Origin of the sequence: Caenibius sp. WL, assembly GCF_019803445.1 — a bacterium.
Taxonomy (GTDB): domain Bacteria; phylum Pseudomonadota; class Alphaproteobacteria; order Sphingomonadales; family Sphingomonadaceae; genus Caenibius.
Genome location: NZ_CP081844.1, coordinates 715,122 through 945,807 on the forward strand (window position 1 = coordinate 715,122; position 230,686 = coordinate 945,807).

General features: G+C 61.3%; 200 protein-coding genes, 1 tRNA gene, 2 pseudogenes and 1 riboswitch (2 of these 204 only partly in view). Of the genes and pseudogenes, 116 read left to right on the forward strand and 87 right to left on the reverse strand.

The window, feature by feature from the left end:
* Together K5X80_RS03500 and K5X80_RS03505 are read right to left on the reverse strand one after the other, a co-directional pair.
* Positions 1–270, reverse strand: partial view of an LOG family protein gene (locus tag K5X80_RS03500; protein WP_222559469.1) — the start only. The gene continues 324 nt to the left of window position 1, outside the view; the window shows 270 of its 594 coding nt (coding positions 1–270); it begins with the start codon at positions 268–270; its stop codon lies beyond the left edge, outside the window.
* Positions 267–1,760: a phytoene desaturase gene (locus tag K5X80_RS03505; RefSeq protein WP_222559470.1), complete on the reverse strand. Its 1,494-nt coding sequence runs from the start codon at positions 1,758–1,760 to the stop codon at positions 267–269. Before K5X80_RS03505 ends, K5X80_RS03500 begins: the two co-directional genes overlap by 4 nt.
* Positions 1,761–2,027: 267 nt before the next feature.
* On the opposite strand from K5X80_RS03505, the gene K5X80_RS03510 reads away from it, so the two are divergent.
* The 3 genes from K5X80_RS03510 to K5X80_RS03520 all read left to right on the forward strand — a co-directional run bounded on the left by K5X80_RS03510 (position 2,028) and on the right by K5X80_RS03520 (position 4,394).
* Positions 2,028–2,606 carry a DUF2585 family protein gene (locus K5X80_RS03510; protein ID WP_283249217.1) on the forward strand — a complete coding sequence of 193 codons (579 nt, stop codon included), beginning with the start codon at positions 2,028–2,030 and terminating at the stop codon, positions 2,604–2,606.
* Between the two features lie 21 nt (positions 2,607–2,627).
* Complete coding sequence (locus K5X80_RS03515; RefSeq protein ID WP_222559472.1) at positions 2,628–3,446, forward strand: putative universal stress family protein; 819 nt, start codon at positions 2,628–2,630, stop codon at positions 3,444–3,446.
* A gap of 90 nt (positions 3,447–3,536) precedes the next feature.
* Positions 3,537–4,394: a MipA/OmpV family protein gene (locus tag K5X80_RS03520; RefSeq protein ID WP_222559473.1), complete on the forward strand. Its 858-nt coding sequence runs from the start codon at positions 3,537–3,539 to the stop codon at positions 4,392–4,394.
* Positions 4,395–4,442: 48 nt separating this feature from the next.
* On the opposite strand, the gene K5X80_RS03525 is transcribed toward K5X80_RS03520, so the two are convergent.
* Positions 4,443–6,527 (reverse strand): S9 family peptidase, encoded by a 2,085-nt coding sequence (locus K5X80_RS03525; protein ID WP_222559474.1) that lies wholly within the window; start codon positions 6,525–6,527, stop codon positions 4,443–4,445.
* A gap of 124 nt (positions 6,528–6,651) precedes the next feature.
* Here K5X80_RS03525 and K5X80_RS03530 point away from each other — a divergent pair, with 124 nt between their 5' ends.
* From K5X80_RS03530 to K5X80_RS03565, 8 genes are all read left to right on the forward strand, one after another.
* On the forward strand, positions 6,652–7,479 hold the full coding sequence (locus K5X80_RS03530; RefSeq protein WP_261390617.1) for a glycosyltransferase family 25 protein: 828 nt from the start codon (positions 6,652–6,654) through the stop codon (positions 7,477–7,479).
* Positions 7,480–7,524: 45 nt separating this feature from the next.
* Positions 7,525–7,632, forward strand: a riboswitch (TPP riboswitch).
* A 35-nt stretch (positions 7,633–7,667) separates the two neighbouring features.
* Positions 7,668–9,524, forward strand: a complete 1,857-nt coding sequence (thiC, locus tag K5X80_RS03535) for a phosphomethylpyrimidine synthase ThiC (RefSeq protein WP_222559476.1) — start codon at positions 7,668–7,670, stop codon at positions 9,522–9,524.
* A gap of 468 nt (positions 9,525–9,992) precedes the next feature.
* Positions 9,993–10,409 carry a nuclear transport factor 2 family protein gene (locus K5X80_RS03540; protein WP_222559477.1) on the forward strand — a complete coding sequence of 139 codons (417 nt, stop codon included), beginning with the start codon at positions 9,993–9,995 and terminating at the stop codon, positions 10,407–10,409.
* A 76-nt stretch (positions 10,410–10,485) separates the two neighbouring features.
* Positions 10,486–10,905, forward strand: a complete 420-nt coding sequence (locus K5X80_RS03545; protein ID WP_283249218.1) for a DUF1801 domain-containing protein — start codon at positions 10,486–10,488, stop codon at positions 10,903–10,905.
* A gap of 141 nt (positions 10,906–11,046) precedes the next feature.
* Positions 11,047–11,499, forward strand: a complete 453-nt coding sequence (locus tag K5X80_RS03550; protein WP_261390618.1) for a glycine zipper 2TM domain-containing protein — start codon at positions 11,047–11,049, stop codon at positions 11,497–11,499.
* Between the two features lie 129 nt (positions 11,500–11,628).
* Positions 11,629–12,363, forward strand: a complete 735-nt coding sequence (locus K5X80_RS03555) for a 2'-5' RNA ligase family protein (protein ID WP_222559480.1) — start codon at positions 11,629–11,631, stop codon at positions 12,361–12,363.
* Between the two features lie 169 nt (positions 12,364–12,532).
* Complete coding sequence (locus tag K5X80_RS03560) at positions 12,533–13,384, forward strand: hypothetical protein (RefSeq protein ID WP_222559481.1); 852 nt, start codon at positions 12,533–12,535, stop codon at positions 13,382–13,384.
* A 72-nt stretch (positions 13,385–13,456) separates the two neighbouring features.
* A complete protein-coding gene (locus tag K5X80_RS03565) occupies positions 13,457–14,059 on the forward strand; it encodes a hypothetical protein (RefSeq protein WP_222559482.1) in 603 nt (200 codons plus the stop codon).
* 613 nt (positions 14,060–14,672) lie between these two features.
* On the opposite strand, the gene K5X80_RS03570 is transcribed toward K5X80_RS03565, so the two are convergent.
* Positions 14,673–14,981 (reverse strand): alkylphosphonate utilization protein, encoded by a 309-nt coding sequence (locus tag K5X80_RS03570; protein ID WP_222559483.1) that lies wholly within the window; start codon positions 14,979–14,981, stop codon positions 14,673–14,675.
* Between the two features lie 84 nt (positions 14,982–15,065).
* Entirely contained in the window at positions 15,066–15,515 is a 450-nt protein-coding gene (locus K5X80_RS03575) for a GFA family protein (RefSeq protein WP_222559484.1), read from the reverse strand.
* Positions 15,516–15,625: 110 nt separating this feature from the next.
* Between K5X80_RS03575 and K5X80_RS03580 the strand changes: the two genes are divergently transcribed.
* The 5 genes from K5X80_RS03580 (at position 15,626) to K5X80_RS03600 (ending at position 19,930) form a co-directional block, all read left to right on the forward strand.
* A complete protein-coding gene (locus K5X80_RS03580; RefSeq protein ID WP_222559485.1) occupies positions 15,626–16,126 on the forward strand; it encodes a COG3650 family protein in 501 nt (166 codons plus the stop codon).
* Positions 16,127–16,192: 66 nt separating this feature from the next.
* Positions 16,193–17,008, forward strand: coding sequence for a DODA-type extradiol aromatic ring-opening family dioxygenase (locus K5X80_RS03585; protein ID WP_261390619.1), 816 nt, complete (start codon positions 16,193–16,195; stop codon positions 17,006–17,008).
* Positions 17,009–17,198: 190 nt separating this feature from the next.
* On the forward strand, positions 17,199–17,897 hold the full coding sequence (aqpZ, locus tag K5X80_RS03590) for an aquaporin Z (protein ID WP_222559486.1): 699 nt from the start codon (positions 17,199–17,201) through the stop codon (positions 17,895–17,897).
* Positions 17,898–18,012: 115 nt separating this feature from the next.
* Entirely contained in the window at positions 18,013–18,561 is a 549-nt protein-coding gene (locus K5X80_RS03595; protein ID WP_222559487.1) for a YbhB/YbcL family Raf kinase inhibitor-like protein, read from the forward strand.
* Positions 18,562–18,655: 94 nt separating this feature from the next.
* On the forward strand, positions 18,656–19,930 hold the full coding sequence (locus K5X80_RS03600; protein ID WP_222559488.1) for a dipeptidase: 1,275 nt from the start codon (positions 18,656–18,658) through the stop codon (positions 19,928–19,930).
* On the opposite strand, the gene K5X80_RS03605 is transcribed toward K5X80_RS03600, so the two are convergent.
* The 3 genes from K5X80_RS03605 to dapD all read right to left on the reverse strand — a co-directional run bounded on the left by K5X80_RS03605 (position 19,927) and on the right by dapD (position 21,470).
* Entirely contained in the window at positions 19,927–20,379 is a 453-nt protein-coding gene (locus K5X80_RS03605) for a DUF1810 domain-containing protein (RefSeq protein WP_222559489.1), read from the reverse strand. The two genes, K5X80_RS03600 and K5X80_RS03605, sit on opposite strands and share 4 nt — an antisense overlap.
* Positions 20,380–20,383: 4 nt before the next feature.
* Positions 20,384–20,539, reverse strand: a complete 156-nt coding sequence (locus tag K5X80_RS03610; RefSeq protein WP_222559490.1) for a hypothetical protein — start codon at positions 20,537–20,539, stop codon at positions 20,384–20,386.
* 91 nt (positions 20,540–20,630) lie between these two features.
* Positions 20,631–21,470 carry a 2,3,4,5-tetrahydropyridine-2,6-dicarboxylate N-succinyltransferase gene (dapD, locus tag K5X80_RS03615; protein ID WP_222559491.1) on the reverse strand — a complete coding sequence of 280 codons (840 nt, stop codon included), beginning with the start codon at positions 21,468–21,470 and terminating at the stop codon, positions 20,631–20,633.
* A 433-nt stretch (positions 21,471–21,903) separates the two neighbouring features.
* Here dapD and K5X80_RS03620 point away from each other — a divergent pair, with 433 nt between their 5' ends.
* Positions 21,904–24,051 (forward strand): S8 family peptidase, encoded by a 2,148-nt coding sequence (locus K5X80_RS03620; protein WP_261390683.1) that lies wholly within the window; start codon positions 21,904–21,906, stop codon positions 24,049–24,051.
* An 8-nt stretch (positions 24,052–24,059) separates the two neighbouring features.
* On the opposite strand, the gene gmk is transcribed toward K5X80_RS03620, so the two are convergent.
* From gmk to K5X80_RS03635, 3 genes are read right to left on the reverse strand one after another with little or no spacing between them, the layout of a single operon-like run.
* Positions 24,060–24,695: a guanylate kinase gene (gmk, locus tag K5X80_RS03625; protein WP_222559493.1), complete on the reverse strand. Its 636-nt coding sequence runs from the start codon at positions 24,693–24,695 to the stop codon at positions 24,060–24,062.
* Positions 24,696–24,742: 47 nt separating this feature from the next.
* Positions 24,743–25,159: a hypothetical protein gene (locus K5X80_RS03630; protein WP_222559494.1), complete on the reverse strand. Its 417-nt coding sequence runs from the start codon at positions 25,157–25,159 to the stop codon at positions 24,743–24,745.
* Positions 25,160–25,213: 54 nt separating this feature from the next.
* Positions 25,214–25,714: an SspB family protein gene (locus K5X80_RS03635; protein ID WP_222559495.1), complete on the reverse strand. Its 501-nt coding sequence runs from the start codon at positions 25,712–25,714 to the stop codon at positions 25,214–25,216.
* Between the two features lie 145 nt (positions 25,715–25,859).
* Here K5X80_RS03635 and hisB point away from each other — a divergent pair, with 145 nt between their 5' ends.
* From hisB to K5X80_RS03700, 13 genes are all read left to right on the forward strand, one after another.
* Positions 25,860–26,453 (forward strand): imidazoleglycerol-phosphate dehydratase HisB, encoded by a 594-nt coding sequence (gene hisB / locus K5X80_RS03640; protein WP_222559496.1) that lies wholly within the window; start codon positions 25,860–25,862, stop codon positions 26,451–26,453.
* Positions 26,446–27,075: an imidazole glycerol phosphate synthase subunit HisH gene (hisH, locus tag K5X80_RS03645; protein WP_222559497.1), complete on the forward strand. Its 630-nt coding sequence runs from the start codon at positions 26,446–26,448 to the stop codon at positions 27,073–27,075. The genes hisB and hisH overlap by 8 nt, the downstream gene beginning before the upstream one ends.
* A gap of 2 nt (positions 27,076–27,077) precedes the next feature.
* Positions 27,078–27,806, forward strand: coding sequence for a 1-(5-phosphoribosyl)-5-[(5-phosphoribosylamino)methylideneamino]imidazole-4-carboxamide isomerase (gene hisA / locus K5X80_RS03650; RefSeq protein ID WP_283249219.1), 729 nt, complete (start codon positions 27,078–27,080; stop codon positions 27,804–27,806).
* 5 nt (positions 27,807–27,811) lie between these two features.
* The gene (gene hisF, locus K5X80_RS03655; protein ID WP_222559498.1) at positions 27,812–28,585 is read left to right on the forward strand and encodes an imidazole glycerol phosphate synthase subunit HisF; all 774 of its coding nucleotides are present in this window, start codon (positions 27,812–27,814) and stop codon (positions 28,583–28,585) included.
* Positions 28,586–28,645: 60 nt separating this feature from the next.
* The gene (locus K5X80_RS03660) at positions 28,646–28,972 is read left to right on the forward strand and encodes a phosphoribosyl-ATP diphosphatase (RefSeq protein WP_222559499.1); all 327 of its coding nucleotides are present in this window, start codon (positions 28,646–28,648) and stop codon (positions 28,970–28,972) included.
* The gene (locus tag K5X80_RS03665; RefSeq protein ID WP_261390622.1) at positions 28,969–29,349 is read left to right on the forward strand and encodes a histidine triad nucleotide-binding protein; all 381 of its coding nucleotides are present in this window, start codon (positions 28,969–28,971) and stop codon (positions 29,347–29,349) included. The genes K5X80_RS03660 and K5X80_RS03665 overlap by 4 nt, the downstream gene beginning before the upstream one ends.
* A gap of 225 nt (positions 29,350–29,574) precedes the next feature.
* The gene (locus tag K5X80_RS03670; RefSeq protein ID WP_222559500.1) at positions 29,575–30,057 is read left to right on the forward strand and encodes a YbgC/FadM family acyl-CoA thioesterase; all 483 of its coding nucleotides are present in this window, start codon (positions 29,575–29,577) and stop codon (positions 30,055–30,057) included.
* A complete protein-coding gene (gene tolQ / locus K5X80_RS03675; protein WP_222559501.1) occupies positions 30,054–30,764 on the forward strand; it encodes a protein TolQ in 711 nt (236 codons plus the stop codon). The genes K5X80_RS03670 and tolQ overlap by 4 nt, the downstream gene beginning before the upstream one ends.
* A complete protein-coding gene (locus tag K5X80_RS03680) occupies positions 30,764–31,213 on the forward strand; it encodes an ExbD/TolR family protein (RefSeq protein WP_222559502.1) in 450 nt (149 codons plus the stop codon). The genes tolQ and K5X80_RS03680 overlap by 1 nt, the downstream gene beginning before the upstream one ends.
* 9 nt (positions 31,214–31,222) lie before the next feature.
* Entirely contained in the window at positions 31,223–32,161 is a 939-nt protein-coding gene (gene tolA, locus K5X80_RS03685) for a cell envelope integrity protein TolA (protein WP_222559503.1), read from the forward strand.
* On the forward strand, positions 32,158–33,522 hold the full coding sequence (gene tolB / locus K5X80_RS03690) for a Tol-Pal system beta propeller repeat protein TolB (protein WP_222559504.1): 1,365 nt from the start codon (positions 32,158–32,160) through the stop codon (positions 33,520–33,522). Before tolA ends, tolB begins: the two co-directional genes overlap by 4 nt.
* A 64-nt stretch (positions 33,523–33,586) precedes the next feature.
* Positions 33,587–34,087 (forward strand): peptidoglycan-associated lipoprotein Pal, encoded by a 501-nt coding sequence (gene pal, locus K5X80_RS03695; protein ID WP_222559505.1) that lies wholly within the window; start codon positions 33,587–33,589, stop codon positions 34,085–34,087.
* A gap of 94 nt (positions 34,088–34,181) precedes the next feature.
* A complete protein-coding gene (locus tag K5X80_RS03700; RefSeq protein WP_222559506.1) occupies positions 34,182–34,730 on the forward strand; it encodes a J domain-containing protein in 549 nt (182 codons plus the stop codon).
* A gap of 171 nt (positions 34,731–34,901) precedes the next feature.
* On the opposite strand, the gene infC is transcribed toward K5X80_RS03700, so the two are convergent.
* Positions 34,902–35,423, reverse strand: a complete 522-nt coding sequence (gene infC / locus K5X80_RS03705) for a translation initiation factor IF-3 (protein WP_283249220.1) — start codon at positions 35,421–35,423, stop codon at positions 34,902–34,904.
* 116 nt (positions 35,424–35,539) lie between these two features.
* Positions 35,540–36,232, reverse strand: a complete 693-nt coding sequence (pdeM, locus tag K5X80_RS03710; RefSeq protein WP_222559507.1) for a ligase-associated DNA damage response endonuclease PdeM — start codon at positions 36,230–36,232, stop codon at positions 35,540–35,542.
* 45 nt (positions 36,233–36,277) lie between these two features.
* On the opposite strand from pdeM, the gene hemF reads away from it, so the two are divergent.
* Complete coding sequence (gene hemF, locus K5X80_RS03715; RefSeq protein WP_222559508.1) at positions 36,278–37,135, forward strand: oxygen-dependent coproporphyrinogen oxidase; 858 nt, start codon at positions 36,278–36,280, stop codon at positions 37,133–37,135.
* Between the two features lie 91 nt (positions 37,136–37,226).
* Positions 37,227–39,317 carry a RelA/SpoT family protein gene (locus tag K5X80_RS03720; protein ID WP_222560370.1) on the forward strand — a complete coding sequence of 697 codons (2,091 nt, stop codon included), beginning with the start codon at positions 37,227–37,229 and terminating at the stop codon, positions 39,315–39,317.
* A gap of 26 nt (positions 39,318–39,343) precedes the next feature.
* Here the strand turns inward: K5X80_RS03720 and K5X80_RS03725 are convergent, their stop codons facing one another.
* The gene (locus K5X80_RS03725; protein ID WP_222559509.1) at positions 39,344–39,694 is read right to left on the reverse strand and encodes a DUF1905 domain-containing protein; all 351 of its coding nucleotides are present in this window, start codon (positions 39,692–39,694) and stop codon (positions 39,344–39,346) included.
* A gap of 74 nt (positions 39,695–39,768) precedes the next feature.
* Between K5X80_RS03725 and K5X80_RS03730 the strand changes: the two genes are divergently transcribed.
* A tRNA-Ser gene (locus K5X80_RS03730) sits at positions 39,769–39,859 on the forward strand.
* Positions 39,860–39,979: 120 nt separating this feature from the next.
* Positions 39,980–40,696 (forward strand): IS6 family transposase, encoded by a 717-nt coding sequence (locus tag K5X80_RS03735; RefSeq protein WP_222559510.1) that lies wholly within the window; start codon positions 39,980–39,982, stop codon positions 40,694–40,696.
* A 65-nt stretch (positions 40,697–40,761) separates the two neighbouring features.
* Here the strand turns inward: K5X80_RS03735 and K5X80_RS03740 are convergent.
* From K5X80_RS03740 to K5X80_RS03765, 6 genes and pseudogenes are all read right to left on the reverse strand, one after another.
* A pseudogene (locus K5X80_RS03740) lies at positions 40,762–40,941 on the reverse strand (arsenical resistance protein ArsH); the annotation flags it as partial.
* A gap of 20 nt (positions 40,942–40,961) precedes the next feature.
* Positions 40,962–42,035, reverse strand: a complete 1,074-nt coding sequence (arsB, locus tag K5X80_RS03745; RefSeq protein WP_283249221.1) for an ACR3 family arsenite efflux transporter — start codon at positions 42,033–42,035, stop codon at positions 40,962–40,964.
* A gap of 2 nt (positions 42,036–42,037) precedes the next feature.
* The gene (arsC, locus tag K5X80_RS03750) at positions 42,038–42,463 is read right to left on the reverse strand and encodes an arsenate reductase (glutaredoxin) (RefSeq protein ID WP_222559511.1); all 426 of its coding nucleotides are present in this window, start codon (positions 42,461–42,463) and stop codon (positions 42,038–42,040) included.
* A gap of 10 nt (positions 42,464–42,473) precedes the next feature.
* Entirely contained in the window at positions 42,474–42,803 is a 330-nt protein-coding gene (locus tag K5X80_RS03755; RefSeq protein ID WP_222559512.1) for an ArsR/SmtB family transcription factor, read from the reverse strand.
* Positions 42,804–42,994: 191 nt separating this feature from the next.
* Positions 42,995–43,774 (reverse strand): SDR family oxidoreductase, encoded by a 780-nt coding sequence (locus K5X80_RS03760; RefSeq protein ID WP_222559513.1) that lies wholly within the window; start codon positions 43,772–43,774, stop codon positions 42,995–42,997.
* Positions 43,771–44,100 carry a nuclear transport factor 2 family protein gene (locus K5X80_RS03765; protein ID WP_222559514.1) on the reverse strand — a complete coding sequence of 110 codons (330 nt, stop codon included), beginning with the start codon at positions 44,098–44,100 and terminating at the stop codon, positions 43,771–43,773. Before K5X80_RS03765 ends, K5X80_RS03760 begins: the two co-directional genes overlap by 4 nt.
* Positions 44,101–44,228: 128 nt before the next feature.
* Here K5X80_RS03765 and K5X80_RS03770 point away from each other — a divergent pair, with 128 nt between their 5' ends.
* Both K5X80_RS03770 and K5X80_RS03775 read left to right on the forward strand, forming a co-directional pair.
* Entirely contained in the window at positions 44,229–45,137 is a 909-nt protein-coding gene (locus K5X80_RS03770) for a LysR family transcriptional regulator (protein WP_222559515.1), read from the forward strand.
* Positions 45,138–45,255: 118 nt separating this feature from the next.
* Positions 45,256–47,136 carry a potassium transporter Kup gene (locus K5X80_RS03775; RefSeq protein ID WP_222559516.1) on the forward strand — a complete coding sequence of 627 codons (1,881 nt, stop codon included), beginning with the start codon at positions 45,256–45,258 and terminating at the stop codon, positions 47,134–47,136.
* 204 nt (positions 47,137–47,340) lie between these two features.
* On the opposite strand, the gene K5X80_RS03780 is transcribed toward K5X80_RS03775, so the two are convergent.
* The gene (locus tag K5X80_RS03780) at positions 47,341–47,637 is read right to left on the reverse strand and encodes a TFIIB-type zinc ribbon-containing protein (RefSeq protein WP_222558258.1); all 297 of its coding nucleotides are present in this window, start codon (positions 47,635–47,637) and stop codon (positions 47,341–47,343) included.
* 604 nt (positions 47,638–48,241) lie between these two features.
* Here K5X80_RS03780 and K5X80_RS03790 point away from each other — a divergent pair.
* Together K5X80_RS03790 and K5X80_RS03795 are read left to right on the forward strand one after the other, a co-directional pair.
* Positions 48,242–49,093 carry a phytanoyl-CoA dioxygenase family protein gene (locus K5X80_RS03790; RefSeq protein WP_222559517.1) on the forward strand — a complete coding sequence of 284 codons (852 nt, stop codon included), beginning with the start codon at positions 48,242–48,244 and terminating at the stop codon, positions 49,091–49,093.
* The gene (locus tag K5X80_RS03795; protein WP_222559518.1) at positions 49,083–50,339 is read left to right on the forward strand and encodes an MFS transporter; all 1,257 of its coding nucleotides are present in this window, start codon (positions 49,083–49,085) and stop codon (positions 50,337–50,339) included. The genes K5X80_RS03790 and K5X80_RS03795 overlap by 11 nt, the downstream gene beginning before the upstream one ends.
* Positions 50,340–50,394: 55 nt before the next feature.
* On the opposite strand, the gene K5X80_RS03800 is transcribed toward K5X80_RS03795, so the two are convergent.
* From K5X80_RS03800 to K5X80_RS03810, 3 genes are all read right to left on the reverse strand, one after another.
* Positions 50,395–51,996: a GMC family oxidoreductase gene (locus K5X80_RS03800; protein WP_222559519.1), complete on the reverse strand. Its 1,602-nt coding sequence runs from the start codon at positions 51,994–51,996 to the stop codon at positions 50,395–50,397.
* 128 nt (positions 51,997–52,124) lie between these two features.
* On the reverse strand, positions 52,125–52,757 hold the full coding sequence (locus K5X80_RS03805) for a TetR/AcrR family transcriptional regulator (protein ID WP_222559520.1): 633 nt from the start codon (positions 52,755–52,757) through the stop codon (positions 52,125–52,127).
* A gap of 135 nt (positions 52,758–52,892) precedes the next feature.
* A complete protein-coding gene (locus K5X80_RS03810; RefSeq protein ID WP_222559521.1) occupies positions 52,893–53,267 on the reverse strand; it encodes a Rid family hydrolase in 375 nt (124 codons plus the stop codon).
* 419 nt (positions 53,268–53,686) lie between these two features.
* Between K5X80_RS03810 and K5X80_RS03815 the strand changes: the two genes are divergently transcribed.
* The 4 genes from K5X80_RS03815 to K5X80_RS03830 all read left to right on the forward strand — a co-directional run bounded on the left by K5X80_RS03815 (position 53,687) and on the right by K5X80_RS03830 (position 59,320).
* Positions 53,687–56,137 carry a TonB-dependent receptor gene (locus tag K5X80_RS03815; protein ID WP_222559522.1) on the forward strand — a complete coding sequence of 817 codons (2,451 nt, stop codon included), beginning with the start codon at positions 53,687–53,689 and terminating at the stop codon, positions 56,135–56,137.
* A 20-nt stretch (positions 56,138–56,157) separates the two neighbouring features.
* Entirely contained in the window at positions 56,158–57,585 is a 1,428-nt protein-coding gene (locus K5X80_RS03820) for an NAD(P)/FAD-dependent oxidoreductase (RefSeq protein ID WP_222559523.1), read from the forward strand.
* A 99-nt stretch (positions 57,586–57,684) separates the two neighbouring features.
* Positions 57,685–58,401 (forward strand): IS6 family transposase, encoded by a 717-nt coding sequence (locus tag K5X80_RS03825; protein WP_222559524.1) that lies wholly within the window; start codon positions 57,685–57,687, stop codon positions 58,399–58,401.
* Between the two features lie 202 nt (positions 58,402–58,603).
* On the forward strand, positions 58,604–59,320 hold the full coding sequence (locus tag K5X80_RS03830) for an IS6 family transposase (RefSeq protein WP_222559525.1): 717 nt from the start codon (positions 58,604–58,606) through the stop codon (positions 59,318–59,320).
* A 751-nt stretch (positions 59,321–60,071) separates the two neighbouring features.
* Here K5X80_RS03830 and K5X80_RS03835 read toward each other — a convergent pair.
* The 14 genes from K5X80_RS03835 to K5X80_RS03900 all read right to left on the reverse strand — a co-directional run bounded on the left by K5X80_RS03835 (position 60,072) and on the right by K5X80_RS03900 (position 77,158).
* Positions 60,072–60,884 (reverse strand): arylamine N-acetyltransferase family protein, encoded by an 813-nt coding sequence (locus K5X80_RS03835; RefSeq protein WP_222559526.1) that lies wholly within the window; start codon positions 60,882–60,884, stop codon positions 60,072–60,074.
* A 144-nt stretch (positions 60,885–61,028) separates the two neighbouring features.
* Positions 61,029–61,712, reverse strand: a complete 684-nt coding sequence (locus K5X80_RS03840) for a response regulator transcription factor (RefSeq protein ID WP_222559527.1) — start codon at positions 61,710–61,712, stop codon at positions 61,029–61,031.
* Complete coding sequence (locus tag K5X80_RS03845) at positions 61,705–64,350, reverse strand: ATP-binding protein (RefSeq protein ID WP_222559528.1); 2,646 nt, start codon at positions 64,348–64,350, stop codon at positions 61,705–61,707. The genes K5X80_RS03840 and K5X80_RS03845 overlap by 8 nt, the downstream gene beginning before the upstream one ends.
* 12 nt (positions 64,351–64,362) lie before the next feature.
* Positions 64,363–64,917: a potassium-transporting ATPase subunit KdpC gene (gene kdpC, locus K5X80_RS03850; RefSeq protein ID WP_222559529.1), complete on the reverse strand. Its 555-nt coding sequence runs from the start codon at positions 64,915–64,917 to the stop codon at positions 64,363–64,365.
* Positions 64,918–64,945: 28 nt separating this feature from the next.
* A complete protein-coding gene (gene kdpA, locus K5X80_RS03855; protein WP_222559530.1) occupies positions 64,946–66,604 on the reverse strand; it encodes a potassium-transporting ATPase subunit KdpA in 1,659 nt (552 codons plus the stop codon).
* A gap of 17 nt (positions 66,605–66,621) precedes the next feature.
* Positions 66,622–68,631, reverse strand: coding sequence for a potassium-transporting ATPase subunit KdpB (gene kdpB / locus K5X80_RS03860; RefSeq protein WP_222559531.1), 2,010 nt, complete (start codon positions 68,629–68,631; stop codon positions 66,622–66,624).
* Positions 68,631–68,720 (reverse strand): potassium-transporting ATPase subunit F, encoded by a 90-nt coding sequence (locus tag K5X80_RS03865; protein WP_222559532.1) that lies wholly within the window; start codon positions 68,718–68,720, stop codon positions 68,631–68,633. Before K5X80_RS03865 ends, kdpB begins: the two co-directional genes overlap by 1 nt.
* Before the next feature lie 407 nt (positions 68,721–69,127).
* Positions 69,128–70,357 (reverse strand): FAD-dependent oxidoreductase, encoded by a 1,230-nt coding sequence (locus tag K5X80_RS03870; RefSeq protein ID WP_222559533.1) that lies wholly within the window; start codon positions 70,355–70,357, stop codon positions 69,128–69,130.
* A gap of 250 nt (positions 70,358–70,607) precedes the next feature.
* Positions 70,608–71,255 (reverse strand): TetR/AcrR family transcriptional regulator, encoded by a 648-nt coding sequence (locus K5X80_RS03875; RefSeq protein ID WP_222559534.1) that lies wholly within the window; start codon positions 71,253–71,255, stop codon positions 70,608–70,610.
* A gap of 137 nt (positions 71,256–71,392) precedes the next feature.
* Positions 71,393–72,445: a hypothetical protein gene (locus K5X80_RS03880; RefSeq protein WP_222559535.1), complete on the reverse strand. Its 1,053-nt coding sequence runs from the start codon at positions 72,443–72,445 to the stop codon at positions 71,393–71,395.
* 171 nt (positions 72,446–72,616) lie between these two features.
* Positions 72,617–73,030 (reverse strand): VOC family protein, encoded by a 414-nt coding sequence (locus K5X80_RS03885; RefSeq protein WP_222559536.1) that lies wholly within the window; start codon positions 73,028–73,030, stop codon positions 72,617–72,619.
* A gap of 53 nt (positions 73,031–73,083) precedes the next feature.
* Positions 73,084–75,714, reverse strand: coding sequence for a TonB-dependent receptor (locus K5X80_RS03890; RefSeq protein WP_222559537.1), 2,631 nt, complete (start codon positions 75,712–75,714; stop codon positions 73,084–73,086).
* Between the two features lie 494 nt (positions 75,715–76,208).
* Positions 76,209–76,904, reverse strand: a complete 696-nt coding sequence (locus K5X80_RS03895) for a DUF899 domain-containing protein (protein WP_222559538.1) — start codon at positions 76,902–76,904, stop codon at positions 76,209–76,211.
* Between the two features lie 23 nt (positions 76,905–76,927).
* Positions 76,928–77,158: a hypothetical protein gene (locus tag K5X80_RS03900; RefSeq protein WP_222559539.1), complete on the reverse strand. Its 231-nt coding sequence runs from the start codon at positions 77,156–77,158 to the stop codon at positions 76,928–76,930.
* A gap of 116 nt (positions 77,159–77,274) precedes the next feature.
* Here K5X80_RS03900 and K5X80_RS03905 point away from each other — a divergent pair, with 116 nt between their 5' ends.
* From K5X80_RS03905 to K5X80_RS03920, 4 genes are all read left to right on the forward strand, one after another.
* Complete coding sequence (locus tag K5X80_RS03905) at positions 77,275–78,459, forward strand: winged helix-turn-helix domain-containing protein (RefSeq protein WP_283249222.1); 1,185 nt, start codon at positions 77,275–77,277, stop codon at positions 78,457–78,459.
* 55 nt (positions 78,460–78,514) lie between these two features.
* Positions 78,515–79,156 (forward strand): Vgb family protein, encoded by a 642-nt coding sequence (locus K5X80_RS03910; RefSeq protein WP_222559541.1) that lies wholly within the window; start codon positions 78,515–78,517, stop codon positions 79,154–79,156.
* A 203-nt stretch (positions 79,157–79,359) separates the two neighbouring features.
* A complete protein-coding gene (chrA, locus tag K5X80_RS03915) occupies positions 79,360–80,550 on the forward strand; it encodes a chromate efflux transporter (protein ID WP_222559542.1) in 1,191 nt (396 codons plus the stop codon).
* A gap of 160 nt (positions 80,551–80,710) precedes the next feature.
* Positions 80,711–82,237 (forward strand): tetratricopeptide repeat protein, encoded by a 1,527-nt coding sequence (locus K5X80_RS03920; RefSeq protein WP_222559543.1) that lies wholly within the window; start codon positions 80,711–80,713, stop codon positions 82,235–82,237.
* On the opposite strand, the gene K5X80_RS03925 is transcribed toward K5X80_RS03920, so the two are convergent.
* Complete coding sequence (locus tag K5X80_RS03925; RefSeq protein WP_222559544.1) at positions 82,234–82,950, reverse strand: cistern family PEP-CTERM protein; 717 nt, start codon at positions 82,948–82,950, stop codon at positions 82,234–82,236. The two genes, K5X80_RS03920 and K5X80_RS03925, sit on opposite strands and share 4 nt — an antisense overlap.
* Before the next feature lie 1,193 nt (positions 82,951–84,143).
* On the opposite strand from K5X80_RS03925, the gene K5X80_RS03930 reads away from it, so the two are divergent.
* The 6 genes from K5X80_RS03930 (at position 84,144) to K5X80_RS03955 (ending at position 101,063) form a co-directional block, all read left to right on the forward strand.
* Positions 84,144–94,382: a VCBS domain-containing protein gene (locus K5X80_RS03930; protein ID WP_222559545.1), complete on the forward strand. Its 10,239-nt coding sequence runs from the start codon at positions 84,144–84,146 to the stop codon at positions 94,380–94,382.
* A 29-nt stretch (positions 94,383–94,411) separates the two neighbouring features.
* The gene (locus tag K5X80_RS03935; protein WP_222559546.1) at positions 94,412–95,116 is read left to right on the forward strand and encodes an OmpA family protein; all 705 of its coding nucleotides are present in this window, start codon (positions 94,412–94,414) and stop codon (positions 95,114–95,116) included.
* 17 nt (positions 95,117–95,133) lie between these two features.
* Positions 95,134–96,525 carry a TolC family protein gene (locus tag K5X80_RS03940; protein WP_222559547.1) on the forward strand — a complete coding sequence of 464 codons (1,392 nt, stop codon included), beginning with the start codon at positions 95,134–95,136 and terminating at the stop codon, positions 96,523–96,525.
* A gap of 133 nt (positions 96,526–96,658) precedes the next feature.
* Entirely contained in the window at positions 96,659–98,716 is a 2,058-nt protein-coding gene (locus K5X80_RS03945) for a type I secretion system permease/ATPase (RefSeq protein WP_283249223.1), read from the forward strand.
* Positions 98,713–99,756 carry a cell wall hydrolase gene (locus tag K5X80_RS03950; RefSeq protein ID WP_222559549.1) on the forward strand — a complete coding sequence of 348 codons (1,044 nt, stop codon included), beginning with the start codon at positions 98,713–98,715 and terminating at the stop codon, positions 99,754–99,756. Before K5X80_RS03945 ends, K5X80_RS03950 begins: the two co-directional genes overlap by 4 nt.
* Positions 99,753–101,063 carry an HlyD family type I secretion periplasmic adaptor subunit gene (locus K5X80_RS03955; RefSeq protein WP_222559550.1) on the forward strand — a complete coding sequence of 437 codons (1,311 nt, stop codon included), beginning with the start codon at positions 99,753–99,755 and terminating at the stop codon, positions 101,061–101,063. The genes K5X80_RS03950 and K5X80_RS03955 overlap by 4 nt, the downstream gene beginning before the upstream one ends.
* Positions 101,064–101,074: 11 nt before the next feature.
* On the opposite strand, the gene K5X80_RS03960 is transcribed toward K5X80_RS03955, so the two are convergent.
* On the reverse strand, positions 101,075–101,983 hold the full coding sequence (locus K5X80_RS03960) for a transglutaminase-like cysteine peptidase (RefSeq protein WP_222559551.1): 909 nt from the start codon (positions 101,981–101,983) through the stop codon (positions 101,075–101,077).
* A 402-nt stretch (positions 101,984–102,385) separates the two neighbouring features.
* Complete coding sequence (locus K5X80_RS03965) at positions 102,386–102,997, reverse strand: TetR/AcrR family transcriptional regulator (protein WP_222559552.1); 612 nt, start codon at positions 102,995–102,997, stop codon at positions 102,386–102,388.
* Between the two features lie 226 nt (positions 102,998–103,223).
* Between K5X80_RS03965 and K5X80_RS03970 the strand changes: the two genes are divergently transcribed.
* From K5X80_RS03970 to K5X80_RS03995, 6 genes are all read left to right on the forward strand, one after another.
* Positions 103,224–105,416: a TonB-dependent receptor gene (locus K5X80_RS03970; RefSeq protein WP_222559553.1), complete on the forward strand. Its 2,193-nt coding sequence runs from the start codon at positions 103,224–103,226 to the stop codon at positions 105,414–105,416.
* 82 nt (positions 105,417–105,498) lie between these two features.
* Positions 105,499–106,359, forward strand: coding sequence for an SDR family NAD(P)-dependent oxidoreductase (locus K5X80_RS03975; RefSeq protein WP_502778524.1), 861 nt, complete (start codon positions 105,499–105,501; stop codon positions 106,357–106,359).
* A 106-nt stretch (positions 106,360–106,465) separates the two neighbouring features.
* Positions 106,466–106,984: a CinA family protein gene (locus tag K5X80_RS03980; protein ID WP_222559555.1), complete on the forward strand. Its 519-nt coding sequence runs from the start codon at positions 106,466–106,468 to the stop codon at positions 106,982–106,984.
* A 112-nt stretch (positions 106,985–107,096) separates the two neighbouring features.
* Positions 107,097–107,294 carry a hypothetical protein gene (locus K5X80_RS03985; protein ID WP_222559556.1) on the forward strand — a complete coding sequence of 66 codons (198 nt, stop codon included), beginning with the start codon at positions 107,097–107,099 and terminating at the stop codon, positions 107,292–107,294.
* A gap of 95 nt (positions 107,295–107,389) precedes the next feature.
* Positions 107,390–107,707: a hypothetical protein gene (locus K5X80_RS03990; protein ID WP_222559557.1), complete on the forward strand. Its 318-nt coding sequence runs from the start codon at positions 107,390–107,392 to the stop codon at positions 107,705–107,707.
* A 273-nt stretch (positions 107,708–107,980) separates the two neighbouring features.
* Positions 107,981–109,084, forward strand: coding sequence for a YihY/virulence factor BrkB family protein (locus K5X80_RS03995; protein ID WP_222559558.1), 1,104 nt, complete (start codon positions 107,981–107,983; stop codon positions 109,082–109,084).
* Between the two features lie 71 nt (positions 109,085–109,155).
* Here K5X80_RS03995 and K5X80_RS04000 read toward each other — a convergent pair whose 3' ends face one another.
* Positions 109,156–109,386 (reverse strand): DUF6894 family protein, encoded by a 231-nt coding sequence (locus K5X80_RS04000; RefSeq protein WP_222559559.1) that lies wholly within the window; start codon positions 109,384–109,386, stop codon positions 109,156–109,158.
* 24 nt (positions 109,387–109,410) lie between these two features.
* A complete protein-coding gene (locus K5X80_RS04005) occupies positions 109,411–110,241 on the reverse strand; it encodes a Crp/Fnr family transcriptional regulator (protein WP_222559560.1) in 831 nt (276 codons plus the stop codon).
* 142 nt (positions 110,242–110,383) lie between these two features.
* Between K5X80_RS04005 and K5X80_RS04010 the strand changes: the two genes are divergently transcribed.
* Genes K5X80_RS04010 through K5X80_RS04020 form a run of 3 tightly spaced genes read left to right on the forward strand, consistent with a single transcriptional unit; the run spans position 110,384 to position 113,443 of the window.
* Positions 110,384–111,886 carry a sensor histidine kinase gene (locus K5X80_RS04010; protein WP_222559561.1) on the forward strand — a complete coding sequence of 501 codons (1,503 nt, stop codon included), beginning with the start codon at positions 110,384–110,386 and terminating at the stop codon, positions 111,884–111,886.
* Entirely contained in the window at positions 111,879–112,325 is a 447-nt protein-coding gene (locus K5X80_RS04015; protein WP_222559562.1) for a response regulator, read from the forward strand. The genes K5X80_RS04010 and K5X80_RS04015 overlap by 8 nt, the downstream gene beginning before the upstream one ends.
* A 2-nt stretch (positions 112,326–112,327) precedes the next feature.
* Positions 112,328–113,443, forward strand: a complete 1,116-nt coding sequence (locus K5X80_RS04020; protein WP_261390684.1) for a response regulator — start codon at positions 112,328–112,330, stop codon at positions 113,441–113,443.
* Positions 113,444–113,494: 51 nt separating this feature from the next.
* On the opposite strand, the gene K5X80_RS04025 is transcribed toward K5X80_RS04020, so the two are convergent.
* On the reverse strand, positions 113,495–113,692 hold the full coding sequence (locus K5X80_RS04025) for a CsbD family protein (RefSeq protein WP_222559564.1): 198 nt from the start codon (positions 113,690–113,692) through the stop codon (positions 113,495–113,497).
* A gap of 100 nt (positions 113,693–113,792) precedes the next feature.
* On the opposite strand from K5X80_RS04025, the gene K5X80_RS04030 reads away from it, so the two are divergent.
* The 5 genes from K5X80_RS04030 (at position 113,793) to K5X80_RS04050 (ending at position 123,886) form a co-directional block, all read left to right on the forward strand.
* Positions 113,793–114,110 (forward strand): antibiotic biosynthesis monooxygenase family protein, encoded by a 318-nt coding sequence (locus K5X80_RS04030; protein ID WP_222559565.1) that lies wholly within the window; start codon positions 113,793–113,795, stop codon positions 114,108–114,110.
* A gap of 375 nt (positions 114,111–114,485) precedes the next feature.
* The gene (locus K5X80_RS04035) at positions 114,486–116,843 is read left to right on the forward strand and encodes a membrane-bound PQQ-dependent dehydrogenase, glucose/quinate/shikimate family (protein ID WP_222559566.1); all 2,358 of its coding nucleotides are present in this window, start codon (positions 114,486–114,488) and stop codon (positions 116,841–116,843) included.
* Between the two features lie 199 nt (positions 116,844–117,042).
* Entirely contained in the window at positions 117,043–119,541 is a 2,499-nt protein-coding gene (locus K5X80_RS04040) for a TonB-dependent receptor (protein WP_222559567.1), read from the forward strand.
* A gap of 411 nt (positions 119,542–119,952) precedes the next feature.
* Positions 119,953–123,429 (forward strand): indolepyruvate ferredoxin oxidoreductase family protein, encoded by a 3,477-nt coding sequence (locus K5X80_RS04045; protein WP_222559568.1) that lies wholly within the window; start codon positions 119,953–119,955, stop codon positions 123,427–123,429.
* A gap of 127 nt (positions 123,430–123,556) precedes the next feature.
* Positions 123,557–123,886: a hypothetical protein gene (locus K5X80_RS04050; protein ID WP_283249224.1), complete on the forward strand. Its 330-nt coding sequence runs from the start codon at positions 123,557–123,559 to the stop codon at positions 123,884–123,886.
* A 139-nt stretch (positions 123,887–124,025) separates the two neighbouring features.
* Here the strand turns inward: K5X80_RS04050 and K5X80_RS04055 are convergent, their stop codons facing one another.
* Positions 124,026–124,991, reverse strand: coding sequence for a 5'/3'-nucleotidase SurE (locus K5X80_RS04055; protein WP_222559570.1), 966 nt, complete (start codon positions 124,989–124,991; stop codon positions 124,026–124,028).
* An 89-nt stretch (positions 124,992–125,080) separates the two neighbouring features.
* Entirely contained in the window at positions 125,081–127,507 is a 2,427-nt protein-coding gene (locus tag K5X80_RS04060) for a TonB-dependent receptor (RefSeq protein ID WP_222559571.1), read from the reverse strand.
* 386 nt (positions 127,508–127,893) lie between these two features.
* Here K5X80_RS04060 and K5X80_RS04065 point away from each other — a divergent pair, with 386 nt between their 5' ends.
* Positions 127,894–129,516, forward strand: coding sequence for a GMC family oxidoreductase (locus K5X80_RS04065; protein ID WP_222559572.1), 1,623 nt, complete (start codon positions 127,894–127,896; stop codon positions 129,514–129,516).
* A 22-nt stretch (positions 129,517–129,538) separates the two neighbouring features.
* On the opposite strand, the gene K5X80_RS04070 is transcribed toward K5X80_RS04065, so the two are convergent.
* Positions 129,539–131,881, reverse strand: a complete 2,343-nt coding sequence (locus tag K5X80_RS04070) for a TonB-dependent receptor (RefSeq protein ID WP_222559573.1) — start codon at positions 131,879–131,881, stop codon at positions 129,539–129,541.
* Positions 131,882–131,910: 29 nt separating this feature from the next.
* The gene (locus K5X80_RS04075) at positions 131,911–134,229 is read right to left on the reverse strand and encodes an arylsulfatase (RefSeq protein ID WP_222559574.1); all 2,319 of its coding nucleotides are present in this window, start codon (positions 134,227–134,229) and stop codon (positions 131,911–131,913) included.
* 271 nt (positions 134,230–134,500) lie between these two features.
* Between K5X80_RS04075 and K5X80_RS04080 the strand changes: the two genes are divergently transcribed.
* Complete coding sequence (locus K5X80_RS04080; protein ID WP_222559575.1) at positions 134,501–135,355, forward strand: AraC family transcriptional regulator; 855 nt, start codon at positions 134,501–134,503, stop codon at positions 135,353–135,355.
* A gap of 17 nt (positions 135,356–135,372) precedes the next feature.
* On the opposite strand, the gene K5X80_RS04085 is transcribed toward K5X80_RS04080, so the two are convergent.
* The 6 genes from K5X80_RS04085 to K5X80_RS04110 all read right to left on the reverse strand — a co-directional run bounded on the left by K5X80_RS04085 (position 135,373) and on the right by K5X80_RS04110 (position 140,566).
* Complete coding sequence (locus tag K5X80_RS04085; RefSeq protein ID WP_222559576.1) at positions 135,373–135,993, reverse strand: hemerythrin domain-containing protein; 621 nt, start codon at positions 135,991–135,993, stop codon at positions 135,373–135,375.
* Positions 135,994–136,169: 176 nt separating this feature from the next.
* Complete coding sequence (locus K5X80_RS04090) at positions 136,170–137,777, reverse strand: cisplatin damage response ATP-dependent DNA ligase (protein WP_222559577.1); 1,608 nt, start codon at positions 137,775–137,777, stop codon at positions 136,170–136,172.
* A gap of 1 nt (position 137,778) precedes the next feature.
* Positions 137,779–138,783, reverse strand: coding sequence for a ligase-associated DNA damage response exonuclease (locus tag K5X80_RS04095; RefSeq protein WP_222559578.1), 1,005 nt, complete (start codon positions 138,781–138,783; stop codon positions 137,779–137,781).
* A gap of 97 nt (positions 138,784–138,880) precedes the next feature.
* Complete coding sequence (locus K5X80_RS04100) at positions 138,881–139,435, reverse strand: pseudouridine synthase (protein ID WP_222559579.1); 555 nt, start codon at positions 139,433–139,435, stop codon at positions 138,881–138,883.
* A 16-nt stretch (positions 139,436–139,451) separates the two neighbouring features.
* Positions 139,452–139,826: a reverse transcriptase-like protein gene (locus K5X80_RS04105; protein WP_222559580.1), complete on the reverse strand. Its 375-nt coding sequence runs from the start codon at positions 139,824–139,826 to the stop codon at positions 139,452–139,454.
* Positions 139,827–139,888: 62 nt separating this feature from the next.
* A complete protein-coding gene (locus tag K5X80_RS04110; RefSeq protein ID WP_222559581.1) occupies positions 139,889–140,566 on the reverse strand; it encodes a DUF72 domain-containing protein in 678 nt (225 codons plus the stop codon).
* Between the two features lie 75 nt (positions 140,567–140,641).
* Between K5X80_RS04110 and K5X80_RS04115 the strand changes: the two genes are divergently transcribed.
* Positions 140,642–140,881, forward strand: coding sequence for a hypothetical protein (locus tag K5X80_RS04115; RefSeq protein ID WP_222559582.1), 240 nt, complete (start codon positions 140,642–140,644; stop codon positions 140,879–140,881).
* Between the two features lie 228 nt (positions 140,882–141,109).
* Entirely contained in the window at positions 141,110–143,302 is a 2,193-nt protein-coding gene (locus tag K5X80_RS04120; protein WP_222559583.1) for a catalase, read from the forward strand.
* Positions 143,303–143,338: 36 nt separating this feature from the next.
* Here the strand turns inward: K5X80_RS04120 and K5X80_RS04125 are convergent, their stop codons facing one another.
* The 4 genes from K5X80_RS04125 to K5X80_RS04140 form a co-directional block, all read right to left on the reverse strand.
* The gene (locus K5X80_RS04125; RefSeq protein ID WP_283249226.1) at positions 143,339–144,454 is read right to left on the reverse strand and encodes an NAD(P)/FAD-dependent oxidoreductase; all 1,116 of its coding nucleotides are present in this window, start codon (positions 144,452–144,454) and stop codon (positions 143,339–143,341) included.
* Positions 144,455–144,635: 181 nt separating this feature from the next.
* Positions 144,636–145,238, reverse strand: coding sequence for a TetR/AcrR family transcriptional regulator (locus tag K5X80_RS04130; RefSeq protein ID WP_222559584.1), 603 nt, complete (start codon positions 145,236–145,238; stop codon positions 144,636–144,638).
* Complete coding sequence (locus K5X80_RS04135) at positions 145,239–146,378, reverse strand: sterol desaturase family protein (RefSeq protein ID WP_222559585.1); 1,140 nt, start codon at positions 146,376–146,378, stop codon at positions 145,239–145,241. It lies immediately after the preceding gene.
* A gap of 446 nt (positions 146,379–146,824) precedes the next feature.
* On the reverse strand, positions 146,825–147,061 hold the full coding sequence (locus K5X80_RS04140; protein ID WP_261390626.1) for a helix-turn-helix transcriptional regulator: 237 nt from the start codon (positions 147,059–147,061) through the stop codon (positions 146,825–146,827).
* A 103-nt stretch (positions 147,062–147,164) separates the two neighbouring features.
* On the opposite strand from K5X80_RS04140, the gene K5X80_RS04145 reads away from it, so the two are divergent.
* From K5X80_RS04145 to K5X80_RS04165, 5 genes are all read left to right on the forward strand, one after another.
* Complete coding sequence (locus K5X80_RS04145; protein WP_222559586.1) at positions 147,165–147,578, forward strand: hypothetical protein; 414 nt, start codon at positions 147,165–147,167, stop codon at positions 147,576–147,578.
* Positions 147,579–147,657: 79 nt separating this feature from the next.
* A complete protein-coding gene (locus K5X80_RS04150; RefSeq protein ID WP_222559587.1) occupies positions 147,658–147,978 on the forward strand; it encodes a helix-turn-helix domain-containing protein in 321 nt (106 codons plus the stop codon).
* A gap of 542 nt (positions 147,979–148,520) precedes the next feature.
* Positions 148,521–148,730 (forward strand): hypothetical protein, encoded by a 210-nt coding sequence (locus K5X80_RS04155; protein WP_222559588.1) that lies wholly within the window; start codon positions 148,521–148,523, stop codon positions 148,728–148,730.
* Between the two features lie 230 nt (positions 148,731–148,960).
* Entirely contained in the window at positions 148,961–150,274 is a 1,314-nt protein-coding gene (locus tag K5X80_RS04160) for an O-antigen ligase family protein (RefSeq protein WP_222559589.1), read from the forward strand.
* A gap of 4 nt (positions 150,275–150,278) precedes the next feature.
* A complete protein-coding gene (locus K5X80_RS04165) occupies positions 150,279–150,491 on the forward strand; it encodes a hypothetical protein (protein ID WP_222559590.1) in 213 nt (70 codons plus the stop codon).
* A gap of 25 nt (positions 150,492–150,516) precedes the next feature.
* On the opposite strand, the gene K5X80_RS04170 is transcribed toward K5X80_RS04165, so the two are convergent.
* From K5X80_RS04170 to K5X80_RS04185, 4 genes are all read right to left on the reverse strand, one after another.
* Positions 150,517–151,224 carry a metallophosphoesterase gene (locus tag K5X80_RS04170; protein ID WP_222559591.1) on the reverse strand — a complete coding sequence of 236 codons (708 nt, stop codon included), beginning with the start codon at positions 151,222–151,224 and terminating at the stop codon, positions 150,517–150,519.
* A gap of 95 nt (positions 151,225–151,319) precedes the next feature.
* Positions 151,320–152,525: a DegT/DnrJ/EryC1/StrS family aminotransferase gene (locus K5X80_RS04175; protein ID WP_222559592.1), complete on the reverse strand. Its 1,206-nt coding sequence runs from the start codon at positions 152,523–152,525 to the stop codon at positions 151,320–151,322.
* Position 152,526: 1 nt separating this feature from the next.
* A complete protein-coding gene (locus K5X80_RS04180) occupies positions 152,527–153,123 on the reverse strand; it encodes an acetyltransferase (RefSeq protein WP_261390627.1) in 597 nt (198 codons plus the stop codon).
* A gap of 52 nt (positions 153,124–153,175) precedes the next feature.
* A complete protein-coding gene (locus K5X80_RS04185) occupies positions 153,176–153,724 on the reverse strand; it encodes a sugar transferase (RefSeq protein WP_283249227.1) in 549 nt (182 codons plus the stop codon).
* Positions 153,725–154,452: 728 nt separating this feature from the next.
* Between K5X80_RS04185 and K5X80_RS04190 the strand changes: the two genes are divergently transcribed.
* The 13 genes and pseudogenes from K5X80_RS04190 (at position 154,453) to K5X80_RS04250 (ending at position 171,880) form a co-directional block, all read left to right on the forward strand.
* Complete coding sequence (locus K5X80_RS04190) at positions 154,453–156,372, forward strand: polysaccharide biosynthesis protein (protein WP_222559594.1); 1,920 nt, start codon at positions 154,453–154,455, stop codon at positions 156,370–156,372.
* 128 nt (positions 156,373–156,500) lie between these two features.
* Positions 156,501–157,115, forward strand: a complete 615-nt coding sequence (locus K5X80_RS04195; RefSeq protein WP_222559595.1) for a polysaccharide biosynthesis/export family protein — start codon at positions 156,501–156,503, stop codon at positions 157,113–157,115.
* A 37-nt stretch (positions 157,116–157,152) separates the two neighbouring features.
* A complete protein-coding gene (locus tag K5X80_RS04200) occupies positions 157,153–159,345 on the forward strand; it encodes a GumC family protein (protein ID WP_222559596.1) in 2,193 nt (730 codons plus the stop codon).
* Complete coding sequence (locus K5X80_RS04205) at positions 159,342–160,598, forward strand: hypothetical protein (RefSeq protein WP_222559597.1); 1,257 nt, start codon at positions 159,342–159,344, stop codon at positions 160,596–160,598. The genes K5X80_RS04200 and K5X80_RS04205 overlap by 4 nt, the downstream gene beginning before the upstream one ends.
* A gap of 132 nt (positions 160,599–160,730) precedes the next feature.
* On the forward strand, positions 160,731–161,891 hold the full coding sequence (gene wecB / locus K5X80_RS04210; protein ID WP_222559598.1) for a non-hydrolyzing UDP-N-acetylglucosamine 2-epimerase: 1,161 nt from the start codon (positions 160,731–160,733) through the stop codon (positions 161,889–161,891).
* Positions 161,888–163,147 (forward strand): UDP-N-acetyl-D-mannosamine dehydrogenase, encoded by a 1,260-nt coding sequence (wecC, locus tag K5X80_RS04215; RefSeq protein WP_349306071.1) that lies wholly within the window; start codon positions 161,888–161,890, stop codon positions 163,145–163,147. The genes wecB and wecC overlap by 4 nt, the downstream gene beginning before the upstream one ends.
* Positions 163,144–164,412, forward strand: a complete 1,269-nt coding sequence (locus K5X80_RS04220; RefSeq protein ID WP_222559599.1) for a hypothetical protein — start codon at positions 163,144–163,146, stop codon at positions 164,410–164,412. Before wecC ends, K5X80_RS04220 begins: the two co-directional genes overlap by 4 nt.
* Positions 164,378–165,613, forward strand: a complete 1,236-nt coding sequence (locus K5X80_RS04225; RefSeq protein ID WP_222559600.1) for a hypothetical protein — start codon at positions 164,378–164,380, stop codon at positions 165,611–165,613. The genes K5X80_RS04220 and K5X80_RS04225 overlap by 35 nt, the downstream gene beginning before the upstream one ends.
* Before the next feature lie 365 nt (positions 165,614–165,978).
* A pseudogene (locus K5X80_RS17275) lies at positions 165,979–166,137 on the forward strand (hypothetical protein); the annotation flags it as partial.
* Between the two features lie 8 nt (positions 166,138–166,145).
* Positions 166,146–168,278: a bi-domain-containing oxidoreductase gene (locus tag K5X80_RS04235; protein ID WP_222559602.1), complete on the forward strand. Its 2,133-nt coding sequence runs from the start codon at positions 166,146–166,148 to the stop codon at positions 168,276–168,278.
* Positions 168,271–170,097, forward strand: a complete 1,827-nt coding sequence (locus tag K5X80_RS04240) for an alginate lyase family protein (RefSeq protein WP_222559603.1) — start codon at positions 168,271–168,273, stop codon at positions 170,095–170,097. The genes K5X80_RS04235 and K5X80_RS04240 overlap by 8 nt, the downstream gene beginning before the upstream one ends.
* Positions 170,097–171,305 (forward strand): glycosyltransferase family 4 protein, encoded by a 1,209-nt coding sequence (locus K5X80_RS04245; protein WP_222559604.1) that lies wholly within the window; start codon positions 170,097–170,099, stop codon positions 171,303–171,305. Before K5X80_RS04240 ends, K5X80_RS04245 begins: the two co-directional genes overlap by 1 nt.
* Positions 171,306–171,475: 170 nt before the next feature.
* Positions 171,476–171,880 carry a Ros/MucR family transcriptional regulator gene (locus K5X80_RS04250; protein WP_222559605.1) on the forward strand — a complete coding sequence of 135 codons (405 nt, stop codon included), beginning with the start codon at positions 171,476–171,478 and terminating at the stop codon, positions 171,878–171,880.
* A 25-nt stretch (positions 171,881–171,905) separates the two neighbouring features.
* On the opposite strand, the gene K5X80_RS04255 is transcribed toward K5X80_RS04250, so the two are convergent.
* From K5X80_RS04255 to infA, 7 genes are all read right to left on the reverse strand, one after another.
* On the reverse strand, positions 171,906–172,877 hold the full coding sequence (locus tag K5X80_RS04255) for a phosphotriesterase family protein (protein WP_222559606.1): 972 nt from the start codon (positions 172,875–172,877) through the stop codon (positions 171,906–171,908).
* A gap of 88 nt (positions 172,878–172,965) precedes the next feature.
* Positions 172,966–173,643, reverse strand: a complete 678-nt coding sequence (locus tag K5X80_RS04260) for a CDP-alcohol phosphatidyltransferase family protein (protein WP_222559607.1) — start codon at positions 173,641–173,643, stop codon at positions 172,966–172,968.
* 87 nt (positions 173,644–173,730) lie between these two features.
* Complete coding sequence (locus tag K5X80_RS04265; RefSeq protein WP_222559608.1) at positions 173,731–173,901, reverse strand: hypothetical protein; 171 nt, start codon at positions 173,899–173,901, stop codon at positions 173,731–173,733.
* Positions 173,902–173,924: 23 nt separating this feature from the next.
* Positions 173,925–174,119 carry a hypothetical protein gene (locus K5X80_RS04270; protein WP_222559609.1) on the reverse strand — a complete coding sequence of 65 codons (195 nt, stop codon included), beginning with the start codon at positions 174,117–174,119 and terminating at the stop codon, positions 173,925–173,927.
* Between the two features lie 69 nt (positions 174,120–174,188).
* Positions 174,189–174,395, reverse strand: coding sequence for a cold-shock protein (locus K5X80_RS04275; protein WP_222559610.1), 207 nt, complete (start codon positions 174,393–174,395; stop codon positions 174,189–174,191).
* Between the two features lie 222 nt (positions 174,396–174,617).
* A complete protein-coding gene (locus K5X80_RS04280; RefSeq protein WP_222559611.1) occupies positions 174,618–174,770 on the reverse strand; it encodes a hypothetical protein in 153 nt (50 codons plus the stop codon).
* 47 nt (positions 174,771–174,817) lie between these two features.
* Complete coding sequence (gene infA, locus K5X80_RS04285; protein ID WP_222560376.1) at positions 174,818–175,069, reverse strand: translation initiation factor IF-1; 252 nt, start codon at positions 175,067–175,069, stop codon at positions 174,818–174,820.
* A gap of 279 nt (positions 175,070–175,348) precedes the next feature.
* Here infA and K5X80_RS04290 point away from each other — a divergent pair, with 279 nt between their 5' ends.
* The gene (locus tag K5X80_RS04290) at positions 175,349–177,106 is read left to right on the forward strand and encodes an N-acyl-D-amino-acid deacylase family protein (RefSeq protein WP_222559612.1); all 1,758 of its coding nucleotides are present in this window, start codon (positions 175,349–175,351) and stop codon (positions 177,104–177,106) included.
* Positions 177,107–177,244: 138 nt separating this feature from the next.
* On the opposite strand, the gene K5X80_RS04295 is transcribed toward K5X80_RS04290, so the two are convergent.
* Positions 177,245–179,677 (reverse strand): TonB-dependent receptor, encoded by a 2,433-nt coding sequence (locus tag K5X80_RS04295; protein ID WP_222559613.1) that lies wholly within the window; start codon positions 179,675–179,677, stop codon positions 177,245–177,247.
* A gap of 486 nt (positions 179,678–180,163) precedes the next feature.
* Here K5X80_RS04295 and K5X80_RS17045 point away from each other — a divergent pair, with 486 nt between their 5' ends.
* From K5X80_RS17045 to K5X80_RS04350, 11 genes are all read left to right on the forward strand, one after another.
* Positions 180,164–182,008 carry an isopenicillin N synthase family dioxygenase gene (locus K5X80_RS17045; RefSeq protein ID WP_261390630.1) on the forward strand — a complete coding sequence of 615 codons (1,845 nt, stop codon included), beginning with the start codon at positions 180,164–180,166 and terminating at the stop codon, positions 182,006–182,008.
* A gap of 105 nt (positions 182,009–182,113) precedes the next feature.
* Positions 182,114–183,070, forward strand: a complete 957-nt coding sequence (locus K5X80_RS04305; RefSeq protein WP_222559614.1) for a LysR family transcriptional regulator — start codon at positions 182,114–182,116, stop codon at positions 183,068–183,070.
* A gap of 93 nt (positions 183,071–183,163) precedes the next feature.
* Entirely contained in the window at positions 183,164–184,309 is a 1,146-nt protein-coding gene (locus tag K5X80_RS04310) for a putative urea ABC transporter substrate-binding protein (protein WP_222559615.1), read from the forward strand.
* 123 nt (positions 184,310–184,432) lie between these two features.
* Positions 184,433–185,197 carry a TorF family putative porin gene (locus K5X80_RS04315; protein WP_222559616.1) on the forward strand — a complete coding sequence of 255 codons (765 nt, stop codon included), beginning with the start codon at positions 184,433–184,435 and terminating at the stop codon, positions 185,195–185,197.
* 47 nt (positions 185,198–185,244) lie between these two features.
* Complete coding sequence (locus tag K5X80_RS04320; RefSeq protein WP_283249228.1) at positions 185,245–186,060, forward strand: ABC transporter permease; 816 nt, start codon at positions 185,245–185,247, stop codon at positions 186,058–186,060.
* The gene (locus tag K5X80_RS04325; protein WP_222559617.1) at positions 186,057–186,854 is read left to right on the forward strand and encodes an ABC transporter ATP-binding protein; all 798 of its coding nucleotides are present in this window, start codon (positions 186,057–186,059) and stop codon (positions 186,852–186,854) included. Before K5X80_RS04320 ends, K5X80_RS04325 begins: the two co-directional genes overlap by 4 nt.
* A 27-nt stretch (positions 186,855–186,881) precedes the next feature.
* Complete coding sequence (locus K5X80_RS04330) at positions 186,882–187,691, forward strand: urea amidolyase associated protein UAAP1 (protein WP_222559618.1); 810 nt, start codon at positions 186,882–186,884, stop codon at positions 187,689–187,691.
* 12 nt (positions 187,692–187,703) lie between these two features.
* Entirely contained in the window at positions 187,704–188,339 is a 636-nt protein-coding gene (locus tag K5X80_RS04335; protein WP_222559619.1) for an urea amidolyase associated protein UAAP2, read from the forward strand.
* Entirely contained in the window at positions 188,339–191,941 is a 3,603-nt protein-coding gene (gene uca, locus K5X80_RS04340; RefSeq protein WP_222559620.1) for an urea carboxylase, read from the forward strand. The genes K5X80_RS04335 and uca overlap by 1 nt, the downstream gene beginning before the upstream one ends.
* The gene (gene atzF / locus K5X80_RS04345; RefSeq protein WP_222559621.1) at positions 191,938–193,713 is read left to right on the forward strand and encodes an allophanate hydrolase; all 1,776 of its coding nucleotides are present in this window, start codon (positions 191,938–191,940) and stop codon (positions 193,711–193,713) included. Before uca ends, atzF begins: the two co-directional genes overlap by 4 nt.
* A 131-nt stretch (positions 193,714–193,844) precedes the next feature.
* Complete coding sequence (locus K5X80_RS04350; protein WP_222559622.1) at positions 193,845–194,612, forward strand: hypothetical protein; 768 nt, start codon at positions 193,845–193,847, stop codon at positions 194,610–194,612.
* A gap of 20 nt (positions 194,613–194,632) precedes the next feature.
* On the opposite strand, the gene K5X80_RS04355 is transcribed toward K5X80_RS04350, so the two are convergent.
* A complete protein-coding gene (locus K5X80_RS04355; RefSeq protein ID WP_222559623.1) occupies positions 194,633–194,995 on the reverse strand; it encodes a DUF4431 domain-containing protein in 363 nt (120 codons plus the stop codon).
* A 264-nt stretch (positions 194,996–195,259) separates the two neighbouring features.
* On the opposite strand from K5X80_RS04355, the gene K5X80_RS04360 reads away from it, so the two are divergent.
* From K5X80_RS04360 to K5X80_RS04385, 6 genes are all read left to right on the forward strand, one after another.
* Positions 195,260–195,754, forward strand: coding sequence for a peroxiredoxin family protein (locus K5X80_RS04360; RefSeq protein WP_222559624.1), 495 nt, complete (start codon positions 195,260–195,262; stop codon positions 195,752–195,754).
* Between the two features lie 112 nt (positions 195,755–195,866).
* Complete coding sequence (locus tag K5X80_RS04365; protein WP_222559625.1) at positions 195,867–196,262, forward strand: hypothetical protein; 396 nt, start codon at positions 195,867–195,869, stop codon at positions 196,260–196,262.
* A gap of 431 nt (positions 196,263–196,693) precedes the next feature.
* Positions 196,694–197,998 (forward strand): DUF1214 domain-containing protein, encoded by a 1,305-nt coding sequence (locus K5X80_RS04370; RefSeq protein WP_222559626.1) that lies wholly within the window; start codon positions 196,694–196,696, stop codon positions 197,996–197,998.
* A gap of 28 nt (positions 197,999–198,026) precedes the next feature.
* A complete protein-coding gene (locus tag K5X80_RS04375; RefSeq protein ID WP_222559627.1) occupies positions 198,027–200,216 on the forward strand; it encodes a TonB-dependent receptor in 2,190 nt (729 codons plus the stop codon).
* Positions 200,191–201,597 (forward strand): DUF1214 domain-containing protein, encoded by a 1,407-nt coding sequence (locus tag K5X80_RS04380; protein WP_222559628.1) that lies wholly within the window; start codon positions 200,191–200,193, stop codon positions 201,595–201,597. Before K5X80_RS04375 ends, K5X80_RS04380 begins: the two co-directional genes overlap by 26 nt.
* A 4-nt stretch (positions 201,598–201,601) precedes the next feature.
* Complete coding sequence (locus K5X80_RS04385; protein WP_261390632.1) at positions 201,602–202,657, forward strand: alkene reductase; 1,056 nt, start codon at positions 201,602–201,604, stop codon at positions 202,655–202,657.
* 9 nt (positions 202,658–202,666) lie between these two features.
* Here the strand turns inward: K5X80_RS04385 and K5X80_RS04390 are convergent, their stop codons facing one another.
* From K5X80_RS04390 to K5X80_RS04410, 5 genes are all read right to left on the reverse strand, one after another.
* A complete protein-coding gene (locus K5X80_RS04390; RefSeq protein ID WP_222559630.1) occupies positions 202,667–203,104 on the reverse strand; it encodes a c-type cytochrome in 438 nt (145 codons plus the stop codon).
* Between the two features lie 125 nt (positions 203,105–203,229).
* Entirely contained in the window at positions 203,230–204,267 is a 1,038-nt protein-coding gene (locus tag K5X80_RS04395; RefSeq protein WP_222559631.1) for a S66 peptidase family protein, read from the reverse strand.
* A gap of 121 nt (positions 204,268–204,388) precedes the next feature.
* Positions 204,389–205,324 (reverse strand): TIGR03619 family F420-dependent LLM class oxidoreductase, encoded by a 936-nt coding sequence (locus tag K5X80_RS04400; protein WP_222559632.1) that lies wholly within the window; start codon positions 205,322–205,324, stop codon positions 204,389–204,391.
* Between the two features lie 4 nt (positions 205,325–205,328).
* Complete coding sequence (locus tag K5X80_RS04405) at positions 205,329–205,646, reverse strand: 2Fe-2S iron-sulfur cluster-binding family protein (protein WP_222559633.1); 318 nt, start codon at positions 205,644–205,646, stop codon at positions 205,329–205,331.
* Position 205,647: 1 nt separating this feature from the next.
* Positions 205,648–206,811, reverse strand: coding sequence for a cytochrome P450 (locus K5X80_RS04410; RefSeq protein WP_222559634.1), 1,164 nt, complete (start codon positions 206,809–206,811; stop codon positions 205,648–205,650).
* A gap of 136 nt (positions 206,812–206,947) precedes the next feature.
* Between K5X80_RS04410 and K5X80_RS04415 the strand changes: the two genes are divergently transcribed.
* Positions 206,948–208,045 (forward strand): helix-turn-helix transcriptional regulator, encoded by a 1,098-nt coding sequence (locus tag K5X80_RS04415; RefSeq protein ID WP_222559635.1) that lies wholly within the window; start codon positions 206,948–206,950, stop codon positions 208,043–208,045.
* A 21-nt stretch (positions 208,046–208,066) separates the two neighbouring features.
* On the opposite strand, the gene K5X80_RS04420 is transcribed toward K5X80_RS04415, so the two are convergent.
* Positions 208,067–209,059 (reverse strand): AraC family transcriptional regulator ligand-binding domain-containing protein, encoded by a 993-nt coding sequence (locus K5X80_RS04420; protein ID WP_222559636.1) that lies wholly within the window; start codon positions 209,057–209,059, stop codon positions 208,067–208,069.
* A 140-nt stretch (positions 209,060–209,199) separates the two neighbouring features.
* Here K5X80_RS04420 and K5X80_RS04425 point away from each other — a divergent pair, with 140 nt between their 5' ends.
* The 3 genes from K5X80_RS04425 to K5X80_RS04435 all read left to right on the forward strand — a co-directional run bounded on the left by K5X80_RS04425 (position 209,200) and on the right by K5X80_RS04435 (position 211,269).
* The gene (locus K5X80_RS04425) at positions 209,200–209,538 is read left to right on the forward strand and encodes a hypothetical protein (RefSeq protein WP_283249229.1); all 339 of its coding nucleotides are present in this window, start codon (positions 209,200–209,202) and stop codon (positions 209,536–209,538) included.
* Positions 209,531–210,190 carry a Dabb family protein gene (locus K5X80_RS04430; protein ID WP_222559638.1) on the forward strand — a complete coding sequence of 220 codons (660 nt, stop codon included), beginning with the start codon at positions 209,531–209,533 and terminating at the stop codon, positions 210,188–210,190. Before K5X80_RS04425 ends, K5X80_RS04430 begins: the two co-directional genes overlap by 8 nt.
* A gap of 98 nt (positions 210,191–210,288) precedes the next feature.
* Entirely contained in the window at positions 210,289–211,269 is a 981-nt protein-coding gene (locus K5X80_RS04435) for an NADP-dependent oxidoreductase (RefSeq protein WP_283249230.1), read from the forward strand.
* A gap of 16 nt (positions 211,270–211,285) precedes the next feature.
* Here K5X80_RS04435 and K5X80_RS04440 read toward each other — a convergent pair whose 3' ends face one another.
* From K5X80_RS04440 to K5X80_RS04450, 3 genes are all read right to left on the reverse strand, one after another.
* On the reverse strand, positions 211,286–211,783 hold the full coding sequence (locus K5X80_RS04440) for an SRPBCC family protein (RefSeq protein ID WP_222559640.1): 498 nt from the start codon (positions 211,781–211,783) through the stop codon (positions 211,286–211,288).
* Positions 211,780–212,118: an ArsR/SmtB family transcription factor gene (locus K5X80_RS04445; RefSeq protein ID WP_222559641.1), complete on the reverse strand. Its 339-nt coding sequence runs from the start codon at positions 212,116–212,118 to the stop codon at positions 211,780–211,782. The genes K5X80_RS04440 and K5X80_RS04445 overlap by 4 nt, the downstream gene beginning before the upstream one ends.
* A gap of 67 nt (positions 212,119–212,185) precedes the next feature.
* A complete protein-coding gene (locus tag K5X80_RS04450; RefSeq protein ID WP_222559642.1) occupies positions 212,186–212,587 on the reverse strand; it encodes a hypothetical protein in 402 nt (133 codons plus the stop codon).
* A gap of 169 nt (positions 212,588–212,756) precedes the next feature.
* Between K5X80_RS04450 and K5X80_RS04455 the strand changes: the two genes are divergently transcribed.
* Positions 212,757–213,542 carry an aldolase/citrate lyase family protein gene (locus K5X80_RS04455; protein ID WP_222559643.1) on the forward strand — a complete coding sequence of 262 codons (786 nt, stop codon included), beginning with the start codon at positions 212,757–212,759 and terminating at the stop codon, positions 213,540–213,542.
* A gap of 40 nt (positions 213,543–213,582) precedes the next feature.
* Here the strand turns inward: K5X80_RS04455 and K5X80_RS04460 are convergent, their stop codons facing one another.
* From K5X80_RS04460 to K5X80_RS04470, 3 genes are all read right to left on the reverse strand, one after another.
* Positions 213,583–214,452 (reverse strand): LLM class F420-dependent oxidoreductase, encoded by an 870-nt coding sequence (locus tag K5X80_RS04460; protein WP_222559644.1) that lies wholly within the window; start codon positions 214,450–214,452, stop codon positions 213,583–213,585.
* A 135-nt stretch (positions 214,453–214,587) separates the two neighbouring features.
* A complete protein-coding gene (locus K5X80_RS04465; RefSeq protein ID WP_222559645.1) occupies positions 214,588–215,766 on the reverse strand; it encodes a Ca2+-dependent phosphoinositide-specific phospholipase C in 1,179 nt (392 codons plus the stop codon).
* A gap of 93 nt (positions 215,767–215,859) precedes the next feature.
* Positions 215,860–218,346, reverse strand: a complete 2,487-nt coding sequence (locus K5X80_RS04470) for a sulfite reductase flavoprotein subunit alpha (RefSeq protein ID WP_222559646.1) — start codon at positions 218,344–218,346, stop codon at positions 215,860–215,862.
* Positions 218,347–218,444: 98 nt separating this feature from the next.
* Between K5X80_RS04470 and K5X80_RS04475 the strand changes: the two genes are divergently transcribed.
* The gene (locus K5X80_RS04475) at positions 218,445–220,637 is read left to right on the forward strand and encodes a TonB-dependent receptor (RefSeq protein ID WP_283249278.1); all 2,193 of its coding nucleotides are present in this window, start codon (positions 218,445–218,447) and stop codon (positions 220,635–220,637) included.
* Between the two features lie 14 nt (positions 220,638–220,651).
* On the opposite strand, the gene K5X80_RS04480 is transcribed toward K5X80_RS04475, so the two are convergent.
* The 4 genes from K5X80_RS04480 to K5X80_RS04495 are packed head-to-tail and all read right to left on the reverse strand — an operon-like array spanning position 220,652 to position 225,034.
* Positions 220,652–221,512 carry an HpcH/HpaI aldolase/citrate lyase family protein gene (locus K5X80_RS04480; protein WP_222559648.1) on the reverse strand — a complete coding sequence of 287 codons (861 nt, stop codon included), beginning with the start codon at positions 221,510–221,512 and terminating at the stop codon, positions 220,652–220,654.
* Positions 221,513–221,523: 11 nt separating this feature from the next.
* Entirely contained in the window at positions 221,524–222,924 is a 1,401-nt protein-coding gene (locus K5X80_RS04485) for an FAD-binding oxidoreductase (protein ID WP_222559649.1), read from the reverse strand.
* A complete protein-coding gene (locus K5X80_RS04490; protein ID WP_222559650.1) occupies positions 222,921–223,784 on the reverse strand; it encodes an SMP-30/gluconolactonase/LRE family protein in 864 nt (287 codons plus the stop codon). The genes K5X80_RS04485 and K5X80_RS04490 overlap by 4 nt, the downstream gene beginning before the upstream one ends.
* Complete coding sequence (locus K5X80_RS04495) at positions 223,784–225,034, reverse strand: cytochrome P450 (protein ID WP_222559651.1); 1,251 nt, start codon at positions 225,032–225,034, stop codon at positions 223,784–223,786. The genes K5X80_RS04490 and K5X80_RS04495 overlap by 1 nt, the downstream gene beginning before the upstream one ends.
* 280 nt (positions 225,035–225,314) lie before the next feature.
* On the opposite strand from K5X80_RS04495, the gene K5X80_RS04500 reads away from it, so the two are divergent.
* The 4 genes from K5X80_RS04500 to K5X80_RS04515 all read left to right on the forward strand — a co-directional run.
* On the forward strand, positions 225,315–226,211 hold the full coding sequence (locus tag K5X80_RS04500) for a helix-turn-helix transcriptional regulator (RefSeq protein WP_222559652.1): 897 nt from the start codon (positions 225,315–225,317) through the stop codon (positions 226,209–226,211).
* 124 nt (positions 226,212–226,335) lie between these two features.
* Positions 226,336–226,701: a DUF488 domain-containing protein gene (locus K5X80_RS04505; protein WP_222559653.1), complete on the forward strand. Its 366-nt coding sequence runs from the start codon at positions 226,336–226,338 to the stop codon at positions 226,699–226,701.
* Between the two features lie 75 nt (positions 226,702–226,776).
* The gene (gene putA, locus K5X80_RS04510) at positions 226,777–230,421 is read left to right on the forward strand and encodes a trifunctional transcriptional regulator/proline dehydrogenase/L-glutamate gamma-semialdehyde dehydrogenase (protein WP_222559654.1); all 3,645 of its coding nucleotides are present in this window, start codon (positions 226,777–226,779) and stop codon (positions 230,419–230,421) included.
* A gap of 81 nt (positions 230,422–230,502) precedes the next feature.
* A protein-coding gene (locus tag K5X80_RS04515; RefSeq protein WP_222559655.1) for an acyl-CoA dehydrogenase family protein crosses the window boundary here: on the forward strand, positions 230,503–230,686 show its 5' portion. It continues 968 nt past the right edge of the window; only the first 184 of its 1,152 coding nucleotides appear in the window; the start codon lies at positions 230,503–230,505; the stop codon falls past the right edge of the window.

The window sequence follows — 230,686 nt, forward strand, 5'->3', positions numbered from 1 at the left end:
GGTGGCCACGACATGGAGGTGGGTGCAGGCCTCGTTGGCCACTTCGCGGTCGACCATCGCTTCGGGGATGACCCCGATCACTTTGCCGCCCGCTTCCAGCGCCGCTTGCGCCAGCGCGCCCATCAGGCCCAGCTTGCCGCCGCCATAGACCACGGTGATGCCCCGCCGGGCGAGTTCCGCCCCGACCGCGCCCGCGAGCGTGAGATAGCGGGAATCGGACGGCGTGGCCGATCCGCAATAGACGGCGATGGCGCGGAGCGTGTGGTTCATGCGGCGAAATCCTCCAGCATCAGGTCGGCGGTCACTCTGGCGCTGCTGATCACGCCGGGGATACCCGCGCCGGGATGCGTGCCCGCCCCCACCAGATAGAGATTGCCGATCGCCTCGTCGCGGTTGTGGCCGCGCAGCCATGCGCTTTGCGTCAGAATCGGCGCGAGGCTGAACACGCTGCCGAGATGGACGTTGCCATCCCGCGCGAAATCGCGCGGGGCATAGTGGAACCGGGTCACGATCCGGTCATGGATATCGGGGATCAGCCTGCGGCCGACTTCGTCGAGAATGCGCTTTTCGAGCATTGGGCCGATCTCTTCCCAGTCGACGGTCAGCTTGCCCATATGGGCGACCGGCACCACCGCATGGAAAGTGCTTTTTCCCGGCGGGGCGACGGAAGGATCAGTGACTGTGGGATGATGGAGATAGATCAGGAAATCGTTGGGCAGCACACCATGATCGAAAATGTCCGCCAGCAGCCCTTTATAGCGCGGACCGAACAGCATCATATGATGCGGAATGCCCGGCCAGCTTCCCTCCATCCCGAAATGGACCACGAACAGGCTGGGGGAAAAGCGCTTGCGGGCCAGCTTGCGCGCGTAGATCCGGCCTCGCTGGGTTTCGCCGAGCAGATCGCGATAGGAATGGACGATATCGGCGTTGCTGGCCACGGCATCGCAGGCTTGGTGCCAGCCGCTGCGTGTGTGCACCCCGGTCACACGGTTGCCCAGCGTTTCGATCCGCACCGCCGGATCGCCCAGCCGGATCGTGCCGCCCAGCCGTTCGAACTGGCGCACCATGGCGGCGACCAGCCGGTTGACCCCGCCGCGCGGCCACCACAGCCCGCCCTGCTTCTCCAGCTTGTGGATCAGTGAAAGGGCCGCGCTGGCGTTCATCGGATTGCCGCCGACGAACAGCGTGCGGAAGCTCAGCGCCTCGCGCAGTTTGGGCGCGCGCACGAAGCTGCCCGCCCGCGCATAGATCGAGCGCCAGGCCTGATAGCGGACCATGGCCGGGAGCAGCTTGGCCATGCTCGATGCCGTCTGGAAAGCGGTCTGGCCATGCCTCTGGTAGGTTTCGCGATAGACCTGCGCGGCGTAGTCCTGAAATTCGCCGTAGCCCACGATATCGGCCGGGGCGATGCGGGCGATTTCGCGCTGGAGCGATGCTTCGTCGCGGGCGAAATCGAAATTGGTCCCATCCGGCCAGTTGAGCCGGTAGAACGGCGCCACCGGGAGCAGTTCGACATCGTCGGCCATGTGATGCCCGGTCAGGGCCCACAGTTCCTCGAAAGCGAACGGATCGGTGATGATCGTCGGGCCGGCATCGAAAGTGAAACCGTCTTTCTGCCAGAAATGGGCGAGGCCGCCGGGCTTGTCGCGCGCTTCGATCACGGTCGTGGCGATTCCCGCCGCCTGCAACCGGATCGCCAGCGCCAGCCCGCCGAATCCCGCGCCGATGATGCACACCCGCTTGTCCGCGGCACTCATGCCGTATCTCCGGGTAGAGCGGCCGGGATCGGGTGAGGCAGAGCCCTGCGGAAGGGAAAGAGGTCAAAGGAGCGGCCGCGCATCGCCGCGCGACTGTAGCGCCTGCCCGGCGATGCGCAATCTCTGCTTGCCGCATGGGGGCCCGGCGCATGGCCGGTGGCCGTGGAATCCTTGCACCCGCGGGTTGCGCGGGGGGCCAAAACCCGCTCTGAATCAGGCGGAACATGCGAAGGGGAGGACCGTTTGACCATACGATCGCCAGGCCTGTTGCCGCATCGCCGCGCCATCGTGGCCACGGCGGTGGTGTGCCTGCTGGTGCTGGGCATCTTGCTGGCCATGGGCCGCCCGCCGATCTGCGCCTGCGGCACGGTGAAGCTGTGGCACGGCGTGGTGCAATCGGCGGAAAACAGCCAGCATATCGCCGACTGGTACAGCGCCAGCCATGTGATCCATGGGCTGCTGTTCTATTTCTTCGCTTGGGTGCTGTGGGTGCGCTGGCGTCTGTTCGGCGGCGTGCCCGCCCGGTATGCCCTGCCGATTGCGGCGGCGTTCGAAGCGTTCTGGGAAATCCTCGAAAACTCGCCGATGATTATCGAACGGTATCGCGCGGTGACGGTGAGCTTCGGCTATGTCGGCGACAGCATCGTCAATTCGTTGAGTGATATCGGCTGGATGGTGATCGGTTTCCTCCTCGCCAGCCGCCTGCCTGTCTGGGTGAGCGTTGCGCTGGCGCTCGCGCTCGAACTGGCGACTTTGATTCTGATCAGGGACAACCTTACATTGAACGTGCTCATGCTGGTGTGGCCGATGGATTCGGTCCGCCAGTGGCAAGCGCTGGGGGGATGATACCGCGTAAGGAGAGAGCACATGAAATCGATTGTCGTCCATATCGGACTCGATAACGGGCAAGATGCGCGTTACCGGGTCGCCGTCGATATCGCCCGCGCCTTCGATGGCTATCTCACTTGCATCCAGCCCGCCACCCCGGTCGACGCCTATATGCCGATCGATCCGTTCGGCGGGGCCGCGTTCATTGGCGATGCCTTTGAAAAGGCGCGCGAAGCGGAAGACGATCAGCGCCGCGAGGTGGAAGCACGTCTGGCCAAGGAAGGTATCGGCTGGGAATGGCATCGCCATGCCGCCGCGCCTGCCCGCCTGCTGATCAGCCATAGCTGGCTGTCCGATCTGATCGTGGTCAGCGCGCCGCCCGCCAACTGGGCTGCCCGGCTGGGTTCGCCGCCGATTGCCGCCGAAGTGGTCACCCGCGCGCCGGGGGCGACGCTGGTGGTGCCGGAAACGGCGGCGGACTTCGCGGTCGATGGGCCCGCGGTGGTGGCCTGGAACGGCTCGCCCGAATCCTGCCAGGCGATCCGGGCTGCGTTGCCGCTGCTCAAGCGGGCGCAATCGGTCACTCTGGTCTGCGTCGAAGCGGACCGGCACGAGGACCTCCCGCCTCTGCAGGCTGCCACGTTCCTTTCGCGCCATGGCGTCGCCAGCGAGATCGTGCAGATCGGCGCGCGCGGCCGCCCGGTGGCCGAGGCGCTGCGCGATGCTGCGCTCGACCGCAAGGCTGCCTATCTGGCGATGGGCGCCTATGGCCATTCGCGCTGGCAGGAAAGCCTGCTGGGCGGCGTTACGCGTGACATGCTGATCGGTTCGCCGCTGCCGCTGCTGCTGGCGCACTGATCGCGGGTGATCCGCCGCCTGTTTCCCCGCGCCTGCCATGCAAGGCACGTTTTTCACGCTTGTGCGTTGGAAAGGCGTTAGGGAGCAGCCATGCGAAATTTGCTTTTGTGTACAAGTGCCTTCTGCGCGGCGGCGATCGCCGCCCCGGCGATGGCGCAGACCGTTCCTGCCGGGGCCGCCGGTGGCGAACCCAGCGTTTATGACGGCGACTGGCTGAGTGTCGGCGCGGGGGTGGGCTACGGCCCATCCTACGATGGTTCGGACGATTACGTGGTTTTCCCGGTGCCGGTGGTCCAGGGCAATCTGGCCGGTATCGGCATCACGCCGCGCATGGGCGGGATCGCGCTCGATTTCGTGCCCGACCCGGACAAGGGCGTGGGTTTCAATATCGGCCCTTCCATCCGCCTGCGCACCAATCGCGCCAGCCAGATCGAGGATAAGGTTGTCCGTTCGCTCGGCAAGCTCGACCGGGCGCTGGAAGTGGGGCCGAGCCTCGGGATCAGGGTGTCGCAGGTGTTTCACCAGTACGATGCCCTCTCCATCAACGCCGATGTCGCGTGGGACGTGGCGGGAGCGCACAAGGGCATGGTGGTGACGCCTTCGGTCACTTATTTCACGCCGCTCAATCGCGGGGTGGCCATCGGGCTCAACGTCAGCGCCGAATATGGCGACCGCAAGTTCGCCGATTACTATTACTCGGTCAGCCCGGCGCAAAGCGCGGCCAGCGGCCTTTCGGCGTTCTCTGCGGGCAAGGGCTTCACCAAAGTCGGGGTGGCGGCGATCGGCGGAATCGATCTCGATGGCGATCTGCTGAACGGCGGGTTCGCCGTGGTGATCGGCGGCGGTTACGCGCGGATGCTGGGCGATGCGAAGGATTCGCCGTTCACGTCCGAACGCGGCAGCCCCAACCAGTGGTTCGGCGCGGTCGGGCTGGGCTATACCTTCTGATCGGGGCAGGCGGAACGGCCATGGCCGCATCCCGCGCCGCGCATCGGCTTATTTCCCCAGCGCTTCCTGGGGCAGGGCCGGGCGTGGGCCGGGAACGGGCGCGGTGCGATTGCCTGTCTTCAGATAGGTGTCGAACCATTCCATCATCCGCAGGTTGAAATCATACCGCGCGGCGGCCCGGCGGTTGCCGTGGCCTTCGCCGGGATAGAGCACCAGCCGCACCGGCGTTTCCGGCTTGCGCACTTTCAGATTGCGGTACAGTTCCATGCTCTGCGCCGGGTTGACGCGCGGATCGGCCGCGCCATGCAGGATCAGCAGCGGCGTGGTCGCCTTGCCCACGTGGTAGATCGGGCTGCGTTCCAGCAGGTGCTGCCATTCCTCCCACGGATATTTCAGTTCGTGCACCAGCCGCATTTCGGTGGGGATGTCGGTGGTGCCGAATTTGCTGATGAGATCGGAAATGCCCACTAACATCACCCCGGCGGCGAATTCCTCGCTCTGCGCGGTGGAGGCCCAGGCGGTGGCGAACCCGCCGTAGGAGCCGCCAGTCATGCCCACCCGGCGCGGATCGGCCACCCCTTGCGCCACCAGCGCCCGCTTGCCATCGACCAGATCGTCGAATTCCTTGCCCGCGTAATCGTTCTGGTGCTGCTTCGAAAAAGCAGTGCCATAAGCGGTGGAGCCCCGGTAATTGGGCAGGAACACGGCATAGCCCCGGCCCGCCGCGACTTGCCCGGGCCCGCCGTAATTCGTCACCCAGCCGTTCGATTCATGGGATTCGGGTCCGCCGTGGACATCGAAAATCGTCGGGGCGCCGCCGCGCGGCACGCCGCCCACCGGCTCGATCAGTACCCCTTCGATCGCCTGCCCGTCGCGCGCGGTATAGGTCAGCGTGCGCTGGCGGCCGAAATCGATCTGCGCCAGCCACGGATTGTGCCGTGTCCAGCGGGCGAAGCGGCCATCGGTCAGCACGAACAGTTCGCCGGGGTGGGCCGGGCTGTCGGCGTTGACGGCGATGGTCTGGCCCATGGCTTTGACCTGGTTGAGAATCAGATCGCCCGGATCGATTTCCTGCGCCGTGCCATCGGGGGCGTAGATGCGCAGCACGCTGCGCGCGCCCTTGTGGATCACCGCCGCCAGCCGGCCATCGGGCAGCCAGGTGGAATCGATGGCCGCTTCGGCCGCCCCGGCGTTGAGCGGAGTCATCGCGCCGGTGGCGAGATCGATGCGATGGAGCGTGGTCGGGGCGGGATCGTGCTGATCGACCGCCGCCAGCAGCGCCAATGTCCGGCCATCTGGGGCCAGTTCGGGATCGGCGATCTTGCCCGGGGTTTCGATCACCCGCCCGATGCGGCCGCTGGCAAGGTCGAGCACGGCCACGCGCTGGCGGGTGTAGCTGTCGTCCACGCTCGGCGTGGGGGCGGTGGTCAGGATCGCCGTGCGCCCGTCCGCCGCGATCTGGATGGCGGTGGCATGCCCTGTCAGCGGGATCGCGCGGGGGTGCTTGTCCAGATCCTTGCTGCCGCCCCTGCCCGTGATCCGGGCGGCGAACAGGCGGTTGGTGCGCCATTCCTCCTCATAGATTTCGGCGGTGAACCCGGCCTTGGCTTCGGCCTCGCGCCGTTCGTCCTTCGCCGGGCTGGCAAGCAGGTAGAGCGTCGCCCCATCGGGCGCCCAGGCGTAGGCAAGGATATCGCCATCCTCGATCGCGGCGAGCTTGCGATGGCCGCCGCCGTCCACCGGAATGCCCCAGACGGCGTCTTTCTCATCTTTCGCCGCCCAGATGAAGCTGATCGTCCGCCCGTCGGGGCTGAAGCGCACTGTCGACACGTCCATATCGGCGGGCAGGAACGCGCGAAGCTGATCCGGCCCCCAGGCGAGATGGAGCTGCTGGCGCGCCGCGCCGTTCTTTTCACCCCGCGTCACATCGGGCAGGCTCTGGCTGGTGTAGGCGATCCGCGTGCCATCGGGCGACAGCGCGATCTGGCCCACCTGTTCCAGCCGGGCGACATCTTCCGGCGTCATCGGCCGGGCATGGAGCATGGCGGGCGCGGCCAGCACGGCCAGAGTGAGACAGACGGTAAACGGGCGCACGGTATCTCCCTGTTGTCCGGCCCGGTGCGCGGGCCCCATGTTCTAACCCCTTGATACCGCGATGGCGCGGGGCCGCAAGCGGGTCCTGTCACTCCCGGCCGGGCCTTGCTTCCTCGCGGTGGGAGAGATGACAGGCCCCGGCGCTTGGTTTATGGCAGCGCCCATGAGCCAAGCGATCCCGGTGTTCATCCTTTCGCTACCCGATGCCGCCGCGCGGCGAGCGCGGAGCGCGCGCCATCACGCGCGGTTGGGAATCGCCTGCACTATCATTGACGGGGTCGATGGCCGGCGGCTTGACGAAGCCGCGCGGCAGGCGGCGGTTGCGCCCGGGGTTTCGCTCTCGCCCAGCGAGATCGGCTGCCACCTCTCTCACGCCAGAGCATGGGAGGCGATCGTCGCCAGTGGCGCGCCTTGCGGCGTGGTGCTGGAGGACGATGGCCTGATCGCCGCCCGCTTCGCCCCGCTCCTCCGCGAGGGGCTGCCGGTCGACCGGTTCGATTACCTGTTCCTCGATGTCGATGCCCACAACGAGTTGGGCCTCGTCGCCTACGACCGTGCCGACGCCCTGGCGCTCGGCCATGGCTTGTGCGCCTATACCCTGTCGGATGGGGGCGAGGGGGCGCATGCCTATGTCATTACCCGCACCGAGGCGCAGCGCCGACTGGCCGAGGCGGTGCCCCTGCGCGGGCCGGCGGACATCTACCATGTCCTGCCCTATCGCCCGAGAATGCGCGCGCTGGTCTCGCCCAAGGGGGCGTGGGTCGCGCCGACCAGTCTGGTTTCCTCAATCACCGACCGGGCCGAGCCCGAAAGCCGCGTTCCGCTCCGTGCCCTGCGGCGCTGGGCGTTGTTCTACGATGTGGTCGATTGGCTGCGCGGGGATCTGCGCAAGAAGCAGCGCCGGATCGATGCCATGGTTGCCGAGGGCACCCTGCCCCCCGGGCATGACTGGCGGGCCATGCCCACCGGCCGCCGCATGCTGTTCGAATAAGCCGCAGGGCCGCACTGGACGGCGCGCGGGCGCTGGCGTAGAGTCATCCCATCCCCGGGGAGCCAGTGCTGGCTGAGAGGGGCCGGTCATGCGGCCCGACCCGTCGAACCTGAACCCGTTAGCACGGGCGGAGGGAAGGGTTGCCGCATCGGCGTTCCCCGGTCCTCCGTCCATCTGAGGAGCGCCATATGGCCGATATCAATTCCCGTTTCGAAATCGGCGTCACCACCGGGCCGATCCGCGGTTCGCGCAAGATCCACGTGGGCCCGCTGAACGTCGCGATGCGCGAAATCACGCTGGAACCGTCGAGCGGCGAACCGCCGGTGCGCGTCTATGACACGTCCGGCCCCTATACCGATCCCGATGCGCGGATCGATATCGCCGCGGGCCTGCCCGCGCTGCGCCGCGACTGGATCGTGGGCCGGGGCGATGTGGAAGCCTATGACGCGCGCCATGTGAAGCCGGAAGACAACGGCCAGTTGGGCCCGGACCGTTCGGGCGGCGTGCCCGCTTTCCCCAACGTGGTGAAACGCCCGCTGCGCGCGAAGCCGGGGATGAACGTCAGCCAGATGCACTATGCGAAAGCCGGCATCATCACCCCCGAAATGGAATATGTCGCCGCGCGCGAAAACCTTGGCCGCGAAATGCTTAAAGACCATGTGCGCGATGGGCAGGATTGGGGCGCGGCGATCCCCGATTACGTGACCCCGGAATTCGTGCGGGACGAAGTGGCGCGTGGCCGGGCGATCATCCCCAGCAACATCAACCACCCGGAAAGCGAGCCGATGGCGATCGGCCGCAATTTCCTGGTCAAGATCAACGCCAATATCGGGAACAGCGCGGTCGCCAGCGATGTGGCCAGCGAAGTGGACAAGATGGTGTGGTCGATCCGCTGGGGCGCGGATACCGTGATGGACCTCAGCACCGGCCGCAACATCCACGACACGCGCGAATGGATTCTGCGCAACAGCCCCGTGCCCATCGGCACCGTGCCGATCTATCAGGCGCTGGAAAAGGTCGGCGGCATTGCCGAGGAACTGACCTGGGAAATCTTCCGCGACACGCTGATCGAACAGGCCGAACAGGGCGTGGACTACTTCACCATCCACGCTGGCGTGCGCCTGCCCTATATCCCGCTCACGGCGAAGCGGGTGACCGGGATCGTTTCGCGCGGCGGGTCGATCATGGCCAAGTGGTGCTTGGCGCATCACAGGGAATCGTTCCTCTACGACCATTTCGACGAAATCACCGAGATCATGAAGGCCTACGACATCGCCTATTCGCTGGGCGATGGCCTGCGCCCCGGCTCCATCGCCGATGCCAACGACGAAGCGCAGTTCGCCGAACTTTATACCCTGGGCGAACTGACCAAGCGCGCTTGGGCGCAGGACGTGCAGGTGATGATCGAAGGCCCCGGCCACGTGCCGATGCACAAGATCAAGGAGAATATGGACAAGCAGCTCGAAGCCTGCGGCGAAGCGCCGTTCTATACGCTCGGGCCGCTCGTCACCGATATCGCGCCGGGGTATGACCATATCACCAGCGGCATCGGCGCGGCGCAGATCGGCTGGTACGGCACGGCGATGCTTTGCTACGTCACGCCGAAGGAGCATCTGGGCCTGCCCGACCGCGACGATGTGAAAGTCGGCGTCGTCACTTACAAGCTCGCCGCCCACGCGGCGGACCTCGCCAAGGGGCATCCGGCGGCCAAAGTCCGCGACGACGCGCTTTCCCGCGCTCGGTTCGAATTCCGCTGGCGCGATCAGTTCAACCTCTCGCTGGACCCGGACACGGCGGAAAAATACCACGACCAGACGCTCCCCGCGGAAGGCGCGAAATCGGCGCACTTCTGCTCGATGTGCGGGCCTAAGTTCTGCAGCATGAAAATCACGCAGGAAGTGCGCGAATTCGCCCGCCTGCAGAACCAGCCTTCCGATGCCTTCGTCGCGGCGGAGGCCGAAAAGGGCATGGCGGAAATGAGCAAGGTCTATGAAGAAACCGGCCGCGAACTCTATATGGGCGCCGGGGATCGGGAGCATGATTGACGGCATCATCGTCTGTAGGGTGTAGATCTATCCGATGTACGATGGGGCGGATGGAGGGTTAAACCCCCATCCGCCCTTTTTCGTGCTCGTGTCACTTGGAATGGCAAGCTGGGGCGCAATGCAAATGGCAGGCGATTGTATCGCTTGCCGATATTCCATTGCCAATACTCCATCCGCTCAGCCTGAGCCTGTCGAAGGCTGCGCGCAACGGCAGCCTCCCGCTCTGGAAAGCGCCTCGCCACACGTCTGGCGCGCAGCCTTCGACAGGCTCAGGCCGAACGGGTTTCGGTACCGGGGCCATTCACATTGGCAAACGATACAATCGCCAATATTGACGATGGCGGTTCCTGGCACGAATTGGGCGCTCGTTTCGTTTGGGACGTTGCTCTTCCAGTTGGTTTGCGTTGAAACGCGAGATCGCCGAACAGTATGGGCGGCTCCACAGTGGCAGTGTATGAACCAGAACCCATGACCCAATCCCCCACCGACGAACTTGCCATTCGCGCCGCCCGCGCGGCATTCAACCGCGCTTTGGCGGCGGGCGATCTGGCGGGAGTTGCGGCGGTACTGGCGGAGAAGGCGGTGCTGATTGCGGGCACGGACAGTGCGATCCTTTCCGGGCGCAAGGCGCAACTGATGGTGTGGAAGCGCGATTTCACGGACGCGGGGCGGGCGGTCTATGAACGCCTGCCCGACACGATCACGCTTTCCCCCATCGGGCCGATGGCCATGGAGCATGGGCGCTGGCGCGGAGTGGCGCGGGGCAATGCCGCCGATTTCGCGGCGGGAACTTACACCGCCAAATGGCGCCGCCTGCGCGGCGCATGGGTGATCGAAGCCGAAATCTTCATGACCGGGGAATGCGGCGGGGCCTTCTTCCCCTGACCGGGAATGGGCGTATGCTTGTGCCCGCCTGCCCCTGCGGTTAGCCTTTCGCGCCGCATCGTCGATGGAGGTGTGCATGGCGAAGGACAGACCCAGGCTGCTTTCGGGCGACAATCCGCAAATCCCCAAGGGAGAAGGCGATGGGTCGGTGCAGGCCTATATCGCCGCGGTGCCGGGGTGGAAGCAGGCGGTGTGCCGCCGGATCGATGCGATCGTGACGCAACAGGTCCCCGGCGTGCGCAAGGCGGTGAAGTGGAATTCGCCTCTCTACGGCGCGCCGGACGGGCCACCGGGAACGTGGTTCCTCAGCTATCATTGCTTCACCCATTATGTGAAAGTCACCTTCTTCCGGGGTGCGGCGCTCGATCCCGTGCCGCCGGGCGCATCGAAGCACCCGGCAGTGCGCTACTACGATATTCGCGAAGGGGCGTTGGACGAAGCGCAGTTTACCGCCTGGGTGGAGCAGGCCAGCCGCCTGCCGGGCGAGAAAATGTGAGGGCGCAGGCAGGACGCGCGGGTCACGGGAACGGAGTGCCGCACAGGCCGTTGCTTTCTCATGACCGTTCGCTCGCGGCGGGCGCACCGCCGATCATCCGGCCCCACGTGGGGCGCGGATCGGGCGTAAGGAGCGAAAATGATGAAAAGGTTTGCCTTGATCCCGCTTGCCGCCGCGACTCTCGTTCTCGGCGGCTGTGCCACTGACGGCTACGGTTACGGTGATAGCGGCGGCTGGGGCTATTACGACCGCGACTATTACGGGCGTCACGGCAGTTACGACTGGAACCGGCCCGATCCCCGCTATGGCGGCTATTATGCCGACAACTACTATCGCAGCGACCGCCGCTATCGTGAACGCCGCCTGTCGCGGGACGAGCGGATCTATCGTGGGCGCGATGGGCGCTATTACTGCCGCCGGTCGGATGGCACCACCGGGCTGATTATCGGCGGCGTGGCAGGCGGCGTGCTCGGCAATATCATCGCGCCGGGCGATTCCAAAACCATCGGCACCGTGCTAGGCGCGGCGGGTGGGGCGATCCTCGGCCACAGTGCCGACCGTGGCCGCAAGAGCGACGATTTCCGCTGCCGCTAAAATAAAGAGCGAACGTGTCGATACAGGCCCGCCGGCTCACGCCGGTAGGGCCTGTGTCCCTCATGGCGTTGACAAACGATGCTCGAAATAAGAACATAAAGTGAACATATTTCGATTCGGAGAGCCCTCGTGCGTCCGCCGCTCCTTGCCTTGCCACCGCATGCCTTGCTCTATGTGATGATCAAGCCGCCGCTCGCGCCGCGCGATGCCTGCGTTGCCTGCCGCAAGGCGCTGGGCATCAATCCGCATTACGCGGCCAACCGCTTCCATTGCACCATGCTCCCGCTCGGGCGGTGGGACGCGTGGCCGGATGCGCGGCTGGCCACGCTGATCGCCGCGCTGAGCGGGTTCGCGTTCGATCCGTTTTTCGCGGTGTTCGACCGGGTGGCCTATGGCGCGAAAAAGCATGCGACGCTCAGGCCGCGCCGGGGGCTGCGCGCACCGGCACGGTTTCACGCGGCGCTGCGCGATCATCTGGCGGCGGTGGGTATCGCCCCCGCCGCGACAGAGAAGGCGGATGCGGGGAAGAAGGCGCATTTTCAGATGCATCTGACTCTCGCCTATCGAGGGCCGCATCCGGGCGGCGGCACGGGCACGGTGGCGATCGATCCCATCGGCTGGTGGGTGGACGAATTCCAGCTCGTCTGCAGTATTCACGGCAGCAGCCAGCATGAAGTGCTGGGCCGCTGGCCGCTGATCGCGCAGCAGGAATGGCTGCCGCTGGGCGATCCGCTGTTCCGCCCGCATTGCCCCGGGCCCGAGGGCGCGGGGACGGTGCGCGCGGCAGAGCGGGCGATGTCCCGTGCGGCACCAACGGTACAGACGGGGCTGGCATGGGATATCCCGGCGGAGCGGGCCGCATGACGCCCGCCCTGGCAATTGCGCCATCGAACAGGCGCGCGCGGGCCGGTGCGGATTTGTCCGGCCTTATCACGCAGAATTACAGAATTTTCCCATTGTCCGGCCCCGCGTGCTGGGGCACATCGGCGCCACCGGCCGGACTTTGGCGGCCAGACTTTTGGGGAGTTTCCACGTGCGTCTTTTCCGTCTTTCACTGGGGCTCCTGCCCGCCGCGATGCTGCTTGCCGCCGGAACGGCGCATGCCGGGACGTGCGAGGATTCCTTCACCAAAAAAGGCAATATCCTTTCGGGCATGACATTCACCGCCGTCGTCACCGTGGCCGATCTGCCGCCGCCGGTGGCGATTCGCCAGATGCGCGGGATCGTGGCCGCCAAGGGCTACGACATCATGGCCGACGAGGCCGATTACGGCACGATGCTGATCGAACAGCCGATGACGGGCAAAGCCCGCGCGTTCCCGATCACGATCAACGCCACGCAGACCAGCGGCATCGGCACGGTGGTGATGGAAGCCAAGCTGCGCGCGGGGCAAACCACCAAGGCCGATCTGGCGATGGCGGAAATGTGCGCCATGCTCAACCAGGTGAAGGGCGGCAAGGCGGGCGTGGCCGCAGCCAGGGCGGGGGCCACGGCCACCACGGTCGCCGCCGCCCCGGTCAAGATGGACGCGCAGAGCTTTTCGCAGCAGGTTTCCAAGGATACCGAACGCAATCCCGCGGCCGTGCTTACCCGTTACAAGGGCAAGCAATTCACCATCACCGGTTCGGTCGATCAGGTGGTCAAGGATGGCGAACGCTTCCGCGTGGATTTCAAAGTGCTGGCGCCGTGGGAAGAAGCGATCCGCCTGCCTAACGCCGCTCCGTTCAAGACGGATGTGGTGTGCTACATGGCGCCGGGACAAGCCGGGTTCTCGCTTCAGCTCAAGCCGGGCAAAGGCATCTGGCTGACCGGCACGGTGGTCGATTTCAACCAGCACCGCCATGTCATCTGGCTGGAAGATTGCCGTAACGCCAAGACGGGCTAGGTTCGCGCCAGAGTATCCGGGGGCGCCGGCCTGCCCTGCGCCTTTCCGCCTTTTCGAATAGGGAGAGTTCCGATGCCGTTTTCTGCCGATCGTTCTGCCCCTGCGCGTTGGGCGCTGGCGGCGCTGGCCCCGCTGGCACTGGCCGCATGCCAGAACGAGGGGCGCGTCCATTCCGCGCCCAAGGAAGCCTACAAGCCGGGCGGATGGGCCATCGCGCCCGAACTGACCAGGCTGGAATGGGGCAAGGCGGAAAACCGCAAGGCGTGCGCGCCGCTCGTCTTCACCGACAGCGCGGGGGCCACGATCAACGCGCGCCCGGCGGAATTTTCCGGCGGTTGGGCGATCGCGTTCGACCTGCCCGGCCTGCGCAGCGCCTATGGCGTGGCGGGCACCGGCCTCTTGCGGGACGACGACTTGGACAGCGCGCAGGAGAAGGAGCGCAAGCTCAGAGCGCAATGGCCCTATTTCCGCGAACTTCCGGGCCTGCCGCAAGCGTCCTACGCCGGGTACGGCCTTCAGGGGGCCAAGCCCTATCCGACCGACAATCCCGAAGGAACCGGGCTGGATTCGCTCGCCTACGTCCGCGTCGGGGGGCAGAAATGCCTCTACAACGTATGGAGCAAACTCGGCCGCGATCATCTGGAAGCGCTGCTGGATTCCCTGCGGATGCTGTGAGGGCGGGGCTGGCTGGCATGGCGAGGGGGTGAGCGGCTGGAGTGGCCCAGCAGCGCCATTGCCCACGCCCGTTCGGCCTGAGCCTGTCGAAGGCCGCGCGCTGACATTTGCCCGATCAACTTCGCCAATTTGATATCGCGCCATGCGCTGATGCAATGGCGGTATAGTCGCATCGTTCAGAAGGTTAAGTCTGGAAGGCTATTGTGTGCGGCCAAGGTGGCGCGCGGCCTTCGACAGGCTCAGGCCGAACGGGGGGGTAGTGACTTATGCCCGCCTTCCACCCTGTGCGGTCGAATATGGAGTGAGCTGGCGGCCTTCCGCAAACCCCTTTCCTACACCTGCGAAATCTGCCCTAACCTGCCGGATGACGCAGCATGGAAAACCCTCTGCCCGCGCCCGGGAATCCGGGCCGCTCTCGCCGATGCAAAGCGGCAATATGATACCGGCTCGAAAAGTCACACCCGATAATCTGCTCACCCCTGCTTTTGCGGGGATAAGGCGGGTGCGGCGCGCGCACTTTCGGGCCGTTCTGCGTCAACCTGCCCGGCCCTTCCGCGCCTTGCGCGGACCTCTGCGACGTGTAGCCTGCCGCGATGACGGGCAGGCGCGGTCCTCAGCGTTTCTTCACGAATTCCGCGCGCAGGACGAGGCCCTTGATGCCCGGATACTTGCAGTCAATTTCCTGCGGATCGCCGGTCAGCCGGATCGACTTGATCAGCGTGCCCTGCTTCAGCGTCTGCCCCGCGCCCTTGACGTCGAGATCCTTGATCAGCGTCACCTGATCGCCGTCCTGCAGCAGATTGCCCACCGCGTCGCGCACTTCCACGGTCTGCGCCGCGGCCTGCTTCGCCGCGAGTTCGGATGCGGGCATCCATTCGCCGCTTTCTTCGTCGAATACGTAGTCTTCGTCGCTGCCGGACATCGGAAATCTCCTCGTTCGCCCGGGGGCGGGCCGTCCGGGCGCTATGTCAGGCGCGGCCCCATGCCGCAAGGGCGACGGCGGTTATCAGGGGGCCGGTCCGCCCTTGTCCTCCGCGATCTGGGCCATCACTTGCGCGGCTGTCTTGCGCACGGTGGATTCGGCGAAGCTGTAGTAGGCAGGCTGTTCGTCGACGAAAATCTCGCTGGTCAGCGCCATGTCGCCGGGATCGGCAAAGAAGCCCACCGGGCAGGCATAGGTCCCTTCCGGCTTGTAGTAATAGAACAGGTGCGTGCCGCATCGCCCGCAAAAGCCACGCTCCGCCCAGGCGGAGGAGGGATAGCGCACCACGTGCTCCGCCCCGTCGATATCCAGTGCCGTGCCCGCCGGAAACGACAGGAACGGCCCACCGCCCCACTGGCGGCACATCACGCAATGGCACGCGTCGAGATGGCGGGCGGTGGGGGTGGCGCGCATATGGACGGCGCCGCACAGGCAGCGGCCTTCGATCGGGGGAATGATGGAATGGCTGGTCATGCAGGCCTCGTGCGGCGGGGACGCCGCACTATTGCGCCGGTGCGGGATGATGGCAAGTGGGGGCAGGCGCGGGCTTGCGCCGCAGGCGGCGCGGCGGCATCATTGCGGCCATGATCGATATTCTTGCACTCCGCGCCGCATCCCTGCCCGCCCGCCGCGCTGCCGGGCTCGCTCTTGCGCTTGCCGCCGCGGCCGCGCTTGCCGCCTGCCAGCAGGGTTCGGGCCCGGCCAATGTGCCGGGCAACGCGCAGGACAACCACCCTTATGACGGGATTGGCGATGGCGAAGTGCTGCATTTCACCGGCACCGAACCGTTCTGGGGCGGGCAGGCCAAGGGATCGGTGCTGATTTACACCACCCCGGAAAACCCCGATGGGGAAACGATCACCGTCGCCCGGTTCGCCGGGCGCAACGGCATTTCGCTGACCGGCAAGCTCGACGGGCAGGCTTTTGGCATGGCGGTGACGCCGGGCGAATGCAGCGATGGCATGTCGGACCGGACCTATCCTTTCACGGTCACGCTGCGGATCGGGCCGCAGGGCGAAGGCGAATTGCGCAGCGGATGCGCCTGGACGGACAAGCACCGCTTCACCGGGCCGGAAAATCCCTGACCGGCGCGGCCATAGGAGAAGGGAAAAAGGATATCGCCCCTGTTCGGCCCGCGTGGCCATCCCCATATGGCGGGCATGACTGAAACCGCCGCACCCGCAACCCAGCCCAGCCTCTATATCCCGCATGGCGGTGGCCCCTGCTTCTTCATGCCCGATCCCACAGGCATGTGGCGCAAGATGGAAACCTATCTCCGGTCGCTTCCCGCCAGTCTGCCGGAAACGCCGCGTGCGATCCTGCTGGTTTCCGCCCATTGGGAAACGCGCGGCTTTGCCTTCACCGGCGGGGAACGGCCGGGGCTGATTTACGATTATTACGGCTTTCCGCCGCACACATACGAACTGACCTATCCGGCGCCGGGCGCGCCCGCGCTGGCGGAACGGGCCGCCGGGCTGCTGCGCGGGGCGGGGCTTCCCGCCACGGTCGATCCCGATCACGGGTTCGATCACGGGATGTTCATTCCGCTGAAAGTGGCGTTTCCCGATGCCGATGTTCCGGTGGTGGAAATGTCGCTCGACGCCAGTCTCGATCCGGCGCTGCATCTCGCCGCCGGGCGGGCGCTGGCCACCTTGCGCGAGGAAGGCGTGCTGGTGATCGGATCGGGCATGAGCTTCCACAACATGGCCGTGATGCGCAATCCCGCGCTGGCCGCCTATTCGACCGATTTCGACCGCTGGCTGGGCACCGCCGTTGCCGCGCCCGCCGGGGAGCGGGCGGCGCTGCTGGCGCAGTGGCTGCAAGCGCCCAACGCGCGCCATAGCCACCCGCGCGAGGAACATCTGCTGCCGCTGATGGTGGCGGCGGGCGCTTCCGGCGCGGCGGGCACGCTGGATTACAGCGAATCCATGATGGGCAGCGCGATTTCCGCCTATCGCTTCGCCTGACGGGGCCGGGCCCGCCGCCATGATCGGCAACGGTCTGGACCGGCATTCCGTCTATCCGCAGGGTTGTTCGGCCGGGACAGATACTAAAAGCGGGCAATAAAGAGTCTGTTCGGCACCATATTTAAATCATGACTTTGTGAATTCGTAAAAATGAATTAACTTTCCCACCTCACATTGGGGAGAGGGGAAGATGGTTCGCAAACTTGCAGCGGAATTTTTCGGCACTTTCTGGCTCGTGTTTGGCGGTTGCGGTTCGGCGGTATTGGCCGCGGCCTTTCCAGAACTTGGCATCGGCTTCGCCGGGGTGGCGCTGGCTTTCGGCCTTACGGTCCTGACCATGGCCTATGCCGTCGGGGGCATTTCCGGCGGGCATTTCAACCCGGCGGTGTCGCTCGGGCTGGCCGTGGCGGGGCGGTTCGGGTGGAAGGATCTGGTGCCCTACTGGGCGGCGCAGGTCATCGGAGCGATTGCGGCGGGCGCTGTCCTGCTTGCCATCGCATCGGGCAAGGCCGGGTTCGAGGCAGGCGGCTTCGCCTCCAACGGCTTTGGCGAACTGTCGCCCGGCGGCTATTCCATGCAGTCCGCGCTGTTGATCGAAATCGTGCTGACGGCGGGCTTCCTGCTGGTCATCATCGGATCGACCTCGCGGCTGGTTCCGGCCGGGTTCGCGCCGATTGCCATCGGTTTCGCGCTGACGCTGATCCACCTGATTTCCATTCCGGTCACCAACACGTCGGTCAACCCCGCGCGCTCCACCGGGGTGGCGCTGTTCGCCGATACGGCGGCGGTGAGCCAGCTCTGGCTGTTCTGGGTCGCTCCGCTGATCGGGGCCGCGCTGGGCGGCGTGATCTGGCGGTTGCTGCTGGCCGCGCCCGACAGCGAAGGCTGACGCTTATCACCAGTTCTCGCAGGGGGGCGTGGCCAAATCCGGCCGTGCCCCCTTGTCGTTCCGGTGGGCCCACGCCTAAGGAGGCCGACCCAGACCCACCCGGAAAGGATCGATGATGAGCGCAGGACATGCAAAGCTGGCGGTGGCCCGGCTCGGCCGCCCCGAATTGCTGGGCAAAGCGGGCTTCGCGCTCCGCTCCGCCGCGTTCGAGGATGGGGAGGAACTGGACCCCAGCTTCACCGCGGATGAAGAAGACGCGGTTGCCCCGCCGCTGGAATGGACTGCGCCGCCCCCCGGCACGGCCGAACTGGTGCTGGTGGTGGAAGATCCCGATGCCGGGGCGGAACCGGCCTGCCACTGGCTCGTCTGGGGTCTTGCCCCGCAGAAGGGGCAATTGCTCGAAGGCGAAGCGCCGCCGCGTGTGGGCAAGAACGCGCATCGCAACAGCGAATGGCTGCTGCCCGAACCGCCGCATGAAGACGATCCCCATGCCTATGTCTTCCAGTTGTTCGCGGTCGATCTGCCGCTGACGCTGATGCCTGGCGCCACGCGGGAGGAACTCTTCGCCGCGATCGAAGGGCATGTGGTAGGTGTGGCCATGCTGACCGCGACTTACGCCCGCCCCGACGAGGACGAAAGCTGGGACGACGAAGACGCGGATTGATCCGCGCTGTTCCATGTCCGGCCCGCGATAAGCGCTTGCCCGGATCGCCGCCCACCGGTTAGCTTCGCCCGATGGGATGACGGGGGAGGAGCGCATGCGCCGGATGGCGGCTTTCGGGCTGATGGGCGTGGCGGGCGCGTTGCTGCTGGGCACAAGTCCGCTCGCCGCGAAAACGCCGGAGCAGGTGGCGCAAAGCGCGCTCAGGGCCGCCCCGGTCTTCGACGGGCACAACGATGCGCCGATCCAGTTGCGCGCCCGCTATCGCAATGTGATCGATGGGTTCGATTTCACCGACACGCGCGACACCGCCGATCCCGGCGCGCCGCAGGGCCGGGCGATGCACACCGATCTTGCCCGGCTGCGCCAGGGGCATGTCGGGGCGCAGTTCTGGTCCGTGTTCGTCAGCGCCGATCTGCCGGAACCGCAGGCGGTTCAGGCGACGCTCGAACAGATCGACGTGACCAAACGGCTGATCGCCCGCTATCCGCGTGATCTGCAACTGGCGCTCGGCGCGCGCGACGTCGAACAGGCGATGCGGCAGGGCCGGATCGCTTCACTCATGGGAATGGAAGGCGGGCACTCGATCGGCTCCAGCCTCGGTGTCCTGCGGCAGATGTATGCGCTGGGCGTGCGCTACATGACGCTGACTCATGCGAAAAACACGCCGTGGGCGGACAGCGCCACCGACGCGCCGCAACATGGCGGGCTCACCGATTTCGGCCGCACGGTGGTCCGCGAAATGAACCGGCTGGGAATGCTGGTCGATCTCGCCCATGTCAGCGAACAGACGATGCTCGATACGCTGGAGGTGGCGCGGGCACCGGTGATTTTCAGCCATTCGGGCGCGCGGGCGGTGAACGGCCATGCCCGCAACGTGCCTGACGGTGTGCTGGAAAAGCTGCGCGCCAACGGCGGCATCGTGATGGTGGTGGCGCTGCCCGCCTATGTCAGCGAAGCGGCGCGGCAATGGCAGGCGGCGCGCGCGGGGGAGGAAGCGCGGCTGAAATCGCTGTGGCAGGGGCAGCCCGATGCGGTGGCGGCCGGGTTGGTCGCATGGGACCAGGCCCATCCGCAGCCGGCAACCACGATTTCGGACATGGCCGATCATATCGATCATATCTGCACGGTCGCGGGCATCGATCACATCGGGATCGGCGGCGATTACGACGGAATGCTGAGTGGCCCGGCGGGGATGGAGGATGTGGCAGGCTATCCCGCGCTGTTCACCGAACTGGCCCGGCGTGGCTATGCCCGGGCCGATCTGGAAAAGATCGCCAGCGGCAATATCCTGCGCGTCATGCGCGCGGCGGAACGCTATGCCGCCGCCCATCGCGGCGATCCGCCGTACGAAACCCTGGTGCCGGACTAGGGCGATCCTTCGGCCAGCAGGGCCAGCGTGCGCCAGTCCCGCTCGCCGCCGGCGAACAGGTCGAGCGCGCGGGTGAAGCAGGCTTGGCCGCCCGCCGCTTCGAACAATGTCATCGAACTGCGGAACTTGAGCGCATCGACAGGGCCGAAAAGAGCATCGAGATCGCACCGTCCCGCCCATGCGAGAACCGCTTCGGTGCAGGCGGCAAGACGCGGCCCGAGCAGCGGATCGGCTAGATAGGCACGTGCTTCCGCCGCGTCCCGTATAGCGTAGAACCGGGCGGTTGGGCTCAGCCCGAGCCCTGCAATCTGTGGGAAGACGAACCACATCCAGTGGCTCTGTTTCTGGCCCGAACGCAACTCTTCCAGCGCAATGCGCCAGATGTCGCCGCGATCCTGTGCGGCGTGAAAGCGGGCGAGGCCGGTCTTGTCCGGACTATCGCCCCGCATACGGTCAGCCGAAGCTCAACGCTCCGGTAATCCACGTCATCGACAGCAGCACGATGGCCAGGATCAGGCTGATGCCCAGCACCCAGCGCACGATATGCGGGGTGGCCCCGCCGCGTGCCTCGTCGGTCTCCACGTGAACTTCATCGCCATGGCGTTCCATGGCCATTCTCCATCGTTGCGAAGGGCGACCATCCGCCCTCGCCACAACAACGGCTGGCCCCGCCGGATGTTCCGGCGGGGCGAATATGGCCTCAGTCGCGCAGCAATTCGTTGATGCCGGTCTTGGAACGGGTCTGCGCGTCAACAGTCTTGACGATCACCGCGCAATAGAGCGACGGGCCGGGGGTGCCGTCGGGCAGCGGCTTGCCGGGGAGCGAGCCGGGCACGACCACCGCATAGGGCGGCACTTTGCCGATGTGGACTTCGCCGGTTGCCCGGTCGATGATCTTGGTCGATGCGCCGAGGAACACGCCCATGGCCAGCACCGCGCCTTCACCCACGACCACGCCTTCGGCCACTTCCGAACGGGCGCCGATGAAGCAGTTGTCTTCGATGATCACCGGCCCGGCCTGCAGCGGTTCCAGCACACCGCCGATCCCGGCGCCGCCTGAAATGTGCACGTTCTTGCCGATCTGCGCGCAGCTGCCTACCGTCGCCCAGGTGTCGACCATCGTCCCTTCGCCGACATAGGCGCCGATGTTGACGAAGCTCGGCATCAGCACCACGCCCTTGGCGATATGGCTGCCCTGACGGGCCACCGCGCCCGGCACGACGCGGAAACCGGCGCCGCGGAACTGCGCGTCATCCCAGCCATCGAACTTGCTCGGCACCTTGTCGAACGCGGGCGCGCCGCCCGAACCGTTGGCGATCACCGCATTGTCGTTGAGGCGGAACGACAGCAGCACGGCCTTCTTCAGCCACTGGTTGACTTTCCAGCCACCCTGGCCGTCCGGTTCGGCCACGCGGGCCTGACCGCTTTCGAGCAGGGCCAGCGCGGCTTCCACATGCTGGCGCACGTCGGCGCTGGCGGGGGTGACGGTATCGCGCGCCTCCCAGGCGGCTTCGATGGCGGCGGCGAGTTCGGCAGACATGCGTGATGGTCCTCCACGGGGATGAAATTTGCGCTCGCGCCTAACGCGTTGGGGCGGGCGGGGCAAGCTTCGGAAGACGCGGTGCGTATTGGGCCGGGTGGCGGCGAAATGACTGTTCGCGCCGCCTGAACTATCAAAGTTCCTTTACGGCGGAGCCAGTATGTGTATCTCGCATAAGTAATGAGGGGGTAAAACTATGGCGGGCACCACACGGTTTCGGATGCGTATCTTGCACGGCGCTGCCCTGTCGGCGTTCGTTCTTCTGGCTGCCTGCGGCGGTGGCGGCGGCGATGGCGTGAAAAGCACGCCGACGCCCGCGCCCACTCCGGCGCCCACGCCGACTCCTGAACCGACACCAACGCCTTCGCCGACGCCCAGCCCGACGCCTACTCCGACACCCACACCCACACCGACAGGTTCTCCTCCCCCGCCAATGACGGTGCCCGGGGCATTCGACACAACCGAATTCCGCTCCAGCAATGGGGCGGTGTTCCACAATGCCGCTGCAGCCTGGAAAGACGGCAAGACCGGCGCCGGGCAAACCATTGCTATCGTCGATAGCGGGATCGATACCGCCACCCCTGAATTGGCGGGCCGTATTACCGCTTCGCGCGATTTTGCGTTGTCTGAGGGCGCATCCCGGGCACCTGGTGATCTCGTCGGAGGAACACATGGTACGCAGGTGGCCATGATAGCAGCGGGTGCGCGCAACGGCACTGGAACGCTAGGGATTGCCTATGATGCGAATATCCTCGGGCTCAGGGTTGATAGTAAGGGCTCTTGCGGAGGGACATGTGAGTTCGCCCCGGGTCCGGTTGCCGAGGCTGTACGTTTTGCTGCCGATAATGGTGCGAAAGTTATCAATATCTCGATGACTTACGGATCGGCAATGTCAGGTATGAACGCTGCGGTTGCCTATGCGGTCGGCAAGGGTGCAGTTGTTGTTATCGCGGCGGGCAATGATGGCCAGGAAAGTCCGTCCGCTTTTGTGACCGATATCCAGAGCGCCGGTGGCGCGAACGTGATTGTGGCCGGATCGGTCGATGCGAACGGCAATATATCCGCTTTCAGCACGCGCGCCGGGACGACCAGGAACATTTATCTTGCAGCGTTGGGTCAAGCGCTCGTCGATCCACTGAATTCGGGGGCGAAGATTAGCGGGACAAGCTTTTCCGCGCCGCAGATCAGTGGGGCGATTGCTTTGCTGGCGCAGGAGTTCCCGTCGATGACGGGGGCAGAACTGGTCGATATCCTGCTGCGCACCGCGCATGATGCGGGGGCGGCCGGCACTGATGCGATCTATGGGCGTGGCATTCTCGATATTGCGCGGGCGATGGCGCCGGTGGGGACCGCTACCATTGCCGGAACAGGCAATGTCGTGCCACTCAACAGTCTGTCCGGGGTTGGTTCGGAAGCGATGGGTGATGCGCTGGCTGGCCCTGCTTCACTCGAAACCGTCATACTTGACGAATACCGGCGCGCGTTCAGCATGGATATTGGGAGGGGCATGCGCAGTGCCACTCTGGTGCCGCGGCTGCATAATGCGCTGTCCGGAGAAACGCGGATGATGGCGGGGGCGAGCGAAAAGGCGAGCTTGGCCTTTACTGTCAGGGCAAATGGCGCGGGCGGGGTGCAGGTCTGGTCGGAAGCTTTGCGCTTGTCCCAGGACGATGCCAGGCAGGCGCAAGTACTGGCCGCGCGTGTGGCTTTGCGATTGTCGCCCGGAACGCAGGTCGCGTTCGGCTTTGCCGACAGCGCAAATGGGCTGGCGGCGCAGATGCGCGGTGCACAGAGCCCAGCCTTCTTCGTGGCGCAGGATGCCACGACGGAAGAAGGTTTCCATGCCGATGATCGGGTCTCGCTTGCCCTGCGTCGCCAGCTTGGCCCGTGGGGGCTGACTGTTGGGGCGGAGAGCGGGCGGATCGTTTCGGGTGCGCCATTGGTTCTCGACCAGACGCGTGGCGGCGGTCGTACGCGTGATGGGATGAGCCGGTTCGGAGTAGTCTTAGATCGCCACTGGGGCGCGGTGGACATGGCGTTCGGCGCGAGCTGGCTGAACGAGAACCGCACCGTGCTTGGCGCACGCTTCAGCGAGGCCTTCGGCGGCAAGGGGGCGGACAGCGTGACGCTGGACGGGCGCGTGGGATGGCAGTTCGCCCCGTCTTGGCGGCTGGCCGGAGCATGGCGCGAAAGCTGGACCATGGCGCGTTCGGCCGGGTTGATCGCCGACGGTTCGCAATTGCGCAGCCGGGCGTGGTCGATCGATCTCAGCCGGAATCGGGTGTTCGGCCAGTCCGACAGCATCGCCTTGCGGATCGCGCAGCCGATGCGGGTGGAGAAGGGGCAGCTCCGCCTCGATATGCCGGTCAGCTACGACTATGCCACGCAAACGGCGGGCTTCGGCACGCGAGCGCTCAATCTCGCGCCCAACGGGCGGGAAATCATGGGCGAACTGGCATGGAGCGGGCGGTTGTTTGCCGGCCGGGCGAGCGCCAGCGTGTTCTATCGCCGTGATCCCGGCCACTATGCGCAGTTGCCTGATGACAAGGGCGTGGCTCTGCGCTGGACCACCGGATTCTGAAGCGGGCGCTAGCGCGTCAGTTCGCGGACGAAAGCGATCAGGCCGGTCTGGCGTGTGCGGCGCAGGCGTTCGGCGTGGAGGATCGTGCGAACCTTTTCGAAGCAGGCTTCGATATCGTCGTTGACCACGACGTAGTCATAACCATCCCAGTGGCTGATTTCCGACTGGGCGCGGGCCATGCGCCCGGCGATCACTTCGGCGCTGTCGGTGCCGCGCGATGACAGGCGGTGTTCCAGTTCGGCGATGCTGGGCGGGAGCAGGAACACGCGCACCACATCCGGCCCGGCGCGCTGATAGAGTTGCTGGGTGCCCTGCCAGTCGATATCGAACAGGTAATCCTTGCCGTTGCGCAGCCCGGCGTCGATCTCCGCCTTGGGCGTGCCGTAGCAATTGCCGAACACCTCGGCATATTCAAGGAACGCGTCCCCGGCCACCATGCGGTCGAATTCGGGGCGGCGGGCGAAGATGTAGTCCTTGCCATCAATTTCGCCGGGGCGCTGCGGCCGGGTGGTGACCGAAACCGACATGTGCAGGTTGTCCTCTGCGGCGAGGAGTTTGCGCGAAATCGTCGTCTTCCCGGCGCCTGAGGGTGAGGAGAGAACGAACATCAATCCGCGGCGGTTGAGGGGTTCTGCATGGGCCATGCCCGCACTTGGCGCGGGGCGGCGCGGGAATCAAGCAGGGATCGCGCTCACTCGCTGTCCGGGTCTGCTTTCTTCCCATTGCGGGCGGTGGCAATTCGGGCCTGCCGGTTGGCGCGGGCACGATCCAGCATGATCTTGCCCATCATGCCGCCGCCGACCAGCAGCGCGCCGGGCAACGATCGGGCGGCGATGCGGCTCATGCCCAGAGACAGCATGCGTTTTCCGAGCCCGCGCTTGGCGATGATCGCCTTGGCGGTGGTGGCATCGTAGCGGTTGCGCAGCAGCGCGTGTTCGATCGCCAGACGGGCAAAGACGTTGGCCCCGCGCAGGGCGATATCGGTCAGCAGCAGATTGGTGGCAGGGTCGGTGCTTGGCCCGGCCAGGCCCTTGCGCGCCGCCTGCTTGGCGGTGGGTGCGGGTTGCCGCCGCTTCTTGCGGGGACGCCCGGATGCGTCGCTCGCCATCGCTCTATCCCCTGTTGCGCCCCCCATGGCCGCCCGCGCGGGGGGGGGGGCAGGCTATTTCTTGCGGCCGAAATCGATTGTCACGACATTGGAGCCATCTTCGCTGCCGGGGGCGGGCTTGCCATCCGCCTCGGGCGAATCGTTCTCGGCATCGTCATGCGGTTCGGGGGCCATGTCGGGCACCGAAGCCTGGAATTGCAGGCCGAAATCCACCGCCGGATCGACGAAGGCGGTGATTGCCGAGAAGGGAATCACCAGCTTGGCCGGAATCTGGTTGAAGCTGAGGCCGACGGAGAAGAAGGCATCGCCCACCGTGAGATCCCAGAACTTGTTCTGAAGGACGATAGTCATCTCGTCAGGAAACCGTTCGCGCAGGTGCGCCGGGATCGAAACTCCGGGCGCGCCGGTCTTGAACGTGATGTAGAAGTGGTGACTGCCGGGCAGGTGGCCCCCCGTGCCTACTATCTGGCCCAGCACGCGGCCGACCACGGCGCGCAGGGCTTCCTGAACGATTTCATCATAGGGAATAAGGCTATCGGGTGTTTCGTCACTCATACTGGCGAAATTGGCCTTGTGGCGAAGGCCGGTCAAGCGCAAAGCGCAAGCGCGGCGCATGAGGCGGTGTGTCCGAGGCGGAGCCGCTTGCAGGAGAGCGCACGCGGCTGTTGCGCTTATCCGCCATCGGCTTATAGGCGGGCCCATGCGTAGAGGCACGATCACCCGCAAGACCAGCGAGACCGATATTGCCGTCGAGGTGAATCTCGACGGAACCGGGGCCTATGACGTTTCCACCGGGATCGGATTTCTCGATCATATGGTGGAACAGTTTTCGCGCCATTCGCTGATCGACGTGACGATGAAAGTGGCGGGCGATCTCCATGTCGACCAGCACCACACCACCGAAGACAGCGCCATCGCGCTGGGCCAGGCGATCGCGCAGGCGCTGGGCGACAAGGCGGGCATCGGCCGGTACGGTGCGGTCTATTCGCCGATGGACGAAGCGCTGTCGCGCGTGGCGCTGGACATTTCCGGCCGCCCCTATCTGGTGTGGAAGGCCGGCTTCAGCCAGCCGCGGCTGGGCGAGATGGACACCGAGCTGTTCGAACACTGGTTCCATTCGATCGCCCATGCGCTGGGCATCACGCTGCATATCGAACTGCTTTACGGGCAGAACAACCACCACATCGTCGAAGGCATCTACAAGGGCTTTGCCCGGGCGATGCGGCAGGCGGTCGAACGCGATCCGCGCAAGGGCGACGCTGTGCCATCGACCAAGGGGCAACTCGGTGGCTGAGGTGATCGCTCTCGTCGATTACGGCGCGGGCAACCTCCATTCGGTGCACAATGCGCTGAAGGCGGCTGGCGCCAGGGGTGTCAAAGTCACGGCCGATCCCGCCGTGGTGCGGGCGGCGGATCGGATCGTCCTGCCCGGCGTCGGTGCGTTTGGGGCCTGCGCGGCGGGCCTGCGCGCGATTCCCGGCCTGGTCGATGCAATGGCGGAGCGGGTGCGCGGCGGCGGTGTGCCGTTCCTCGGCATCTGCGTGGGCATGCAACTGCTGGCGACGCGCGGGCTCGAATACGGGGTGACCAAAGGGCTGGGCTGGGTGCCGGGCGAAGTGCGCCTGATCGAACGGACCGACCCGGCGATCAAAGTGCCGCACATGGGGTGGAACGATGTCGTGCCCACCCGCCATCGCGATGGGGCCGAACTGATCGCTGCGGGCGAAGCCTATTTCCTCCATTCCTACCACTTCCAGCCCGATGACGGCGCGCATGTCGCGGCGATGACCGACCATGGCGGCGGGCTGGTGGCGGCTGTGGCGCATGACAATCTGCTGGGCGTCCAGTTCCACCCGGAAAAAAGCCAAGGCTACGGGCTGGAACTGCTGGCGCGCTTCCTCGACTGGAATCCCTGATCATGATCGTATTTCCTGCCATCGACCTGAAACAGGGCCAGGTGGTCCGCCTTGCCGAAGGGGATATGGCGCGTGCCACCGTCTATGGCGACGATCCGGCAGCGCAGGCGATGCTGTTCGCCGAAGCGGGCTCGGAATATCTCCATGTCGTCGATCTCGACGGTTCGTTTGCCGGGCGTGCGGAAAACCGCGCGGCGGTGGAAGCGATTCTGGACGTGTTCCCGGGCCATGTGCAGCTCGGCGGCGGTATCCGCACGCGCGAAGCGGTGGAAGGCTGGTTCGATCTGGGCGTCAGCCGGATTGTGATGGGCACGGCGGCGCTCAAGGACCCGCAATTCGTCAAGGACATGGCGAGTGCATTCCCGAACGGAATCGTGGTCGCGGTCGATGCGCGCGATGGCATGGTGGCGACCGAAGGCTGGGCCGAAGTGTCGGACGTGTCGATCGTCGACATGGCCCGCCGGTTCGAGGATGCGGGGGTTGCCAGCCTGCTGTTCACCGATATCGGCCGCGACGGCCTGCTCAAGGGCTGCAATATCGATGCCACGGTCGAACTCGCGCGGCAGACCGATCTGCCGGTGATCGCCAGCGGCGGGGTCAAGGGACTGGACGATATCCGCCTGCTGTCGCTCCATGCCGGCGAAGGCATCGAAGGCGTGATCGCCGGCCGCGCGCTTTATGACGGGCGGCTCGACCTCGCCGCCGCGATAGCGATGGCGCAGAAAGGCTGAGGGTCGTGACTGTCCGTATCCGCGTCATCCCCTGTCTCGACGTTGCCGATGGCCGGGTGGTCAAAGGGGTCAATTTCGTCGACCTCAAGGATGCGGGCGATCCGGTGGAACAGGCCCGCGCCTACGATGCGGCGGGCGCGGACGAACTGTGTTTCCTTGATATTTCGGCCAGCCACGAAGGGCGGGGCACGTTGCTCGATATCGTCCGGCGTACGGCGGAAGTCTGCTTTATGCCGTTGACTGTGGGCGGCGGCGTGCGCAGCGCGGAGGATGCCCGTGCGCTGCTGCTGGCCGGGGCGGACAAGGTGGCGGTCAATTCCGCCGCGGTGTCGCGGCCAGAAGTGGTGTCCGATATCGCCGACAAGTTCGGCAGCCAGTGTATCGTCGCTTCGGTCGATGCGCGCCGGGTGAGCGGCGCGGGCGAAGCCCCCCGCTGGGAAATCTTCACCCATGGCGGGCGCAAGGCGACCGGAATCGACGCCGTGGCCCATGCCGTGCGGCTGGCGGAACTGGGCGCGGGCGAACTGCTGGTGACCTCGATGGACGGGGATGGCACCAAGGCTGGCTACGATCTCGAACTGACCCGCACGATTGCCGATGCCGTCAGCGTGCCGGTGATCGCCAGCGGCGGCGTGGGCACGCTCGACCATCTCGTCGAAGGGGTGACGCAAGGCCACGCCAGCGCGGTTCTGGCCGCTTCGATCTTCCATTTCGGCACTTACACCATTGCTGAGGCTCATGCCGCCCTGCGCGCGGCCGGATTGCCGGCTCGGGGATGAGAGCCGGTTGATTCCCGCCCCCGCTTGACCGGCGGCCTTGGGCAATCCATGGATCGGGGCATGACCCAGTCGCATGATACGCTGGCCCGCCTCGAACGGACCATCGCCGACCGCCGCAGCGCCGCGCCCGAACACAGCTACGTCGCGCAGCTCAACGCGCGCGGAGTGCCCGTGATCGCCCGCAAACTGGGCGAGGAAGCAGTGGAAACCGTGGTCGCCGCGCTTTCGGGCAGTCATGAGGAACTGGTCGGCGAAGCGGCCGACGTGATTTTCCATCTGATGGTTCTGCTCGGCGCCAAAGGCGTGCCTCTGGCCGATGTACTGGCCGAACTGGACCGCCGCGAAGGCGTGTCGGGCATTGCCGAAAAAGCTTCGAGGAACGCATGACCCCGGTCGATCCCACTATGCCTTACGACGATCAGAACATTTTCGCGAAAATCCTGCGCGGCGAACTGCCGTGCACCAAGGTCTATGAAGACGAATGGGCTTTCGCGTTCGAGGACATCCACCCGCAGGCGCCCGAACATATCCTGGTGCTGCCCAAGGGGGCCTATGTCAGCTGGGACGATTTCAGCGCCAGGGCCAGCGCGGAAGAAATCGCCGGTTTCGTGCGCGCGATCGGCAAGATCGCGCGGGACAAGGGGTTGGTCGAGCCGGGCTATCGCGCAATTGCCAATGTCGGGCCGGATTCCGGGCAACTGGTGCCGCATCTGCATGTGCATATCTGCGGCGGCCGCCCGTTGGGGGCGCTGGTCCCTGCCTGAGCCTGTTTTCCTGCGTCTGGCTGCGGGGTTTTTGCGGCACACCGTATCCACCGGCTTGCCCGGCGAGTCGCAGTAAGGTTAGAGTCAGACTTCATCCAGCAGATGAACTGGAGCGGTCTCGCATGATGCCGCGTAACCAAGAGGGCGTAGGACAGTGATTCAACCCGGTGACCGATCGATGCTGCGATCAGCCGGTCTGCCAGCAGGCAGGCACGGGGGCGCACAATGACGATCGCGGCCGGGCAGGCTCCCGGCTCCTTTCCAGCCCCGCCGCAAGGCTGGTTCGACGGGCCGGTGCATCATTTCGCCCTGCGCGCCTATTTCGACGATACCGACGCGGGCGGGGTGGTTTATCACGCCAATTACCTGCGCTGGTTCGAACGCGGCCGTTCCGATCTCCTGCGCCAGATCGGCCTCGATCAGCCGGGCGCGCTGGCCCGCGGATGGGGCGCTTACGCCGTCACCGAAATCGGCATCCGCTATCTGCGTCCCGCCCGCCTCGGCGATGCGGTGACAGTCACCACGCGGATGACCGAACTGCGCGCGGCGAGTTGGCGCGTGGAACAAAAGGCGCTGTGCGGCGATGTGGTTCTGGCCGATGCGCAAATCCGCATCGGTTTCGTCGCGCCCGATGGCCGGGCCTCCCGTCATCCGGCGGGCTGGTTCGAAAAATTGCAGACAGTTCTTGCCCCCGAAGGAGCAGCATGACCGACCTCGCTATTCTGTCCGCCGCCGCCGCTGCGGCCGCTCCCACCCGGCTCGATCCGGTAAAGCTGTTTCTGGATGCCGATATCGTCGTCCAGTTGGTGATGGTCGGGCTCCTGCTCGCCAGCGTCTGGGTGTGGATGATCGTTATTTCGTTTTCGGTGCGAATCCGCTCGGCCCGCCGCCGCTCAGCCGCTTACGAAGCGACCCTGTGGAACCGCCCCGGCGATAGCGGGGTCGAGGATGACAAGGGTCGCGACACCAGCCCGGCCGGACGCGTGGTCGCCGCAGGGCTTGAGGAACTGCGCCTGTCGAGCAAAGCCAAGACGTTCGATGCCGATGGCACGCGCGAACGGATTGCCAGTGCGATGGAAAGCCAGGTCGCGGCTGAGGCGGATGGCCTGTCCGAACGGCTGAACTTCCTCGCCACGGTCGGTTCGGTAGCGCCTTTCGTCGGCCTGTTCGGCACGGTGTGGGGGATCATGAACAGCTTCTTCCAGATCGGCAGCCAGCAGAACAGCTCGCTCGCGGTGGTCGCGCCGGGTATTTCCGAAGCTTTGTTCGCCACGGCGATCGGCCTGTTCGCGGCCATTCCGGCGGTGATCGCCTACAACCGTTTCTCGCAGCAGGTGAATGTGCTCGAAGGCCGGTTGCAACGGCTGGCCGACAAGGTCCATGCCCAGCTCAGCCGCCAGATGGATGCAGGCTGATGGCGATGGGTCTGGCCGGAGGCGCGCGGCGGCGGCGCGGACGCGGTTCGCGGGCGCCGATGGCGGAAATCAATGTCACCCCGCTGGTGGACGTGATGCTGGTGCTGCTGATCATTTTCATGGTCACGGCCCCGCTGCTGACATCCGCGGTCCCGATCGACCTGCCTGACAGCCGCGCCGCGCCGATGGAGCAGGAGCCGGAACAGATCGCGATTGCGATCGATGCTGATGGCACCATCTATCTCGATGATGAGCCGGTGGCCCCCGGCGCGCTGGCCGATCACTTGGCCGCGTTGCCGCGCGATGCCTCGGGCAAGCCGCCGCTGGTGACGGTGCGTGGCGATCGGGTGCTGAATTACGGGCGGTTCATGGAAGTGATGGGTGAACTGAACCGGGCCGGGCTGACTTCCATTTCGCTGGTCACCAACAGTTCAGAAACCGCTCCATAGGCATTCCCGATGGCCTTTGCAGCGCTCAAACCTGAAGAACGTACCGGCCTTGCCGTCGCCGTGGTGCTGCACGTGGCGATTGTGGCCATGCTTCTGTTGCAGCCCAAGCCGAATCATCCGCTCAAAGTGCCCGAACGGCTGACGGTCAGCCTGGCCGAGGATGTCGGGCTGGAATCGACCAGTCCCTCCGTGTCGCGGCAGACGCAGGCGGCGGTGGCGCCGGTGATTTCGGAAGATATCGCCCCGCCGCAAGAACCGACGGAAGCACCGGCCGAACCACAGGACGCCCCGCCGCCCGAGCCCGCGCCGCCGAAGCCAACTCCGCCCAAGCCTGCTCCGGCCAAGCCCGCCCCGGCCAAGCCGACCCCGCCGAAGAAGCAGCCGACCAGACCGGCGCCCGCCAAGCAGCCTACCAAGCCCGCGCCCGCGAAACCGGCTCCGAGCAAGCGCACCCCGGCGAAACCAGCGCAATCCAGCGCCCCATCGTCCAGAGCCGACACGAGCAGACCTGCTCCTGCCAAACCCGCCGCCAAACCGGGCGGTGGCAGCAAGCTGGGGGACGATTTCCTCAAAGGCGCGAATTTCGGGGAAACCAAGGCCGATGCGCCGGTGGCCGCATCGCAGATCGGTTCGCAGGTGCAGGCCTCGCTGGCTCAGGCGATTGCACGCCAGCTCAAGCCGCATTGGTCCAGTCCGCAGGGGGCCGATGCGGAATTGCTGGTGACAGTGCTGGCTTTCAATCTCAATCGCGATGGGACCCTTGCCGGGGCTCCGCGCGTTGTCTCTCAAACGGGCATTACCGATGCCAACCGCGCGCAGGCCGCGCGGCACAGGGAATTGGCCATTCGCGCAGTGCAATTGGCGGCGCCGTTTGACCTGCCAGAACAGTATTACAACGGTTGGAAGCGGGTTTCCGCATTCCGTTTCGACAGGAAGTTGTCACAGTGAAAAAACTGATAGCTTGCATTGCCTTCGTCATCACCGTTCCCGCTGCGGCGCAGACCGCGGCCCCGGTGATTCCCGCGACTCCGGTGGAGCAAGGCGGGCTGACAGGCAGCGTTTCGGACGAGAAGGAATGGCAGGATCTCGGCATCGCGATCCCGGCTTTCGCCACCGACGCCAACAAGCCGACCCCGGCCAATGCGCAGGGCACCGGCGCATTGGGGGTGGAAGTCGCCCGGGTGATCACCGCCGATCTCAGGAACAACGGCCTGTTCCTGCCGGTGGGGCCCGATGCGCTGCCGCGCCCGTCCTACCCTGAAATTCCCGCGCCCAATTGGGGCATCTGGTCGGGACGCAACGCCGATATGCTGGTGCACGGGCACGTAGTGGCCGAAGGCGACGGCAATCTGACCATCGCCTGCCATCTCTACGACGTATCGCTGCGGCAGCAACTGGTGAGCCAGACCTGGCGCCTGCCGCCTGCCGATTGGCGTCGCGGCGCGCACAAATGCGCCGACCTTGTCTATTCGCGCCTGTCGGGCGAAAGCCCGTTCTTCGACAGCAAGATCGCCTATATCGCCGAAACCGGGCCCAAGGGGCATCGAACCAAGCAACTGGCGATTATGGATTCGGACGGGGCCAACCACCGGTTCATCACCACCGGCAAGGCCACGGCGCTGACTCCGCGCTATTCGCCCGATTACCGGTCAATCGTCTATCTCAGCTATCTCAACGGCAATCCGCGAATCTACGTCTATGATCTGGCATCGGGTTCGCAGCGGCTGGTGACGCAGAGCACCAATCCGACTTTCGCGCCGCGTTGGTCGCCCGATGGCAAAACCATCCTCTATTCGATGGCGGTCAATGGCAACACGGATATCTACAGCGTCTCCGCGCAGGGCGGGCCGAGCAAGCGGCTGACCGATGCGCCCGGAATCGACGTGGGCGGCAGCTTCTCGCCCGATGGCCGTTCCATCGTGTTCGAGAGCGATCGTTCCGGCAGTCAGCAAATCTACATCATGAACGCCGACGGCAGCAACCAGCGGCGCATTTCCTTCTTCGGCGGCCGCGCGGCGACGCCCGAATGGAGCCCGCGCGGCGACCAGATCGCATTTACCCATATCGCGGGCAATTTCCGGGTGGCGTTGATGGACCCCAGCGGTGGCAATGTGCGCCACCTGACCGATAGCTGGCAGGACGAAGCGCCGACCTGGTCGCCCAACGGCCGCATCATCCAGTTCTTCCGGACGGAGCGGAATTCGGGCCGGACATCGCTCTGGCAGGTCGATCTGACGGGCCGTAACCTGCGCCGTCTGGCCACCCCCGTGGATGGCTCAGACCCCGCATGGGGCCCGGTTCTGCCTTGATGGATCATGCCCGTGCGAACGGGCGGCACATAAGTGAATGCGGTAGAGAACGAGGAGAAAAAGCATGAAAAGGAAGCTTGCCACCAGTGTGATCGTTGCGAGCGCGATGGCGTTGGCAGCCTGTCAGAGCAAGGCTCCCGACACATTGCCGCCGCAGCCCGCCGGATCGACTCCGCCGCCGGAATCGGCAGGCCCGATCCCCGGCAGCCAGGCCGATTTCGAAGCCAAGATGGCGGGCCGCCAGGTGATCTATTTCGATACCGACCGTTACAACGTCGACACCCGGGCGGTGGCGGCGTTGCAGGAGCAGGCACAGTGGCTGATGCAGTACCCCAACAAGCGCGCCACGATCGAAGGCCACGCCGACGAACGCGGGACACGCGATTACAACCTCGCGCTGGGTGAACGCCGGGCCAATGCGGCGAAGAATTATCTCGTCAGCCTGGGCGTCGATGCCAGCCGTCTGACGACCGTTTCCTACGGTAAGGAACGGCCCGCCGCGCTGGGTTCGGATGAATCGGCCTGGGCGCAGAACCGCCGTGCGGTGACTGTCACGATCGACTGATCCCGTCCTGTTTTTTTCCATTTTGGGGCCGGTTCCGCTGGTATAGCGGGCCGGCCTCCTCTATTCTCGGGCCTATGCATTCGAGGCAGACCTGATGGCACGTCCCCGCCGTTCGACCGACTGGGGTTTCCCGCGCTGGCGTGGCTATGGCAGCGCGCAGGAAGCCGCGCAGGTGCGCCTGTGCGATCGCCACGGGTGTGACGAGCCGGGCGATTGCCCCGCGCCCAAGGCGCCGAACAGCCGGGATCGCTGGTATTTCTGTCAGCGTCACGCGGCCGAATACAATGCGAACTGGGATTACTTCGCGGGGTTGGACGATGCGGAAGCAGCCGCACGCGCGCAATCCGAACGGCAAACCAATGCGGGTTACGCCGAATCCGCGCATTATGGCTGGGCCGGGTCCGGCGATGGCAGCCGCAGTGCCGATGAAATGCGGGCGCTGGAAGCGCTGGGGCTCGATCCCGACGCCAGCTTCGACGCGGTGAAGAAGGCTTGGCGGACCAAGGCCAAGGAAGTGCACCCCGATATCCGCCCCGGCGATGAAGAAGCGGCCAAGGAATTCCTCAAGCTTCAGCTTGCCTACGATGTCCTGCGGCAGGCGGAAGAACGGCGCGTGTGGTACGGCGCGGCGGACAAGCGCTGAGCCGCTGCTGACGGGGAGAAGGAGCCATGCAGGCACCCGCTTCCTGCCTTGGCTGGATGGCGATCCCCGTCATTCCCGTTTCAGGGAAATGACGAAGATAGACATATCCGACCGTGGAACGGGTCTGAACCGCGCCTGCACCCTTCCGGGCGCGTGCGATGGCGATGCGCTTTACTTGGGGGCAAGCACCATCAGCATCTGGCGGCCTTCGAGTCGCGGATAGGCTTCGACCTTGGCGATCTCGGCCACATCGTCCTGCACGCGGCGGAGGAGGTCCATGCCGAGCTGCTGGTGGCTCATTTCACGGCCACGGAAACGCAGCGTGACTTTCACCTTGTCCCCATCTTCGATGAAGCGGTGCACGTTGCGCATTTTCACGTCGTAATCGTGCGTGTCGATGTTGGGACGCATCTTGACCTCTTTGATATCCTGGGTCTTCTGCGTCTTGCGGGCGGCATTGGCCTTTTTCTGCGCTTCGTAGCGGAATTTGCCAACATCGAGGAATTTGCACACCGGCGGGTCCGCGTTGGGCGATACCTCGACCAGATTGAGGCCGAGATCGGCGGCCTGTTCGATCGCTTCGCGCGTGTACATCACGCCGATATTCTCGCCGTTCTCGTCGATGACGCGGACTTTGTCGGAGAGAATCATATTGTCGTAGCGGGGCCCGCTCTTGACGGGCGGCGTCATCATGCGCCGGGGTGGACGAGGTATAGCAGGTTCTCCTTAGCGTTGGTTCGCTGGCGCCTCTTAAAGTGATTCGCGCCCATGCGAAAGAGGCAAGCATAGGCAAGCGGCACGGCCGGAGATCATTTTTCGGCACGCCACAGGGGAAAGCGTGTCAGCCGCCCCTGTGCGGGCAGCACGGCATCGATCGCCCGGGCGGGCTGCATCGCCGCTATGATCGCCGGGTCGGCAGCGTCCATGCCCCCGGTTAGCGCGCCGAAAGCGGGCAGGATCATGCGGCTCGGGCCGTTGCGATCCTCCCCCAATACGGCGCAGGGGCGGCGGATGTGCCGCTCGCGCACTGTCAGACACAGGCGCGGATGGAAATGGCCCGATATCTCGGGCCGGGTTTCCCCGGTCAGCGCCTGATGGCGCAGCACGATCCCGGCTTCCTCGGCCTCGCTGGCCACGGTGCCGAGATTTTCCGGCGTGCCCTGCGCATCGTGATTGCCGGTGATCCACACCCAGTCGGTCGCACGGGTGAGCGCGGCGAGCATTCCGGCCGCGTGCGGTTCCATCCGGCTGAAACCACCACGGTCATGGAAACTGTCCCCCAGGCAGAACACGCGCCGTGCGCCGGTCTGCCGAATGGCATCGGCCAGCCGCCCCAGCGTTTCCCGGCTGTCATAGGGTGGCAGCATTTGCCCGTATGTGGCGTAGAAGCTCGCTTTTTCAAGATGCAGGTCGGCCACCAGCAAAGTCGCGCTGCGGGGCCGGAACAGCGCGCCGCTGCCCGTCAACCACCATTCTTCATCGGCGAACGAAAGGGGAACCATCGCTTGTGCTTGCCGGATGCGCCGCAACTTGGCAAGGCCGCATGCATGGATGACTGGACTGCCCAAACCGCCCGCGCGAAAACATGGTTCGAGACCCTGCGCGACGATATCTGCGCTGCGTTCGAAGCAATCGAGCGCGAGGCAGGCAGCGATGCCGCCTTTTCCTATACATCCTGGAATCGCGATACCGCCGATAGATCGGAAGGCGGCGGCGGCACGCGCGGACTGATGAAAGGCAAAGTGTTCGAAAAGGTTGGCGTCAACGTGTCGACCGTGCAGGGGGAATTCGCCCCCGAATTTGCCCGGACCATTCACGGTGCGGGGGCTGAACAGCGCGGGTTTACCGCCACCGGCATCAGCCTGGTGGCGCATATGGCCAATCCGCATGTTCCGGCGGTGCACATGAACACCCGCTTCCTTACCACCAGCAAGGCGTGGTTCGGCGGCGGGGCCGATCTCAATCCGCCAATCCCTTATGAGGAGGATACGTGCGATTTCCATGCCGCTTTCCAGCAGGCGTGCGATGCGCACGATCCCGAACATTACCCGCGCTTCAAGAAATGGGCGGACGAGTATTTCTACATTCCCCATCGCGGCGTGCATCGCGGGGTGGGGGGTATCTTCTACGATCACCTGGAATGCGCTGATACGGCGGAATGGGAACGCCATTTTGCCTTCACCCGCGATGTCGGCTCGGCTTTCCTGGGGATTTTTCCGCAACTGGTGCGGCGGCGCATGGGCATGGCCCACACCGCGGAGGACAAGCAACGCCAACTCGAATGGCGGGGCCGGTATGCCGAATTCAATCTCGTCTATGATCGCGGCACGTTGTTTGGCCTCAAGACGGGCGGCAATATCGATGCGATCCTGATGAGCCTCCCGCCCGAAGCGGTGTGGAACTGACCGCGCGCCCGCGCGCGATCTACACCTCGCGGCAGAGCGGCGCCGTCTTTGTCATTGCATTGCCGCAGGAATTGTTCACATCATGACCGCGATGTTGCGACAATACGAGCTCGTCGAACGAGTAAAGGAATACGCACCCGACGCGGATGAGGCCCTGCTCAACCGCGCCTATGTCTATACCGTGCAGAAGCACGGCACCCAGAAGCGCGCCAGCGGCGACCCCTATTTCAGTCATCCGATTGAAGTCGCCGGATTGATGACCGCGCTCAAGCTCGATCAGGAAACCATCATCACCGCCCTGTTGCACGACACGGTGGAAGACACGCTGACCACGACCGAGGAAATCGAAAAGCTGTTCGGGCCGGACATCGCCCGGCTGGTCGATGGCGTGACCAAACTTTCCAAGATCGAAGCGATGACGGAAAGCGAACGCGCGGCCGAAAATCTGCGCAAGTTCTTCCTGGCGATGAGCGAAGATCTGCGCGTGCTGCTGGTCAAGCTGGCCGACCGGCTGCACAACATGCGCACGCTGCATTTCATCAAGAGCGAGGAAAAGCGCCGCCGCATCGCCAAGGAGACGATGGATATCTATGCCCCGCTGGCCGAGCGTGTGGGCATGTACGAATATATGCGCGAAATGCAGCTGCTGGCGTTCGAACAGCTCGAACCGGAAGCCTATGCCACGATCACCGGGCGGCTCGACCAGATCCGGAGCACCGATGGCGGTCAGGTCGATGCGATCGCTCTGGCGATCAAGCAGGCGCTGTCCGAAGCCGGTGTCAGAGTCGAAGTGTCGGGGCGGGAAAAACACCCCTATTCGATCTGGAAAAAGATGGCGGAACGCCACGTCAGCTTCGAACAGATCACCGATATCATGGCGTTCCGCGTGCTGGCCGATACGGTGGAAGATTGCTACCGCGCGCTCGGCGTCCTGCACACCACGTGGCAGATGATCCCGGGTCGGTTCAAGGACTATATCTCCACGCCCAAATCGAACGGCTACCGTTCGCTGCACACTTCGCTGATCTATGAAAACTCGATGCGGATGGAAGTGCAGGTTCGCACGCACGAAATGCACCGCACCAATGAATTCGGGCTGGCCGCGCACTGGGCTTACAAGCAGGGCGACAGGCCCGATGGGCAGGTCGGGTGGCTGCGCGATCTGATCGAAATCGTCGACGCCAGCCATGATGCGGAAGAACTGCTCGAACACACGCGTCTGGCGATTTATCAGGACCGTATCTTCGCGTTCACGCCCAAGGGGACGCTGTTCCAGCTTCCCAAAGGCGCCACGCCGGTGGACTTCGCCTTCGCCGTCCACACCGATCTGGGTGCGAAAGCGGTGGGGGCCAAGATCAACGGCCGCCACATGCCGCTGCGTACGCAGCTCAACAACGGCGATGTGGTCGAAATCATCAAAAGCGAAGGGGCGGGCCCCGAACTGTCCTGGCTCGGGTTTGTCGTCACCGGCAAAGCCCGCGCCGCCATTCGCCGTGCCGTGCGGCAGAAGGAACGCGCGGAAATCGCGGTGTTCGGCCGTACCTTGTTCGAAGAGATCTGTGATCGTCTGCCGACCAAGATCGGCAAGAAGGCGGTGCGCGAGGCGGTCAAGCGTCTGGGCTTCGACGATGAAGACGAATTGATGGCGGCCATCGCCGCCGCCAAGATCACCGATGTCGAGGTGATGGAGGCGCTGGTGCCTGGCAGCGCACGCAATATCGCCGAGCCGGGGGCCTGGCCACGGCAGGAACGGGCCGTTTCGATCAAGGGACTGACCACCGGTGCCGGTTTCCGGCTGGCGCAATGCTGCCATCCGGTGCCGGGTGATCGCATCGTCGGCCTCAAGAAGCCGGGGCAAGGCGTGGAAGTGCACGCGATCGATTGTCTCGAACTGGCCAACGGCGTCGATGCCAACTGGATCGATCTGTCATGGGGTGAACGCTCCAACGGCGCGATCGGGCGCCTGCGTCTGGTGCTGTACAATCGCACCGGGACACTGGCCGAAGTGACGGGCATTTTCGCCAAGAACCATGCCAATGTCACCAATCTTCAGATGGTTCAGCGCGATGGCCCTTTCGGCACATACGAGGTGGATCTCGAAGTGGAGGATCTGGCGCATCTCACCCGCATCGTCAGTGCCCTGCGTGCCAGCGATGCGGTGGCCGAGGCCGCCCGGATTTAGGTGGTCCGGCGGCAAGTGCTGGACGGTTAAAGCAAAGTCAGTTCACACGTCGCCGGGTCAGCTTCGGCCAGATTCTCGGCCTTGCGGATGGCGGCCTTGACCGGCAGCATCCAGCCATCCTTGCCTTTGGGGAACAGCGATGTCCGCCACACGCTGCCGCCGATCCGGGCTATCACTCTGACAGAACCGAATCCGCGTGCCTGACCCAGTTCCAGCCGCCGCATCAGGGCGTGGCCCGCAATCTGCTCGGCGGCGGCTCCGTCGATGGTCAGAAAATACCAGGAAGCCGATTTTCCCCCGGTCCAGCGCCACAGCGGCCCGCAGAAAACCACGCATTCTTCGGCATTGCCGGGCTCGGGAAAGGGGGGCGCAGGCATAAAACCCCGTTTGCCATCATCGGATGCCTTGCGAAAGCCGCAAGTCACAGCTAGGGCGCGTACCGCAGGCGAACGGAGCGGTGGCCGAGTGGTCGAAGGCGCACGCCTGGAAAGTGTGTATACGGTAACCCCGTATCGAGGGTTCGAATCCCTCCCGCTCCGCCACTTCGGTATAAAACCGGGAACGCCGATTCCCGCCGATTTCCCTCCCTTGGTGGCTACCAGCGTCCTCAACGGCGCTGTCAGAAGGATTGCACCGATTGCTTGAATGGGTAGGGCGGGGTGATGCCCCGTCCTCGCAAACCAGCCAATCCGTTCCGGTATTTCCACTCCTCACCCGAGGTGATCCGCATGGTGGTGATGCTGTATGTGCGGTTTCCGCTATCGCTGCGGAACGTGGAAGATCTGCTGTTCGAGCGCGGCATCGACCTTTGTCATGAAACCGTGAGGCTGTGGTGGAACCGGTTCGGCCCGCTGCTCGCTGCCGATATCCGCAAGCAGCGGGTCAGCCGGATGCGGGGCTTCCGTCATTGGAGATGGCATCTTGATGAGGCCTATGTGCGGATTAACGGCGAGATGGTGTATCTCTGGCGGGCCGTCGATCACGAGGGAGAGATCCTCGAGAGCTACGTCACGAAGACCCGGGACAAAGCTGCGGCTCTGCGGTTTATGAAGAAGACACTTAAGCGCCACGGGACAGTGGAGACCATCACTACCGACGGGCTTCGTTCCTACAAGGCTGGGATGAAGGACCTCGGCTGCGAACAGAAGCAGGAGGTCGGCCGCTATGCGAACAACCGGGTGGAGAACAGCCATTTGCCCTTCCGGCGACGAGAGCGGGCGATGCTGAGATTTCGACAGATGAAGTCGCTACAGAAGTTTGCTTCGGTCCATGCCAACGTCCACAACCATTTCGCTTCAGAACGCCATCTCGTCGATAGAGAAACCTACAAGGCCCGCCGCTCAGCTGCCTTAGCTGAGTGGCAAAAGCTGATGGCCTGAGTACGCGCACTCATAGAACGGAATCTGCCAAACGGAGAGCAGTTCGCATCGGACTGACAGCACCGTCTTCCCGCCTCTTCGACCGCGAAGCGCGAAAAGGAGCGTTCGCGCAGCGAGCCGTAAAGTAGCAGAATGCGGGGCGGCGGCTGATCATCGCCCAGCCCGAGACCGGGCCGGTCGAGAACGAAACGGCTATCCAGCGCTGGAAGATTGTCAGCATCGAAGAGCGGGCGCACACGGGACATGGTGTTTCCTTGCCTTGGGATCAGCGTGCCGGCGCCGCGCGCTCATACCAGTCGCGACTGGTTTTTACGATCCAGACGACCGAAAGCATGACAGGGACTTCGACCAGAACCCCTACGACTGTTGCCAGCGCTGCGCCTGAATGAAGACCGAAGAGCGAGATCGCGGCCGCCACCGCCAGTTCGAAGAAGTTTGACGCGCCTATCAGTGCGGAAGGCGCGGCAACGCACCAGACCACGCCAAGCCGGCGTGACAGCAGATAGGCAATGCCCGCATTAAGATAGACCTGAATGAGGATCGGCACCGCAATCAGCGCGATGACTAGCGGTTGCTCCACGATCTGTTCGCCCTGGAAGCCGAACAGCAAGACGAGCGTGGTCAGCAACGCAACGAGTGACAGCGGGCCGAGCCTGCCGAGCAGGCGATTGAGCGCGGCTTCGCCACCCGATGCCATGACAGATTTGCGCACTGCCTGCGCCACCAGAACCGGCACGATGATGTAGAGGCCGACCGAGATCAGCAGCGTATCCCAAGGCACCGTGATCGCGGCAACACCCAGCAGCAGGCCGACGATGGGTGCGAACAGGGCGACCATGAGCAGATCGTTCAATGCGACCTGACTGAGCGTAAAGATCGGATCGCCATCGCAGAGGTTGGACCAGACAAAGACCATTGCCGTGCACGGCGCCGCAGCCAGCAGGATCAGTCCAGCGATATAGGATGAGGACTGTCCGGCCGGGAGGAACGGAACGAAGAGCCAACCGAGGAATAGGGCACCCAGTAAGGCCATCGAGAATGGCTTCACCGCCCAATTGACGAAGAGCGTGACGCCGACGCCACGCCAATGTTGGCGCACGGCGGCCAACGCGCCGAAATCGATCTTGAGCAACATCGGCACGATCATCAGCCAGATCAGGATCGCGACGACCAGATTGACCTGCGCAATCTCGGCTGAGGCGATGACCGTGAACACAGCAGGCACTGCATGGCCGAGCGCGATCCCGGCAACGATGCAGAGCGCGACCCAGAGGGTCAGCCAGCGCTCGAACAGGCTCATCGCCGGCTTGGTGAGCCCATCTTGGGCGACAGTCGCCATCTTCAGATTACACGCTGGCCGGCAGCGTCGATCACCTGCTCGCCGTCCTCCTTAGCGAAGGCGCCGCGCTGCGCATCCGGCAGGATATCGAGCACGGCTTCGGACGGGCGGCACAGCTTTACCCCGATCGGTGTCACAACGAGGGGGCGGTTGATCAGGATGGGGTACATCACCATCGCGTCGATCAGCGCATCGTCGGTGAGAGCATCATCACCAAGACCGAGTTGGGCATAGGGCGTGCCCTTTTCGCGGAGCAGTTCGCGCGGTGTCAGCCCTGCCTGATCGATCATCTCGACCAAAAGAGCTCGTGATGGCGGGGTTTTGAGATATTCGACCACATGCGGCTCGATGCCCGAGTTGCGGATGAGGGCGAGTGTATTGCGCGAGGTCCCGCAGTCGGGATTGTGGTAGATGACGATCACGGTCATGGTTTGCCTTTCAGCGGCAGGTGAGTTCGGCGAGCAGCGGCTCGCAAAGGTCAGACCGTCCCTGACAGCAGTCCTTGGCCAGGAAAAGCATCAGGCCGCGGAAGTCATCGATACTGACGCGCTGAATCTGATAACGTCCGCGCTTCTCCGATATGACCAGTCCCGCCTTCGCCAGGACGGCGAGATGGGTAGAGAAAGTGCTCTGGGTCAGCCCGCTTGCTTCGACAAGCTGTCCTGTCGACAGACCCTGAGGTTCATGCTGAACCAATAGCCGGAAGGTCGCGAGCCGCGTTGGGTGCGCCAGGGCCGCTAGCATTGAAAGGGCAGATTCGGTTTCCATGCATCGGAAATATCCGATGCGATTGGGATGCGTCAAGACACATCGCAATTTTCCGATGCGATGCTTGCCGGCCAAACTGACAGCCTGCGATTATCGGCAACATCGCGATGAGATGGGTGATGAACGCATGAGTGCTAACAGGGAGCCAATTTGCGGCGCGCAGTGGCAGCTATGTCGGCGGACAATCCCGATCAAGCAGTTGGTACGGTTCCCCCGTCGATCACGTATTCGGTCCCGGTGATGCTGCCGGCCAAATCGGACGCCAGGAATGCGATCAGGTTCGCAACCTCCTCGGGTGTTGAAGGGCGGCCGATCGGAATGCCGCCGAGCGATGCCATAATCATGCGCTTGCCATCTTCCAGACCGGTGCCCGCCTCCGAAGCCAGCCGCCCGGCGAGTTGCACGGATGCTTCGGTTTCTATCCAGCCAGGCGATATGCGCACGACACGAACGCCGCGGGACGAGACTTCCTTCGACAGGCTCTTGCTGTAGGTCGACAAGGCGGCCTTGGCAGCGGCATAGGCTGTCGTCGCTTCCGGCAGAGGCAGCACACGCTGGATCGAGGTCACATGGACGACGACGCCGCTGCCACGCGACACCATGTCTGGCACGAGGTCGCGATCAAGGCGGACGGCCGGCATCAGGTTCAGGTCCAGCTCCTTCAACCACTCGGCGTCGCGCAGCGCGGAGAAGCCGCCGGCCGGCGCGCTCGAACCGCCAAGCATGTGGACGATGACGTCCAAATGACCGAGCCGCTCCCTGGTAGCGCTGGCCAGCACTGAACAGCCTGCGGCGGTTGTCAGATCAGCAGCAATGAAGAGCTCTTCCGGGAGCGCGTCAGGCTTCGTCCGGGCGGTTGTCAGAACCTGGGCGCCGAGTTGGCGAAACAGGTTTACCGTGGCCGCGCCCGCTCCCCGCGTGCCGGAGGTTATCAGCACCCGCTTTCCCTCCAGCGTGAGAAAACTGGTCATGGGACGATCTCCAGTTCGGCGATCTCGTCACCCTGTAGAACGAAGAAGTAACGTAGATCCACTGGGCTGCCGGGGAAGTCGCCCACGAGATGGCTGGCTACTATGATCCGGCCATTATCGTGTCCGATGGCCACCGGTTCGGCCGCATAGCTATATTTATTGGCGGAGTGTGCTTTCCATCGCCGGATCGCCTCGCGGCTTGTGTAAGTACGGCCCTCATCCTTGACCACCGCATTTTCGGTGAAACACCGGGCGATCGCTTCGGCACCCTTCTGTCTGTCAGCCTCGAAATAGGCAGCTATCGGGTTCGGTAGATCGATGGCCATTGTTCTCTCCTTAGGTTGCCGACCGACGGGAGCATGGGCACCCGCCATTGTCGCCGACTGACATAGGGATGGACGCGGCTGGCGATAATCGGGATAAAGAAGCATGTTGCGTTGCGATTAGCGGGACAATGATCAGGCAGAGTTTCATCGAGCTTGAAGCGGTGCTCGCCATTGTGCGGAGAGGCTCCTTTCGCGCTGCGGCGCTGGAGCTCGGTATGTCGACCACCGCGTTGAGCAATGCCATCGGCAAACTGGAGCGGCAGCTTGGCGTCCGGCTCTTCAATCGCACGACCCGCAGTGTGTCGCTGACCGATGCCGGGCGATCCTTTGTCGAGCGAGTGGGGCCGGCATTGGGGACGATCCACGAGGCGATGGAGGCGGTGAGATCCCAGCAGGAAACCCCGTCCGGAACCTTGCGCATCAACGCCTTCGCAACCGCCGCGCGGGAGATATTCTCTCCGCTCATTCTGGAGTTCCTCCGTCGCTATCCGCAGGTCCATATCGACTTGGTAACCGAAGGGCGGCTGGTCGATGTCGTGGCGGACGGCTTCGATCTGGGGGTCCGAAGCGCCGACCTCGTTCCGAGTGACATGATCGCGTTACCGCTGGGGCCCGCTCGACGCTTCTCCGTCGTGGCTTCTCCATCATATCTTAAGGGCAAAAACCGGCCGCGCGTGCCGTCGGATCTTCTCGGCCACATATGCCTCTGCATCCGCCTGCCCAATGGCGCACCCTATCGATGGCATTTCGAGAAGAATGGCGAGCCGCTGCAGATTGATGTGCAGGGCCCGATCACGCTCGATGAAGCAAGCCTGTCCCGGATCGCGGCCCTTGAAGGTGTTGGCATCGGCTTTTTCATGGAGCACGATGTTCGTGACGATCTCGCCTCGGGCCGCCTGATCCAGCTTCTGGAAGACTGGACCCCGCCGCTCAATCCGCTGTGCCTCTATTACCCTAGCCGGCGAAATCCTTCTGCCGCTTTCAAGGCCTTCATTAAGCTCGCCCGAGAAATTTCTGTCCTTACACGCCGCGAATGACCGCTCTGTCGGTGGACAACAGGCACCAGATAAGAGCTAGCGAGATCTGCGACCTGACTGAAAGAAAGAAGCCGTAAAGCCGATGGCACATCAGATAGCCTGAGATTATGTACGCGGCATGAGCGATCAAACCGAGCAAAATCATCATCCTGAAAGCCTATCCGCCCTGACTGTGGGGGCCTTGGGCGTGGTGTTCGGTGATATCGGTACTTCCCCGCTTTATGCCCTGAAGGAAAGCTTCGTCGGTCATCATCCTCTGACGGTCGATCATGCACATGTCTTCGGGGTGCTATCGCTAATCTTCTGGACAATGACGCTTGTCGTCACAGTCAAATATGTCTTCATGATTTTGCGTGCAGACAACAAGGGGGAGGGCGGTAGCCTTGCTCTTCTCGCCTTGCTCGGGCGGAAGCTGGGTGAAAGCCGCTGGAGCCCGTTAATCGCTATGCTCGGACTCATCGCGGCCGCGTTGTTCTACGGCGATGCCATTATTACACCGGCTATCTCGGTGCTGTCCGCCGTCGAGGGGCTGACCATTGTGAACGAAGGTTTGGCTGATTGGGTTCTTCCCATCTCCGTGGGAATTCTGGTCGGACTGTTCGCAATTCAATCACGAGGAACGGCTGCGATGGGCAAGCTGTTCGGCCCAATCATGATCATCTATTTCCTCGCTCTTGCGGTGATGGGGCTGGCGGGGATTGCAAGAGCGCCTGAGGTTTTGTGGGCCCTTAGCCCCCATTTTGCATTAGAGTTTTTCCTGATCGATCCCGCACTCGCATTCCTGGCGCTGGGCTCGGTTGTGCTTGCCGTTACAGGGGCGGAAGCGCTTTACGCTGACATGGGCCATTTTGGGCGCAAAGCGATCATGATCTCCTGGCTTTATATCGCTTTCCCCTGCTTGCTCATCAACTATCTGGGCCAGTCGGCGCTTCTGATTGAAAATCCCGGTGCAGCAGCCAATCCGTTTTTTCTGCTGGCCCCGGAATGGGCCCGTTTGCCGCTGGTCGCACTAGCCACGATGGCGACTATCATTGCCAGTCAGGCCGTAATTTCGGGAGCCTATTCCGTTTCACGGCAGGCAGTGCAACTGGGCTTCCTCCCGCGTTTGCGTATCGTCCACACCAGCGCAAAGGCGGCAGGCCAGATTTATGTGCCCGTGATCAACTGGGGCCTGCTTGTCATGGTGATCATGCTGGTGATCGGCTTCAAGAACTCCAGCAATCTGGCAGCTGCCTATGGCATCGCTGTAACAGGGACGATGTTCATTACCGCCTGCATGCTCGGTGTGCTGACTTTTACCGTCTGGAAATGGCATCCGCTTCTGGCCGGGGCGGTGACCTTACTGTTCCTGATCATTGATGGCCTCTACTTCGCATCAAACGTGACCAAGATTCCCGATGGCGGATGGTTTCCGCTGCTTGTGGCAGGGGTGGTCTTTACGATGCTTACCACATGGGCAACGGGGCGGCGCCTGATGCATGCGCGCCTGCAGGAAGGGGCATTACCGACTGACATCTTCCTCAAATCGATAGCAAGAGCCGGGCGTGTGCCGGGGACAGCAGTGTTTCTCTCGGCCAACGCAGACGGAATTCCGATTGGCCTGCTGCACAACCTGAAGCACAACCATATCCTGCACGAGCGGGTCGTCTTCCTCACGATGAGAACGGAAAGCGTGCCGCACGTGTCGCAGGAGAAACGTCGTGAGGTTGAGGAACTGGGTGAGGGTTTTTATCGCATAGTGCTGCGATACGGCTTTATGGATGAAGTCGATATCCCCGCCGAACTTCTGCTTGAGGAGAGGGCAGGCGGCCCGTTCACCCCGATGGATACAAGCTATTTTCTCTCACGCCAGACGCTCATCGCCTCCCGGCGGCCTGGCATGGCCATTTGGCGAGAGAAGCTGTTTGCCGGAATGGTCCGTAATGCGGAAAGTGCGATGGAGTCTTTCAAGTTACCTACTAATCGCGTGATTGAACTGGGAAGCCAGATCGAAATCTAGACCTTCGAATTTTTGGAGCATGATTGCCACCGCTGTACGGGTCCAGCGGTGTACCGTGTGCGCAAATTTATCAATCAGAAGGCTGGAACGGTCTTCACGTCACTGCGACCACGGGCAAGGACATATCTATAGCCAGAAGCAGTCGGCCCATTTCGGTGGGGTTGTCCAAGGGCAAAGTGGACCGGCTGCTTGTAGCTCCATTTGCTAGTCGAACAGTTCCTCCAGGAAGGATTTTCGCCGCTTGGGGTATCCCTTGTGATGCCCGCTTTGGTGTCCCCAGGAATTTGACGGAGCACTTTGTACATATGTCTGCGATGGTGCCGCCGCCTGGGATCGGGTGTCGTTGGCCATGCTACGCTCGATAATCTTGTCAAGTTCGCCGCGATCAAGCCAAACCCCACGGCATTGCGGGCAATAATCGATTTCTACCCCCTGCCGATCACTCATGGCGAGTGGAGTCTTACATACCGGGCACGGCATACCCACAGCTGGACCTGTCATTGCTTAAATCTCCTTTGGCGGTGTTCGATGCCAACCGGAGACCAGGAACTGAGATCATCTGTCGAATGCACCATCAGATAAGCTCCCGTTGGGATCACGCGAGGTATCGATGCTGCTTACCCATGGAACAGGTCGAGCCGACATCGAGAAACCCCGATGCGGTCCGACATCACGATCCTAACGATCGCCAGAGGGGCCCGGCCCGCGCTTCCAATATAGGCTGGAGAAAGGGGCTTTCAATGAGATCGGGCCCTAATTTGCGCTGGTGGAAATCACGGGGTCAGGTCATCTGCATTGACCAACCTACCACACCGCGCGAGTAGAAGTCGATCGCTACAGTCAGATAAGCAAAGCCTTCCACGGTGCGGACTTAGGTAACCTCCGTCACCGGATACCCACGTTTGGTGATCTGCGCCACCAAATCACGCTTGAACTCATCACTGAAATTGATCTTCCCAATCATCGTCTCCTATCCCCAAAATTAAGATGGAAGGCGTTCCGAAATCTAGGGCTATTCACACCTCACTGATCAGTTCTCGTTGACACCGTCCCATTCTCTCGCTTAATAATACATAAATCCCATTAAATGGGTTGAGGAGAGACCATGGCGGAGTTGAAGCGGTTTGCCCGGGATGCCGCAATTGGTGAGATTGTTGCCGCGATTGCGGGCGATGGCACGGTGATTGTCGAACAGTTCCTATCCGAGGATGTGCGGGATCGCTTCAATGCGGAACTCGATCCGCTCCTGGATGCACGCTGCTCCAACCATGGTTCACCCAATGCCGCTGTAGAGGCGTTTCACGGCGCGCAAACCAAACATGTGACCGGGTTGGCGGCCCATTCAGACACGTTTGTAGAGCAAATTCTGCTTCACTCGCTCTATGCGGCGTTGGGCGATCATTTCCTGCGGCCATCGTGCGCGGACTATTATCTTAACATCGGCCATGTGCTCCAGCGCGGGCCGGGATCGGGAGATCAGATGCTCCATCGCGATCAGGATGTCTGGCCGCGTGCGTTGGGCAATACGATGCCACATCGGCAATTCGCCTCGGTTATCGCGCTGACCGATTTTACCGCGCAGTCGGGTGCCACCCGCGTCGTTCCGGGCAGCCACCTTTGGCCTGAGGAGCGCGTCGCAGAGCCGCATGAAGTGGAGATCGCCGAAATGCCGGCGGGCTCTGCCGTGCTATACCTCGGCGCCACGCTGCACGGGGCAGGGGCGAACGAGACCGTTGCTGTGCGACGCGGCATGCATATGAGCTTCTGCCTCGGCTGGCTGCGGACAGAGGAAAACAATTGCCTGTCGGTGTCGCTCGACCGGGTGCGGACCTTGCCGCGGCGGGCACAGGAACTCTTGGGTTTCGGGCTGCACGACGGGCTAGAGCGCGGCGAGGGGTTCCTCGGCGCGGTGGACAATCGCAACCCGCTCGATCTGCTGGCCGCGCATGCGCTCTGATACAGGCGTGCTCGCAGCAACGCCGGGTATCACAGAGGCAGCGCATGCAGCACAGCGCACCACGCGCTGGGGGGCACTGGCGGTGCTGTGCGTAGTCAGTTCGCTGGTTACCGGCGGGCTGATCGCCACGCTCAGTCTCTATGCGCCGGTGATCGAACAGGTGGAGCATTGGGGTACGGTTACGCTGGGGATCGCCGGAACGCTGCTGCTGCTGTGCCTCAGTCTGGCTGGAATTGGCGCAGGTTATGCGCTGGAACGGATCAGGGCGCGGCTGGTGATCGGGGCGGGCGCCTTGTTCGTGGCCGCGGGGTGCTGGCTGACGGCCTCGGCGCATTATGTGCCGATGTTCTGGGCAGGCTTCGCGCTGATCGGGGCTGGTGCGGCGGCGGCCACCACCGTGGCCAGCATTCCCCTCATCACTAACTATTTCCATCACAAGCGCGGGCTGGGGCTGGGCATCTACTTTGCCGCGATGGCAGGGGCGGCCGCCGGGCTGCCCCTGCTGGTGTCGGATATGATTGCCCAATGGGGCTGGCGCATAACCTTGCAGGGGACCGGTGCGGTGGTGGCCGCATCGTGCGTGCTGCTGCCGTTCCTGCCGCAGCCTGCGGCGATGGCGATAGAGGCGGAAAACGGGGGTGACGAGGCGGGGCTGACGGTCAGACAGGCTTTCCACGCGGGCGACGTCTGGGCGCTTATGGGAGCGATTGTGCTGGCCCAGCTCAGTATTCAGGCGGTGCTGTTCACCGTAGTCAGCTACCTTTTTGGCGGGGGCTACACCATGGCGCAGGCTGTCATGGTCTATGGCTGCGCCAACCTGTTCAGCGTTCCGGCGGGGATCATCACTGGCGCGCTGGCTGACCGTCTGGGCGCGGCCAAAGTGCTGCCGATCGGGCTGTGGGTACAGGGTGTCGGCACTGTGGCCATTGTCGGGGCATTTGCTGGCGGTATGACTGGCTGGCTCGCGCTCGGCCTGTTCGTGGTGGGCTGGGGGATCAGTTCCTCCATCCAGATCCAGATCGGGCCGATGCTGATGCGCGATCTGATTGGCGGACGCCACTTTGCCGCGATCCTCAGCTACGCGCTGGCGGCGGTGGGGCTGATCGGTGCGATGGCGCCGCTGATGTCTTCAATGGTGGAGCAATGGACCGGCGGTTATGGCGTGTTGTTCCTCATTTGCGGGGTTCTCAGCGCGCTTTCAGCCATGCTCACCATGGTTATCCGGCGGCGCGTTCTAGCGTGCTGAACGGGCCGATGCGTGAAAGTCTGGGGCGGGTACTTTCACGCACCGCACAGGGTCATCAACCCTGTAGGATCATCTCGGCCGCTTTTTCCGCGATCATGATAATCGCTGCGTTGGGGTCGCCTGTGGTGATGCGCGGCATCACCGATCCATCGACGACCCTGAGCCCGGCGATCCCGTGGACCCTGAGCTGATCGTCCACCACGGCGCGATCATCGTGGCCCATACGGCATGATCCCACCGCTTCGTAATTGACCTCGCAGGTGCTGCGAAAAAATGCGTTGAGTTGAGCGTCGGTGGTGAGGTTCGCTCCGGGCAGGAATTCGCGCCCGCGATAGCGGTCATAGGCCGGCTGGGCTAGGATTTCGCGTGCCATTCGCACCCCGCGCCGGAGCACTTCACGGTCGCGTTCGTGGGCCAGGTAATTGGTATCGATCAGCGGTGCATCGTGGGGATTGGCAGAACGCAAAGTCATTTGTCCCCGGCTTTCCGGACGCGTCAGGATGATCAGGTTGGAAAAACCGTGCTCCTGCGGCAGGTCCACGCCGGCGCCGATCAGCATCGGCAGAAAATAGTATTTGAGATCCAGTTCGTTGTGCCCTGGCGCACCCGACCGGAGATAGGCCACGGCATCGGTGCTGTTACCCGCCAGCGGCCCGCCGTGCGTGGTGAAATAGCGCAGCGCGGCTATGCCCAGTTTCCAAGGGCTGCTGACCAGCGCGAAATCGGACACAGGCTCGGGGCAGGTGATCTGTACGCTAGTGCCGATGTGGTCGTGCAGGTTTTGCCCCACGCCCTTGAGATCGATCAGCGGGGTAATGCCCAGCGGCGCCAGTACGTCGGCATCGCCAATCCCCGACAGCATCAGCAATTGGGCGGACTGGAATGTCCCACCACTGGCAATGACTTCGCGCGCGGCGAAGGCCTGGCGTGTTTCCTGCCCCTGCCGGAATTCGACGCCGATCGCGCGGCGGCTAATGTCGAACAGGATGCGCGTGACAAAGGCATGTGTTTCGATGTGCAGATTGCCGCGTTTGCAAACGGGATCGAGATAGGCGACGGCGGTACTGATCCGGCGTCCGCGCTTGATTGTGCGATCGGACGGGCCGAACCCTTCGGGCGCGCTGCCATTGTGATCCTCGCTATAGGGATAGCCAGCCTCCAGCGCAGCGTCGATCCAGGCCTGCTGCGCTGGGTTGGTGATTTGCGCGCGGGTCACCGCCAGCGGGCCGTCGCCGCCGTGAAAGGCGTCTTCGCCATGTTCGTTGCCTTCAGCCTGTTTGAAATAGGGCAGGACATCGGCGTAAGCCCATCCGGCGTTGCCTTCTGCGGCCCACAGATCGTAGATTTCAGGCGCGCCGCGGCTGTAGCACATACCGTTGATCGAACTGCTGCCCCCGAGAACCTTGCCGCGGGCATCGGCCAGAACGCGCAGGTCAAGATGTCGCTGCGGTGCGGTTTCATACTGCCATTTGAACTTGCTTCCCAGCAGCATCGGGAAGAACCCGGCGGGCATGTGGATCATCGGGCTGCTGTCTTTGCCGCCCGCCTCGAGCAGGAGCACGCGCAGATCGGGCCTTGCCGACAGACGGTTGGCCAGAACGCATCCCGCCGAACCGGCTCCAACAATAATATAATCGTATTCGCTTGCCGCCCGCACTGCACCTCTCCACGCCGTGCGCGTTCGACGGCGCGCAGCTCTATCTAATGATTCATATGTATCATTAGAGTGCAAGGTGTATGGCTGTCAATTGAGAGGACTACGCGGAGGGAAAGGGCGTCATGAAATCAGCGATGTGCGCGCGCCTTGTCCGATTTGCTCTGCTGCTTCTCTGGTGGTCTCAGCCCACGGCACAGTTGATCAATCAGCACGTCGCTCAGCCGGGGCCCCGCCAAATCGTGGAATTCGGCAACCAGAGATTCAATCGTTAGGGTGCAGGTCAGCATCTGCACGACGGCTTCGACATCGGTGCTTTCGTCAATCGCGCCGGTCAGTCGCGCGGCTTCGAGCGGTGCCTTGATCTTGTTGATCACCGGCTCCCAGTAGGCGAGCATCTGCGCGTTGAATTCGGCGCTGTTGGCCGAGAGCATGGTGCGATTGAACGCCTGTTCCGCCGGAGCGCTGAAAAACACGCGCAGATCAGCGGCAATTCGGCGAAAATCCTGTTCCCAGTCGCCGGTCAGGTGCACTTCGAAATGCGAGGTATGTTCGGCCAGCGCTTCCCCGATCAGGCTGGCACGGTCGGGCCAGCGGCGAAAAATCGTCGCGCGCCCAACGCCGGAGCGCTGGGCAACGGCCTGAATTTCAAATTCGATACCCTCTTCACGGATCAGATCGATTACCGCATCGGCCACGGCCTTGCGCACACGTTCGGTGCGGCCACCGGGCCGGGCCTTTTTTGCACTTGCTTGCTCGGTCAAACTGTCATTCTCCCACACGCCCATGCTGTGCCTCGTCTGCCTACCCGGCCCTAGCTGCAGGGCGGGTGATTGTCATCCTGCGCGCTGCTATGGGCCGTACGGATGATGGCGTGCATGGCACGATTGGTTGGTGTGTCAGACGGCGCGGGGCGAACGGGCCGTTGCCTTTATCTCCACCAGCGTGTCGGGCGTACCGAGCGCGGCGGCGCCAATGGCGGTCCATGTCGGCAGGGCCGTGCCCAGGAATGCGGCCTTGGCCTGCATAAACAGATCCATATGTGCCGGGTAATGGGTGTGAAAGCTGACCAGTTCGACAAGGTCGTTCGTGCTGCATCCTTCTGCCGCCAGCGCCTTGCCGAGCGTGGCGAAGGCCAGCGCATATTGCTCGGCAGGGTCGGTGGGGGTGCTGCCATCGGAGGTCATCCCGATCTGCCCGGCAAAGAAAACCAGTCCCCCCGCGTGAACGGCGTTGGCAAAGCCATAAGTTGCGGCGAGTTCGTCGTGATCCATCCGGGTATCCTTCCTGTCCGTTTATATGTGCCCGAAAACTGTCCCACATCCACTACCTCAGCGCAATCGTTAAGACCCATTTTGCAAATATTAATGAGCTTAATGGTTCAATAATCCTGCAGTCTGTTTGCGCAAGAAAGGTTTCGACTTCCGTGGGTTGCGCGGTTCCGTGGTGGATACCTGAATCTGGCATTATCCTAGTTCCAAAAAAATATACGTAAAAACAGTCTAATATAATTCTATGGCTGATATATTTGGCGCACGTGCCGTGTGTTTCAGGATGCGAATCAGGCGACATACTGCCTCTTGCGTTTTCTAGTTGACGCAATCAAAAGAATCATATGTATCGATAATAAGAAAAGAGTCCCTGTGTGATCTGGTTGCGCAGGAGGTGAAAACATATCCGGGAGGGGCCTGTTATGGCAAAACAACAATCCGTCTATCGTGCACTTGGGCGCGTTTCCCAGCTCGCGTTAACCGTCGGCTTGGTACAGATGCTGGTGCCGGCTGCGGTACTGGCGCAAGACACGCCTGCGGCGTCCGCTGCCAGAACCGATCCCGATGAAATCATCGTAACCGCCCGCAGAAGGGAAGAGTCGGCCCAGAAAGTGCCTGTGGCGATTACCGCACTCACCGCCGAAATGTTGCAGGAACGGCGTATTGTGGGTGGGCAGGATCTGCAGGGGCAGGTGCCTTCGCTATCGGTATCGGCCGGGGGACAGAGCCGCGATGTCGAAACGATTGCCATTCGTGGGCAGGGCACGAACTACACGGCCGCGCCGGCGGTGGTGACCTATCTGGCCGAAGTGCCGCTGGTCGCCGGGCGCGTGGTGACGCTGCAGGGCACGCCGGGGCAATTCCTCGACCTTGCCAATATTCAGGTGTTGCGCGGGCCCCAAGGCACGCTGTTTGGCCGCAACAGTACGGGCGGTGCGGTTCTGCTTGAACCGAGCCGGCCGACCGACAAGTTTGAAGGATATGTGCAGGTGCAGGCGGGCAATTACCGCGACCGCGAAGTCGAAGGCGTAATCAACGTGCCGATCAGCGATACATTGAAAATTCGCATGGCGGGACGTTTTGTGGACCGCGAAGGGTTCACCAAAGACGTGCTGACCGGCACCGATTACGACAACCGTCACTATTACACTGGGCGTCTGGGGGTGACGTGGACGCCGACGGATCGCATCGAAAACTATTTGATGGTGACCGGAACGCGCAGCACCAGCCATGGCGCGGGCTATGTAATCGGGCGGTACAACACCGCGTTGCTTGACGGGGTGCTTGGCTCTGTGGGGGGCTGCGCGGGGCTTGGTCTTGGCGCCGGATGTTCTGTTGTCACCGATATGATGGCGGCACAGGCAGAAAGGGGACCGCGCAGGGTGGCGCTGGGGCCTAGTCCGCTGCGCAGCAAGATATCCGGCTGGAACGTGATCGACCAGCTCAAGGTCGAACTGAACGACACGCTGACCCTGCGCAACATCATCAGCTATGGTGAACTGCGCGCGCTGTCGGGCTTTGACGGCGATGGTATGCCGCTGGCCATCTACCAGACCGGAATGGGCACCGAGCCCGCCGACAATGTCCGCCAGTTCACAGAGGAATTCCAGCTTCAGGGTTCGGCCCTGTCGGACAAGTTCCAGTACACCGCCGGGGTCTATTACGAACATACCGGCACGCCGGGCAGTCGCCTCGCGACCAACAAGGGGGCGACGTTCTTTTCGCCATCGCTGTCAGGCGGGCGGTACACCACCAGCGCGGTGGCGCTCTATGCGCAGGCTGCGCTCGATTTTGGGGCGTTCAGCGATACGCTGGACGGGCTCAAGCTGACCGGCGGCTTGCGCTATACTTGGGATCGTTATCGCGGGGCGGGCGGCACGGCGGCGCTGGATGACGCTAGCAACGTGGTGGCCTGCACCAACGGTGTGATGGTGGTCCCCACGCGGCTCAGCGACTGCGCGTTGCATGCCAGGGGACGCTCTAGCAAGCCGACCTGGACGATTGGGCTCGATTATCAGGCGACACCTGATGTTCTGTTCTATGGCAAGATCAGCCGCGGTTACAAAACTGGCGGGATAAACCTGCTGGCGGTGAACGCGCGCAATCTGACGTACAATCCCGAATATGTGAAAACCTATGAAGCCGGGGTGAAGTCGAAAGTGCGCTTTGGCGAAGGGGCTAGCCTCACGCTCAACGCGGATGTGTTCAAAACCGACTACACCAATATCCAGATTGCCGGGGCAGACTTCAATCCGGTGTCCTATGCAGGCGGGGCGGCGGTGTTCAACGCAGCTTCCGCTCGGATCAAGGGTGTGGAGCTTGAAGCGGTGCTGCATCTGTCGAGGGCAATCGAACTGTCGGGTAGCTATTCGCACATGTCCTCGCGCTACAAATCGTTCAAGATCGATGTCGATCCACTGCTGTCACAGCTCGATTGTTCAGGGCATGTCGCAAGCGGCACGATCGATCTGTCGTGCGTACCGATGCCCTATCTGCCGAAGAACCAGTTCAACATTGCCGGTCGCTTCACGCTGCCGGTGCCGGAAGAGGTTGGCAAACTCGTCTTCTCTGCCGTCTATGCCTACACCGGCAAGCAGTGGCAGACTGCCACGACCGTTCCGGAAGAGCTGCCCGAGGCGCAGGCTGGCGGGGGGGAGCCGGGCCTGCTGATGAAGGGGTACGGGGTGCTCAACATGTCACTGAACTGGAGCGATGTGATGCAATTGCCGGTGGATCTGACGCTGTTCATGACCAATGTCGCGAACAAGACCTACCGCATTTCCAACACCGGAACGTATCTGTCGTTGGGCTCGCAGGCATCGCTCTATGGCGAACCGCGTATGTATGGCGCCTCGGTGCGCTACAAGTTCTGACGGGGGACAAGGAGCGGATCATGCGGGGAAAACAGCGCGCACTTCTGGGGGCTGGCGCGCTGCTGGCAGGGACGGCCATCGGGGTGCTTGCACGGCAGAAAACTCCGATAGCGGCAGACCGCAAGAGCCGGGGCAGCTTTGCCCTCCATAATCGAGGGCTGGTGCCTGTGGGGCAGAGTGGGTGGACCCGGCCCGAAGGAGAGGCGCCGTCCTATCCTGTGCTGGACCAGAGCATCGATGCTGATGTGGTGGTAGTGGGTGCGGGGCTTGCGGGCAGTTCGCTGGCGCTGCATCTAGCAGAGGCTGGGCTCAGCGTGGCGGTGCTGGAAACCCGCCAGCCGGGCTGGGGCGCCTCGGGACGCAATGCCGGGCATGTCCTGCCGATCTTCAAGGATATGGCGCTGCTGGACAGCTTCCCTATGGGCGGCAAAGCCTTCCGTGAGGCATTTCGAGCGCATCACACAATCCCGTTCGATCTGGCGGAAAAGCATGGGATTGATTGCGATGCGGTGCGTTCGGGCTACCTTAATGCGGCGGTGAGCCGGGGCGAGTTTGAAAAGTTCCGCGATGCCTTTGCCTATCTCGAACGCGATGGGTTCCAGAAAGTATACCTGCTTGGGGCCGCCGATATGCAGGCAGCGATGGGGAGCACGTATTACCCGTACGGTGTGATGTTTGAAAACGGCGGGCGGGTGAACCCCTACCTTCTGACCCATGGCATAATCGCGCGTGCGGCGGCGCTGGGGGCGAAGGTCTATGGCGGAAGCGAGGCGCTCTCGCTCGAGCCGGTCGGCACACGCTGGCGTGTGCGCACCGCGCAGGGGGATGTGCTGGCGGACCGGGTGGTATTCTGCACCGCGGCCTATCCCACCGACATCGTGCCCGCGTTTGAAACTTGCTTCTATCCGCTCACAGCCTATGCCCTGACCACCAAACCGCTTGGGGCAGAGGCGGATGCGCTGATCATGCCGGGTGGGGCAACGCTGGCGCAGGTGCCGGTCGATCTCAACCCGCTGGTCAAGGATCGTCATGGCCGGTTGATCCTGTCATCGCTGCCATCGGTATCGCACCCGCAGGACGGGGAGGCGCATTTCCGCAACCAGCTTGCATGGATACACACCGTCTGGCCGGAAAGCCGTGCGATGGATATCCGACTGGATCAGTACTGGACTGGGCGCGTGGCCATGCGAACCCGCGAATTTCCGGGTGCGTATGATATGGGGGGCGGGGTCTACGGCCTCATGCATTTCAACGCCTGGGGCAATGTCATGGCGCCGCTGATGGGCAAATTGCTGGCCGAAGGTTTGGCCAATGACGCGCCCGACACGTTGCCGTTCCCGCTAGAAAAACCCAGAGCCGTACTCTACCGGCCGCAACAGGAACTCCTTCTGCGCCGAACGCTGCTTCCTGTCGCACGGCTCGGGCAAAAGCTGGGCCTGCTGCGCTAGTTTTTGGGGATGGGGCTCTCCCGGGGGCTGTCAAAGCAACTGCACCGATGGTTCTATCAGCGGGATTGCACCGAGTGCTTGAATGGGTAGGGCGGGGCGATGCCCCGTCCTCGCAAACCAGCCAATCCGTTCCGATATTTCCATTCCTCGCCAGAGGTCATCCGGATGGTGGTGATGCTCTACGTGCGCTTTCCACTATCGCTGCGGAATGTCGAAGATCTGCTGTTCGAGCGTGGGATCGACCTGTGCCATGAAACCGTGCGGCTGTGGTGGAACCGGTTCGGGCCTTTGTTTGCTGCTGACATCCGTCGGCAGCGGACCAGCCGGATGCGGGGCTTCCGGCACTGGCGCTGGCACCTCGATGAGATGTACGTCAAATTGAACGGTGAGATGGTGTACCTATGGCGCGCGGTCGATCACGAGGGAGAGATCCTCGAGAGCTACGTCACGAAGACCCGGGACAAAGCCGCGGCTTTGCGTTTCATGAAGAGGACGCTCAAGCGCCACGGGACAGTGGAGACCATCACCACCGACGGGCTTCGTTCCTACAAGGCTGGGATGAAGGACCTCGGCTGCGAACAGAAGCAGGAGGTCGGCCGCTATGCGAACAACCGGGTGGAGAACAGCCATTTGCCGTTCCGGCGGCGAGAGCGAGCGATGCTGCGATTTCGACAGATGAAGTCATTACAGAAGTTCGCCTCGGTCCATGCCAACGTTCACAACCATTTCAGCCAGGAGCGTCATCTCGTCGACAGACAGACTTACAAGGCCCGCCGCTCAGCTGCCTTAGCTGAGTGGCAAACCCTCATGGCCTGATGCTTCCCTCTCAAAGACCGGATTCTGCCGAACGGAGAGCAGTTCGCATCGGACTGACAGCACCCACTGATTGGATGAGTGATGGTTGCGGGGTAGGGCGGGGCGATGTCCCGTCCTCGCAAACCAGCCAATCCGTTCCGGTGGTGCTGTCAAAGGGATTGCACCGATTCGCTGAGCGATGGTTGCGGGGTAAGGCAGGCTCATGCCCAGACCACGCAAATCGGCCAATCCGTTCCGATACTTCCACTCCTCACCGGAGGTCATCCGGATGGTGGTGATGCTCTATGTGAGGTTTCCGCTATCGCTGCGGCATGTCGAGGATCTGCTATTCGAGCGCGGCATCGACCTGTGTCATGAAACCGTGCGGTTGTGGTGGAACCGGTTCGGGCCTTTGTTCGCTGCCGATATCCGCAGGCAGCGGACCAGCCGGATGCGGGGCTTCCGGCACTGGCGCTGGCACCTCGATGAGATGTACGTGAAGCTGAACGGCGAGATGATATATCTCTGGCGGGCCGTCGATCACGAGGGCAAGATCCTCGAGAGTTGCGTCACTAAAACCCGCGATAAAGCCGCAGCTCTGCGGTTCATGAAGAGGACGCTCAAGCGCCACGCATCAGTGGAGACCATCACCACCGATGGGCTTCGTTCCTACAAGGCTGCGATGCAGGACTTGGGCTGCGAACAGAAGCAGGAGGTCGGCCGCTATGTGAACAACCGGGTGGAGAACAGCCACCTGCCGTTCCGGCGACGAGAGCGGGCGATGCTGAGGTTTCGACAGATGAAGTCGTTACAGAAGTTTGCTTCGGTTCATGCCAACGTTCACAACCATTTCAACCAGGAGCGTCATCTCGTCGACAGAGAGACTTACAAAGCCCGCCGCTCAGCTGCCTTAGCTGAGTGGCAAAACCTCATGGTCTGAGCACGCGTACTCAAAGACCGGAATCTGCCAAACGGAGAGCAGTTCGCATCGGACTGACAGCACCGCCATTTCGCGATATAGTGCTCTGTTTTATTTGAGTTTTACTCAATTTTGTTTAGCGCCCACCTATTGCCCCACATTCGCATAGTCTCCATGGTATGAGCCGTGAGGCAAATGCTCGGTTTCCCTTAAGCTCTTGCAGTGGAATTCATCAGTCAGAGCGAGCAAACAGGAATACGAATCAAGTTTCTGCAATGGGAAGGCCAGCGGAGACTAGGATCGATATCGTTACTGTATAGAGCAGTTGCACTAGGCATTTGGGGCATTCCGGCTCAAGCGTGAAAGCCAGAAGCCGCCCTTCGCTCCCTGGAGCTGGATGCATCACTCAATGGCCGCTTCTTTGGTGCTGCCGTTGATGGCTTGATAAGCGATCCTCACCCCCGGAAACTTCTTCGTCCTGCATGAATAGGGAGCGACTTCGCGGCATATCGGATGAGACCCCAGCCCCTACGCGTGCCGCACCATAATTGTCGTCAGCGCGAACTGCGTTGCCACCTTCAGAAATCTTACCTTCCGGGCTGAGGATCGAGATTTGGGCCGAAAAGCCAGTTGTCGCGCCGTAATAACGCTGAAACAGGATCGCCGTGTGTCGGCCGTCAGGCAACACAGGCTCGGTATCCGTCAACGGCAAGGTTCGGGGAGCGTATTTCGCGCTCCGAACGGCCGTTATGTCGGCGATAGCTGAGGTTTATTATGTGCCGGAGTTCTCGTTGACTCGGCTCCAAATCGCTTCACATCGCGGCGGATCTATCTGGAAGACATTTTCCAGCAGGGATGCGAAGGCGGAGAAGTCACCGACCGGCCGCTCGACGACACCCTGCGGCGAGATTGTCCGCCAGGTCGCATTCACCAGACTTTCGATCCGATCCGGGAAATGGCGTTGTATCACCAGATTGGCACGAAAGGGTGATGCATCGTTTTCCATCAGCCAGCGTTGAGCACCGGCCAGCGCAGCTTCATCGGTATGGTCGGGGCGGAAATCGAAGGTCGGAGCGCCACCATAAGCATGATTATGGAAGCGCAGCCAATCGCCGTCAGCCGGCTCGATCGCGAAATCATACCCGTTCTGGGCAATCGGGCCAATGACGAGCGGAACCGGATCGACAAGGGCATCGCCCAATCCCGCTTCGGCCAGCCAGGGTTCTTCGAAGTCGATCCGCAGCGTCAAGTGATTACCGATCGCCAGATCGCCCATATCCGCGCGCCGGACACCGCCGCAGAGCCGCGTCACCGCGAAGCCGCAGGCAGACAGGGCTGCGCCCAGCAGCCCGTTCATCTCATAGCACCAGCCGCCCCGGCGCTCTTCGACCATCTTGGTGAAGATGGCCTGTGGCGCGAGGCTGGAGGGCCAGCCCATGAAACAATCGATAGCTTCCCAGGTGAAACCGAGCGCATGCCCCTGATGGATTGCTTTCAGCGCCGCGATATCGGCCTGCTCGGGCCGGGCGATGCCGATCCGGGCCAGATAGGCATCCAGCTGGGCCTCCGTGAGCTTCTGGTCCATGCAGCGTTCTCCGGCATGGGTTTCATGCAGGAGGGAAGGCATAGGCGCGATACGACGACGAAACAACGCCGCTTTGGCTGTCGCGTGGAATGACAGCTATCGGCCGGAATGCCCAACGCCTTGGCCAGAAGGCGATAGAAGAATCTAATCTACCGCCACCCGATAGCCAATGCCGGGTTCGTTAATGAGCAGGCGCGGCTGGCTAGGATTGGCTTCCATCTTTCGGCGCAAAGCCCGAACGGCAACGCGAAGATAATCCAGATCGTGCCGATGCGCAGCTCCCCACACGGTCACGAGCAGGCATTCATGCGTGACGACGCGCCCTGGGCTGTCGGCCAGAGCCCATAACAGATTGAATTCACGGGGGGTAAGATCGACGTTATGGCCATTCAGCGTCACGCTGTGAGTGCCTCGATCGATCGACCCACCGGCAAATTCGCGGCGATGCGGGTCCCCCGTCAAACCTGATTTGCGGCGGAGCGCCGAGCGGACGCGGGCTAGCAATTCCTCGCTGTCGAAGGGCTTGGTCACGAAATCGTCGGCGCCGAGGTCAAGCGCGGCGACCTTCTCCTCGGTCGCATCGCGCGCGGTGAGCACGATCACCGCGAGCCCCAGCTTTGCGAGCTGGGAAACGATCTCGAGCCCATCACGATCGGGGAGGCCGAGATCAAGCAGCGTCACGAGCGGCGCGGGCTGTGCGCTCGCGAGGCGCAGCGCCTCTCCGGCAGTGGCAGCTTCCATATGCGTCAGGCCGCTTCGGTCGAGCGCGCCCATGAGCAGTCGCCGGATCGCCGGTTCATCATCGACGATCAGCACATCGCTACGCATCGCAGGCATCCTCGCCAGCCTGCGCGGGGGTTGTCGGCAACGAGATCGCGAACGTCGCTCCGCCGCCCGCGCGGTTCCCGGCGGAAATAGTCCCGCCCACCGCCTCGGTAAAGTTCTTTGCGATCCACAGGCCCAGGCCCGATCCGCCAACACGGTCGCTACCTTCGAGGCGATAGAAACGGTCGAACAGCGCGTTGCTCTCGGCTGGCAGGCCGGGGCCGCGGTCGGCCACCCGGCAGATGATGGCTCGCTCCTCACACTGCACCTCGACCGTGACCTTGCTGCCCGGCGGCGAGAATTTGAGTGCGTTATCGATCAGGTTAATCAGCACATGGCGCAGCAGCAGCGGATCGCTGCGCACCAGTGGACATTCGGTGTCGATGGCGGTTTCGACCCGCGTATCAGGCCCGTCCTGCCTGAGGTCACGCAGCACGGAAGTGATCACATCGGTCAGGTCGATGCTTTCCCATTTGGGCTCGATCGCACCGTTTTCGATACGAGACGCTTCAAGCAGATCATTGAGGAAGCGCTGCAGCCGGCGCGATTCGCCGCGTGCGATGCGCACTTCCTCGGCGAAGGTGCCTTCAGCGGGGATCGCCTCGGCGGCGGCGATGACGGCGGTAAGCGGAGTGCGCAAGTCGTGGGCAATACTGCCCAGCAGCGCGCCGCGCAGCCGGTCGCGCTCGCGCAATGTGTCCACCTGCCGCGCCTGCGCTTCCAATAACAGCCGCTCGTGCGCCAGCGCGGTCTGGTCGACCAACGAGGCCAGCAGCGTGGCTTCGTCGGGCCGGATCACCCGTTGCTGCGATGGCCGGGCGAGCCCGAGCGCGCCCATCGTGCCGAGCGCGGTCTTGAGCGGATGGAACTGCCAGTCGGATGCGTTGAGCGTGCCAGTGTCGCGCCCTGCCGGTTCGCCATGCTCGAGTGTCCAGCGCACGGCCGCTTCGTCGACCATGTCGAGCCGGGTGTATTTGGCGTTACCGCGCAGGACCACCTGGGCGTCTTCGACTGTAACGACGATAGCTTCCACATCCAGCAGGCCACCGATTTCATGGCAGGCCACGCGCGCTGTTTCTTCGCTGTCGGACAGGCCCCCCATCAACCCCGCGAACCGGGCGAGCGAGGCGTTGAGGCGCGCGACCCCTGCGCTGGTCTGTGCCTGTCGGCGCACGCGCCCGGCCAGTGTGCCAACGACGCCCGCAACCAGGGCCAGAACCGCGAAGGTGATGACATCGGCGGTGCTGTAGATCGACAGCGTGTGATAAGGCGCGGTGAAGAAGAAGTTGAATGCCAGTGCCGCCCAGATGGCAGACCATATGGCGCCGCTCATGCGCAGCAATGTGGCGGAAAATATCACCGGCAGAAGCAGCAGAAGATCTATAGCGCTGGCTGATATCCATGGCTGCGCCAGTTCGATCAGCCCCACGGTGGCCGCGATCAGAACCAGCGCGATGGCAGGGTCGCGATAGGGGTGCGGTTCGCCGGCCCGTTGAGGCTTCTCGTCCGCCTCCTCAAGCGGGACGACGAGGACTGCGACCTCCTTCGCCCGCCGGATCACCTCCTGCGCTATCGAGCCGTGGCGCCATTCAAACCACCGGCTGCGGCGGCTCTTGCCGATCACGATCTGGCTTGCGCGCAGTTCCTTGGCCTGATCCACCAGAGCCTGGCCGACATCGGTGGCCGCGACCGTAAGCAGCGAGGCGCCGAGCGAGGAGGCCAGCGCGAGATTGTCGGCGAGCTGCTCGCGTTGGATGCCGCGCACAGCGCGTGCGCTACCGCTCTCAACCACCACTGCGGTCCACGGCGCGTGAAACATGTCAGCAATGCGCTTGGCCTGCCGGACCACGCGCGCGCCGCTCTTGCCTGGGCTGACTGCAACCATCAGCCTGTCGCCAGCGACGAATTTCCCTTTCTCGCCGCTGGCTTCCAGTTGGTCAGCAAGCCGCCGATCCACACTGCCCGCGGCGAAGCGCAGCGCCATTTCGCGCAGGGCGGCGAGCTTGGTCGGGGTGAAGAAGTTGGCCAGCGCGCGCCCGGCGGTGTCGGGAAGGTAGACCTTGCCCGCCTCCAGCCGCTCGATCAGCGCTTCGGGCGGCAGGTCGACGGCGATGATCTCGGCATGTTCAAGGATGTTGTCCGGCACCGTCTCGCGCACGCGGATATGGGTAAAACCGGCAACAACGTCGTTGAGGCTTTCGATGTGCTGGATGTTGATCGTGGTGGCGACGTCGATTCCTGCGACGAGCAATTCGGCGACATCCTGCCAACGCTTGGGGTGGCGGCAACCGGAGGCGTTGGTGTGCGCCAACTCATCGACCAGGATCAGTCCGGGGCGCCGTACGAGCGCCGCGTCGATGTCGAACTCTTCCAGCCGGTGCCCCTCGTGGTCGAAAGCTTGTCTTGGGAGGATTTCGAGAGGTTCGAGCAGTGCAGCGGTATCGCTGCGGCCGTGGGTTTCGGCAGCACCTACCACCACGTCAACGCCTTCCGCCTTCCGCCGTGCCGCTTCCTGTAGCATGCGGTAGGTCTTGCCCACCCCCGGCGCCGCGCCGAGATAGATGGTCAGCCGCCCGCGTCGCTCCTGCCTGGCGAGGCGAAGGAAGCGTTCTGCGTCATTGGCGGGGCGGCGGTTGTCCATCGAAAGACTCGCTTATTCCTCTAACCGGTCGAGGGCCAGATTGAGTTGCAGCACGTTCACGATCGGTTCGGGTGCGAACACGCCGCCGGGTGCGATGGCCGCATCGTAGGCGAGCTTGCGGACCTTGCCCTCGGGTAACCTGCGCGCCCTTGCCACTCGTCGGGCCTGATAGAGCGCACCGGCGAGCGAGATATGCGGATCGAGCCCGCTGCCCGAAGCCGCCACGAGGTCGGCGGGCACAGGGTTGTCGGACGTCGCGCCGTAACGCGCGATCGTCTGGGCGGCGCGGGCAGCAAGGTCTTTGCTGGTAGGCGAGAGGTTGCTGCCCACCGCGTCCATGCCGTCGTAACCGGCGGCCGAAGGGCGCGGCCAGAAATAGAGCGGACTGGTGAAGTCCTGCGCCACGAGTTCGCTGCCGATGGCCCGGCCGTCGATCTCAATGATCGAGCCGTTGGCCTGCCAGGGCGCGAAGATCTGTGCGAAGCCCAGCAGCAAGGCGGTATAGCCGATTACGCAAACGAGGATCGTCATCAGCCAGAGGCGGAGCGAGGGAAACAGGTAGTTCATCGTATCGATTCCTTGTCTCTGGCTGCCATCAGAGCATGAAGGTGAGATGTTCGGCGATCGGGCCGAGCGCAGCGGCGGGGAAGAACGTCAGCGCGCCGAAGATCAGGATGGTAATCAGCAGCATCACGCCGAAAGTGCCGGCTTCCACACTGAGCGTGCCGGCGCTCTCCGCATTGCGGCGCTTGGCCATCAGCGAGCCCACAATCGCCAGCGGCACGATCATCGGCAAGTAGCGGCCGATCAGCATCACGAAACCCGTGGCGATGTTCCATGGCGCGGTGTTGTCGCCAAGCCCCTCGAACCCCGAGCCATTGTTGGCCGCTGCCGAGCTGAACTCGTAGAGGATTTCGGAGAACCCGTGCGCACCTGGGTTGGCTACCGTCCCTGCGCCCCAGGCGGTCGCCGCGAACAGCGCCGTGCCGCCGAGAATCAGCACCGGGTGACTGATCAGCGCCAGCACTGCGAGCCGCATTTCCCGCCCCTCGATCCGGTGGCCGAGATACTCGGGCGTCCGGCCTACCATCATGCCCGCCACGAAGACCGCGACAACGATGTAGAGGAACATGTTGATCATGCCGACGCCAGCCCCGCCGAAGGTCTCGTTGAGCCACATCCCCGCCATCGGCACGAGTCCCGTGAGGGGATTGAGGCTGTCATGCATCGCGCCGACCGAGCCGTTGCTGGTCGAGGTGGTGAGCACTGCCCACAGAGGGCCGGTGGCGGCGCCGAGGCGTAGCTCCTTGCCCTCGAAGTTGCCGACATCGTTCATCACAGGAAAGCTGGCGAAAGCTTCCGTGGGTGCCATCTCGAAGCAGACCGCGGCGGTGAGTTTGACCAGCAGCAGCATTGTCATAACGCCGAACACTACCCTGGCGTGCTTCATCCGCCCGATCAGGCGCCCGAACATCCACACGCACGCCATCGGGATCAGCACGATTGCGATCATCTCGACAGCGTTCGACCAGAAGCTGGGGTTCTCAAGCGGGTGCGTCGAGTTCGGACCGAAGAAACCGCCGCCATTGGTGCCGAGTTGCTTGATCGCGACGAAAGCAGCGGCGGGTCCGCGCGCGATCGTCTGCGTAGCCCCCTCCAACGTGGTTACGTGCGCCGCGCCTTCGAAAGTCATAGGCACACCCGCCAGCACTATCATTGCGGCGGCGACGATGGCCAACGGCAGCAGTACGCCGAAGGCCGCGCGCTGCAAGTCGAGGAAGAAATTGCCCATATCACCCTTGCCGGCGATCCCGCGCGCCAATGCGGCGAGCGCGGCGATGCCGGTCGCCGCCGAAACGAACTGCAGCCACATCAGCCCGCCCAGTTGCGCGAGATAGCTCCAGGTGCGTTCGCCCGAATAGTGCTGCAGATTGGTGTTGGTGGTGAACGACGCGGCCGTGTTGAATACCAGATCTAGGCTCGCCGGGCCCTGGCGGTCGGGATTGAGCGGCAACACGTGCTGGAGCGCAAGTAGGCCAAACACGAAGATGAACATGACCGCGTTGAAGGCTAGCAGGGCGATCGAATACTGCTTCCAGTCCTGCGCCGGGGCGCCGCCCATGGCGCGGGTGAACAGGCCATCGGCCCGCACGAAACGGTTGGAGAACAGCGCCGCCATATACTTGCCGAGCGGCCAGGAGAGCAGTGCGGTGCCGCCGACGACCAGGATCGCGGTAAGGATTGCAATGAGCATGGTTTTCCTTTCGCGGCTTACGCGAGGCCGAGGCCGGCGACGACCACATCGATGAGCTTGATGCCGATGAAGGGGGCCACGATGCCGCCGGCACCATAGATGCCAAGGTTGCGCAGCAGCTGGCTGGCCGCAGGCATCGGGCGATATTTCACACCCTTCAATGCCAGCGGCACCAGTAGCGGGATGATCACCGCATTGAAGATGATCGCCGACAGGATCGCGCTCTGCGGGCTCGCCAGTCCCATCAGGTTGAGCGCGCCGAGCGCCGGATAGAGCACCACGAAAATCGCCGGGAGAATGGCGAAATACTTCGCCACATCGTTGGCGATCGAGAAGGTTGTCAGGCTGCCGCGTGTCATCAGCAACTGCTTGCCGATGCCAACGACCTCGATCAGCTTGGTCGGATCGCTGTCGAGATCGACCATGTTGCCTGCCTCGCGCGCGGCCTGGGTGCCGGTGTTCATCGCCACGCCCACGTCGGACTGGGCGAGTGCCGGAGCATCGTTGGTGCCATCGCCGCACATCGCGACCAGCTTGCCCTCGGACTGTTCCTTGCGGATATATGCGAGCTTGTCCTCGGGGGCGGCCTCGGCGAGGAAATCGTCGACGCCTGCCTCCGCAGCGATCGCGGCGGCAGTGAGCGGGTTGTCGCCCGTGATCATCACCGTGCGAATGCCCATCCGGCGTAGCTCGACGAACCGTTCGCGAATACCCGATTTGATCACGTCCTTCAGGTGAATCGCCCCCAGCAGACGGTTATTCTCGACCACTGCCAGCGGGGTGCCGCCGGTCTGGGCAATCCTGTCGGTAATCTTCTTCAGTGCGAGCACCGTGTCCTCGGGGAAGCCGCCCGGCTTGAGAACGGCGTCGACCGCACCCTTGCGGATCGCACGGCCGGGCAGATCGATTCCGCTGACGCGCGTCTGCGCCGAGAAGGCAACGGTCCGGGCGTCGGGCGGCAAATCCTCGCCGCCATCCGCCAGCGTGACGATCGAGCGCCCCTCGGGCGTGGTATCGGCAAGGCTCGACAGACGCGCGGCGCCGATCAGATCGGCTTCGGCGACACCGGGCAGCGGCACGAACTCGGTGGCTTGTCGATCACCGATGGTGATCGTGCCGGTCTTGTCGAGCAGCAGCGTGCCGATATCGCCTGCCGCCTCGACCGCGCGGCCTGACTTGGCCAGCACGTTGAAGCGAATCAGGCGATCCATCCCCGCGATGCCGATGGCCGACAGCAGACCTGAGATCGTGGTCGGGATCAGCGCCACGAACAGCGCGATGAGCACCGGCACCGCGATTGAACCGCCAGCATAACTGGCGAAGGCCGGCAAAGTCCCCACCGCGACGAGGAAAATCAGCGTCAGCCCGGTGAGCAGAATGGTGAGCGCGACCTCGTTGGGCGTCTTCTGCCTGCTCGCGCCTTCAACCAACGCGATCATTCGGTCGAGAAAGCCGTTGCCCGGTTCCGCCGTCACTTTCACGCGGATCTGGTCGGATATGACTGTGGTGCCCGCGGTCACCGCCGAACGGTCGCCCCCGGCCTCGCGGATTACGGGCGCGCTTTCGCCAGTGATGGCAGCCTCGTTGACCGATGCAACGCCAGCCACCACCTCACCATCCGCGGGAATCTGATTGCCTTCTCTCACCAGCACAACGTCGCCGAGGCGTAGCTGCGTTGCCGGGATATTCTCCATCCCGCCGTTCTTCCCAATCCGTAGGGCGACAAGGCTGTCCTTGGTGTCGCGCAGAGCTTTCGCCTGCGCCTTTCCGCGCCCTTCGGCGAGTGCTTCGGCGAAATTGCCGAACAGCACGGTGAGCCAGAGCCAGAACACCAGCTGGGCCTGAAAGACGATGTCATTCGCTCCACCCACGATACCACGCGTGAGGATTGCCGTGGCGGTCGCGGCGACGATGGTGGTCGTGAACATCACCGGATTGCGCACCAGCGTACGCGGATCGAGCTTGGTGAAGGAATCGCGGATGGCCGGGGCGACCAGTTCGCGCTGGAACAGCGACGCGTGCTCCATCAGAAGCGCTCCGGCCGGATGAGCACGAGTGTCAGATAGGCCAGCAGCCCCAGTGCCGCGATACCGGCAAGAGCAAGATCGAATGTCATGCGAAGGCTCCTTCAATCAGAGCCCGAGATGCATCCACACCGTGTAAAAAATCGCAGGGTTATCGCTGGGAAGCGCATTAAATTCACATTAAATGCTCAGTGTTTGATCTCGTCAAACTCAAGATCCGGCGATGTGATCAGTGGCGGGGAGATCCGCAGAAGACTCGGAGTGCAATCCGAGATCATGACAAAGGCCCGGAAGAACACGGGCTCCGCTGAAAAGACCTCTGTGCAGAGCCTGTACAACAGCGGGGCATTTCTATCGCTGAAAGAATGATGGCTTTCGGGCGGCTGCAAATGCTGTCTGAATGTCCGGTATGCTAGCACTTGCTATTGTCGATGGTCGATCATGCTTATACCAGCTTCTGCTTGTCCGTGTTGAACCGGAGGCAGAAGTCGGCTCCGGTTCAAGCCGATCGTCCATCATGCGGCAGCGCGCTCCTGTTCGCGATATGCTCGCGGCGGATGCCGAGGCCCAGCAACCATGCCGGCAGCGCTTGCAGCGCGGGAACGGCTTGCAGAAGATGGATCATCGCCGGGGCACGAGGGGCCGTGTCACGCATGGCCGCGCCGATGACGTTGCGGTGAATGGCGCGCTGTACGGCCTGGATCACTTTGACGGCGAGCATCCGACGTTTCTGCACGCGATGCAGCAGTGGATCGGGATCTACGCCGCGAGCGAGCGGTGCGGCCAGGATATTCGCCGCCGCAACGGCATCCTGAATCGCAAGGTTGATGCCGACGCCCCCAACAGGGGACATGGCGTGTGCCGCGTCTCCGATCGCGAGCAGGCCGGGCCGGTGCCAGCGGGTCAGGCGATCAAGGGATACGGTCAGGAGTTTCACATCGTCCCAATCGGCGATGGCGCCGATATATGCGGCAAGCGGCGGAACCGTCGCCACGATATCCGCTCGGAAACGTTCCAGGCCGGCGGATCGTATCCGCTCCGCCGCACCCTTCTCGATAACGCGCGCACATTGAAAATAATCGCCTCGATCGATGGTGACGATCATCTCACCTCTGTCGATATAGCCTTGGGTGCGATTGTCGGGGGTTCGAGGCTTGGGGACGCGAAACCAGAGCACGTCGATCGGTGCGCCCAGATCCTTTCGCGGCAGCCCGGCGGCCTTGCGCAGAATCGAGCCGCGTCCGTCGGCGGCGATGACCAATGCGCCTTCCAGCGTCTCGCCACTGGCGAGCCACACGCCCTCGACCCGCTCTGCACCCTCGATCAGCCGGACCACTTCCGTTTGCATGCGTAGGGAGAAGGCGGGGGACAACCGCGCCTGCTCCGCCACGAAATCGAGGAAGTGCCATTGCGGCATCATGGCGATGAAGCGCGCTGGGCCAGGCAATCGCGTGAAGTCCGCGATCCGATATTCCTGGCCACCGATGACCGCACCGATAACCTCCACCTTATCGTGTTCGCGCGCGAGGAGCGCGTCGAGAAGGCCGAGTTCGCTGAAGATATCCAGTGTCGACGGGTGAACGGTGTCTCCCCGAAAATCCCGGAGAAAGTCCCGATGTTTCTCCAAGACTACGGTCTGCACGCCTGCACGCGCAAACAACAGCCCGGCCATCATACCGGCCGGACCGCCCCCAACGATGATGACAGGCCGGTTGTTGCGAGCGATCATGGCGTCAGTCTAGGCTGTAAATGCCAAAGCGACAAATGTACGAACCCCGGCGAAGGGCAGCTATCTCAACCTTCGCCTTTGAAACCGCCCAGACCACTTCAGCTATGACTTCGCACCCGACTGAACAGAAAATTTTAAGGCGTTGAGCTGAAAACCGTCATGATCGACGCGATCTACAAGGACGAGCCTCATAGCAACTGATCATTCAGATCTGGGGCTACGAATAGCAACAGATAAAGGGTGGCAGGGCTCACCAGTTTGCCCTTGCTGCCATAGCAAGTTCAATTGTCCGATCGGCGTGGGCGAGCAATTCTTCACGGGTAAGCTTGCCGTTCGGCACTTCGTATAACTGGTAGCCGCCGATGGATACCACGATCATCCGGGCGACACCGTCGGCATCCTTGACGGGGATGCCGTCGCGCTCGGCAGCATCGAGAATATCCTGCCGCATGATACTAACCATGTAGCGATATCCCGCATCAGCTACAGCGTCAGCCAATTGTGGAAACCGGTGCTGCATTCCAAGCAAAACGCGCTGGAAGGCGATGACTTCCGGTTGGCTCAGGGATTTCACCATCAGATGCGCATGGTGACGCAGACGCTGTGCGATATCGGCAGTCAGGAGATGGTCGAACCGGGATGCTTCCTGCGCCCATTGACCGATCATATCGAGCACGACTGCGGTAAACAGGTCTTCTTTCGACGGATGGCGCGCATAGAGGGTGACTTTGGAGATACCCGCCCCATTGGCGACCTGCTCCATCGATACGGCATCGAAACCCTCGGTAAAAAACATCCCCCGTGCCTGTTCTATGATTATACGGTCGATAGCCTTGGCTCGGGCGAGGCTTGGGCGCCCCCGCTTCGGTAGCAGCGTTGTGGTCGTATCGTCAGCCATGGCCTTCTTTTAAGGGCATGCAGGGGTGATGGATAGCAAAACTGCGGAGGGCGGGTTGTCTCGCCCAGCCCCTGAGCGCCATGCGGGAAACGTGATTTTTATCGCCTGATGACACTATTGCGCCACCAGGCAACAAATCAGGCGGCTATTGCCTCTTCCGGTTCGGGTGGGAAGATCGCCGGTTGGCCGGGGTCATAAATTCTCGTGAGCAAGCCAATGAACTTCTGGTCGGTCAGCGGATCGCTCGGCACCTCGAAAGTTTCCCCGCGCTTGCGCAGGTCAGCGATGATCATATCGAACACCTGCTCGTGGGTGAGATCATCTGTATGATCCAAAGCCACTTTGAGTTCGGCATAATCGGTATAGATGTCGGCTCCCCAGTGGATCAGAAAGCGAAACTCTTCTTCCGGAATTTGCTGTATCGCGACCCCGTCAGTCGTGATCTGCCATCCGCCCGCCACAGCGGGATCGGGAGCCATAAGCGAATTGATTGCCAGCCCTTGGGGGTGGCGCATGGCGGCAGGCCCGTTGGATTCGGCGGTGTGGAACATCATTTCGTTTTCGACCACCACCGCGCGGCCCCACATGGGCGCTTTGATTTGATGCGGTTCGGCCTGCGGCCCATCGGGCCAGCACGTGAAGCCGCCGCCGACTTTGCCCTTGTAGTACCAGGTGATGACCTGCGCCTTCTTGGCGCGCCAGTGTTCGAACAGGCCGGTCTTGGTCATGGTGTTCATCAGCCAGACCGGCGAATTGTGCATCGAGATGCCGCGGTAGCGTGTGGCGTCGAGATGCGGATTGGCTCCACCCTGGCATGGCCCCTGAATGTTGAAGAGCATGTTCTCGGGAGTGGCATAGTCCGCTTTCCAATAGGCCCGCACCAGATCGAGAAATGTCTTGTTGAAGAAACAATCCTCGATCTCGGGGTGGAGGACCGTGCTGGCCTTGGCAAAATAGCCGCGAAATACCGGCGAAAGGAACATGTCCCAAGTGGGGGTGAAGCCCTCGGGCACTGCCCCCGAGGTGGTGGCGACCACCTCATCAGGAGATTTGAAGTGCTGGGCGAGGATCAACGACCACGGGCCATTTTGACGCACGACGTCCAACATACGTTGATGCTGATCTTCGGTGAAAGCACCTTCGATAATGCGAGGTGGTGACACGGGCCGGAAAAAGGATGCGCTGTTCACAATGTCTCTCCTTCGGGCTTGAAGCCGTATGTGCGGGCAAGGACCGAGCCGGGTTTCATAGAATCTGTCTTCCGCAGGTGGGCTCGGCCTGCCGCAACACTTCATTAAATGATACGTATATGTTCTATTAAGGCAAATCTGTCATCTGTGCAAGGCGGCAAAAGGTCCGTATCAGGAGGCAATGAGCTCCACATTCTCGCTCAACCGGCCTTCCGGATCGGTGGTGAATAGCACCCGCACGCCGTGCTCAGGCATGCTCTTGATAGCATCCACGTGCTTGCCTCCGTGGTCGATGACGCGCTGGGCCAAGGCATCCAGATCATCCGTGATAAAGCCCAGGATCACTTCCTGTTCTACCGGAGGGGTGCGGTTGAGGAACTTGAACATGACAAGCGTTTCTCCCGCCATGGTATCCCCATGCCCGAGAATGACCTCACGAATGGCGCCGCCTGCTCCGCTATCGTCGGTTTGTACGCGTTGGATCTTATTGAGGCCGTACACATTGCAATAGTAATCGGCCATCGCCTCCTCATCATTGACGATCAGTTTGGTAAAGCCGAACTTGGTTTTTGAGATAGCTGTCATATCGTGTCCCTTCGATTTCGGAATATTGGCTAAAGCAAACGAACGCTCACGCGTTAGTTGGCGCTTGCGCCGAAACGATAACGGAGTGACGCCCCATACATACGCGGCTCTCCGTAGAGCGATTGGGTGAAACCGGATGCGCCGCGCAATCCGATATAGGCATTGGTGCGATAGACCTTGTCTGTCACGTTGGTCCCGAACACGCGCAGATCGAAGTTGGAACCCATGATGCTTTGCCATTCCAGCGACAGATCGAGTTTTCCGTAGGCATCCATCCAGGCATGGATATCATCCCGTGGCGTCGTTGTTGCGCTGTTGTAGATCTTGTCTACCCAGCTGTAGTTCGCACCAAGGACCAGCGTCCCCACAGTTTCACCCAGCGGAAGTTCGTAGCGCGCATTGAGATTGACGAGGTTCTTGGGCGTAAGCTGGAAGGGGATGCAGGAAAAATCCAGCGGGGTGGCAACACCATAGATCAACTGGGCTTCGCCATTACAGGTATCGATCCGGGTTTCGAGACCGCTGCCGGTAATGTTCTGGATGAACTTCTTGTACTTGGCGTCGATATAGGAATAGCTTCCCGATAGACGCAGGCCTTCAACTGGCTGGAGAATCATTTCCACTTCGAGGCCGCGCATTTGTGCCTTGTCCGCGTTGAAAGTCACTGCCCCCTGATCGAGGCCAGTCGTATTGCCGAGGAGCGCGCATCGCGGCGATGCTGCCGGAGTGCCGCATCCATTGGGCGTATTCAGCCCGGCAGCTCTCTGGATGTCTTTATAATCGACATGGAACACGTTCGCATTCAGCCTGACAGGCATCGCACCGACATCGAAATCGGATTTGAAGCCCAATTCATAGCTGGTGACATATTCGGGATCGGCGGTAATCTGGCGAATATCCGCGCCTGAGTAGTTGAACGCGCCTGCCTTGTAGCCGCGCGCGATTTTGCCATAGACCAGCAGCCCGCTGCTCGCTTGATAATCGAGCCCGACAGTCCATGTGGTAGCGCGCGATTTCAGCTTTTCATGCAGTACCACGGGATCGAGAACGAAATTGGAAGCATAACGCGAACCATCCAGTTCATCCCATGTTCGGCGGATGCCGCCAGTGAGTCGGAGGCCATCGAGAGCCGGAGTGAACGCACCGAAATCGAGTGTTGCTTGCGCAAAAAGCGCCTTGGCCTTGGTGGTGATCGCGTAGAATGTTCCGGGATTGGGGCTACCCGCGTTGAACGACCCCGTGGCCTGCAAGCCTTGGGGCTTTTGTTTGCTGTAAAAGCCGCCGACGACATACTGCAGTTTTCTGTCCAGCGCTGAGCCTTGAAGTTGCAGTTCCTGCGTAAACAGGCTCGTATCGGCAATTTTGACCGGATCGCCGGGGCGGCCCACAAGCCATTCTGGCGCCTCTGCACTGGCAGCGCCCGTTGTGAATGGCTCTGTCATGGCCAGAATAGGCAGGATCGATCCATCCAGATCCCAGTTGAAATTCTGTTTGAGCCGTTGGTAGCCGGTAATGCTCTTGATCAGCATCGTATCGGACAAATCCACGCTCAACGTGTTGATAATGCCCCATGACTTGGTTTGTTCAAACGTATCACCGTTGACAGCGGTCTTACGCGGTCCCAGCGCCTTCTGCCGGTTCAAGATCTGCAGTGCCAACTGGTTGGCGGTATAGATACCTGCCGCATCAAATCCGATCGGACTCGTTGGATTGTTGACATTATAGACGTTCATCGCAGCGATCGTCGCCACACTTACATCGTAGGGATTGCCAGTGGCATTCATCCGGAAATCGTTGACGACAAACCCCGATCCGTTGTCGTGGGACTTGGCATAATAGGCGACGAGATAGTTTTCGATGGTTTCAGTCGGCCGGGCCAATATGCCGATCCGCGCATGCCAGTAATGCCGGTCGTCATAGTCCTTGCCGGCAAAGCCATCGCTTACCGCGCATCCCCCTGCGGAACCGATTGCAGGCGGCGCACAAAGCTTGGATAGCCCGAATGCCTGGGGGCCGACATCCTTGGTATACCCGTCACGGTCGACTTTCTTGAACGCCGCACGAACCATCAATTTGTCATCGATGAGAGGCAGGTTAATCGCCCCCTCAAATTCACGATCCTTGTAGTTTCCGATCTGCCCCTGCACGTAGCCGTCAAATTCGCTTGTCGGCTTCTTGGGTCCGAGAAGAACCGCACCACCTGTGGTGTTGCGTCCGAACAATGTGCCCTGCGGACCGCGCAGCACCTGCATCGATTCCAGATCGAAAAACATTCCGGGGGCGCCTTGGATGGCGGTGATGCCACCCTGTATCAAAGGCACATCGTTGAAATAGTTCACCACGCCGACAGGCGAGAGGTAAGTCTGCCCTTGTCCCCGAATAACAACGACTTCAACGTTTCTCTGATTACCGCCCGAGGTCACGAATACCGAAGGGACCTTGCCGTTCAGGTCCGCTGCGTTTGAAATGCCAAGCTCGCGGATTTGTTCACCCGATACGGCCGTCACCGCCACTGGCACAGTTTGGGCGTTTTCTTCACGGCGATTGGCTGTAACGACAATGTCAGCGATGCCAGAGCTGGCTTGTGCACCGCTGTTCTCCTGCGCAGAAGCATATTGTCCCCACATCCCGCCGACTGCCCACATCAGTGCGCTCGATCCACGCAGAAATACTGCCTTTCTCACAATCCCATTCCTCCCGATGCTTTTTTCTCGTGATCTGCCATCTACGTGGGTGGCCGCACCGCCAAGCAGACGCCAACAGGCGCTGCCTGGCAGCACAAACTCCACGCGCTATCGACGATCACCGTAAATGCTACGGTACTGTTTCTTTTATTGGAGTCAATGGGGTTTCAGTTTGTGCCCAAAGCTTGGGTCTGAAAGGCTTGTGCGCACGTAAGTATGTGAAATTTATAATCTTAATTGGAGTCTTTGGCGTGTCGATCAGGCAGATATCATGGCTTGCACATTATTTTTAGTGTTTACTCACTCACAATAGGTCCGTGACGGATTCGCGTCTCAGGGCCAGAGAGAGAAGGGGCAAGAGCCTACGAGCAGCATCGGTGCTTGAGAAGCTCGGCGGTGGCAGCCGCAACATGGTCGCCGTTTGCATATCGAGCGGCAACTCGTGAACGCTGCCGCCCGTTCGGAGCCGTCTTCATGCAATTGAGCGATACAACTCAATACTCGTCGTGAAGCTTGATCCAGCTCATGGTGCCATCGGTTTCGTTCCGGCCCTTGGGTGTCAGATCGAGCCAGTTGAACGCGCCCATGAGTAGCTCAGTGCCGCGATGATAGGTCGAGTAGCTGTGGAAGATGTCGCCGCGCTCGTCTTTCACAAAAACGCTGAGGCCGAACATGTCGGAGGCGCGCTGGATCGTTGTCAGACCGAAGTTGTAGAGCGCACGTCCGGTCTCACGGTCCTCTTTTGTAAACGATACGCCGAAATCGTAGTTGAAGGCACTCTCGTCCGCACTCACCCAGGGAAAGGTCCAGCCCATCCGCGCCTTGACGGCCTGAATCTGTGCGATCGGTGCACGGGAAATGGCGGCAAAGCTGAGATCGGCATGTTCGAAATGCTGTCGGGCCGCATCGGCGTGATCCATTGTGTAGGAGCATCCTTCGCACAGGTGGTCCGAGCCCGGTGTCAACATGAAGTGATAGATCGCGAGCTGACTGCGACCCGCGAAAAGATCGCCTAAGGTGAGCGCGCCGTCCGGCCCCTGGAATACATAGGGCTTGTCGATCCGGACCCACGGCAATTGCCGCCGCTCGGCGCGCAATTCGTCAAGTGCATGGGTCATGGCGCGTTCCTTGTCGAACAGCGCTTTACGCGCGATCAGCCATTCGTCGCGGGATACTATCTGATGTTGCATGATCATTCTCCTCTGCTGGATGGTCAACCGCGGCCGGTAAGCTTCAGCCACGGCGGCAAGTGAAAAAGGCTCATAAGAACGTACATCACGATCATACCGTCGATCGGAAGCAGGCGAGCGCTCGCCGCGCAGAGTGCCGGTGGCGGCGCGTCAATTGTGGCGATCAGCGCCATCAGCGCGAATGTCGGCGACGCTGCCAGACCGAGCCAGTGGGCCTTGTCATGCGCCTTGTTTGCAATGCCCGTCATCGTCATGCTCCGCCTGTTCTTGAGTCGATCCGAAGCCTAAGGGACAGTGCCGGACGGGTGAGAGTTACAAGTGTGGCGGGATTTCGATGGACTCACTGATCACTGCAGCCGCCCGGTCGCTCATGGAAGGCGATCCACTCACTGCTCTGAAGCACGTCGCGCTGCGTGAGGATCCGCCGGCAGTCGCACTGCGCGGCACGGCGATGGCGCAACTGGGCGATCTGAACACTGCTAGACAACTCCTGCGCCGCGCCGCGCGCGGTTTCGGCCCGCGTGAAGCGACGGCCCGGGCGCGTTGCCGTGTCGCCGAGGCCGAGATTGCGCTGGTCCTGCGCGACATCAGCGAGCCAATGCACGATCTTGAGGATGCGCGGGCGACGCTGGGCCAACATGGCGACCGTGCCAATGAGGCGCATGCCGGCTATCTGCAGGCGCGGCGGCTTCTTCTAATCGGGCAGCTCGACCAAGCGCAGGCGATCCTCGAAGCGCTGGAGCCTGCCGCGCTCCCGCCTGCTTCGCGGGCCGGCGCATGGCTGGTTGCCGCCGGCATCGCAATCCGGCGGATCGAGGCGGAGCCCGCCCGAGCCGCGCTTGGCAAGGCGGCGCTGGCAGCCGAGCAGACTGGCATCGCAATGCTCGTGGCAGAGGTAGAGCGTGCGGTGCGGGCATTCGAGGCGCCAGCCGCGCGGTTGCTGACACGAAGCGAGGAGCGGCTGCTCGGGTTGGACGAGGTTGAGGCCCTGATCGCTTCGGACACGCTTGTTGTCGATGCGCTACGGGGCCTCGTCCGCGCAAACGGGGAAGTCGTTCCTCTGTCTCGCCGTCCGGTATTGTTCGCACTGGTACGCGCGCTTGCTGAGGCATGGCCCGGCGATGTTTCGCGCGAGCTTCTCCTCGCGCGTGCTTTCCGCGCACGCCAGGTGGATGAAACTCATCGCGCGCGTCTGCGCGTCGAAATCGGCCGGCTGCGATTCGAATTGGGCCCGCTCGCGAACGTGCTCGCAACGGAAAGCGGCTTCGTGCTTCAACCCAGCGGTGCGCGCCCTGTGGCCGTGCTGGCACCGCCGCAGGAGGACGAGCACGCCAATGTCCTCGCGCTGCTCGCCGATGGGGAGGCCTGGTCCAGTTCGGCGCTGGCGCTGGCGCTGGATGTCAGTTCGCGTACCATCCAGCGCGCGCTGAAAGAGCTTGCTTCGGCAGGCAAGGCCGATTCCTTCGGTCGGGGCCGCGCCTGCCGCTGGACGGTGCGTCAGGTGCCCGGTTTCCCGACAAGCTTGTTACTCCCGGCCCCGTTGCCGGCTGGTTAGCTTCCTCATCCTTAAAGGGTGACGATCCCCCTTTCATGGTAAAGGAGTACGCATTGTGAGACATTCCGCAGCCGAAATCCTTCGCGAGTACGGCCCCTTTCCCGGCCTGGAGAGCATCCACGGGGTCAGCTACGACGGTGAACGCGTCTGGTTTGCGTCCGGGGACCGGGTGAATGCACTTGATCCCGACAGTGGGACGATCACCGGCGCGATCGAGGTGCCTGCGCATGCGGGCACCGCCTTCGACGGCATGCATCTTTACCAGATCGCCGAGTCGGTGATCCGCAAGATCGACCGGGAAACCGGCGAAGTGCTCGCCATCATCCCAACGCCCGGCAGGGGTGGGGCTTCGGGCCTCGCCTGGGCGGAAGGATCGCTTTGGGTAGGGCAGCACCGCGACCGCAAAATTCATCAGATCGATCCAGAGACGGGCGCAGTGCTGCGCACTATCGTGTCCGATCGCTTCGTCACCGGTGTGAGCTGGGTCGACGGTGAGCTTTGGCACGGCACCTGGGAAGAGGATGCCAGCGACATCCGCCGCATAGATCCGGAGAACGGCGAGGTACTTCAACGCCTCGACATGCCTCCCGGAATCGGTGTTTCGGGCCTGGAGGCGGATGGTGGCGACCGTTTTTTCTGCGGCGGCGGCGCCAGTGGCAAGGTTCGGGTGGTGCGCCGGCCGGGGAAGATCGGCTGAGGGCCAGATCGATCTTCACGCGCTTTTCACGATTGCTTTTTTAGCGTTGGGGCAAACGCGATAGCCAGAATGTCGTGGCACGTCGTCATTGACGCGGCGTCTGTAATGCACGATAGCTTCCTCGCCGGGCATATGCGGACGCCCGATCAGACGGCACCCGTCCAAGTCCGCTCCATTCGCCGCGCTGCGGCCAAGGAGCGTTTATGGATTATATCGCCGCTAAAAGCCGTGTTCCGGCCATCAGTCTCTCCGCCCTTTTTCTCAAATTCCTGCGTTTCGGGTTTCTCGCCTTTGGCGGACCTGTGGCTCAGATCGCCATGCTGCGTCAGGCATTTGTGGAAGAAGAACAGTGGATTGACCGCTCACGGTTCAACAGGCTGCTCGCGGTGCTGCAGGTTCTGCCTGGACCTGAAGCCCATGAACTGTGCGTTCACTTTGGCATGATCGCCCGGGGCCGCATCGGCGGGCTTCTGGCAGGGTTGGGTTTCATGCTGCCCGGCCTGGTGCTGATGCTCCTCGCCGGGTGGATCTATGTCACCTGGATTGCGGGACACGCGCTATGGGGTGGGCCGCTTCTCGGCATCCAGATCGCCGTGCTTGCGATCATCCTGCGGGCGGTCTTCCGTATCGGCGAACATATCCTGATGGATCGGCTGACCTGGGCAATCGCGCTTGGTAGCGCGTTGGCGACAGTCACGGATACGCCATTTTGGGTGCCACTGGTCCTTGGCGGCGCGATCTACGCATTCGCGGGCAAGCCTTTGCTGTCCGCGGCGGTCGCTGCTGCAGGCGCAGGCTTAATCGTCTATTTCCACCTCGCCCCAAGCGAGCAGGTGGTGCTGATTAGCGCCCATGAGCCGTCGACCGTCCTTGCTCTCTTCATCGCTGGCCTGAAGGGCGGGCTGCTGACCTTTGGCGGCGCGTACACCGCAATTCCCTATGTCCGCGCTGACACCGTGGGGCGGGGCTGGTTGGGCGACGGAACTTTTCTGGATGGGATCGCGCTGGCGGGAATTTTGCCGGCCCCACTCGTGATCTTTGCCACTTTCGTCGGCTATGTCGCCGGTGGACTACCCGGTGCGCTCGCGATCACCGCAGGGATGTTCCTGCCCGCCTTCGCTTTCTCGCTCATATTCTATGAGCGGTTGGAGGCTATCGTGGATCATCCCGCGCTTCAGCGGGCGCTGGAGGGCATGGCGGCGGCCGTAGTGGGTATTATCGGCGCGACGTTGCTGCAATTGGGCGAGGCGGCCTGGCTCCGCATATCCGCGCCGATTTCGGTGGTGATCCTCTTCGCCCTCGCTTTGTTGGCGGCATGGCGCTTGAAGGGTGCGTGGGTGACACCGGCGATCCTTGCAACCGGTGCGATCTTCGGGGCAGTCGTTGCGCTTTGATCGATCTGCCACGCCCATCGATTTACAAAACGCCATGGATGGCTTCACCTGCGATCAGCCTATCCTACATGGATTGCCATGATCGGGGAAACGGACAGGTTTCCTGTCTAAGCAGGCTTTGGTTAGTGGAAAATTAGGGGAAGAAAGGTAGAGCTGCATCATGAAATGGATATATCTCATGCCTGCCCTGCTGGCTTCGGCATCCTGCAGCCCTTCGCCCGATGAACTGCTGACCAAAGCGAAAGAGGCTTATGCCGCCCACGACTATGCCGTGGCCCGGCTGCATCTGGCGGAGGCGGCTGAGGGAGCCCCTGGCAATCGCGAGATATCGCTCTTGCGCGCGAAGACAGCGTTGGCGTTGGGGGATGGCGAAGGGGCCAGTATCGCGCTTGCGACGCTGGCGGCCGGAAAGCCCCCGCAGGGGGAGTTGGCCGAACTGGCGGCGGAGGCCGCGCTTCTGCGCCAGACCCCGGCCCAAGCGAGGCAATTCGTTGCCGCCAGCCAGTCTGCTGAAGCCTTCCGGTTGCGCGCGCTTGCCTTCCTGCAAGAACGCAATCTCGATGGGGCGCGGGAGCAGTTCCGGCAGGCAGTGGCTGCGGGCGGCAATGCGCGCGCCTTTGCTGACTATGCCCGGTTCCAGCTTCTCGAAGGGGATATCGGCGCGGCGCTGGACATGAGCAATCGCGCGTTCAAGGCTGCGCCCGATGGGCTGGATTCGCTATTGGTCGGCGGGCAGGTGGCTGCGGTGCGGGGCGATCTCGGACTTGCGCTCAAGCGCTATGAGCAGGCGGCGAAAAGCTACCCCACCAGTGTTGCGGCCAAGATCGGTCAGGCGGGTATTCTTGGCGATCTGGGGCGAACCGCTGAAATGGAAACGCAGCTTGCCGAACTGACCAAAGCCGGTGTCAGAAACCCCGAATTGACTTATCTTCAGGTGCGCGCCGCCGCCGCGCGCAAGGACTGGGGCAAAGTGCGCACGCTGATGCAGGCGGCCGAAGCAGATTTGCCGCGTTATGACCGCGCCCGGCTGCTCTATGGCGAAGCCTTGCTTCATCTGGGGCAGGTGGAGCAGGCAATCGCGCAGATCGGACCGATCGCGCGGGTGCAACCCGGCAACCGGATGGCACAGAGATTGCTGGCGGAAGCGCAGTTGGCAGCGGGCGATGCAAAGGGGGCGTTTGCCACTTTCCGCCCGGTGGCCAAGAGCGTCGAAGCGCGGCCCGAAGAATTGCAGCTGATGGCGAAGATTGCCACGGCCGCCGGGGATGCATCCGCGGAAGAATATCGAAAGCGTGCTTCGCAGCCCGCGGTCCGGGCGCTCGCAGCCGATCTGGCCGAGGCGGACAGCGCCATGCGCCAGGGCAACTGGGCGAAGGCGGTGGTTGCTTACGATCGGATACTCGGCAACACCGATGGCCGGAATGTCGTGGTGCTTAACAATGCCGCCTATGCCCATCTGATGCTGGGCAACCATGACAAGGCTTTGGGCTTCGCCAAGCGTGCGGTGGAACAGGCGCCCGACAACCCTTCGGTGCTCGACACGATGGGCTGGGCGACATTCAAGGCTGGGAAGAATCCGGCTGAAGCGCAGCGTTTTCTGCGCAAGGCGGCGGAAATCGCGCCTCAGAACCGGACGATCGGGGCGCACCTTTCCGAAGTCGAGCGCGCCCTCAAGAATCGTGGTTAGGCGGCAGCCGTCGCCTTGCGCTTGCGCCGGGTCATCAGACCGAGAGCGATGAGCCCGCCACCGAGGAGGCCGAGCACGCCCGGTTCCGGCACTTCGCCGCCCGAGCTGGAGGAACTGGTCGAGCTGGTCAGGCTGCCGATGCCGCTGGCCGAGGACACATTGCCTGCGCCCGAGACCGACTGGTAACGCACGTAGAAATCACCCAGCGTGACGTTGGACAAGGCGTTGGCGAACGTGAGGATGAATGTCCCCGCACCGGTCAGGCCATCGGCGATGCCACCGCCGCCGCCGCCTGCGCAAGATCCGGTCGAGGCGTCCTTGAAGCACACGTCGATCGCGCCAATTCCGTTGGGGTAGCTGCTGCCCACCGTGGTATAGGCGAACGCACCGGTGGAGGAAGCCCCCGTGATATTCGGATCGGTGTTGAAACCGAACGATGAAATCCGCGAATTGACCGGGTCGCTGGTGGTGTTGGTGACGGAATAATCGAAGGTATACTGGTTCCCCGAAATCCCTGTCAGAGTGAACGTGGTCGACGCCGTCAACCCGTCGATCGACGGCGAGTTGGCGCCGGAGAACCCGTTGTAGTTGAACGTGTACGAATTGCCGATCGAGTTGGAATCGAGTGTGATCGTATCGGCATAGGCCGGCGCGCTGGCGATGAGCGCGCTCGCAGCGAGGGACGATAACAGAAGCTTGGCACGTAAATTCATAACGACCTCCCAGAAGTTATCTGTCTTAAAGCAACCTTCGTGCCAATTGCGATTTTCAGCCATTTCGGCTCAAATGGCGGCTTTTCTACGTACTGATGTGTAAAATATTGCGACACATGCCGCGACAACGAAACCTCGTTGCGCCCCCTCTGAGCGGAGCCGGGGGGACGCTTATTACGAGATGGGGAGAGGTTCGGCTGCAAGTGCCGGATCGTTCCGCATCTGCGAGGTTGAACTTACCCTCTCCCCTCGACGACTGTCGGCTTTGGGAGCACTGGTTCTAAAGCATCCGCCAGGCTACAAATCATCAGCTTATCAAAGGTAACTTATCGCCTGCCCATTATGCGCAGCGGAAAATCCGATCATCGATCAGCACCCTCCTCCAACACGATCGTCTATCAGATTTCAGTGGCGAGCCGGATGTTTGGTTTGCTTCCAACGAGCGGTCCAGTTGGACGAGAGATACTCGGTCGCGCTCATGAAGGTTCGGATATACGTCTCATGAGGGTAAGAATGTGTCCCGTTTAGGGAAGAACAGGCATCATAACTCTCTACGAACTGCCTTGGTGAGGGCGGGAAAAACTGCCTCGGACTGACCGTTATATGGCTGAAACGCGGATGGTCAGGTGCTGCTTCTTCATCGTGACGTGGGATATTTCTAATATTTTCAGGCAATTAAAAGGATTGGAAAATTTTGAAGCGGTAGATCGTCACGGTATAAATCGCGGAATAAAATTAATTGCCATGCTAACTTTCTGCCGTTCCCTGTTTCGAGTTGAAACACAATTTAACGATACAGGAGAAGCAAGAAATGTATTATTGAAAATATCATATAGTTAATAGGAATTAAAATTCTAAAGATAGGCAATTTAAATTTCAAGATATGTAATTTTTACGCATGTCAAGCGATTCGAAGGTGAAGATCGGGGTAAATCCGTATAGTTTCGTGTTTGTGTGAGTAGTTAACGAACTTGTAATGAAGAAGGCTCCCTGCTCTCTTATGCGCATCAAGTTCTGCGAGTCGTGAAAAGACAGCAGATTGTACTTGGATTGAAAGTGCATTGGGCTTGGGAGTCAGTGCTGACATAGCACTGTGACACGATGAACGATGTGTTCGGCCGTTGTTGTCCAGTCCTACGCCCCGCTTGAATTGGGTGCTTCACCCAGTTTCGAAATTTTTAGGGGCAGGCAAGATGGACAGCAACAAGTTCACTGTAACGGATGCTCAGAGCGCTCTGGACCAAGCTGCGGTGCAGTTGGCGGCCGATGGGCAGCATCTTGCGGGGGCAGGCAAGGGGAGCGGCCGGGCTGCTGTCGTCCTGACGGTATCTGCCGACAATATCGTTGTCCTGCCTGCTGGCGTTTCCCTCGATGATATGCGTGCGATTGGGCGCGATCTTGTGGTGGATGGCCCGGATGGGGTGCGGTATGTCATCCCCGGCGGGGCTGTCGATGTGCCGCAAATCGTGGTCGACGGGGTAACCATTCCGCCTTTGAACCTGGCGGCGTTGCTGATCGGTAACGAACCGCAGCCGGCGGCGGGGCGCCCGCAGAGTTCCGGCGGCAACTTCGCCGATCCCACCGGCCCGATCCAGGATGCTTATGCACTGGGCGATCTGCTGCCCTACACGGAATTGCAGTTCCCGAGACCGGAGCATGAAGAACTCTTTTTGCCCATCGATCGCGAGCCGACGACTGAGGTAAATTCGCTCGTCCAACTCGATGACGATGTCCTCCTGGGCGGCAATCCCGGCGGTGTCGGCGATGATGCGGACAGCGTGAATGCCACCGGCATTCTATCGGGTTCCGGCGGTGACGGCGATCTGACTTTCGCGCTGACCGGGGCTGTCCTGCCGGCGGATGGCGGTTTCGCGATTGCTTCGAACAATGGCCAGACGCTGGTCATCAGCCAGAATGGCGTAAATGTGCTGCAAGTGGTCGTCAATCCCGACACCGGCGCCTACACGATCACGCAACTGGCGCCGATCCAGCACCCGCAGGGGCAGGATGAAAACAATCTCGATGTGATCGTCACTTATACCGTCACCGATGCCGACGGCGACAGCGCGGCTGGCACGCTGCCGATCAATATCGACGATGATACGCCTGTGGCCACCGATGATGCGGCGAATCTTATCGCAGGAGGGCCGTCATCCGTGACCTTGGATGTCGATACGAACGATGCCCCTGGCGCGGATGGGACGGGGAGTCGTGTCTTCGACACTCTCGTGGGAGTCTACGGCACTCTGACGCTGAATGCGGATGGGACTCAGACTTATACGCTGAATGCCACTGGCCAAGTTGCGATCAATGCCTTGGCTGACGGAGCAACGCTGCAGGATGTGTTCCCCTATACGCTGATCGATGGCGATGGTGACGGCGACAGGGCAGTCCTGACCGTGACGCTGACCGGTGTGAATGATCCGCCTGTGGTGACGGTCGATCCGGGCAACCCGGTCGGCGCGAATGATATGGTTCTGGAATCGGGTCTTCCGACGGGCTCGACGGCGGGCACGGGGCATATTGCCACGGGCACGTTCACGCTGTCGGATCCCGATGGTCTGGCGACATTGCAGAGCGTGACGTTCAATGGCGGCAGCCCGGTTGCGATCGGCAGCCTGGTGGGCACGGTGATCCACGGCGCGTACGGCGATCTGGAGATTACCGGCTACAATGCGGGAACCGGGGTTGCGACCTACACCTATACGCTGACTTCGGCGACGGTGGACGGCCCGGGGACCGAGAGCGATGCGTTCACGCTGACGGTGTCTGACGGGGCGGCGTCTTCGGCTCCGGCGACGATCACGATTGAGATCGTCGATGATGTTCCGCATGCGGTGAACGACGGTCCGTATGTGGTGACGGAAGATGCGGCGCCGAATGTCGTGTCGGGCAATGTGCTGACGAACGACCTGCACCCCAACGGTCAGCCGGGCGCGGACGGCAAGGTTCCGGCAGTGACCTGGAGCGCGGGCGATGCGGCGGCGATCGCGGCGCTGAACACGTACGGCACGCTGGTGCAGAACGGTGACGGGACGTGGAGCTACACGCTGGACAACAGCCGTGCGGCGACGCAGGCGCTGGGCGCGGGGTTCAGCCAGGACTACGTGCTGCATTACACGATGCAGGACGGGGACAACGATCCTGCGGATGCGACGCTGACGATCACGGTCAAGGGGGCGGACGACAGCGCTTCGGTGGTGACGTCGGCCACGCTGCTGAACCCGGACAATACGGTCTACGAAGCGGGCCTGAACCCGAGTGGCTCGGAAGCGGCGACGAGCAAGGAAACGGACACGGGCAGCTTCACGGTCTCGGCCACGGACGGGATCAGCACGGTTGTGATCGGCGGGACGTCGTTCACGCTGGCGCAGGTCATGGCGTTCGGGACGACCAACGGAGTGGTCGATACGGGCGAAGGGACGCTGACGCTGACGGGCTATTCGGGGACGGGTTCCTCGGGGACGATCAGCTACAGCTACACGCTGAAAGCGACGATCGACAACGACACCAAGCCGGGTGCGACCGGTGACCACTTCGACGACAGCGTCACGCTGACGGTGAACGGGGCGGGCGGCACGAGCGCCAGCGACACGCTGGTGGTGCGGATCGTCGACGATGTGCCGCATGCGGTGAACGATGGTCCGTATGTGGTGACGGAAGATGCGGCGCCGAATGTCGTGTCGGGCAATGTGCTGACGAACGACCTGCACCCCAACGGTCAGCCGGGCGCGGACGGCAAGGTTCCGGCAGTGACCTGGAGCGCGGGCGATGCGGCGGCGATCGCGGCGCTGAACACGTACGGCACGCTGGTGCAGAACGGTGACGGGACGTGGAGCTACACGCTGGACAACAGCCGTGCGGCGACGCAGGCGCTGGGCGCGGGGTTCAGCCAGGACTACGTGCTGCATTACACGATGCAGGACGGGGACAACGATCCTGCGGATGCGACGCTGACGATCACGGTCAAGGGGGCGGACGACAGCGCTTCGGTGGTGACGTCGGCCACGCTGCTGAACCCGGACAATACGGTCTACGAAGCGGGCCTGAACCCGAGTGGCTCGGAAGCGGCGACGAGCAAGGAAACGGACACGGGCAGCTTCACGGTCTCGGCCACGGACGGGATCAGCACGGTTGTGATCGGCGGGACGTCGTTCACGCTGGCGCAGGTCATGGCGTTCGGGACGACCAACGGAGTGGTCGATACGGGCGAAGGGACGCTGACGCTGACGGGCTATTCGGGGACGGGTTCCTCGGGGACGATCAGCTACAGCTACACGCTGAAAGCGACGATCGACAACGACACCAAGCCGGGTGCGACCGGTGACCACTTCGACGACAGCGTCACGCTGACGGTGAACGGGGCGGGCGGCACGAGCGCCAGCGACACGCTGGTGGTGCGGATCGTCGACGATGTTCCGCATGCGGTGAACGACGGTCCGTATGTGGTGACGGAAGATGCGGCGCCGAATGTCGTGTCGGGCAATGTGCTGACGAACGACCTGCACCCCAACGGTCAGCCGGGCGCGGACGGCAAGGTTCCGGCAGTGACCTGGAGCGCGGGCGATGCGGCGGCGATCGCGGCGCTGAACACGTACGGCACGCTGGTGCAGAACGGTGACGGGACGTGGAGCTACACGCTGGACAACAGCCGTGCGGCGACGCAGGCGCTGGGCGCGGGGTTCAGCCAGGACTACGTGCTGCATTACACGATGCAGGACGGGGACAACGATCCTGCGGATGCGACGCTGACGATCACGGTCAAGGGGGCGGACGACAGCGCTTCGGTGGTGACGTCGGCCACGCTGCTGAACCCGGACAATACGGTCTACGAAGCGGGCCTGAACCCGAGTGGCTCGGAAGCGGCGACGAGCAAGGAAACGGACACGGGCAGCTTCACGGTCTCGGCCACGGACGGGATCAGCACGGTTGTGATCGGCGGGACGTCGTTCACGCTGGCGCAGGTCATGGCGTTCGGGACGACCAACGGAGTGGTCGATACGGGCGAAGGGACGCTGACGCTGACGGGCTATTCGGGGACGGGTTCCTCGGGGACGATCAGCTACAGCTACACGCTGAAAGCGACGATCGACAACGACACCAAGCCGGGTGCGACCGGTGACCACTTCGACGACAGCGTCACGCTGACGGTGAACGGGGCGGGCGGCACGAGCGCCAGCGACACGCTGGTGGTGCGGATCGTCGACGATGTTCCGCATGCGGTGAACGACGGTCCGTATGTGGTGACGGAAGATGCGGCGCCGAATGTCGTGTCGGGCAATGTGCTGACGAACGACCTGCACCCCAACGGTCAGCCGGGCGCGGACGGCAAGGTTCCGGCAGTGACCTGGAGCGCGGGCGATGCGGCGGCGATCGCGGCGCTGAACACGTACGGCACGCTGGTGCAGAACGGTGACGGGACGTGGAGCTACACGCTGGACAACAGCCGTGCGGCGACGCAGGCGCTGGGCGCGGGGTTCAGCCAGGACTACGTGCTGCATTACACGATGCAGGACGGGGACAACGATCCTGCGGATGCGACGCTGACGATCACGGTCAAGGGGGCGGACGACAGCGCTTCGGTGGTGACGTCGGCCACGCTGCTGAACCCGGACAATACGGTCTACGAAGCGGGCCTGAACCCGAGTGGCTCGGAAGCGGCGACGAGCAAGGAAACGGACACGGGCAGCTTCACGGTCTCGGCCACGGACGGGATCAGCACGGTTGTGATCGGCGGGACGTCGTTCACGCTGGCGCAGGTCATGGCGTTCGGGACGACCAACGGAGTGGTCGATACGGGCGAAGGGACGCTGACGCTGACGGGCTATTCGGGGACGGGTTCCTCGGGGACGATCAGCTACAGCTACACGCTGAAAGCGACGATCGACAACGACACCAAGCCGGGTGCGACCGGTGACCACTTCGACGACAGCGTCACGCTGACGGTGAACGGGGCGGGCGGCACGAGCGCCAGCGACACGCTGGTGGTGCGGATCGTCGACGATGTTCCGCATGCGGTGAACGACGGTCCGTATGTGGTGACGGAAGATGCGGCGCCGAATGTCGTGTCGGGCAATGTGCTGACGAACGACCTGCACCCCAACGGTCAGCCGGGCGCGGACGGCAAGGTTCCGGCAGTGACCTGGAGCGCGGGCGATGCGGCGGCGATCGCGGCGCTGAACACGTACGGCACGCTGGTGCAGAACGGTGACGGGACGTGGAGCTACACGCTGGACAACAGCCGTGCGGCGACGCAGGCGCTGGGCGCGGGGTTCAGCCAGGACTACGTGCTGCATTACACGATGCAGGACGGGGACAACGATCCTGCGGATGCGACGCTGACGATCACGGTCAAGGGGGCGGACGACAGCGCTTCGGTGGTGACGTCGGCCACGCTGCTGAACCCGGACAATACGGTCTACGAAGCGGGCCTGAACCCGAGTGGCTCGGAAGCGGCGACGAGCAAGGAAACGGACACGGGCAGCTTCACGGTCTCGGCCACGGACGGGATCAGCACGGTTGTGATCGGCGGGACGTCGTTCACGCTGGCGCAGGTCATGGCGTTCGGGACGACCAACGGAGTGGTCGATACGGGCGAAGGGACGCTGACGCTGACGGGCTATTCGGGGACGGGTTCCTCGGGGACGATCAGCTACAGCTACACGCTGAAAGCGACGATCGACAACGACACCAAGCCGGGTGCGACCGGTGACCACTTCGACGACAGCGTCACGCTGACGGTGAACGGGGCGGGCGGCACGAGCGCCAGCGACACGCTGGTGGTGCGGATCGTCGACGATGTTCCGCATGCGGTGAACGACGGTCCGTATGTGGTGACGGAAGATGCGGCGCCGAATGTCGTGTCGGGCAATGTGCTGACGAACGACCTGCACCCCAACGGTCAGCCGGGCGCGGACGGCAAGGTTCCGGCAGTGACCTGGAGCGCGGGCGATGCGGCGGCGATCGCGGCGCTGAACACGTACGGCACGCTGGTGCAGAACGGTGACGGGACGTGGAGCTACACGCTGGACAACAGCCGTGCGGCGACGCAGGCGCTGGGCGCGGGGTTCAGCCAGGACTACGTGCTGCATTACACGATGCAGGACGGGGACAACGATCCTGCGGATGCGACGCTGACGATCACGGTCAAGGGGGCGGACGACAGCGCTTCGGTGGTGACGTCGGCCACGCTGCTGAACCCGGACAATACGGTCTACGAAGCGGGCCTGAACCCGAGTGGCTCGGAAGCGGCGACGAGCAAGGAAACGGACACGGGCAGCTTCACGGTCTCGGCCACGGACGGGATCAGCACGGTTGTGATCGGCGGGACGTCGTTCACGCTGGCGCAGGTCATGGCGTTCGGGACGACCAACGGAGTGGTCGATACGGGCGAAGGGACGCTGACGCTGACGGGCTATTCGGGGACGGGTTCCTCGGGGACGATCAGCTACAGCTACACGCTGAAAGCGACGATCGACAACGACACCAAGCCGGGTGCGACCGGTGACCACTTCGACGACAGCGTCACGCTGACGGTGAACGGGGCGGGCGGCACGAGCGCCAGCGACACGCTGGTGGTGCGGATCGTCGACGATGTGCCGCATGCGGTGAACGATGGTCCGTATGTGGTGACGGAAGATGCGGCGCCGAATGTCGTGTCGGGCAATGTGCTGACGAACGACCTGCACCCCAACGGTCAGCCGGGCGCGGACGGCAAGGTTCCGGCAGTGACCTGGAGCGCGGGCGATGCGGCGGCGATCGCGGCGCTGAACACGTACGGCACGCTGGTGCAGAACGGTGACGGGACGTGGAGCTACACGCTGGACAACAGCCGTGCGGCGACGCAGGCGCTGGGCGCGGGGTTCAGCCAGGACTACGTGCTGCATTACACGATGCAGGACGGGGACAACGATCCTGCGGATGCGACGCTGACGATCACGGTCAAGGGGGCGGACGACAGCGCTTCGGTGGTGACGTCGGCCACGCTGCTGAACCCGGACAATACGGTCTACGAAGCGGGCCTGAACCCGAGTGGCTCGGAAGCGGCGACGAGCAAGGAAACGGACACGGGCAGCTTCACGGTCTCGGCCACGGACGGGATCAGCACGGTTGTGATCGGCGGGACGTCGTTCACGCTGGCGCAGGTCATGGCGTTCGGGACGACCAACGGAGTGGTCGATACGGGCGAAGGGACGCTGACGCTGACGGGCTATTCGGGGACGGGTTCCTCGGGGACGATCAGCTACAGCTACACGCTGAAAGCGACGATCGACAACGACACCAAGCCGGGTGCGACCGGTGACCACTTCGACGACAGCGTCACGCTGACGGTGAACGGGGCGGGCGGCACGAGCGCCAGCGACACGCTGGTGGTGCGGATCGTCGACGATGTGCCGCATGCGGTGAACGACGGTCCGTATGTGGTGACGGAAGATGCGGCGCCGAATGTCGTGTCGGGCAATGTGCTGACGAACGACCTGCACCCCAACGGTCAGCCGGGCGCGGACGGCAAGGTTCCGGCAGTGACCTGGAGCGCGGGCGATGCGGCGGCGATCGCGGCGCTGAACACGTACGGCACGCTGGTGCAGAACGGTGACGGGACGTGGAGCTACACGCTGGACAACAGCCGTGCGGCGACGCAGGCGCTGGGCGCGGGGTTCAGCCAGGACTACGTGCTGCATTACACGATGCAGGACGGGGACAACGATCCTGCGGATGCGACGCTGACGATCACGGTCAAGGGGGCGGACGACAGCGCTTCGGTGGTGACGTCGGCCACGCTGCTGAACCCGGACAATACGGTCTACGAAGCGGGCCTGAACCCGAGTGGCTCGGAAGCGGCGACGAGCAAGGAAACGGACACGGGCAGCTTCACGGTCTCGGCCACGGACGGGATCAGCACGGTTGTGATCGGCGGGACGTCGTTCACGCTGGCGCAGGTCATGGCGTTCGGGACGACCAACGGAGTGGTCGATACGGGCGAAGGGACGCTGACGCTGACGGGCTATTCGGGGACGGGTTCCTCGGGGACGATCAGCTACAGCTACACGCTGAAAGCGACGATCGACAACGACACCAAGCCGGGTGCGACCGGTGACCACTTCGACGACAGCGTCACGCTGACGGTGAACGGGGCGGGCGGCACGAGCGCCAGCGACACGCTGGTGGTGCGGATCGTCGATGATGTTCCGAGTCTCGGCCCCATTCAGGATGGCACCGCGAACAACAATCCTGCATCCACAGTAACGACTGGAACGCTACATCTCGTAGGTGGCGCCGATGGCGTAGGCACAGGGATGGTGATCCAATACGACACGACCAACGTTACCTCTGGAGGACAGGCGCTCCATACCACGCAGGTTGGGAATGTTCTGTACGCCTACACGGGCAGCGGGGGTATCGGTGGCGATGGCATTCCGACCACGGGTCTGGTGTTCTTGCTCACGGTTAATCCCGGCACTGACCAATACACATTCGATTTGCGCGCCCCGCTCGATGGAACCGTTACGCCGGTGGAGATCGGTAGCGGAAGCGCATTCGGATCCGGCCCGAGCAATAGTATCGTTGTTGCCGACGGCGGGCATAATCTTGTTTTTGTGACTGGTTGGAGACCGACTGGCGGCTTTACCAGCGGGGAGGAAAGCGCCTGGTTGAATGGTGGAACTCCCACCATGAGCCAACAAAGCAATATCAATGGCTCCACCAATGGCTGGGGGCTCGGCAACAACAATTTCGATGCGACGCCGCAAGGTTCCGATGGCGGAGAGTTTCTGCGCTTCGATTTTGGAGCGTTGAACGATTATGATGGAGCGGGCGGTTATACACCACCTGCCGGCCAGACGATTTCGAACGCAACATATGTCAAGTTCTCATTTTTCAACTTTGACGTTGGCGACAAAATCGAATTCGTTGCGCACTATACCGATGGGACGACTGAATCTTTTGTCTTTGACAACCCTGCGGATCCACGCCTGGTAACCAATGGGAATGAAAAGATTTTCACGGTTTCGGCCCCGGCAGGGGCGGAGCTTGCTTGGGTTGACGCCTATGAAGCGGCCGGATCAATCAAGCTCAATCTCAAGGAAATTGGCGTTCGTACAGAAAATGTCGATGCCAATCTCAACTTCACCGTAACGATACCGGATGGTGATAACGATACCGCGCAGGATAGCTTCACAATCCATGTCGCAGATGGACTGACGCCATCCAGTGCGGTTCCCATCGTGCTCGATCTCGATGGCGACGGTGTCGAGTTCAGTTCGCTGGCTGCCGGGGTGCACCATGATTACAACGGCGACGGACTGCTGGAAGCCACGGCATGGGTCGGTGCGGACGATGGGATCCTTGCCTTTGACGCCAATGGCGACGGCAAAGTCAGCGGTTCCGGTGAATTCGTGTTCGGTGGCAATGGGCTGACGGATCTTGAGGCACTGGCCGCCAACTTCGACAGCAATGGCGACGGCGTGCTGAACGCACAGGACGCCGGGTGGGCCAAATTCGGCGTGTGGCAGGATGCGAACCAGAACGGGGCCGCCGATGACGGCGAGTTCCATCTGTTGAGCGAACTGGGCATCACCGGGATCACGCTCACGTCCGATGGCAAGGCCTATGCCGCCGCGGATGGTGACGTGCACGTTTTCGGCACCGGCTCTTATACCAAGAGTGACGGTTCGAGCGGGATGCTGGCCGATGCGGCCTTCGCCACGCGGCAGACCGAAATGGCGGTGATTGCCGCCACGGCCGGAGCCGTGCTGGTCGATGCATCGGATGAGACGCCGCTCGTTCCCGGTGCACCGGAACCGGAAGAACCGCAGAACGGCGTGACCGAACCCGTGGCTGAAACGCAAAGCATCGCAGGCGAAAACGCGGATGCGCCGCAAGACGCGCCCGCCGCTACTCTGCTGGCGGACAATGCACAGGATACGGCGTCCGATGCGCCGGAATCCGGCTTCGCTTCGGCGGATGACGATGCGCCCGCGCAAATCGCTGCGGCGGAGGGCAGCGGCGACGATGATGCAGCTTCCGTGGCCGCGAACGATGACGATGGGGGCGATAGCAGCGCCTTTGCCGATGCCGGCCATGCCGATGCGCACCAGCCGGGCGATGAAGCGCTGATGGACAGTCTGCTGCTGCTCGCGGCGAACGATACCGGCGAAAAGGCGCCGCCGACGCCGGAAGAAGTGATCGATGCGGTCAAAGGCGCGGTGGATGAAGTCGTCCAGCAGGCGAGTGTCGATCATCTCCTCGACGGGATGCTCGGCGATGCCGGCCCGCATCCGGCCGCGGCGGAAGCTGGCCATGGCACTGAAACCGCACTGGCCGGGCTGCTCGATCAGGGAACCGGAGGCAACGCCTTCCTGTTCGCAGGCGCTGACCAGACACCGATCAACGACGATCTCCATGCGATGGCGGCGGCTGCGGCTCAAGCGTGAGGTAAAGCTTAACCACAAGGGGCAATCTTATGAAAGGCAAAGGACACAGGTGGTTGTGGGGAGCGATTGCGGTCCTGGGCGCTGTTCCATCGGTGGCCATGGCCCAGTCCGCTGGCGCGGATCTGCTGGCGTTGAACGGAGACCAGCTCCGGGGCGAACTGCAGACGCGCTATGACAGTGCTCTCGCCGCAACGACGGATCGCGCCGTGGTTGCAGCCAACGACACACGATACATTTGGGCTTCGGAAGCGAAAGTCCAATGTGGCATTGCCATAGGCTATATGAAATCGTCGACCAAGGACGAGACCAGCATCCGCAAATGCGGCGATGCCTATGCGCGTTACAATCAGGCGTCGGCACCGCCGCCGATGGCGGTTGCGCCGCCGAATGCGGCCTGTGGCAACAAGCTGGCCGGGGTGGTGTTCTTCGATTTCGATTCCGCCATCCCTCCGGCTGAAGCCGGGCAGACGGTCGATGCGGTCGTCAGCGCGGCATCCCTATGCGCTTGGCGTGGCTTGGCGGTTGCCGGACACACGGACCGGGCAGGCAGCGACGCTTACAACGATGCGCTTTCGCTTCGCAGGGCACAGGCGATTGCCGACCTGATGCAGGCCAAGGGCATTAATTCCAGCATGGTCACGGTCAGCGCACATGGCGAGGCCGAACCCAGAGTCCCGACCCCCGACGGCGAACGCAATCCGCAGAACCGTCGCGTGGAAATCGCAGTGATCTGAGAGGAACGGGGGCAATTATGGACAAGAGTAAACTCGTAAGCCTCGCCGCGGCAGCATTGTTGTGCGGCGTTTCCGCCCCGGCGCTGGGGCAGGCTGTTTCGATGCGCGACGCGATTGCCGTCGCGATGGACTCCAACCCGGATATCATCCAGGCACAGATGAACACCGAAGCTATTCAGGCAGAGCGCAAACAGGCCCAGGGCCTGTTTGCCCCGCGCGTGACACTGGATGCTTCGGCCGGTGCGCGGCGTCTGGAAAACACCACCCGGCGGAGGCTGGGGATCGCGGACGACTGGCTCTATCCGCTGGAAGCCAGCCTGAATGCGGAATGGGTGGCGGTCGATTTCGGGCGTCGGCGCGGCGAACTGCTGCGCCAGGCGGCACGGGTCGACGGTGCCTCGTTGCGGGTGCTGGAACGTTCGCAGTTCGTTGCCCTGCAGATTGCGCGGCAATATCTCGACATTCTCTTGCAGCAGCGCATCCTGGCGGCTTCGCAGGACAACAGCGCCTTCCATCGCTCGCTGGTGGGGGATTTGTCCGAAGGCGTGCGCCAGGGCTCGATCAGCATCGCCGATCAGCAACAGGCCGAAGAACGCCTGCAGGCGGCGCTCGTGCGGGAGCAGGAAGCGGCTGAAGCGCTGCGGAACGCCAAGATTTCCCTACGGGCGCTGACCGGCCTCGATATTGAGCAGGTTGCTCTTCCGGATGCTCTGACGTCGGCTTTGCCGGCCAACGAGGCGGAAGCCGTCAACCTGGTGCGGACGCAGAATCCGAAAGTGCTTGAGGCGGTGGCGGATGTCGATGCCACCAATGCTCTAGTCAAAGCAGCCAAGGGCGACCTCTATCCTGAAATCGGGGTCAACGTGCAGGGCCGCGTCGGGGAAGATATCGACGGCTTCAAAGGCAATGCCAACGATGTTCAGGCCCGCGTCTTCCTGCGGTGGGATATCTTCGATGGCGGGATCAACCGGGCCAAGGTGCAGGAAATGGTGCGTCGGGCCAGCGAAGCCCGCTATCGCCTGCATCAGGTCGAGCGCGATGCCGAACAGGATGTGCGCACTGCCTGGAACGCCATGGAAAGCCAGACGGCAATCGTCCGGGCTCTGGAAAAGCAGGGGCACGTAACGGATGACCTGCTGCTGTCCTATCGCAGCCAGTTCAATGTGGGGCGGCGTTCGCTGCTCGACGTGCTGGATGCGCAGAACACCCGCTACAACGTGCAGGTTCGTCTGGAAACGTCGCGGTTCTCCCAGATGTTCGCGCAGTATCAGACGTTGGCCACGACCAATCTCTTCATCGGTGCGCTGAATGTCTCGCCGGGTGCCGGTGCGGGAATGAAGGAGCGTGAACGGTTCCATTATGGGCCACCCGTTCCCGCGGAACTTTATCGCCGGGTCTATCCCAAATAACGTCTCGCCCAAGTATCCCCGGCCCGGCCTCGAAGAAAGCTGACAAATCGTGCGCGACGATGGTTCCATATATGGCGTAGCCCCCGCAGACCCGCTGGAGGCCTGTATTGCCGCGCTTGCCCGGCATTACGGGATGGCGTTCTCGCCGACGCTGCTGGCGACTGTGCCGAGAAATGGGGAAGGGCGCTTGCCCTTCCACCAGCTCGGACCGGCGCTCGAACTGGTCGGGCTGAACCATGAAACCGTGTCGGGCAAGAAGCTGTCGCGCCAGCCCGATGGATGGCCGGCGATCGTGACTCTGCGGGATGGCAAGTTCGCCATTGTTTACGAACTGAAGGACGAGGATCTGCTCGTCTGGCGGCCGGAAACGCAGGAGCAGATGTGGCTGCCTTTCGCATCGGTGGCCGAGGAATTCGCCGGCGGGCTGGTAACGGTCTTCGGCGATCCCAACAGCATTGGCGAACGGGTTCTGCCGTGGCACGCGAAAGGGCGTCATCACTGGTTCTGGAGCGAACTGCGCAAGGAACGGGCGGCATTCCGTCCGGTCCTGCTGGCATCCTTGCTGATCAACCTTCTTGCCCTGTCGATGCCGCTGTTCACGATGAATGTGTATGACCGGGTGTTTCCCAACCGGGCCGTATCGACCCTGTGGGTTCTGGGCATCGGAGTGCTGCTGTCGTTCGCGCTGGAATTTGCACTGCGCCAGGCGCGGTCCAATGTGGTCGACCAGATCGGACGTCGTCTCGACCTGAAGCTGTCGCAGAAGATTTTCGGCCGGTTGCTGGCGACCCCGTTGTCTGCCCGTCAGGGTAGCACGGGGGCCTTGGCGGCACGCGTTTCGGAATACGCCACGGTCCGCGATTTCTTCGGATCGACGACAGTGGTCCTGATGGTCGATCTGGTGTTTCTCGTCCTGTTCGTTGCGGTGATCGCGTTCATTGCCGGATGGCTGGCCATCGTTCCGTTGACCGCCATTCTGGTGATGGGGCTGATCGGATACCGCTTGCAGGAACAGGTGGTCACGGCGGCGCAAGACGCGCAGGCCGACCACGGTCTGCAGCAGACCATGCTCGTGGAATCGATCGCGGGCATGGAAACGTTGAAGAGCATGGCAGGTGAAGGCGGCATGATCGGCCGCTGGTATCGTCTTGCGGAGATCGGCACGCGTTCGCAACAGCGCCTGCGCCACATCAACACGATTGCCGTGGGGCTGGCCGCAACCTGCCAGCAATTGTCCGGTATCGCGTTGGTGATCGGTGGTTATTACCTGTTCGATGCTGGGAATATCACGATGGGGGCGATCATCGCGATCGTCATGCTTTCGTCGCGCTCTCTCGGACCGGCCGGGCAACTGGCTTTCCTGCTGACCCGGGGCCGCCAGGCCCATGAAACGCTGACCAGCATCGAACGGTTGTTCGATGCAGAGGATGAGCGGCGGCAGGGCAGCCGGACCGTCCCGCCGACCATTCGCTCGGCCTCGATCAAGCTCGAAAACCTGGAATTCCGTTATCCCGACACGTCCTCGTTTGCGCTGGACCGGTTGAATCTCACGATCGAACCGGGGGAACGGATCGCCGTGATTGGCCGTGTGGCTTCCGGCAAATCCACCCTGGGGCGTATTCTGTGCGGCCTTTACCAGCCGACCGGCGGTGCGATGATGATCGATGGGATCGACAGCTCGCAGTATCGCCCGCACGATATCCGTTCGGAATTCCGCTTCGTCGGGCAGGATGCCAATCTCTTCACCGGTACGATCAAGGACAATCTGACGTTCGGGCGGCCGGATCTGCCCGATGCGGCGCTGATCGATGCTCTCAAGACAACCGGGGCGGAGCAGTTCCTTTCCCGTGATGCGGGCGGGTTCGACCGTCTGGTCGGGGAGCAGGGGCGGCGGCTGTCGGGTGGGCAGCGCTCCTTCCTCGCTCTGGCCCGCGCCTTTGTGACACCCTGCAAGATGCTGTTCCTCGATGAGCCGACCGGAGCGATGGACAGCCAGACGGAAAAGCACTTCGTCGATCGTCTTTCGGGCTCGCTGATCCCGGGACAGACGCTGATCATCTCCACACACCGTCCGGCCCTGTTCCGGCTGTGCGATCGCCTGATCGTGCTCGATCAGGGGCGGATTGTCGCGGATGGGCCGAAGAATGAAATCATTGCTGCGACGGGCAATGCCGAAAGGTTGACCGCATGAATACCGCGACCGCCCTTCATCTGCCTGCGACGCGTTCGCCGTCGCGCAGGGCGTGGCGTCGCACGGCTTTGCATGTGGGTTATGCACTGTCCTTAGCCTGTGCGCTGGCGCTGGTTGGATCGACCCGGCTGACGCAGGGCGAAGCGAGAGCCGCCGTCGGCATGCAGCCGCAGCAGGTTCGGATGCTGGTGGCGATGACCACCGGCGATCAGGGACGTGTGGTCAGCAAGGGGGAAACGGCCCGCGAAAGCAATGCGCTGATCCCGCTCTCACAATTGCCGGTGGAGAAGCCGGGCAGCCTTTCGGGCATCCGTCCGGGGATCGAAGGCTATGGCACGGCGCTTCGTTGCCTGTCGCAGGCGATCTATTACGAAGCCGCGAACGAACCGCTTGCGGGCAAGCGCGCCGTGGCCCAGGTCGTGCTCAACCGGCTCCGCCACCCGGCTTATCCTAATTCGGTGTGCGGCGTGGTGTACGAAGGCAGCAACCGGGCGGTCTGCCAGTTTAGCTTTACTTGTGACGGTTCGTTGCTACGCGCGCCGGTCGGGCCGCGTTGGCAGGAATCGCAGGCAGTAGCCGAAGCGGCTTTGGCCGGGCAGACCGAACCGCGTGTGGGCACGGCAACGCATTATCACGCGGACTACGTCTTGCCGCGCTGGGCATTCACGCTGGCGAAGATCGACAAGATCGGCGCGCATATCTTTTACCGGTTCCCTGGAAAATGGGGCCGCGCTGATGCTTTCCGCGATCGGTGGTCCGGCTATGAATACATACCGCAGCTCGATTATGCGCGGCTGCGTTCCGCCCTCGATCACCGTACTGGGGATGAAACCGCGGATCTCGCCAATGGCCTGAGTGTCGTGCCGCATATGTCCGATCGCCATACGGCCACCGATATCGGCGGGCGGATCGATGTGACCAAGCAATGGCGGATGACCATTCCCGATCCCTCGCAGGTCAGCCAAGGGTATCATGCGGCGGTGACGGCGCAGGATGTCTCACCTAACGCCACCCTGACGAACGAACAGGTGCAGCCGTGACGGAACAGGCTATCGAACAATCGTGGGACGAGCGTCTGCGCGGCTTGCGGGATCGCTATGCATCCTACGATGCGAACCATCGCCTGATCATGGCGTGTGCCGTCGGTTTGGCACTGTTCATTGTCTGGGCCAGCCTAGCGAGCGTGGATGAAGTGACGCGCGGCACCGGGAAAGTCATCCCGTCGAGCAAGGCCCAACTGGTCCAGCCAGCGGAGGCGGCCGTGGTGAAGGACATCCTTGTGCGCAGCGGCCAGTCGGTGGTGAAGGGGCAGTTGCTCGTCCGCCTGGACGATGCGCAGGCCTCCTCCGAACTGGGGCAATTGCAGACGGAAAACGACCGGCTGACGGTAAGGGCCGAACGGCTCAAGCAGGAAGCGGCGGGCGGGGAGCTCGGTTGCGGCGAAGGCGGCACCGTGTGCGCTGACGAGCAGCATTTGCAGGATGTCCGCATGGCTACCGCGCGGAGCAAGCAGATGGGTCTGGCTGCTGCTGTGGAGCAGCGGCGGCGCGATTTGCGCGAAGCCGAAGCCACTGCCAATGCCCTGAGCAACAGCGTCCGTCTTGCCGCTGAACAGGTGCGTATGCTCGAACCGCTCGCGGCCAAGGGGATCGTTCCACAAACCGAACTGCTTTCGGCGCAGCGTGAACTGGTCGATACGCAGGGGCGCCTGGCTGCAGCCCGGCAGGCGGTTGCTCGCGGCCAAGCGGCCGTGCGCGAGGCTTCCGCGGAGCTCAGCTCCTCACGCCTCGACTTTCAGCAGCAAGCGCTGGCGGAACGAAGCGAAATCCAGACCAAGATTGCCGTCAACCAGCAGACGATCCGTGGCGCTGCCGCCCGGAAGGAACGCAACGAGTTGCGCGCGCCGGCGAATGGCATTGTAAACGATGTGCAGATCGCGACAATCGGTGGTTTCGTCGGAGCTGGGCAGAAGCTAATGCAGGTCATTCCGGTGGGTGACAAGCTGCTGGTCGAAGCGCGCGTCAGCCCCCGGGACATCGCCTTTATCAAAGTTGGGGACCGCGCGAACGTGAAAGTCACCGCCTATGATTTCTCGATCTATGGTGGGCTGAGCGGCAAGGTGCAGCAGGTTTCGGCAGACAGCATCTATGATGAAGTCGAACGGCAGACCTACTACACCGTCGTGGTGGAGACGGAGCGTTCGTTCATCGTCAAGGACGGCCAAAAATTGCCCATCGTGCCGGGGATGATTTGCGATGTCGAAGTAATCACCGGACGCAAAAGCATCCTGTCCTACCTCTTCAAGCCCGTGACCAAAGGGCTGAGCGAGGCGATGACCGAACGCTGATCAGCGTTCGGTCAGTAACCGTGGAGCCAGGCGGTGTTCTCGCCGAAGCTCATGATCGGGCGATAATCGAGGCTGGAACTGGCATCCAGCAGCGTATCGGTGCTGTTGTCCAACACCAGATAACGCCCTTCATGATGCACGATCAGGATCGCGTGATCCGCATTGCGCACCAGATCGCGGGCAATCGTCAGGATCATGTCCTTGCGGGCCAGCCCCGAGGCTGCAAGCAGCTGCATCTTGGTGAGAGCGATATCCTCGCAATCGCCTTTGCCCAGCCGCAAGGTGGTGCGAGCGCCTGCCCAATAATCCGCCCTGCCGAAAAGCTGGCTGTCCTCGACATACCGGATCTTGTGGTTGACGGAACGGTTCACCGCTTCGATCAGGCTCAGCCGATCGGCCCGGCGCCCGCCGGCAAATGCGCGGGCGGTTCCAGCGGAAACGGGTTGCAGGCGCACGCGAGCCCAATCGCCGTCGAAGGGGGTGTGGCGTACCGGCACGCGTTTGCTGGCCAGGAAGTTTTCCGGATCGCTTACCGCGCGCGACGAACCCGAGATGCCGAGCGCTGGGCTGGGCATCGCGAGATTGGTGACAGGGGCAATCGTGCAAGTGGCGGATGGCAATTGCGTGCCACCAAGCGCGGGCTGCAACAGGCGGCCGCCATCGGTCATCGCCTGCGTGGTGCTGAGCGATACCGTTTCCGATCGGGCTTGCTGCATGCGGATTTGATCGAGCATGCTGGGGCTGCCGCCCAGGATCGCAGCGCTCTTCGCGAGAGCTGCATCCTGGCCTGCCAGTGGACCGGGCGGAGGCGTGGCACCGCATGATGCGGCCCCAGCCGCAAGCAAGGTCATCGGCATGATCGCCGCCAGCGTGGCGTGCGCTTGCCCAGGTACCGCCAGGATACCGGCCGTAGCGGCCATACCCACCAGTACCATTCGAGTCCGTGTAATGGGATATTGTGCTCGCATGGCCCATAGTTGGACCTATGGGAAGAAACTTGCGGTTTAGGACTATGGTTACCAAATGGCCCGAAAATAGGGCTCTGGCGAAGGATAATTTACTGAATTATCGGATTAATAAACTTCTGTCCTGGTAACTTTATGGTGGAAAGCGGGCTGGGGCCAATAGGCTGGTTCGTAAAACACCTTGCGTTCGGAGGGCCTGCGATCGCGATTTCAGCGCCGCTACCAGGGCCCCAAAACGGGCGGCTTTTGCGCTTTTGCACTTGCGCAGGACCGGCTGATGTACGGTCCTGGCAATTTCGCCCTGATCCTGAAATCGTGCGATTATGGTCTCGATAACTTCCTCAATGCATCTACGCGCTATTTGGGAGTATTGGCTCCGCTCACCACCAAGCGGATCAATTCGCGTGTTGCATTTTCGCTAACATCGCCGCCACCCAGGAACAGTCGCAAGACTATCGGGCCCATGATCGCATCGATCAGCAGATCGACATTTTGCGGCGTAGCGATTTCCCCGCTTGCGATGGCATGGTCGAGTATCACTCGCACCGGAGCCTTGCGTTGCTCGATGTACGTATGCAACGCTTCCATCAGCGCAGGGTTGTCAGCACACTGGGCCACAAGTGACGGCATCATCGTCACCATTCTGGTTTGCGCTTCGAGTTGCCCGGGAGTATTTTTCACGAGTTCCACGAATTGCTGAATGACACCTGTCAGGCTTTCGATCACGTCGCCCTTTATTTCCGCCTTGATGGCAGGAATCGCCCCCAATGCGGCAAGGACGACTTCCTCTCTTGAGCGCCAGCGGCGGTAAATTGTCGCCTTGCTGACCGACGCAGCCGCGGCGACCCGATCTAGCGTAAATCCCTGCAAACCATATTGCAGCAGGATCAGCATGGCCTGATCGAGGATCGCGCGCTCTGCTTCCTGGCTGCGACGCCGCCCTCTGCGCCGGGGACTTTCTTCAGCCAAATTCCCGCTCCAACTGCCTCATCCACTGGATCAATGCATGCAGGTAATGATCTGGCGATAACGGGTCAACAAAGCCCATTAAAACCACCCCTGAAAAATTATATGAAAAATCCATTTGTGTACGCATGCGTACCTATTTATTTAGATCGTGATAAATACGAATCAACCGTGTGAAACCGGTTATTTCACGCAAGGTACGTATACGTACCTGATAGGGGGAAAGAAGATGTCGTCCAGCTACAGGGGTTACGGGTTTGCGGTCAGCCTGCTGGCAATCGCCCTTGGTTCCACTCAGGCCATGGCTCAGGAAGAGCAGGCGCCGCTTTCGGAAATTGTCGTCACAGCCTCGCGCACGGGGGAATCGCGGCTCAGCGACACACCGATCGCCATAACGGCACTTTCTGCAGACCAGCTCGATCAGCGCGGCGTAAATGACATTCGCGGCCTGACCGATTATACTCCCAACCTGCAAATTGCTGATTTTGCCGGGTATGCGCAGATCTTCATACGTGGGGTCGGGTCCAACGATCCCTTCGCCGGCACCGATCCCAGTTCCACGGTGCACCTTGATGATGTCTACCTTGGCCGTACTCTGGGATATTTTTCCAGCTTCCTCGATGTCGAACGGATCGAGGTCTTGCGAGGGCCGCAGGGTACACTTTACGGGCGCAACTCGGTAGGCGGCACTATCAACGTAATCACCCGCAAACCAACGGACGCGTTCAAAGCCCAGCTTCAGGTTGGCGCGGGAACCTACGGTACCGCATCGGGCGCCGCCTACGTCAGCGGAGGGCTGGGCGGGGGAATCGCCGCAGGCCTTGCCGTGCAATATCGCCGCAATGGTGACTATTTCGACAATGTTTCCGCGGGCGGCGACATCGGGCGAGACAGCAATTTCGGAATACGCGGGCAGATCGTTGCCCCGCTCGGTGCCGGTGAGGCAATTTTGCGCGGTGACTACACTCGCCAGAAAGGGCGGCTTGTCGGTTATTCCAAATTGCTGGCTCCGACCGGCCTTGCCTCTGACGATGCCGTATTGGGCGACTTCGACAAGATTTCGCTGAACCGTCACAACCGCCAGAAGCAATCGGGTGGTGGGGTGTCTCTGGAGTTGAGCTTCCCGTTATCCGATACGGTGACTCTGAAATCACTCTCTTCATGGCGCCAGTTGCATGGCGATCTGGACTATGATTCCGATGCGAGCGCGATCGATATCGGGCGTTCCACGGTCAACCTGCGTCAGGAGCAATACAGCGAAGATCTCTCTCTGACAGGTAAGTTCGACAATCTCACGTTGTTTGCGGGCTTGTTCTATTTTTACGAGAAGGTGAAGGAGCCGCTCCGCTTCGCACTCTATCCGGCAAATGCCAGCAATTTCCGCCTTCCCGAGATCCGCACCAACTCCATCGCGTTTTACGGGCAGGCTGAATACGCTGTCAGCCCGCAACTCTCGTTCATTGCGGGGATGCGATACACCCGCGAACGCAAGAAACTGAATGGACGTTTCCTCTGGACAGCGTCGGCATCGCCTGACTTCGATACGGCCTTGGCAGCCCCCGCCATTGGTGCCCCGTATTTCTACGATCCCTTCACTGCGAAAGCATCAGAAACCTACGATGCCTGGACACCCAAGTTTGGGTTCAATTTCCGGCCTGACAGCCATACTCTCATTTACGCGTCGATCACGCGTGGCTTCAAGAGTGGCGGGTATGACATGGGATCAACTGACAAAGGGAATGCCGAGCGCGGCTTCGCTCCGGAATTGCTGTGGTCTTATGAAGTGGGGGCAAAGACTTCGCTGATCGATCGCAAGCTCGATATCGCGCTCACCGGCTTCCGGTATGATTACGATGATCTGCAGGTAACCCTGTTTGTTCCGCCCTCTTACGCTGTGACGCAAAACGCTGCTTCCGCGCGGACCTATGGTGCCGAGCTGGAAATGCAGGCCCGTCCCGCTCGTGGCCTCACTCTCTCGGGTACACTGGCCTATCTTGATGCCAAATACCGGCACTACACAGGCGCCTATACGGCCACCTTCGGCGCGTTTGACGCAACCGGGAAACGGCTGAACAATGCCCCCGAATGGGCGTTCACCCTCGGGGCACAGTATGAATTTCCGTTGGCGGGGGGTAACAGCTATATCGGTGCCGACTACAAATGGCAGGACGATCTGTACTTCAGCCCTGCCAATGATGGGGTGGGCGGTGCCAGCGGCTATCTCGAACAGCAGAAGGCCTATGGTCTGCTCAACGCGCGTATTGGCTGGACCAGTGATGATGGGCGATATGGCATTGCTCTGGTCGGGCGCAATCTGCTCGACAAGAACTACGTCGTGTCCACCGCCAGTTACACCGCGGCGATCAGCGGAAGGCCGGGTACGCCGCGTACGGTGGACGCCACGTTTACGGTTAACTGGTAAGATACGTCACACTCACGTCTATTTGAGACGTGCGGGTTTTCGGATTATGTGAGAACAGCGGTGGGTCAGGCCGCAAAAGGATATGGGTATGAGCAAAGGTGTTGCCGTCGTTACAGGAGCAAGCCGGGGCGCTGGCCAGGGCATCGCACGGGCATTGGGGGCAGCAGGCTACACCGTCTATGTCACCGGGCGCAGTCAGACAGCGGACGCCTCGCCGCTGGGTGGAACCATCCATGAAACAGCCGCCGAGGTGACCGCAGCAGGCGGGCGCGGCGTTGCCTTCGCCTGCGATCATGCCGACGACGAAGCGGTGCGCGATCTGTTTGCCACCGTTGAGCGTAACGAAGGCCGCCTCGATATATTGGTCAACAACGCCGCGGCAATCAGCAATGATCTGATCCAGCGCGGGCCGTTCTGGACCCGGCCCGTCAGGATGGCGGACATCATTACCGTGGGCCTTCGGTCGAGCTACATCGCGGCCCATGCAGCGGCCCCTCTGCTTGTCGCCAAACCTGGCGGCCTGATGATTTTTACCTCGGCGCCTGGTGCGGTCAATTATGCCCATGGTCCTGCCTATGGCGCGCAAAAGGCCGGAACGGACAAGATGTCGGCCGATATGGCGGTGGAACTGCGCCCCTTCGGCGTGGCGTCTGTCAGTATCTGGATGGGCCTTCTGAAGACAGCCCGATCAGCGGCTTCCATGGCGGAAAAACCCGGTCAGTTCGATTTTCTGCTGCCTTATATGGAAACGCCCGATTTCACGGGGCGCATTATCGCGGCGATACATAGCGATCCGGATATGATGGCGCTGTCGGGCCGTACCGTGATCGGGGCGGAACAGGCACGGGAATATGGCGTGCTCGACATCGACGGAAACAGCCCGGACTCTCTCCGTCCCGTCGTCGGCGGTCCTTTCAAGTACGACGAACTCATCATTGATTGATTGGGGGGCGAGGTTTCCCAGAGGTTCGGCTGGACAAGTTTCATTTGCAACTCTCGAGTGTCGAGGAACTGTCGCGAAGAATAAGAATATCGGCTACGCTGCCGTGATGCTCGACACGCTCGCTCCTATCGCCATGCAGGCAGCGGCCACCCTGACCAAGAGGCGTGAGACCATTGCCGTCGCCGATGGTGCGACCGGCGGGCTTATCTTGGCAGGTCTGCTCACGGTGCCCGGTGCCACCAGGTTTTGCCGAGGTGGCGGCGTAATCTATTCATTCAAGGGCCGTGAGGTGTTGCTGGGCCTGTCGAAGGAAGACTTGGCAGGCATGGAATCGGTTACCGAGCCCTACGCGCTGTTGCAGGCGCGTGCGATCCGGGACCGCTTTGATGCGGACTGGGGCATTGCCGAGAGCGGATCGGCAGGGCCAGGTAGGCATCCAGGCGGAGTGCCGACGGGCAGGAGCTGCATTGCCGTGGCTGGTCCCGATATCGCGGTCGTGACGACAATCGAAAGCGGCAGTGAGGATCGCATACACAATATGGGCGCCTTCGCGCTGGCGGCGCTCCGGTTCCTCAATTCCACATTGGAAGCAGCGTCCTCGGTCCAGGACTCGTTTTCCAACTAATTGCATAACATATGTTATAAACCGGCAGCAGGTCATCGCATTTGCTCTGAGCAACTGAAACCAAATTGCTGATGAGACGTCCACCAAGCGGACGGGACGCTTGGAGAGTGAAATGCAAAACAACCAGAATCAGCAGTCCGGTCAGGACCAGAATCGCCAGGACCAGAATGCAAACCAGCAGCCGGGCCAGCAGAACCAGGATCAGAACAAGCCGGGTCAGCAGGATCAGGACAGACAGCGCCAGCAGGAACAGGAAGAAGAGCGTCGCCGCCAGCAGGATGAGAACCAGAATCCTCAGCAAAACCGCTGATCGGGAAAGGGCGGCTTCGGCCGCCTTTTCATGACACGAATGATACCTGCCAGATTTGAGAAGCTCTAATGGATGTTACAGCAGGAGATGGCTCTTTGAGCGATCTCGAACGGGCTGCATGCGCGGTGCCGGATGTAGGTGCATGCCCCCACACCTTCGCTTTTGCGCCGGAGCCAGCAGAACGGATCGCACATTTTGCACCGACGGGCAGCGTGGTTATCCGCGGCCGGACATTTTACTATGGTCCTTTCCCCTTCAAGGATCAGCCCTCGCGAAATGATGTAGGCCTGCTCGGCCGTGAGGTTCTTATGCATGGCAAAACCTACAGGATTGCCGGGATTGAACGATACTCTCTTCCCACCCCTTTGATGCCGGGCGAGCCTGTCGGGCTGCTCTTGGAGCCGAGGGCTTAACGGACCATTTCCTCCTGTAGAGCGAAAGTTTCGACGGCGCGCGCGCCAATCCGAAAGCGTGCCAGGGCCACCCGGTTCGCCTGTTGCCGCTGTTCGCGCTACTGTTGCTCGCCGCTAGGATAGGGAAACGGCCCTTTGCCAGCGATACGAGGAAAAGGAGGCGATAATCCAGACATCAGCCAATACCATGCATCATGGGCTGCCCAAGCAGATTGCCGCTGCGCGCAACGCACCAAGCGCATTCGCAAACGCAATGGGTGGGGAAGAGCGGCCATGACGCAGCAAACGGAAAAGCAAGATACTCCGATAGCTGTGGAGCAAGATGGAACCGTGATTGCGCGGGAAGATTTGCCCCGGCTTGCCGAGAATGTGCCAGGCGGCACCGGTATCTCGCCTTTTCATATGCCGTGGGCCGCCTGGTGGCTGATCCTGAAGCGTATCTATGTGATGATCGGCTTTCACAATCTCAGTCTGCTGGCAGCAGGCGTTGCCTTCTATGCCTTCCTCGCATTTGTCCCTCTGATCGCATCTGTGGTGTTGCTGTATGGCCTGATCGGTGATCCGGCCACGGTGGCGGGCAGCATTGATCTCTTGTCAGGCGTGGCTCCGCCCGAAGTCCTGACGATTCTTCAAGATCAGCTTCTTTCTATCGTGACCAGCAGCAAGACCGCGCAAGGTTTCGGTCTGGCAGTCGCGCTGTTTTTTTCACTGTTTGGAGCGATGCGTGCTGCCACGGCGATGATGGCAGCGTTGAACGTCATTTATGAAGAGTATGAAACCCGCAATATTATCCGGACCACGGGCGTCGCCGCCGCTATAACGCTCGGGATGGTCAGCGTTGCGGTTGTGGGTGTCGCGGCGATCTCGTTCTTCACTTACGTTCGCAATTTCCTGTCTCCCTACCTTGGGGAGACCGCGGTTTTCCTCGTTCAAGTGGCCACTTGGCTGGTGGCAGGCGCTCTTGTCAGCTTCACTTTCGCTATCTTCTTTCGCTATGCGCCGGACAGGAGAGCAGCCAAATGGCGTTGGCTGTCGATGGGATCAGCTCTTTCGACGCTGCTCTGGCTCCTGATCACGGTGGGTTTCGGGTTCTATGTGGCCAACGTCAGCAATTACAATGCGACCTATGGTTCGCTGGCCGCAGTCGTGATCTTTCTGATGTGGCTTTTCCTGTCGGCCTATGCCGTCCTTCTGGGGGCGGCAGTCAATGCGGAAACCGAAAGGCAGACCATGGTCGATTCCACAGTCGGGCCAGACATGCCAATCGGCACGCGTGGGGCGACGATGGCAGATACCATTGCCTTGAACGAGACAAGCCGCGCTCTTCTGGAGAAAAAGCGGCGCTACAAAGCCAACAGGCGTGCGGAGAGGGTGTGAGGCTCCTATCGGTGCGCCAAGAAACGGCCGCTCCCCGCGAACATGCTTTCGAAGGCTGGCTTTCATCGCGCTTAGGTGACGTCGAGCGCGTTGATGACAACGGCGAAACAAAGCCGGCCCTTTTCGTTCACGACATTGATCCGCAATCCGTCGTTGCGGTTCAGAATATCGGGTTCATCGGAAAGGAGACTCCCGCCGTAGCGTATCGCTTCACGGCGGGCAGCGTTATCGTCCGCCAGATCGAGACCGTCTTCATCCCGCTCGTGTGCGCTGCCGTGCATATGAAAGAAATAACGTGTCATGATGTGGCGCACCTTCCTGTGCGTTCACGGCAATGAGTTGTCGCGATGGAGATAGAGATCGGAAAAGCCGGCGATTGTGTAGAGCTGTTCGATATCGGCAACACGCAGGCGCCGACCTGTCCGCCTGACCGCACCCGATGCCTCAAGCGATCGCAATGTGCGATTGATATGGACAGGGGTCAAACCCAGCAAATCGGCAAGCTGTTCCTGTGTGAGCGGGATATCGCTTTCATCCAGCCCCGGTGATGCCATCTGTCGCAACCGGACATGCAGTTCGCACAGAAAATGCGCGAGCCGTGCAAGGGCGTCTCGTCGTCCGATATTGAGAAGCCATTCGCGGCCGATCGATGCTTCGATCAGGATATCGACAAGGACAGCCCGCGCGAGCGGCGGACGGTTCACAACGAGATTTTCCAGATCGGACAGAGAGACGATGGCAAGTTCGGCCACTGTCAGAGTCTGCAGATTATGATCCGCAGTTTTCAGGTAAAGCGATTGAAAATCGAGCGGGTCGCCGGGAATCTTGAGGGCGACGATCTGACGGCCGCCGCTTTTGGAAATCTTGTGACGAAACGCATAGCCCGAGAGCAGGATCGGACATATCTGCGCACAATCGCCTTCGCGGAAAATATACTCCCCGGGCTCCAGGCGCCGCAAGCTGTAGGGCAGTTCGGCCATCGCGTTCTGAACTTCAGTCGACAACAAGCTGTGGGACAGCAGTTTGCGCACGAAAATCTCGAGGCGTCCTTCGCCATGAATCACAGGCAGCCCGTTACGGGATAACGGCAAGTGGTCAGGGGCCATATTTTTGCTTTCCTGGCTGGTACGAATTCCGAATAAGCGACTGGCGCGCAAGTTCGTTCCAAGGTGCGGATATGATATGTTTTTACCTCGAATTTAACATGGGTTAAGTCAGGGTTCCCGGCGATCTGCTACACGGCCGGGGATGGGCGCTGGTCGCCGAGTATCGGCACCGTAAAACCTAGGAAAAGCGTCATTGGAAACGGATAAGATTACTGCGCTTGGCGGAAATGCGCGGTCGAACCGCATCATCATCGCTCTCCTCTCTATCGGTTTCGCAGCGCTCCTCGCAGCAGCGCTGGTCGCTTTCTGGGTGCAGCGGCAGAATGAGCAGGATGCGCGTTCGGTGTCCCATACCCTGGCTGTCGAGGCGAGCGTAGCGGCTTATGCCAGCGCCAACGAGCGGTTGGAGACGGCCCGGCGTGGTTTGTTGCTTACCGGCAACGCGGATTTCACCCGCACGATGGCGCAAGCTGAAACGGCAACGCGCAGCCGGCAGCGGGAACTCGACAGGCTCGTCTCTGACAATCCTTCGCAGCGCGCGCGGGTTGCCGAACTGCGATCACTTCTCGATGCTTATAGCGATCATCATCGTCGCCTGCTCGCTCTCGGTGATGCGGGCAAGCGCGCGCTCATTGCCGATTTCGGTAATGACGCGGGCGTAAGATATATCCGCCAGGCGCGAACGATTATTGACGCGATGCTGGCAGAAGAATTGGCATTGCTGCGTGAGCGCGAGCACCGGCAGGCCCGCACGCAGAAGCTGTTTCTCGGCGCGCTGATTGTGACCGGATTGCTGATCCTGATCGTTGCGATTGCCACCTTGCTTCTGATGCGCAGCAACCTCGTTGCGCTGCGCCTGTCGCGTGCAGAGCTTTTCCGGCTGAACGATGATCTTGAGGATATGGTCGAGGCGCGAACGGCGGAACTCAAGCGCGCCAATGCTGAAATTCAGCGATTTGCCTATATCGTTTCGCACGATCTGCGTTCGCCGCTCGTCAACGTGATGGGGTTTACCGCCGAACTCGAAGCTGCGCGTAAGGCCCTTGCAGACTACCTCGCAAAGAGTGATGCCGATGGTTGGCAGGCGCCCGATGCAGCGACACGCCTTGCCATCGAAGAGGATCTGCCGGAAGCGATCGGCTTCATTCGCAGCTCAACCCAGAAGATGGACCGCCTGATCAACGCGATTCTCAACCTGTCGCGGCAGGGCCGGCGTCTGCTGGCGCCCGAAAAGATCAATCTTACGGAACTGGCGCTTGGCATCGCGGCAAGTCTGGAGCACCGTGTGCAAGAGACCGGGACGGTGTTAAAAGTAGAACCGCTGCCGACCATCGTAAGCGACCGGCTTGCCGTCGAGCAGATGCTTTCGAACCTGATCGAGAATGCGCTCAAATATCTCAAGCCGGGGACGGCAGGTCTGATCACGGTCACGGGCGGGGGGGAATTGGGGCGTGTCTTTATCGAGGTATCCGACAACGGGCGTGGTATCGATCCGCGCGATCATGAACGCATTTTTGAACTTTTTCGCCGATCCGGACCACAAGACCAGCCTGGCGAGGGCATCGGGCTTGCTCACACCCGGGCGCTCGCCTACCGGCTCGGCGGCACGATAGAAGTGCAATCGGCCCTTGGTGAAGGCTCCACCTTTCGTTTGAATTTGCCCATGAAATGGCATGGCGGAGAAGAAAATGCCTGATCAACTGCCCGTGAATATCGTGATGATCGAGGATGACGAAGGTCATGCCCGCCTGATCGAAAAGAATATCCGCCGCGCCGGAATCTCAAACGCCATCCATCATTTTACCGATGGGACTTCGGCCCTCGAATTCCTGTATGACGCGAAGGACGGGCCGGTTCGCAACGGTCCTGCACTGGTGCTCCTCGATCTCAATCTTCCCGATATGAGCGGGACGGATATCCTTGAGCGCCTCAAGCGGGACGACAGCCCGCTGCGCCGCACTCCGGTTGTCGTCCTGACCACCACTGACGATAAGGTCGAAATCCAGCGCTGTTATGATCTCGGCTGCAACGTCTATATCACCAAGCCGGTGAACTATGAGAATTTCGCCGATGCGATCCGCCAACTCGGCCTGTTTTTGTCGGTCATTCAGGTTCCTGAAGCGGATCTTCCTTGAGCATGCCGTCGGCTCCCATTCTCTACATAGATGACGACGAAGGCATCCGCCGCCTCGTCTCGCGGGCCCTTGCGCGTAAAGGCTTGTCGATCTGCACGGCCGCTAGCGGCGCCGAAGGTATCGAGATGGCGCGGCAGCAAGATTTCGCGTTGATCGCCGTTGATCATTATATGCCCGATCAAAATGGATTGGTGACGCTGGCCGCGCTTCGCTCGCTCCCTAATTGCCCTCCTGTCGTCTATGTGACGGGATCGGAGGAAAGCCGTATCGCCGTGGCCGCGCTGAAGGCTGGTGCGGACGATTATGTTGTCAAATCAGTGGGGGAAGATTTCTTTGACCTGTTAAGCAATACTTTTGAACAGGTCCTTGAACGTGCCGAGCTGCGCCGCGCCCGCCGCCACGCCGAACAGGAACTGCGGGCAAGCAACATCCGCCTCGAAGCGATGCTCAAGGAGGTCAATCACCGCGTTGCCAACAATCTTCAGATGGTAATGTCCTTCATTACTCTGCAGGGCAAATCCCTCACCGATTCCGGCGCTCAGGAAGCGTTGCAGAAGGCACAGCAGCGCATCGCGACAATCGCGCAGGTCAACCGCCGCCTTTACACGACGGGCGATGTCGAATTCGTTGTTATGGACGATTATCTCAACAGCCTAGCCGCCGATCTGAGCGAGAGTTGGTCCACCTCCGGGGCAGTGCGCATGGTGACGGTTTCGGCCAAAGCGATACGACTAAGCACTGACAAGGCCGTGGTGCTCGGGATGATTGCCAACGAATGGATCAGCAATGCCTGCAAATATGCTTATGGAGATGCGGGGTATGGCGAAGTTCGCGTAAGTCTCACTCTGCACGGAGGGGGGGTACTGGAACTCGCCGTCGAGGACGATGGCATCGGTTACCCGGACGATGGCTCAATCCATGGGACGGGACTGGGAACGCGGCTTGTGGAGGCGATGGGACGGGCTCATCGTGCTGATATCTGCTATGGACCGGTCCCGGAAACGGGCAGGGGAACGCGCACATCGATCAAGCTGCAGCTAAGTGAGAAAGACCTTGCTCCCCCTGCGATCGCTGTGGGGGAGAATATGCCCTGGACGGATGAGGCAGGGGTTCGGTAAGACGAACCCCACACAGATATTCTGTGCGGGGTCGCATCTAAACGGGAATATTCAATAGCTGTTTTCGAAGTCATCAACTTCTTTTTCGGCTTCTTCGCGGGCTTGGCCGTATTTTTCCTGAATTTTTCCAGTAAGGATTTTCCGGATTCCGTTTATCTGGTCAATTTCATCATTGGTCAGTTCGCCCCATTTCTTTTGAATGTGACCCTTAACCTGCTCCCAATTGCCTTTTAATGTATCGCTATTCATCTCGTTTCTCCGTTTGGGATAGTGAGACAACGCTGCGCGATTACGAATGTTCCGGACCTATTGCGATGTTCTGACGTTGGTTGGGAGAAAGGAAGGAGCGATGTTCGTGGCGGCCTATTGGTGGAAAGTGCATCCCGGCAAAGAGGAGCAGTTTCGGGCGGCATGGCGGCGCGGAACGGAGTTAATCCGGCAAACTTACGGCTCACTCGGCTCGCGCCTCCATAGAGATGCTGATGGGCGTTTCATCGGTGTGGCCGAATGGCCCGATCAGGCGACGTGGCAAAAAGCTTTCGATGCCAAGATGGTGTATGACGATCCCGAAGCCCGCGCCGCTTTCGTCGATGCGGTGGCTGATGCGGCGGACGAACCTTTCCTGCTGATGGAAGTGACCGACGACCTGCTGAAGCGCGGGGATTGATCGCAGATCCCAATAGTTCATGGCGGGTAGCAGACATGCCTCTACGCGGCCAAGCGGAAGGGCCGGAGCGACTGGTATGGACGAGACACCCTCCATCGGGCCGGTGGTGGCTCTCAACATTGGCTAGCTTGAATTCAATTTTTCCCTGGTCGTAAATTTATAACTCACCGGTGAAGCGAGCCGGGCAACGCTGACGCGCATTTATCTGGAGCAAGGTCTGGCCGTCTTTCTTGCACGGAGCCGCCCGGTTTTGGCGTCTATAATCCGAATGAGGGATGCCAGACTCAATATCAGTCCATACCCTCGTCACCTGCTGAACACAGATGCCTCTCGGTAACTGAAAGCCATGATGGACATAAAGGGGGGAGGAGGGAGATGGTGCTCAAAAGATTTCTGCTATGGTCTCTGGGCGGTTTTCTGGCGATTGTCGGCATTCTGCTGGGAATTGGTGGCGCCTGGCTCGCGAGCCTTGGAGGATCGCTTTATTACCTCCCTGCCGGCCTCGCATGCCTGATTGCGGGCGTTCTGATCTGTAAAGGCAAATCGCTGGGCATCTGGATCTACTGTGCGGTTTTTGCAGCGACGCTTGTCTGGGCTCTGGTCGAAGTCGGCCCCAATTTCTGGCTCCTGCTTCCGCGTGTCGGTGGGCCCCTGGTTATCCTGTTGTATATGTTCACGCCATGGATACGGCAGCATACCGGCGTTCGGCGCACGGTTCCGCCTGCCACCGGTGATAGCCGCGCTCGACGGGGTAGACGCCCCGCATTTATCGCCATCGCCGGTATTCTGGTGCTTCTGATCCTGGGCTTCTGGTTTTGGCACGGGGTTGAGCGTGTGCAGCCTGCTGGGGCTGGAGAAACCCAGGCCCCGACGATCTGGGCCGATTATGCGGGCAACAAGGCCGGCACGCGCTTTTCACCTGCATCCCAGATCACGCCTGCGAATGTGTCGAATCTGGATGTGGCCTGGACTTACCGGACAGGGGATATTCCACGCGGTGCTGCGCCGCAGATGTTTCAGGCGACGCCGTTGCAGATCGGCGATACGCTTTATCTATGCACCCCGCATAATATCGTGATCGCGCTCGATGCGGATAGCGGGAAGGAACGGTGGCGGCACGATCCCAAGGTCGATGCAACAGGCGTTTTCACCGTTGCCTGCCGGGGCGTGTCCTACCATCAATCCAGCGATCCGGCTGCGAAGGTTTGCGCCCGCCGCGTTCTGGTATCGACGATAGACGGCCGCATGATCGCGTTGAATGCGGACACCGGACAACCTTGCCAGGATTTTGGCCGCAATGGCGAGATTTCGTTGCGCACGGGTCTTGGCGCGGTCGAGGGCGGCATGCAGTTTGTCACCTCCCCCGCCATCATTGTCGGCAATGCTGCAATTGTCGGCGGTTTCGTGCTCGACAATATCGGGGTCGATGAACCGTCGGGTGTCGTGCGGGCCTTCGATGTCGCCAGTGGCAAACAATTGTGGGGCTGGGACGCCGGCAGGGCGGACCCTACGCAAGGGTTGGCAGCGGACGAAACCTATGTGCGCGGTTCGCCGAATGCATGGAGCCTGTTCAGCGCCGACGAAAAGCTGGGCCTGGTCTATATCCCTACGGGCAATCCCTCGCCGGACCATTTCGGCGGGCTGCGGAGCCCGGAGAAGGAGCGCTATGGCAGTGCGGTGGTGGCACTGGATGTCGCGACCGGAAAAGTGCGGTGGTCGTTCCAGACCGTGCATCACGATCTCTGGGACTACGATGTGGCATCCCAGCCTGTGCTGGCCGATCTGCCAGTGGGCGGCATGCTCGTTCCGGCTCTGATACAAGCCACCAAACAAGGTGAGATTTTCCTGCTCGACCGGCGGAATGGCAATCCTCTGGCACCGATTGAGGAGCGGCCGGTGCCGCGCGGGAACGTTCCGGGCGAACGCTATTCTCCCACCCAGCCGGTCTCTTCGGCATTTCCGAGCCTCGTACCGCCGATCATGCAGGAAGCGGACATGTGGGGGGCAACACCACTCGATCAATTATGGTGCCGGATCGCGTTCCGGAAGCTGAACTATCAGGGCCGGTTCACTCCGCCATCGCTGCGGGATAGCCTGATCTTCCCCGGCAACAACGGGATCATGAACTGGGGCAGCGTCGCGGTGGATCAGACGCGCGGCATCATGATCGTGCCGACATCGTACATGCCATTGAAATTGCGACTTATCCCGCGGGATCAGGCACCGGCTGCGAACGGCATCGTCCTTGAAGGGCGGGGTGCGATCTCTCCCATGCTGGGAACGCCCTATGCGGTATGGACCGAGCGGCCTTTCGTATCGCCGCTGGGCCTGCCTTGTAATGCCCCACCGTGGGGGCGGTTGACGGCGATAGACCTGAAGACCCGTCAGATTCTCTGGCAGGGGCCGCTTGGGACGACCGCCGACCACGCTCCCTTGCGTATTCCGGTTCCGGGTGTCTTCAATCAGGGCGGCGCGATGGTGACGAAGGGCGGGCTCGCATTCATCGGCGCAACGCTTGACGATTATCTTCGGGCCTTTGACCTGAAGAGCGGGAAAGAAGTGTGGAAAGGGCGCCTGCCAGCGGGAGGGCAGGCCTTGCCGATGAGCTACGTTTCGCCGCGTACCGGCAGGCAATATGTCGTTATCGCAGCAGGTGGGCATGCATTCATGAACACGACCATGGGCGATTACGTGGTTGCTTACAGCCTCAAGGAAAAGGGTAAAGGGCCGTAGGGCGGACTAGCGACTAAACAAGTGTCGGACGCTGCATCAGAAGCGTGGGCGGCAGCAGTTGCCAATGAATTCGTTCCCGTATCCGCATAGTCCAAATGGAGGATGTGAGAGCGCAAGCCGGCCGATAGTTTGGGCGCGCAAAAGCGTCTCGCGCAAATTTGCAACAGTGTGAGTCGCACAAACAAACAGGGAGAGGGATATGAGGAAAGTAGCGGTTTTCCTGGCGGCGACTGCCATTGCGTCGCCCGGCTATGTGTATGCGCAGGACACGGCGGTTGAAGCGACATCGCAGGACCCGTCGCGGGGCCTGTCAGAAATCATCGTTACCGCACAACGCCGCGAGGAACGCTCACAAGATGTGCCGGTGGTTATCACGGCCCTTTCTCCCGACAGCCTGCGCGAACGCAACATAACCGACGTGCAGGGCCTGCAGAATCAGGTTCCTTCGCTGGTCGTCCAGCCCAATGGTCAATCGTCGCGCGACGTCATGTCTCCGTCGATCCGGGGCCAGGGCGCCTCGTTCCAGGGCTCGCCCGGTGTCGTCATTTATATGAATGAAGTGCCGCTTCCGGCAGCTTTCACGCTCAGCCAGCAGGGCGGTCCGGGTAATTTTGTGGATCTGCAGAGCGTGCAAGTGCTTTCGGGTGCGCAAGGAACCTTGTTTGGCCGGAACACGACCGGCGGCGCGGTGCTGCTGACAGCGGCCCGGCCGACCGATCGCCTGGAGGGCTATCTTTCGGGCGGTTTCGGCAATTACAATATGACCGAGTTCGAAGGCGTGCTCAATGTCCCGCTGACTGACAACCTGCGCGTGCGCCTTGTCGGTTCCGCACGCGATCGCGATGGTTTCACCAAGGATATCAACTGGAACAAGGATCGCGACAACCAGCATTGGCGGATGGGCCGCATCGGTATCGAGTTCGAGCCGGTCGAAGGCATCTCCAACTACACGATGGCCTATTACGGCTATTCGAAAACCAACGGCACTGGCATCGTGCCGATCAGCTTCAACTACCCCCGTCTGCTCGGTTTCACGATGGCCGGCTTCGGTAATTACTGCGGCACCAAGGCGAATCCCGATCCGAACTGCACTGTCTTGAAGACCATGATTTCCGATCAGGAGAAGCGGGGCATCCGCAAAGTAGCCCACGGCCTGGATGATTTTGCCAAGCTCGAAACCTGGGGTGTGAGCAACACGACCGATGTCGATCTGACCGCAGGCCTCAAACTGCGTAACATCATCAGCTTCGCATCGCTCAAGTCATTCTATGCTTCCGATCAGGATGGCTCGGTCGCCTATGTCAACGACACGGGCGTTACCTCGCTGAGCCGCATGGCGCCTAAGGATCACTACGAACTGTTCACCGAAGAGCTTCAGCTGCAGGGCGATACTCTTGACGGCAAGCTGACCTACACTCTCGGCGGTTTCTATTCGAAGCAGAAACCCGGCGGGCCGATGGAGGATTACTTCGCCACCTTGTGCGGGCTCATCAGCGAAGCTCAGGCTCTGCAATGCGCCGGGTTCCGGGGGGCGAAAGTCACCAACGAATCGAAAGCCCTGTTCGCCCAGGCCACTCTGGATTTTGGTGCGCTTTCCCCGGCGCTCGACCGCCTACGGTTGACCGGCGGATATCGTTACACGTGGGATAAGATCGACGGCAGCACAGTAAGCTATCGTCCGGCTCTTTATAGCGCCAATGTGACCTGTCTGTTCGACGGTGTCAGCGTCCCACGTGCGAATGCCGGTAATCTGACGGTCGATACCAATCGTGGGTGCCGCTATGAAGGCCACCTTAAGAGCAAGGCGCCCAACTGGACGATCGGCCTCGATTATCGCCCGATCGACAACCTGCTGATCTACGGCAAGGTTACGCGGGGGTACAAGGCAGGCGGTTTCAACGCCTTTGCCGTCAATTTCCAGTATGCGCAGTTTGGCCCGGAATTCGTGACCGATTGGGAAGCCGGTTTCAAATCCGACTTCAAGATCGGTGGTCGCCCGGTGCGTCTGAACGTCAATGGCTTCAACATGGATTACAGCAAGATCCAGCGGGGTCTGGCGGACTTCAATCCGACGACAAACCAGAGTGGCGCGGCCACGTTAAGCGAAGCGTCCGCGCGTATCCGCGGTGTCGAAGTGGAAGCGATGTTCAAGCCGTTCGATGCGCTCGAGATCGGCGGCAATTACAGCTACACCGATGCCAAGTACAAGTCGTTCACATACAATTCGGCTACTCCCGTCTGGGATTGTCACTCGACGGCGGCGAACGGATATCTGAAGACGGTCACTCCGGAGCTTTCCTGCATTCCGCTCCAATACATGTCGCCGCATATCTTCTCGGTCTATGGCCGCCTTGCGCTGCCGACCCCGGAAAGCTTCGGCGGCGTCAATCTGTTCGTCAGCTATGCATGGTCCGACGCGCGGCACCAATCCGGGCCCGCGCTGGAGAAATTTGTCGATGGCAGCGCGACCTGGGAGCCGGGCAGCGACCTGCCTGCCTATGGCCTCCTCTCGGCCTCGCTGGACTGGAAGGGCGCGCTTGGAAGCGGTCTGGATGTCAGCCTGTTCGGGACCAATCTGCTCAACAAGAAATACGCGCTCTCGAACAGCGGCGTGTACAACGCGATTGGCAACCAAGGTCAGATCTTCGGCGAACCGCGCATGTACGGCATCCGTCTGCGCTACAACTTCGGCAATTGAGGGCTAGTGTTGAAGTATCGGGGGCTTCATGTGCGGTGAATCCCCCGATTTCGACAAGCCGATGAAGTATTGACGGCGTGCGTTGTCGGGATGGGTATCCGGTCCCGGACGCCTGGATTAAGCGAGATATCCTTCCATCAGCCTGGCTGCGATGGAGTGGTCTTTATGGCGCCCAAATTATCTCGATATAGTTACACCTTCTTCATTATAATAAAGAGTGATGGTTCGGTCTTTGGCAAATACAAATAAAATTGCAACAGCGCGAGTAGAACGCGAAACCGTCAATTTTCTTTTGCGCGCATATGTATTTGATTTGACAACCCGCTTTCATGGAATGAACATTGCCATAGCGCGATAGCTGGCGCGATCCCCCTGATCGTAGCTTGCACGCCACAGGAGAGGATAGCGGGTATGGCCTCACCCAAGATGGCACCGGACGCGAAATACACGCAGATCGGCGGCAAGATCTTCGTATCGGGCAATCAGGCACTGGTGCGATTACCGATCGATCAGGCGCGCCGCGACAGAGCCGCCGGGCTCAAGACAGCCGGCTTTGTCTCGGGCTATCGCGGGTCGCCTTTGGGCCATCTCGATCAGGATTTGACACGGGCAAGGCCGCTGCTTGAGCCGCTCGACATCATATTCCAGCCCGGGGTGAACGAAGATCTCGCCGCGACCGCTGTCTGGGGGACGCAGCAAATCGGCTTCTTCGATCCCAAATTCGAAGGGGTCTTCGGCATGTGGTACAGCAAGGGGCCCGGCATCGACCGCTCGGGTGATGCGCTTCGCCATGCCAATCTCTGGGGAACCGCGCCCAAAGGCGGCGTCATCATGGCCGTGGGCGATGATCCGATGAGCCGGTCAAGTTCGATCCAGCAGCAGAGCGAACACACGCTCGCCTCCATGTGTATTCCGGTCTTCAACGCCGCCAGCGTGCAGGATATTTACGATTTCGGCATGATCGGCTGGCAGCTTTCGCGCTACGCCGGGGTGTGGGTTGCCGTCAAAGGCGTGTCGGATATCTATGAAAGCTGGCTTGAGATCGATGTCGATCCGGCCCGTACCGCAATCGAACTGCCCCCTCCGCCCGCTGCCAGTGTGCACACGCGCTGGCCCGACAGGTCGGTGGATCAGGATGAACGGATGCTGCGCTATAGGCTTCCGGCCGTCCGCGAATTCGCGCGTCTGAACCGCCTGAACCGTGTCACGCACGCGTCTCCGAAGCGCCGGGTCGGCATTGTATCGACAGGCAAGAGCTGGTCCGACACAATTGAGGCGTTTGCCGATCTGGGAGTCGATGACGCACAGCTCGCTGCGAATGGCATCGAAATCATGAAGATCGCTCTCGTCTGGCCGCTGGAGGCGAGTTCGATCGAGGCATTCGCAGGAGGTCTCGACGAAATACTGGTTATCGAGGAGTGCCGCGCGTTCCTTGAACCGCAAATCAAGGACATCGTCTTCAACATGCCGGAGGATCGGCGGCCGCTGATCCTGGGCAAGCGCAATCGCAGCGGTGAGGAATGGTTCGCCTCGCATGGCGAACTGACCCCGGCGACGATCGCCCGCGTGCTCCATCGCTGGCTGGAGCCCATTCATCGTACCGAGGCGATGTCCGGCTGGATCGGATATCTGGATCAGGTGGATACGGCACTTGCCGTGCCGCGCAGCAACGTCATCCGCACACCCTTTTTCTGTTCGGGGTGCCCGCACAACAGTTCGACCAAAGTGCCCGACGGTTCGCAGCAACTGGTCGGAATCGGCTGTCACTGGCTGGTCAATCTCATGGACCGGGAGGCGGTCACCTATCCGCACATGGGGGGGGAAGGGGCGAACTGGGCCGGGGCGTCGCATTTCCTCAACGACGATCATATTTTCGCCAATGTCGGCGATGGAACCTGGTTCCATTCGGGCTCCATGGCGATCCGGCAGGCGGTCGCGGCAAAGGTCAACATGACCTACAAGATTCTGTACAACGATGCGGTTGCGATGACCGGCGGGCAACCGATCGACGGGCCGATCAGCGTCGCTCAGATCACGCATGAATTGCGCGGGGAAGCGGTGCAGAACATCGCCGTGGTCAGCGCTGCGCCCGAACAACATTCGGTCGGCGATTTTGCGCCCGGCGTGCGCCTCCATCATCGCGATGCACTCGATCAGGTCCAGCGGGAGATGCGCGAACTGCCCGGTGTGTCGGTCATCATTTACGAACAGACCTGCGCGACCGAACTGCGCCGGCGGCGGGGCAAGAAGGAAGCTGTCGATCCGCAGCGCAGAGTCGTCATCAATGACCGGGTCTGCGAAGGTTGCGGCGATTGTTCCGTCCAGTCGAACTGCCTGTCGGTCCAGCCGCTTGAAACGGAATTTGGCCGCAAGCGCACAATCGACCAGTCCGCGTGCAACAAGGATTTCTCCTGCATCAAGGGGTTCTGCCCCAGCTTCGTGACCGTAGAAGGAGGGACGCTGGCCAAACCGCGCGGCGTCAGCATCTCTGCCGACCTGTTCGGCGATCTTCCCATGCCTGAAGTACGCGAGACCGATGACGTCTTCGGTCTCATGGTCGCTGGCATCGGAGGCACCGGCGTTGTGACTATTTCCAACCTTGTCGCGGCTGCTGCCCAAGCGGAAGGGAAGGCGGTCCAAGCGCTCGATCTGACCGGTCTCGCCCAGAAGTTCGGGGCCGTTTATTGCCATCTGAAAGTGGTCAACGATCCTTCCCTGCTGAAAGCGACCCGGCTTTCCGTGGGCCAGTGCGACGTGCTGATCGGTGCCGATATCGTCACTTCCGCGTCAGACGATGCGCTGTCCCGGCTGCATATGGGCAAAAGCGTTGCAGTGGTGAACGATCATCAGACGGTTACCGGCGCTTTCACCCGCGATCCGGAATTCACTGTCCCCATTTCCGCGCAACGGGCCGCTATTGAGCGCTTCTGCGGACAGGATCGGGCTACGTTTGTGGATGCCACGCGGTTGGCCGAACGGCTGACCGGCAATACGATCGGGGCCAACATCATGCTGCTGGGATTTGCTTGCCAGAAAGGCTGGCTGCCGGTGCACGCGCAATCGATTGAAGCCGCGATCGAGGCCAACGGGGTTGCGGTCAGCGCCAATCTCGATGTGTTTCGCGTTGGCCGCTTGCTTGCCCACGATCCGGCGGCGGTTGAACGTCTGGCCGCAGGTGGGGCAGTCACGCGGGACAGCCTGCTCCTGTCCGAGAGCGTCGATGACCTCATCGACCGCCGCAAGCGCGATCTGGTGGCTTACCAGAACGAAGCCTATGCGCAGCGATTTGCCGAACTGCTGGGCTCTTTCGCAAGCCGCGCCGAAGCCGTTCGTCCGGGTGATTGCGAACTTATCGAAATCGTCGCGCGAAATTATTACAAGCTCCTCGCTTACAAGGACGAGTACGAAGTCGCGCGGCTCTTTACCGATGGGGCTTTTCTGGACTCGATCAAGCAAGGTTTTACCGGCGATTTCAAGTTGGCCTTTCATATGGCGCCGCCGATCTTCTCACGGACGGACCCGGCAACCGGCCGTCCGGCCAAGCGCAAGTTCGGGCAGGGTATGCTGGTGGCGTTGCGCTTGCTTGCCCGTTTGAAGAGGTTGCGTGGGACGCATTTCGATATTTTTGGTTACAGCGAGGAACGGCGCGCTGAGCGCGCGTTGATCGCCGACTATGAAATGACCGTTGCCGAAGTCGTCGAACATCTGAATGCGGACAATTGGGAATCTGCCGCCGAACTCCTCGCCTGGCCGGAGCTTGTGCGTGGCTATGGCCCAGTAAAGCATGCGAATATCGAGAAGGCTGCCCAAGAACGCGCTTCACGCGCCGCTGTCTTCCGGGCACCGCCTCAAGTCTATGCCACTGTTCAGGATGTCGTATCAGCGTGATGCATTCTATGCCCTGTCAGCTGAGCTGATCGATGGGGCTTGACGGGAGCCGGTAAGGGGTGGCGATACCCTCTCCCATGAGCCCGCACTGCTCCAGTCACGATTGGAGGGAGAGTTGCCGGCACTGATGCTGATTGCCCATACCCCCACCGAAGACGGCAAAGTACGGATGTGGCATGCGCTGATGGTGCAATCGGCCGATCCGGCCCGGCCCGAGCAAGGTGTGGCCATTGCCCGTGCCTATCAGGAGGCGAGCAGAAGCACGCTCGCGCAGGATCTGGAATTATGGAATGCGAAGCGGGCCATTATCCAGCCGCTGATCATTCCCAAGGACGGCCCGGTCGGTAAGGTACGGCAGTGGTACAGCCAGTTCTATCAGCCTCTGCATGCGGCAATGGGCACGCAACAGCGGGTAAACGGCAAAGTGGTTTCGCTTGATACCAGAGTAGGGGTGTAGCGCGAGGCGCTAAAAGCGCGCCTGGGAAGCTAAATAACTCCCTCAAACGAAGACATCCCGCCTGAAGCAGGCCTCCCGATGATCGACTTTCGATACGAGCGGCATCATACCGCTGCCGCTCGTATCCAATTCTGTGCCCCTATTCGCTATCCAGAAGCTTCTTAAGGTGACGCGCGATCTGTTTCGCTTCGCGGGGCCGATGATCGTATCCGATCTGCATAACAGATACCGCAATCGCTTTTTTATAGACCGCTGCTTCGTTATCCGCCTGATCAGCCGTAGGCGCCGTTGCGTTGAAGGACAAAGTGACACCCGGTGCTTTCGGGAGAGTAAGCCCCAAAGCGCGGGTCATCGGATCGCTGCTGAGGTCATCGACGAATGTTATCGCGAAAGCATCGTAGGAACCGATCCGGGCCATGCGCCATTTCGGGTTATCCAGGCTGTCGGGAAAGTTCACGTTCAGAGCAACGCCCTGAGGCAGCAGGCGTTGACCCCCGGCCTTTTCCGCGAGGAAAGTGACCAAGCGGCTTGCCAGCGCCGCAACCTTGCGGGAATCGGGATGAGCAAGCGCGGTATTGTCAGCCGTTTTCTCGCTCGCACTGAAGGCAATGGCCGGAATCCCCCGGATCGCACCATATTGTGCGTTGCTCACCGTTCCGGAAGTCACGACAACCGAGCCTACGTTCTGCCCCTCGTTCGGACCGGACAGCACGAGATCCGGTGCTTTGCCCCAGCGCTGCTTTGCCTGCACATCCAGCCCATAAAGCAGGGCCATGACAGGGGTACCTCTTACGTAAAAGAAATCGGAAGTCAGGCCGGCGCGGGTCATCGGACCCGCGCCAGGATCGCCCACCTGCGCCGCATCGTTGAGGCAATTGCTGGTCAGCGGTCCCAGCGGTTCAAGGAACTTGATCGCAGCGCCCATACCACTTTGCCCATGGCAAGGGACGGACACGATCACATCATGGCCATCTGCTTTAAGCTGCTCATACAGAGCTTTGACATTGCTGGTCAGCCCATCGTCATTGGATAGCACAATGTTCAGCGCATGCGCAGGTGCGGTGACGAACAGAAGTGGGAGCACCAAAACGGAAAGTAACTTCATAAAACACCTCTATTCCATCAAACCTGATCGATGTCCGCAGCGTGGAAGCATGACAATGGCGGCGCAAGGAGCGCTGCTCAAGCCAATTCTCAGAAACTTATCCTGGCTTCGAGACCGTAAGTGCGCGGCTCATTCATATACGCCGCCACAAAACCGGCCGCTGCGAAAGTCGTCTGGAAGGTTGGCCACTGCGCGTTGGTGAGATTCTTGCCCCACAAGGAGAGCGCCAGCTTGCTCCCACTGGCGATATCGATATCTCCCAGTGTCACTCTGCCGTTGAGCGCCGCATAAGCTGGTGTCTTGGGTGCAGTCGAGCCTGACGTATAGAAACTGCTCGAATAGATGGCGTCCAGATGTGTCGAAAGAGTCACGCCATCAAAAGGTTCGAACTCATGATCGAGCGCAACGGAAGCGGCATGTTTCGGCATGCCATTGACGACGCCACGTTCCACCCTGCCTGTGAAGGGATTGATATTGTCCACCGTGCGCCAATCCGTGAAGACATAACTACCCGACAGAGTCAGGCCCGGCGCCACGCGTGCCGTAAGGTCGACTTCCAATCCTTTGGTGATGGGAGCGCCCGGCGCGTTCAAAGTCTCGATATTCGAAGTGCTGATAGGATTCAGGAAATCGACCTGGCGATTGCTGTAACGGGTGCGAAATGCCGCCAGGTTGAAGCGAACACGCCGATCGAACAATTCGGTCTTGAGGCCGATTTCCCAGCTCGCAACCTCTTCATCCTCAAATTCGCGGAATGTCATGGACCGGGAATTTGCGCCCCCAGCTCGATAGGCCTTGCCCCAGCGGACATAGGTATTGATCGCATCCGTCCAGTCGAACGCCACGGTGAAGGCCGGGTCCAGCCGCTTGGATTGAAACTCGAATGGGAGATGGACCGTGGCCCCGCGCAGTTTGTTCAGCGCGCCCCACTTGCGATCGTGCGTCCACCGCAGCCCGCCAGTCAGATGCAGGCGTTCATCCAGCACGGGTGGAGTATAGGTGGCCTGCCCAAAAATGGCCTTCGATCGTGTGTGGATAGCGCTCGCCCGTTCCGGATATGTGGGCCCTCCGATCACCACCGGTAGCAAGGTGTAACTGGTCCCGGTGCTGTTAAAGCGAGCCGTGAACGCGGAGAAAGCAAGATCGTCTGCATCTTCCTTGTAATAAAACCCGCCGAGGACAAACTTGAGATTGTCGAACGATCCGAGGAACTGCACCTCCTGACTGAACTGGTCCTGATGCACATCGGCATAGCTCAACCGGGCGAAAACGTCGTTGGAGGCATAGGCCGTGACCAAACTGCTTTGGTTGTCGTACTGACTTTGTGAGAGCTTGCGATACGCAGAAATCGAACGCAGCGTCAGATTGTCGGAAATATCCCAGTTAGCATACAGGCTATGGCCGGAAACCTTGCCGACCCCAGGCCTCATTGGGACTCCTGCTCTGCCCTTGCTTACTCTCCTGTCTTCCACCGAGAAGAGGGGAGGCAATACCGCTCCGGGCAGAAGCTGGCGGATATGAGGATAGGCCGGTGTCGATGCATCGCGGGATGTATCAAAGGAGTAAAGGAACTCCAGATTGGCGGCAGGCTCCCACAGCACGCTGACACGGGCGCCACGGCGATTGGTGGCCGACCAATCGGATGCGCCGGGCAGCGAGTTCTTCACCCAACCGTCACGCTTGTTCCAGACCCCGTCAAGTTTGATTTTAAAGCCAGCGAATTCCGGCAGGTTCAGGTGTGCTTTGACGTTCTGGCCATCGAAATTGCGAATACCTGCCGTCAGATCGAGTCCCAGCTTCCCTGTCGGCCGTTTGGAAACCATGCTGACCGCACCAGCCACGGCATTGCGGCCGAACAGCGTTCCTTGCGGCCCGCGCAAAACCTCAATGCGTTCAAGATCGAGCATTTCAGTGCCCAGCCCTTGCGCGCGCCCCACATACACCCCGTCCATATAGATGCCGACAGTCGAGTCACGACTGATCTGGGTGACGTCGCCAGGGCTAATTCCGCGCATTGCTACGACCAGAACGGAGGGCCGACCGCTGGCAGGAGAAATACGGATAGAGGGAACCGATCCGCTGCCCAGATCGGCCAATGTAAAAACGCCGCGCTTTTCCATGTCGCCGCTGTTCAACACCGCGATGGAAATCGGCGTATCCTGAAGCGATTCTTCCCGTTTCTGTGCAGTCACGATGATTTCGGACAGCCCGGCACCACTTCTCACCGGCGCTTCTTCCACAACTGCAGGGGTCGCAGCCACGGCGGCCACTGGGGCTGGCGGTGCGGTATAGGCGATTTTCTGCGGGCGCTGTGGGGCCGCCTTGATCAGATAGGTGCGTTCTCCCGATTTGCGCGCTTCCAGCGGCGTGCCGCGCAGCATCTGATCGAGCGCATCGTGCACATCTGCCGTACCTCTCACCGGATTGGTCGTCACCCCGCGCAGCGTTTCGCCCGGAGCGATCACATCCACTCCGGCCTGCTGCGCAAAGGTCTGGATCGCCTTGTTCGCGGGCATCGCGGGCAAATCGAAATCCCGCTGCTGGGCCCATGCGGGCGATACCCAGGCCAGACTGCCGCCAAACACGCCGCAGGCCAGAGCCACTTTCAATCCGTTCATACCCTCTCCCCTCATCGGCCCGTTCAGGTCCGTTAAAGAGAAGGATGCTCGCCGCCGGACGATCCGCCCCGACGAACAGATTTTATCTTCCCGGATAAGGCCCACCGCACCGACATGTATACTGCGCCGTGGCCGCCTATCTTCGGCATGCCTGCTGTTCTCACGCGTCAGAATCGTAAACGGTTATGGCGCGATCCGTAACGCCATCACCGTTGCCGGCATCATATATCGCTATCTATCAATGATACCCGGGCGATTGCCCCGGCTATGATGGGGTTTCGGCTATGCAGTACGATTATGTGATTGTGGGCGGCGGCAGCGCGGGTTGTGTACTGGTCAATCGCCTGTCGTCCAATCCGCGCAACACCGTGCTGTTGATCGAGGCTGGCCCTGACGTGTCGAATTTGGGTGTGCGGGCACTGATCGCGATGCCCAAAGGATTGGTCCGCCTGCTAGACAATCCGGCGGTGACTTATGCTCATGCAACCGATTGGGGAAATCAATTCGGAGAACCGGAGCGTGGCATTGTGGTGCGCGGCAGGATGTTGGGCGGTTCAAGTGCGCTGAATGGTCTGCTTTACCACCGGGGGCAGCCACAGGATTATGATCGATGGGCGGAACTGGGTAACACCGGTTGGAGTTGGCGGGATGTCCTCCCCTATTTCATGGCGCTGGAGGACCATGCTCTCGGCGCGACCGACTGGCGGGGCAGGGGCGGGCCATTGGCACTGACGATGACGCCGCCCACACGACTTGGCGATGCAATGATCGCGGCGGCGGAAACGCTCGGCTTGCCACGGAAGGTGGAGCCCAATCTGACGGAACAGCGCGGCATCAGCTATATCTGCGCGAATATCGACCGTTGGGGGCGCCGGGTTAGTGCCGCCAAGGCCTTTCTTTCCGCATCGGTGCGGAAACGCCCCAATCTTCACATCGCCACCGATACAAGGGTGGACAGATTGATTTTCGAGGGGCGAAGAATCGTTGCCGTGAGCTGCATGCGTGGTGGCACCCCCATAAGCTACAAGGTGGGGAAAGAAGCGATCCTGAGCGCAGGGGCATTGCAATCGCCGACGTTGCTGCAACGTTCGGGCATAGGTGCGGCGGACATGCTAGGTGGACTCGGTATCGAAGTGGTCCACGCCAATCCCAATGTGGGGGCAAATCTGCGTGACCATTGGAACAACTACGCTGCTTTCGCTCTGAAGTTCGAGAGCGATTGCCAGAATCGTGAATTTCGCGGCTGGCGCCTGGCCCGCAATGTCCTGCGCTATTTCGCTATGGGTGCTGGACCGCTCGCCACCGCGACGCATCATGTTGCGGGCTTTGCGGCTACGCAGGAAAATACGGGCCGGGCCGATTTTCAGTTCGTATCGGGGCCATACACGATGGAGGTTGGGCCGAAGGGGCGGATGATCACCTCAGACGGTGCGGCAATGAATTTCTATTCCTACCCCCTTCGGACGACCAGCGAAGGGTCGGTTCGGATTCGCTCCGCCGATCCGGGCGTCGCGCCAGACATTCATCCCAACTACCTCGCCACCGATCATGATCGCAGGATCATGGTGGACGGCGCACGCTTTATCAGAAAGCTGGTCCGCCAGATGCCTCTGGCCGATCTTGTCGGTGAGGAGCTGGCTCCTTCCGCAGGTGCCCACAGCGATGACGAAATACTCGCCGTCGCCCGGCAGTATGGCACACCATCGGCGCATACCTGCGGCACCTGCCGGATGGGGCCGGACGATGATCGTCGCGCGGTGCTTGATCCCCAACTCAGAGTGCGCGGGGTGGCGGGCCTGCGGGTCGTCGATGGTTCCTTCTTTCCGGAAATGATTTCCGCCAATACCAATGGCCCGATCATGGCCATGGCGCTTCGTGCGGCCGATCTTATCCTCAATACACCGTAACGGTCGACGCGGCCCGGAGTGCTCAATCGAAAGTGTATTTCAAATTAAGCCCATATGAGCGCGGCCGTCCGTAGTACCCTATGGCCAGACCGCCGAAAGACGGTCCGAAATTGATCCCGCTCATCAGGTATTTTTGGTCGAAGACATTATCGACCCATAGGGAAATTTCAGCAGATCCGGTGCCCATCTTGATATTGGATATGTTGAAGCGCGCATTGACGATATCGGTCGCATCGGGCTTCGCGATATTGGCATTCTGCCCCAGACGCGGATCGATCGTAAGAGAATACGGATATTGATAATATGAATCCGAATGCCGGTAATCCAGAATGATGCGGCCGGCCGAATGATCGCTATCCCATAACGTGGCTTCGGCACTCACGCTGGCTGTCCATTTGGGCGCGGAGGGCACGGGTCTATCCTTCGCGACGTTGACGCCCAGTTCATTGTATTGCTTGAACTTGGCATCCAGATAGCCCAGCGAACCGTCCAGTCTCAGCCAGCTCACCGGCCGCGCCTGCGCGGTGATTTCAAAACCCCGAACACGTGCGCTGCCCGCGTTCCGAATAACCGTTTGCGTTGTTCCCCCGGAAATCGGAGCAAAGACGCTCAACTGCATATCCTTATGCTCATTCCAGAAGGCTGCGGCGCTTAAATTCAGACGCCCGTTGAACAGCCGCAGCTTGGAACCGATTTCATACGCATCGACAATTTCAGGTTTGAACGGAATCAATATCTCCGCTGCAGTCGGCGCAACGAGATTGAAACCACCGCTTTTGAAACCGCGCGCATACTTCACATATATATTCGCCGTGTCATCGATATCATACTTTACGGTAAGCATCGGGGTGAAAGCATCGAACGTTTTCTTCCCCTCCGTGCCTGGAGGGATCGTGAAACCGCTCCCTTGCCGGAACGATGTGCGGCTGCCTTCCTTGGTTTCCCTGCTGTAGCGGAGCCCTGCGGTCAACGTCAGCTTGTCCAGAAAGCCGGGTACGAAATCGAATTGTCCGTAGGCAGCATAAGCCGTTGTCTCGTACCAGAATCTGTTCTTAACGGTGGTGGCGCCGCCAAAGTACTGCTGGTTCCCTGTATCGTTTCCCTTGTCGTGAAAATAATACAGGCCGACAGTATATTTGAAGCTTCCGCCCCCTCCAGAGGCCTGCAATTCCTGCGAGAATGACTTGTAGTTGCCCAGGTAATTGGTTGCGGCCACGAGCAGAGGCGATCCGTCGAGATCGATGGAATTGTCGGCGTCGAGATCGCGGTAGGCCGTTATCGACTTGAGAGTCACCGCCTCAAGATTCCATGTGGCGGTAAAATTGTGATTGGTGAATTTGAGGTTATCGAACGGACGCTGCCCGAAAGGGCCGCCGTCGATAACAGCATTCTTCGATCTGCCCGGCTTCTCAAGATACAGATCGAGAGGCAGGCCCAGATACTGGCCGCCCACATAGCCGCCGACATAGGCTGGCGAGGCAGGATCGAAGATACCCCCATCGTTCAGATGGACGAGCTTGCCATATTGCATCAACGATTTGGTATCGTTGTAATCGAAAGTGTAATCCAAAGTCAGGTTCGTCGAGGCTGCCAGCCTCATTGCCACCCGGAATGCTTTCGTGTTCAGGCTATCGAGTTCATCGACGGCGGGAGGGAGAGCATTTCTGACCTCAGGGAACGGATTGCTTGTCACATCGATTGTGCCATCCCTTTTTTCAAGCAAACTGCTCAACTTGATGCTCAATGGGCCGATTGCGGGAAGATTCAGGCTTCCTTGCGCATAGCGTTTGCCGAAATTACCGATGCCGATCTCAAGCTTTCCGCCGAACCGCCCTGTCGGCTTTTGCGTAACGAGGTTGATCGCGCCTGCAAGAGTGTTGCGGCCATACAAGGTGCCTTGGGGCCCGTTGAGAACTTCCACCCGTTCCAGTTCCGCCACATCGAAAACCGCACCAGCCGATTTTCCAATGTAGGCGCCATCCAGATACAATCCGACTGCAGGATCGGTGAAAGGTTGGGTTTGCCCTTGCACTGCCCCCCGGATCGATATCTGCGTGTTGGTGTTATATCCGACGGAATAGAATTTCACGTTCGGGGCGAGGCCTGCCAGATCATTGATATTGCTGATTTGCCGGCTTTCGAGAAAACTTTTGTCGTAGGCTGCGATGGAGATCGGGACATCGAACAGTCTTTCCTCCCGCCTCTGGGCGGTGACGATGATATCGGCGGGTTCGTTGCCCGCTTTCGCCCCTTGCGGTTGGTTATCCGCATAAGCCGGCGATACCCATGCAATCGCAAGAAGCGGGCAAGCATATAGGAATGGTGAGAATGTCTTTGCCGTTTTTCGACCCTTTGTGTCGTTCATGGTCCTCTCCTGAAAAGCGGTGAGTTATTTTATGGTTGAAAGTGGATTTCGACCTTCTCCAGCTCATTCTTCGGGAAGGGGAAGGTTCCGAACTGGGCATAGGCATCGCTGACTGGCGATCCCGCATCATAGCCGATATCGGTGGCGGCCCAGCTGATGATGGCTGCCGGTGTCATGGAAAGGGGGCCACCCCCGATCCTTCGGCCATTCTCCAGAAATTCGATTGTGCCCTGAAAAGCATTGTCCTTGCGGAAGCGCACTTCGACTTTGGCCGGTCCCACAGCGATTTGCCTGTCGGAGACGATGCGTGTCTCCTTCCCGAAATCGTTGAAGACGAAATTCAGGTATCCATCCATGACGAACACCGAGAATCCCCCAAACCGGTCGCCGCTGGCGATTGCGACACCGTTCGATCCGGTACTTTTGCGGTTGAAGAAGGAAGTGACCGAAAACGATTTGTTGCTGAGGTTGGGCAAGGCGGAGAAGGGAACCGTGCCGGTTTCAGGGTAGAAAGTGTAGGTGGTGACCACCTCTTCCGGATTGCCGAAGCCGAATTCGCCCATGGCGCGATCGTCTATCGGCAACACATTGAATTGGCGTGCCTGTTCCCACCAGAGACGCTTCAGTTCCTCCACCTTGCGGGGATTGCGCGGTGCGATATCGGTGCTTAGGGAAAAGTCCTTCCTGGTATTGAACAACTGCCAATGATCCGTTTCGAATGGGGTGCCCTTGCGATGGTTGGCATAGGCTACCCAGCCGTTGCTCCAGATTGAACGGTTGCCCCAAAGCTCGAAATACTGCGTGGATCTCGGATCGGGAGCTTTGGCATCGGCAAAGGTTGCGCTGATGTCCTCTCCTTCCAGCGGCATCTGCTTCACGCCGTTGAAATGCGTTGGCAGCACCGCTCCTGCTGCCTTTAACGCAGTCGGTGTGATATCGATGATATCGACGAACTGGTTGCGCACTTGCCCATCTGCAGGGATGCGTCCCTGCCAGGAAATGATCAAAGGCGTACGCGTGCCTCCGGCTTGCACGCTGTGCTTGAAATTCCGGAACGGCGTGTTGCTGACCATTGCCCAGCCATGGGGATAGTTGCCATAACTTCGTTCGGTTCCAACATCGTCCAGATGGGCGAGCAATTCCGCCTCATCCTGAGCTTTCCGTGCCTGATTGGTGATATTGTAGGTGAGATTTGTGGTTCCGAGCTGCTCGCCTTCGCGGCTCGCTCCATTGTCGGACATGAGCACTATCATGGTGTTCTCACGCAGACCGGCCTTGTCGAGAAAGCCAAGCAGCCTGCCGATTTCATGATCCGTTTGCTCCAGAAACCCGGCATAGGCTTCCTGCATGCGCGCTGCGATGGCCTTTTGCGCCGGAGTCAATGACGCCCATGGGCGGACATCGTCATCTCTCGGCGGCAACTTCGTATCGGCCGGAATGACCCCGAGCGCTTTCTGGCGATGGAAACGCTCAGTCCGCATGGCATCCCACCCGGCATCGTAACGCCCCTTGTATTTCGCGATATACGACAATGGGGCTTGGTGGGGCGCATGGGTCGCACCGGGCGCGAGATAGAGGAAAAATGGTTTGCCCGGGGCAACTGCTATATGGGACGCGATCATCTGCAAGGAACGATCGACCAGATCCTCGTTGAGATTGTAATCCGGGCCTGAACGGGGTGGCTGCACGGTGTTGTCGATCATCAATTCCGGATGGAACTGGTCCGTCATGCCGTGGAAGCCATAGAACCGGTCGAACCCCCTCTGAACGGGCCATTCGGCCACAGAAGACGTCCCGCCCAGCGGCGGTGTGTTGTGCCACTTTCCGACCATGAAAGTGCTGTAGCCGTTCGTCCGAAGCAATTCGGCTACAGTGGCGGACGCGTGGCTTATATGTCCCCGCTTGTTCGGGAAGCCATTGACGATGTTGGAGAGATTTCCGACGCCAACCGAATGGCTGTTCCGCCCTGTGAGAAGGGCCGCGCGGGAAGGGGAACACACGGCGCGCGTATGAAAATTGTTATACACCAGCCCTCCGCGCGCGAACTTGTCTATGTTGGGCGTCGCGATTTCCGATCCATAGATTCCCAGATCGCCAAACCCGGTGTCATCGAGCAGGATATAGATGATGTTTGGGCTACCTGCCGCCGCGCGCACCGGCGCTTCGAAATCGGGTTGGGACTGGGCAACGGTATCGCCGATCTTGCCGCGGAATTCCGTCTGCCCGAGGGCCGTTGTCGCCGCCAGATTGGCCGAAAAAGTCAATGCAACCAACGGCGGTATGGAGAGCCACTTCATAATCTTCATCCCATTTCTTTGCCGGAAAAGACCTTTGCGGCCACCTCCCACTCTTCCTGCAATTCTTCTTGAGGTCGGTTAGAGGAATGAAAAGGAAGCGATTGGCGATAATTCCGCGCATTTGATGGAGCGCAAGTCACCTGCATTGCATGACTGGCGCCCTTCAAATGGACATCTCTTTCTGTCGGCACTGGATCGGTTTGCGCGTCCGCCGGTTGCCAGCCAATGTAAATGAGCTAGTTTGCCCTCACAATTTCAGTGGCGTTATCGATGGCGCCATCGATGTATTAAATCCTGCCATTTGGGGGGAGTTGATCGAGACATGGAACGCGTCACTGTCAACGCAGCCAACATGCGGTTCGAATATGGCCAGTTCTCATGGCCCGAGGACGAGGATCGGCGACTGGTAAGTTCGAACCACATGTTGAGCATGACAAACCTGACGCCCCGGACTCTTGCCGAAGGGTGGTATGAACTGGACAGTGACATATCCTCTCCCCGGTCTTTGGGGACAATTGTCATGGTCCCGGCCGCAGTTCCGCTGCATACGCGTAGCGACGGCGGCATGCTGAACGTGGCCCGATTGCAATTCGATCCGGCGGATAGCGATCTCGACCTGCTCACCCGCGAACGTGATCCATCGCTCCTCAGCGATTGTCTTGATATTCGCTGCTCGGAAGTAGGGTACGGTATGCGCCGTCTGGCTCAGGAAGCTGTCGCGCCTGGCTTCGCATCCGATCTCCTGCTTGAGACGATCGGCGCGCTTATCAAGATCGATCTGGTTCGTCATGTACGCCGCACCCGGGCGGATGCGCACAGTCAAAATGGAAAAGGACTGTCACATGCCGAATTGCGCAAGGTGCAAGACTACATCGATGAAAACCTTACCCGGCGGATCCGGGTCGCAGAACTTGCAGGTGTGCTCGGTATGAGCGAGCGCCATTTCATGCGGCTGTTTCGTATGGGAATGGGAGAAACGGTGTACCGCTTTGTCGAAAAAAGGCGTTTCGAAAAGGCGAAGGCCATGCTGGAAGCCGAAAGACCTTTAAAGCAAATCGCCTATCTCCTCGGCTTTTCAAGCCGGGTTTCCTTTACCGTGGCATTTAAACGCATATCCGGGAAATCACCCTTGTCTTACAGGAAGAAATATTTGGAATCGAGTGTTCGGAGAAATTAGGTTAAGAAATAATAAATTCAATTTTTAAGATTGATTTTCTCTTCAATTTTCGCTGCGGCTTTTTCCTCCCTCTTTCTGCGGTTGAAGACCTGCCGCATATAACGAAGATCGGAAGCGCTCAGATGCTTCTCTGCCGCCACGAACTGTTCCTGTTCCTCCTCGCGGATGTGGTGGAGATATTCTTCCCTCAGACCAGCGAAGCGACGCAACCAGGCTGAAGACGCCATATCGCGCGCTGCGAGATCGGCCAGCATATCATCGATTTCCTTATGCTCGGCAATCGCATGCCGGGCGAAGTCGGTTGTATTGGGGTCGCGCAGAACCGTTGACCATAAAGCCTGCTCCTCGGCAGCGGCGTGGCCTTTCAACTCTTGGACCAGTTCCGTAAAGAGCATCTCCCGCTCAGGGGAATTGCCTGTCGTTTCCTCGATCATTGCCAGCAAAGCGCGATGGCGGTCATGGTCTTCGACCAGTCGGCCGAACACATCAGGATTGCCCCGGAATTTTGTCTTGGGTGTGCTGCCGATCCGCACGGCAAGATCGGGCGCCAGCGCTTTCGCTTTGGCGATGGCTTCCGCTTTCGCTTGTGCCGCCGGTACGGGGTTAAAGGTACGGGATTCGATTGTCTTGGCTGTCATATCCGCCTTCCCTACGAATGAGACCATGCCTCGGGGTCACGACGTACCCAGCGGCGCTCGTATGCCCATGCGAGTTCCAAAGCATGCTGTGGAATTTGCCTTCTAATCCCATAACGGAGGCGAAAGGCATGGGTTCCCTTCACATGGTGCAAGCCGACATCGCAAGCTGGTGATGGCTAGGGCTGGATCAGGTCCCGTAAAGTCTCAAGACGGTCCGCTTCGTGGGCAGGCTTGTCGGTGCGAATGCGGTTGATGCGCGGAAAACGCATCGCCAGACCCGATTTATGCCGCTTGCTTTCGTGCACAGAATCAAAGGCGACTTCTAACACCAAGCTCTTGTCCGTCTCGCGTACCGGACCAAACCGGTTGACGGTATGCGTGCGGATATAGCGATCGAGCCAGCGCAATTCCTTGTCGGTAAAACCGAAATAGGCCTTGCCCACTGGCACCAGTTCCGCACCCTGATCCGGGTCACCGTCCCAGCACCCGAACGTATAGTCGGAATAGAATGAAGAACGCTTCCCGCTCCCGCGCTGCGCGTACATCAGGACACAATCGACCAAAAGGGGATCGCGCTTCCACTTGTACCACAGCCCCGTCCGCCGGCCGGCAACGTAAGCGCTGTCCCGGCGCTTGAGCATGACGCCTTCAATCGCTTCGTCTCTTGTCCGCTCACGGATCGCGGCAAGTTCCTCAAGGCTGGCGACCGTGATTGTTTCGCTCAGATCGAACCGTGTCGGATCCAGCCGTGGGATCAGTTGCTCCAGCCGGCTGCGGCGCTGCTCCCACGAGAGTGGCCGCAAATCTTCGTCTCCTGCCAGCAGGATATCGTAAAGGCGCACGAAAGCGGGATAGTCCTGCAGCATCTTGCGCGAGACAGTCTTGCGGCCGAGCCGTTGTTGCAGGGCATTGAAACTCGCCGCGCCGCCTTTTTGCCCGCCTTGATGGCTGCCGCGCACCAGCAGTTCCCCATCAAGCACAGCCGGAATATCCATGGCCTCGGCAATCTCGGGAAAAGTGGCGGTGATGTCTTCGCCCGACCGGGAATATATCCGCGTTTCGCCGTCATCCTTCGTCCCAACATGGACGATCTGCACCCGGATGCCGTCCCATTTCCACTCGGCGGCGTAGTCGGGCATGTCGATGATGGTTTTATCGAGCGGATGCGCGAGCATGAAAGGGCGGAACAGGGGCAACCCTTCGCCCGAAGGCGGTGGAGCGCCCCGGTCCGCCCAATCGAACAGCGGGATATAGGGGGGCACCTGTCCGTGCCAATATTCCTCCACATCGTCCACGAGCACGCCGAATGCATCGGCAAACGCCACTTTGGCGAGGCGGGCGGAGACGCCGATCCGCATGGCCCCTGTCGCCAATTTGAGCAGGGCATAACGGCCATTGGCATCCAGGCGATCAAGAAGCCCCGGAAGGTCCGTCATCACCGAAGCGCGTGTCATTGCCGCCAGTGCATCGACCGCTTCGGCAACGCGCGGCGGCACTCCCTCTCCGTCCTCTGCGGCGGGCCAGAGCAGGCTCGCCGTTTCGGCGGTATCGCCCACGTAATCCCGTGACAGAGCATAAAGCACAGGATCGATCCGTTCCGTCAGCAGCTTGCGGATCACCGACGACTTCACCGCAGGGAAGTCTATCCCGCCGGTCAGCGCTGCGAGTGCCCAGCCGCGATCGGGATCGGGCGTGGTCTTCAGATAATCGGCGATAAGTTTGAGCTTGCCATTGCGTGAGCGAGTGTAAGTGAGAGCATCGACCAGGATGGCGAACCGTTCCATCTCAATCGTCCTCGTCTTCGTAACCGACGAGAGTGAGTGCGCGGGCGCGGCGTTGGTTGAGCTCGCACCAGCGAAGCAGAGCTTCCTCGCGACCATGCGTGATCCATGTTTCCACCGGGTCCACTTCGCGAATGGTTCCGGTCAGTTCTTCCCAATCGGCGTGATCGGAAATGACCAGCGGCAATTCGACATTGCGTTGGCGCGCGCGCTGCCGCACGCGCATCCAGCCCGAAGCCATGGCGGTGATGGGGTCGGGCAGGCGGCGGCTCCAGCGATCGTTGAGGGCGGAAGGTGGGCATAGGACGATCTGCCCGGCGAGATCATTCCTAGCCCTATCGCCGACAAGCTCGAACGGACCGAGATCGACACCCCATTCCTCGTAGAGACGGCACATCCGTTCCATTGCCCCGTGGAGGTAGATCGGCTCGCCATAACCGGCGCGGCGCAATTCGGCCATCAGGCGCTGCGCCTTGCCGAGGGCATATGCGCCGACAAGCACGCAGCGCTCAGGATTTGCCGCTCGCGCGGCAAGCAAACGGGAAATCTCTTCTTCCACCGGTGGATGGCGGAACAGCGGCAGACCGAATGTGGCCTCGGTAATCAAGACATCGCAGGGCACCGGTTCGAACGGATCGCATGTGGGGTCGCGCCGCCGCTTGTAATCGCCCGTGACGACGATCCGCTCGTCAGCATACTCGAGCAATATCTGCGCAGAACCGAGCACATGCCCCGCCGGCAGCCATGTGGCTTTCACCCCGCCTTGCAAGGTTATCTGCTCACCATAAACGGCTGGAGATACCTTCGCCTGTTCTCCATAGCGCAAAGCCATGATGGCCAACGTCGCCGGGGCTGCGATCACACGATCATGCCCACCGCGCGCGTGATCGGCATGGCCATGCGTGATGAGCGCGCAAGGTACCGCCACCGCAGGATCGATCCAACAGTCAGCCGGTGCGATATAGAGCCCCGAGGGGCGCGGTTGTAACCAGGCGAAGTTATTTGCCATTACTTGGCAGAACGGCGGGAAAAAGAGCTGGTTCCTCCTTCACATCGCGGGGGCAGTTGGGGCAGTCACACTTGCAAGAGGTTGCAGCGTGGCTGCCTCAACGCGGCGAAGGAACACCGCGCCATTCACCCGGTGCAAGCCCTTCCAGTGTCCAGTCGCCAATGCTCCAGCGTACCAGCCTTAGTGTCGGTAAGCCCACGGCCGCGGTCATCCGGCGTACCTGGCGATTGCGTCCTTCGCGGATCGTCAGTCGAAGCCAGTGATCGGGGACGCTTTTGCGGAAGCGGACCGGCGGATCGCGAGGCCATAGTGCTGGCGGATCGATCTGTTCGACCTCGGCTGGGCGCGTGATGCCATCCTTGAGTTGGACACCTCGCCGCAGCCGTTCGAGCGCTGCTTCCTGCGGTGTGCCTTCGACCTGCACCAGATAGGTCTTCGGCAGTTTGAAGCGCGGGTCGGATATCCTGGCCTGCAATCTGCCATCGTCAGTCAGCAGGAGGAGCCCTTCGCTGTCGCGGTCGAGCCGTCCGGCCGGATAGACGGCCGGTACATCGATGAATTCGGACAGCGTCGCGCGTGCCGTGTCCCCCGCGCTATCCGTGAACTGGGAGAGCACATTGTAAGGCTTGTTGAACAAGATCAGCTTTGCCATGTCCTGCTATCCCCGGTCAGAGCCTGCCATGGATGCGTTCCAGCGCGATCCCCGCAAGATTCTGCGTGCGGCGGATGTGATGAAGCCGCACGCGTTCGAAATGACCTGTCAAGGCACGGAATTCGGCCAGTCTCGCTGTAAAGCGCGGAGCCCGGCATGCGACAGTGCCTTGGGCCTGATTCACGATCAGAGAGAAATCTCCCAGCAGCGTTACGTCTGCCAGACCCAGCGATCTGGCAACCGTAAGGGCATGGATCAGAGCAAGCCATTCCGCATCGTTGTTGTCCCCTTCGCCGAGTGTGTTGTGATGAAAAACTTGGCCCCCCGCGACCACCATCGTTTGCATCGGGCCGGGGTTCGGCCGGCAACAGCCATCGAAGAAGATTTTCATCCTGTGCGGCTTACGCGAAAGGCATCCGGCTTGCCATCTCGGTTCCACAGCCAGTGCATCGGCTATGCGAGGTCACGAAGGAGAGTGAGTGCATTGGCGGGTGCCCGCCCGGCTGCGGTGTTGTCGAAAATGGTCCAAACTTCGCGCCCCGTCCGCAAAATATCCTGGATATGCGCAGCATACCGGTGGATCGCGGCATCTGCGTAGTTGGACCAATAGATGCGGGGTGCGCCATGCAGGCGGAAGTATACTCGCCCCGCCCATCCGCCCGGCTGCGACCCGGCTTCGGCCGTGGGGGGATCGGCTGCAACGCGGGCGATGTGTTCGCTGGCGAGAAGCGCATCGGCTTCCTTGCCGAACCAGCTTGCATGGCGTGGCTCACAGACGATGGCCCCGCCGAGAATCTGCCGCGCTTCGGTGATAAATTCCTGTGCAGCGGCATGGTCGAAAGGAAGGCTTGGGGGCAATTGCACCAGAACAGGCCCACGCTTCTCGCCCAGCCCGGCGATTTCGCCCGCAAACCGCTCCAGCAGATCGCGACAATCACGCAGGCGGCGTTCATGGGTGATGGTCTTGGGAAGCTTCACGGCAAAACGGAAGCCATCCGGCACGCTCGCTGCCCAGCGCTCATATGTGGCGCACCGGTGCGGCCGATAGAAGCTGCTGTTGATCTCGACAGAATTGAAGCGTGAAGCATACCGTTCGAGATGGCTGCCCGTGCGCGCGAACGCGTCTGTCATAGCGGCGGGGATCGTCCAGCCTGCTACGCCTACATATGCTTTCGATAATGCCAGCGTAGCACCTCGTTCGCAGTGATGGCGCCGCTGTCCGCGCCATGGCTATTCTGCCTGGTACGCATCAATCATTGGTTTGTTTCCGTGGCAGCAAAGCATCACCGCCGTGCGGCCGCCATGGAACAACCATTTGTGCAAGCCGTTGCTGAAACATCCATAATCGGAGGAAGTTATCATGCGTTCCGCATTGCTCTGGCTGATTGGCGTGCCTATCCCGCTTATCCTGTTGCTGGCCTATTGCACCGGGCATCTATGAGATGACAGGGAACCGGACCGCCAGATCGACGGCAGCCGGTTTGTCCTCCGTTACAACGCTCTTCTGCGATGATTGCAACTTTCTTCATCGCGCCATGGATCGGCGTGAGGCGGCGCTTTCGTATCGCTAATTTCCAGACGGATCAGCCGCTTTTAAGGCCCTCTCGCATCTGGAACGTTCTGAATTGCCGCCCGTTGGCTGGATAACCTAAGCCAGAAAATGGGAGACAAGACATGGCTTCGAAGCGTTCAGACAAGCGTCCGGGCGAAACTCCGCAAACGTCTCCGACTCTCAAAAATAGCCTGCAAGATATTCGCCCAGGCGAGAGCGGCGGTGATGCGAATGCGCTGGCTGACACGCGCGGCAATGCCGGGGAGCTTCATCAGGAGGTCCCGCGTAAAAGCGATCACAGCGATGGCCGCGCCCATCTTACTGACAATCACGGCCACCGCATCAGCGATAATCAGAACAGCCTTCGGGCCGGCGCGCGTGGTCCCACTTTGCTGGAAGACTTTATTCTCCGTGAGAAGATCTTCCATTTTGACCATGAGCGTATTCCGGAGCGGATTGTCCATGCCCGTGGCTCGGGCGCGCACGGGGTGTTCGAATGCACAAGGGCTATACCGGAACTGACAAAAGCATCCCTGTTCCAGAAGAAGGGCAACAGCTGCCCCGTATTCGTCCGCTTTTCCACCGTTGCCGGGGGCGCGGGCTCGGTGGACACGCCGCGGGATGTGCGCGGCTTTGCGGTTAAATTCTATACCGACAGTGGCAACTGGGATCTGGTGGGCAACAACATCCCGGTTTTCTTTATTCAGGATGCGATCAAGTTTCCCGATCTGGTCCACAGCGTGAAAATGGAAGCGGATCGTGGCTATCCGCAAGCCGCGTCTGCGCACACCACCTTCTGGGATTTCGTCGGGCTGATGCCGGAAACCATGCACATGATCATGTGGGCGATGTCCGACCGGGCGATCCCGCGCTCACTGCGCATGATAGAAGGATTTGGTGTGCACACGTTCCGTTTCGTCAATGCCCGGGGCGAAGGGCGGTTCGTCAAATTCCATTGGAAACCGGTGCTGGGCCTGCAATCGACATGCTGGGACGAGGCGGTGAAGATTGCCGGGGCCGATCCCGATTTCCATCGCCGCGATCTGTATGAGGCGATCGAAGCCGGCGATTACCCAGCGTGGGATCTGGGCGTTCAGGTTTTCGACGAGGAATGGGCTACGCAGCAGCCATATGATGTGCTGGATGCGACCAAGCTGATTCCTGAAGAGGAGATACCTGTAGAAGTCATCGGCCGTATGACGCTGAACCGCAATGTCGATAATTTCTTCGCGGAGACGGAACAGGCGGCTTTCTTGCCATCGAACATCATTCCCGGTATCGATTTTTCGAACGACCCGCTGCTGCAGGGGCGCTTGTTCAGTTATCTCGATACGCAGAAGTCACGGCTCGGCACCGCCAATTTCCACCAGATTCCGATCAACGCGCCCAAATGCCCGTTCCACAATTTCCAGCGTGACGGCATGATGCAGACTCTGGTCCCCACAGGGCGCGCCAATTACGAACCGAACAGTCTGGGTGAAGTGGGTGAGGATACCGGCCCCCGCGCTTGCCCCGAAACGGGCTTCACCAGCTTCCGCGCGAATGCTGAGCGGAACGATCCCACCGAAAAGCTGCGCATCCGGGCCGAAGCCTTTGCGGATCACTACAGTCAGGCGCGGTTGTTCTATCGTTCGCAAACCGAAAACGAACAGGCACACATGGCTTCGGCCCTGGTATTCGAATTGTCGAAAGCGTCACTGCCGCACGTGCGCGAACGGGTGCTGGGGCTGCTTCAGAACGTCGATATGGATCTCGCCCGCCGCGTGGCCGATGGACTGGCGATGCCGTTGCCGCCAAAGGCGAAAGCGGCGAAGAAGCCTATCGACATGCCGGTGTCCAACGCCCTGTCGATCCAGAAGAATGCCAAGATGACGCTCAAAGGACGCAAAGTCGGCATTCTGTTTGCCGAAGGTTCCGATCTGGCTACGATCAACGCGGTTAAACAGGCAGTGGAACAAGCGGGTGGCACCGCGATGCTGATCGCGCCCAAAGTGGGCGGTATCGAGGTCAAGGGCGGGATGCTCGCTGCCGATGGTCAATTGGCAGGCACGCCATCGGTGATGGTCGATGCGATCGCGTTGGTTCTGACACGTGAAGCCACGGCCAACCTGCTGCGAGACAGTGCCGCGGTGCAATTCGTGATGGATGCCTTCGGGCATCTGAAAGCTATTGGGCACGATGGCGGCGCTCAGGAATTGCTGGATCGTGCCGGGGTCGAACCCGATGCTGGGGTCACTGGCCTTGGCAAGGATTTCATCTCGGCGGCGGCACAGCGCTTCTACGAGCGTGAAGCCAAAGTGCGCGATCTCGCCTGATAATGATGCCAAGGGCGGCGGTGCGTGTGCCGCCGCCTAGAAATTGCGATAAAAGCTGACGAGATCGCTATCCGGATCGCCTGCGCCGGTGATAAGACCGCGCAGCATTTGCGCCGCCATCATCGAGAAAGTAATGCCATTTCCGCCATACCCCATGGCGGCATAGCAGTTCGGCATTTTGGGAATGCGCCCGATGGTCGGAGTGCCCACCGGACTGTCGCCGAAGCTGCCCGCCCAGGCATGGGCCGGCGTGGGGTCGATCATGGGCAGCAGCTGGCCCAGTTTTCGTGCCAGCGTTCGGGTCTTGTCGGCGATCCTGGCATCGCGTTCCTCGGCGTCGGCGATTTCTTCGTCCTCCCCACCGCAGATCACTTCGCCCTTCGGTGTCGTGCGAATATAGAGATAGGGATCGGACGCCTCCCAGATCATCGCCGCGGTCGGCCAGATATTGCGCGGTTGCGGCGCAGTGGCGATCGACCAGCTTGAAATGGTCCGGTTGCCCAATCGTGGAATGCCTTTCAGCATCTCGTAACCGCTCGCCATCACCACATGATCGGCCCGCACAGTTGCACCCGATGCACTTTCCAGAGTGATCCCATACTCGGTGACATCAATGGCGCAGACGTCCACCGGTGCGTAGAGGCGTGCCCCGCGGGCGAGGGCCGCATTGAGATAGCCGGCGGCCAGTTTCCGGGGATCGGCACTGTAATTGCCAAACCCGATGATGGCATGCCTCCCCGTGATGCCGTAGCGTTCCTTGACGGTGGCGGGGGTGAGCAGTTCGATCTCGAACCCCGCGCGTCGCCGCGCTTCGGCTTCCTCTGCCAGCCCCGCCGCGTCGAGCACATTGCCGTCGAGATAGATCGATGCGCGTGTGACCGCATCGGCCTTGATGCCGAGCCGCTCGGTGCGTTCCCGCAGCGCATCGACCGCCAATCTCGACCGGCGCCAGAGCCGTTCGGCGCGCTCGCGCCCGATCCGGTCAGCCATCCGGCACAAGGGCGTGTCGAGTTCGTACTGCAGCATCGCAGTTGATGCCGGTGTCGACCCAAGCAGCGGGCCGCGCCGGTCGAGAATGACGACGCTCAGGCCGGCCTCGCTCAAACTTTCGGCAATGAGCGCGCCCGAAATGCCCGCGCCGACGATAGCCACATTACATCGGACAGACCGGATGAGACGCTTGACCGCGATGGGCGGACGGCGTTTCGCGGACCAGATGGACTGCCCCGTGCGCAAGTCCCTGTGATGCGTGGCCGAGTTCGGAATGGGTTGGCCCCCGATAGATACCTGTGCGCCACGCTATCAGAAGCGTGGAATGCAACCTAGCCTGACATTAGCACATGGCGCCATTGGCGCGCAGCACCTCCATGACACGTGCAGCTGCAAGATCCACCGGGCGTTCCACGCCCATCAGCGCGAAAGTGCCGCCAAGCAGGAAGGCGCAGTGGCCATGAACCGTGGCAATCAGCGAACTGGCCAGTTTCGCCGTGTCGGTTGTGCTTGCATCGGTTAAAACCGACGCCACCTCGCGCGTAATGACATCGGTCAGGTGTACGCGCTCGGCCATCAGCGTGTCAGCCATGTCCATGCCCCCGGGCAGGCGGTGTTCGTAGATTGCGGACCACAGGTTGCGATGCACTGTGGCGAATTCGAAGTAGCCGTGGACGAGAACGAGAATCCGATCCCCGTTTTGTGCGCCTTCCAGCCGGTCTTCGAGCCATTGTGTCCAGAGACGGAACGTGCGTGCGTTGATCGCCATGACCAGTTGGTCAACACCGCCGAACACGTGCATGACGGTGCCTACCGAATAACCGATCCGCTTGGCCACTTCCCGTGCGGAGAAGCGGGCGTAGCCGCTCTCTGCCATGACCTCCCGCCCGGCATCGAGGATCAATGCCTCAAGCTCCTCGCGGTTGTGATCGGACCGGCGCCCCATTCAACCTGCCTTGCGGACGAAGGGATAGCTCATCTGTGCAAGGTAGCCGCTCGGCACCGCCTCGGGCACGCCGTAGCCTTGCGGCCACTTGCCGTTGGGGAAATAGTGCGTGCCGAACAGGCGGTCGAGCCAGGGGAAATGGATCGCGAAGTTCTTGTCGATTCCCTCCGCTTCGAGCGCATGGTGCCAATGGTGGAAGCGCGGTACCACGATCCAGCGCCCCAGCCGGTCGAAATCGCCCCGCAGGTTGGCATGGACCAGTGAAGAATAGACATAGACCAGCCCGATGTACGCCTGCATGACCGAAGGCAGGAAGCCCAGCGTCAGCAGGGGCAGCGAAGTCACGCCGCGCAGCAGCACGATCTCCACGAAATGCATGCGTCCGCCCGCCAGCCAGTCCATCGAGCGCGCCGAATGATGCACGGCATGGAAGCCCCAGAGGAAAGGGACACGATGGAACAGCCGGTGGAACCAGTATTGGGCCAGGTCGGTCAGGAACATGGCGAGGAGGAACTGCACCGCCCATGGAAGGCCGCCGATTGCCGCACGAATGCCGGATAGAGCCGTGCCGTGCGTGTTCAGGTAGCTCGACGGGGCGAGCGCGAGGAACGTGATGAGTTGCACCAGCATCGAACTGACAAGGAAATAGAACAGATCCTCCCGCCATTCGGGGCGGAACAGGCGCTGTTCCCTGCGATGGGGCAGGATGCGTTCCAGCGGGGAGAACATCAGGCCCGTGGCGATCAGGTTCACCGCAAAGAAATCGACCCCGAAGAAGATGCCCCAGTCGTGCATCTCACGGGGTTGTACCGATGCGCCGCCCAGAATCGTGCCCGCCAGCGCCACCAGCAGCGCCGTCAGGCCCAGCGCCTTGCGCGGCCGCAGCAGCAGGCTGAGCAGGGCCAGCGCATAGGCGCTCAACAATGTCCCGTGGACCACGATGCGAAAGGTCGAGGAGGCCAGCACGCGCGCAAGCTCGGGCGTGGCGAACCAGTCCGGCCAACGCAGCGCCATCACGAAGCAGAACCCCGCAGCGGCCAGGAGCAGCGCAAAGAACCCCGAGAACCATCCCGTCCCGAAACCGCGCGCTTCGATCGGTGCTTCGAGATCGCGCACCAGCTTTTTCAGAAACCCTGTCATGTCCGTTTCCCTGACAATCGAGATGCTTCATATCTTCAAATCGAACGGTGTCTAATTAATTATTAAACAATGCTCAATTTTTCTGAGCCCGGAAGTGACAATCGTTTGCGGCGCGCTGCCATCCTAATGGACGGCTCTCGTTGTGCATCGGGCAGTCGCGTGTGGCTGCGGAAGAAAGGCGTATTTTCCTCCGGCTGCGATACCTTAGGGGTGATTGGGGGGAAGGCGGTGCGCTCTACGCACCCTTTTTCTCAGGCCCATAGAGGGATACTTTGCTTCAACCAGCATCTGCTTTCCAGAGTTGGAGGGAAGCACCGTGAAATACACAGCGTCGCTATATGCTCGGTATAGCCTTGGCCGGTGGATCGTATGCTCCGTTCGGCTGTATCGGCAGGCGCACGCTGCACACGGAATTGTGCGGCTTTGGCGAAGTCGCAGTTCACGGATCATCCCCGCAGGAGGTCTGCGACAGACTTGCCCACAATCCGCGCCAATTGTGACATCTTGAGGAGGCTGGGATTGGCCAGCCCCCGTTCCAGATGGGAAATATAGGTCCGATCCAGGCCCGACAATTCCGCCAGGCGCGCTTGGGTGAGGCCGGATTCGCGCCTTGCTTCTCGAAGGCGGCGTGCAAAAATATGTTGTTCTGTTGGAACTACATTGCTTGCTTTTGGGGGCGGCAAGTTGAAACTCCCAAGATACTTACCTGTTATACGGTGATATTTCTCTTATAATTGGGGTGTATTTTCTACCCGGCGACCCTCAATACGATATAGCCCATTTAACATGGAATTCCAGGAAATTCACTCAAAACTTAACCGACTTATCGTGGATTATTTGCCATTTTGGGACATCTGGGTGCCGCGATGGGGTTTCCAGTTGCGTCGGTGCCAGTGGCTCGGGCCTGTTGCAGTGGCTTCCATCTCCGCGCGTTCCGATGCCAATCCGTCTTATTTTGACAATAGCGATCCCCGCCGGGCTTTGAGCGGCAGGGGGAAGGGCTGTGGCTTGTTCATAGCTGTAGCGGGAAAGGAATATGGTCGCCAAAGGCGTTTTTTCGGCATACTTTCTCCGTTGACCCGTGGAATGGCACCACCCGCCGTTGATCTGGCGCAAAAGTGCTGCCGCTCCCTTGTGGGTCATTCAGCCATATTCTATGGATTTTTGAATGAGGCTGTCTGTGGTGTCATTATCAAATGACCCGCGGTTTCAGAGCTCCTTGTTAATATGTCGTAATACAGATGAAATTTTTCATCTCGACGTTAATATGGCATGATTTATGAAATCTGAAAATAGATCAGATTTATTACCTGATAATTATAATGAAATAGGTGAAAATCTGGAAAGTATGGCCGATTTTGACCGAGAATTCTTCAAGAAATTTGGGGAAAGAGTTCGCTTGTTTCGGACTTCCAAAGGTCTAGAGGCTGCATACGTTTCGTCAGCATGCGGACTTCGCGAAAGCGACATCACTTCGCTGGAAAACGGCGTCTATATCCCGCGCCTGAACGAGTTGGTCGCGATTGCGTCGGCTCTGGAGATTGGTACGGCCGATCTCGTTGATTTGTCGGTCGAATTGCCTCTTCAGAACAGAGCCTAAACTCTTAAAGAGACTATTCTGCGCCCTGGCGCTTCTTGGCTTACCAGACGGTCGCTGAGGCGATCGCCTTGATCGCCCATGCAATGGGCGAGGGCGAGTAGGCCTTGCGGCGCGCTGATGGTTATGCCTCGCAGGCGCGATACCGCACTCATTTCAACCCACCATGAAAGAGGTATCGGCATAGCCGCAATCACACCCTGCCTTCGTGTGCGGTGCAGGGGATCGGATTGCCTCATCTCGTGATCAGACTGTCGCATATCTGCGCGCTGAAGACCGGCTTTGCCTGTTCCCATCTCCATCCCGATTCTGTGCGCAGAATGGGAGATTTCTGCCATTTTATGATGTATATATACAACATTCCATTCTGATGGAAAGGAATGCCTTGGGCGGCCGATATTTGATATACATTATTGAATAATAAGTGATATTTTTAAGATGTGACGGCTTCTTCCCAAGGGGTGAGGGGGTGGGAGTCCAGGGTATTGCTATATAACCCACAAAGCCTTACCATCCGCCACATCACCTATTGAAGGGAGAATTGCATGCGCTCCATACGACTTCTCGCCGCTGCTATCGCGGCGACGATTGTGGCTCAGCCCGCACTGGCGCAGTCCGAATCGACTGCGGTATCCGAAGACAAAGGTCCCTCGACGGCACTGATTGCGCTCGGTGGACTGGCTGTTGCCGGTGGCATCATCGCAATCGCCACCAGCGGCGATGACGACGACGATTCGGCGCCCGTTAGCCCCTAATCCGTTGTTATGAGTTCCAAGGGGCATTGGGCCCTGCGATATCCCCGCCTCCGCCACCCCGGGGCGGGGATTTTGCTGTCTCCCTGTTTTTCCGGCCATACGCCTTATGCGGGCACAGCTTGTCGGGTCAGAGCCGGGCGGCTGACGCGAGTATGACCCGTTCTGCATCTCCAGCCGTTAAGGCTGCCTCTGTCGCATCACCGGTTTACCCCACAGTCAGTTGGCTGCTTATGCTGCTGGTGGCCGCGACGTTCCTTATGGGGGGGAGCGCCCGTGACGATGTTTGGTCGCTGCTCGTCCTTCGCCCGCTAACGGCGGTGATCTTCATCGTGGCCCTTATGATTTGCCTGCCCGAAGCATGGCGACAGGCACGAGGTCTTACCATCGTCGGTGGATGCCTCCTGTTGCTACCCCTGCTCCACCTCATTCCACTGCCACCGGCGGTATGGACAGCGCTGCCGGGCCGCGCTGTCGCGGTGGATGTGTATCATGCAATGGGAATGCCCCTGCCCTGGCATGCGTTGTCGCTTACGCCGCAACACAGTTGGAGCGCGTTTTTCTTCCTGCTGGCGCCGCTGTCGGCATGTCTCCTCGCGATCACACTTCCTGCCGCGCAGTTGCGGCAAGTCTTGTCGGCCGTGTTGCTTCTCGCCTTGTTGAGCGGGCTGCTCGGGTGCATGCAATTGGTGGGCGTGTCCTTCTACCCCTATGCCATCACCAACGAGGGATCGGCGGTCGGCCTGTTCGCGAATCGCAATCATGCCGCTTTGTTGCTGGCCTGCCTTTTGCCGTTGCTGGCTCTTTATGCCCGCACGGCGAGCAGGCGACAGCGCAATCTGCATTTCATTCGTGTGATGGCGTTGGCCGGTGGCGTGCTTGTCATCCCCATGATCCTGATGACCGGATCGCGGGCCGGACTGATCTGTGCGGCATTGGCCATTCCCATGGCTCTGTGGATCTATGGTCGCGATTCTTCGGGCAGCGATACTGACAATCGGGCCATGAAGCTGGTATCGGTGTTTGCATTGCTGGCGGCCTTGTGTCTGGGCGCCTTGTTCTTCTTTCATTCGCGTGCGCCCGCTCTGGCCCGGCTTTACGAGATGAGTGCCGACACGGACCTGCGCTGGCGGGCGGCCCCGGCCATCTGGCGCGCCGTCCATGACTATTTCCCATGGGGGAGCGGGATCGGCAGCTTCGTGGAGATCTACCGGCTGTATGAGCCACACGAACTGCTCGGTTCCCAATATCTCAATCATGCGCATAATGATTGGCTGGAACTGCTGTTGACGGGTGGGCTACCCGCCATCCTGCTGCTGATCGGGGCAATTGCCGTTCTGCTGTACCGTGCGGCTGGTGGTCTGACATCGCAGCACGGAAAGGCGCAGCCGTGGGTACGTGCGGGCCTATCTATCGTAGCTTTGTTTGCCGTGGCCAGTCTCGTCGACTATCCGGTGCGTACACCTGCGCTCTCGGTACTTCTGGCCCTTGCGGTCGCCTTTGCCGCGCGATGGCCTTCGCCGCAACCGGCCCTTGATAAGGCATGACCTTATGAGCAAACCCCGAGACAAGCTGTTGATCAGCGAATGCCGGATCGTTGCCGGAAGGCATCAAGCGTTCTGGTATGCCGTCGAACCCGACAAGAAAGTCTGGAATCTGATGCTGGAGGAGGATCCGGCGGGTTTCGTCGGGGTGCCGGTGCGCATGGAAGCAACGGTGAGCGATAGTGGCGACCTCATTCCTCTCAGCCTGGAAAGGCTCTGACAGGATAGACTGCCGCTTCGGGCTTTTACAGTGTCGATAGAAACCAGCGCTGGTTTGCTTCCAACCCTACGGCGGTAAGTCGGTTGGAACGGAAAGCGCCCGTATCGATCCCTATCCGGTAAGGAAGATTCACCGGTTCGTCGCTGATCGTATGGCCATGGACGACCACATGCCCGTGGAAGGACATATCGTTCACGAACTCGTGGCGAATCCAGCGCAGATCCCGGCGGCTTTGATTTTCCAGCGTAACCCCCGGGCGGACCCCGGCATGGACGAACAGATAATCCCCGTGCACCGCCGTGTCTCGCCCGGTCCGGAGAAAATCGCGATGTGCGGGCGGGACAAGGGCGGGCAATGCCGCGGAGAGCTCTTCGAAGCTGAACCGTGCCAGCAAGTCCGCATCGATCCCATAGCTCAGGATAGTTTCGCGGCCACCGTTCCGTAGGAACACGCGCAATATATCCACGTCGCCATCCAGTGCCCCCATGAACAATTCTTCATGGTTGCCGGTGAGCCAGGCGAAGGAATCGAACTGCCCCGCGGCGTGCATCGCCAGATCGATAACGTCGCGCGAGGTATCCCCCCTGTCGATCAGATCGCCGAGGAGGATCAACCGGCTGTATGCCGGGCCGCGCATGTCATTGTCGCGCATGATCTGGTCCAGCAGCGCTTCGAACAGATCGCAGCGCCCATGGATGTCTCCGATCGCATAAATGCGCTCCCCTTCCGGCACGCGGAAAGGAAGTGGCGCGGCTCCGCGCCAGAAGCGCAGCCGTCGCCATAAAGGGGTTTGCGAGCGGGGTGGGGCGAAGAGCATGGCGGGTCCCGTTATGCGCCTGCTTGCGAAAGCACCTGCGTGATGGCGCTGCATGTCTGATCGATGTCCGTGTCCCGCAAAGTGGGATGCACCAGGAACATGAGGCTGGTCTCGCCCAACTCCCGCGCAACGGGCAGGCGTTGTGCGGGGCGGTGGCCGCTCAGCGCGAAAGCTTTCTCCTGATACACTTCCGAACAACTTCCCTGATAGCACGGAACGCCCAGCGCGTTGATCTCCGCCACAATCCGGTCCCGATCCCAGCCGGGTGCCAGTCGGTCGGGGCGTACATAGGCGTAGAATTTGTAATTGGCATGGACGGATGTCGCATTCTCTTTCTCGCCGGTGGCGAGCAGAGGCACACGTACGATGCCATCCGGCCCGGCAAAAGGTTGCAGAGCCGTGCGCAAGCGCGCGGCATTCACCTCGCGCCGGGTGGTCCAATCCGCCATGCGGCGAAGCTGAATCCGGCCAATGGCGGCCTGCATTTCCATCATCCGCCAATTCGTTCCGACCGTTTCGTGCAGCCAGCGAAAGCCGGGCTGATGCTCCCGTTCATAGACGGCTTCCCAACTCTTGCCATGATCCTTGAACGACCACATTCGCGACCACAGAGCGCGGTCGTTGGTGGTGACCATTCCGCCTTCGCCGCCGGTGGTCATGATCTTGTCCTGACAGAAGGACCATGCGGCGACATGGCCGATGGAACCGACGCTGCGCCCACGATAGCGTGCGCCATGGGCCTGGGCGCAATCCTCGATCACTTTGAAATTATGCTTGCCGGCAAGAGCCATGATGGCGTCCATATCGGCAGGCCAGCCGGCAAGATGAACCACGATGACGGCACGGGTGCGGGGCGTGAGCGCTGCGGCGATCGTCTCGGCCGAAAGATTGCCGCTGTCTTGGTCCACGTCCGCGAACACCGGTGTGGCACCGGCATTGATGACGCATGTCGCTGATGCCAGGAATGTACGCGGTGTCACCACCACCTCGTCCCCCGGCCCGATCCCAAGGCCATGCAATGCAAGATCGAGCGCAACGGTCCCATTCGCCACCGCTATAGCGTGGTCGGTTCCGGCCCAGGCCGCAAATTCCCGTTCGAACGCCCGGCATTCCTCGCCGGTCCAGTAATTGACGCGGCCCGACCGGAGCACGTCGCCGACAGCGCTCACTTCTTCCTCGGTAAAGCTGGGCCAAGGGGCGAAAGCGGTATTCAGCATGTCAGGATTTCCTCAAAGGCCGGGCAGGATTGCCGGCGACGGTGGCGCCGGCCGGCACATCGCGGGTGACGACAGCGCCCATGCCGATCGTGGCGCCGCGCCCGATCCGCAGGGGAGAGCCCGATCGCCCCTGCCGGATCATTGCGCCCGCGCCGATATAGGCATGGTCTTCGATAAGAATGTTGCCGTTGCAATGCACGCCGGGTGCGAACGTCACATAGTCGCCGATCACGCAATCGTGTTCGACATAGGAATAGAGGTTTGCATGGAAGCAGCGGCCGATCCGGATATTCGAGGTCAGCGTGACGAACGGGGAAAGCAGTGCGCCGGGTGCAATCTCCACTTCATCCATGGAGACGACATTGGCCGCACGAACGCCGATAATCTCAACCCCTGCTTCCTGACAACGCAGGTCGAGCATTTCCCGAACCGTGGAATTGGCGATGGCAAGCGCGGTATGGCGGCTGGTGGCAGGCGTTTCGCAAAAGCGGTCCCATGTCCAGACAGGATGCCCATTCATCGTCTCAGCGCCGGGCGCATCGTCGATGAACACCAGAAGCGCGTCCTCGCCTGCTATCTGCTCGCGCAGCAGAGGCATGATCCCACGCCCGCATCCGCTTGCACCATATACCCCGTAAAGGCGCGTCATTTTAAGACTGCCCTGTAAAGCGAGGCATGGTTGCTTCGCCTTCGGCGCTGATATCGGCGCGCTTGATGACCTTGATCACGGTGAGGGCGATAATGCGCAGGTCAAGCAGAAACGAGCGATGATCGACATACCAGACGTCCAAAGCGAATTTCTCTTCCCAGCTGATGGCATTGCGTCCGTTGACCTGCGCCAGACCCGTCAGGCCGGGCCGCACATCATGCCGCCGGGCCTGTTCAGGCGTATATAGCGGCAGATATTCCATAAGCAGAGGGCGGGGGCCAACCAGGCTCATGTCTCCGCGTAGCACGTTCCACAGCCCCGGCAGTTCATCGAGGCTGCTGGAGCGCAGGAACCGCCCAAAGCGCGTCAAGCGGGCCGCATCTGGCTCTGGCCCGTCGCGCATGGTGCGGAATTTGAGCATGGCGAACGGATGTCCGTGAAGGCCCGGGCGTTGCTGACGGAAGAGGACAGGCGCGCCCATGGACAGGCGCACGAGCAAGGCGACGAGCAGGAGAATCGGCGAAAGAACGATCAGAGCAAGCGCGGCCATACCGACATCTAGACAGCGTTTCATAATGCTCCTGATTCTGGGAGAGGCGGCCAGTGCCCGGGGGTGCCGTCGCAATGGCCTCCATGAATATTGGATATATACAACATTCATGTCAATCGGCCGGCGGGCCGACTTGCCTTTTGGTGGCCACGGACCGGCCTGTTTGCCTCTTGCTATCACAGGGAATTCGCCTTTCCGCAGGGCATCTCGCACGATTCTTCGGCCATCTTCGGCATTGTCACCACCTCACTGCAGCGCATTTTATGATCACATGTATGTGGAAAGGTGGGCGTGACGATCACCTATCCGTTCGTCGAAGGCGGTGCACAGTTGGCCGGAAATTCCGGGAATTATGTTTATATACATCGGTTAATTATGGCGATTTCTCGGTTCTCTCGTAGGGGATTTTTGGATTTACAAGGCTGAAAAATTAAGAAAAATATATATTAACCCGGGTTAAATCGGGGTTTTTGACCGGCCCTTTCGCTCGCTTCCCACACACTAAAAAGTTTATTATATACATCATCCGAAGTCGAAAATGGATGCGAATTTGTGACGAATTTGAAGTCGACCGTATCTCCGCGGGTAGTTCCATCCATTTGGTCGAGCCGCTCTTGGGTCGAGAAGGGGCAAGGGAATGAGTATGTCTCCAACTCCGTGGTGCCGACGTTCGATGAGCAAGGTTCCTCGCGGCCTGCCTTCCTGAAATTCTAGGATTGTCTGAATTTATGCGACAGGCGCTTTCTGCATGGGCAGGGCGGTGGATAGAGGCCGCTGCGCTCATACCGCGGCCGGTCCGCCGGTGGATCGCATTCGGTCTGGACAGCCTGTGCTGTGTCCTCTCCGTAGTCCTGGCCTTTTCGCTGCGTCTCGACGTGTGGCCGGAAAGCATGACCGGTATGGCCGTTTTCACGGCTGTCGCGCTTCTGTGCTGGGCTGGGGTGGCGTGGGCCACGGATATCTATCGCAATCTCATCCGCTATTCCGGAGCAAAGGCCATCGGCAGCGTTTGCTTCGCCTGCGCCTGTCTTATTGTGCCCTTGGCCCTGTCGTTCTCCATCTGGCAGTTCCCCGGCATTCCTCGATCGCTCTCGGTTCTTCAGCCGATCGTCTTTTGCGGGCTGCTGGTATTCAACCGCCTGCTGATCCGCCTTTTTCTGACCGAACTGATGTCGATCGTCCGGGCGGACAAACCTTCGCGCCGCCGCGTCGCCATTTATGGTGCCGGGCAGGCCGGGCGGCAGCTCGCCTCCTCCTTGCGGCATGAATCCCACATTTCCATCGTGGGCTTTCTGGATGACGATATCCGGCTCGACGGGCAGAAGGTCGATGGCGTGGGTGTCTGGCATGCTTCTCGTCTTCAGCAACTGGTCCGCGATCAGCGCCCCACCGAAGTGCTGCTCGCTATTCCCAGTGCCTCACGCGCGAGGCGCCGCGAGATTGTCGATGAATTGCAGCAGTGGGAGATCGGTGTCCGTATCCTCCCGGGCATCGGCCAGCTTGTCGATGGCGTGGTGACGTTCAGCGATTTCCGTGAAGTGGAAGTCGAGGATTTGCTGGGCCGCGATCCGGTCATCCCGAATGAACTGCTGATGGGCCGGGCTCTGGCAGGGAAGACCGTTCTGGTTTCCGGTGCCGGTGGATCGATCGGCAGTGAGCTGTGCCGCCAGATCCTGCATGCGCACCCCTCCCGTCTCATTCTCGCGGAACAGTCGGAATACGCGCTCTACGCCATCGACGCGGAATTGCGCGAGCGGCTGGCGGCAGAAGGGCTGTCCGTCGAAATCATCACCGAACTGGTGGATGTTTCCGAGCGTGAAACGGTCGAGCGGATGTTCCAGCGCTGGCGGCCGAACACGGTCTATCATGCCGCTGCGTACAAGCATGTGCCCTTGGTCGAGGTCAATCCGATCGCGGGTCTGCGCAACAACATCTTCGGAACGCTCTACAGCGTTCTCGCAGCGCAGGCCGTGGGGGTGGATCGCTTCATTCTTGTCAGCACCGACAAGGCGGTGCGGCCGACCAACATCATGGGCGCGTCCAAGCGGATTTGCGAACTCATTCTCCAGGCGCAGGCGCACAGCCCGACATTGTGTACCATGGTCCGCTTCGGCAATGTCCTTGGGTCCAGTGGATCGGTGGTTCCGCGTTTCCGGGAACAGATTCGCGCAGGCGGGCCAATCACCATCACTCACCGCGATATCACGCGCTATTTCATGACCATTCCCGAGGCGGCACAACTCGTCATTCAGGCGGGCGGTATGGCGCGCGGAGGCGAAGTGTTCGTGCTCGATATGGGGCAGCCGGTGCGGATCATGGATCTGGCTCGAACCTTGGTGCATCTGTCGGGTTTGTCCGTGCGCGAGCCGAACCATCCCGATGGCGATATCGAAATCGTGGAAGTGGGGCTGCGGCCGGGTGAGAAGCTCTATGAAGAGCTGCTGATCGGCGACAATCCGCTGCCCACGCTGCACCCACGCATCATGCAGGCGCAGGAGGCAATGCTTCCCTGGGCCACTCTTTCTGCCCGGCTGGACGAACTGGCTGCATTGCTGGCGGCCGGGCGGGCGATGGACGCCATGCCCCTCGTTCATGATCTCGTGCCCGAATATCGGCAACCTGCCATGCAGGCGCATGGCGTCTCCTGATCCGCAACGACATGCCTCATCGAGTATTTTCATCCATGCTTCATCGTCTGATCCTTCTATCCCCGCTGCCGTTGCTTGCCGCTTGCACCGGTAGCCCGCCGCTTCAATCGAACGCATTTCTCCAAGTTGTGGACGCCACTGAACTGCCGCCGCCAACCCCGGAGGGGGCGAGCAAGCGCGGTTATCAGATCGGCCCGCTCGATCGGTTGACGATCGATGTCTATGGCTTTGACAATATCACCGACCGGGAATTGCAGGTCGATTCCGCGGGTCGCATTGCCGTTCCCATGGCGGGCTCGATCATGGTCGCCGATCTGACGCCTGACGAAGCGGAACAGCGTATCGCCACAGCGCTGCGGGAGCGGCATGTGCGTGAACCGCATGTAACGGTGAACGTGAAGGAATCACTCAATCAGTTTGTGACCGTCGATGGACAGGTGACGCAGCCGGGCAACTATCCGGTGGTGAACCAGATGACGCTGATGCGTGCCGTTGCCGCCGCGCGTGGCGCAGGCGAATTCGCAAAGCTCGAAGATGTCGTGGTTTTCCGCACGGTTGGCAATCAGAGGATGGCGGCGCTCTATAATCTGGGTGCGATCCGCCGCGGCTATTATCCCGATCCGGCGATCTATCCGAAGGACGTGGTGGTTGTCGGCGATTCGCCGGCCCGCCGCCTGTTCCGCGATCTCATCTCAACCGCACCCTTGCTGACCGCGCCGATCATTCTCCTCACCCGTTCCTGATCGCTTCGCCCTTTTTCGTATTTGCCCAGGCAGGTTCATGACACAACTCGCTCCTCTTCCCATTGCACCGACCCCCAACCCCGCATTGCCGGAGGGGGAAAAGGGGCCACCCATCGTTCTGCAATATTGGGAAATCGCGCGGCGGCATCTGTGGCTGATTCTGTCGATTGTCGGGGTGACGCTGGTTGCCGGTATCGTTATCACTCTGCTGCTCACACCGCGCTACACGGCGACGGCGCGCATCGAAATCCAGCGCGAGCAGGCGAACGTCGGCAATGTCCAGACGCTTCAGCCGGAGCAGAACGCGCAGAACCTGGAATTCTATCAGACGCAGTATTCGCTCCTCAACGCGCGTTCGCTGGCGGAGCGGGTCGCGAAAAAGCTGCGATTGGCGCAGAATCAACAATTCCTGGAAGCTCATGATCTGGAAGGAGGCTTGTTCGCCTCCGGGAAGACGCCCACCCGGCAAGAGCTTCGGAAACGCGAGGATAAAGTCGTCGACACCTTGCTCGATAACATTTCCATCTCTCCTGTGCGTGGATCCGCGCTCGTCGATGTTTCCTACATCAGCCCGTCGCCTGCGCTGGCTGCCCAGATTTCAAACACCTGGGTCGAGGAATTTATCAGCCAAAGCATGGATCGACGGTTCGCTTCGACAGCCGATGCACGCGGCTTCCTGGAAACCCGTTTGCAATCCCTGCGGGAGCGGTTGGAACAGTCCGAACGCGAGCTGGTAAACTATGCCGAGAAGCGCAATATCGTGCCGCTTGCTGAAACTCGCTCGGAAGACGGGCGAACCACCACGGGACAGACGCTTCTCGGAGCCGATATCGCGAGTTTGAACGCTGAACTGGTCAGTGCGACAGCTCATCGAGTCGCCGCCGAAGGGCAAATGGATGCGGCGCGCGTGGGCGGTTCCAACAGCGACACCATCGCCAATACGGCGATCAACAATCTGCGTGCGAGCCGGGCGGAAAAGGCCGCGCAATACGCGGAACTGATGGTGCGTTTCGATCCGGAATATCCTCAGGCACGTGCACTCCAGCAACAGATCGCCAAGCTCGACCAAGCCATAGCGAACGAGGAGCGGCGCGTCTTAAGCGCCACCACGACGAATTATAACGCCGCACGCCAACGAGAAGAGGGACTGCGTGCCCGGCTCGACCAATTGCTTGGCAAACTGCAAGGCCAGAATCGTGCGACGATTGAGTATAACATCCATCAACGAGACGTGGATACCAATCGCCAGCTCTATGATGGCTTGCTGCAGCGCTACAAGGAAATCGGTGCTGTGGGCGTCGGGACCAACAATATTGCGATTGTGGATCCTGCGATTGTACCCGAGAATCAGTCCTCGCCGAAGCTGGTGCTCAACCTTGCCCTTGCGCTTCTGACAGGCATTGCTCTGGCGGGTGCAACGGTGTTCGTCCGCGAGAACCTGGACGAAGGCCTGCGGTCGCCGCAACAGGTATCCGATCTTCTTGGCATCCCGCTGCTGGGCACTATTCCTTCGTCGGAAAAGGGCGAGCCGCTGGAACTGATCGAAGACCCGAAGAGCATCCTGAACGAAGCCTACATGGCCCTTCATACCAATTTGGGATTCGTGTCAGACCATGGTTTTCCACGCAGCATGGCGTTCACCAGTTCGGTTTCGTCGGAAGGGAAATCGACCAGCAGCTATGCCTTGGCCCGGCTGCTGGCGCGCGCTGGCAAGAGCGTCCTTCTGGTCGATATCGATCTGCGACGTCCCCGTTTGGCCAAACTCTTGGATATGAAGGCACCCAAGGGAATGAGCAACTATCTGGCCGGAGACAACGACTGGAGAAGTATGATTCATACTACCGGTGTGGATCGGCTTAGCCTTCTTCCCGCAGGCCCGATTCCCCCCAGTGCCCCGGAACTGCTGCATGGGCCAAGGCTGAGTGTTCTCATGCAGGAACTGCTGCAGCACTACGATCATGTCATTCTGGATAGCCCGCCATTGTTGGGTCTTGCCGACGCACCGCTGATCGCTGTCACAGTGGAAGGCGTTGTGCTGGTTATCGAGGCACGACGCGTACCCATCCGCGCCATCCGCGCCTCGGTTCAACGGCTCGCGTCGGTCAATGCACATATCTTCGGAGCTGTTGTCACCCGTTATCGAGCGAATGTGACGAGCTACGGCTATGGTTACGATTACGCCAATCTATACAGCTATGAATCCGACAAGCAGGCATCGACCGTGCGATGACCGAACTTATGCCTTTGCACTTTTCTCGGTCCGATGGACGCCTCTTCCGTAAGGCGGTTTGGCTCGGTGTCGCTCTGGCGATTGCGTTGAGCGTATTGTCCTTTGGCAACGCGGCTGCCGGCGTCGGCTTTCCGGTGCAGTCATTCGCTTCTTTCGGCCCCGCTTTCTTTGCGTGGAAGCCGGGTTATCGATCCGCTGATGAAGAGTGGGGAGCAACTGACGGCGATCCATCGCGACGGGCATCGCTTTTGGAGACCGGGCGCAATATCTTGGCTCAAGAGCCGCTGTCGATTCAATCGTTGCGCCTGGCTGCTTGGTCAGAGGCGCAGCAGGGCGATATCGCCACCGCCCGGCTGCGTATGAAAATGGCGGAGCGCCTCACTCGCCGCGATGTCGCGGTTCAGCTCTGGCTGATTGACGATGCGGTAAGATCTGGTGATCTTGGCGCGGCATTGCGTGGCTATGATGTGGTCTTGCGTACAGCAGGGCGGTTGCATGCGCCGCTGTTGCAAAGATTGGTGGCCAGCCTGAGCGCGGAAGAAGCGCGGTCGGCGTTAAGACCTTATGCAGTTGCGGACAATCCGTGGTTTCCCCAACTTCTGCGGCTGGCCAGCCAGAATGGTAGTGGTGCCCAAGCAGCCTTATTATTGTCCTCTCTAAGCAAGCTTCCAGACACAACCGCCTACCGCACGGCCTATACTGCTTTGGTGCCGGCCTTGATGAAAGAGCGGCAGTTCGACCTGCTGCGGCGTATTTATCCGCGCCTGCCGGGAGCATTGGAAAGCGAGAAGTATAAGGGCGATCCCGCGTTGAGAGGTGCCCTGGGAACGGACGGGTATCCTCCGCTGGCTTGGGTGCTGGCGGCCAACGCGGATCGCAATACGAGCATTGTAACGGGCCGCAATGGCCCGGTTCTTCAGATCGAAGCGAAGCCGTTTACAAACGGGCCGGTGGCGACCCGCACCCTATTGCCGAAGACCAGCCCACTGGGTTTTGGGTGGACCGTCAAACGGCAGGGTGTGCCGACCGGGACCGCCCGCTGGTCGATCCGATGCCTGGACAGCGGCCTTAGTGTGCGTTCTCCCGATCTGCTGGCGGGTTCCGGTGGAAAGGGCGTCCTGACCCTTCCGCAACCATGCCGGGTCGTGGAGCTTACCCTCACCGTCAACGGTGGGACCGGTTCTACAGGTCCTGCTTTCGATCTTATGGATTTGCACTGGCTCAATGCCGAACCCGCCAGCGCTAGGGATTAAAATGACTATACCAAACCACTCTCTTTCCAAAATTTATCACGCATGCGGTTCATCCTGTCAGCAGAAGCGCGAACGGTTTGGACGTGACAACGATATTCGGTCGGTTCTCCATATTCCGAAGGAAGCCGGCGAATGAGTCGCGAATTGAAAGTGCTTTCCGTTTTCGGCACACGACCGGAGGCGATCAAGATGGCGCCTGTCGTCCAGTATCTGGCGACCGCACCCGATATCGTTTCGCGTGTCTGTGTCACGGCGCAGCATCGCGAAATGCTGGATCAGGTGCTGTCCCTGTTTGGCATCGTGCCGGACTTCGATCTCGACCTGATGAAGCCAGGTCAGGACTTGACCGATATCACCGCCCATGTCCTCCATGGCTTGCGGCCGGTCCTGCGTGAGTTCAAGCCCGATCTCGTCCTGGTTCACGGCGATACCACCACGACATTGGCGGCGTCGCTCGCTGCCTATTACGAACGTATTCCTGTTGGCCATGTCGAGGCGGGCCTGCGTACCGGCAATATCCTGTCACCCTGGCCGGAAGAAGTGAACCGCAAGGTGACCGGCGCGATCACATCGTTGCACTTCGCGCCGACACTTCGCTCGCAAGACAATTTGCTGCGTGAGAATGTTGCGCCGGATGCCATTCACGTCACCGGCAACACGGTGATTGATGCGCTGCATCAAGTGGTTGCGCAAATCGAACGCGATCCGGTGTTGCAGAACGATCTTGAACGTCGCTTCAATCTCGATCCTGCGCGCCGCCTGATTCTGGTGACGGGCCACAGGCGAGAAAGCTTCGGCAGCGGGTTCGAGCGGATATGCAACGCGCTTGAAAAGCTGGCGGCGCGGCCGGATATCGAGATCGTCTACCCCGTTCATCTCAATCCGAATGTCAAAGGACCGGTCGAGCGCCAACTCGGCGGCTTTGCGAACGTTCATCTCGTCGCGCCGCAGGACTATCTGCCTTTCGTTTATCTGATGTACCGCGCCAATCTGATCCTGACGGATTCCGGCGGGGTGCAGGAGGAGGCCCCCTCGCTCGGTAAGCCGGTGCTTGTCATGCGCGACACGACCGAACGGCCGGAGGCCGTGGAGGCGGGGACCGTCCGCCTTGTCGGCACTGACGAGACATTGATCGTTGAAAGCGTGAACAGCCTGCTGGATGATCGCGCTGCCTACGAAGCGATGAGCTTCGCGCATAACCCTTATGGCGACGGACAGGCCGCTGGCCGGATTGCAACCGCGATCCAGAACTGGGCGGCCGCTCGCCAACAGCACACTAAGGACAAATCATGAAACGTATGTTCGGGACCATATCGGTCATTGGCCTCGGCTACATTGGCCTACCCACGGCAGCGATGTTCGCCTCTCGCAAGATTCAGGTGATTGGCGTCGATGTCAATGCCGATGCAGTTGCCACTATCAACCGCGGGCAAATCCATATCGTAGAACCCGATCTCGACATCGCGGTGCAGGCAGCGGTGCAGCAAGGGTATCTGCGTGCAACCACCGAAGTGGAGCAGGCCGAAGCTTTCCTGATCGCTGTGCCCACGCCGTTCCTGAACGGCAGCCATGAGCCCGACCTGAGCTATATCGAAGCGGCGAGCCGGGCCATCGCTCCCGTTCTGGCGCCGGGCAATCTGGTCGTGCTGGAATCCACCTCTCCTGTCGGCGCGACGGAGCAAATGGCCGCCTGGCTGGCTGAGGAGCGGCCTGACCTTACGTTCCCGCAAACGCATGGCGAACAATCGGATGTGCGTATCGCCCATTGTCCGGAACGCGTTCTGCCGGGCAAGGTGATGCAGGAACTGATCCATAACGATCGTGTGATCGGTGGGCTGAGCCCTCGCTGTTCGGAAATGGCGGTATCGCTCTACCGTCACTTCGTGCAGGGCGAGTGTTTCGTGACCCACGCACGCACGGCGGAAATGGCGAAGCTGACGGAAAACAGCTTTCGCGACGTCAACATCGCTTTCGCCAATGAATTGTCGATGATCTGTGACGAACTGGACATCGACGTATGGGAATTGATCGGGCTGGCAAACCGCCATCCGCGGGTCAATGTTCTCCAGCCGGGGCCTGGTGTGGGCGGCCACTGCATTGCGGTCGATCCGTGGTTCATCGTTTCCTCATCACCTGAGCGAGCAAAGCTGATCCGTACTGCGCGCGAGGTGAACGACGGCAAGCCCGAATGGGTGCTGGAGAAGGTGCGTTCGGCAATCGGCGCATATCTTATGGAAAATTCGGGTAAGAGCGCCGCAGATGTCTCGCTGGCGATCTACGGGCTCACGTTCAAGCCTGACATTGATGATCTACGCGAAAGCCCGGCGATGAAGATCGCTGAAGCGCTGCTTGTGGAGCATCCGGGCGATGTCTTCGTTGTGGAGCCTCATATCAATGAACTTCCTGGTATCTTAAAGCGGGCGGAACTTATCGAAGCCGTACAGGCAAATGAACATGCTGATGTCCATGTTATCTTGGTCGATCATCAGAAAATTTCGGACATTGGTATTTCAAAATTCGCTGTAGATCTTAGAAAGCCCAGAAAATGATAAAAGGAATTTCTGGGGCTCCAATATTTTTTATACTTATGCCTTATATAGGCATAAGTATTTTGCCATCAGATGTTCAGCCTTTCGCACTTGTTCTTTCGATATTGTCATTGATATTTTACAAAGGATCGGTAAAAGTTGATACAATTTCCATTGTTCTTTTGTTAATGCTACTTGTTTCTATTATATCTTTCATTGCAAATATATATAATCCTTACCAAGATGTGATGTTTGATTCGCGGGCGCTATTTGGATATGCTACAGCTCCCATAATATATTTATATTTCTATAATTACTTATTGTCAAATGAATCTAATTCATTAATAAAATATATTGATATAGCTGTTTTAATAGTATTCTTTGGATTTGTATTAAATATTTTTGGTTTTACCCAAATAATACAGATTTTTGTTAATAGGGCTATATTTGATGAGTCAACTGCGGGTTCTAGAGGGCTAACTAGTTTCTTCCCGGAGCAATCCCGTATTCCGACCCAGGCTATATTTTTTGCATTCTTTTATCTTATGGCTGGTCGTCTAAATTGGTATCGTGGGCTTGCTCTTTTACTTATGTCTGCATTTTCCGCATCTGGGCAATTCTTCATTAATATATCTGTATTTGTGGTTAGTATGGGAATTGCCGTGCTCTACGGAGCGGTGCGTAATGGCAGATTTCGGGCTCTACATTTGACGTATGCGATATTTGGTTTTGCATTGCTAACTGGTATAGTTTTTATAACTAGATCCTATCATTTGTCACTGATAGAAATTGGCCTGCCCAGGCGAGGTATTGAGGCATTCTATAATATATCTGGATTTGAATTCGATTTCATATCAAATGATATGGGGTTTTTATATAAAATTTCTGGTCCCCTTCAGGGGATTTCCGCTATTATATTTGATCCATTTAAAATTCAAATTGGGACTGCTTATTATTTTGAGTTTGAAAGAGGTCTGCTGGCGATATATACAAATTTGATATATGATTTATTCTCTTCAAATCTTGTCCCTCTTCCGTCAAGATCATATTCTATATTTGGTGCTTGGTGGACAGATTTCCGAATATATGGATTAATAATAACGGTAGCATTTGTTGTGCTATTGAGAGGGAGGTCTGAGGTCAGCAGGTCTAACATTTTTATTGGGATATATGCCGTCTTGATATTTCTGTTTCTGTTTCGCTCAAATACGAGTGATCCCACTCCGTGGGCTGCAGCTGCGGCTTTTGCTTATGCGGGCAGACCTTGGCCGCGTAGGGAGGGGTGATCTGACTCGTCTTTGGTCAGTAGCGGCACCCCTATTGGTATATTGCCTTGGGCTTTTGTGCCTTGCTTGTTGCGATATGTTGATTGGGAAATGGTATCCTGATCGCGACATCGCGGCTTGGGCTGTGATCAGATCGATAGTAGCAATTGGTGGAGTGTTTTGCATTACCGGGTTTGACCAATTGCTCATGCGTGAGCGGGAGATAAGCCGCCAGCTATTGAGATTATTGCTAATACAAATTCCCATTCTAGCGCTCATTTTTGCCATCATCATATGCTGGATGGGGGTTCTGGGAGATATTTCGAGTTTTGCGGCGGCAGCGTCTGGTGGTGCTATTTCAATCGCTATGTCTAATTATTTCCGGTCTCACCGCCTAAATGTGAGATCGCAAATAGCGCAGCAATGGTGGAAGATAGCTGCATTTATAGTAATTATGGCGGCATACTTTTCAAGTATTAAGTTGGAGATAGATTATCTAATTATAATTTCTATGTCTATTTCTGTATTTTTGACAGTAATTATGTTTTTTATTCCTATTATTAGAAATAAAACTTGTGAAATAAGAGGAATAGGATATATATATTCTGGCGGATTTAGGGCCATGGCAATGGCTATATTTATGAACTTGTCGATGTTTGGCGAAAATATTTTGGTAGAAATCTTATCTCAGGCATCTGACACTGCTGTATATTTCATCCATTTCACCTATTTTTGTTTACCTATGTCGATAGTGAGTGGGTATGCGGCATTTTTTCTGGCAACCTTTATTAGAGATAATCCAGAAAAATACTTTTCATTTATATCGAAGTATAAAATTTATTTTTTATTATTATTCGTGGTGCTTTTTGCGAGTTGCTTAGTTGCGGGGGCGTTAGGGTGGAAACTAATTGGTGTCGACAGGAGGGTAGATTGGGTTCTCGCTTCAGTTCTTGTGATAAATTCTCTCTTGAGGGCGTATTATGTTGGACCAGCACAATATGTCGCTCTATTTTTCGATAATATTAATTATGATAAAATAATATTATATCAAATATTATCTTTAATACTATCTTTAATAATTTTGTTATTTTTTTTATTTGTGACAAAAATGGACGTTCTATATTCTGTTGCATTGGCAAGTTTAATGAATAATATTTTTAGATTTTTCTACGCTAATATAAAAACTCTTAGGTTTAATAGGGATTTGCACAATGAAGAATAATTTAATAGAGAATTAATTATAATGAGATTGTGGTTAAAAGTATGTGCGAGACAGGCGTTATGATGGGATCTGTAGTTCGATTGCTACGAAACAGGTGGCGGCTGTTCCGGACTGTATTGTTTAATCGTACGGTTAAGTTTCAGGGAATTCCAACACTCGGTCCTAATCTCGTTGTTCCCAGAGGAAGAAACATTGAGATCGGGAAGCGTTTCTTCTGCGGACACGGTTGTCACTTCGCTGCCCCTATGCTGGTGGGTGATGATGTCATGTTCGCGTCTCGGGTTTCGATCGTAGGCGGCGATCACAAGATCGATGGCATCGATGTGCCGATGAACAGATCGGGCCGAGACGAGATGCATACTGTTGTGATCGATAACGACGTGTGGATCGGACACGGGGCTATCATCCTGCACGGTGTGCATATCGCATCCGGCGCAGTTGTGGCGGCAGGGGCCGTCGTAACCAAAGACGTTGCCGCAAATACCATCGTTGGCGGAAATCCAGCAAAGCTCATTCGTTACAGGCGGTGATAATGAAACAAGTTCTCCAGGATCTCGGAAAAGGCACTACGCAACTTGTCGAGGCGCCAGCGCCCACGGTGCGGCGGGGGCAGTTGCTTATCAACACCAGTGTTTCGCTGATCTCCGCCGGGACGGAGCGGATGCTTGTGGATTTTGGGCGCAGCGGGCTGGTCGCCAAGGCGCGGCAGCAGCCGAAAAAAGTGGCACAGGTGTTAGAAAAGGTGCGCACCGATGGGCTGCTGACGACGGTCGATGCGGTTCGCTCCAAACTGGGCCAACCGATCCCACTCGGTTATTGCAATGTCGGCGTGGTACAGGAAGTACCAGCAGGTATCGAGGATTTCCGCACCGGTGACAGGGTCGTTTCAAACGGCCCGCACGCCGATGTCGTTTCCGTCCCGCGCAATCTGTGTGCCCGCATTCCAGACAGTGTCAGCGATGAATCAGCCTCCTTCACGGTGGTCGCCGCGATCGGCCTCCAGGGCGTTCGTCTTGCTGCACCGACACTTGGAGAGGCCTTCGTCGTCACCGGGGTCGGTCTCATCGGACTTCTCACCGTGCAAATCCTGCGCGCCCACGGTTGCCGCGTGCTGGCCATCGATTTTGATCCGGCCAAGCTTGATCTGGCGCGTCAGTTCGGTGCGGAGACGTGCAATCCGGGCGCGGGAGAAGACCCTGTTGCCGCGGGCCTTGCCTTCAGCCGCGGCATTGGTGTGGACGGCGTTATCGTCACTGCCTCGACCAAATCATCCGATCCGATCACGCAGGCGGCGCGGATGTGCCGCAAGCGTGGCCGGGTTGTGCTCGTCGGCGTGACCGGTCTGGATCTCAACCGCACGGATTTCTATGAGAAGGAAATCTCCTTCCAGGTCTCCTGCTCCTACGGGCCGGGCCGTTATGACGTCAGCTATGAAGAGCAGGGGCAGGATTATCCGGTCGGCTTCGTGCGCTGGACGGAGCAGCGCAATTTTGAGGCGGTGCTGGATCTGATGGCCTCGGGCGCGATGAATGTTGACGCGCTCATCACGCATCGCATTCCGTTCGAGGAAGCACCCAGCGCTTATGACGTGCTCGCGGCAGACAAAACCGCGCTTGGTATTATCCTGTGCTACGATCAGCCGATCGATGAACGGCATGTAAAGACAGTAACCCTGTCACACACAGCCGGCCCGCCGCAGCCGGAGGGCGCGGTGGTCGTCGGCGTGATTGGTGCGGGCAACTATGCTTCACGGATGCTGATCCCAGCGTTCAAGGATGCTGGTGCCAATTTGCACACTATCGCTTCGGCTGGCGGCACCAATGCCGTCGTCCACGGGAGCCGGAGCGGGTTTGAACAAGCCACCTCCGATGCCGATGCCTTGCTTGCCGATCCGCAGATCAACACGGTTGCCATCGTCACCCGGCACAACAGCCATGCTTCCTTCACGGTGAAGGCGCTGGAGCAGGGCAAGCATGTCTTTGTGGAGAAGCCGCTGGCGTTGACCTTGGCCGAACTGGCGGAGGTGGAATCCGCCCATGGGGCAAGCGGCCGCCATCTGATGGTGGGTTTCAATCGCCGTTTCGCGCCGCAAGTGCAGACGATGAAGCGGCTTCTGGAGCCGGTGCGCGCACCTAAATCCTTCGTGATGGTGATGAACGCCGGTGCTATCCCGCCGGACCACTGGACTCAGGACCCTGCTATCGGCGGTGGCCGGATTATTGGCGAGGCTTGCCACTTCATCGATTTGATGCGTTTCCTGGCCGGTTCGCCAATCTCCTCGGTGCAAGTTCGCAAGATGGGCGAAACGGATGCCGAGGCGATCACGGAAGACAAAATGGCGATCCTGCTTGGGTTCGAGGATGGCTCCTTCGGCACCATCCATTATCTTGCCAACGGCGGCGCGTCGTTCCCGAAGGAGCGGATCGAGGTCTTCACGTCCGGCCGCACACTCCAACTCGACAATTTCCTGAAGTTGCGTGGGTTCAACTGGCCGGGCTTCCGCCGCGAAAATCTCTGGCAGCAGGACAAGGGACAGAAAGCTGCCGTTGCCGCTTTCCTTTCGGCGATCGAGACGGGCGGTCCCTCCCCCATCCCGGCTGACGAACTGTTCGAGGTTGCGCGGGTCACTATCGAAGCGGCGGAGCTGGCGCGCGCCAATGGCTGAGACACCGAACACGGCTCTTACTAGACTGCGCACGATGCGTGCCTTGGGTGTGGGGAATCTCGCGCGCGTTTCGGCCTACAGGATCGGTCTCAAAACCCGGTTTCATCCCGTGCTGAAGCTTGCGGCGACGCTGCCGCAGGGGCCGTTCTTCGCGGCTCCTGCAGAGGTATCCCGGCCCGGCGCCATCGCTTCACAGGCATGGCGCGGCACCGGCCTCTGGTTTTCGGCCCATGATTTTGCGCTCGACGGTCCGCCGGATTGGCACGCCAATCCCTTCCGGCCGGGCACCCGCGCGGATGCGGAACACCCTTGGCACGACATCCCCGATTTCGCGCCTGCGCTGGGTGATATCAAGACGGTATGGGAAGCATCCCGCTTCGGATGGGCCCCTGCGATGGCGCAGCGTGCGGCACTGGGCGAGGCGGCCGAACTCGATCGACTGAACGCGTGGATCGAGGACTGGTCACGGCGTAATCCGGCTTATCGCGGTGCCAACTGGAAATGCGGGCAGGAAACTTCGATCCGGGTCATGCATCTTGCCGCCGCCGCGTTGATCCTCGGCCAGATGAAGGCGCCGCTACCAGCCTTGCGCACACTGCTGGCGGCGCACCTCGCCCGCATCGCGCCGACGATCGGTTATGCGATCGGTCAGGCCAACAATCATGGCACTTCGGAAGCGGCCGCGTTGTTTATCGGCGGAAGCTGGTTGGGTGGCAGCGAAGGCGCGCGTTGGGCGCGTATGGGGCGGCGCTGGCTGGAAAATCGTGCTCGAACCCTGATCGCACCGGATGGCACCTTCAGCCAATATTCGCTGGTCTATCACCGGGTGATGCTCGACAGTTATGCGCTGGCGGAATGCTGGCGCCGGATGTGCGGTTTGCCTGCCTTTGCGCCTGCTCTTTATAAACGCCTTCGTGCCGCAACGCTCTGGTTGCAAGCGATGGCGATCACGGAAAATGGCGATGTTCCCAATATCGGCGCCAATGATGGTGCCCGGCTCTTGCCGCTGACGGATACTGACTATCGCGATTTTCGGCCCTCTCTCCAACTTGCGGCAGCCCTTTTTACGGGGGCACGGGCGATCGAGGCGCCGGGGCCTTGGGATCAACAGTTGTTCTGGCTGGGTGTCGATCGCCCGGATGATGTGCTGCCGCCGCCGGGCAGTATTACGTTCGATGATGGCGGTTTTCATGTCCTACGTACCGGCGCGGCGATGGCGGTGTTGCGCTACCCGCGCTTCCGTTTTCGCCCCAGCCAGGCGGATGCGCTGCATCTCGATCTCTGGTTGGGCGGTCGCAATCTGCTGCGCGACGCGGGGACGTTCAGTTATGCCAGCGAAGATGGCGTATGGTTTGGGGGCACCAGCGCGCACAACACCGTGGAGTTCGACGACCGCGACCAGATGCCGCGTCTTGGGCGCTTTCTGTTCGGCGCATGGCTCAAGGCCGATGACGTGGGGGCAGTGCGCGAAAGCGAGAACGGCAGGACCGTGGCAGCGGCGGGTTATTGCGATGCTTGGCGCGCGCGGCATCATCGGCAGATAGCGCTTCATTCGGATGGGCTGGAATGTATCGATCGGCTGGATGGGAACGCGCGCAAGGCGGTGCTGCGCTGGCGTCTCGCCCCAGGCGATTGGCGCCTTTCCGGCGAGATGCTGACGGATGGCGAGATCAGTTTGCGGCTGTCGGCGGATACCGGGCTCACGCTGCGGCTGAAGCAGGTGCCCGAGTCGCGCTATTATCTCCAGCGTGAGGACATTCCCGTTCTCGAAGCGGAAACCACCCTCCCGGCCACCATCACAACGCAAGTCAGCTTCTGATGCATATTCTCTATTTTCACCAACATTTCTCCACGCCGCGCGGCGCAACCGGCATCCGTTCCTACGAAATGGCGCGCCGTCTCGTGGAGCGCGGGCACAGAGTGACAATGGTCTGCGGCAGCTACGGTCTCGGGCAAACCGGGTTGGAGGGCACATTCCAGCGTGGCCGCCGCCAGGGTATGGTTGACGGGATCGAGGTGATCGAGTTCGATCTTTCCTATTCCAACAACGATGGTTTCGCCCGGCGCAGCGCCACATTTCTGCGCTATGCATTCGGAAGTGTGGCGGTGGCTCTGAGAGGGCGCTACGATCTGGCGTTCGCGACCACCACTCCGCTGACGGCCGGGATTCCGGGCATTGTCGCGCGCTGGCTGCGGGGCAAACCGTTCGTGTTTGAAGTGCGCGACTTATGGCCCGAACTGCCAAGGGAAATGGGGGTAATCCGCAACCCCGTGGTGCTGGGCGCCTTGTCGGCGCTCGAATGGGCATCCTATCGTAGTGCACACCGGTGCATCGCGCTTTCGCCAGGCATTGCCGCGGGGATAGCGCGACGGGGTGTGCGCCCTGCGCGCATCGCCACTATTCCTAACGGTTGCGACATTGATATTTTCGGTGGGGGGGAGCCAGCCTGGCGGCCCGAAGGGGTCGCAGATACCGATCTGCTTGCGGTTTTCACGGGCACGCATGGGATGGCAAACGGACTGGATGCCGTGCTGGATGCGGCTGTGGAGTTGAAACGGCGGGGGCGCACCGATATCAAACTGCTGCTGGTCGGCGAAGGCAAGCTGAAGCCTGCTTTGCGTCAGCGGGCCGAGCAGGAAGGGCTGGATAATGTTCTCTTCCATGCGCCGGTCAACAAGAAGAGCCTGTCCGGATTGCTGGCCGGGGCGGATCTGGGGCTTCAGGTACTCGCTAATGTCCCGGCCTTCTATTATGGTACTTCGCCCAACAAGTTCTTCGACTATATCGCGGCGGGCCTTCCTGTCCTCAACAACTATCCCGGTTGGCTGGCCGAACTGATCGGCGAAGCGGATTGCGGTTTCGCCGTGCCGCCGGACGATCCCGCCGCTTTCGCCGATGCGCTCGAAACCGCAGCGGATGATCGGGTGGCGCTGATCGCAAAGGGCAGGCAGGCGGCTCTGCTGGGCCGCTCCCGGTTCGACCGGGCAATACTGGCCGAACAATGGATAGAATGGGTGGCGCAATGATGCGGGCCTGTCTGCACCATTTCGGAATGGGCCGCTGTCGAAACGTCGGATCTCGGCTGGGCTGCCCCATGCCCATGAGAACGGCCCCTGTAATCATCGATAAAACATAAACCGTGTGGGGCCGGGATGGCGTGATCGCCGTTCCGGCTCCCAGTGAAAGGAGCCAGGCAATGGTGGCCAAAGAGCAGAATCAGGACATGCTAATTACGCTGACGTCGGATATCGTGACGGCGCATGTCGGTAACAACGATGTAGCGGTGGATCAGATTTCGACTCTGATCGCGAATGTCCATAAAGCGCTTTCGACCCTTGCTGCGGAACCTGCCGCCAGGGAAGAGCCGCTAAAACCCGCGGTCCCGATCCGTGCTTCGGTGCGGCCCGACTATGTCACCTGCCTGGAATGCGGCCAGAAGCGGAAGATGCTGAGGCGGCATCTGCATACCGACCATAATCTCACCGTGGAGGAATACCGCCAACGCTGGGGTCTGTCTCCCGATCATCCGTTGGTGGCCCCTAACTATGCGGTTCGGCGGGCAGATATCGCCAAAAAAATCGGTCTGGACCGCAAGGCGTAAACCGCATTGCGGGGAAGCGCAGGGGCTACTCGTTTCCGGCCAGCAAGCGGCGGGGATTGTCCCGAAAAATGATATCGAGATCTGCGTCGGTCACGCCCCGTTCGCGCAGCAGATCGGAAAACCCGGTAACGACATAGCTCAGCGGTTTGTTACCCGCGAGAAAGGCCGCCGGGGTCATCTTGTACCCGGGAGGCATGGCAAAGGGCAGGCGAGGGGACGCCATGGTGCAGATGCAATCCTGCGACAGGCATACCTGCCGGACATAACCGTTTCTGATCAGCGCCGCCACATGGTCCGCGCGGCGTTCGTCCGGGGCCAGTATGTCGTATCCAACGCGATCTATGCCGATGAAAGTGTTCCCTTCGGTAAGCTGGCGGATGGCTTCCCAGTCGCTTTGCTCATCCTGATGGCCGATGAGAATGCGATGGGGGTCGGCGCCGTGTTCCGCAAATATCGCCTGTTGCACATCGCCATGGCGGCTGTTTTCGGTATGCGTGATGATCGCGCAATCCGCCGCACATTGGGCCATTGCCGCTGCGGCGAGCACAGTGCGTTCGAGAGGGGTGACGTCGAGGCCGGTGGCCGCCTTGATGATACCGGGACGCAGGCCGGTGTTGCCCACGCCGTTTTCCAGTTCATGCAGATAGAGTTCGGCAATTTCTTCCTTGTCGCGGGCGCGCCAGTAAAGCGGAATGCCGGATGCTTCGTAATAGAAACCGGTCGCAAAAACGATATTCACGCCCGAACGTTCGGAAACGTCGGCATAGAGTTCGGGATCGCGTCCCAGTTCGATGGGGCACGGATCGACGATCGTGCTCACGCCGTGCGCTTTGAGTTCCTGCAGCTTGTCGACCGCCATCGCCACGATTTCCCGGCGATCCGGCGCTTGAGTCGGGTCCAGTTCCTGCCCCGGCATACCGACGATGATATGCTCATGGACCAATGTCGCCCCTAGCTCGGCAGCTGCAATGGGACCGGTTACGCTCATGACGGCCATTGTCTTATCCTTCCCTCTTCTTCGCCCACCTTATGAGGGATGCGGGCGGTTTCAAAGCAAGGCTCCACCCTATTCCGCGTACTCTTGGCTAGCGCCCCATTTTGGCGAGGCGCCGCCCGGTGACGAAGGTCTGGATGGCGAAAAGCAGGAGGAGAATGCCGCCCACGGTTCCGACAAAGATATCGAAACCCGAAATCTTGCCGAAAATGCCGGGCGTGGCGCCAAGGATCATCATCATCATGGTCAGGACGATGAGCATGATCCTCAGTTCGGTCGGCCCGGCGGCCATATAGGAAAGCTTGAATTCTCCCAGCACGCGGGCAGAAAGGAAGGTATGGATCGACAGTAGCAGGTAACCGGCCAGCGCGACCATCGCGAAATCCATCGTGACAAAGGGACTGAGCCCCATGCCGGTGAGAATGAAAAGTGTCGTCAGACCGTCACAGCTATGATCGATGAAGTACCCGTAGGACGGGCGTTCTATCGAACGGTATCGGGCCAGACTGCCATCCATCGAATCCCCGAACCAGTTCACAAAATAACCGAGAATGGCGAGAAGCAGCCAGAGTTTACCGTAATTGCTCGCGGTATAACCGGCAAAGGTCATGAAACCGCCGATCAGGCCGAGAATGGTCAGTTTGTCAGGCGTAACCCAACGCGGCATCCGGGCGCACAACCACGTTAGCAGCTTGCGCTCGTTGGCTGCCAGAACGTTCTCCTGGATGCGGGAAAGGGATGAGGTACGATCTTTGACGTGGTCGGACATGGGGGCCTTAGCAGAAGCGAATGACAGCGAACCGGAAAGGCATAGCATGATTGCCGGGAATAAATGGCCTCACTTCGGTGCCGTCCGTTATTGCACATCCCCGTCCGTCCGCAAACGGAGCTGAAGGCAACGGGCCTTCATGCCGTAACTGTTCGCCGCATCATGGAACTTCTGCCGGTCTTCCGCCGTACCCGCTTCGCTTGCGCGGATGAGTGCGATCTGTTCGCGGTAAAAAAGTTCGTTGAGATCCATGACCATGTGCCGATCCTTCCGACAGAGAGTTATTCCGGCGAACCGGCCACTTCCTGAGCGCGGCGGGCGCGATTGTCGTCTATGGTTTGCGCCCGGGTGGCCATCGCGCGCCATGATGCTTCCGAACGCAGGGCGCGTTCACGCACATTATCAAGAGTGGCGTTGCGGGCTTCCTCCGCAGCTTCTTCGGCACGTTCCAGATAGAATTGCGTTGTCTGAGCCACGGATCGTCCTCTTCGGAGTAAGGCGGGAAGCAGGCGAATCGCCCGCTTCCCGGTCTCGATGCAGTCAGTTCACGCAGCCGCGAGATTGACAGCGGATTCCTTGCCGTTCTTCCCGCGTTCGACCTCATAGGAAACGCGTTGATCCTGCTGGAGAGATGTCATGCCGGCCGCATGCACGGCGGAAATATGGACAAAGCTGTCCTTGCCGCCATCGTCGGGCTGGATGAAACCAAAACCGCGATCTTCGTTGAAAAATTTAACTACGCCGATAGGCATGGGATGTTCCTTTCAAGAAACAATTGAATTGCCCAACCGCAACACGCGGAAGGGCTATGCGTTGCCGTCAGATGAAAGGAAGTCGTCGCCTGGTATGCATAATAATCCTTTAAAGGATATATGCACTTTTCATTCGCCGAGGTCCGTCGCAAAATTCGACGTCAGCGCAAGCTGTTTATCACGTTTTTCGGAAAAGACCTAATCCGTGGCCAGAAACTTATGTCAGCCTATCATATCCGCGACAATACGTTGCCATTCATCCCGGCTGAGGGCGAATGATTCCGGCTTTCCGACATAGGATTTGGGCGTTTTCCTGCCGGCAAAGGACAGGGTGAGTTTGTGACGCTTCGATGCGCCTATGGTCTGTGTGTTCATTATTTCCTGTTGGGTAGCGGAATGCGCATACCCATTATCTGTAAAAACTAGCGCCTGAACCGTGCTGGCCCTGCCCCCGGCGTACGTTCGCGAAAGACGATGCGCCCTTTGGTCAGGTCGTAAGGCGTCATTTCGACATGCACTCTGTCGCCGACAACCGAGCGGATGCGGTATTTGCGCATCTTGCCCGCCGTATAGGCGATAATCCGGTGGCTGTTATCAAGCAGAACACCAAATCGCCCATCAGGCAGAATCTCGTCGATCTGCCCTTCCATGCGAAGCAATTCCTCTTTCGCCAAAGACGTCTCTTTCATGCAATCGGTTACCCGCCGCACAAAACGCGGCAGAGCCAGGAAGCATGAAAAGGAAGGAAGACCGCGATCGGGTTATCAAATTCCGTCGCAGGCGACGTTCAGGCAAGACGGCATATAGGGACGTTGCGCGACTTTACAACCTCCTTGCGGTGAACCGCCTTGTTGCTTGTTGTCCGTCAGCCTCGGTTCTGTGATAAGATAAAAAATCCGCATAACTAATTCCGTCCCCCGAAGGGCGGCAGAGGATAAAGAGGAGAGAGGAAAATGGCGAAATTTCTGATCAAAGGCGGCACCGTAGTGGATGGGACACTTGCCCCCGCCTATCCGGCCGACGTTCGGGTGGAGGGGGAACGAATTGTCGAGATCGGTCCGGATCTGGCCCCACGCTCCGGAGAGGAGGTGTTCGATGCGGCGGGTTGCTACGTCACCCCCGGTTTCATCGAAGCGCACACGCATTACGATTCCACGATGTGGTGGCAGCCCGATCTCGATCCCCTGCCGGGTTATGGTGCGACGACCATCGTGATGGGCAATTGCGGGTTTTCGGCTGCACCGCTGGCCGATGACAAGGCGGCGCAGATGGAGATGATCAAGATATTCTCGTTCTTCGAGGATATCCCGCTGGAACCGTTCACGCAGCACCTGCCGTTCGATTGGCGCAAGTGGTCCGAATACAAGAAATCGATGGTCGAGAAGGTTCAGATGCCGCTCAACTACACGACCTATGTCGGCCATATCGCGATCCGCATCGCGGTGATGGGCGACGAGGCGTGGCATCGCCCGGCAAATGCGGAAGAACGCGCGAAGATGGCCGAACTGCTCGACGATGCATTGCGCGCGGGTGCCCTGGGCCTGTCGACCAATCTGCTCGATCATGATGGCGAAGACCGGCCGATCCCCACGCTGGTGTCCGACGATGCCGAATTTGAGGCGCTGTTCGACGTGTTGCAGCGTTATCCGGCTGCAACGTTCCAGTGCATCATCGATGTGGCGCTGATGCGCGACAACGGCGACCAACAGATCGAACGCATTGCCAGCTTGCTCAAGGGGCGCGGGATTCGCGTCCAGTTCACCGGCGCGGCGCCGACCTCCGAATATCAGACCTATCGCGTCGAGCAGCTCAAGGAACAGGTTGCGCGGCTCCGCAGCGAAGGGCTCGATGTCTGGCCGGGTTATGCCCACACTCCGCTTACCGCGCAGGTCAGTATCTATCGCTCCCTGCTGTTCGCCCAGTCCAACGACTATGTCTGGCATGAAGCCGTGCTGGCCGAAGGCGATGCGGCGAAGGAAGCGGTCTTGCGCGATCCTGACTGGCGCGCGCGGGCGCGGGAAAGCTGGGACACCAAGATTTATCCGCATTCGCCGATGGCCAATCCCCATCTCCTGCTGCTCACCCAGCTCGGTTCCGAGAACGGCACGGGCGGCCCCTTCGGCATTACGCTCAAAGACTATGCGGAGCAGTTGGGTGTGCACCAGTCCGATGCGGCGGCCGAATGGCTTCTGCGCAACGGCGTCAACTCGGCAATCCGCATGGCGCCGATGGCCATGAATGACGAAGCGGTGGCGGTTCAGGTGCGCGATCCGAAATCGCTCGGCAATGTCAACGATTGCGGCGCGCATTTGCAGATGCTGTGCGGCAGCGGCGAAAACGTGATCTACCTGACCAAGTTCGTCCGTGACAAGAAACTCATCACGCTGGAGCAGGCGATCCACACGATGACCGGGAAGATCGCCGAGCATTTCTACCTTCATGATATCGGCGAAGTGAAAGTGGGCAAGCGCGCCGATCTCGTGGTGTTCGACCTGAACGAGATCGAACAGCGCGACATGGAAAAGCGCTATGACGTGGAAGACGGTAAGGGCGGCATGATGTGGCGCTACACCCGCCAGGCTGCGCCGATGCGGCTGACAATGGTGAACGGGGTGCCGATCTTCCGGGATGGAGCTTACACCGGCGCGAAGCCCGGCGAATATCTCGAAGCCAGGAACGAAGACGCGCCGACGGCAATGGCAGCGGAATAGGCCGGGCTGACGCGCCAGAACACAATTGCCCCGGAACAGGCGGACCTGCTCCGGGGCAAAAATGGAGTGTTCCCGTCATGACCGGGCCGAATGCGGAAGCATTGCTTCCGGTTCGATCCGGTCAGGCGGAAACGGCTATCAGTTGCCGAAACGATAGCGCAACTGGAGACCCCAGGTACGCGGCTCGTTGTACAGCAGGCTGGTGGTGCCGAGAACCGAGTAGATCGGCACGCCGCCGATCTTGTAGAGTTCCTTCGTCACGTTGTTGACGAAGACGCCCAGCGACAGGCCTTCCTTGCCGGCGATATTGTTCCAGTCGGCGCGCAGGTCGAGCTGGTTGTAGCCGTTTTCGACGCCCAGCGGATCTTCGAAGACCGAGAGGCTGTACTTGCTCGAATAGGCCCAGTTGGCGCCGAACGAGAGTTCGCCCACATTGTCGGCCAGCGGCACGATATAATTGGCCGACAGGTTCAGACGATGCTTCGCCAGGAACGGGAACGGGCGCCCGGTAATCAGGTTGCCCGTCTGGACGTCGACCACCTTCGAATACTTGGCGTCGGTCAGCGAGTAGGACGCGCCGAGCGTCAGGTGTTCGAACGGCTTCAGCGTCAGATCGGCTTCGAGACCCTTGATCTTGGCCTCCGCGGCGTTGACGATCAGGCTGATCAGTGCCGTCTGCCCGTTAACCTGAGCCGGGAAGGATTGGCTGATCTGCGCATCCTTCTGGATCGAGGTGAACGCGGCGAGATTCAGACGCCCTTCCATGCCGCCGGCGTGGAAATCGGTCTTGAGGCCGAGTTCGAAGTCGGTGACTTTTTCAGGCCCGTAGGCGAAGCCGAAATTGCCCGCCTGCGGGTTCAGACCGCCCGCACGATAGCCACGCCGATGGGTGGCATAGACGAGCGTGCTGGGGCTGACCTTGTAATCGATGCTGAAGTTGTACGACGAGGCGTTGAAGCTGGCCTTGGTGAGATTCGGGCAACCTGCGGCGAGGCTGCACGACGTCGGTCCGAATTGCCAGGTCGGATCGCGGTAATTTGCCGCGACCAGCGAACGGAAATCGTGCGTATAGCGATAACCGGCCGTGATGCTGAGACCTTCGACACCCACGCTCGAGAAGTCATAGGTGAACTGACCGAACAGTGCCTGGCTGCGTTCCACGGGCGAGGAAATGTTCAGCGAAGGCACGCCGACCGAAACCTGGATGTTCCGCTGCGGCGAGGGCGACTTGCTCCACAGCACGAACGCACCGATGGTAAAATCCAGCGCGCCGTCGAACGCCTTGCCCTGCAACTGCGTCTCGTTGCTGATCTGGCGCAGATTGGCCGCCCAATAACCATCGGGCGTGACCTGGTCGAGCAGCGGATAAAGCGTGCCGTCCATATCGTAACGGCTCATCTGCTTGAACCGGCGATAACCGAAGATATTCTTCAGCGTCAGATTGTCGCTGATTTCCAGCGTGGAGATATTGGTGATGCCCCAACCGCGCGACCGGGCAACGCCATCTACGCCGGATTGGGCGATACGAGGGCCGCCTTTGATCTGGTTGGCCATCTGATTAGGCAGTGCCGGATCGGGGAAGTACACCACACGGCCAGCTGCGACGGCCAGCGGGAAATATTTCGCCGGATCGGCCCTGAGCTGGGCGATGGTCGGGCCGGTCCCGCCCAGAGTCAGCGGAATGGCCGGGCCGGAACCGCTCGTGTTCACGTTCGCGGCCAGAACCATGTTGGTGTTGATTCCGGCGATCTGCTGCGAAGAACCGTTGGTGTCCGACTTCATGTAATCGAACATCAGGAAGTTTTCGAAGCGGTCCGACGGGGTCCACAACATCGAGCCGCGCAGACCGAAATAGTTGCGGTCGTCGAGTTCCTTCCCGGTGTTGAAGTTCTTGGTGAACCCGTCACGCTTGGCGAGCTTGCCCGCAAAGCGGAAAGCCAGCGTATCGCCAGCGGGAAGATTGATCGCGCCTTCGATCTGGCGATCGTTGAACCGGCCATACTGGAGATTCACATAGCCGCCGGTATTGTGCGTCGGGCGGGCCGGTTCGTAGAGCACCGCGCCGCCGGTGGAGTTGCGGCCGAACAGCGTGCCCTGCGGGCCTTTCAGGACCTGCACGTTCTGCAAGTCGAAGAACTTGCCCGGGCCGGTATCGCCGGTCTGCAGGGGAACCTGCGCGAAATAGGCGGTGACGCGCGGGTTCTGCCCCTGTGCCGAAGCGCCCGAGCTGGACTGACCGCGGATGGACATGGTCACTTCGTCGCGGGCCTGCTGATAGGTGGTCAGAGCAGGAACGATGCGTTGCAGGTCGGTTGCATCCTGCACGTTGCGTTCGCTCAGCATGTCGCCGCTGAACGCCTGCACGGAAATCGGCACCGACTGGAGCGATTCTTCCTTGCGGCGGGCGGTTACGACGATGTCATCGAGGCCGCTGGTGGTTGCCTGGTCTGCTGTTTCCTGCGGTGCCGCTTCCTGTGCGAATGCGGGCGTTGCACCGGCGACAAGGCCGATCGTGGCCGCAACGACACCGATATGCCAGTTGCCGCGGATAAGGGATTCCCCTCTGCGCATAAATACCTTCCCTGAATGGTCTGCTTTGTGAGACAGTGTAATGTTGTACTTCGGTCCATATTTGGACTTCGGTCCATATAAATGATTCGCGTTTGATGTCAAAGGAAGCCCGCGCATATTGGCGCTGTGGGGCATAAGATCGGTCTATGGGGGGGATAGGATTTGATCGCCTACCGGGCTGCACAACGGCGTCCTATCCTCGCATGAGCTTGTGCGAGGAGAGCCTATGCAGCCACATGACGACACCCGAATGGCAAAAGACCGGCCGCGATTATCCGTGGCGCTACGCACCGCCCTGTTTGAAATCTTCGCCGTTCGCGCGCGCGGGGTGACCGGGGTGGCAATGGATCGCAAAGGCAGCATTGCGGCCCGGCGTTGAGCTTATCGGGCATAGAATGAAACTATGCCTTTCATGCGATTTTTGCGCCTACCCATCCGTTCCGCCGCCGCCCAAGCTTGTGCCGATCTGCCAAGGAGGGCCCCGCGATGACGACCTGGAACGACAAGTATGAAGGTGTCTGGGAACGCCTGCTGCTGTCGCTGCCGGGGCAGGCGGTCGATACGTTGACCGCCGTAAGCTGGATTCAGGGGCCGCACTATTTCGTCGATCTGCGCCAGCCGCACTGGCTGCGTGGCGCAGTGCAGGCGGCATGTCTGGGCGAACTGCAAATGGAGGAGGCTCGTGCGCTGGCCTGCCAGCAAGGTTTCGCCGGGACTTTCGAATTGTCCGGCGCAATCGCCACCTGGGTGCGTTCCATCGATTTCCAGCCGCCTGGCGATCTGGGGGACCGGGGCTGCTTGGAAGCAGAGGGTGAACTGCTGATCGAGCATGGCGTCGACGCCGATTACATCGAATACTGGCAGCGCGCGGCGTCGGAGGGAGATTGCCGCAGCGTGGGTGCGCGCTACACATCGGTCGAAGATGGTTGCCCGGTGATTCTGGTGCGCCATGGCTCCCGCTTCGGCTATGCCCGTGCGCGCACCCGGCCGGTGGCGCCCAACGCTGATCTTGCAGATATGCTCAAGGATGCGGATATCGCCTCCGCCCGCGCGTTGCTCGATTGCGAAATCGCTCTCGGCCAGGTGACGTCCGAAGGTTGGCGGATCGATCGTTCGACTCTGCCGTGGCGTGAAGGCAGGCTTTTGATGCGGCCGGACGCGGATATTCGGAGTGGACGCCTGGGCGTGGCGGATATCGATGCGCGGGGGCAGATCTTCACGCGTTCTCTGGAACTGGTGGAATGCCATGGGGCATGGGATGCCGGATATCATGGGGCGTTTCCGCCCCCGGCGGCGCAGGTGGCCAAAGCTGCTAAGGCCGAGCCGTTCCGCGCCGTGCCGGTGGTGGATATCGCCGCGCTGGGTGGCCCCGATCCCGTGGCGGAACGGGCTGTGGTCGAACAGTTGCGGCAGGCGGCGGCCGATGTCGGTTTCCTCCATATCACCGGGCATGGTATCGCGCCCGCGGTGATCGACCGCGTCCAGCACGCAGCGAAGCGGTTTTTCGATCAGCCAACGGACACCAAGCTGGAGAGCTATATCGGCCGTTCGCGCAATCATCGCGGTTATGTGCCGGAAGGCGAAGAAGTGTTGAGCGGCACCATGCGCGATCGCAAGGAGGCTTTCGATCTCGCCCTCGATCTGCCCGCCGAACGGGTCCCCGCCGATCATCCGATGCTGGGGCCGAACCAGTGGCCCGATCTCGCGGGCTTTCGTGAGGATGTGATGGGCTACTACGCAGCGGCGTTTGCCGTGGGGCAGAAGCTCCTGCGCGGCTTTGCGATGGCGCTGGGGCAACCGGCGGACAGTCTGGATGCGCTGGTGACGGAACCGCCCAGCCAGCTCCGCCTGTTGCACTATCCGTTTCAGCCCGGCATCGCGGACGCACCGGGGATCGGGGCGCATACCGATTACGAATGCTTTACCCTGCTGCTGGCGACCGGGCCGGGGCTGGAAGTGATGAACGAGGCAGGGGATTGGATCGATGCCCCGCCTGTTCCGGGCGGACTGGTGGTCAATATTGGCGATATGCTGGAATTTTGGTCGAACGGCGCATTCGTCGCCACGTCGCACCGCGTGCGCAAAGTGCCTGAGGAACGCTACAGCTTTCCCCTGTTCTTCGCGCTCGATTACCATGTTGCGTTGCAGCCGCTGGGGGCTGCGTCCGATGCCGAAGCGATCAGCAGCGGCGAACATCTCTATGCCCAGACGATCCAGACATTCCGCTATCTGCAGGAACGGGCCGCGAAAGGCGATGTCGGGCTGCCGGAGAATGCGCGCAAGCTGTCCTCGTTCGGGCAGGCCGCACGCCACAGGGAAGCCGCCGAATAAGGTGGCCTGTTGCCGCAGCGGCGCAATTCGGGCAGGCGTATGAGAAAGGCTGATTTGCCGCCCGCTGCGGTCTGCAATGCAGCCTCCTCTTCTCAGGCTGCCGGAATGACGACGACCAACGATCCCGCCAAGAAACAGGTCCGCATCGACCGCAATTTTGCGTCGCGGGTGGATTGGAACCTGCTGCGCCTGTTCGTCGAAATCGTGCAGGCTGGGGGGATCGGCGCCGCCGCGCGGCGGTTGAACCGCCAGCAGCCCAGTGTCAGCGCGGCGCTGAAACGGTTGGAAGACCATATCGGCACGCAATTGCTGCGGCGTACCGCATCGGGGGTGGAAGCGACCACGGCCGGGCGGGCGCTGCTGCTGATCTGCGAGGATATGTTCGAATCGGCCCGCATGGTGCCGCACCAGATTTCACAAGCGATCAAGCAGGTCGAAGGGCTGGTCAGAATCCAACTCATCTCATCGGTGATATCGGCCGAATTCGACGAGGCGATCGCGAGTTTCCATCGCCGCCATCCGGCGATCCAGATTGAACTGCATGTCTCCCCTTGGCGCGAAGTGCTTGATGCGCTGGAGCGGGGGGAAGCGGAACTCGGCGTGGGATATGACAGCGGCGTGCGCAGCGCGTTGACCTACGAACCGATGTTCGTGGAATCGCAGCAGCTCTATTGCGCCCGGATGCATCCGCTGTTCGGCTGTCGCGTCACCCGGCTGGGCGAACTGCGCGAGGAAGGCTTCATCCTGACCGGGGGGGACGAACTGGAAACGATCACCCGCCTGCGCCAGCGTTATCGCCTGGGGACAGTGGTCAATGGCCGGGCCGAGGATATCAACGAAGCGCTTCGGCTGGTGACGCTGGGCGTCGGGATCGGCTTCCTGCCGGTTATGGCAGCGAAAAAGGCGGTCGATCAGGGCAAGCTGTGGCCGCTGCTGCCCAAGGATGCCGAACCGTCATACGATATCTATCTCATCGCGCGCGATGCGCCTTTGCGCGACACGGCGACGCAACTGTTCATGGATGAAGTGCTTCGCCGTCTGCGTGCCGTGCCTAAGGCATAGATGAAATCTATGCCTTCTATAAAAAATCAGTGTCTCCCTGAATGACCTTCGCTCCCGCATCACGGATGCATCACGGCGAAGGGAACGCTCACGATGACATTTCATGGTTCGGTTGAAGACAAAGGCAAGGTTGGCAGAACCCGGCGCCACCTTCTTGGCAGCGGTCTGGCGCTTGTCGCACTGGCGGCACTGGGCGGCTGCGGCGCTTCGAAGCCCGCTGGCGAGGCGGCGGGCGCGCAGACCGAAGCGGCCAAGACCGAATTCAATATCGGCTGGTCGATCTATGCCGGCTGGATGCCCTGGGCCTACGCGGAAAAGAGCGGTATTCTCAAGAAGTGGGCGGACAAATACGGGATCAAGATCAATCTGATCCAGGTGAACGATTACGTCGAATCTCTTAATCAGTATACGGCGGGCAAGCTGGATGGGGTCGGGTCCACCAACATGGATGCGCTGACGATCCCGGCGGCGGGCGGCAAGGATACCACGGTCCTCATTCTCGGAGACTATTCCAACGGCAACGATGGCATCGTCCTTAAGAACGCCGCTGCGATGGCGGATATCAAGGGGCGAACCGTCAATCTGGTCGAGCTTTCGGTGTCGCACTATCTGCTGGCCCGCGCGCTGACGCTCAACGGCATGCAATTGTCCGATGTAAAGACGGTCAACACATCCGATGCGGATATCGCCAGCGCGTTTGCCTCGCCGACAGTCACGGCGGTGGCGGCCTGGAACCCGCAGCTTTCGCAAATCAAGGCGGCGCCGGGCGCGACCATGGTGTTCGACAGTTCGAAGATCCCCAACGAAATCCAGGATCTGATGACGGTTTCGACCGCCACGCTCAAAGCCAATCCCAATCTCGGCAAGGCGCTGGTCGGCGCATGGTACGAAGTCCTCGGGATCATGGCGAAAGGTGATGCCAAGGCGAACGAGGCGATCGACGACATGGCGCGCATGGCGGGCACCACGCCGGAGAATTTCCGCGCGCAGCTCAAGACCACTTACATCTATTACAAGCCCGCCGAAGCGGTCAGTTATCTCACCGGCCCCGATATCATCAAGCACGAGGATGCGGTGCGCCAGTTCAGCTACGCCAAGGGCCTGTTTGGCCCGGCGGCGACTTCGGTCGATGCCATCGGGATCGGCTTCGCCAACGGCAAGACGCTGGGCGACAAGGCCAATGTGAAGCTGCGGTTCGACCCCAGCTTCATGCAGATGGCCGCCGACGGAAAACTATAACCCGCACGAAAAGACGATGCGTGGACTGTCAGCCTCGCTGCTGACGACGGGAGAGCTGTGTCTGCGAGGCGCCGCATGCGCTTTGCAAGCGTGTTTCAAGGATTGCCCAAGGGGGATGTGTTTATGAAGCGAACTCTTTTCTTTCTGCCGCTGCTGGCCATCGGCATGACACCTGTTGCCGCCTATGCTGAGGATGGCGAGGCTTCGGCCAGCGATATCACCGTCAGCGGCTCGGTCGGGCTGACCAGCCAGTACCGCCTGCGCGGTATTTCGATGAGCGACGAGGATATCGCCGTCCAGGGCGGGATCACACTGACGCACAGTTCGGGTTTCTATGTCGGAGCCTGGGCGTCGAGCCTCGGCGGCTTCGGCACGTTCGGCGGTTCCAACATGGAACTGGATGCGATTGCCGGCTATTCCACCACTGTCGGGAAAACCACGCTGGATGGCGGCCTCGTCTGGTATTTTTATCCGGGCACGGATGGGCATCAGTACGCCGAACTCTACGGCTCGGTTTCGCATCCGATCGGCCCGGTAAAGGCCAAGGTGGGCGCTTATTACGCACCCAAGCGGAAATCCATCGGCGATGAAGACAATATCTATGTCTATGGCGATCTTGCCCTGCCGATCAAGGATACGCCGGTCACGCTGAAAGCGCACCTCGGCTACACCAATGGCGACAGCGCGCTGGCCGGGCCGGATGGCCACTATCTTGATTACAGTGTCGGGGCCGACGTCGCGTGGAAGAATCTCACGCTCAACGTTTCCTACGTCGATACCGACATGGGCGGCGCGGATGCCGATGCTTTCTTCACGGTGCCCGGCGGCAAGCGTGGACGCAGCATTGTCGACGGCGCGGTGGTGGCGTCGCTGACCGCGACGTTCTGACTTCCCACGCCATCTGAACTGACTTCGGCAGCGAAAGGGGCCGCGCAGTGCGCCTGATAAATATCAAACCCGGCCGAGGAGGGCGCCTGATCGCCGGTCTGGTGCCGATTTTGATCCTTGTCCTGATCTACATGATCGCGTCGGAAGCGCGCCATGCCGTGAACCCTTCCGACAAGGTGCTGCCGACCTTTGGCGCGATGGGGGACGCAATCCTCCGTTTCGCGGCCCAGCGCGATCCGATGACGGGCAACATCACGCTGATGGCCGACACCATGGCCAGCCTCTACCGCTTGGGTATCGGGCTGGCCATAGCCACCGTCGGATCGCTCGTCCTCGGTCTGCTGCTCGGTGTGATCCCGATGGTTCGGGCCACGCTGGGGCCGATCGTAACGGTAATCGCGGTGATCCCGCCGATTGCCGTGCTGCCGATCCTGTTCATTGTCATGGGATTGGGCGAAGCATCGAAAATCGCGCTGATCGCCCTTGGCATCGCCCCCTACATGACGCGCGATCTCGCCGCTTATGTCGCGGGCCTGCCGAACGAACAGTTCCTCAAGGCGCAGACGCTCGGGGCCAACAGCTGGCTGGTCGCCGTCCGGGTCGCCCTGCCGCAGCTCATGCCCAAGCTGATCGAAAGCCTGCGGTTTTCGATGGGCCCGGCGTGGGTGTTCCTGATCGCGGCCGAAGCGGTCGCCTCCGATATCGGGCTTGGCTACCGCATCTTCCTCGTCCGGCGTTATCTCGCGATGGATATCATCCTGCCTTACGTGGCGTGGATTTCGCTTCTCGCCATCGCCGCCGATTTCCTTCTCCACACCATCAGCCGCAAGGGCTTTCCCTGGGCCCATGGAGGTGCGCGATGAGCACGCTGCTCTCCTTCAGGAACGTCTGGGTCGAATATGGCGACAAGATCGTGCTCGAACGCGTGTCGCTGGATATCGACGAAGGCTCCTTCGTTTCGGTGGTCGGCCCTTCCGGTGCGGGCAAGAGCACGTTCCTGCGGTTGATCCTTGGCCAGGAAGCGCCAAGCAGCGGGCAGATTCTGCTTGATGATGCCGAACTGCGCGCCGAATGCGCACCCGACAGGGGCGTGGTGTTCCAGCGTTATTCGGTATTCCCCCATCTCACCGCGTTGCAGAACGTGCTGTTCGGGCTCGAATGCGAACATGCGCCGGTGTTCGGCAAGCTGTTCGGCAAGCGCCGCCGCGAAGCCACGGAACAGGCCGTGGAAATGCTGTCTGCCGTCGGGCTGGAACACAATCTGGATGTCTATCCGGCGGAAATGTCGGGAGGAATGCAGCAACGGCTCGCGATTGCGCAGGCGCTGATCAAGCGGCCCCGGATTCTGCTGCTGGACGAACCTTTCGGCGCGCTCGATCCCGGTATCCGCAAGGATATGCACGAACTGGTCACCCGGCTGTGGCGCGATCATCGGCTGACAATCGTCATGGTCACGCATGACATTCAGGAAGCTTTCGCGTTGGGCACCCGCGTGCTCGCTTTCGACAAGCGCCGCCACGATCCGCATGCACCGCATCGCTACGGATCGACTGCCACATACGATGTCACGCTCGAACGCAAGCTGGCTGCGGCCCAGGCCAGCGATGCCGCCGCTTTGCCTCCGCCGCTTCCAACGGATGGGCAGGCCGCGCTGTGACATGCGAATTTTTCGAAGGATGAAATCATGACGACGAGCACTGCAAACCCCAAGGCGGCACGCGATCACGCCCGCGCCATGGCCGGAACGAAAGCGGAGGCGATGCCGGTCCTTCCACCCGCGGCGGACGATGCCGGTGGGGAACTGGTGTGGGAAGAAACGGTGGCCCCCGGTGGCTATGCTTCCCATCGGATCGCACGTGGCACGCGGCTGCGGCTGATCGACCTCCAGGGCGATGCCTGCGCTTCGATGCTGCTGTTCAACGCCGAATGTCCGGTCGAACGGCTGAATGTTGCCGACACGATGAAAGTGCAATGGAATGCCTATCTCGGCGCGGGTCAGTTGATCCTGTCCGATATGGGCCGGGTGATGATGAGCGTTCTGGAAGATGACGCCGAAACGCACGATCTGCTCTGCGGTGCGTCCAGCGAAGCGTCCAACGCGCGGGTCTACGGTGATGGCAAGAATTACGGCGCCCATCCCAACGCGCGCGACCGTTTCATGCTGGCTGTCGCCAAGTATGGCCTCGGCAGGAAGGATGTCCACCCCTGCGTCAATTGGTTCAAGGGCGTGCGGGTGGAAGAAGGGGGCAACACCGTGCCGACAATCGGCCCCTTCGCGCCGGGGCGCAGCGTGCTGCTGCGCGCGGAGATGGACCTGATCGTGGTCGTGGCCAATTGCCCGCATGTACTCGACGAGCGGGCGGAATTCACGGTCACCCCGCTGCGCCTCACCGCCTGGAAAGGCGCGGTGACGCCGGAGAAAGACCCCATCCGCAAAGCCGCGCCCGAGGGGCTGCGCGCCTTCCTCAACACCGAAGATTACTACCGCCGCTGACGGGAGAGAGCCATGACCGACCAACTTGCAACCGCCGGGCTTCCCGGCACGATCGTTCACGATGAGGTGGTCCCGGCCCGCGCGCCTTGGATGCACACGATCAAAGCCGGGCAAACGCTGCGCATCGTCGATATGGAGGGCAACCAGGCGGTCGATTTCCTGGCCTATGCCGCCGATGACGATGCCGAACGCTACAGCGCGCAGGATACGATTGCCGGGCAGCGCAACATCTTCCTGCGCACCGGCTCGGTGCTGCTGTCCAACGAAGGCCGCCCGATGATGACGATCACTGGCACGTCGGTGGATTATCACGACACCATCGGCGGGGCGTGCTCCTGCGAATCCAACACGCTGCGCTATGGCCATCACACCAAGGCGCAGCATTCCTGCGTCGACAATTTCCTCGACGCCAACGTTCGCGCGGGCCGCAACAAGCGTGACATGGTGTCCAACATCAATTTCTTCATGAACGTGCCGGTGGAAGCCGATGGGACGCTGGGCATCGTCGATGGGATTTCCGCCCCGGGCCTGACGGTCGATCTGCGCGCGGAAATGGATGTGGTCGTCGTCGTCTCCAACTGCCCGCAGATCAACAACCCTTGCAACGGTTTCAATCCGACGCCGGTGCGCATGGTGGTGGCGCAATAATGTTCAGCAAGGTTCTGATTGCCAATCGCGGCGCTATCGCTTGCCGCATTATCCGAACGCTCCGGCAAATGGGTATCGGCTCGGTCGCCGTGTTCAGCGAAGCGGATGCGGGATCGCGCCATGTCGTCGAAGCGGACGAGGCGATCTGCGTCGGCCCGGCCCCTGCCGCCGAAAGCTATCTCAACGTCGATGCGATTCTGGCAGCGGCACGGACGACGGGAGCGCAGGCGATCCATCCCGGTTATGGCTTCCTGTCGGAAAACACGGCCTTTGCCGAAGCCTGCGAAGCCGCCGGAATTGCGTTCATCGGTCCGACGCCGGACAATATCCGCACTTTTGGTTTGAAGCACACCGCTCGGGCACTGGCCGCGGCGCATGGCGTGCCGCTGGCCCCCGGTACCGACCTGCTGACTGACGAAGCGGCGGCGATCAGCGCGGCGGCGGACATCGGCTATCCGGTGATCCTTAAGGCCACAGCGGGCGGCGGCGGGATCGGGATGAAGATCTGCGCCGACGAGGCCGATATCCGCGATGGCTTTGCCACCGTGGCGCGGCTGGGGGCGGGGAATTTTGGCGATGGCGGGGTGTTCCTCGAACGCTACGTCGCTCGTGCCCGCCATATCGAAGTGCAGGTTTTTGGCGATGGTCGGGGCCATGTGGTAGCGCTGGGGGAGCGTGATTGCTCGCTCCAGCGGCGCAATCAGAAAGTGGTGGAGGAAACGCCTGCCCCGCATCTGCCCGCGGCGACGCGCGCGGCGATGATCGAAGCAGCGGTGCGGTTGACGGCGGGGGCGCAGTACCGCTCCGCCGGGACGGTTGAATTCCTCTATGATGCGCAGCGGGACGATTTCTTCTTCCTTGAAGTGAATACCCGTCTGCAAGTCGAACACGGCGTGACTGAGCAGGTGACGGGCGTCGACCTTGTCGCCTGGATGATCCGGGGCGCAGCGGGCGATTTCACGTTTCTGGATGGGTTCGAAGCCAGGCCGCAAGGCGCGTCGATCCAGGTCCGCCTCTATGCCGAAGACCCGGCGCAGGATTACCGGCCCAGTTCCGGCCGACTGATCGAAGTCGCCTTTCCTGAGGGGCCGCGCGTCGATGGCTGGGTGGAAAGCGGCTCCGAAGTCTCCGCATGGTACGATCCGATGCTGGCCAAGCTGATCGTCACCGCACCGGATCGCGAGCAGGCGGTGCGGGCGATGCAGGCCGCGCTTGATGAAACGCGCATCGCCGGGATCGAAACCAATCTCGATTGGCTGCGCACGGTGGTGCGGTCCCAGCCCTTCGTTAGCGGGCAGGTTTCGACCCGGGCGCTGGCTGATATTCCCTATGCCCCCGCAACTGTCCGCGTGCTGTCGGGCGGCGCGGCGACTACGGTGCAGGACTATCCGGGCCGGGTCGGCCTGTGGGATGTCGGCGTGCCGCCATCGGGCCCGATGGATGCCCTGTCCTTCCGCCTCGGTAACAGCCTGCTCGGTAATGCAGAGGATGCGGCCGGGCTGGAATTCACCGCTGCCGGGCCGACATTGCAATTCAACGCGGCGGCGCGCTTGTGCCTGACCGGCGCGGAGTTCGGCGCGACGCTGGATGGCGATCCGGTGGAGCGCTATCAGCCCTTCGATGTCGCGCCGGGCCAGACGCTGCGGATCGGGCGCGTTGCTGGCGGGGGTATTCGCGGCTATCTGCTGGTAGCGGGCGGGCTCGACGTGCCGCTCTATCTCGGCAGCCGCAGCGCGTTTACCTTGGGTGAGTTCGGCGGCCATGCCGGGCGTGCGGTGATGACAGGCGATACGCTGCATCTCGCTTCTGCCTCGTCGCCCGTTCCCGCCAGAGACCGCCTGCCCGTGGAACTGCCGGAAATTGGCAAGGCATGGCAGATTCGCGTGCTTTATGGGCCGCATGGTGCCCCCGATTTCTTCACCGACGACGATATCGCCATGCTGCGTTCGACGCAGTGGAAGGTGCATTACAATTCCAATCGCACCGGCGTCCGCCTGATCGGGCCGAAGCCGCAATGGGCGCGTAAGGACGGGGGTGAGGCGGGGCTGCACCCCTCTAACATTCACGACAACGCCTATGCTATCGGCGCGGTTGATTTCACCGGTGACATGCCGATTATCCTCGGCCCGGATGGCCCATCGCTGGGCGGTTTTGTCTGCCCGTTCGTGGTGATCGCGGCCGATTTGTGGAAAGTCGGCCAGCTTGCGCCGGGCGATGCGATCAGTTTCGTGCCTGTCAGCGATGAAGTGGCAGCCGAAGCCCTGGCGGCGCAGGACGCACTGATCGCGGGCCGCACCGCACCTGCACCGGCCCTGCAACAGCCGCAACTGGGCGATCCGGTGCTCCATCGCATTCCCGGCGCGGGCGTGCGGCCCGAAGCCTGCTATCGCCGGCAGGGCGATCAGCACCTGCTGGTTGAATACGGGCCCATCGTGCTCGATCTCGAACTGCGGCTGCGTATCCATGCCCTGATGCTGGAATTGGAGCGGCTGGCCTTGCCCGGTATCGTCGATGTGACGCCCGGCATCCGCTCGTTGCAGGTCCATTATGACAGCCGCCAGCTTTCGCAGGCAGAACTGCTGGCAGCGCTGATCGCGGCGGAGGAGCGGCTGGGGACTCTGGACGATTTCGCCATCCCTTCACGCGTCGTCCACCTGCCGCTGTCGTGGCAGGACCCGGCGATCTATCAGACCATCGACAAATACATCCAATCGGTGCGCGACGATGCACCGTGGTGCCCGGACAATATCGAGTTCATCCGCCGGGTGAACGGGTTGGCCTCTATCGAGGACGTCAAGCGGATCGTGTTCGATGCAGATTATCTCGTGATGGGGCTGGGTGACGTCTATCTCGGCGCGCCAGTGGCGACGCCGGTCGATCCGCGCCATCGGCTTGTCACCACCAAATACAATCCAGCCCGTACCTGGACCCCGCCCAACGTGGTGGGCATTGGCGGCGCTTATATGTGTATCTACGGAATGGAGGGGCCGGGCGGCTATCAGTTGTTCGGCCGTACGATCCAGGTGTGGAACAGCTGGCGGCAGACCGACGCCTTTCGTGAAGGCAAGCCGTGGCTGCTGCGCTTCTTCGACCGGATCAAATTCTTTCCCGTCAGCCATGAGGAACTGACCGAATGGCGGCGCGATTTCCCCGCCGGGCGGCGCGCCATCCGGATTGAGGAGGAGACGTTCCGCCTCGCCGATTACCGCGCGTTCCTGGCTGAAAACGCGGAGAGCATCGCCGCTTTCCAGCAGACCCGCGAAGCCGCTTTTGATGCCGAACGCGCGGCATGGGAACGCGATGGGGAATTCGACCGGGTTGCCGCGTTGAGCGATGACGGCGCGGGTGGGGACGAGGGCGCGGCCATCGATGTGCCGGATGGCAGCGAACTGGTGGAGGCCCCTTTCGGCGGTAGCCTGTGGAAGCTGGCCACCGCCGAAGGCGTGCAAGTGCGGGAAGGCGAGGTGGTGGCGATCATCGAAGCGATGAAAATGGAATGCCCGGTGGTCAGCCCGGTCAGCGGCACGGTGCGCAAGGTCTATGTGACGGAGCGTCAGCCGGTCGGCCCCGGCCATCCGATGCTGGCGATCGAACCGGCATGAGCGGGGCACCTCTGACTGCCAGCGCCATTGTGGAGGCTGTCGGCAAGGGGCGGACAAGCGCGCTTGCCGTCGCCGCAGTGGCGCTGGAACGCATCCGCGCTTACGATACGATCCAGCCGCAGGCGTGGATCAGCCGCTTTGCCGATGACGATATCCTTACCATGGCACGCAGGGTGGACGCCCGGATCGGGGCGGGGGAGGCGCTGCCGCTGGCGGGCGTCCCGTTCGCGGTGAAGGACAATATTGATGTGGCCGGGCTGCCGACCACCGCCGCCTGCCCCGATTTCGCCTATGTGCCGCAGGGCCACGCTCATGCGGTCGAACGGATGATCGCGGCGGGCGCGGTGTGCATCGGCAAGACCAATCTCGATCAGTTCGCCACCGGCCTCAACGGCACCCGCAGCCCGTTCGGCACGCCAGCCTGCGTGTTCAACCGGACCTATATCAGCGGGGGGTCCAGTTCCGGTTCGGCCGTGGTAGTGGCGGCCGGGCTGGTTCCGCTTGCGCTCGGCACCGACACCGCCGGTTCGGGCCGGGTACCCGCCGTGTTCAACGGGCTGATCGGGATGAAGCCGACCAAGGGCCGCTGGAGCACTGCCGGGCTGGTGCCCGCCTGCCGCTCGCTCGATTGCATTTCTGTGTTCAGCCACACGCTGGAGGATGCCCGACTGGTGGATGAGGTGGTTGCCGGCTTCGATCCGGCTGACGCTTACTCGCGCCGTCTGGAGAACCACCCTGCCACCCCGCAGCGCATCGGCGTGCCGCGCCTTGCACAGCGGCAATGGTGCGGCGACGGCGAATCCGCTTTTCTCTATGACAAGGCTTTGGAAGCTTTGCAGAGCATGGGGGCAGAACTCGTCGAAATCGATCTGACCCCGCTCTCGCAAGCGGCGGAATTGCTCTATGGCGGCCCTTGGGTGGCTGAGCGCACGGCGGCGCTTGCGCCAATGCTGGCCAGTAATCCGGGCGCTATCGATCCCACCGTGCGGGGGATTGTCGAAGGCGGTCTGGTGGTCAGCGGTGTGGCGGTGTTCGAAGGCCATTACCGCCTCGCCGAACTTCAGCGCGAAGCGGAACGGCTGTGGGAAACGGTCGATATGCTGGCTCTGCCGACCGCGCCGACCACTTACCGCATCCGCGAAATGCAGGCCGCGCCCATCGCGCTCAACAGTCTGCTGGGACTCTATACCAATTTCGTCAATCTGCTGGACATGGCGGCCTTGGCATTGCCCGCCGGGTATCGTCATAACGGGACCGGCTTCGGTCTCACTCTGATGGGCCCTGCCTGGACCGATCATGCGCTGCTGGAGGCAGGCCAGCGCTATCTCGCCGCCGCCGCTTTGCCGCCCGTACCCCCTCTCGACCTTGGAGACCGCATGGATACCGTGAAACTCGCCGTCGTCGGCGCGCATCTCAAGGATATGCCGCTACATTGGCAATTGACGTCGCGCGATGCGCGTTTCGTCGTGGCCACCGAAACCGCGCCGACTTACCGTCTCTATGCCATGGCGGACAGCGTGCCGCCCAAGCCCGCGCTGATCCACGATCGGCAAGGCGCGGCCATCGCAGTCGAGATATACGAACTGGATATGGCCGCATTCGGCAGCTTCGTTGCCGAAGTGCCGCCGCCGCTCGCCATCGGCACGGTCACGTTGGCCGATGGATCGAGTGTAAAAGGCTTCGTCGCGGAACCGCGTGCGACGGATAGGGCGCGGGACATCACGGCGCTGGGCGGATGGCGCGCGTTTATCGATCAGCATGCAGGCGCTTAGCGAAATTGCCTGAAAAGACGTTGCCGGCTTCTATAATTTTGCCATGCAAGGCGTTTGGTGGCAGAGCGCCCGACAGACCAGCAAGCAGGAGCTGATTTTTGGGCAGGACTATGCGCGTTTCGCGGGTAAAAATGGGTTTGTTGAAGATTGCGGTGGCGTCTGCCGCACTGGCTGTCGGCGTGGCAGCGCAGGCTCAGCAGAACGAACGGCAATTTCCCGGTCAGTTGGACAGCAAGAGCCCCAAGGAGGGCAGCCAGCCCTATCAGGTGCGCACGATGGCGCTCGAAGCGGGGCAGCGTTATGCTTTCAGCGCGGAGTCTGAGGATTTCGATCCGGCGCTGCGCCTGTCCTTCGCAGACGACAACGATGAAATGCTCGCCGAAGACGATGATGGCGGTGACGGGACCAATGCCTATCTGGAGTTCGTGCCCCAGCGCAGCGGGACATACCGGCTGCGTGTGTCGGCGGTCAGCGATTCTAAGGGTTCCTATGTGCTGAAAGTGCGGGATCTCGCGCCTCTCCCCGCCCCTGTGCGGCCGAAAGCCGAGGGCGCCAGCACTGTCAGCTTCAAGCACTATAGCGGTGCGCTGACGACGACGGACGGAGAGGTGCAGGGGCGCCGGGTGGACGATTATGTGTTCCATTTCCAGGCCGGCAAGCAGGTCTTCCTGTTCCTGGACGGCGAGAAGGACAAGCTCGATCCGCTGATTGAAGTCTATCCGGCCAGCGGGCGCTACAGCTCCGAACCGCTCGCGCAGGACGATGATGGAGGGGATGATGTAAACGCATTCCTCCTGTTCACGCCCGAAGAGAGCGGGGACTATATCGTGCGCGCGACAAGCGCAGGGGAGGAGCGCACTTTGGGCAGTTACCAGTTGCGCGTGGGCGAGAAGCCCTGATCGCGTGGTAACGGGGCCTGTCAGCGCACCGTGATGGACCGCGCGAACAGAACCATGGGGGCGTGATGATGGCCGGTATGCGAGCCCATCGCCTCCCCCATGAGCACGACATCGCGGCCGACACTCGCGCGCAGGACACGGCGTAGCCCTTCATCCATAGCGCTCACATGCACGCGGTCGAATTGCTCGCTGCCGTCCGCGAATTCTCCATCGGCGAAGCAGATTCTCCGTGGCAGTTCGAGAATGAAGGCTTTTTCCTTGGCGTCGCCCTGCGCGATGCTCGCGTAATTCGGGGGGCCTGCAAACAGGTGCTCCGTCAACCGCCCTGCTACCGTAACGGTGGCGCCGGCTTCCGTTGCGTCAAGGCATCCCTTGGCGTTCAACGGCTGGAGCGTTTGCCCTGATGCGGCAACCGGTATCAGGGCAAGCATGACCCCAACTGCCCAATGCCACTTCATCCTATCCACTGCCCACCGGTTGTCTCGTTCAGCCGGGCAATAGAACAACTCCTGTGTTGACGGCAAAATTTTTGAAATCTGCCACAGGAAGCATTGTCTTTTGCCAGCACCGGGAAAGCGGTATCTTTTCTGCTAGGAGAGTTTCATCCGGTCGCCGAGCTTTAGCGCCATGGATGGGGAAGAGGTTCGATGGGTCAGACTGCGTTTGCGCTCGCGCCCCCATGGCAGGTCAGCCAATGGTTCAACAGCGAGCGGGCTCTCTCCCCGGCCGACTTTCGAGGCCGTGTGATCGCGATGCATGCCTTTCAGATGCTTTGCCCGGGATGCGTCCAGCTTGGCTTGCCCCAAGCGTCACGCATCGCGCGGCTGTTCGATCCCGCACATGTGGCTGTCGTCGGGCTGCATACGGTCTTCGAACACCATCAGGCGATGACGCCGGTGGCTCTCGAAGCGTTCATCCATGAATATCAGCTCACTTTCCCGATCGGTGTCGATACTCCGGGCGAGAGCGGGCCTATTCCCAGGACCATGGTGGCCTACGGTATGCAGGGCACGCCGACACTGGTGCTGATTGATCGGCAGGGGCGGCTGCGGAAGCAGAGCTTCGGGGCCGAGGATGATATGCGCGTTGGCTCGGATATCGCGTTTCTTCTGGCGGAACCTGAGCGGTCCGCTGCACCGTAAGGGGCGCTTCCCGCTCCGTCAAACGCAGTCAGGACTCGGTTCACCTTCCCTCGCTTGTTAACCTTTAGGCGGTCGCGTAGCCGCATCGGTGGAAAGGAGCATCGGTGCATCAATGAAATTCTACATATCAGGACTTGCCTTCGTGGCGGCATTGGGCGCCGTTGCCGCGCCAGCCCACGCCGAAGGGATCGGGGTTGAGGCAGGCTACGGGCGTGCTGACGGCCATTGGGGGAGCGAACTTGGCGTGACCTACGCGCTCGATCTGGCGGGCTTCAGTCTGACGCCGGGCGCGGGGGTGTTCCTTCGCAATGGCGGCGCCCGTGCCTATGGCCGCGTGGAAGCCGCCTACACAATTCCGGCGTCGTTCACTATCGGCGCGGGTCTGCGCGTGAGCAGTGCTCATACTCGCCCTTATGCGACCGTTGCGATGCCGCTGCTGCCGAAAGTCAGGCTGAAGGGCAATCTGGCACCCAAATACTACACTGCGGGTCTGACGGTCAGTTTCTGACCGGTTGCATACCGAACCTTTGTTGCTCGACTGTGCTGGGCGCAGCGTAAGCGCGCGGCCGCAGTTCCTGGCGGGTGCCTGAGCACCCTGTCCGGGGCTCCCGGACGGGCGATGCTGCCTGCTGATACCCAAATCATGCCTCATCGCGCCTTGGGTGGTGAGGCCATGCGATTGCCTTTGAGCGTGAGTGGTTGCGCCTAAGCCGGTTGTATGAGCCTGACTCGGCGCAGGGCTCCACGTGACAATAAATTTAATTGCTGACAATTTAACTGAATTTTTGAAACTGAGAAATTTCTGGAGTGTATGCCTAATAATCCGCTAGATTCCAAGCCTTACGGCATGCGGTAAATTTTCTACTTGCTAATAAGTTATTTTTCTATCAGCTTCTCCCCAAGGGGCGGGTCTTCATCTGCTCCTTGGGGAGAGCGAACATGGAAGACGCATCGGGAGATATCTGGGATCTTTCCCGCCGTGGGCTATTTGCCGGTGGCGGGGCAGTGGCTTTTGCCGGATTGACGGGCCTGCTCGGCAGCGCGGGTGCCCAGGCTGCCACTGCGGCGGGTGGCGATGCGGCTTTGCTTGCCGAATTCAATGCCGTTCTCCACCGGATTCAGGAAGCGGCGAATCTCGCTTTCACGCGCAGCTCTGCCCGCCGCCCGCTCGACCGCGCGGCTGGTCTGCTGCACATTCTCAGCAATCTGTCGCTTGGTCTGGCGTTCCACATCCATAACAACGATCCGCAGCATCCCGAACTGTTCCGTTACATGGGGCCGGACCGCAAGCAGGGCGGGGACAATCAGAGCGCGCTCTACCTCGGTTTCGCGGTCGATGCGGCGCACACCTATCGCCTTTACGGCAATCGCGGGTCGGCCAGGCATCTTTCGATAACGACAGTGGAACGCGGGCCCACGCCATGGGGCGGTGGTATGGGTGCGGCGCTGTTCGGGCGCGACCTGAAAAGTGAGCCGGACGGCAGCTTTGAGATCATTCTCAGCGCGACACCCCATCCCGGAAACTGGATCAAGCTGTCCCCACGCGATTTCCGCGTCACCATCCGGCAGTTCTTCGGCGACTGGGAAAACGAACGGCCGATGCAAGCGCGGGTTGAACTGGTGGGGGAGGCTTTCCCACCGCGCGAGCCGGCAGCCGGGCAGATCATGGCAGGCTTGCGTGAAACCGGTGACTGGATCGTGAACACCATCCGCTTCTGGCAGGACACGATGGATATGTTCCGCAAGACGCCGAATCAGTTCGTGAGCTGGCGCACGCTGACCGGGGACAAGGTGAATGCCACACCGGGTGGCGATCCGGCGTGCTGCTACTGGAACGTCCCGCAGGGTCAGGCGCTGATCCTGCGCACCCGCCCGCCGAAATGCGAATACTGGAACATCGAATTCAACAATCCATGGTGGGAAACCATGGATTATGTCCACCGGCTGAGCGGCACGAACATCCATCAGGCCGTGCTGGAAGACGATGGCGAACTGATCGCTGTCGTCGCTCATGAAGATCCGGGCGTACCCAACTGGCTGGATACGGCGGGCTTCGTGGAAGGGATGATGGGGCGGCGGTGGATTTTCGCCGAGACGCTGCCCGAAGTCGAACTGACGCTGGTTCCGCATGACGCGTTGTTCGCCCGGCTCCCGGCTGGTGTGAAGCGCATCACCGCTGCCGGGCGGCAGGCGCAAATCGCCGCACGAAGGCGCGGAATCTACAACCGTTTCAATTGGATGTGACCGGCAACGATCCGGCAGGGAGGACTATATGACGAAAACGATTACGCTGGCCGCATTGGTCACGACGGCTTTGAGCACGCCGCTCTATGCCCAGACTGTCAGCGAGAATGGCGGCGGCATCGAGGAAATCATCGTCACCGCGCAAAAGCGCGAACAGAATCTGCAGGACGTGCCGATCGCGATCTCCGCACTTTCGCCCGCCTATCTGGAAAAGCGGGAAATCACCTCGATTGCCAATCTCAGCGGGTTGGCGCCCAACCTCAAGGTCGATACGGCGGGTGGTAATCGTACAACCCCGATCATCTCCATCCGTGGTGGGGTGCAGGGCAATCCGCAAATCTATTTCGAACCTTCGGTCGGTGTTTATATCGACGGAGTCTATATCGCTAAGGCGCAAGGCTCGCTGTTCGATGTTGCCGATATCGAGCGGATCGAAGTGCTACGCGGCCCGCAAGGTACGCTTTACGGCCGTAATGCCGTTGCAGGCGCGCTTAACATCATTACCAAGAAACCGAGCGGAGAATTGGGCGGCAAGATCGAGGCGTCCTATGGCAACTATGACTATCGGCGTGTGCGTGGGACGCTCGATCTGCCGCGCTTCGGCATTTTCAGTGTAAAGTTGTCGGGCCAGATCGCTAAGCGCGATGGCTTCTACAAAGTGTTGGGCAATCCTAACACTGATAATGCCGGATCACTCGATTCCAAGAGTGGAATGATTCAGGTTCGGGCCGAACCGAGCGATGCCCTGACTCTCGATTATGTGTTCGATATCAGCGTCAACGACCAGCAGGCCAACCCCGCGCAGACGGTTCTGGGAACTGGCTCTATTGCACCTTATGTCACATCCCGCAAACGCCAGAAGAGCATCAGCTTCAACAGCCCGAACTTCGAATATGCGAAGAACTGGGGGCATGCATTGACGGCATCCCTTGATCTTGGCGATGTGGGTATGCTGAAATCGATAACTGCGCTACGCAAGCAAAAGTATCGTGACACGCTCGATCTCGATGGTACCCCGACTTCGCTGGGGTTCTCCTCCCGTGATTCCCGCTACAAGCAATTCAGCCAGGAACTCCAGCTAACCGGTGTGGCGGGGCGGCTGAATTACGTGGTGGGCGGCTACTATTTCGAGGATGACGGCTTCGTATTCAATCCGCAATCCTTCTTCTCCGGGGCTTCGAATACAGACTCGCGCTTCGGCTTCACCACTAAGGCCTACGCTGCCTATGCGCAGTTCGACTACAAGCTCACCGACGCTCTGACACTGACCGGCGGCCTGCGCTACACGCATGAGAAAAAGACGGTGGAACGCTATCTGGCGCGGCTTACCGGTGCGGGTCCGTTGGTTGTTGTCGATCTGCCGGAAGGTGCAACCCCGGCGGCCAAGTTTAAAAAAGTTTCCCCAACCCTATCCTTGGCTTATGAATTCAGCCCCAATTTCAATGCCTATGCGCGCTATACCCAAGGCTATCGTAGTGGCGGCTTTAATGCAGTCGCCAGCACGACCGCCGATGTGCAGCGCATTTTCAGGCCGCAGGTCCAGAACACATACGAAATCGGTTTCAAGTCGCGTCTGCTGAACAACAGACTACAACTCAATGTGGCTGCATTCCAGAATGACGTCGACGATCTCCAACTCTCGGTGTTCGTGCCTGGCCTTTCCGCCGCTAGCATTCTGGTGAACGCGGGCAAGGCGCGGATTCGCGGAGTCGAAGTGGAGGCCACCTTGCGCCCGACCGACCGCCTGACATTGCAGACGGGCGTCGGCTATCTGCACGGCAAGTATCTGCGCTATATCGATAACGGGGTCGATGTGGCGGACAATCGTGCCTTCACCCATTCACCCAAATGGACATGGTCCTCCAGCGTGGACTGGACGGCGCTGGAGGCGGATTGGGGCAAGCTCAATCTCATCGCCGATCTCAATCTCGTGTCGAAATCCTATGTTTCGGCATCGCCACTGGTGACGACGGCGCCAACACAAACTGCCGCTGCGCTCACCCGCACGCCCACCCGCACCCTGCTCGACGCAAGGCTGGTATTGAGCGAGCTATCGCTCGGCGGGGCGACCGCTTCGGTATCGCTGTGGGGCAAAAACCTGCTGAATGAAAAGGATCCCAATTTCTTCATCAGCTACGGCGCCAACTTCCAGAATCTCATTACCGCCTATTTCCCCGACCCGCGGACCTACGGTGTCACTCTGGGGCTGCGCTTCTGAAGGGAGAAAGATCATGTCGCATAAGAAAATAGTTCTGGCTCTTGGTCTTGCATTGCAGGGAATCTGTTCGGGAGGCCTCGCGCTGACGGGGGCGCCACTGCATGCGGAGACATCGGCTTCTGGCGGCGTGCTTGCGACGCCGGGCCAGATCGCGTTCGAGAAACACGTGCTGCGCATCATGGAACACCCGGTGTTGCAGGCCGAAATTCGGCGGGTGGAAGCCTTGTATAGCGCCGATCCGCAAGGTGCTACGCCCACCGGCAAGGCGACTATCAAGCGTGCGGCACACGCCATTGCGGTGACGGCTGCCCAATATGCAGTAGGAGAGGATACCGATCGTCCGGGCGTGTTCTGGGTCATCAATGCGCCGCATGACTGGTTTGGGATCCAGTTTCCGCGCTCTGCCTATGGGATTGAAAACCCGGATAACGTTTATCGTAATCTCATGGTCGACGGTGCGGTACGTTACGAGATTCATGGACGACTCGAACGGCAGGGCCCGGTGGAGCAGCACTTCGAATTACGTGATTCCATCCCCGGTACGGGAGCTATGGGCCCGGAAGGCGGGCAGCAGGTGGCAACTCTGAACAATGACACGATGCAGATCGCCGCGGATGGAACGTTTACGATCACGATCGACAGCAGCCCGGCCAATGGCCGCGCCAATCACATGCAGATGCCGGCCGAAGGAAAGTTTCTGCTTATCGTGCGCGACTTGTTCACCGATTGGGGGACGCAGAACCCCGTCGCGCTGGATGTGCGACGTATCAGCGGCCCTGCTGTCCGTCCGGCCCGCACCGATGATGAAATCGCGCAGCGGGCAACGGCAATCCTTTCGCAGATGGCACCCTACTGGCTCAACTATTTCAACCAGTACACTTATGGGGCCCAACCGAACCAGATAAAGCAAGCTAGGGTTCGCCCCGGTGGGCGGGGTATGTCGTCCGGGGGATATTTCAATCTGGCGGTCGATCAAGCGCTGCTCATAACGTTGGATGCCGTAAGTGCGAAATCGCTGGGGATTCAGATAACCGATCCGTGGGGCGTCGCATACGAATACACGAATCGCACCAGCAGCCTGAACAACACGCAGGCCAAGCCGAATGCCGATGGAACATATACTTTCGTCGTCTCGCAGCGCGATCCCGGCGTCTATAACTGGCTTGATCCCGAAGGCCATGCTGCGGGGCTGATGGCGATCCGCTGGCAGGCCATGTCTGGCGGCGGGACGCCAGGCAATGCGGTGCGTAGCGCTCAGGTGGTGCCGCTGGCGCGGCTGAAGCAGGTGCTGCCCAAGGGGACGCAATTCGTTACCCCCGCGCAGCGCAAGGCGCAGCAGGCGGAGCGGGCCGCCCATTATGCGCGGCGGCTGGGGCAGTAGGCTGGTGACTTTGTTCGAACCGGTTGCACTGGGTGCCATCATGCTGCGCAATCGCATCGTGATGGCGCCGATGACCCGAAGCCGCGCCGACGAGGATGAAGCGGCCACTGCGCTGATGCGGGACTATTACCGCCAGCGCGCTTCGGCTGGCCTTATCATCAGCGAAGGCACGCATCCCAGCCCGCATGGGAAAGGTTACATCCGTACACCGGGCATTTATGATGCGCGGCAGATTGCGGCCTGGCGTGAGGTTACGGATGCCGTCCATGCGGAGGGGGGAAGCATCGTCCTCCAGATCATGCATGTCGGCCGGATCGCCAGCCATCTGAACAAACGGGCGGACGCGGAAACGGTGGGGCCGTCACCAATCCGCGCGCGGGGCCAGATCGTCACCGCCGCGGGCATGGCCGATTTCGATCAGCCGCGCGAACTGCTGCTTGCGGAAATTCCGGGCGTGATCGAGGAATTCGCCGCGGCATCGCGCAACGCGATTACAGCAGGCTTCGATGGGGTGGAACTGCATTGCACCAGCGGTTACCTGCCCGCGCAGTTCCTCTCTTCCGGCACCAATCTGCGCCAGGATCGCTATGGCGGCGGGCCCCAGGCGCGTATCCGCTTCATCGTGGAAACGCTGGAGGCGATGTGCGGTGCGGTGGGTGCGGACAGAGTGGGTTTCCGAATCTGCCCAGGCAATCCCTTCAACGATATCCATGATGACGCTCCGGTGGAGACATATGGCTGCCTGCTGGCCGCCGCTGCACCGCTCGGCCTTGCTTATCTGCACCTGATCGATGTCCCCAATCCGCAGGTCGACAGCCTTGCGCTCGCGCGGAAGGCATGGACGGGCAATCTCATACTGAACGAAGGTATGACCCGTCCACGGGCCGAACGGTTGCTGCGGGATGGGGTGGCCGCAGCCTTCTCCTTCGGGCGGCCGTTCATCGCGAATCCCGATCTGGTGCACCGGATGCGGCACGATCTGCCACTAGCGGATTTCGATCCCGCAACGCTCTACACGCCGGGGCCCGAAGGCTACACCGACTATGCGGCGTTGGAATAGGCGTCCGGTCTAGTCCGAACGGCTGCGCAGATAGGCGATCAGGTCCGCCCGGTCGAGCGGATCGGCCATGCCACCGAACTGCATGGTGGTGCCGGGGACGACTTTCTGTGGGTTTTCCATCCACGCATCCAGCGTCTGGGCATCCCACCGGCGGCCGGTATCGCGCAGCGCGGCGGTATAACCGAAGCGGGCACTGTTCCGGCCAAACTCTTGCCCGAAGATACCATGGAGATTGGGACCGCCGGTGTCGGGGGCGCCTTTGCTGATCGTGTGGCATCCCGCGCATTGGCGGAACTTCCGCGCCCCTACGCTGGCGTCGGCCACTTTCAGCAAGGCCTGGAGCGTTGGACGGGGCCCCGCTGCGCGCAGGCGTTCCTCCCGCCGGTCGTCCGCGCAGCCGGTCAACGCCAGCAGTAACAGCAGGGATACGGCAATGCGGACGGACAAGACGAAACTCCTTGACGCGCGCCATTGCCAGCCCAAGCACGATGACGATAGCGGACCGATTGTCCCACCATCTCTCTACGTCTGCCTTATTGGTCCAACCCTCCGGCGAGGTGGCCTTATGGCCATCATTCGTGTCGAAGGCTCGCCACAATAGGTTCGAGAAGCTGGATCGTCCCGGCATCGGCGTCCATCCGCACCAGCGCACCCACCGGCAGGCTGAGCTGGTCGCGGATATGGCCGATATTCGCGTCGGCAAAGACGGGAACGCCAAGCGGGGCGAGATACTGGTCGAGAATCTGCGGCATAGTGAAACCCGCATAATCGGGCAGGCCGATAGTGCAACGCGAACACCGGCCGAAAATCACCCCGGCGACTTTCCCCAGCACGCCTGCCAGCGCAAGCTGATTGAGCATGCGGTCGATGCGATATTCCGCTTCGCCCACATCTTCGAGAAACAGGATCGCGCCATCGAAATCGGGAAGCCACGGGGTGCCCATCAGCGTGGAGAGGACCGTGAGATTGCCGCCCAGCAAGCGGCCGCTGGCTTCGCCCGGGCGGATCGTGGTGATGCGGGCTGCTGGCGTCGTATCGTCCCCCGCCATACCGCCGAGCAGAGGCGTTTCCCCACTGAAAGCAAGGCGCCAAAAGCTGTTCCAGCTGGTCACATCCCAGTGATTGGCGGCGTTGGGCGCGTGGATCGTGGCAAAACCGGCCCGCGCCGCGAAAGCGAGGTGAAGCGCCGTCACATCGCTGAAACCGACAAGCAGCTTGGGATTGGCCCGGATCAGACCCCAGTCGAGCAGAGGCAACAGCCGCGCGCTGCCCCATCCGCCGCGCAGGGTAAAAATTGCGCGCACCGTCCGGTCGGCGAACATGGCGTGAATGTCGGCCGCCCGATCCTTGTCGGTGCCTGCCAGATAACCGAACGTATCTGCAGCATGCTGGCCGAATTTGGGCACCAGTCCCATGCCCCGGATGGTGTCCTGCACCGCTTCGAGGTGGAGCGGTTCGCTATCGGGGCTGGCCGGGGCGATCAGGCCGACGGTATCGCCGGGGCGAAGCCGGGGTGGCTTGGTTGCTGGGCGGGCCGCCGCCGGGACGGAAAGCAGGGCTGAGCCGAGAAGGCCACCGATGCCGCCAAGGGTCGAACGCCGATCGAGCATGAAAGGGCCTATAAGGCGTTACGGGCGTTTTCGCCTAGAATGATTTCGAGGCAGGGGGAGTTTACCTGCTGACCCGAAATTGCGGTAAGCAAAGATGACCTTGAGTGCTTGCCAGCAGCCTTCAGCCTCGTAGCGCCAGGATCGCGGTGAGCGCGTCCGGCAGCTCGCTGCTGTCCCGGCAAAACAGGCCGGGGGCGAATTCCAGATGCGTCGCCCCTGCCGCGGCATAGTCTCCCGCACGGGCGAGAGTGGCGGCGAGATCGAAGCCGTTTGCTCCCGGCACCGGTTCGGGCATCGCACGGATTGCGAAAAGGGCGGGATCGCGCCCGCGTTCGGCAAGTGCGGCATGAATCCGCGCGCGGCCTTCGGCAATTTGTTCCAGCGCAGTGGCCCGGGGTACGTCATGTGCCCTATCGCCCGATGGCAGGCCGAACCACGGCGCCCACCCCGCGCCATAATCCGCAATCCGCGCTACGTTGCGTGGACCGGGTGCGAGACCGAACCAGATCGGCACACCGCCTGTCTGATGTGGGAAAGGCAGGCTATACAGCCCATCGAACGCCACATGGTGCCCGGCAAAATCGGCTGGCGCGGACGTCCACAGCGCACGCATCGCTTGCACCTGCTCATCGAGCAAGGCGGTGCGTCCATCGAAAGGCACGCCGCAGCCATCGTATTCCGCTTTCTGCCAGCCGGTGCCGAGCCCGATTTCCAGCCGTCCGCGTGACAAATGATCGAGCGTGGCGAGTTGTTTGGCCAGCAGCACCGCCGGGCGCAACGGCGCGATCAGGATGCCGGTCGAAAGCCGCGCCCGCGCGGTCACCGCCGCCACGGCGGAGAGCAGCGCCACCGGTTCGTACCAGCCGGCATCCACTGTCGAGGGATAGCGCCCATAGGGATAGCCGACGATTTCCCGCCCCATCGCCACATGTTCGGACACGGTAAGCTGGTCCGCGCCCGCCGCATCGGCCATGCGCGCAAAATCGAGCACGCCGCCGATATCGCCCGTCAGATGTTCGATTCCGGTGAGGCTGATCGCGATGCGAATGCCGTTCATCGCTTCACACTTGCGAAGCGGGGACGATGAACGTGATCCCTTCCAGTTCCGGCCCCAGCACCACCTGACAGGTCAGGCGGCTGGTCGGCTGGATATCGATGCAGCCGTCGATCATGTCACGTTCCTGCGAGCTGGGTTCGGGCAGCGATGCGCCTGCGGGCGGCATGGCGTAGCAGTGACAGGTGGCGCAGGCCATCGCGCCGCCGCATTCGCCGATCACGCCGGGGATCAGCGCGCGCGTGGCGCATCGCATCGCGCTTTCGCCGGCTTCGCCTTCGACAAGATGTTCGTGGCCTTCGGGATCGATGAAACGGACCCGCATCTTACGCTTCTCCATAAGGCTGGACGATCATGTGGCGCACGCCGCGCAGCACCGCGCCGACATGCTCTATCGTCTGCCCCGGTTTCAGCCGGATATCGGGGAAACGGTCGAACACCACACGCAGCGCGGTTTCCAGTTCGCGGCGCGCGACATGCATGCCGAGACAGAAATGGCTGCTGCGCCCGAACGTGAGAATTTCGCGATTGTCGCGGGATGGATCGAACCGGCGCGGATCGGGGAAGACCGTGGGGTCGTTGTTGGCGGCGGTGATGCCAAACAGAGTCCAATCCCCCTTGGCGATATGAACCCCGCCGAATTCCACATCGGCGCTGGCCATCCGGGGGAGCAAGGCGGTGGGCGGCTGCCAACGCAGACCTTCGGTCACGATTGCTTCGCGATCCTTGTCGCTGCCGCGTGCCAGCGCACACAATTCGGGATTGGCGAGCAGTTCGGCGAACAGGCTGCTGCCGTTCTTGTACGTGGTGTCCGATCCGGCGGGAAACAGCAGGCCGAGGAAGGAGAGGATGCGTTCGTCGCTCAGGCTCTCGCCTTCGTATTCGGCCTGCGTCAGACGTGAGACGAAATCATCCCCCGGATCGGCCCGTCGCGCATCGATAATCGCCTGCATATAGGCGTCGAATTCGGCCTTGGCCTTGACCGCGCCTTCCGGGTCCCACGGAAAATCGATCATCTTGATCGCCCATTCCATGAACTGGCTTTCTTCCGCCACCGGGATGCCGAGCAGCCGGGTGATGACGAGAAAGGGATAGGGCCGGGCGAACGCGGAGACGAATTCAACCTCGCGCTGTCCTTCCATCCGGTCGCACAATTCGTGTGCGATCGGTTCTATCAGCGCCTCGACATAGGATCGCACTTTCACCGGCATGAACAGCGGGTTCACCAGCGCCCGGCTTACCCGATGCTCCTCCCCCGCCATGGTCTGGAGCGTCTTGCCCATCGAAGGTTCCGAAATCAGCTTGTAGCCGGCGGTTGCGTCGAAATGGTCGTAGTCTTCGAATGCGGATTTCAGCAGGCCATGATCCATGATCAGCCAGACCGGCGATCCATGGTAACGCACCGGCACCACCGGGCCGTGCGTGCGCAGCTCGTCGATCAGCGCGTGCAGGTTGGGCACGTCATCATAGGCGAAGTCGATGTCGGGCATCAGCGGGGTCACGGCATTCATGCTTTGCGGCCCTTCGTTCTTGGGGTTAGAATTGCTGAGATAAGACACCGCGCGTGCGGGTGCTGTCCCCGGATGGGGACATTCTGCGCGGAACGCGGATTTTTGTGGTGGAGAGATGATGCAGAGCGACCTGATCGGGGCGATCTACGATGCGCCGCTCGCCGCCCGGCCTTGGGCGGAACTGACCGGGCGATTGCGGCATACGCTGGACTGTTCGGGCACGATGTTCAAATTCGCCCGTACCCATGCGAGTGACCGCCAGACCCGCTTCGTTTTCGATGCCGGGTGGGATGCGCGTGAAAGCTGGCGGTTGTATGACAACGTTTATCGCCATCTCGATCCCACTTGCCATCGGCCGATGACGGTCGGCACGGTTTACGGTTTCGACCAGATGATTCCGCCTGCCTCGGACAGGGAAGGGGAACGCTATCTCCGCTTCTGTCGCTCCATCGGCGCGGTGCATGCGCTGTTCGCATTCCTGGGCGAATATCGCGGGGTGGGGGCATGGTTGTCGTTCAGCCGCGATGACACGCGGGGGCCGTTCAGTGACCGGGAAATGGCCACCGTGGTCGCTTTGTTGCCACATCTCGGGCGCGCGGCGGACATTCACGCCCGGCTGGAGGCGGAACGCAATGCGGCGGCGATCCATGCCGCCGCGCTGGCCGATCTTGGGGTCGGCGTCATTCTGCTCGACGGGGCGGGCACTATCGTGGGCACCAATCGCCTGGCCGATACTCTGCTCGATCGGGGGACGGCCATCGCCCGCGACCGGGACCGGCTTAAAGTGCGCGGTTCCAGTGCGGGCGCGCTGCGCCGCTCGCTGGCCGGAACGGGGGGCGGGCAGGTGATCGTGGCCGGTGAGAGGGCGGGCGATCCGCTGCATCTGCTGGTCCGGCCGTGGAGCGATGAACAGGGGGACGGAGCGGGCCCCGCCTATGTCGTCTATCTGGACAGCCCGGCCGATCAGACGGTGCCCCGCATCGATGCGCTGCGCCGCCGGTTCGGCTTCAGCCATGCAGAAGCCCGGATGGCGGCCTTGCTCGCATCCGGGCGGACCCTGGAGGAAGCGGGCACGGCGATGGGCCTGACCCCGGCCAGCGCGCGCACTTACGGCAAACGTGTGCTGGCCCGCACCGGCGCGACGCGGCAGGTCGATCTCGTGCGCATGGTCCTGACCAGCCTTGCCCGGCTGGACCGCCCATCGGAATCATGATTTTTCCTGCCTCTGGCTCGTTCAGGCGGTTCGCGCCGGCAAGGCGGATGGGCTGCTCCCGGTCCAGGCCTTGAAGGCCCGGCGGAACGCACGGTCATCCGAGAAGCCGAGGCGCTGGGCCACCGATGACAGCGTAAGCGCGCGATCCTGCATCAGCCGCTCCGCTTCCTCGCGCAGCAGCAGCATGCGCAATGCGCGATAACTCGCCCCTTCCTGCCGCAGGCGGCGGCGCAAGGTGGCCGCGCTCATGGCGAAAGCATGGGAAACCGCGCTCTCGTTGGGGAACGGCTGCCCTTGCCGCAGCACACTGGTCATGAACGATCGAACTCGCGTGGCCAGCCCGCGATTGCCGATTGCTGCGAGAATGACGTTATAGGGCAAGTGTTCGATGATGCCGTCGATTTCCTCCGCCCGGCGGATGACAGGCTTCGCCAGCGTGGCCTTGCTGAACAAGAGTGCGTTTCGCGGATCGTCGAACGTCAACGCACCGTCGAAAATACGGAACAGCGGGCTGGAGCGTGGCGGACGCGGATAGGCAAGGGCGATGCTTTCCGGCTCAAGCGTTTCCCCGGTCAACCATGACATCAGCGACAGATGATACAGAAGGCCGACAATGTCGTTGAGGAGCGAAGCCTCGTCCTTCGTCGTGTAGCGGGAGACGAATTCGAAGCGAACGAGGTCTCCTTCCTCCATCAGCTTGCTGCTGTGCTCCTGCCCGGCAACGATGGCGCTGAACCGGCCGCTGCGTTCGAGAACGGCCCGCAGGTCTGGGCAGTTGATCACTGCGCGGCACATCATTTCCCCCGCCAATGGGGTGAACAGCGGCACCTGATCGCGGGCGCAGCAGAGATGTTCCAGCTTTTCCATATGCGCGCCGAACAGGTCCGCAAAGGCCGCCGGTCCCTGTCGCTCGGCTGCGGTGAAAGCGTCCATATCGTCGCATTCGAGGCCGAAGCTGGCGAAGGACCGGGTCAGCAACGCGACCATTGCCTGGATGCGATCAAGCCCGAACATGTACGCAGGTTAAGCGTTGTCGGACTCAGTATGCAAGCGGATATGAGCGAAAATGTCCGGTTGCCTGCGCGCGCCTGTCCTCGCCATGATGATCCAGCGCGCGCATAGTCGCGCCGGGATGCAGGACGAGGCATGAGAAGATGATTTATGTGATCGACGACATTCTGGCCAAGCCGGGACAGGGCCAGGCGCTCTACGATGCTTATATGGCACGCTACGTGCCCGGCGCGGAAGCGCGGGGGATGACTCTCCAGCATCGGCTCGTTGAACCGGCGATGTGGTTGCCTGAGGGCAGCAACAGGTTGATCTTCATCTGGGCGCAGCCGCATGCGGGCGCCGTATGGGGCGCCAAGCACAGCGCCCGCATGGACCCAGACGTGGACCGGTGGTGGCAGGAAGACGCTCCGCCACTGATCGAGACCCGGCAGCGTTACACACTGGCCGAAGCCGAAACATTGGGAGTGCTGGACAATGTATAATCTGCTCAAGGTCATCGGTGTCGCGCAAGCACAGCGGGACGCGTTCGGCGCGGCCCTGCGCGAAGCGACGGAGCGTTTGCCGGGCGCCAGGGGCCGTCTTGTCGCCCCCACTTTGCCCGGCGTTTTCAACGGTGGTGATTTCATCTGGCGTGTCACCTTTGCCGATCGCGCTGCGGCGGAGGCCGCGATGGCGAGCGATGCGGGACAGACGATTCAGGCGCTGGTGGCGGATAAGCAGACGGTGGTCTCGCTTGAGGAAGCGGATTTCGCCACCGGGCATTCGGGTGGTGCGGCCGACGCCGCGAGCGGGCTTTACCGCGTCGCCATGTTCTGCGCGGACCGCAATCCCACGCCGGAACGGCTGGCGGCCTTTTCGCGCGATACGCGGATCATGCCCGATCACGTTCGCACCATTCAGCGGTGGGAACTTTCCACGCCCGACCGGGCGGGGGGCACGATGTCATGGACGCATATCTGGGAACAGGAGTACGCCGACCGGGCGGGGTTGGAAGGTCCCTATATGCTCCATCCCGTACACTGGGCGCACGTCGAGCGCTGGTTCGACACGGAATATCCGCAATGCCTGGTTGCGCCCCAACTCGTGCACACGTTCTGCGCGCTCGATCGGGCGATCCTGAATCAGCAGGCCTGAACCAACAGGCTTGACCAGGGGAACTGACGGCCGAAGCGGCCTTTTTACCGGGCCGGGCAGGCTCATTGACGGATTGGGAGTGAAAAGCGATGCGAGCGATGGTGTTGGACCAATTTGGCGGTCCTGAAGTTCTGCGTTTGGGCGAGATCGAGCGCCCGCGGGCCGTGCCGGGGGAAATCGTCGTCCAGGTTGCTTACGCGGGAGTCAATCCGGCGGACTGGAAAGCCCGGGAAGGCTGGCTTTCGCAGTATTTCGCCTACCAGTTCCCTTTCGTCCTCGGTTTCGATGCAGCGGGCGTGGTGGCCGAAGTCGGCGAAGGTGTGTCCGATTTTGCGGTGGGTGATCGGGTCGTTGCCGTATCCAATCAGGGGCGGGGCGAACGCGGTTCTTATGCCGAATATGTCGCGGCGGCGCGGGAACGGGTGGTCAGGCTGCCCGATCATGTGACCTTGCGCCAAGCGGCCGCGCTGCCCACCGCCGCGATGACGGCCTGGGAAGCGGTGTTCGATGTCGGTGGCACGGCGGCGGGCCAGAAAGTGCTGGTCAATGGCGGGGCGGGCGGCACCGGCGGCTACGCGATCCAGCTTGCCAAGATGGCCGGAGCGACCGTTGCTGCGACCTGCGGCCCGGCCAATCTGGACTACGTTCGCGGTTTGGGGGCGGATCTGGCGGTCGACTATCGTCAGGGGAAGGTGCTGGAAACCGTTCGAGCCTGGGCGCCGGAGGGGGTCGATCTGGTGGTCGATACCGTGGGCCAGGGCAGTTTGCTGGATTCGGTCGAACTGGTGAAGCGGGGCGGCGTGGTTTCGCCGATCACCACGCTGATCGCGGACGAGCCGATGCCGAGCACGACGCGCGCCGAAGAGCTTGGCGTGAGCGTGAAAATCGCCTCCTCGACATTCGTCAATCAAGGGCGTCAGCTGCATGCGCTGATGGAAGCGCTGACCGCGGGGCGTATCCGTTCGCCCGAAATTCACGTCATGCCGCTGGAGGACGTGGCGGAAGCGCACCGGCGGATTGCAGATGGCCATGTGCGCGGCAAAATCGTCCTCGACGTTAACAGCGGGCTTGGCGCGTAAGCTGGTGACGGGGGGATTATTCCCCCTGCCAGTGGTAGCGCCTGTCCAGCTTGGAAAGCTGGCTGGTGAAGCCTTCCCGCTGCATTTGCGTGGTCTGGGCGTCGTGCATCTGGCTCAAGGTCACGACCATCCGGGTGTGGCCCGATGACGCGGGGATGAAGTCCACTTCTATCCTGCTGTCATAAGGTTGCACGCCAGGCAGGAAATCGATGATTTGGGTCAGGACAAGCCGTTCGTGGGGCCTGAATTCCGAGAACGTCCCCTTGCAGGCGGTCGAGGCAGGCTCGCCGATGTCCTTCATCATGGCCACCATCGCGGGGGTGTCGGCCACCATGTCATAATGCAGAGCGCCGCCTTGGCGGGCCTCGATCCGGTGCACGTCGGCGCGGAATTGCTCCGGCCCCCACCAGGATTCGAACCCTTCCCTGGTCGTCCACAGCGCCCAGAGTTCTTCAGGCGCGGCCTTGTAAGTGCGTTCGATCACGATGGCGGATGCGATTGCGGGGGTGCTCATGGCTCGTCTCTCTCTTCGTTGCTTTGTCTTTGCCGGGCTTCCAGCGCCGCGCCGAAGCGATCAAGGCGGGCTTCCCAGACCTGGCGATACCGGGCCAACCAGTCCTCTATCGCGCGGAATGGTTCCGGCTGTAGCGAATAGAGCCGCCGTTGCCCGTCGGGCCGCACGGTGACGAAGCCGGCTTCGTGCAGGATGCGCAGATGGCGGGAAATACCGGACTGATGAATGCCCACCGCGGCGACAAGATCGTTGACCGGCTGTTCCCCCCGCCGCAGCGCATCGAGCACGCGGCGACGGGTTGGATCAGCCAGAGTTTGAAAGGCATCTATATGCATATCAGTGTATATATACTGACATGCATATAGATGCAAATAGTGATTCAGGAGATTGGGCTACAGCGGCTTAAGGGTGTTCCGTTCTGGAAGCGGCGGTGCGTTTCCGGTCGGCACGGACCAAGGCCGCAAAAGCCAGCGTGAACAGCAGGTGGACGATCAGGAAGACTTTCGCCAGATCGCGGGCTTCTCCGCTCGCCACGCCCCATACGTCGTTCAGGGCCACCGCGCCGAAACCGATGAAATTGGCCAGAAGAACGGCTTGCAGCGGGGCAGACGCCAGCCCGCGCGACAGCCAGTTGAGCGCCGCAATCCCGAGGAACGGCCCGCCCAGCAATCTAAACAAGGCGATCAGTTCCGGCGCGGCGTCATCTGGCACAGCGCCGATGCCGAACTGGCGAGGAAAGGCCATAAGTGCAAGGCCGACGGCGGCGAGGTACAGCGCGGAAAGCGAGAGTGTCAGTTTGAGCATGGCGGCTTCCTCCGGGTGCCCGTGAGTGCGGCATGATAAGCCATTTTCCGCCCAATGGCAGGCTTGGCGGCAAGGGCGCGGGCATTCGCGGCGGCAGCGAACGGAGTGCGTTTCGCCCACCGAGGTGTTAGCGCTGGCCATCGGATCATTTTGCAAGCAGAGCGGAGCGATGAAGAACCTGTTCAAACAGAAAGTCGCACAGGAGCCGTTGTACGGCCTCTGGCTGGCGCTGGCCGATCAATACAGTGCCGAAATCTGCGCCGGGGCCGGATTCGATTTCCTGCTGCTGGATGGCGAGCATTCGCCGATCGATCTGCGCACCATTCTCGGGCAGCTTCAGGCGGTTGCCGCTTACGATGTCGCGCCCATCGTGCGGCCGCCGACGGATGATGGCGTGCTGATCAAGCAATTGCTCGATATCGGGGCGAACAACCTGCTCATCCCGATGGTGGAAAGCGCGGAACAGGCGCGCCGCATCGTTGCGTCCACCCGCTATCCGCCGCAGGGCTTTCGCGGCGTGGGTTCCGGCATTGCGCGGGCGGCGCGCTGGGGCAACGATCCCGATTACATGCTGACCGCGAACGACAACATCTGCCTGATCCTCCAGATCGAAAGCGTGCACGGGCTGGACAATCTGGAAGCCATCGCGGCGACCGATGGCGTGGATGGGATTTTCTTCGGCGCCGTCGATCTCTCCGCATCGATGGGTTTCCTCGGGCAGCCCGATCATCCCGAAGTGATCCGGGCCATCGACGATGCGATCAGGACCGTGAAAGCCTGCGGCAAATTTGCCGGGTTCCTTTCAGCGGATCAGGCGATCAGCAAACATTTCCGCGATCAGGGCGCCAATTTCGCCGCTATCGGGGTCGATGCCTTGCTGCTGTCCAATGCCGCCCGTTCGCTGGCGCATGTGTTCAAGCACCCGCACACGCTGATTGAGAACCGGGGTTACTGAGGCACGCCGGCCGCGCGCCTCACTTTGTGTCGGCCGGTGATCAGGAACAGGGCGCGATGATTTCGTCGGCGTAGCGCTTGATGCTGTCCTTCTTCTGGGCGAGCGTGGTCGGCCCTTCGTAATACATCAGCCACGGGGTGCCGATGATGTGGGTCACGCCTTCGTCTTCCAGGCGGCGCAGGCCATCGGGATCACCCACGTCCATCGGCGTCGCCATCACATCGAACGGCAGATGATCGCGCCCGAATTCCTGCCGCATCGCGCGGATCTGGCGGATGCTCTCGACAATGTCCGCCGCAGGTTGCAGGTCCGACAGCCAACCGTCGCCAAGGCGGGCCGCCCGGCGCAGCGCGGGCTTGGAAATCCCGCCTACCCAGATCGGCACATGGCCAGTGGGGCAGGGGTTCGCTTCGACATTGTCGAACTGGTAATGCTCACCCTGATAACTGACATAGTCGCCCGTCCACAGCAGGCGCATGATTTCGATCATTTCGTCACACCGCTTGCCGCGCGTGTGGAAATCCTGTCCCATCAGGCCGAATTCGTCTTTCGACCAACCCACACCGATGGTCAGAACCTGCCGATTGTTCGAAACGGTGGAGATCGTCGCGATCGCTTTGGCGACCTGGAACGGATTGCGCATCGGCAGCACGAAGGCATTGGTGGTGAAGCGGATCGTCTTGGTGATCGTTGCCAGGGCCCCCATCATCACGAGCTGATCCGGCCATTCGGTGAATTCCGGCCACCGCCGCGCGCCATCCTCGGTATAGGGATAGGGTGTCGTGAGGGTCTGGGGGTTGGCGACATGGTCCGACATCGTCACCATTGCCCAGCCCGCCTCTTCCGCGGCCAGCGCGATTTCGGGAATTTCGGCCACGGGTGTCATGAAGGTGGAAAGGGCAAATTTCACCGTGAGAGACTCCTTGTGTGATCGGCCGCACCGCTGGCGCGTTTCCGGTACAGGGCCGTTGAGTGGCCCAGGTAGCCCGCGGCTGTCAAAGCAATTGCGTTCGGGATTCGGGCCATCGGCTTGCCCGGGCTGGCCTCAGCGCGTGAATGCGGGCGATACCCGGGCGCTCGCGCCGCCGGGCAAGCCAACCGTATAGGCGGTGCCATAGACGTTGCCGGGCTTGGAAAAGTCGGTCGATACGATCTGGGCACCGCTGGCAAGGGCGGCATCGGCGCGTGTGCGATCGTTGACCTTGGCTTCGTATGTTTCGATATCGCTGCGCGTGCGGACGAGATAGCCTTCGGCCACGGCACGGGCGATCTCCTGCGACCGCATCAACGCATTGTCGTACATCAGGAAAGCGGCATGATCCTCGCCCGGTTGCGCGCGGAGAAAGGCGACACGTCCGCTGAGCGAGGGATGCTCTTCGAGATAGGGGCGCGTGCCCGCATCGCCCGAGGCCGTCAGCATCAGGAACAGGACTTTCCCGCGCGCCTTGGCGAGCGTGGGCCAATGGCCCGCTCTGACCGCTGCGTTCAACGTCGGAAAATCGCCGCGAACATCGTCGGGCGTGATGATCCGGTTACGGCTGAAGACCGACAGGATTTCGCCGTCCAGCTCATCGAACCGCTGTTTGTCGAACGGGATGGGTGCTGTTGCCCCGGCGAAGATGGGGGCGGCTTGCACTTTCGCTTCAATCAGAATGAACAGCGGCACATGCCCCGGATTGGCGTCCGACCATGCGCGGATATGTTCCAGACAGGTCCGGAACAAAGGGCAGTGGCTGCGAAAGTCCACATCGGGCATATGGAACACCTTGTAACCCGGCTGGGCCAGTGCGGCGGTATCGATCGGCGCGAGATCGGTTGCGCCACGTTCCTTCAGCAGGCGGTAACCGGCAGGGTCCAGATAGTGCCCGCCTTCGGGATCGGGATGAACATCGAGTTCGAGGCTGCGCAGACCGAGATCGAGCTGCGAGCGCAGATCGTCATGCCGGTAGTTGAGCACTTCGGAAAACGTGACTTCGTTCGGATGCTCTTCCCGGAACAGCTCTGCGGCTTTCGGCGGCATATGGGTGGTGAGCCGTTGCATCTGCGCGTTGATAAGCGGCGCGACAAGATCGGTCAGCCGAGGGTCGAGAGGCAGAGAATAACTGTTGTGCGTGCCGACAACCTGCAGCCGGTTGAGCGGGAGATCGGCGGGCAAATCCTTGCCGTCGCTGGCGTGGAGCGGGAAAGTGGCGGCCAGGGCAAAGGCCGCAAACGCACCCATCATTATTCGCATAATCGCCATCCCCCTTGTGTTTTCAGATGACGCATATGGCAGCGCGGGGGCAACTGCAACGGCGCTGCCGCCTGTCCCGCCTGCTTAGTAGATATCTCTCCGATACCGGCCGGTTTCGGCCATCGCCTCCAGTGCTTCGGCGCCCAGTGTCAGGGCGAGTGCCTGATGCACAGCGGGGGCCATGCCGCGCACGCTGCCGCAAACGTAGATACTGGCGCCGGCATCGATGAGCCCGCGCAGGCCGTCCCCGGCGGCGGCCACTTTGTCCTGCACATAGGCGCGGCCTTCCGGCGCTTTCGACCAGGCGTATTCCGCCTTTTCGATCACGCCGCATCTGCGCAATTCGTCCAGTTCCGGTGCGTGATAGGCGTCGCGGCCGGGATGGCGTTCCCCCCAGAACAGCCAGCATGGCCCACCGCCCAGCGCGGCGCGATGGCGTAGATGCGCGAGCAGGCCGGCCAGCCCGGTGCCGTTGCCGATCAGGACCAGCGGCCTCCGGGTATCTTCCGGCGGATGGAATGCCGGGTTGGGCCGCACGCGTGCGCTGACAAGCCCGCCCACCGGTGCCCCGTCGCACAACCAGCCCGAACCAAGCCCGAGGAAGCCGTCCTCTGCCCGGCACAAGCGAACGATCAGTTCCACCCGGCCCGCTGTCGGGAGCGAAGCGATCGAATATTCCCGATGCGCCAGTGGCCGCAAAGTGGCCGGATCGAGGTGGGCCTCGGTCCCTGACGGCAGAATGCGCGTGGCCAGCGCTTCGCGCCTCTCCGCTGTGTCTTCCATCCCGGCGGCGGCAAGAAAGGCCTCAATCCGGCGCGGATCGTGACGGGGCATGATTTCGACAATGTCACCCGCCGTCCAGTCGCAATCGGCCGGGGAAAGCGGCTCCAGCGCGATATGGAATGCCGGTTCGCCGCTGCTGCCCGGATTGAGCAGTGTGCGTTCCACCAGGCGCCACGCGCCCATTTGCGCCGGGGCCCAGTCCGGCTGATCGGTCCGTGCGCCGAGCCCAGCCAATTGTTGCTGCCACTGTCGCTGCGCGTCCGCATCGTCGCCGTCCATTTCGATAAGATCGAACAGCCGCATCGCGCCGTTCGCATGCAACCAGCGATCGACTTCATGCCCGAATGCACAGAACCCGTCATATTCCCGGTCGCCCAGCGCCAGCACGGCATAATCGAGATGGGAATAATCGCCGGGTTGCCCCATCATCCGCCGGGCGAAGCGGCGCACGGCATCGGGCGGTTCCCCTTCGCCATACGTGCTGGCCACCACCAGCAGGCGGCGGGCGGCGGCCAGCCGCCCTGCATCCACCTGATGCAGTGCGATGGGAACGGCCCCGGGGAGGGCCTTGGCGGTAAGCCGGGCCAGCCGCTCCGCCGAACCCGTCTGGCTGGCGAAGGCGACGAGAATGGCGGCATCGGCGGACGGGGCAAGCGGGGCCTCCATATCGCGAACCGCGGCTTTCAGCGCCTGCTTGCGGCGTCGGCGGGCGAAATAGAGCAGGAAGCCGGTAATCGTGAACAGCGGCATGGTAAGGCTGGCCAGAGCCACTCCGATCCGCCCCAGCAGGCCGAAATAGGCCCCGCGATGCAGTTCGTAGATGCTGGTCACGATATCCTGCCCCAGCGTGCGCTGGGCATAAGGCACGAAAGAGGTGATTTCGCCAGACCTGCCGTCGATCGTCAATTCGTCCGAGACCCGATCATGGCGCGCATTGGGAAGCTTGGCGCGGAATTGCGCTTCGCCATTGTCGCGCAGCGACAGAGTGACGGCGCTGTAATGCGTACCGGCTGTGGCATGTTCGAACGCGCGCCAGGCGATGGCGGGGTCGGGCGGGAGCGGGGCAGCCGTCTTCGGCCCGCCATGATGCGCAGGTGATGCCGCTTCGCCGACCAGGACATGGTTCACGCTGTCGCGATACCAGCCATAAGACCACCAGAGCCCGGTCAAGCCGCTGAGCAGGTAGAAGATCAGTACCCACCCGCCGATGACCGCGTGCAAAGTGTGGTAGAGATTGCGCCCGGTCTTGCGCAGATCGAGCACCAGCCACGCCCGCCAGTCGAGCGCTTTGCGAGGCCAGCGCAGATAGAGACCGGACAGCGCGAAGAAAATCAGCGCAAGAGCGGAAAAGCCGGTGATCTGGCGGCCCCAGCCGTCCCCGTCGCCGGGAAGGGCGAGATAGCGGTGAAGGCGCGTGACGGTTTCGAAGAAGCCATGGCCCCCGCCGGGGCCCAGCACGCGCCCGGTGGTTGGCTCGACATAGACGATTTCGCGGTCCTTGGACGCCCCGATGCTGTAGCTGACGCGCGCCGCCGCCGCAGGATCGTCTTGTACGACGATGCGGCTGATCTTCGCCTGCGGAACCTGCTCGATGACTTTGCGCGCCAGATCGGGCGGTGCGAGCAGCGGCCGCCCATCCGGCTCCACCGTTATCACGCCGGGATTGAACGCGGCGAGAATTTCGTCCTCGAAGCTGAGAAGCGCGCCGGTGACACCCATGACCGCGAGCACGAGCCCGGCGGTGATGCCGAGCAGCCAATGGATCTGGAACAGAATAGGTCGCGTCACGGAAAATTGCACTCCAGGCGCAAAAATCTTGTTATTGATATTCAATCGCGTTAGCGGGTCGAATTATCAGGGTCAATCACATGAAGGAAGCCGTGGTGATGGTTCGCCATTTGGCAAAAGCCGTAAGTTTCGCCCCTATTGCTCTGCTTGCCGGGACACCGGCCTGGGCGCAATCGGAATCCGCAGCGTCCGATTCTGCGCGGGGCAAGGATAAGGCCGATATCGTCGTCACCGCCGCGCGCACCATTCTGCCGCCCAACGCCCTGCCGCTGACGATCGATCTGATCGGCAAGGATGAACTGGATCAGCAGATTGCGATTTCCGGTTCCGTCACCGATGCCGTGGCAGTCCTCACGCCGAGCTTTTCGCCGACGCGGGGCAAGCTGTCGGGTTCGGGCGAAACGCTGCGTGGCCGTTCGCCGCTTTACGCCATCAACGGAATTCCGCAATCGACCCCGCTTCGCGACGGCAGCCGCGACGGTTTCACTATCGACGGTTTCTTCGTCGACCGGGTGGAATTGATCTATGGCTCAAACGCGCTTCAGGGCATTGGCGGCACCGGCGGCATCATCAACCAGGTAACGGTCGGCGCGCCGCGTACCGAAGGCTGGTCAGGCCGTGTCCTGTTGCAGGGGACCGCCAGCGACGGGTTCAAAGACAGCGGATTCGGCGGCAAGGCCGCGGCGCTGGTTCAGAACAAGTCGGGCATTTTCGATGCCACGGTGGGTGTGGCGTTCGAAAAGCGCGGGGTTTTCTTCGATGGGCACAATCGCCCCATCGGGATCAATCTGACTCAGGGCGAAACGCAGGATTCCAAGACGCTCAACATCTTTGCGCGGTTCGGCATCGAAGTGGGCGATACCGGGCGGCTCGATCTCACCGCCAACCGGTATGAACTGAAAGGCTATGGCCGCTATGTTGCGGTGGAGGGCAATCGCCTGACCGGCTTGCCGACCAGCGCCGAACGCGGCATCCCGCCGGGCAAGCCCGCCGCCAACCGCACCGAAAGCCTGGCGCTGACTTATACCGACAGCAATGTCTGGGGCGGCAATCTGATGGCGCAGGTATTCTTCAACCGGACGCACGACACGTTCGGCGGTGAAATCAATCCGATCGCCTCCTTCCAGGACCCGGCTATCGCACCGGTCGGCACGCTGTTCGACCAGTCGGAAAACCGTTCGCGCAAACTGGGCGCGAAGCTCAGCTACGAACGCGCCTTCCCCGGCTTCGAAGCGCTGACCGCCACTGTCGGTGTCGATGCGATCTACGACAAGACCGAACAGCGCCTGATCGCCACCGGCCGTATCTGGGTTCCGCCGAGCGAGTTCCAGAGCATTGCGCCGTTCATGCAGGCGAATCTCAAGCTGTTCGATGGCATTCTGCGCCTGGCGGGCGGCGTGCGCTGGGAAAATGCGGCGGTGAAGATCGACGATTACCGCACGCTGGCCGCCACCACATACAAGGCGCCCGATCTGTCCACCTATGGCGGGGTGGATGTCAAAGGCGGCCGGCCCAAGTTCAGTGATGTGCTGTTCAACGGCGGGATCATCGTCGAACCCATGCCCGGCATCCGCGCTTATGCGAGCTATGCCGAAGGCTACACCATGGCCGATATCGGCCGCATCACGCGGGCCGTCAGCACACCGGGCGTCGATCTGGACAATTATCTCGATATCAGTCCGGTGGTGTCCAACAACCGGGAGATCGGCCTTGAGCTGAAACGGGGGCCGGTGGATGCCAGCGTCACCTATTTCTGGTCGTCCAGCAGCAAGGGGCAGGTGCTGATCGCGGCCGGCAACGGTATTTTCGAAGTGCAGCGCCAGCGGGTCGAGATCAAGGGGCTGGAAGTCAATCTCGGGGTCGAACCGGTGGACGGGCTGAAACTGCAACTCGGCTATGCCCATCTGATCGGCCGTTACGACAGCGACCGGCTGGATGGCAAAGTCGATACCGATCTGGATGGCACCAACATCTCACCGGACCGGCTCAATCTGGCGGTGAGCTACAACAAGGGCCCGTTGTCTGCCCGTGTGCAGACGCAGTTCTACCTCTCGCGCAAGTTCAAGGGGCAGGCCAATCCTGATCCGCGCAACAATTTCGGCGGCTACAACGTGACCGATGCCTCCGTCCGGTATGGCACCGGGGTCGGCGGGCTCAGCCTGAGCGTGCAGAACCTGTTCGACAAGTACTACGTCGATTACAGCAGCGACACCCGCCTGCCGAATGACAATTTCGCCTTTTTCGCCGGGCGCGGGCGCACCTTCACGCTGGGTTGGGATTACCGCTTCTAGAACCGCCCCACAGTCTAGAGGGCGGCCCGCAACGCATCCTGCCGCGCGATGTGATCGGCTTTGGCGAGCAGGCGGCGGGCGTGGGCGAGGTGGAGGCTGGCGTAGCCATCCTGTGCTTCGCCCGCCGCCGCCACTTGTGCGCGGGCATGGGCGATTTCGTCCTCGCTCGGGCCGAAAGCGGCATTGGCGGCGGCAATCGTGGCGGGCAGCACCACCGATTTGCCGTCGAAGCCCCATTCCACGCCTTGCGCGCAGCTTTCGGCAAAACCATCGGTGTTGGCATAATTGGGATGCACGGCGTCGATGACCGCCAGGCCATGGGCACGGGCCACCAGCACAGTGTGGCTGAGCGCATAGAGCACGCCCAGACGATCCGGTGTCTGCCGGACATGCAGCGTTTCGGCGAGATCGGTGCCGCCGATCACCAGCCCGGCGACGCGGGGGCTGGCCGTGGCGATTTCTTCGGCGCGCAGCACGCCCAGCGGCGTTTCGATCAGGCACCAGATGCGCATGTCCTGCGGCGCCCCGGCGGCGTTAAGGATCGCTTCCACCTGCCGTACCATCCCTGCGCCTTCCACTTTGGGCACCAGCACGCCGCTGAGCGGCATCTGTGCGGCGGCGGTGCAATCGTCATGCCCCCATGGCGTATCGAGGCCGTTCACGCGCAGCAACCGTTCGCGCCCCGCACCGTCCGGGATCGTGCGCAGGACTTCGGCAATCCGTTCGCGCGCGGCCACCTTGTCGGCGGGCGGCGTGCCGTCTTCCAGATCGAAGCAGAATAGGTCCGCCGGGAAGCGGGGGTAGATGCCCAGCATTTCCGGATAGGCCCCGGCGAGATAAAGCATGGATCGGCGCAGGGGTTCGGTGTCGGCCATCGTGGTGCCTTTCAGGCTGGAAGCATCTTGCCGGGGTTGAGGATATGGGCAGGGTCCATTGCCGCCTTGATCGCTTTCATCAGCGCCAGTTCCGCCGGGGTGCGAGTGTAGCCGATGTATGCGCGCTTGGCGGTGCCGATGCCGTGTTCGGCGGAGATCGAGCCATTGAAGCGCTGCACCGTTTCGAACACGGCGGTGTCGATGGCATGATGCGTGTCGCCATCGGCGCTGCCGGTGCCGACCATCAGATGCAGGTTGCCATCGCCGATATGGCCGTAAGTCACGAAACGTGCCTCGGGGAAGCGGGCTGTGACGCCGGCCCTGGCTGCGGCAACGAAGGCTTCCATCTCGGACACGGGGACACTGACATCGAACGCGAACAGCGGCCACATGCTGGCCATCGGGTCGTTGAGATCCTCGCGCACCGCCCATAACCGATCGCGGTCCGCGCCCGATTGGGCGATCACCGCATCGCTGGCGAGACCATCGGTGAGCACTCCGGCCAAAACTTGCTCGAACCGTTCGGCATCGCGTTCCGGTTCGGCCCCCATCGCTTCGACGAGGGCATAAAACGGTGCCCCGGAGGGCAGGGGGGCAGGCCGCTTGGCGGCATTGGCCGTGGTGATGAGAGCGTAGAAATCGTCCCACATCACTTCGAACGAGGACAGCGTGCCCGCCATTTCCCCTTCCAGCCGCCGCAACAGCCCGATCGCGTGATCGAAGCTGTCGAGCGCGAGCAGGGCCGTCTGCGTGCTTTTCGGGGCAGGGCGCAGGCGCAGCACCGCCTTGGTGACGACGCCCAACGTGCCTTCGCTGCCGATCAGCAGATGCTTGAGATCGTAGCCCGCGTTGTCCTTGATCGTCTTGTGCAGGCCTTCAAGGATCGTGCCGTCCGCCAGCACCGCTTCCAGCCCCAGCACCATGTCGCGCATCATGCCCCAGCGCAGCACGCGCACACCGCCCGCGTTGGTGGCGATATTGCCGCCGATAGTCGCCGTGCCCCGCGCACCGAGATCGAGCGGCAGGATCATCCCTTGCGCTTCGGCCCGGTCTTGCACGGTTTGCAGAACGCAGCCGGCCTCCACCGTCATCGTCATGCTGGCGGGATCGATTTCGAGGATGCGGTTCATCCGTTCGAGCGACAGGGCGATGGCATGGGGCGCGGCATCGGCCCCGCCGACCACGCCGGTGCGCCCGCCCTGCGTGGTGACGGGGATGCCGAACCGCTGGGCCGCGCTGAGCACCGCGGCTACTTCTTCCGTGCTGCCGGGGCGCACGACGAAGCCCGGGCGCGGCAACGGCTGGCCGCGCAGATCGGTGTGATAGCGCAGATCGATCGCATCGCCGGTGAAAACCTGATCCGGCCCGACCGCCTGGTTCAGTGCGGCGTGAAGATCGTCCACCCCGCTCACGGCAGGCCCGCCCCGGCGAAGCCGACATCGATGGCCTCGATCCGCGAAGCCATTTTGGCAAGGGCGGTGGTCGGCTCTTCCTGCTCTGCCGTGCAGATGTACAGGGTCTTGCGATCCGGCCCGCCGAACACGCAGGCGAACGGATTGCGGCCTTCCTCGCTCGGCACCAGATGGGTGATCGTGCCGCCATCCTCCACCCGGATGACGCCCGGGCCCCAGCAGCACGAGACCCACACCGCGCCGGTATCGTCGAGGCAGATGCCATCGGGGTAATAGCCATCGGGCAGTTGCGCGAAGACGCGCCTGTTGGACAGGCGGCCCTGTTCGTCGCGGTCGAACGCGCTGAGGCGGCAGGCGCCGCTTTCGGCGATGATGAACGTGCGGCCATCGGGGGTGAGCACCATGCCGTTGCCGCTTTCCATTCCGCCTGCTGCCTGATGGACGCTGCCATCGGGTTCCGCGCAGAGCAGCGGTGCGGCCACCGGGGCTTCTCCGCCGCGCCAGTCGAACCCGTGCTGCACGGCGTAGGCGCGGCCTTGCGGATCGACCAGCATATCGTTCAACCCGGCCTTCGCCATATGCGACAGATCTGCATGTTCGGTCAGTTGCCCGTCTTTCCAGCGCAGGATTTTCATATCGTGTACCGCTACCACCAGCAGGCTGCCATCGGGCATGAAGCCGATGCCGGAAGGGGAATCGGGCGGGGTGACCACGGTTTCCAGCGTGCCCGCGCCATCCATGGCATAGACATGGCCGCCATGGATATCGACGAACCACAGCCGCCCATCGTGCCAGCGCGGGTTTTCGGCAAAGGCGAACCCGCTGGCGACGATATCCGGTTTTTGCGTGAAAGTGTGCATCAGGCGGCGTTCCCTTGAGAATGGACGGTGATCGGCAGGCGGACCCAGCCGATCTGGAATTCGGACGTGGCGCGTTCGCCCCGCGCTTCGTCGATGGTGTAATCGGGAAAGCGGCGCAGCAGTTCTTCCACGATCAGCCGCCCTTCGAGGCGGGCGATATGGATGCCGATGCAGAAGTGCGGCCCCATGCCGAACGCGACCACGCGGCGCATCTGGCGATCCCAGTGGAACGTGTCGGGATCGGTGAACTCGCGCTCGTCCCGGTTGGCGGAGGCGGTCAGCAGCAGCACCCGTTCACCTGCGCGCATCGGCGTGCCCGCGATCACCGCATCCTGCTTCAGCGTGCGGCCGAACCATTGCGCGGGGCCGAACATACGGACCATTTCCTCGAACGTGGAGGCGGCATGGGCGGCCGGATCGGCGGCGGCGGCGGCGCGCTGATCGGGCCGGCGCCACAGTTCGCGCAAACCCCCTGCCATGACTTTGGGCAGCGATTCCGTGCCGCCGATCAGGATGCTGATGAGCTGCTGGGCGATTTCATCATCGGACAGGGGGCCGCGCCCCGGAATATCGGCGGCAATCAGCCCATCAATCATGCGCGGATCGCCGGGCACCGTGCCGCTGCGGCGCTGGATCACCAGATGCTTGATGCGGGCAGCGATTTCGCCGATCGCGGCCCAGCCGTCCTCTGTCATCCCCGGCTGATCGGGCGCCCGGGCGACGGAGCGGTTGACCAGCGCGATGGCGTCTTCGATCTCGCTCTGCGCGAAGCCGACGATATGGCATGCCGCCCCGGCCGAAACATGGCTGGCAAGATCGAGATTGATATCCAGCCGCCCGGTTTCGGCCAGCAGGTCCAGCCGTTTGCGCACCAGATCGCGCAGCATCGGTTCCATCTTTCCCACCGCGCCGGGCAGCAGCGATGCGCCCATGGCCCGTCGGACCAGCCCGTGCACTGGCGGATCGAGATTGTTGAACAGGTCGAGCGGGACGAGCTTGGGTTCGGGCACCGTTTTGCCTGCGGGCGCGGTCAACAGTTCGCGCGGGAACACCTGCCCTTCGGCTTCGGTGAACCGCTCCCGGTCGAGGAAGACGTTCCACACGTCCTCGAACCGGGACAGGGCCCAGGCCCGGTATTGCGGCAGGGGATAGACCGGATGATCCGCACGCAACCGGCGGTAGAACGGCTCCGGGTCCGCCATCGCCTCGGGCGAGAACGGGTCGTAGCGAAAGGCCGGTTCAGCGCCCATGGCGGGCTGCTCTCATCAATGCGCGGGATAAGGCAGGCCGCATGGGCGAAAGACGATCCTCTCCAAGAAATGGTGCTGGTCCTTTTGCCCATTACGGACAAGACTTCTGGTGAGGAGGCTATGCGGCCACCGGAGTGTTGAAAAGGGCAAAGGCTTTTCCAAAACGCACAAGCTTTCGAAAACCAACATTTTCGGATTGCCGCCGGGCGGCTTGGCATCCGGGCCATGTTTGCCTAATCCCCGGTGGGAGAGAGGCAGGCGAAAACAAGGGAAAGCGCCGATGCGCGAGGAAATAGCGGCCGGACAGGCATCTGCGGGGCGCGTGCGCGATTATCAGATCGATGCGATGTTCGCGATGCCGGGCGTCAATTTGCAACTGCGCACCTACCATCACGAAGCGCCAAGCGAAGGGGGCAAGGCGCGGGCCGATCATGTCCTCTCCGTCAGTCTCAGCGGGCGGCCGCGCGGTTCCACCGGGCGTTATATCCATGACCGGCGGGAAACGCGGCCCTTCCATTTCGGCAATATCACGTTCGTGCCGGGCGGCGTGCCGATCATGGGCTGGGGGCCGGGCGGTTTGCAGCAGACGCTGTCCTGCCGCCTCGATTACGGCGCATTCGCCGATCTGGCCCTGTTCGAACAGGGGCTGTCCGAGGATCGGTTGCTGGCCTGCGGCGATATCCGCGCGCCGCAGATGGAAGAGATGATGCGCCGCCTTGCGCACGAATTGCGCTCGCCCGGCTTCGCGCGCGAAACGATGATCGATCTGCTGGTGCGTGCGGCGATCGTCGATGTGGTGCGCCATGTGCGGCAGGATGGCGAAGGGCGGCGGCACCATTCCGGGGGGCTTTCCCCCGTGCAGCTGCGGCGATTGACCGACTATATCGCCAGCTCGCTCGATCGCAGCCCGACGATTGCGGAACTGGCGCAGGTCTGCGGCATCAGCGCCGGGCACCTGATGCGCAGTTTCCGCCAGTCGACCGGCGAGACGATCCACGCCCATGTGCAACGAACCCGTATCGAACGCGCGCAGGCGCTGCTGGCGAAACCGGACCGCTCGATCAAGGAAATTGCCCACCTGCTCGGCTTTGCCACGCCCAGCAGCTTTGCCGTCGCATTCCGCAAGGCGCGTGGGCAAAGCCCCACCGGGTTCCGGCGGCAGGTCCTCAGGGGGTGATCTGCCCACCGCTCGAAGGGGATGCGGATATTTGCTATAGTGGCGGGACTCAGCGCCATGCCCACCGGTTTCGGCCTGCGGCCTGCGGCGGCGCGAAGCCCGCGTTTGCGCAGGAGATGCCCGTATGATCACATCCGTCCCTTCTGCGAACCTGCGTTTGAAGCGCGCATACGAACCGGCCGAACCGGGCGATGGCGTGCGGATTCTGGTCGACCGCCTGTGGCCGCGCGGCGTGAGCAAGGAGGAGGCCGCGCTCGACGACTGGATGAAGGATATCGCGCCGAGCACCGAACTGCGGCAATGGTTCGGCCACGATCCGGGGCGCTGGGCGGAATTCCAGCGCCGCTATCGGGCGGAACTGCGGCAACATGGCCCGGATCTCGACCGCATCCGCGATCTGGCCGCGACGCAGACGGTCACTCTCGTCTATGCCGCCCGTGACGAGGAGCATAACGACGCTGTCGTGCTGCGGGACGTATTGCTGGCATGAACGGGCGGTGGGCAGGATGATGCGGCGTTTCAAGTTCAGCCGGAACGGATGCGCCAGCCGCGCTATCCTGCCGGGATGAGCGAACCCCTTTTTTACGCATTCGCCCCGCCGGTCCGCGCACCAACATCGCTGCGCCGCGCGATCACCGCCGCTTATCGCAGGCCGGAAATGGAATGCGTGCTGCCGCTGCTGGAACAGGCGGCGCTGCCGGCGGATATGGCGGCTGCTGTGCGCGTCACTGCTCGCCGGCTTGTCACAGCGCTGCGGGCGAAGCGGGGCGGGAACGGTGTCGAAAGCCTGATGCAGGAATTCGCGCTGTCGAGCGAGGAAGGTGTGGCGTTGATGTGCCTTGCCGAAGCGCTGCTCCGCATTCCGGACACGGATACCCGCGATGCCCTGATCCGCGACAAGATCGCGCAGGGGGACTGGAAAGCGCACATCGGCGGCGGGCGATCGCTGTTCGTCCATGCTGCGACCTGGGGGCTGATCGTCACGGGCAGACTGCTCGACAGTGTCAACGACCGGGGGCTTTCCGCCGCCTTGAGCCGCCTGATCGCGCGCGCGGGCGAACCGGTGATCCGCGGCGCGGTCGATCTGGCGATGCGCACGATGGGAGAACGTTTCGTAGTCGGCGAAACCATCGATGAAGCGCTCGACCGGGCCCGTGCGATGGAGGCCAAAGGGTTCGCCTACAGCTACGACATGCTGGGCGAAGCGGCGGTGACGGCGGCGGACGCGGCGCGTTATTACCGGGACTATGAACGCGCGATCCATGCGATCGGCAAAGTCGCGGCGGGACGCGGGATTTACGCAGAGCCGGGCATTTCGATCAAGTTGTCCGCGCTGCATCCGCGCTATGCGCGCAGTCAGGCGGACCGGGTGATGGGTGAACTGCTGCCCCAAGTCGCCGCATTGGCCGCTCTTGCCCGATCATACGGCATCGGGTTCAACATCGATGCCGAGGAAGCGGACCGGTTGGAGCTTTCGCTCGACCTGTTCGAAAGCCTGGCCTCAGATTCCGGCCTTGCAGGATGGGATGGGCTCGGTTTCGTGGTGCAGGCTTATGGCAAGCGTTGCCCGTTCGTGATCGACTGGATCATCGATCTGGCGCGGCGGGCCGGGCGGCGGATCATGGTGCGGCTGGTCAAGGGCGCCTATTGGGATGCCGAAATCAAGCGCGCGCAGCTGGACGGGCTCGCGGATTTCCCGGTCTATACCCGCAAGGTGTATACCGATGTTGGCTATATCGCCTGCGCGCGGAAATTGCTGGCTGCGAACGATGCGGTGTTTCCGCAATTCGCAACGCATAATGCGCAGACATTGGCGAGTATCTATCACATGGCCGGCCCGGATTTCGCCATCGGGGATTATGAATTCCAGTGCCTCCATGGCATGGGGGAAGCCTTGTACGAGGAAGTGGTCGGCCCGGCGAAGCTGGCGCGGCCCTGCCGCATTTATGCACCGGTGGGCACGCATGAGAACCTGTTGGCCTATCTCGTGCGGCGCTTGCTTGAAAACGGGGCCAATTCATCCTTCATCCACCGCATCGGCGATCCGGACGTACCGGTGGCGGACCTGATTGCCGACCCTGTCGCATACGTGCGGGCAATGGTCATGCCGGGCAGCGGGCATGAGCGGATCGCTCTCCCGCCCCAACTCTTTCCCGACCGGCGCAATTCGGCCGGGCTGGACCTGACGGACGAAAGCGTGCTGGCCGGTCTGAGCGCCATTCTGGCCGAGAGCGCGAAGTCCGGCTGGCACGCGGAATCGCAGATTGCCGGTCTTGAAGTGCAGCGCCCTACACATGCCATCTGCAACCCGGCCGATCGCAACGATCGTGTCGGCACCGTGGCGTTTGCAGAAGCGGACGATGCCCGGCATGTGGCCCGCGTGGCAGCGGTGGCGGCGCAGGGTTGGCGCGCTGTTCCGGTGGAGGAGCGCGCCGCGATGCTGGAGCGGGCGGCCGATGCGATGCAGGCGCGGATGCCGGTGCTTCTGGGCCTGATCGTGCGTGAAGCGGGCAAATCTCTGCCCGATGCGATTGGCGAAGTGCGGGAAACGGTCGATTTCCTGCGCTATTATGCGGCGCAGGCCCGGGCGGGGCTGACCGGGGCGGACAGGCCGCTGGGGCCGGTGGTGTGCATCAGTCCATGGAATTTCCCGTTGTCGATCTTCACCGGGCAAGTTGCGGCGGCGCTGGTGGTGGGCAATCCGGTGCTGGCCAAACCGGCCGAGCAAACGCCGCTCGTTGCGGCCGAAGGCGTGCGTCTGCTGTATGAAGCCGGGGTGCCACGAGACGTGCTGCAACTGCTATGCGGGGAAGGCGCCATCGGTGCGGAACTGGTTGCGGCGGCGGATGTGGCGGGGGTGATCTTTACCGGATCGACCGAAGTCGCCCGGTCGATCCAGCGGCAGTTGGCCGGGCGTCTGTCACCTGCGGGCCTGCCGATCCCGCTGGTTGCCGAAACGGGCGGCCTGAATGCAATGATCGTCGACAGTTCGGCATTGGCGGAACAGGTCGTGGCCGATGTGGTCGCATCGGCGTTCAACAGCGCCGGGCAGCGGTGTTCCGCCCTCCGCATCCTGTGTCTGCAGGAGGATATCGCCGAACGCACGCTGGCGATGCTCAAAGGTGCGATGAAGGAACTGCGTGTGGGCCGTCCCGACCGGCTGGCGGTCGATGTCGGCCCGGTGATCGATGCCGAGGCGAAGGAGGCTATCGAGACCCATATCGCCGCCATGCGCGCGCGCGGATACCGGGTGACGCAACAGGAACTGCCGCCGGAAACACGCGCCGGGACATTCGTGCCGCCGACACTGATCGAACTGGATGCGGTGGGCGATCTGGAACGCGAAGTGTTCGGGCCGGTCCTCCATGTCGTGCGTTACCGGCGCGAGGCGCTCGATAGTGTCATCGCGGCGATCAATGCCAGCGGCTATGGCCTGACGTTTGGCCTGCACACCCGCATCGATGGAATCGCCACCCATGTCACGCAGCGGGTGAAAGCGGGCAATATCTACGTCAATCGCAACGTGATCGGGGCGGTCGTCGGCATGCAGCCGTTCGGTGGGCGCGGGCTTTCCGGCACCGGACCGAAAGCGGGTGGGCCGCTCTATCTGCGGCGGCTGGTGCAACCGTCCACCGATGTAGCCGTGCCGCCCATCGCGATGCCCGACCGGGCCGCGGATGATCTGGCCGCATGGCTCGACAGGGCGGGCGAACAGGCCATGGCGCAGGTCGTGCGGGCCATCGGCGCGGCATCCCCGCTCGGCATGCGGTGCGACCTGCCCGGTCCGGTGGGGGAACGCAATGTCTATAGCCTGCGACCGCGCGGTACTATCCTGCTGCGGCCCATCACCCGCCATGGCCTGTTCCACCAGTTGGCGGCAACGTTCGCCACCGGAAACGAGGCCTGTGTGGAGGCGGGCGAGAGTTTGCTGGCCACTGTCGCGGAACTGCCTGCCAGTGCGCGCCAGCGCCTCGTGGCGGGTGCACATGATGTTGCGGCAGTGCTGGCCGAAGGGGAAAGGCACGCGATCGTCGCCACGTTGCAGGATATCGCTGCCTGGCCCGGCGGGGTGATTCCCGTCTATGCGGCACCGCCCGCACGCATGTTGTCGCCCGCCGCCTATCCCTTGCACGGGCTGGTCGAGGAATTGGCGATCTCGACGAACACGACGGCCTCCGGCGGGAACGCCAGCCTGATTGCGATGGATTGATGGGGAGGCGGTCCCGGCCAAAATCCAGTTATGCTTGAGCGCCCTAGGCCCCTATAACGTGTGTGGAGAAGGAGCAGGGCAATGACCGAGTTCGATTTCGGCCTGGGCGAAACGGCGGATGCGATCCGCGAGACGACAGCCCGCTTTGCGCAGGACCGGATCGCCCCTCTGGCGGCAAGGATCGATGAGGAGGATTGGTTCCCGCGCGAGTTGTGGCCTGCCATGGGCGAATTGGGGCTGCATGGCATCACGGTGGAGGAAGAAT

Bases quoted from the DNA above. Each gene is read 5' to 3' on its own strand.
- K5X80_RS03505 (WP_222559470.1), bottom strand. From the start codon at position 1,760: ATGAGTGCCGCGGACAAGCGGGTGTGCATCATCGGCGCGGGATTCGGC.
- K5X80_RS03515 (WP_222559472.1), top strand. From the start codon at position 2,628: ATGAAATCGATTGTCGTCCATATCGGACTCGATAACGGGCAAGATGCG.
- K5X80_RS03520 (WP_222559473.1), top strand. From the start codon at position 3,537: ATGCGAAATTTGCTTTTGTGTACAAGTGCCTTCTGCGCGGCGGCGATC.
- K5X80_RS03525 (WP_222559474.1), bottom strand. From the start codon at position 6,527: ATGGGGCCCGCGCACCGGGCCGGACAACAGGGAGATACCGTGCGCCCG.
- K5X80_RS03530 (WP_261390617.1), top strand. From the start codon at position 6,652: ATGAGCCAAGCGATCCCGGTGTTCATCCTTTCGCTACCCGATGCCGCC.
- thiC (WP_222559476.1), top strand. From the start codon at position 7,668: ATGGCCGATATCAATTCCCGTTTCGAAATCGGCGTCACCACCGGGCCG.
- K5X80_RS03540 (WP_222559477.1), top strand. From the start codon at position 9,993: ATGACCCAATCCCCCACCGACGAACTTGCCATTCGCGCCGCCCGCGCG.
- K5X80_RS03545 (WP_283249218.1), top strand. From the start codon at position 10,486: ATGGCGAAGGACAGACCCAGGCTGCTTTCGGGCGACAATCCGCAAATC.
- K5X80_RS03550 (WP_261390618.1), top strand. From the start codon at position 11,047: ATGAAAAGGTTTGCCTTGATCCCGCTTGCCGCCGCGACTCTCGTTCTC.
- K5X80_RS03565 (WP_222559482.1), top strand. From the start codon at position 13,457: ATGCCGTTTTCTGCCGATCGTTCTGCCCCTGCGCGTTGGGCGCTGGCG.
- K5X80_RS03570 (WP_222559483.1), bottom strand. From the start codon at position 14,981: ATGTCCGGCAGCGACGAAGACTACGTATTCGACGAAGAAAGCGGCGAA.
- K5X80_RS03575 (WP_222559484.1), bottom strand. From the start codon at position 15,515: ATGACCAGCCATTCCATCATTCCCCCGATCGAAGGCCGCTGCCTGTGC.
- K5X80_RS03580 (WP_222559485.1), top strand. From the start codon at position 15,626: ATGATCGATATTCTTGCACTCCGCGCCGCATCCCTGCCCGCCCGCCGC.
- K5X80_RS03585 (WP_261390619.1), top strand. From the start codon at position 16,193: ATGGCGGGCATGACTGAAACCGCCGCACCCGCAACCCAGCCCAGCCTC.
- aqpZ (WP_222559486.1), top strand. From the start codon at position 17,199: ATGGTTCGCAAACTTGCAGCGGAATTTTTCGGCACTTTCTGGCTCGTG.
- K5X80_RS03595 (WP_222559487.1), top strand. From the start codon at position 18,013: ATGAGCGCAGGACATGCAAAGCTGGCGGTGGCCCGGCTCGGCCGCCCC.
- K5X80_RS03600 (WP_222559488.1), top strand. From the start codon at position 18,656: ATGCGCCGGATGGCGGCTTTCGGGCTGATGGGCGTGGCGGGCGCGTTG.
- K5X80_RS03605 (WP_222559489.1), bottom strand. From the start codon at position 20,379: ATGCGGGGCGATAGTCCGGACAAGACCGGCCTCGCCCGCTTTCACGCC.
- K5X80_RS03610 (WP_222559490.1), bottom strand. From the start codon at position 20,539: ATGGAACGCCATGGCGATGAAGTTCACGTGGAGACCGACGAGGCACGC.
- dapD (WP_222559491.1), bottom strand. From the start codon at position 21,470: ATGTCTGCCGAACTCGCCGCCGCCATCGAAGCCGCCTGGGAGGCGCGC.
- K5X80_RS03620 (WP_261390683.1), top strand. From the start codon at position 21,904: ATGACGGTGCCCGGGGCATTCGACACAACCGAATTCCGCTCCAGCAAT.
- gmk (WP_222559493.1), bottom strand. From the start codon at position 24,695: ATGGCCCATGCAGAACCCCTCAACCGCCGCGGATTGATGTTCGTTCTC.
- K5X80_RS03630 (WP_222559494.1), bottom strand. From the start codon at position 25,159: ATGGCGAGCGACGCATCCGGGCGTCCCCGCAAGAAGCGGCGGCAACCC.
- K5X80_RS03635 (WP_222559495.1), bottom strand. From the start codon at position 25,714: ATGAGTGACGAAACACCCGATAGCCTTATTCCCTATGATGAAATCGTT.
- hisB (WP_222559496.1), top strand. From the start codon at position 25,860: ATGCGTAGAGGCACGATCACCCGCAAGACCAGCGAGACCGATATTGCC.
- hisA (WP_283249219.1), top strand. From the start codon at position 27,078: ATGATCGTATTTCCTGCCATCGACCTGAAACAGGGCCAGGTGGTCCGC.
- K5X80_RS03660 (WP_222559499.1), top strand. From the start codon at position 28,646: ATGACCCAGTCGCATGATACGCTGGCCCGCCTCGAACGGACCATCGCC.
- K5X80_RS03665 (WP_261390622.1), top strand. From the start codon at position 28,969: ATGACCCCGGTCGATCCCACTATGCCTTACGACGATCAGAACATTTTC.
- K5X80_RS03670 (WP_222559500.1), top strand. From the start codon at position 29,575: ATGACGATCGCGGCCGGGCAGGCTCCCGGCTCCTTTCCAGCCCCGCCG.
- tolQ (WP_222559501.1), top strand. From the start codon at position 30,054: ATGACCGACCTCGCTATTCTGTCCGCCGCCGCCGCTGCGGCCGCTCCC.
- K5X80_RS03680 (WP_222559502.1), top strand. From the start codon at position 30,764: ATGGCGATGGGTCTGGCCGGAGGCGCGCGGCGGCGGCGCGGACGCGGT.
- tolA (WP_222559503.1), top strand. From the start codon at position 31,223: ATGGCCTTTGCAGCGCTCAAACCTGAAGAACGTACCGGCCTTGCCGTC.
- pal (WP_222559505.1), top strand. From the start codon at position 33,587: ATGAAAAGGAAGCTTGCCACCAGTGTGATCGTTGCGAGCGCGATGGCG.
- K5X80_RS03700 (WP_222559506.1), top strand. From the start codon at position 34,182: ATGGCACGTCCCCGCCGTTCGACCGACTGGGGTTTCCCGCGCTGGCGT.
- infC (WP_283249220.1), bottom strand. From the start codon at position 35,423: ATGATGACGCCGCCCGTCAAGAGCGGGCCCCGCTACGACAATATGATT.
- pdeM (WP_222559507.1), bottom strand. From the start codon at position 36,232: ATGGTTCCCCTTTCGTTCGCCGATGAAGAATGGTGGTTGACGGGCAGC.
- hemF (WP_222559508.1), top strand. From the start codon at position 36,278: ATGGATGACTGGACTGCCCAAACCGCCCGCGCGAAAACATGGTTCGAG.
- K5X80_RS03720 (WP_222560370.1), top strand. From the start codon at position 37,227: ATGTTGCGACAATACGAGCTCGTCGAACGAGTAAAGGAATACGCACCC.
- K5X80_RS03725 (WP_222559509.1), bottom strand. From the start codon at position 39,694: ATGCCTGCGCCCCCCTTTCCCGAGCCCGGCAATGCCGAAGAATGCGTG.
- K5X80_RS03735 (WP_222559510.1), top strand. From the start codon at position 39,980: ATGCCCCGTCCTCGCAAACCAGCCAATCCGTTCCGGTATTTCCACTCC.
- arsB (WP_283249221.1), bottom strand. From the start codon at position 42,035: ATGGCGACTGTCGCCCAAGATGGGCTCACCAAGCCGGCGATGAGCCTG.
- arsC (WP_222559511.1), bottom strand. From the start codon at position 42,463: ATGACCGTGATCGTCATCTACCACAATCCCGACTGCGGGACCTCGCGC.
- K5X80_RS03755 (WP_222559512.1), bottom strand. From the start codon at position 42,803: ATGGAAACCGAATCTGCCCTTTCAATGCTAGCGGCCCTGGCGCACCCA.
- K5X80_RS03760 (WP_222559513.1), bottom strand. From the start codon at position 43,774: ATGACCAGTTTTCTCACGCTGGAGGGAAAGCGGGTGCTGATAACCTCC.
- K5X80_RS03765 (WP_222559514.1), bottom strand. From the start codon at position 44,100: ATGGCCATCGATCTACCGAACCCGATAGCTGCCTATTTCGAGGCTGAC.
- K5X80_RS03770 (WP_222559515.1), top strand. From the start codon at position 44,229: ATGATCAGGCAGAGTTTCATCGAGCTTGAAGCGGTGCTCGCCATTGTG.
- K5X80_RS03775 (WP_222559516.1), top strand. From the start codon at position 45,256: ATGAGCGATCAAACCGAGCAAAATCATCATCCTGAAAGCCTATCCGCC.
- K5X80_RS03780 (WP_222558258.1), bottom strand. From the start codon at position 47,637: ATGACAGGTCCAGCTGTGGGTATGCCGTGCCCGGTATGTAAGACTCCA.
- K5X80_RS03790 (WP_222559517.1), top strand. From the start codon at position 48,242: ATGGCGGAGTTGAAGCGGTTTGCCCGGGATGCCGCAATTGGTGAGATT.
- K5X80_RS03795 (WP_222559518.1), top strand. From the start codon at position 49,083: ATGCGCTCTGATACAGGCGTGCTCGCAGCAACGCCGGGTATCACAGAG.
- K5X80_RS03810 (WP_222559521.1), bottom strand. From the start codon at position 53,267: ATGGATCACGACGAACTCGCCGCAACTTATGGCTTTGCCAACGCCGTT.
- K5X80_RS03815 (WP_222559522.1), top strand. From the start codon at position 53,687: ATGGCAAAACAACAATCCGTCTATCGTGCACTTGGGCGCGTTTCCCAG.
- K5X80_RS03820 (WP_222559523.1), top strand. From the start codon at position 56,158: ATGCGGGGAAAACAGCGCGCACTTCTGGGGGCTGGCGCGCTGCTGGCA.
- K5X80_RS03825 (WP_222559524.1), top strand. From the start codon at position 57,685: ATGCCCCGTCCTCGCAAACCAGCCAATCCGTTCCGATATTTCCATTCC.
- K5X80_RS03830 (WP_222559525.1), top strand. From the start codon at position 58,604: ATGCCCAGACCACGCAAATCGGCCAATCCGTTCCGATACTTCCACTCC.
- K5X80_RS03835 (WP_222559526.1), bottom strand. From the start codon at position 60,884: ATGGACCAGAAGCTCACGGAGGCCCAGCTGGATGCCTATCTGGCCCGG.
- K5X80_RS03840 (WP_222559527.1), bottom strand. From the start codon at position 61,712: ATGCGTAGCGATGTGCTGATCGTCGATGATGAACCGGCGATCCGGCGA.
- K5X80_RS03845 (WP_222559528.1), bottom strand. From the start codon at position 64,350: ATGGACAACCGCCGCCCCGCCAATGACGCAGAACGCTTCCTTCGCCTC.
- kdpC (WP_222559529.1), bottom strand. From the start codon at position 64,917: ATGAACTACCTGTTTCCCTCGCTCCGCCTCTGGCTGATGACGATCCTC.
- kdpA (WP_222559530.1), bottom strand. From the start codon at position 66,604: ATGCTCATTGCAATCCTTACCGCGATCCTGGTCGTCGGCGGCACCGCA.
- kdpB (WP_222559531.1), bottom strand. From the start codon at position 68,631: ATGGAGCACGCGTCGCTGTTCCAGCGCGAACTGGTCGCCCCGGCCATC.
- K5X80_RS03865 (WP_222559532.1), bottom strand. From the start codon at position 68,720: ATGACATTCGATCTTGCTCTTGCCGGTATCGCGGCACTGGGGCTGCTG.
- K5X80_RS03870 (WP_222559533.1), bottom strand. From the start codon at position 70,357: ATGATCGCTCGCAACAACCGGCCTGTCATCATCGTTGGGGGCGGTCCG.
- K5X80_RS03875 (WP_222559534.1), bottom strand. From the start codon at position 71,255: ATGGCTGACGATACGACCACAACGCTGCTACCGAAGCGGGGGCGCCCA.
- K5X80_RS03885 (WP_222559536.1), bottom strand. From the start codon at position 73,030: ATGACAGCTATCTCAAAAACCAAGTTCGGCTTTACCAAACTGATCGTC.
- K5X80_RS03895 (WP_222559538.1), bottom strand. From the start codon at position 76,904: ATGCAACATCAGATAGTATCCCGCGACGAATGGCTGATCGCGCGTAAA.
- K5X80_RS03900 (WP_222559539.1), bottom strand. From the start codon at position 77,158: ATGACGATGACGGGCATTGCAAACAAGGCGCATGACAAGGCCCACTGG.
- K5X80_RS03905 (WP_283249222.1), top strand. From the start codon at position 77,275: ATGGAAGGCGATCCACTCACTGCTCTGAAGCACGTCGCGCTGCGTGAG.
- chrA (WP_222559542.1), top strand. From the start codon at position 79,360: ATGGATTATATCGCCGCTAAAAGCCGTGTTCCGGCCATCAGTCTCTCC.
- K5X80_RS03920 (WP_222559543.1), top strand. From the start codon at position 80,711: ATGAAATGGATATATCTCATGCCTGCCCTGCTGGCTTCGGCATCCTGC.
- K5X80_RS03925 (WP_222559544.1), bottom strand. From the start codon at position 82,950: ATGAATTTACGTGCCAAGCTTCTGTTATCGTCCCTCGCTGCGAGCGCG.
- K5X80_RS03930 (WP_222559545.1), top strand. From the start codon at position 84,144: ATGGACAGCAACAAGTTCACTGTAACGGATGCTCAGAGCGCTCTGGAC.
- K5X80_RS03935 (WP_222559546.1), top strand. From the start codon at position 94,412: ATGAAAGGCAAAGGACACAGGTGGTTGTGGGGAGCGATTGCGGTCCTG.
- K5X80_RS03940 (WP_222559547.1), top strand. From the start codon at position 95,134: ATGGACAAGAGTAAACTCGTAAGCCTCGCCGCGGCAGCATTGTTGTGC.
- K5X80_RS03945 (WP_283249223.1), top strand. From the start codon at position 96,659: ATGGCGTTCTCGCCGACGCTGCTGGCGACTGTGCCGAGAAATGGGGAA.
- K5X80_RS03950 (WP_222559549.1), top strand. From the start codon at position 98,713: ATGAATACCGCGACCGCCCTTCATCTGCCTGCGACGCGTTCGCCGTCG.
- K5X80_RS03960 (WP_222559551.1), bottom strand. From the start codon at position 101,983: ATGGCCGCTACGGCCGGTATCCTGGCGGTACCTGGGCAAGCGCACGCC.
- K5X80_RS03970 (WP_222559553.1), top strand. From the start codon at position 103,224: ATGTCGTCCAGCTACAGGGGTTACGGGTTTGCGGTCAGCCTGCTGGCA.
- K5X80_RS03975 (WP_502778524.1), top strand. From the start codon at position 105,499: ATGGGTATGAGCAAAGGTGTTGCCGTCGTTACAGGAGCAAGCCGGGGC.
- K5X80_RS03980 (WP_222559555.1), top strand. From the start codon at position 106,466: ATGCTCGACACGCTCGCTCCTATCGCCATGCAGGCAGCGGCCACCCTG.
- K5X80_RS03985 (WP_222559556.1), top strand. From the start codon at position 107,097: ATGCAAAACAACCAGAATCAGCAGTCCGGTCAGGACCAGAATCGCCAG.
- K5X80_RS03995 (WP_222559558.1), top strand. From the start codon at position 107,981: ATGACGCAGCAAACGGAAAAGCAAGATACTCCGATAGCTGTGGAGCAA.
- K5X80_RS04000 (WP_222559559.1), bottom strand. From the start codon at position 109,386: ATGACACGTTATTTCTTTCATATGCACGGCAGCGCACACGAGCGGGAT.
- K5X80_RS04015 (WP_222559562.1), top strand. From the start codon at position 111,879: ATGCCTGATCAACTGCCCGTGAATATCGTGATGATCGAGGATGACGAA.
- K5X80_RS04020 (WP_261390684.1), top strand. From the start codon at position 112,328: ATGCCGTCGGCTCCCATTCTCTACATAGATGACGACGAAGGCATCCGC.
- K5X80_RS04025 (WP_222559564.1), bottom strand. From the start codon at position 113,692: ATGAATAGCGATACATTAAAAGGCAATTGGGAGCAGGTTAAGGGTCAC.
- K5X80_RS04030 (WP_222559565.1), top strand. From the start codon at position 113,793: ATGTTCGTGGCGGCCTATTGGTGGAAAGTGCATCCCGGCAAAGAGGAG.
- K5X80_RS04035 (WP_222559566.1), top strand. From the start codon at position 114,486: ATGGTGCTCAAAAGATTTCTGCTATGGTCTCTGGGCGGTTTTCTGGCG.
- K5X80_RS04040 (WP_222559567.1), top strand. From the start codon at position 117,043: ATGAGGAAAGTAGCGGTTTTCCTGGCGGCGACTGCCATTGCGTCGCCC.
- K5X80_RS04045 (WP_222559568.1), top strand. From the start codon at position 119,953: ATGGCCTCACCCAAGATGGCACCGGACGCGAAATACACGCAGATCGGC.
- K5X80_RS04050 (WP_283249224.1), top strand. From the start codon at position 123,557: ATGCTGATTGCCCATACCCCCACCGAAGACGGCAAAGTACGGATGTGG.
- K5X80_RS04055 (WP_222559570.1), bottom strand. From the start codon at position 124,991: ATGAAGTTACTTTCCGTTTTGGTGCTCCCACTTCTGTTCGTCACCGCA.
- K5X80_RS04060 (WP_222559571.1), bottom strand. From the start codon at position 127,507: ATGCCCGCGAACAAGGCGATCCAGACCTTTGCGCAGCAGGCCGGAGTG.
- K5X80_RS04065 (WP_222559572.1), top strand. From the start codon at position 127,894: ATGCAGTACGATTATGTGATTGTGGGCGGCGGCAGCGCGGGTTGTGTA.
- K5X80_RS04070 (WP_222559573.1), bottom strand. From the start codon at position 131,881: ATGAACGACACAAAGGGTCGAAAAACGGCAAAGACATTCTCACCATTC.
- K5X80_RS04080 (WP_222559575.1), top strand. From the start codon at position 134,501: ATGGAACGCGTCACTGTCAACGCAGCCAACATGCGGTTCGAATATGGC.
- K5X80_RS04085 (WP_222559576.1), bottom strand. From the start codon at position 135,993: ATGACAGCCAAGACAATCGAATCCCGTACCTTTAACCCCGTACCGGCG.
- K5X80_RS04090 (WP_222559577.1), bottom strand. From the start codon at position 137,777: ATGGAACGGTTCGCCATCCTGGTCGATGCTCTCACTTACACTCGCTCA.
- K5X80_RS04095 (WP_222559578.1), bottom strand. From the start codon at position 138,783: ATGGCAAATAACTTCGCCTGGTTACAACCGCGCCCCTCGGGGCTCTAT.
- K5X80_RS04100 (WP_222559579.1), bottom strand. From the start codon at position 139,435: ATGGCAAAGCTGATCTTGTTCAACAAGCCTTACAATGTGCTCTCCCAG.
- K5X80_RS04105 (WP_222559580.1), bottom strand. From the start codon at position 139,826: ATGAAAATCTTCTTCGATGGCTGTTGCCGGCCGAACCCCGGCCCGATG.
- K5X80_RS04110 (WP_222559581.1), bottom strand. From the start codon at position 140,566: ATGACAGACGCGTTCGCGCGCACGGGCAGCCATCTCGAACGGTATGCT.
- K5X80_RS04115 (WP_222559582.1), top strand. From the start codon at position 140,642: ATGGCGCCGCTGTCCGCGCCATGGCTATTCTGCCTGGTACGCATCAAT.
- K5X80_RS04120 (WP_222559583.1), top strand. From the start codon at position 141,110: ATGGCTTCGAAGCGTTCAGACAAGCGTCCGGGCGAAACTCCGCAAACG.
- K5X80_RS04130 (WP_222559584.1), bottom strand. From the start codon at position 145,238: ATGGGGCGCCGGTCCGATCACAACCGCGAGGAGCTTGAGGCATTGATC.
- K5X80_RS04135 (WP_222559585.1), bottom strand. From the start codon at position 146,378: ATGACAGGGTTTCTGAAAAAGCTGGTGCGCGATCTCGAAGCACCGATC.
- K5X80_RS04145 (WP_222559586.1), top strand. From the start codon at position 147,165: ATGGAATTCCAGGAAATTCACTCAAAACTTAACCGACTTATCGTGGAT.
- K5X80_RS04150 (WP_222559587.1), top strand. From the start codon at position 147,658: ATGAAATCTGAAAATAGATCAGATTTATTACCTGATAATTATAATGAA.
- K5X80_RS04155 (WP_222559588.1), top strand. From the start codon at position 148,521: ATGCGCTCCATACGACTTCTCGCCGCTGCTATCGCGGCGACGATTGTG.
- K5X80_RS04160 (WP_222559589.1), top strand. From the start codon at position 148,961: ATGCTGCTGGTGGCCGCGACGTTCCTTATGGGGGGGAGCGCCCGTGAC.
- K5X80_RS04165 (WP_222559590.1), top strand. From the start codon at position 150,279: ATGAGCAAACCCCGAGACAAGCTGTTGATCAGCGAATGCCGGATCGTT.
- K5X80_RS04175 (WP_222559592.1), bottom strand. From the start codon at position 152,525: ATGCTGAATACCGCTTTCGCCCCTTGGCCCAGCTTTACCGAGGAAGAA.
- K5X80_RS04180 (WP_261390627.1), bottom strand. From the start codon at position 153,123: ATGCCTCTGCTGCGCGAGCAGATAGCAGGCGAGGACGCGCTTCTGGTG.
- K5X80_RS04185 (WP_283249227.1), bottom strand. From the start codon at position 153,724: ATGGCCGCGCTTGCTCTGATCGTTCTTTCGCCGATTCTCCTGCTCGTC.
- K5X80_RS04190 (WP_222559594.1), top strand. From the start codon at position 154,453: ATGCGACAGGCGCTTTCTGCATGGGCAGGGCGGTGGATAGAGGCCGCT.
- K5X80_RS04200 (WP_222559596.1), top strand. From the start codon at position 157,153: ATGACACAACTCGCTCCTCTTCCCATTGCACCGACCCCCAACCCCGCA.
- K5X80_RS04205 (WP_222559597.1), top strand. From the start codon at position 159,342: ATGACCGAACTTATGCCTTTGCACTTTTCTCGGTCCGATGGACGCCTC.
- wecB (WP_222559598.1), top strand. From the start codon at position 160,731: ATGAGTCGCGAATTGAAAGTGCTTTCCGTTTTCGGCACACGACCGGAG.
- wecC (WP_349306071.1), top strand. From the start codon at position 161,888: ATGAAACGTATGTTCGGGACCATATCGGTCATTGGCCTCGGCTACATT.
- K5X80_RS04220 (WP_222559599.1), top strand. From the start codon at position 163,144: ATGATAAAAGGAATTTCTGGGGCTCCAATATTTTTTATACTTATGCCT.
- K5X80_RS04225 (WP_222559600.1), top strand. From the start codon at position 164,378: ATGCGGGCAGACCTTGGCCGCGTAGGGAGGGGTGATCTGACTCGTCTT.
- K5X80_RS04235 (WP_222559602.1), top strand. From the start codon at position 166,146: ATGAAACAAGTTCTCCAGGATCTCGGAAAAGGCACTACGCAACTTGTC.
- K5X80_RS04240 (WP_222559603.1), top strand. From the start codon at position 168,271: ATGGCTGAGACACCGAACACGGCTCTTACTAGACTGCGCACGATGCGT.
- K5X80_RS04245 (WP_222559604.1), top strand. From the start codon at position 170,097: ATGCATATTCTCTATTTTCACCAACATTTCTCCACGCCGCGCGGCGCA.
- K5X80_RS04250 (WP_222559605.1), top strand. From the start codon at position 171,476: ATGGTGGCCAAAGAGCAGAATCAGGACATGCTAATTACGCTGACGTCG.
- K5X80_RS04255 (WP_222559606.1), bottom strand. From the start codon at position 172,877: ATGGCCGTCATGAGCGTAACCGGTCCCATTGCAGCTGCCGAGCTAGGG.
- K5X80_RS04260 (WP_222559607.1), bottom strand. From the start codon at position 173,643: ATGTCCGACCACGTCAAAGATCGTACCTCATCCCTTTCCCGCATCCAG.
- K5X80_RS04265 (WP_222559608.1), bottom strand. From the start codon at position 173,901: ATGGTCATGGATCTCAACGAACTTTTTTACCGCGAACAGATCGCACTC.
- K5X80_RS04275 (WP_222559610.1), bottom strand. From the start codon at position 174,395: ATGCCTATCGGCGTAGTTAAATTTTTCAACGAAGATCGCGGTTTTGGT.
- K5X80_RS04280 (WP_222559611.1), bottom strand. From the start codon at position 174,770: ATGAACACACAGACCATAGGCGCATCGAAGCGTCACAAACTCACCCTG.
- K5X80_RS04290 (WP_222559612.1), top strand. From the start codon at position 175,349: ATGGCGAAATTTCTGATCAAAGGCGGCACCGTAGTGGATGGGACACTT.
- K5X80_RS04295 (WP_222559613.1), bottom strand. From the start codon at position 179,677: ATGCGCAGAGGGGAATCCCTTATCCGCGGCAACTGGCATATCGGTGTC.
- K5X80_RS17045 (WP_261390630.1), top strand. From the start codon at position 180,164: ATGACGACCTGGAACGACAAGTATGAAGGTGTCTGGGAACGCCTGCTG.
- K5X80_RS04305 (WP_222559614.1), top strand. From the start codon at position 182,114: ATGACGACGACCAACGATCCCGCCAAGAAACAGGTCCGCATCGACCGC.
- K5X80_RS04310 (WP_222559615.1), top strand. From the start codon at position 183,164: ATGACATTTCATGGTTCGGTTGAAGACAAAGGCAAGGTTGGCAGAACC.
- K5X80_RS04315 (WP_222559616.1), top strand. From the start codon at position 184,433: ATGAAGCGAACTCTTTTCTTTCTGCCGCTGCTGGCCATCGGCATGACA.
- K5X80_RS04325 (WP_222559617.1), top strand. From the start codon at position 186,057: ATGAGCACGCTGCTCTCCTTCAGGAACGTCTGGGTCGAATATGGCGAC.
- K5X80_RS04330 (WP_222559618.1), top strand. From the start codon at position 186,882: ATGACGACGAGCACTGCAAACCCCAAGGCGGCACGCGATCACGCCCGC.
- K5X80_RS04335 (WP_222559619.1), top strand. From the start codon at position 187,704: ATGACCGACCAACTTGCAACCGCCGGGCTTCCCGGCACGATCGTTCAC.
- uca (WP_222559620.1), top strand. From the start codon at position 188,339: ATGTTCAGCAAGGTTCTGATTGCCAATCGCGGCGCTATCGCTTGCCGC.
- atzF (WP_222559621.1), top strand. From the start codon at position 191,938: ATGAGCGGGGCACCTCTGACTGCCAGCGCCATTGTGGAGGCTGTCGGC.
- K5X80_RS04350 (WP_222559622.1), top strand. From the start codon at position 193,845: ATGGGTTTGTTGAAGATTGCGGTGGCGTCTGCCGCACTGGCTGTCGGC.
- K5X80_RS04360 (WP_222559624.1), top strand. From the start codon at position 195,260: ATGGGTCAGACTGCGTTTGCGCTCGCGCCCCCATGGCAGGTCAGCCAA.
- K5X80_RS04365 (WP_222559625.1), top strand. From the start codon at position 195,867: ATGAAATTCTACATATCAGGACTTGCCTTCGTGGCGGCATTGGGCGCC.
- K5X80_RS04370 (WP_222559626.1), top strand. From the start codon at position 196,694: ATGGAAGACGCATCGGGAGATATCTGGGATCTTTCCCGCCGTGGGCTA.
- K5X80_RS04375 (WP_222559627.1), top strand. From the start codon at position 198,027: ATGACGAAAACGATTACGCTGGCCGCATTGGTCACGACGGCTTTGAGC.
- K5X80_RS04395 (WP_222559631.1), bottom strand. From the start codon at position 204,267: ATGCTCGATCGGCGTTCGACCCTTGGCGGCATCGGTGGCCTTCTCGGC.
- K5X80_RS04400 (WP_222559632.1), bottom strand. From the start codon at position 205,324: ATGAACGGCATTCGCATCGCGATCAGCCTCACCGGAATCGAACATCTG.
- K5X80_RS04405 (WP_222559633.1), bottom strand. From the start codon at position 205,646: ATGCGGGTCCGTTTCATCGATCCCGAAGGCCACGAACATCTTGTCGAA.
- K5X80_RS04410 (WP_222559634.1), bottom strand. From the start codon at position 206,811: ATGCCCGACATCGACTTCGCCTATGATGACGTGCCCAACCTGCACGCG.
- K5X80_RS04415 (WP_222559635.1), top strand. From the start codon at position 206,948: ATGATGCAGAGCGACCTGATCGGGGCGATCTACGATGCGCCGCTCGCC.
- K5X80_RS04420 (WP_222559636.1), bottom strand. From the start codon at position 209,059: ATGTTCGGGCTTGATCGCATCCAGGCAATGGTCGCGTTGCTGACCCGG.
- K5X80_RS04425 (WP_283249229.1), top strand. From the start codon at position 209,200: ATGATTTATGTGATCGACGACATTCTGGCCAAGCCGGGACAGGGCCAG.
- K5X80_RS04430 (WP_222559638.1), top strand. From the start codon at position 209,531: ATGTATAATCTGCTCAAGGTCATCGGTGTCGCGCAAGCACAGCGGGAC.
- K5X80_RS04435 (WP_283249230.1), top strand. From the start codon at position 210,289: ATGGTGTTGGACCAATTTGGCGGTCCTGAAGTTCTGCGTTTGGGCGAG.
- K5X80_RS04440 (WP_222559640.1), bottom strand. From the start codon at position 211,783: ATGAGCACCCCCGCAATCGCATCCGCCATCGTGATCGAACGCACTTAC.
- K5X80_RS04445 (WP_222559641.1), bottom strand. From the start codon at position 212,118: ATGCATATAGATGCCTTTCAAACTCTGGCTGATCCAACCCGTCGCCGC.
- K5X80_RS04450 (WP_222559642.1), bottom strand. From the start codon at position 212,587: ATGCTCAAACTGACACTCTCGCTTTCCGCGCTGTACCTCGCCGCCGTC.
- K5X80_RS04455 (WP_222559643.1), top strand. From the start codon at position 212,757: ATGAAGAACCTGTTCAAACAGAAAGTCGCACAGGAGCCGTTGTACGGC.
- K5X80_RS04465 (WP_222559645.1), bottom strand. From the start codon at position 215,766: ATGATGGGTGCGTTTGCGGCCTTTGCCCTGGCCGCCACTTTCCCGCTC.
- K5X80_RS04475 (WP_283249278.1), top strand. From the start codon at position 218,445: ATGGTTCGCCATTTGGCAAAAGCCGTAAGTTTCGCCCCTATTGCTCTG.
- K5X80_RS04480 (WP_222559648.1), bottom strand. From the start codon at position 221,512: ATGGCCGACACCGAACCCCTGCGCCGATCCATGCTTTATCTCGCCGGG.
- K5X80_RS04490 (WP_222559650.1), bottom strand. From the start codon at position 223,784: ATGCACACTTTCACGCAAAAACCGGATATCGTCGCCAGCGGGTTCGCC.
- K5X80_RS04495 (WP_222559651.1), bottom strand. From the start codon at position 225,034: ATGGGCGCTGAACCGGCCTTTCGCTACGACCCGTTCTCGCCCGAGGCG.
- K5X80_RS04500 (WP_222559652.1), top strand. From the start codon at position 225,315: ATGCGCGAGGAAATAGCGGCCGGACAGGCATCTGCGGGGCGCGTGCGC.
- K5X80_RS04505 (WP_222559653.1), top strand. From the start codon at position 226,336: ATGATCACATCCGTCCCTTCTGCGAACCTGCGTTTGAAGCGCGCATAC.
- putA (WP_222559654.1), top strand. From the start codon at position 226,777: ATGAGCGAACCCCTTTTTTACGCATTCGCCCCGCCGGTCCGCGCACCA.